Annotated in this window: 206 protein-coding genes, 1 pseudogene, 2 riboswitches and 3 other annotated features (1 of these 212 cut by a window edge); of the genes and pseudogenes, 173 read left to right on the top strand and 34 right to left on the bottom strand. The window is 27.7% G+C overall.

Annotated features, from left to right (window positions below):
- From ACQPUY_RS11465 to ACQPUY_RS11445, 5 genes are all read left to right on the top strand, one after another.
- On the top strand, positions 1 to 485 hold the 3' end of the coding sequence (locus tag ACQPUY_RS11465) for a L,D-transpeptidase family protein (RefSeq protein ID WP_430841364.1). 910 nt of this gene lie to the left of the window's left edge; 485 of the gene's 1,395 nt are visible here — the last part of the coding sequence; its start codon lies beyond the left edge, outside the window; it ends in the stop codon at positions 483 to 485.
- 274 nt (positions 486 to 759) lie between these two features.
- A complete protein-coding gene (locus ACQPUY_RS11460; RefSeq protein WP_430841363.1) occupies positions 760 to 5,415 on the top strand; it encodes a S8 family serine peptidase in 4,656 nt (1,551 codons plus the stop codon).
- Positions 5,416 to 5,690: 275 nt separating this feature from the next.
- Positions 5,691 to 6,524, top strand: coding sequence for a deoxyribonuclease IV (locus ACQPUY_RS11455; protein WP_430841362.1), 834 nt, complete (start codon positions 5,691 to 5,693; stop codon positions 6,522 to 6,524).
- A gap of 81 nt (positions 6,525 to 6,605) precedes the next feature.
- Positions 6,606 to 7,772: a class I SAM-dependent methyltransferase gene (locus ACQPUY_RS11450; RefSeq protein ID WP_430841361.1), complete on the top strand. Its 1,167-nt coding sequence runs from the start codon at positions 6,606 to 6,608 to the stop codon at positions 7,770 to 7,772.
- Positions 7,773 to 7,890: 118 nt separating this feature from the next.
- Positions 7,891 to 11,265, top strand: a complete 3,375-nt coding sequence (locus ACQPUY_RS11445) for an AAA family ATPase (protein WP_430841360.1) — start codon at positions 7,891 to 7,893, stop codon at positions 11,263 to 11,265.
- 159 nt (positions 11,266 to 11,424) lie between these two features.
- Here the strand turns inward: ACQPUY_RS11445 and ACQPUY_RS11440 are convergent, their stop codons facing one another.
- Complete coding sequence (locus ACQPUY_RS11440; protein ID WP_430841359.1) at positions 11,425 to 12,492, bottom strand: GerMN domain-containing protein; 1,068 nt, start codon at positions 12,490 to 12,492, stop codon at positions 11,425 to 11,427.
- 124 nt (positions 12,493 to 12,616) lie between these two features.
- Here ACQPUY_RS11440 and ACQPUY_RS11435 point away from each other — a divergent pair, with 124 nt between their 5' ends.
- The 5 genes from ACQPUY_RS11435 to ACQPUY_RS11415 all read left to right on the top strand — a co-directional run bounded on the left by ACQPUY_RS11435 (position 12,617) and on the right by ACQPUY_RS11415 (position 19,609).
- Positions 12,617 to 13,600: an alpha/beta hydrolase fold domain-containing protein gene (locus tag ACQPUY_RS11435; RefSeq protein WP_430841358.1), complete on the top strand. Its 984-nt coding sequence runs from the start codon at positions 12,617 to 12,619 to the stop codon at positions 13,598 to 13,600.
- 81 nt (positions 13,601 to 13,681) lie between these two features.
- Entirely contained in the window at positions 13,682 to 15,016 is a 1,335-nt protein-coding gene (locus tag ACQPUY_RS11430) for an FAD-dependent oxidoreductase (RefSeq protein ID WP_430841357.1), read from the top strand.
- Between the two features lie 273 nt (positions 15,017 to 15,289).
- On the top strand, positions 15,290 to 17,644 hold the full coding sequence (locus tag ACQPUY_RS11425; protein WP_430841356.1) for an ATP-binding cassette domain-containing protein: 2,355 nt from the start codon (positions 15,290 to 15,292) through the stop codon (positions 17,642 to 17,644).
- Positions 17,645 to 17,876: 232 nt separating this feature from the next.
- Positions 17,877 to 18,551: a response regulator transcription factor gene (locus ACQPUY_RS11420; protein WP_430841355.1), complete on the top strand. Its 675-nt coding sequence runs from the start codon at positions 17,877 to 17,879 to the stop codon at positions 18,549 to 18,551.
- On the top strand, positions 18,548 to 19,609 hold the full coding sequence (locus ACQPUY_RS11415) for an ATP-binding protein (protein ID WP_430841354.1): 1,062 nt from the start codon (positions 18,548 to 18,550) through the stop codon (positions 19,607 to 19,609). The genes ACQPUY_RS11420 and ACQPUY_RS11415 overlap by 4 nt, the downstream gene beginning before the upstream one ends.
- Positions 19,610 to 19,652: 43 nt before the next feature.
- On the opposite strand, the gene ltaE is transcribed toward ACQPUY_RS11415, so the two are convergent.
- Entirely contained in the window at positions 19,653 to 20,693 is a 1,041-nt protein-coding gene (gene ltaE, locus ACQPUY_RS11410) for a low-specificity L-threonine aldolase (protein WP_430841353.1), read from the bottom strand.
- 102 nt (positions 20,694 to 20,795) lie between these two features.
- Between ltaE and ACQPUY_RS11405 the strand changes: the two genes are divergently transcribed.
- The 11 genes from ACQPUY_RS11405 (at position 20,796) to ACQPUY_RS11355 (ending at position 30,779) form a co-directional block, all read left to right on the top strand.
- The gene (locus ACQPUY_RS11405; RefSeq protein ID WP_430841352.1) at positions 20,796 to 21,701 is read left to right on the top strand and encodes a hypothetical protein; all 906 of its coding nucleotides are present in this window, start codon (positions 20,796 to 20,798) and stop codon (positions 21,699 to 21,701) included.
- Between the two features lie 173 nt (positions 21,702 to 21,874).
- Complete coding sequence (locus ACQPUY_RS11400) at positions 21,875 to 22,648, top strand: histidinol-phosphatase (RefSeq protein ID WP_430841351.1); 774 nt, start codon at positions 21,875 to 21,877, stop codon at positions 22,646 to 22,648.
- 78 nt (positions 22,649 to 22,726) lie between these two features.
- Entirely contained in the window at positions 22,727 to 23,362 is a 636-nt protein-coding gene (locus tag ACQPUY_RS11395) for a hypothetical protein (protein ID WP_430841350.1), read from the top strand.
- Positions 23,363 to 23,370: 8 nt separating this feature from the next.
- On the top strand, positions 23,371 to 23,922 hold the full coding sequence (locus tag ACQPUY_RS11390) for a hemerythrin domain-containing protein (protein WP_430841349.1): 552 nt from the start codon (positions 23,371 to 23,373) through the stop codon (positions 23,920 to 23,922).
- Between the two features lie 63 nt (positions 23,923 to 23,985).
- Positions 23,986 to 24,168, top strand: coding sequence for a DUF1858 domain-containing protein (locus ACQPUY_RS11385; protein ID WP_430841348.1), 183 nt, complete (start codon positions 23,986 to 23,988; stop codon positions 24,166 to 24,168).
- A gap of 296 nt (positions 24,169 to 24,464) precedes the next feature.
- Positions 24,465 to 25,220, top strand: coding sequence for a hypothetical protein (locus ACQPUY_RS11380; protein WP_430841347.1), 756 nt, complete (start codon positions 24,465 to 24,467; stop codon positions 25,218 to 25,220).
- A 112-nt stretch (positions 25,221 to 25,332) separates the two neighbouring features.
- On the top strand, positions 25,333 to 25,911 hold the full coding sequence (locus ACQPUY_RS11375; protein ID WP_430841346.1) for a DUF4489 domain-containing protein: 579 nt from the start codon (positions 25,333 to 25,335) through the stop codon (positions 25,909 to 25,911).
- 284 nt (positions 25,912 to 26,195) lie between these two features.
- Positions 26,196 to 26,951: a hypothetical protein gene (locus ACQPUY_RS11370; RefSeq protein ID WP_430841345.1), complete on the top strand. Its 756-nt coding sequence runs from the start codon at positions 26,196 to 26,198 to the stop codon at positions 26,949 to 26,951.
- 91 nt (positions 26,952 to 27,042) lie between these two features.
- Positions 27,043 to 27,597: a DUF4489 domain-containing protein gene (locus ACQPUY_RS11365; RefSeq protein WP_430841344.1), complete on the top strand. Its 555-nt coding sequence runs from the start codon at positions 27,043 to 27,045 to the stop codon at positions 27,595 to 27,597.
- A gap of 274 nt (positions 27,598 to 27,871) precedes the next feature.
- Positions 27,872 to 29,011, top strand: coding sequence for an aminotransferase class V-fold PLP-dependent enzyme (locus tag ACQPUY_RS11360; RefSeq protein WP_430841343.1), 1,140 nt, complete (start codon positions 27,872 to 27,874; stop codon positions 29,009 to 29,011).
- Positions 29,012 to 29,066: 55 nt separating this feature from the next.
- On the top strand, positions 29,067 to 30,779 hold the full coding sequence (locus ACQPUY_RS11355) for a flavin monoamine oxidase family protein (protein WP_430841342.1): 1,713 nt from the start codon (positions 29,067 to 29,069) through the stop codon (positions 30,777 to 30,779).
- A gap of 119 nt (positions 30,780 to 30,898) precedes the next feature.
- On the opposite strand, the gene ACQPUY_RS11350 is transcribed toward ACQPUY_RS11355, so the two are convergent.
- Positions 30,899 to 31,663, bottom strand: coding sequence for a hypothetical protein (locus ACQPUY_RS11350; RefSeq protein ID WP_430841341.1), 765 nt, complete (start codon positions 31,661 to 31,663; stop codon positions 30,899 to 30,901).
- 224 nt (positions 31,664 to 31,887) lie between these two features.
- On the opposite strand from ACQPUY_RS11350, the gene ACQPUY_RS11345 reads away from it, so the two are divergent.
- From ACQPUY_RS11345 to ACQPUY_RS11320, 6 genes are all read left to right on the top strand, one after another.
- Positions 31,888 to 33,492 carry a hypothetical protein gene (locus ACQPUY_RS11345; RefSeq protein WP_430841340.1) on the top strand — a complete coding sequence of 535 codons (1,605 nt, stop codon included), beginning with the start codon at positions 31,888 to 31,890 and terminating at the stop codon, positions 33,490 to 33,492.
- Positions 33,493 to 33,565: 73 nt separating this feature from the next.
- Positions 33,566 to 33,835, top strand: a complete 270-nt coding sequence (locus ACQPUY_RS11340; RefSeq protein ID WP_430841339.1) for a DUF3343 domain-containing protein — start codon at positions 33,566 to 33,568, stop codon at positions 33,833 to 33,835.
- 21 nt (positions 33,836 to 33,856) lie between these two features.
- The gene (locus ACQPUY_RS11335) at positions 33,857 to 35,323 is read left to right on the top strand and encodes a YncE family protein (protein WP_430841338.1); all 1,467 of its coding nucleotides are present in this window, start codon (positions 33,857 to 33,859) and stop codon (positions 35,321 to 35,323) included.
- Positions 35,324 to 35,326: 3 nt separating this feature from the next.
- Positions 35,327 to 36,484, top strand: a complete 1,158-nt coding sequence (locus ACQPUY_RS11330; RefSeq protein WP_430841337.1) for a hypothetical protein — start codon at positions 35,327 to 35,329, stop codon at positions 36,482 to 36,484.
- A gap of 22 nt (positions 36,485 to 36,506) precedes the next feature.
- Positions 36,507 to 38,186 carry a 2-oxoacid:acceptor oxidoreductase subunit alpha gene (locus ACQPUY_RS11325; RefSeq protein WP_430841336.1) on the top strand — a complete coding sequence of 560 codons (1,680 nt, stop codon included), beginning with the start codon at positions 36,507 to 36,509 and terminating at the stop codon, positions 38,184 to 38,186.
- On the top strand, positions 38,186 to 39,055 hold the full coding sequence (locus ACQPUY_RS11320) for a 2-oxoacid:ferredoxin oxidoreductase subunit beta (RefSeq protein WP_430841335.1): 870 nt from the start codon (positions 38,186 to 38,188) through the stop codon (positions 39,053 to 39,055). The genes ACQPUY_RS11325 and ACQPUY_RS11320 overlap by 1 nt, the downstream gene beginning before the upstream one ends.
- A 16-nt stretch (positions 39,056 to 39,071) precedes the next feature.
- On the opposite strand, the gene ACQPUY_RS11315 is transcribed toward ACQPUY_RS11320, so the two are convergent.
- On the bottom strand, positions 39,072 to 39,485 hold the full coding sequence (locus tag ACQPUY_RS11315; protein ID WP_430841334.1) for a hypothetical protein: 414 nt from the start codon (positions 39,483 to 39,485) through the stop codon (positions 39,072 to 39,074).
- Between the two features lie 167 nt (positions 39,486 to 39,652).
- On the opposite strand from ACQPUY_RS11315, the gene ACQPUY_RS11310 reads away from it, so the two are divergent.
- The 9 genes from ACQPUY_RS11310 (at position 39,653) to ACQPUY_RS11270 (ending at position 49,013) form a co-directional block, all read left to right on the top strand.
- Complete coding sequence (locus ACQPUY_RS11310; protein WP_430841333.1) at positions 39,653 to 39,973, top strand: rhodanese-like domain-containing protein; 321 nt, start codon at positions 39,653 to 39,655, stop codon at positions 39,971 to 39,973.
- Between the two features lie 48 nt (positions 39,974 to 40,021).
- Positions 40,022 to 41,719, top strand: a complete 1,698-nt coding sequence (locus ACQPUY_RS11305) for an FAD-dependent oxidoreductase (RefSeq protein WP_430841332.1) — start codon at positions 40,022 to 40,024, stop codon at positions 41,717 to 41,719.
- Positions 41,720 to 41,961: 242 nt separating this feature from the next.
- Complete coding sequence (locus ACQPUY_RS11300; protein ID WP_430841331.1) at positions 41,962 to 42,225, top strand: hypothetical protein; 264 nt, start codon at positions 41,962 to 41,964, stop codon at positions 42,223 to 42,225.
- A gap of 349 nt (positions 42,226 to 42,574) precedes the next feature.
- Positions 42,575 to 43,789 carry a peptidase T gene (gene pepT / locus ACQPUY_RS11295; protein WP_430841330.1) on the top strand — a complete coding sequence of 405 codons (1,215 nt, stop codon included), beginning with the start codon at positions 42,575 to 42,577 and terminating at the stop codon, positions 43,787 to 43,789.
- A 153-nt stretch (positions 43,790 to 43,942) separates the two neighbouring features.
- Positions 43,943 to 45,037, top strand: coding sequence for a sensor histidine kinase (locus ACQPUY_RS11290; protein ID WP_430841329.1), 1,095 nt, complete (start codon positions 43,943 to 43,945; stop codon positions 45,035 to 45,037).
- Between the two features lie 8 nt (positions 45,038 to 45,045).
- Positions 45,046 to 45,684, top strand: a complete 639-nt coding sequence (locus ACQPUY_RS11285; RefSeq protein WP_430841328.1) for a response regulator transcription factor — start codon at positions 45,046 to 45,048, stop codon at positions 45,682 to 45,684.
- A 96-nt stretch (positions 45,685 to 45,780) separates the two neighbouring features.
- On the top strand, positions 45,781 to 46,716 hold the full coding sequence (locus ACQPUY_RS11280) for an ABC transporter ATP-binding protein (protein WP_430841327.1): 936 nt from the start codon (positions 45,781 to 45,783) through the stop codon (positions 46,714 to 46,716).
- 13 nt (positions 46,717 to 46,729) lie between these two features.
- Positions 46,730 to 47,893 (top strand): ABC transporter permease, encoded by a 1,164-nt coding sequence (locus ACQPUY_RS11275; RefSeq protein WP_430841326.1) that lies wholly within the window; start codon positions 46,730 to 46,732, stop codon positions 47,891 to 47,893.
- Positions 47,868 to 49,013, top strand: coding sequence for an ABC transporter permease (locus tag ACQPUY_RS11270; RefSeq protein WP_430841325.1), 1,146 nt, complete (start codon positions 47,868 to 47,870; stop codon positions 49,011 to 49,013). The genes ACQPUY_RS11275 and ACQPUY_RS11270 overlap by 26 nt, the downstream gene beginning before the upstream one ends.
- Before the next feature lie 141 nt (positions 49,014 to 49,154).
- On the opposite strand, the gene ACQPUY_RS11265 is transcribed toward ACQPUY_RS11270, so the two are convergent.
- On the bottom strand, positions 49,155 to 50,615 hold the full coding sequence (locus ACQPUY_RS11265) for a flotillin family protein (protein ID WP_430841324.1): 1,461 nt from the start codon (positions 50,613 to 50,615) through the stop codon (positions 49,155 to 49,157).
- Between the two features lie 197 nt (positions 50,616 to 50,812).
- Between ACQPUY_RS11265 and ACQPUY_RS11260 the strand changes: the two genes are divergently transcribed.
- The 5 genes from ACQPUY_RS11260 to ACQPUY_RS11240 all read left to right on the top strand — a co-directional run bounded on the left by ACQPUY_RS11260 (position 50,813) and on the right by ACQPUY_RS11240 (position 53,817).
- Positions 50,813 to 50,986 (top strand): DUF6019 family protein, encoded by a 174-nt coding sequence (locus tag ACQPUY_RS11260; RefSeq protein WP_430841323.1) that lies wholly within the window; start codon positions 50,813 to 50,815, stop codon positions 50,984 to 50,986.
- Between the two features lie 6 nt (positions 50,987 to 50,992).
- A complete protein-coding gene (gene lepB, locus ACQPUY_RS11255; protein WP_430841322.1) occupies positions 50,993 to 51,583 on the top strand; it encodes a signal peptidase I in 591 nt (196 codons plus the stop codon).
- Positions 51,584 to 51,711: 128 nt separating this feature from the next.
- The gene (locus ACQPUY_RS11250) at positions 51,712 to 52,263 is read left to right on the top strand and encodes a DUF4362 domain-containing protein (RefSeq protein WP_430841321.1); all 552 of its coding nucleotides are present in this window, start codon (positions 51,712 to 51,714) and stop codon (positions 52,261 to 52,263) included.
- Positions 52,264 to 52,375: 112 nt separating this feature from the next.
- On the top strand, positions 52,376 to 53,167 hold the full coding sequence (locus ACQPUY_RS11245; protein ID WP_430841320.1) for a lipid II flippase Amj family protein: 792 nt from the start codon (positions 52,376 to 52,378) through the stop codon (positions 53,165 to 53,167).
- Between the two features lie 119 nt (positions 53,168 to 53,286).
- The gene (locus ACQPUY_RS11240; protein WP_430841319.1) at positions 53,287 to 53,817 is read left to right on the top strand and encodes a dihydrofolate reductase family protein; all 531 of its coding nucleotides are present in this window, start codon (positions 53,287 to 53,289) and stop codon (positions 53,815 to 53,817) included.
- A 124-nt stretch (positions 53,818 to 53,941) separates the two neighbouring features.
- Here ACQPUY_RS11240 and ACQPUY_RS11235 read toward each other — a convergent pair whose 3' ends face one another.
- Positions 53,942 to 55,252 (bottom strand): aspartate kinase, encoded by a 1,311-nt coding sequence (locus tag ACQPUY_RS11235; RefSeq protein ID WP_430841318.1) that lies wholly within the window; start codon positions 55,250 to 55,252, stop codon positions 53,942 to 53,944.
- Between the two features lie 138 nt (positions 55,253 to 55,390).
- Between ACQPUY_RS11235 and ACQPUY_RS11230 the strand changes: the two genes are divergently transcribed.
- The 5 genes from ACQPUY_RS11230 to ACQPUY_RS11210 all read left to right on the top strand — a co-directional run bounded on the left by ACQPUY_RS11230 (position 55,391) and on the right by ACQPUY_RS11210 (position 65,535).
- Positions 55,391 to 56,302, top strand: coding sequence for a M15 family metallopeptidase (locus ACQPUY_RS11230; protein ID WP_430841317.1), 912 nt, complete (start codon positions 55,391 to 55,393; stop codon positions 56,300 to 56,302).
- Between the two features lie 207 nt (positions 56,303 to 56,509).
- A complete protein-coding gene (gene nrdD, locus ACQPUY_RS11225; protein WP_430841316.1) occupies positions 56,510 to 58,630 on the top strand; it encodes an anaerobic ribonucleoside-triphosphate reductase in 2,121 nt (706 codons plus the stop codon).
- A gap of 11 nt (positions 58,631 to 58,641) precedes the next feature.
- The gene (nrdG, locus tag ACQPUY_RS11220; protein ID WP_430841315.1) at positions 58,642 to 59,142 is read left to right on the top strand and encodes an anaerobic ribonucleoside-triphosphate reductase activating protein; all 501 of its coding nucleotides are present in this window, start codon (positions 58,642 to 58,644) and stop codon (positions 59,140 to 59,142) included.
- Between the two features lie 100 nt (positions 59,143 to 59,242).
- Entirely contained in the window at positions 59,243 to 59,377 is a 135-nt protein-coding gene (locus ACQPUY_RS11215) for a hypothetical protein (protein WP_430841314.1), read from the top strand.
- Between the two features lie 308 nt (positions 59,378 to 59,685).
- Complete coding sequence (locus ACQPUY_RS11210; protein ID WP_430841313.1) at positions 59,686 to 65,535, top strand: 5'-nucleotidase C-terminal domain-containing protein; 5,850 nt, start codon at positions 59,686 to 59,688, stop codon at positions 65,533 to 65,535.
- A 123-nt stretch (positions 65,536 to 65,658) separates the two neighbouring features.
- On the opposite strand, the gene ytaF is transcribed toward ACQPUY_RS11210, so the two are convergent.
- Complete coding sequence (gene ytaF, locus ACQPUY_RS11205) at positions 65,659 to 66,282, bottom strand: sporulation membrane protein YtaF (protein WP_430841312.1); 624 nt, start codon at positions 66,280 to 66,282, stop codon at positions 65,659 to 65,661.
- A gap of 158 nt (positions 66,283 to 66,440) precedes the next feature.
- On the opposite strand from ytaF, the gene ACQPUY_RS11200 reads away from it, so the two are divergent.
- The 5 genes from ACQPUY_RS11200 to ACQPUY_RS11180 all read left to right on the top strand — a co-directional run bounded on the left by ACQPUY_RS11200 (position 66,441) and on the right by ACQPUY_RS11180 (position 70,596).
- Positions 66,441 to 66,710, top strand: coding sequence for a DUF1292 domain-containing protein (locus ACQPUY_RS11200; protein WP_430841311.1), 270 nt, complete (start codon positions 66,441 to 66,443; stop codon positions 66,708 to 66,710).
- A gap of 12 nt (positions 66,711 to 66,722) precedes the next feature.
- Positions 66,723 to 67,121 (top strand): hypothetical protein, encoded by a 399-nt coding sequence (locus tag ACQPUY_RS11195; protein ID WP_430841310.1) that lies wholly within the window; start codon positions 66,723 to 66,725, stop codon positions 67,119 to 67,121.
- A gap of 906 nt (positions 67,122 to 68,027) precedes the next feature.
- Positions 68,028 to 68,219: a DUF896 domain-containing protein gene (locus ACQPUY_RS11190; protein WP_430841309.1), complete on the top strand. Its 192-nt coding sequence runs from the start codon at positions 68,028 to 68,030 to the stop codon at positions 68,217 to 68,219.
- A 12-nt stretch (positions 68,220 to 68,231) separates the two neighbouring features.
- Positions 68,232 to 69,140, top strand: a complete 909-nt coding sequence (hprK, locus tag ACQPUY_RS11185) for an HPr(Ser) kinase/phosphatase (RefSeq protein ID WP_430841308.1) — start codon at positions 68,232 to 68,234, stop codon at positions 69,138 to 69,140.
- A 58-nt stretch (positions 69,141 to 69,198) separates the two neighbouring features.
- A complete protein-coding gene (locus ACQPUY_RS11180; RefSeq protein ID WP_430841307.1) occupies positions 69,199 to 70,596 on the top strand; it encodes an aminopeptidase in 1,398 nt (465 codons plus the stop codon).
- A 133-nt stretch (positions 70,597 to 70,729) separates the two neighbouring features.
- Here the strand turns inward: ACQPUY_RS11180 and ACQPUY_RS11175 are convergent, their stop codons facing one another.
- Together ACQPUY_RS11175 and ACQPUY_RS11170 are read right to left on the bottom strand one after the other, a co-directional pair.
- On the bottom strand, positions 70,730 to 70,975 hold the full coding sequence (locus ACQPUY_RS11175; RefSeq protein WP_430841306.1) for a spore coat protein: 246 nt from the start codon (positions 70,973 to 70,975) through the stop codon (positions 70,730 to 70,732).
- Between the two features lie 15 nt (positions 70,976 to 70,990).
- Positions 70,991 to 71,164 carry a hypothetical protein gene (locus tag ACQPUY_RS11170; RefSeq protein ID WP_430841305.1) on the bottom strand — a complete coding sequence of 58 codons (174 nt, stop codon included), beginning with the start codon at positions 71,162 to 71,164 and terminating at the stop codon, positions 70,991 to 70,993.
- Positions 71,165 to 71,272: 108 nt separating this feature from the next.
- Positions 71,273 to 71,494, top strand: a binding site (T-box leader).
- A 173-nt stretch (positions 71,495 to 71,667) separates the two neighbouring features.
- On the opposite strand from ACQPUY_RS11170, the gene aspS reads away from it, so the two are divergent.
- The 7 genes from aspS (at position 71,668) to ACQPUY_RS11135 (ending at position 77,502) form a co-directional block, all read left to right on the top strand.
- The gene (gene aspS, locus ACQPUY_RS11165) at positions 71,668 to 72,954 is read left to right on the top strand and encodes an aspartate--tRNA(Asn) ligase (RefSeq protein WP_430841304.1); all 1,287 of its coding nucleotides are present in this window, start codon (positions 71,668 to 71,670) and stop codon (positions 72,952 to 72,954) included.
- A gap of 335 nt (positions 72,955 to 73,289) precedes the next feature.
- Entirely contained in the window at positions 73,290 to 73,883 is a 594-nt protein-coding gene (locus ACQPUY_RS11160; RefSeq protein ID WP_430841303.1) for a hypothetical protein, read from the top strand.
- 146 nt (positions 73,884 to 74,029) lie between these two features.
- On the top strand, positions 74,030 to 74,506 hold the full coding sequence (locus tag ACQPUY_RS11155; protein WP_430841302.1) for an RNA polymerase sigma factor: 477 nt from the start codon (positions 74,030 to 74,032) through the stop codon (positions 74,504 to 74,506).
- Complete coding sequence (locus tag ACQPUY_RS11150; RefSeq protein ID WP_430841301.1) at positions 74,506 to 75,132, top strand: zf-HC2 domain-containing protein; 627 nt, start codon at positions 74,506 to 74,508, stop codon at positions 75,130 to 75,132. The genes ACQPUY_RS11155 and ACQPUY_RS11150 overlap by 1 nt, the downstream gene beginning before the upstream one ends.
- Positions 75,133 to 75,196: 64 nt before the next feature.
- Positions 75,197 to 75,724, top strand: coding sequence for a GNAT family N-acetyltransferase (locus ACQPUY_RS11145; RefSeq protein WP_430841300.1), 528 nt, complete (start codon positions 75,197 to 75,199; stop codon positions 75,722 to 75,724).
- 41 nt (positions 75,725 to 75,765) lie between these two features.
- The gene (locus tag ACQPUY_RS11140; RefSeq protein ID WP_430841299.1) at positions 75,766 to 76,212 is read left to right on the top strand and encodes a GNAT family N-acetyltransferase; all 447 of its coding nucleotides are present in this window, start codon (positions 75,766 to 75,768) and stop codon (positions 76,210 to 76,212) included.
- Between the two features lie 102 nt (positions 76,213 to 76,314).
- Complete coding sequence (locus ACQPUY_RS11135; protein ID WP_430841298.1) at positions 76,315 to 77,502, top strand: MFS transporter; 1,188 nt, start codon at positions 76,315 to 76,317, stop codon at positions 77,500 to 77,502.
- Between the two features lie 289 nt (positions 77,503 to 77,791).
- Here the strand turns inward: ACQPUY_RS11135 and ACQPUY_RS11130 are convergent, their stop codons facing one another.
- Positions 77,792 to 78,664, bottom strand: a complete 873-nt coding sequence (locus tag ACQPUY_RS11130; RefSeq protein WP_430841297.1) for a LysR family transcriptional regulator — start codon at positions 78,662 to 78,664, stop codon at positions 77,792 to 77,794.
- Between the two features lie 245 nt (positions 78,665 to 78,909).
- Between ACQPUY_RS11130 and ACQPUY_RS11125 the strand changes: the two genes are divergently transcribed.
- A complete protein-coding gene (locus ACQPUY_RS11125; protein ID WP_430841296.1) occupies positions 78,910 to 81,846 on the top strand; it encodes a glycoside hydrolase family 3 N-terminal domain-containing protein in 2,937 nt (978 codons plus the stop codon).
- A gap of 63 nt (positions 81,847 to 81,909) precedes the next feature.
- On the opposite strand, the gene ACQPUY_RS11120 is transcribed toward ACQPUY_RS11125, so the two are convergent.
- Genes ACQPUY_RS11120 through ACQPUY_RS11110 form a run of 3 tightly spaced genes read right to left on the bottom strand, consistent with a single transcriptional unit; the run spans position 81,910 to position 83,023 of the window.
- Positions 81,910 to 82,485 (bottom strand): manganese catalase family protein, encoded by a 576-nt coding sequence (locus tag ACQPUY_RS11120; RefSeq protein WP_430841295.1) that lies wholly within the window; start codon positions 82,483 to 82,485, stop codon positions 81,910 to 81,912.
- The gene (locus ACQPUY_RS11115) at positions 82,485 to 82,748 is read right to left on the bottom strand and encodes a spore coat protein CotJB (RefSeq protein WP_430841294.1); all 264 of its coding nucleotides are present in this window, start codon (positions 82,746 to 82,748) and stop codon (positions 82,485 to 82,487) included. Before ACQPUY_RS11115 ends, ACQPUY_RS11120 begins: the two co-directional genes overlap by 1 nt.
- Positions 82,745 to 83,023 (bottom strand): spore coat associated protein CotJA, encoded by a 279-nt coding sequence (locus ACQPUY_RS11110; protein ID WP_430841293.1) that lies wholly within the window; start codon positions 83,021 to 83,023, stop codon positions 82,745 to 82,747. The genes ACQPUY_RS11115 and ACQPUY_RS11110 overlap by 4 nt, the downstream gene beginning before the upstream one ends.
- 352 nt (positions 83,024 to 83,375) lie before the next feature.
- Here ACQPUY_RS11110 and ACQPUY_RS11105 point away from each other — a divergent pair, with 352 nt between their 5' ends.
- From ACQPUY_RS11105 to ACQPUY_RS11070, 8 genes are all read left to right on the top strand, one after another.
- Complete coding sequence (locus tag ACQPUY_RS11105) at positions 83,376 to 89,114, top strand: glycosyl hydrolase family 95 catalytic domain-containing protein (protein ID WP_430841292.1); 5,739 nt, start codon at positions 83,376 to 83,378, stop codon at positions 89,112 to 89,114.
- 183 nt (positions 89,115 to 89,297) lie between these two features.
- Positions 89,298 to 90,662 (top strand): FAD-dependent oxidoreductase, encoded by a 1,365-nt coding sequence (locus ACQPUY_RS11100; protein ID WP_430841291.1) that lies wholly within the window; start codon positions 89,298 to 89,300, stop codon positions 90,660 to 90,662.
- A 63-nt stretch (positions 90,663 to 90,725) separates the two neighbouring features.
- A complete protein-coding gene (locus tag ACQPUY_RS11095) occupies positions 90,726 to 91,592 on the top strand; it encodes a tRNA 2-thiocytidine biosynthesis TtcA family protein (RefSeq protein WP_430841290.1) in 867 nt (288 codons plus the stop codon).
- 303 nt (positions 91,593 to 91,895) lie between these two features.
- On the top strand, positions 91,896 to 92,084 hold the full coding sequence (locus ACQPUY_RS11090; protein WP_430841289.1) for a DUF4250 domain-containing protein: 189 nt from the start codon (positions 91,896 to 91,898) through the stop codon (positions 92,082 to 92,084).
- A gap of 22 nt (positions 92,085 to 92,106) precedes the next feature.
- Positions 92,107 to 92,232: a hypothetical protein gene (locus ACQPUY_RS11085; protein ID WP_430841288.1), complete on the top strand. Its 126-nt coding sequence runs from the start codon at positions 92,107 to 92,109 to the stop codon at positions 92,230 to 92,232.
- Between the two features lie 50 nt (positions 92,233 to 92,282).
- Complete coding sequence (locus tag ACQPUY_RS11080; protein WP_430841287.1) at positions 92,283 to 94,022, top strand: sensor domain-containing protein; 1,740 nt, start codon at positions 92,283 to 92,285, stop codon at positions 94,020 to 94,022.
- 128 nt (positions 94,023 to 94,150) lie between these two features.
- Positions 94,151 to 95,521, top strand: coding sequence for an MATE family efflux transporter (locus tag ACQPUY_RS11075; protein ID WP_430841286.1), 1,371 nt, complete (start codon positions 94,151 to 94,153; stop codon positions 95,519 to 95,521).
- 38 nt (positions 95,522 to 95,559) lie between these two features.
- Positions 95,560 to 95,792 (top strand) — a binding site (T-box leader).
- Positions 95,793 to 95,903: 111 nt separating this feature from the next.
- Positions 95,904 to 96,434 carry a tryptophan transporter gene (locus ACQPUY_RS11070; protein WP_430841285.1) on the top strand — a complete coding sequence of 177 codons (531 nt, stop codon included), beginning with the start codon at positions 95,904 to 95,906 and terminating at the stop codon, positions 96,432 to 96,434.
- A 109-nt stretch (positions 96,435 to 96,543) separates the two neighbouring features.
- On the opposite strand, the gene ACQPUY_RS11065 is transcribed toward ACQPUY_RS11070, so the two are convergent.
- Positions 96,544 to 97,257: a polysaccharide deacetylase family protein gene (locus ACQPUY_RS11065; RefSeq protein ID WP_430841284.1), complete on the bottom strand. Its 714-nt coding sequence runs from the start codon at positions 97,255 to 97,257 to the stop codon at positions 96,544 to 96,546.
- A 291-nt stretch (positions 97,258 to 97,548) separates the two neighbouring features.
- Here ACQPUY_RS11065 and ACQPUY_RS11060 point away from each other — a divergent pair, with 291 nt between their 5' ends.
- From ACQPUY_RS11060 to ACQPUY_RS11050, 3 genes are all read left to right on the top strand, one after another.
- Positions 97,549 to 97,815: a GGDEF domain-containing protein gene (locus tag ACQPUY_RS11060; RefSeq protein ID WP_430841394.1), complete on the top strand. Its 267-nt coding sequence runs from the start codon at positions 97,549 to 97,551 to the stop codon at positions 97,813 to 97,815.
- 262 nt (positions 97,816 to 98,077) lie between these two features.
- A complete protein-coding gene (locus ACQPUY_RS11055) occupies positions 98,078 to 98,956 on the top strand; it encodes a calcium-binding protein (RefSeq protein ID WP_430841283.1) in 879 nt (292 codons plus the stop codon).
- A 135-nt stretch (positions 98,957 to 99,091) separates the two neighbouring features.
- The gene (locus ACQPUY_RS11050) at positions 99,092 to 99,556 is read left to right on the top strand and encodes a dUTP diphosphatase (RefSeq protein ID WP_430841282.1); all 465 of its coding nucleotides are present in this window, start codon (positions 99,092 to 99,094) and stop codon (positions 99,554 to 99,556) included.
- Between the two features lie 154 nt (positions 99,557 to 99,710).
- On the opposite strand, the gene abc-f is transcribed toward ACQPUY_RS11050, so the two are convergent.
- Both abc-f and ACQPUY_RS11040 read right to left on the bottom strand, forming a co-directional pair.
- A complete protein-coding gene (abc-f, locus tag ACQPUY_RS11045; protein ID WP_430841281.1) occupies positions 99,711 to 101,627 on the bottom strand; it encodes a ribosomal protection-like ABC-F family protein in 1,917 nt (638 codons plus the stop codon).
- A 176-nt stretch (positions 101,628 to 101,803) separates the two neighbouring features.
- Positions 101,804 to 103,021: a 6-phosphofructokinase gene (locus ACQPUY_RS11040; protein WP_430841280.1), complete on the bottom strand. Its 1,218-nt coding sequence runs from the start codon at positions 103,019 to 103,021 to the stop codon at positions 101,804 to 101,806.
- A gap of 188 nt (positions 103,022 to 103,209) precedes the next feature.
- On the opposite strand from ACQPUY_RS11040, the gene ACQPUY_RS11035 reads away from it, so the two are divergent.
- Positions 103,210 to 103,764, top strand: coding sequence for a manganese efflux pump MntP family protein (locus ACQPUY_RS11035; RefSeq protein WP_430841279.1), 555 nt, complete (start codon positions 103,210 to 103,212; stop codon positions 103,762 to 103,764).
- A 62-nt stretch (positions 103,765 to 103,826) separates the two neighbouring features.
- A complete protein-coding gene (locus tag ACQPUY_RS11030) occupies positions 103,827 to 104,240 on the top strand; it encodes a Fur family transcriptional regulator (protein ID WP_430841278.1) in 414 nt (137 codons plus the stop codon).
- Positions 104,241 to 104,346: 106 nt separating this feature from the next.
- On the opposite strand, the gene ACQPUY_RS11025 is transcribed toward ACQPUY_RS11030, so the two are convergent.
- Together ACQPUY_RS11025 and ACQPUY_RS11020 are read right to left on the bottom strand one after the other, a co-directional pair.
- Positions 104,347 to 105,141, bottom strand: a complete 795-nt coding sequence (locus tag ACQPUY_RS11025; protein ID WP_430841277.1) for a metal ABC transporter permease — start codon at positions 105,139 to 105,141, stop codon at positions 104,347 to 104,349.
- A gap of 23 nt (positions 105,142 to 105,164) precedes the next feature.
- Positions 105,165 to 105,824, bottom strand: coding sequence for a metal ABC transporter ATP-binding protein (locus tag ACQPUY_RS11020; protein WP_430841276.1), 660 nt, complete (start codon positions 105,822 to 105,824; stop codon positions 105,165 to 105,167).
- Between the two features lie 289 nt (positions 105,825 to 106,113).
- Here ACQPUY_RS11020 and ACQPUY_RS11015 point away from each other — a divergent pair, with 289 nt between their 5' ends.
- The 10 genes from ACQPUY_RS11015 (at position 106,114) to recJ (ending at position 120,985) form a co-directional block, all read left to right on the top strand.
- Positions 106,114 to 106,512 (top strand): DUF6762 family protein, encoded by a 399-nt coding sequence (locus tag ACQPUY_RS11015; RefSeq protein WP_430841275.1) that lies wholly within the window; start codon positions 106,114 to 106,116, stop codon positions 106,510 to 106,512.
- Between the two features lie 30 nt (positions 106,513 to 106,542).
- Positions 106,543 to 108,345, top strand: a complete 1,803-nt coding sequence (gene pepF / locus ACQPUY_RS11010; protein WP_430841274.1) for an oligoendopeptidase F — start codon at positions 106,543 to 106,545, stop codon at positions 108,343 to 108,345.
- 80 nt (positions 108,346 to 108,425) lie between these two features.
- Positions 108,426 to 109,406 (top strand): rhomboid family intramembrane serine protease, encoded by a 981-nt coding sequence (locus ACQPUY_RS11005; protein ID WP_430841273.1) that lies wholly within the window; start codon positions 108,426 to 108,428, stop codon positions 109,404 to 109,406.
- Positions 109,407 to 109,489: 83 nt separating this feature from the next.
- Positions 109,490 to 110,113, top strand: coding sequence for a hypothetical protein (locus tag ACQPUY_RS11000; protein WP_430841272.1), 624 nt, complete (start codon positions 109,490 to 109,492; stop codon positions 110,111 to 110,113).
- 355 nt (positions 110,114 to 110,468) lie between these two features.
- A complete protein-coding gene (gene gdhA / locus ACQPUY_RS10995; protein WP_430841271.1) occupies positions 110,469 to 111,815 on the top strand; it encodes an NADP-specific glutamate dehydrogenase in 1,347 nt (448 codons plus the stop codon).
- Positions 111,816 to 112,103: 288 nt separating this feature from the next.
- Positions 112,104 to 113,492: a glycosyltransferase family 2 protein gene (locus ACQPUY_RS10990; protein ID WP_430841270.1), complete on the top strand. Its 1,389-nt coding sequence runs from the start codon at positions 112,104 to 112,106 to the stop codon at positions 113,490 to 113,492.
- Positions 113,493 to 113,729: 237 nt separating this feature from the next.
- Positions 113,730 to 115,679 carry a DNA gyrase/topoisomerase IV subunit B gene (locus ACQPUY_RS10985; protein WP_430841269.1) on the top strand — a complete coding sequence of 650 codons (1,950 nt, stop codon included), beginning with the start codon at positions 113,730 to 113,732 and terminating at the stop codon, positions 115,677 to 115,679.
- A 20-nt stretch (positions 115,680 to 115,699) separates the two neighbouring features.
- On the top strand, positions 115,700 to 118,606 hold the full coding sequence (locus ACQPUY_RS10980; RefSeq protein ID WP_430841268.1) for a DNA topoisomerase IV subunit A: 2,907 nt from the start codon (positions 115,700 to 115,702) through the stop codon (positions 118,604 to 118,606).
- Between the two features lie 47 nt (positions 118,607 to 118,653).
- Positions 118,654 to 119,193 (top strand): DJ-1 family glyoxalase III, encoded by a 540-nt coding sequence (locus ACQPUY_RS10975; RefSeq protein ID WP_430841267.1) that lies wholly within the window; start codon positions 118,654 to 118,656, stop codon positions 119,191 to 119,193.
- Positions 119,194 to 119,203: 10 nt separating this feature from the next.
- A complete protein-coding gene (gene recJ / locus ACQPUY_RS10970) occupies positions 119,204 to 120,985 on the top strand; it encodes a single-stranded-DNA-specific exonuclease RecJ (protein ID WP_430841266.1) in 1,782 nt (593 codons plus the stop codon).
- Between the two features lie 182 nt (positions 120,986 to 121,167).
- Here recJ and ACQPUY_RS10965 read toward each other — a convergent pair whose 3' ends face one another.
- Entirely contained in the window at positions 121,168 to 121,350 is a 183-nt protein-coding gene (locus tag ACQPUY_RS10965) for an alpha/beta-type small acid-soluble spore protein (protein WP_430841265.1), read from the bottom strand.
- Between the two features lie 192 nt (positions 121,351 to 121,542).
- On the opposite strand from ACQPUY_RS10965, the gene ACQPUY_RS10960 reads away from it, so the two are divergent.
- From ACQPUY_RS10960 to ACQPUY_RS10910, 11 genes are all read left to right on the top strand, one after another.
- Positions 121,543 to 122,628, top strand: coding sequence for an undecaprenyldiphospho-muramoylpentapeptide beta-N-acetylglucosaminyltransferase (locus tag ACQPUY_RS10960; RefSeq protein WP_430841264.1), 1,086 nt, complete (start codon positions 121,543 to 121,545; stop codon positions 122,626 to 122,628).
- A 161-nt stretch (positions 122,629 to 122,789) separates the two neighbouring features.
- The gene (locus tag ACQPUY_RS10955) at positions 122,790 to 123,215 is read left to right on the top strand and encodes a flavodoxin (protein ID WP_430841263.1); all 426 of its coding nucleotides are present in this window, start codon (positions 122,790 to 122,792) and stop codon (positions 123,213 to 123,215) included.
- 181 nt (positions 123,216 to 123,396) lie between these two features.
- The gene (nifJ, locus tag ACQPUY_RS10950; protein ID WP_430841393.1) at positions 123,397 to 126,909 is read left to right on the top strand and encodes a pyruvate:ferredoxin (flavodoxin) oxidoreductase; all 3,513 of its coding nucleotides are present in this window, start codon (positions 123,397 to 123,399) and stop codon (positions 126,907 to 126,909) included.
- A gap of 146 nt (positions 126,910 to 127,055) precedes the next feature.
- Entirely contained in the window at positions 127,056 to 127,388 is a 333-nt protein-coding gene (locus ACQPUY_RS10945) for a DUF1292 domain-containing protein (protein WP_430841262.1), read from the top strand.
- A 97-nt stretch (positions 127,389 to 127,485) separates the two neighbouring features.
- Positions 127,486 to 128,307: a PHP domain-containing protein gene (locus ACQPUY_RS10940; protein WP_430841261.1), complete on the top strand. Its 822-nt coding sequence runs from the start codon at positions 127,486 to 127,488 to the stop codon at positions 128,305 to 128,307.
- A gap of 14 nt (positions 128,308 to 128,321) precedes the next feature.
- Positions 128,322 to 129,515 carry a pyridoxal phosphate-dependent aminotransferase gene (locus tag ACQPUY_RS10935; protein WP_430841260.1) on the top strand — a complete coding sequence of 398 codons (1,194 nt, stop codon included), beginning with the start codon at positions 128,322 to 128,324 and terminating at the stop codon, positions 129,513 to 129,515.
- Positions 129,516 to 129,689: 174 nt separating this feature from the next.
- Positions 129,690 to 130,328, top strand: a complete 639-nt coding sequence (locus ACQPUY_RS10930; protein ID WP_430841259.1) for an HAD-IB family hydrolase — start codon at positions 129,690 to 129,692, stop codon at positions 130,326 to 130,328.
- Between the two features lie 13 nt (positions 130,329 to 130,341).
- Positions 130,342 to 131,157, top strand: a complete 816-nt coding sequence (locus ACQPUY_RS10925) for an aminotransferase class IV (protein WP_430841258.1) — start codon at positions 130,342 to 130,344, stop codon at positions 131,155 to 131,157.
- Positions 131,158 to 131,270: 113 nt separating this feature from the next.
- Positions 131,271 to 131,475, top strand: a riboswitch (cobalamin riboswitch).
- Positions 131,476 to 131,579: 104 nt separating this feature from the next.
- Positions 131,580 to 132,593: an ABC transporter substrate-binding protein gene (locus tag ACQPUY_RS10920; RefSeq protein ID WP_430841257.1), complete on the top strand. Its 1,014-nt coding sequence runs from the start codon at positions 131,580 to 131,582 to the stop codon at positions 132,591 to 132,593.
- The gene (locus ACQPUY_RS10915) at positions 132,580 to 133,647 is read left to right on the top strand and encodes a FecCD family ABC transporter permease (RefSeq protein ID WP_430841256.1); all 1,068 of its coding nucleotides are present in this window, start codon (positions 132,580 to 132,582) and stop codon (positions 133,645 to 133,647) included. Before ACQPUY_RS10920 ends, ACQPUY_RS10915 begins: the two co-directional genes overlap by 14 nt.
- On the top strand, positions 133,647 to 134,402 hold the full coding sequence (locus ACQPUY_RS10910) for an ABC transporter ATP-binding protein (protein WP_430841255.1): 756 nt from the start codon (positions 133,647 to 133,649) through the stop codon (positions 134,400 to 134,402). Before ACQPUY_RS10915 ends, ACQPUY_RS10910 begins: the two co-directional genes overlap by 1 nt.
- Before the next feature lie 75 nt (positions 134,403 to 134,477).
- Here ACQPUY_RS10910 and ACQPUY_RS10905 read toward each other — a convergent pair whose 3' ends face one another.
- Entirely contained in the window at positions 134,478 to 136,118 is a 1,641-nt protein-coding gene (locus ACQPUY_RS10905) for a putative manganese-dependent inorganic diphosphatase (RefSeq protein WP_430841254.1), read from the bottom strand.
- Positions 136,119 to 136,326: 208 nt separating this feature from the next.
- On the opposite strand from ACQPUY_RS10905, the gene ACQPUY_RS10900 reads away from it, so the two are divergent.
- The 6 genes from ACQPUY_RS10900 to thiI all read left to right on the top strand — a co-directional run bounded on the left by ACQPUY_RS10900 (position 136,327) and on the right by thiI (position 144,253).
- Positions 136,327 to 138,876, top strand: a complete 2,550-nt coding sequence (locus tag ACQPUY_RS10900; RefSeq protein WP_430841253.1) for a calcium-translocating P-type ATPase, SERCA-type — start codon at positions 136,327 to 136,329, stop codon at positions 138,874 to 138,876.
- 128 nt (positions 138,877 to 139,004) lie between these two features.
- Positions 139,005 to 140,474, top strand: a complete 1,470-nt coding sequence (thrC, locus tag ACQPUY_RS10895; protein WP_430841252.1) for a threonine synthase — start codon at positions 139,005 to 139,007, stop codon at positions 140,472 to 140,474.
- Complete coding sequence (gene thrB / locus ACQPUY_RS10890) at positions 140,461 to 141,345, top strand: homoserine kinase (protein ID WP_430841251.1); 885 nt, start codon at positions 140,461 to 140,463, stop codon at positions 141,343 to 141,345. The genes thrC and thrB overlap by 14 nt, the downstream gene beginning before the upstream one ends.
- Before the next feature lie 10 nt (positions 141,346 to 141,355).
- A complete protein-coding gene (locus ACQPUY_RS10885) occupies positions 141,356 to 141,793 on the top strand; it encodes an ACT domain-containing protein (RefSeq protein WP_430841250.1) in 438 nt (145 codons plus the stop codon).
- A 163-nt stretch (positions 141,794 to 141,956) separates the two neighbouring features.
- Positions 141,957 to 143,102 carry a cysteine desulfurase family protein gene (locus tag ACQPUY_RS10880; RefSeq protein WP_430841249.1) on the top strand — a complete coding sequence of 382 codons (1,146 nt, stop codon included), beginning with the start codon at positions 141,957 to 141,959 and terminating at the stop codon, positions 143,100 to 143,102.
- Positions 143,099 to 144,253: a tRNA uracil 4-sulfurtransferase ThiI gene (gene thiI / locus ACQPUY_RS10875; protein WP_430841248.1), complete on the top strand. Its 1,155-nt coding sequence runs from the start codon at positions 143,099 to 143,101 to the stop codon at positions 144,251 to 144,253. Before ACQPUY_RS10880 ends, thiI begins: the two co-directional genes overlap by 4 nt.
- A gap of 275 nt (positions 144,254 to 144,528) precedes the next feature.
- Here the strand turns inward: thiI and ACQPUY_RS10870 are convergent, their stop codons facing one another.
- Complete coding sequence (locus ACQPUY_RS10870; RefSeq protein WP_430841247.1) at positions 144,529 to 144,945, bottom strand: hypothetical protein; 417 nt, start codon at positions 144,943 to 144,945, stop codon at positions 144,529 to 144,531.
- 276 nt (positions 144,946 to 145,221) lie between these two features.
- Here ACQPUY_RS10870 and ACQPUY_RS10865 point away from each other — a divergent pair, with 276 nt between their 5' ends.
- The 5 genes from ACQPUY_RS10865 (at position 145,222) to deoC (ending at position 149,337) form a co-directional block, all read left to right on the top strand.
- Positions 145,222 to 145,497: a hypothetical protein gene (locus ACQPUY_RS10865; protein ID WP_430841246.1), complete on the top strand. Its 276-nt coding sequence runs from the start codon at positions 145,222 to 145,224 to the stop codon at positions 145,495 to 145,497.
- A 270-nt stretch (positions 145,498 to 145,767) separates the two neighbouring features.
- A complete protein-coding gene (locus tag ACQPUY_RS10860; RefSeq protein WP_430841245.1) occupies positions 145,768 to 146,406 on the top strand; it encodes a hypothetical protein in 639 nt (212 codons plus the stop codon).
- 168 nt (positions 146,407 to 146,574) lie between these two features.
- Entirely contained in the window at positions 146,575 to 147,525 is a 951-nt protein-coding gene (locus ACQPUY_RS10855; RefSeq protein WP_430841244.1) for a DUF4003 family protein, read from the top strand.
- Between the two features lie 10 nt (positions 147,526 to 147,535).
- Positions 147,536 to 148,582: a DNA polymerase IV gene (locus ACQPUY_RS10850; RefSeq protein WP_430841243.1), complete on the top strand. Its 1,047-nt coding sequence runs from the start codon at positions 147,536 to 147,538 to the stop codon at positions 148,580 to 148,582.
- An 80-nt stretch (positions 148,583 to 148,662) separates the two neighbouring features.
- Positions 148,663 to 149,337: a deoxyribose-phosphate aldolase gene (gene deoC, locus ACQPUY_RS10845; protein ID WP_430841242.1), complete on the top strand. Its 675-nt coding sequence runs from the start codon at positions 148,663 to 148,665 to the stop codon at positions 149,335 to 149,337.
- A gap of 423 nt (positions 149,338 to 149,760) precedes the next feature.
- On the opposite strand, the gene ACQPUY_RS10840 is transcribed toward deoC, so the two are convergent.
- The gene (locus tag ACQPUY_RS10840) at positions 149,761 to 150,378 is read right to left on the bottom strand and encodes a DUF975 family protein (protein WP_430841241.1); all 618 of its coding nucleotides are present in this window, start codon (positions 150,376 to 150,378) and stop codon (positions 149,761 to 149,763) included.
- A 166-nt stretch (positions 150,379 to 150,544) separates the two neighbouring features.
- Here ACQPUY_RS10840 and ACQPUY_RS10835 point away from each other — a divergent pair, with 166 nt between their 5' ends.
- From ACQPUY_RS10835 to ACQPUY_RS10820, 4 genes are read left to right on the top strand one after another with little or no spacing between them, the layout of a single operon-like run.
- Complete coding sequence (locus ACQPUY_RS10835) at positions 150,545 to 151,480, top strand: CobW family GTP-binding protein (RefSeq protein WP_430841240.1); 936 nt, start codon at positions 150,545 to 150,547, stop codon at positions 151,478 to 151,480.
- 8 nt (positions 151,481 to 151,488) lie between these two features.
- The gene (locus ACQPUY_RS10830) at positions 151,489 to 152,118 is read left to right on the top strand and encodes a GTP-binding protein (protein WP_430841239.1); all 630 of its coding nucleotides are present in this window, start codon (positions 151,489 to 151,491) and stop codon (positions 152,116 to 152,118) included.
- Positions 152,115 to 153,008 (top strand): permease, encoded by an 894-nt coding sequence (locus ACQPUY_RS10825; protein ID WP_430841238.1) that lies wholly within the window; start codon positions 152,115 to 152,117, stop codon positions 153,006 to 153,008. The genes ACQPUY_RS10830 and ACQPUY_RS10825 overlap by 4 nt, the downstream gene beginning before the upstream one ends.
- A 9-nt stretch (positions 153,009 to 153,017) precedes the next feature.
- The gene (locus ACQPUY_RS10820; protein WP_430841237.1) at positions 153,018 to 153,662 is read left to right on the top strand and encodes a TIGR03943 family putative permease subunit; all 645 of its coding nucleotides are present in this window, start codon (positions 153,018 to 153,020) and stop codon (positions 153,660 to 153,662) included.
- A gap of 264 nt (positions 153,663 to 153,926) precedes the next feature.
- On the opposite strand, the gene ACQPUY_RS10815 is transcribed toward ACQPUY_RS10820, so the two are convergent.
- Positions 153,927 to 154,757: a cation diffusion facilitator family transporter gene (locus ACQPUY_RS10815; RefSeq protein ID WP_430841392.1), complete on the bottom strand. Its 831-nt coding sequence runs from the start codon at positions 154,755 to 154,757 to the stop codon at positions 153,927 to 153,929.
- Between the two features lie 142 nt (positions 154,758 to 154,899).
- Between ACQPUY_RS10815 and ACQPUY_RS10810 the strand changes: the two genes are divergently transcribed.
- Entirely contained in the window at positions 154,900 to 155,463 is a 564-nt protein-coding gene (locus ACQPUY_RS10810; protein WP_430841236.1) for a putative ABC transporter permease, read from the top strand.
- Positions 155,464 to 155,514: 51 nt separating this feature from the next.
- Positions 155,515 to 155,940, top strand: coding sequence for a DUF3783 domain-containing protein (locus ACQPUY_RS10805; protein WP_430841235.1), 426 nt, complete (start codon positions 155,515 to 155,517; stop codon positions 155,938 to 155,940).
- A 112-nt stretch (positions 155,941 to 156,052) separates the two neighbouring features.
- On the opposite strand, the gene ACQPUY_RS10800 is transcribed toward ACQPUY_RS10805, so the two are convergent.
- Positions 156,053 to 156,898, bottom strand: coding sequence for a DegV family protein (locus tag ACQPUY_RS10800; protein ID WP_430841234.1), 846 nt, complete (start codon positions 156,896 to 156,898; stop codon positions 156,053 to 156,055).
- A gap of 184 nt (positions 156,899 to 157,082) precedes the next feature.
- On the opposite strand from ACQPUY_RS10800, the gene ACQPUY_RS10795 reads away from it, so the two are divergent.
- The 6 genes from ACQPUY_RS10795 (at position 157,083) to ACQPUY_RS10770 (ending at position 163,082) form a co-directional block, all read left to right on the top strand.
- Positions 157,083 to 157,763, top strand: coding sequence for a cytochrome c biogenesis CcdA family protein (locus tag ACQPUY_RS10795; RefSeq protein WP_430841233.1), 681 nt, complete (start codon positions 157,083 to 157,085; stop codon positions 157,761 to 157,763).
- An 11-nt stretch (positions 157,764 to 157,774) separates the two neighbouring features.
- Positions 157,775 to 158,326 (top strand): TlpA family protein disulfide reductase, encoded by a 552-nt coding sequence (locus ACQPUY_RS10790; protein ID WP_430841232.1) that lies wholly within the window; start codon positions 157,775 to 157,777, stop codon positions 158,324 to 158,326.
- A 62-nt stretch (positions 158,327 to 158,388) separates the two neighbouring features.
- Positions 158,389 to 159,552 carry an AlbA family DNA-binding domain-containing protein gene (locus tag ACQPUY_RS10785; RefSeq protein ID WP_430841231.1) on the top strand — a complete coding sequence of 388 codons (1,164 nt, stop codon included), beginning with the start codon at positions 158,389 to 158,391 and terminating at the stop codon, positions 159,550 to 159,552.
- A 224-nt stretch (positions 159,553 to 159,776) separates the two neighbouring features.
- Positions 159,777 to 160,355 (top strand): hypothetical protein, encoded by a 579-nt coding sequence (locus tag ACQPUY_RS10780; RefSeq protein WP_430841230.1) that lies wholly within the window; start codon positions 159,777 to 159,779, stop codon positions 160,353 to 160,355.
- Between the two features lie 197 nt (positions 160,356 to 160,552).
- Positions 160,553 to 161,236, top strand: coding sequence for a helix-turn-helix transcriptional regulator (locus tag ACQPUY_RS10775; protein ID WP_430841229.1), 684 nt, complete (start codon positions 160,553 to 160,555; stop codon positions 161,234 to 161,236).
- A gap of 70 nt (positions 161,237 to 161,306) precedes the next feature.
- Positions 161,307 to 163,082: a M3 family oligoendopeptidase gene (locus ACQPUY_RS10770; RefSeq protein ID WP_430841228.1), complete on the top strand. Its 1,776-nt coding sequence runs from the start codon at positions 161,307 to 161,309 to the stop codon at positions 163,080 to 163,082.
- 346 nt (positions 163,083 to 163,428) lie between these two features.
- Here the strand turns inward: ACQPUY_RS10770 and ACQPUY_RS10765 are convergent, their stop codons facing one another.
- Positions 163,429 to 164,313 (bottom strand): metallophosphoesterase, encoded by an 885-nt coding sequence (locus tag ACQPUY_RS10765; RefSeq protein WP_430841227.1) that lies wholly within the window; start codon positions 164,311 to 164,313, stop codon positions 163,429 to 163,431.
- A 406-nt stretch (positions 164,314 to 164,719) separates the two neighbouring features.
- Here ACQPUY_RS10765 and ACQPUY_RS10760 point away from each other — a divergent pair, with 406 nt between their 5' ends.
- The 6 genes from ACQPUY_RS10760 to ACQPUY_RS10735 all read left to right on the top strand — a co-directional run bounded on the left by ACQPUY_RS10760 (position 164,720) and on the right by ACQPUY_RS10735 (position 170,592).
- Positions 164,720 to 165,055 carry an SdpI family protein gene (locus ACQPUY_RS10760; RefSeq protein WP_430841226.1) on the top strand — a complete coding sequence of 112 codons (336 nt, stop codon included), beginning with the start codon at positions 164,720 to 164,722 and terminating at the stop codon, positions 165,053 to 165,055.
- A gap of 17 nt (positions 165,056 to 165,072) precedes the next feature.
- The gene (locus tag ACQPUY_RS10755; protein ID WP_430841225.1) at positions 165,073 to 167,685 is read left to right on the top strand and encodes a 3'-5' exonuclease; all 2,613 of its coding nucleotides are present in this window, start codon (positions 165,073 to 165,075) and stop codon (positions 167,683 to 167,685) included.
- A gap of 48 nt (positions 167,686 to 167,733) precedes the next feature.
- The gene (locus ACQPUY_RS10750) at positions 167,734 to 168,156 is read left to right on the top strand and encodes a UDP-N-acetylglucosamine pyrophosphorylase (RefSeq protein WP_430841224.1); all 423 of its coding nucleotides are present in this window, start codon (positions 167,734 to 167,736) and stop codon (positions 168,154 to 168,156) included.
- A 136-nt stretch (positions 168,157 to 168,292) separates the two neighbouring features.
- Complete coding sequence (locus ACQPUY_RS10745) at positions 168,293 to 169,057, top strand: threonine/serine exporter family protein (RefSeq protein ID WP_430841223.1); 765 nt, start codon at positions 168,293 to 168,295, stop codon at positions 169,055 to 169,057.
- A gap of 1 nt (position 169,058) precedes the next feature.
- Positions 169,059 to 169,523 (top strand): threonine/serine exporter family protein, encoded by a 465-nt coding sequence (locus tag ACQPUY_RS10740; protein ID WP_430841222.1) that lies wholly within the window; start codon positions 169,059 to 169,061, stop codon positions 169,521 to 169,523.
- 181 nt (positions 169,524 to 169,704) lie between these two features.
- Positions 169,705 to 170,592, top strand: coding sequence for a ComEC/Rec2 family competence protein (locus ACQPUY_RS10735; RefSeq protein ID WP_430841391.1), 888 nt, complete (start codon positions 169,705 to 169,707; stop codon positions 170,590 to 170,592).
- An 18-nt stretch (positions 170,593 to 170,610) separates the two neighbouring features.
- Here ACQPUY_RS10735 and ACQPUY_RS10730 read toward each other — a convergent pair whose 3' ends face one another.
- The 3 genes from ACQPUY_RS10730 to ACQPUY_RS10720 all read right to left on the bottom strand — a co-directional run bounded on the left by ACQPUY_RS10730 (position 170,611) and on the right by ACQPUY_RS10720 (position 174,028).
- Positions 170,611 to 171,816, bottom strand: coding sequence for a dicarboxylate/amino acid:cation symporter (locus ACQPUY_RS10730; protein ID WP_430841221.1), 1,206 nt, complete (start codon positions 171,814 to 171,816; stop codon positions 170,611 to 170,613).
- Between the two features lie 140 nt (positions 171,817 to 171,956).
- Positions 171,957 to 173,453, bottom strand: a complete 1,497-nt coding sequence (yjeM, locus tag ACQPUY_RS10725; RefSeq protein WP_430841220.1) for a glutamate/gamma-aminobutyrate family transporter YjeM — start codon at positions 173,451 to 173,453, stop codon at positions 171,957 to 171,959.
- 152 nt (positions 173,454 to 173,605) lie between these two features.
- Entirely contained in the window at positions 173,606 to 174,028 is a 423-nt protein-coding gene (locus tag ACQPUY_RS10720) for a hypothetical protein (RefSeq protein ID WP_430841219.1), read from the bottom strand.
- Positions 174,029 to 174,259: 231 nt separating this feature from the next.
- Between ACQPUY_RS10720 and ACQPUY_RS10715 the strand changes: the two genes are divergently transcribed.
- Genes ACQPUY_RS10715 through ACQPUY_RS10705 form a run of 3 tightly spaced genes read left to right on the top strand, consistent with a single transcriptional unit; the run spans position 174,260 to position 175,752 of the window.
- Positions 174,260 to 174,598, top strand: a complete 339-nt coding sequence (locus ACQPUY_RS10715) for a hypothetical protein (RefSeq protein ID WP_430841218.1) — start codon at positions 174,260 to 174,262, stop codon at positions 174,596 to 174,598.
- Between the two features lie 28 nt (positions 174,599 to 174,626).
- Positions 174,627 to 175,325, top strand: coding sequence for a putative ABC transporter permease (locus ACQPUY_RS10710; protein ID WP_430841217.1), 699 nt, complete (start codon positions 174,627 to 174,629; stop codon positions 175,323 to 175,325).
- 13 nt (positions 175,326 to 175,338) lie between these two features.
- Entirely contained in the window at positions 175,339 to 175,752 is a 414-nt protein-coding gene (locus ACQPUY_RS10705; protein ID WP_430841216.1) for a hypothetical protein, read from the top strand.
- Positions 175,753 to 175,859: 107 nt separating this feature from the next.
- Here the strand turns inward: ACQPUY_RS10705 and ACQPUY_RS10700 are convergent, their stop codons facing one another.
- Positions 175,860 to 176,405: a J domain-containing protein gene (locus ACQPUY_RS10700; RefSeq protein ID WP_430841215.1), complete on the bottom strand. Its 546-nt coding sequence runs from the start codon at positions 176,403 to 176,405 to the stop codon at positions 175,860 to 175,862.
- A 110-nt stretch (positions 176,406 to 176,515) separates the two neighbouring features.
- On the opposite strand from ACQPUY_RS10700, the gene ACQPUY_RS10695 reads away from it, so the two are divergent.
- From ACQPUY_RS10695 to ACQPUY_RS10675, 5 genes are all read left to right on the top strand, one after another.
- The gene (locus ACQPUY_RS10695) at positions 176,516 to 177,391 is read left to right on the top strand and encodes a radical SAM/SPASM domain-containing protein (RefSeq protein ID WP_430841214.1); all 876 of its coding nucleotides are present in this window, start codon (positions 176,516 to 176,518) and stop codon (positions 177,389 to 177,391) included.
- Positions 177,392 to 177,403: 12 nt separating this feature from the next.
- The gene (locus ACQPUY_RS10690) at positions 177,404 to 178,378 is read left to right on the top strand and encodes an aromatic acid exporter family protein (protein ID WP_430841213.1); all 975 of its coding nucleotides are present in this window, start codon (positions 177,404 to 177,406) and stop codon (positions 178,376 to 178,378) included.
- A gap of 63 nt (positions 178,379 to 178,441) precedes the next feature.
- Positions 178,442 to 179,224, top strand: coding sequence for an ABC transporter ATP-binding protein (locus tag ACQPUY_RS10685; RefSeq protein WP_430841212.1), 783 nt, complete (start codon positions 178,442 to 178,444; stop codon positions 179,222 to 179,224).
- A 2-nt stretch (positions 179,225 to 179,226) separates the two neighbouring features.
- Positions 179,227 to 180,876, top strand: a complete 1,650-nt coding sequence (locus ACQPUY_RS10680) for a hypothetical protein (protein ID WP_430841211.1) — start codon at positions 179,227 to 179,229, stop codon at positions 180,874 to 180,876.
- 138 nt (positions 180,877 to 181,014) lie between these two features.
- Positions 181,015 to 182,214: an NAD(P)/FAD-dependent oxidoreductase gene (locus ACQPUY_RS10675; protein ID WP_430841210.1), complete on the top strand. Its 1,200-nt coding sequence runs from the start codon at positions 181,015 to 181,017 to the stop codon at positions 182,212 to 182,214.
- 132 nt (positions 182,215 to 182,346) lie between these two features.
- Here the strand turns inward: ACQPUY_RS10675 and ACQPUY_RS10670 are convergent, their stop codons facing one another.
- A complete protein-coding gene (locus ACQPUY_RS10670) occupies positions 182,347 to 183,660 on the bottom strand; it encodes a VanW family protein (RefSeq protein ID WP_430841209.1) in 1,314 nt (437 codons plus the stop codon).
- Positions 183,661 to 184,065: 405 nt separating this feature from the next.
- Between ACQPUY_RS10670 and ACQPUY_RS10665 the strand changes: the two genes are divergently transcribed.
- The 13 genes from ACQPUY_RS10665 (at position 184,066) to ACQPUY_RS10605 (ending at position 198,224) form a co-directional block, all read left to right on the top strand.
- Positions 184,066 to 184,872, top strand: coding sequence for a cation diffusion facilitator family transporter (locus ACQPUY_RS10665; RefSeq protein WP_430841208.1), 807 nt, complete (start codon positions 184,066 to 184,068; stop codon positions 184,870 to 184,872).
- Positions 184,873 to 185,033: 161 nt separating this feature from the next.
- On the top strand, positions 185,034 to 187,469 hold the full coding sequence (locus ACQPUY_RS10660; RefSeq protein WP_430841207.1) for a heavy metal translocating P-type ATPase: 2,436 nt from the start codon (positions 185,034 to 185,036) through the stop codon (positions 187,467 to 187,469).
- Between the two features lie 59 nt (positions 187,470 to 187,528).
- Positions 187,529 to 187,703: riboswitch (Lysine riboswitch) on the top strand.
- A gap of 70 nt (positions 187,704 to 187,773) precedes the next feature.
- On the top strand, positions 187,774 to 189,087 hold the full coding sequence (locus ACQPUY_RS10655; RefSeq protein ID WP_430841206.1) for an APC family permease: 1,314 nt from the start codon (positions 187,774 to 187,776) through the stop codon (positions 189,085 to 189,087).
- A 178-nt stretch (positions 189,088 to 189,265) separates the two neighbouring features.
- Complete coding sequence (locus tag ACQPUY_RS10650) at positions 189,266 to 189,565, top strand: ATP-dependent Clp protease adaptor ClpS (RefSeq protein WP_430841205.1); 300 nt, start codon at positions 189,266 to 189,268, stop codon at positions 189,563 to 189,565.
- A gap of 1 nt (position 189,566) precedes the next feature.
- Positions 189,567 to 191,798, top strand: a complete 2,232-nt coding sequence (locus tag ACQPUY_RS10645; RefSeq protein WP_430841204.1) for an AAA family ATPase — start codon at positions 189,567 to 189,569, stop codon at positions 191,796 to 191,798.
- A gap of 300 nt (positions 191,799 to 192,098) precedes the next feature.
- On the top strand, positions 192,099 to 192,437 hold the full coding sequence (locus ACQPUY_RS10640; protein ID WP_430841203.1) for a hypothetical protein: 339 nt from the start codon (positions 192,099 to 192,101) through the stop codon (positions 192,435 to 192,437).
- 10 nt (positions 192,438 to 192,447) lie between these two features.
- A complete protein-coding gene (locus ACQPUY_RS10635; RefSeq protein ID WP_430841202.1) occupies positions 192,448 to 193,374 on the top strand; it encodes a tetratricopeptide repeat protein in 927 nt (308 codons plus the stop codon).
- A gap of 239 nt (positions 193,375 to 193,613) precedes the next feature.
- On the top strand, positions 193,614 to 194,546 hold the full coding sequence (locus ACQPUY_RS10630) for a 4Fe-4S dicluster domain-containing protein (RefSeq protein ID WP_430841201.1): 933 nt from the start codon (positions 193,614 to 193,616) through the stop codon (positions 194,544 to 194,546).
- Between the two features lie 30 nt (positions 194,547 to 194,576).
- The gene (locus tag ACQPUY_RS10625; protein WP_430841200.1) at positions 194,577 to 195,467 is read left to right on the top strand and encodes an RnfABCDGE type electron transport complex subunit D; all 891 of its coding nucleotides are present in this window, start codon (positions 194,577 to 194,579) and stop codon (positions 195,465 to 195,467) included.
- A 5-nt stretch (positions 195,468 to 195,472) separates the two neighbouring features.
- On the top strand, positions 195,473 to 196,087 hold the full coding sequence (locus ACQPUY_RS10620) for an RnfABCDGE type electron transport complex subunit G (protein WP_430841199.1): 615 nt from the start codon (positions 195,473 to 195,475) through the stop codon (positions 196,085 to 196,087).
- A gap of 21 nt (positions 196,088 to 196,108) precedes the next feature.
- Positions 196,109 to 196,822, top strand: a complete 714-nt coding sequence (gene rsxE, locus ACQPUY_RS10615; protein ID WP_430841198.1) for an electron transport complex subunit RsxE — start codon at positions 196,109 to 196,111, stop codon at positions 196,820 to 196,822.
- 14 nt (positions 196,823 to 196,836) lie between these two features.
- Positions 196,837 to 197,415 (top strand): electron transport complex subunit RsxA, encoded by a 579-nt coding sequence (gene rsxA / locus ACQPUY_RS10610; RefSeq protein ID WP_430841197.1) that lies wholly within the window; start codon positions 196,837 to 196,839, stop codon positions 197,413 to 197,415.
- Positions 197,416 to 197,426: 11 nt separating this feature from the next.
- Positions 197,427 to 198,224 (top strand): RnfABCDGE type electron transport complex subunit B, encoded by a 798-nt coding sequence (locus ACQPUY_RS10605; RefSeq protein ID WP_430841196.1) that lies wholly within the window; start codon positions 197,427 to 197,429, stop codon positions 198,222 to 198,224.
- Between the two features lie 39 nt (positions 198,225 to 198,263).
- Here ACQPUY_RS10605 and ACQPUY_RS10600 read toward each other — a convergent pair whose 3' ends face one another.
- Entirely contained in the window at positions 198,264 to 199,532 is a 1,269-nt protein-coding gene (locus ACQPUY_RS10600) for an FAD-dependent oxidoreductase (protein WP_430841195.1), read from the bottom strand.
- A gap of 145 nt (positions 199,533 to 199,677) precedes the next feature.
- Positions 199,678 to 199,998 carry a cytochrome C biogenesis protein gene (locus ACQPUY_RS10595; RefSeq protein ID WP_430841194.1) on the bottom strand — a complete coding sequence of 107 codons (321 nt, stop codon included), beginning with the start codon at positions 199,996 to 199,998 and terminating at the stop codon, positions 199,678 to 199,680.
- Between the two features lie 284 nt (positions 199,999 to 200,282).
- Here ACQPUY_RS10595 and ACQPUY_RS10590 point away from each other — a divergent pair, with 284 nt between their 5' ends.
- The 26 genes and pseudogenes from ACQPUY_RS10590 to ACQPUY_RS10465 form a co-directional block, all read left to right on the top strand.
- The gene (locus ACQPUY_RS10590) at positions 200,283 to 200,687 is read left to right on the top strand and encodes a hypothetical protein (RefSeq protein ID WP_430841193.1); all 405 of its coding nucleotides are present in this window, start codon (positions 200,283 to 200,285) and stop codon (positions 200,685 to 200,687) included.
- A gap of 166 nt (positions 200,688 to 200,853) precedes the next feature.
- On the top strand, positions 200,854 to 201,573 hold the full coding sequence (locus ACQPUY_RS10585; protein WP_430841192.1) for an MgtC/SapB family protein: 720 nt from the start codon (positions 200,854 to 200,856) through the stop codon (positions 201,571 to 201,573).
- Between the two features lie 105 nt (positions 201,574 to 201,678).
- Complete coding sequence (locus ACQPUY_RS10580; RefSeq protein WP_430841191.1) at positions 201,679 to 202,131, top strand: MarR family winged helix-turn-helix transcriptional regulator; 453 nt, start codon at positions 201,679 to 201,681, stop codon at positions 202,129 to 202,131.
- 30 nt (positions 202,132 to 202,161) lie between these two features.
- Positions 202,162 to 202,575, top strand: coding sequence for a HutP family protein (locus ACQPUY_RS10575; RefSeq protein WP_430841190.1), 414 nt, complete (start codon positions 202,162 to 202,164; stop codon positions 202,573 to 202,575).
- A 690-nt stretch (positions 202,576 to 203,265) separates the two neighbouring features.
- Complete coding sequence (adhE, locus tag ACQPUY_RS10570) at positions 203,266 to 205,890, top strand: bifunctional acetaldehyde-CoA/alcohol dehydrogenase (RefSeq protein ID WP_430841189.1); 2,625 nt, start codon at positions 203,266 to 203,268, stop codon at positions 205,888 to 205,890.
- A 144-nt stretch (positions 205,891 to 206,034) separates the two neighbouring features.
- Positions 206,035 to 206,583, top strand: coding sequence for a hypothetical protein (locus tag ACQPUY_RS10565; RefSeq protein ID WP_430841188.1), 549 nt, complete (start codon positions 206,035 to 206,037; stop codon positions 206,581 to 206,583).
- A gap of 26 nt (positions 206,584 to 206,609) precedes the next feature.
- On the top strand, positions 206,610 to 207,854 hold the full coding sequence (locus ACQPUY_RS10560) for a replication-associated recombination protein A (protein ID WP_430841390.1): 1,245 nt from the start codon (positions 206,610 to 206,612) through the stop codon (positions 207,852 to 207,854).
- A 138-nt stretch (positions 207,855 to 207,992) separates the two neighbouring features.
- A complete protein-coding gene (locus tag ACQPUY_RS10555; protein WP_430841187.1) occupies positions 207,993 to 208,445 on the top strand; it encodes an RrF2 family transcriptional regulator in 453 nt (150 codons plus the stop codon).
- A 2-nt stretch (positions 208,446 to 208,447) separates the two neighbouring features.
- On the top strand, positions 208,448 to 209,647 hold the full coding sequence (gene nifS, locus ACQPUY_RS10550) for a cysteine desulfurase NifS (protein ID WP_430841186.1): 1,200 nt from the start codon (positions 208,448 to 208,450) through the stop codon (positions 209,645 to 209,647).
- Positions 209,631 to 210,062: a Fe-S cluster assembly scaffold protein NifU gene (gene nifU / locus ACQPUY_RS10545; RefSeq protein WP_430841185.1), complete on the top strand. Its 432-nt coding sequence runs from the start codon at positions 209,631 to 209,633 to the stop codon at positions 210,060 to 210,062. The genes nifS and nifU overlap by 17 nt, the downstream gene beginning before the upstream one ends.
- Before the next feature lie 8 nt (positions 210,063 to 210,070).
- The gene (mnmA, locus tag ACQPUY_RS10540; RefSeq protein ID WP_430841184.1) at positions 210,071 to 211,153 is read left to right on the top strand and encodes a tRNA 2-thiouridine(34) synthase MnmA; all 1,083 of its coding nucleotides are present in this window, start codon (positions 210,071 to 210,073) and stop codon (positions 211,151 to 211,153) included.
- Positions 211,154 to 211,243: 90 nt separating this feature from the next.
- Positions 211,244 to 211,726 (top strand): PRC-barrel domain-containing protein, encoded by a 483-nt coding sequence (locus tag ACQPUY_RS10535; protein WP_430841183.1) that lies wholly within the window; start codon positions 211,244 to 211,246, stop codon positions 211,724 to 211,726.
- Positions 211,720 to 212,751: an AI-2E family transporter gene (locus ACQPUY_RS10530; protein WP_430841182.1), complete on the top strand. Its 1,032-nt coding sequence runs from the start codon at positions 211,720 to 211,722 to the stop codon at positions 212,749 to 212,751. Before ACQPUY_RS10535 ends, ACQPUY_RS10530 begins: the two co-directional genes overlap by 7 nt.
- Positions 212,752 to 212,814: 63 nt before the next feature.
- Positions 212,815 to 212,985 (top strand) — a binding site (T-box leader).
- Between the two features lie 55 nt (positions 212,986 to 213,040).
- Positions 213,041 to 215,680, top strand: coding sequence for an alanine--tRNA ligase (alaS, locus tag ACQPUY_RS10525; protein ID WP_430841181.1), 2,640 nt, complete (start codon positions 213,041 to 213,043; stop codon positions 215,678 to 215,680).
- Positions 215,681 to 215,819: 139 nt separating this feature from the next.
- Positions 215,820 to 216,077, top strand: coding sequence for an IreB family regulatory phosphoprotein (locus tag ACQPUY_RS10520; protein ID WP_430841180.1), 258 nt, complete (start codon positions 215,820 to 215,822; stop codon positions 216,075 to 216,077).
- A gap of 47 nt (positions 216,078 to 216,124) precedes the next feature.
- Positions 216,125 to 216,541, top strand: coding sequence for a Holliday junction resolvase RuvX (gene ruvX / locus ACQPUY_RS10515; protein WP_430841179.1), 417 nt, complete (start codon positions 216,125 to 216,127; stop codon positions 216,539 to 216,541).
- Between the two features lie 75 nt (positions 216,542 to 216,616).
- Positions 216,617 to 216,889: a DUF1292 domain-containing protein gene (locus ACQPUY_RS10510; RefSeq protein WP_430841178.1), complete on the top strand. Its 273-nt coding sequence runs from the start codon at positions 216,617 to 216,619 to the stop codon at positions 216,887 to 216,889.
- A gap of 44 nt (positions 216,890 to 216,933) precedes the next feature.
- Positions 216,934 to 217,401, top strand: a complete 468-nt coding sequence (locus ACQPUY_RS10505; protein ID WP_430841177.1) for a Fur family transcriptional regulator — start codon at positions 216,934 to 216,936, stop codon at positions 217,399 to 217,401.
- Between the two features lie 70 nt (positions 217,402 to 217,471).
- The gene (locus tag ACQPUY_RS10500; protein ID WP_430841176.1) at positions 217,472 to 219,139 is read left to right on the top strand and encodes a ribonuclease J; all 1,668 of its coding nucleotides are present in this window, start codon (positions 217,472 to 217,474) and stop codon (positions 219,137 to 219,139) included.
- A 151-nt stretch (positions 219,140 to 219,290) separates the two neighbouring features.
- Entirely contained in the window at positions 219,291 to 221,117 is a 1,827-nt protein-coding gene (gene typA, locus ACQPUY_RS10495) for a translational GTPase TypA (RefSeq protein ID WP_430841175.1), read from the top strand.
- Between the two features lie 87 nt (positions 221,118 to 221,204).
- The gene (mltG, locus tag ACQPUY_RS10490) at positions 221,205 to 222,212 is read left to right on the top strand and encodes an endolytic transglycosylase MltG (protein WP_430841174.1); all 1,008 of its coding nucleotides are present in this window, start codon (positions 221,205 to 221,207) and stop codon (positions 222,210 to 222,212) included.
- Positions 222,213 to 222,240: 28 nt separating this feature from the next.
- Complete coding sequence (locus tag ACQPUY_RS10485; protein ID WP_430841173.1) at positions 222,241 to 222,885, top strand: O-methyltransferase; 645 nt, start codon at positions 222,241 to 222,243, stop codon at positions 222,883 to 222,885.
- A 4-nt stretch (positions 222,886 to 222,889) separates the two neighbouring features.
- Entirely contained in the window at positions 222,890 to 224,125 is a 1,236-nt protein-coding gene (locus ACQPUY_RS10480; protein ID WP_430841172.1) for a peptidase U32 family protein, read from the top strand.
- Between the two features lie 21 nt (positions 224,126 to 224,146).
- Complete coding sequence (gene udk / locus ACQPUY_RS10475) at positions 224,147 to 224,764, top strand: uridine kinase (RefSeq protein ID WP_430841171.1); 618 nt, start codon at positions 224,147 to 224,149, stop codon at positions 224,762 to 224,764.
- Positions 224,765 to 224,897: 133 nt separating this feature from the next.
- Complete coding sequence (locus ACQPUY_RS10470; protein ID WP_430841389.1) at positions 224,898 to 226,439, top strand: penicillin-binding transpeptidase domain-containing protein; 1,542 nt, start codon at positions 224,898 to 224,900, stop codon at positions 226,437 to 226,439.
- Positions 226,440 to 226,642: 203 nt separating this feature from the next.
- Positions 226,643 to 227,071, top strand: a pseudogene (locus tag ACQPUY_RS10465) (sigma-70 family RNA polymerase sigma factor); the annotation flags it as partial.
- 11 nt (positions 227,072 to 227,082) lie between these two features.
- Here ACQPUY_RS10465 and ACQPUY_RS10460 read toward each other — a convergent pair.
- The gene (locus ACQPUY_RS10460) at positions 227,083 to 228,582 is read right to left on the bottom strand and encodes a recombinase family protein (protein ID WP_430841170.1); all 1,500 of its coding nucleotides are present in this window, start codon (positions 228,580 to 228,582) and stop codon (positions 227,083 to 227,085) included.
- 11 nt (positions 228,583 to 228,593) lie between these two features.
- Positions 228,594 to 228,959, bottom strand: coding sequence for a helix-turn-helix transcriptional regulator (locus ACQPUY_RS10455; protein ID WP_430841169.1), 366 nt, complete (start codon positions 228,957 to 228,959; stop codon positions 228,594 to 228,596).
- Between the two features lie 206 nt (positions 228,960 to 229,165).
- Between ACQPUY_RS10455 and ACQPUY_RS10450 the strand changes: the two genes are divergently transcribed.
- From ACQPUY_RS10450 to ACQPUY_RS10435, 4 genes are all read left to right on the top strand, one after another.
- The gene (locus ACQPUY_RS10450; RefSeq protein ID WP_430841168.1) at positions 229,166 to 229,372 is read left to right on the top strand and encodes a helix-turn-helix domain-containing protein; all 207 of its coding nucleotides are present in this window, start codon (positions 229,166 to 229,168) and stop codon (positions 229,370 to 229,372) included.
- A gap of 108 nt (positions 229,373 to 229,480) precedes the next feature.
- Positions 229,481 to 229,606: a hypothetical protein gene (locus tag ACQPUY_RS10445; protein ID WP_430841167.1), complete on the top strand. Its 126-nt coding sequence runs from the start codon at positions 229,481 to 229,483 to the stop codon at positions 229,604 to 229,606.
- Positions 229,607 to 229,687: 81 nt separating this feature from the next.
- Positions 229,688 to 230,491, top strand: a complete 804-nt coding sequence (locus ACQPUY_RS10440; protein ID WP_430841166.1) for an ORF6N domain-containing protein — start codon at positions 229,688 to 229,690, stop codon at positions 230,489 to 230,491.
- A gap of 15 nt (positions 230,492 to 230,506) precedes the next feature.
- A partial coding sequence (locus tag ACQPUY_RS10435) for a hypothetical protein (protein WP_430841165.1) occupies positions 230,507 to 230,686 on the top strand: 180 nt, incomplete at its 3' end.

Below are 230,686 nucleotides of genomic sequence, written 5' to 3'. Positions count from 1 at the left end.
ATTCAGTTGCAGAAGAGAAAATGCTTATAGAAAATATAAAATTAGGAGCTAATTTAGAAAAAGAACCAATATATTCGCAAAAGGGATTATATAGAGAGGAGAATGATATTGGAAATACTTATGTTGAAATTAATATAACAAGACAATATTTATGGTTTTATAAGGATGGCAAAGTTATAGCAGAAGGTAGCATAGTTACAGGAGATCAAAGAAAGGGTTATTCTACCACTCTAGGCACATATATGATTAACTATAAACAAAGAGATGCAGTATTAAGAGGACAAGGATATGAGTCTAAGGTTAGTTATTGGATGCCGTTTAATGGAAACATAGGTATTCATGATGCTAGTTGGAGATATTCTTTTGGAAATAATATTTATGAAAATAATGGGACCCATGGATGTGTTAATTCTCCATTAAGCTTAGCTAAGAAAATATATGAGAATATTGATGCAGGAACTCCTGTTATATGCTATAAGGAGTAAAATAAAGTGAATTTTTAATTAAAGAGAATGAGTGAGTTTAGAATATTTTTCTAAATGAGCTTAAAAGGGAAGATGTGATAAAAAATCAAGGGCTTTATAATAGTATTGACAATTCTATCATATTAATAAACATAATAAAAATGCTGTCGAAAAAATTGTATGAAAAAATATTACAAAATATGCAAAACAGATGTATAATTATTTGTAATGAATTATTAAACATTTAAATTTATTGATTGTTTTTTAAAAATTAAATTAAAAAGGGGGCAAAATAATGTATAAAACTAAAAAAAGGTTTATATCTATTATCATTTTAATTTTTATGTTTTTCTCATTGTTAATGGGTATTAAACCATCAGTAACATTTGCTGAAGATGTTATTAATGATGACATAATAAAAGAAGCATTATTAGAAAAGTTAAATCAACAGATAAGTTCTGAAGATTCATTTTCTGGAGTTGAAAAATTAGAGGTAGATAATGAAAACTCTGAGATAAGCGACGAAGGAAATCCAGAAGAAAAAATCAGGGTTATTGTAGAGCTAGAAGATAAGCCAGCAACATTACAGCTAGAAGATGGGGTACAAGCTGAAGAAGAATTAATTAATGAAGTTAAAGAAGCACAAAAACCTATTCAAGAAGAAGTAGAAAATGAAACAGGGGAAGAAGTTAGACATACTTATGGAAACTTAATAAATGGTTTCTCAATAGAAGTAAAGCGTAAGGATGTTGAAAAAATAGAAGATATAGAGGGAGTAAAGAATGTAAGTGAAGCTATAGTTTATTATCCTGATATGTCTACAGCAAAAGAATTTACACAAGCAACTAGTGTATGGAAGGACTATGGGTACAAGGGTGAAGGACTTGTAGTTTCAATAATAGATACTGGTATTGATTATAAACATAAAGATATGAAACTATCTGATGAGTCTAAAGCTAAAATTAGTGAGGATGATATAAATCAAGAAATTGGAGAATATTTTACTGCTAAGGTTCCATATGGATATAATTTTGCAGATGAAGATGAAGAAGTTATAGACTCTTCAGGTAGCATGCATGGAATGCACGTTGCCGGAATAGTTGCTGCAAATGCTTCAGATGATGAAGTTAAGACTAATGAAGGTATTCAAGGAGTAGCACCAGAAGCACAATTATTAGCTATGAAGGTATTTAGTAATAATAGTGAAATTCAAGGAGCTTATTCAGATGATATTATTGCTGCAATAGAAAAATCTGTAGAACTTGATGCTGATGTAATTAATATGTCATTAGGATCATCTGCTGGATATAGAGATGATACTGATCCTGAACAAGTAGCTATTAAGAATGCAACTGATGACGGGGTGATTTGTGTAGTTTCAGCAGGAAACTCTACTACATCAATAGCCCCATATATTATTGATGGAATTAGTGATGTTGGAGTTGTTGGATCACCAGGAATTTCGACAGATGCATTACAAGTTGCAAGTTCAGAAAATTCAGTAATAACATTACCAGCATTTACTGCAAATATAAATGGTGAAAATGTTATTATGGGATATACTCAAGCTGAGGTAGAGCCTTTAGATACTTTTGGAGAAAACGAAAATCTTACATTATTAGATGCAGGAAAGGGAACTGTTAATGATTTTAGTGGAAAAGATTATAATGGAAAAGTTGCTCTAATTCAAAGAGGAGATATTACATTCGTAGAAAAACAAATTAATGCACAAGCTGCGGGGGCAAAAGCAGTTATTATTTATAATACTGCTGCAACTGAATATATAAATATGGCAACTGATTCATCGATAAAAATCCCAGTAATTTTTGTTAATGGAAATGATGGAAGTTTATTGAAAGATAATATTCAAAATGCTGTTATTAATTTTAATAATAAAATTGCAATTAAAGAAAATTCAGCTTCAGACGAAATGTCAGATTTCACTTCCTGGGGACCAACGCCTAATTTAGAGTTTGCACCACAAATAACAGGTCCAGGTGGAAATATTTATTCAACTTTAAATAATAATAGATACGGAAGCATGAGTGGAACTTCTATGGCAGCTCCAAATGTAGCTGGAGCAACAGCCTTAATTATTCAAGGATTAAAAGAAAATGGAATAGATTTTGAAGGAAGAGAATTGGTTGAATTTGTTAAAAAATCTATAATAAATACTGCGGAACCTTTAATGGAAACTACTGCTTTAAATGAAGAGTTACCATATTCTCCAAGAAGACAAGGTGCTGGTATGTTACAAGCTAAAAGTGCTATTGAAAATAGAGTTCTTGCAACTGGAGAGAATAATGAAGCTACTATTTCATTAAAGGAAATAGGAGAAAAAACAGAGTTTGAAATAACATTAAAGAATTATTCTGATGAAGAAGAAAGCTATGAAGTAAAGTCATTAGGAGATGTATTAACAGCTTTTGAGCCTAGTATGATTGGAGAAGAATATATAAATGGCTATGTTGATTTTGATACAGCATTAAAAGATGCTAGTCTAGACTTTAGTAATAATAATGTAGTAGTACCTGCTAATGGAGAAATTAAAGTTAAAGTTACTTTAAATGTTCCAAAAGATACAGTGACTAATAATTTTGTAGAAGGTTTTATAAAATTTGAAGCTTTAAATGAAGGAACTCCATCATTAGTAGTACCATATATGGGATACTATGGTGATTGGTCTGAAGAATCAATTATTGATGGAGCAGCATGGGACGAGGATAATGTATATTTGGTTCCAAGCTTTGCAGCGTCTAAATTATTAGGAGAATATAATTATTTAGGATATGAAGGAAAAGATGCAAGTGAAAATATTATAGTAAATCCAGATAAAATTGCTATTTCTCCGAATGATGATGAATTATTTGATTATATAGTTCCTGCATTATATTTATTGAGAAATGCTAAGGATATAAAAGTCGATTTATTAGATGGAGATAAGAACTTAATTCAAAGCAATATAAATGGAGATATAAATTCTAAAAAGAAAATTTTATCATCAACAGGAGGTAGCCAAGCTTCTATTTATTCAAGTTTAGCTTGGGATGGTAAATTATATAATAAATCTACTGGTGAGTTTGAAGCTGTCAGTGAAGGACAATATTATTTAAACTATAAAGCAAGAGTAGATGGAAGTGAAAATTATCAAGATTTTATTATTCCAGTTAAAATAGACATAACTCCTATTAGTACAACTCTAGAGTCAAGTAAAGAAAGTTCTGAAAAGAATTATGAACTAAGAATTGGATTTAATGGGGAGTTAGCTAATAAAAATGTTTTATCAACTGTATTATTTGTTAATGGAAAGAAAGTAGATAATTATACTACAGAAAATGATGAATTAGTTTCTAATTTAGAACTAAGTGAAGATAAAGTAAATACAATTCAAGTAGCTACAATTGATATGGCAGGTAACTATTCTGTAGATAAATATGAAGTAGGTGTAGGAAATTATAAACCAGAGGTTAATTTAATAGACTTCTCTACAGATGAAGGTTTAACTAATAATCAATTAGAAATTAAAGGTGAATATTTAGGAGATGTAAAAGAAATATTGATTAATGGTGAAGCACCTGATTCTATGGAAAATGGTGTATTTACTAAATCAATAACATTAAATGAAGGTTACAATAAAATAAGATTATTTGCTGCAGATTCTAATGGTAATACTATAGTTGACAAAACTTATAGAGTATTCTGTGATTCTATAGCACCAGAAATTAATATATTTGAGCCTAATATATTAGAAGATGGAACAGTTATTACTTCTAAGGATGAAATAAAACTTAAGATATCAGTAAGTGATAATACAGAAGGATACAAGCTTTATATTAATGGTGAAAATAAAGAGAATATTTCTATCGATGGTTCTAAGGGTACTGTAGATACTTATAGAGAATTTGAATATGATATACCAGTAGTAAATGGAGAATTCATTACAGTTAAAGCTGTAGATACTCTTGGTAATGAAACAACTAAGAAGTTCCAAGTTATAGTAGATAAGAGTGTACCAGAAATAAATATAGAAGGATTAGAAAATTATAGCTATTATAATGGAAGTATTACTCCAAGTATAGAAGTTACTCCAAGCACTGCAAAGATTACAGCAACATTAAATGGAAATCCTTATAATTTTGAAGAGATCACAGATGATGGAAGTTATGTACTAGAAATTGTTGTTGTAGGCTTAAATGGAGTAGAGATTAAGAAGACTATAAACTTTACAATTGATAAATCTTTACCACAAATTTTAGTAGAAGGTATTGAAAATGGTAAATACTATAATACAAATGTTTTACCAAAGATAACCTCTAATAAAGATGCTAATATTTATCTTGAATTAAATGGTGAAGCTTATAATGGTGAGAATATAGTTGATGAAGGAAGCTATATCTTAAAAATTAAAGTTATTGATAGATCAGGAAATGAATCTACTGCAGAGTATAAGTTTGTAATAGATAAAACTGCTCCAGAAGTTACTATAGGTGGAGTAGTAAGTGGAATGAAGTATAATAAAGAAGTTAAGCCTGTAATTACTAGTAATGAGGATGCAGAATTAATAGTAACATTAAATGATAAACCTTACAATGGTGAAGCTATTAATAAAAATGGAAACTATACTATTAAGGTAGTTGCTAAGGATTTAGCAGGTAATATAACTGAAGTTTCAAAATCATTCATAATAAAGTTACAGGACCAAGGTGGAACTAAGCCAAACCCAACTCCAACACCAACTCCAAATCCAGGAGGAGGAAGTACAGGAGATAGAGTTAATGATGTCAATACTGGAAGTGGAAATAATAATAGTGGAGATGATAGTTCATTAGGAAAAGGTAAAGGAAATTTACCGAAGACAGGTAATGAAGAATATTATTATGTTATAGTATTTGGATTATTACTTGTTGGAATCGGGGTATTTATCTATAAAAGAAAAACTTTAAAGGAGTAAAATAATATTAAAATAGGATATAAGAGGATATTGTCTTATATCCTATTTTTAAAAAAATTATTATTAAATTTTGTAGGACTATTTACATCTATATTAAGTGACTCTCTGGAGCTATCTATGCAAGAATTAGAATAAAATGATCTTAGTAATATTATAAGAATTTATTTATTAAATAATAAATATTATTAATTAGACTTGCAATGATACTATACCTTATAGTATCATTTATTTAATTGAAATAAGAAATATAGATATAATAGATTGTGGAGGGAATAATGTTAAATATAGGATGTCATTTATCAACAACTAAAGGTTTTGAAAATATGGGAAAAGAAGCACTAGAAATTGGAGCTAATACTTTTCAATTTTTCACTAGAAATCCTAGAGGGGGAAAAGCAAAAGATATAGATATTAATGATATGGAAGGTCTTTTAAAAATAGTTAGAGAAAATAACTTTGCAACTATTTTAGCTCATGCGCCTTATACTTTAAATGCATGTTCAGCAGATGAAAGAACTAGGGAGTTTGCAAGAGAGATGATGGAAGATGATTTAAAAAGAATGGAGCTTATGCCAAACAACTTATATAATTTCCATCCAGGTAGCCATGTTAAGCAAGGGGTGGAGATAGGGATAACATATATAGTAGAACTTTTAAATAATGTATTAAGAGAAGATCAAAGTACTACAGTTTTACTAGAAACTATGGCTGGAAAAGGGTCAGAAGTTGGAAGAACCTTTGAGGAAATAGCAGAAATAATCTCTAGAGTTGAGCTAAAAGATAAAATGGGTGTATGTTTAGATACATGTCATGTTTATGATGCTGGTTATGATATTGTAAATAATCTAGATGGAGTTTTAGAAGAGTTTGATAGAGTAATTGGATTAGATAGATTAAAGGCTATTCACTTAAATGATAGTAAAAATCCATTTAAAAGTCATAAGGATAGACATGAAAAGATTGGAGAAGGATTTTTAGGATTAGAAGCAATAACTAATATAATAAATCATCCAAAGCTTAAGCACCTGCCATTTTTCCTTGAAACACCTAATGAGTTAGAAGGTTATGCTAAAGAAATAGAGCTATTAAGAAGAAGATACCAAGATTAATTTACATTAGAATTTTTATTAACTTGATATATTTTACTTTCTTGTGTATCATATTTGATAGTTAAGAAAGGTGTGTTTTTAATGGAAGAGTTAATAAAGGCAATTAAAGAAATTGTAGCAGATGAGGTTATTAAAGTAGTTATTAGTAATAAATTAAACAAAGATGTTAAATATAATAAAATTAATGTAATATTAAAAGTAAATAATAAGGGAAAAAAATATTATCAAGTAGAAAAATTTACTGAAAAACAAGTATTTCATGAAAATATTGAAGTTAATGATTTAGAAAAAACTTTAAATAATTTAGTAAATAATAATTATAAACAATTATCTGCTTGGTCTAATAATACTACTTTTGATTTAAAGATATCTAAAAAAGGGAAAGTGTTCCTTGGGAAAAAGGAATCAAATAATAAGAATTTAGTTAATAAAAGTCATAATAAAGAGAAAAATTATATATTAAAGGAAGGTATGATAATAGAGCCTTTAATAGACTTAGGTGTATTCACTAAAGAAGGTAAAGTGATAAATTCTAAGTATGATAAATATAAACAAATTAATAGATTTATTGAAATAATAGATGATGAAATAAAGAAAAATAATTATAAAGAGTTAACAATATTAGATTTTGGATGTGGAAAATCTTATCTAACATTTGTATTATATTATTATTTTGTAGAAATTAAGAATATAAAAGTTAAAATGATAGGGTTAGATCTTAAATCAGATGTTATTAATAAATGTAATGAAATAGCTAAAAGATATAAATATGATAACTTACATTTTGAATTAGGAGATATAAATGGATATAGGTATGAAAATAATGTTGATATGGTAATAACTTTACATGCTTGTGATACAGCAACAGATTATGCCTTATATAATGCAATAAAGTGGAATGCAAAAATGATTTTCTCAGTTCCATGTTGCCAACATGAATTTAATGCTCAAATGCAACCTAAATCTTTATCAGTTATTTCTAAATATGGTATAATTCAAGAAAGAGTATCTGCATTAATGACAGATGCAGTAAGAGGAAATCTTCTAGAAGCTTCAGGATATAAAACTCAGCTTTTAGAATTTATTGATATAGCTCACTCACCTAAAAATATTTTAATTAGGGCATCAAAAGCTAATATTTCAAAAAATAAGAAAGAAAAAGCTTTAAATGAAGTACATACATTAATTAAGGAATTTAATTTTAAACCAACATTATTAGACTTGTTAAAAAATGATAAATTAATATAACTTACAATGCTGTACTTGATTAGTTAAGTACAGCATTTTGATTTATGATTAAGTTACTAAAGCTAGTAAGATAATAATATCAAATAAGCTTAGATGAATAACAAAAAGGGAGGATACTATGGGAAATAAAGAATTAAAATTAAAAATTGAAAAGAAATTAAATAAAGAATTTATAGGTCAAGAAGAGTATTTTAAATATATTACAGAGTATTTTGTTGATAAAGTTGAGAAAAATGAAAAGGGAATAGTACTTGTATCAGGACAAAAAAATACTTTTAAAAAAGTAAGTATTAGAATTATATTTGAGGAATTATATGAAGAAAAAATAATAAATAATAGAATTTTAGATGAAATTGATTTATCAGATTATAATTTTAATATGGGATATAATGCTTTTTTAACTGATTTATATGAAAAACTTAATAGCAATACATCTGAAGCAATAATGTTTAAAAATACAGAAAAGGCATCAAAAGAAATAATAAATCTGTTATCTAAAATTTATCCTAATTCATGTATTAGACTTAAAAACAATTATTCAGTAAAGAATAAGTTCTTAGTAGAAGCAGAAAAAGAGGAAAAAAATATAATAAATGAAATAGTATGTCATAATAAATTTTTTATATTTATTTATAATTATGAGGATGTAAATGAATTAGATGAATTCATGGAACAATCTTTAAAAAATGTAGGGAAGATTTTACATACAAAGGAGCTTATAGATAAAGAAAAGAATATCATTATTAGAAAAAAAATTAATGATGAAATAGAAAAAGCAAAAAAAGACTTTGGAATACAATTATTATTAGGTTATAAGGAAGGATCTGTAGAAAAGGATAACTACAGTGTATATGAATATTTACAAGAATCATTTAGAAAAAGAGGAAGTTTTGATATTACTGAATATATAAATTATATATTTTGTAACCCAATAAGAAGTTTAATAGTTAAAGAAGGATTAATACAAGGCGAAAAGATATTAATTTACGTTGAAAATAATAATTTAAGATGTAAAATTAATAATGAAATATATAACTTAAATAATTACTCAATACCTACTTTAGAGGAAGTAAAATATAAACTTGAATCTATTATTGGTATAAATGAACTAAAGGAATTCTTAGTAAATATAGAAAATAATAATAAGGTTCAAAAAATAAGAGAAAAACTTGGACTAAGAACATCATATATATCATTAAATATGATATTTGCTGGTAATGCAGGAACAGGAAAGACTAATGCAGCAAGAATTACATATGAATATTTGAATGCACTTGGATTACTTTCTAAAGGAACTTTAGTAGAGGTAAGTAAAGCTGATTTTATAACTGAAAATGCAAGTGATACTGCTAAAAGAACAAATGACATTATTAACTCAGCATTAGGTGGAGTACTATTTATAGATGAAGCATACTCTTTATGTGAAAGTGAAGAAGATAAGGTAGGCAAGGAAATAGTAGATGCATTACTAAAAGGAATTGAAGATAATAGAAATAATTTAACAGTAATTTTAGCTGGTTATGAAAAAGACATGGATAAGTTTTTAAGCTTAAATCAAGGACTTAAGTCAAGATTCCCAAATGTAATACATTTTGCAGACTATACTCCAGATGAAATGTATGAAATAGCTGTTCAAATAGCAAAAGCTAAGGGATATAGAATAGCTCAAAATGTTAAAAGTGATTTGATTGATCTATTTACTAGAAATCAACTTACTGGAAAGAATGAATTAGGTAATGCAAGATTTGTAAGAAATATAATTGAAAATGCTATTATATATTCTTCAAGAAAATATTTAAATAATAATAGAAGTGAAATAGATCTTTTGGAAAGAGAAGATTTTAACTTTAAAGCAAATGCAAAATTTGATTTAGAAGAGAAATTAGACAATATTATAGGACTTGGAGAAGTTAAGGATTTATTAAGGAGTCAATATAAACTATTAGTAGCTCAAGAAAAAAGAAAGTCAGTTGGAGTGAATACAGAAGTTGAGCAAAATTTAAATATGGTTTTTGCAGGTAATCCTGGTACTGGTAAAACTAGTATTGCAAGGTTAGTAGCAGAAATGTTAAACAGCATGGGATTTTTAAAGATTGGTCAACTAATTGAAAGTGATAGATCAAGTTTTGTATCCAATATACCAGGAGAAACAGCTAAAAAAACTGAAGAGAAATTTAAAGAAGCAATTGGTGGTGTTTTATTTATAGATGAAGCATATACATTGGCTACTGATAGCTTAGGAAGAGAGGCAATAGAAACCCTTTTAAAGTTAGTTGAAGATTATTCAAGAGAAGTAATAGTTATATTAGCTGGATACGAAGAAGAAATGGAGAACTTTTTCGACGTTAATATTGGTTTAAGATCAAGATTTCCATTATGGACTAATTTTGAAGATTACAACCCAAATGAATTATTGGAAATGGCAATTAGATTAATTGAAGCTAAAGGATTTAAATTATCTAAAAATGGATATAATGCTCTTAAGAAAAGCTTTGTGGATATTTATGAAAATTCAGATGCACAATCTGGTAATGGTAGAATGGTAAGAAATTATGTTGAAAATTTAATAAGGGTTCAAAGCATAAGAATAGTAGAAGAAGATACTAGTGTATATGAAATAAATTTAATAACTGCAAAGGATATAGAAAAGCTTAATACTTCACAATATGATAATGAATTTAACTTAGAAAAGCGTTTGAATAATTTAGTAGGTAATGAAGAAGCTAAAGAGTTTTTAAGAAGCCAATATAAACTAATTAGAGTTAAGGAAAAGAGAAAAAAATTAGGATTATCTACCGATATAAATAGATATATGAACATAGTATTTACAGGTGAAATAGGAACTGGGAAAAAGACAGTATTAAATATATTTTCAGAAATACTATATAGCATGGGGATAGTAAAAGCAAAGAATATTGTAGAAATAAATAAGGATGAAGCTTTAGAGTGCATTAATAATAACACATCTTTCGAAGAAGTTTTAAATAAACAAATAGGAAAGGTAATTTATATAGATGGAGCTGAATTTTTATTAAAGCCTTATTCTAATAAAATACTTAAAGATTTAATTAAATTTATGGATAAGTATAGTAATAATACTGTAGTAACTTTATCAGGAAGAGAAGAAGATATTAGAAAATTAATGTATTTAAATCCAGAATTAAATTATAGATTTTCATCCATGTTAAACTTTAATGACTATGGTAAGGAAGATTTAATAAATATGGCTTTAGAAATTCTAGAAAAGAAAGGATACACTTTAGATAAAAATTCAAAGAAACAATTATCAGACACTATAACTGAACTTTATAATAATGAAAAATTAACTTTAAGAAACGCTCTTATGGTAAAACAATATTTAGATATTTTAATTAGAGAGCAAAGTATTAGAATATTTGATATAGGAATTAGTAGTAAAGAAATGAATATTATTAATTCAAATGATATTTATAGAAGTAAGGAACAATTCATTATAAAAAACATATATAAATAACATATTTACTTCTTTTTTATTTTTAGGAAATTATAAAAATGTTACTCTGTGAATAGCCTTTTATAATTTCCTTCCTTTAGCTTTGAAGTGCTTCTATTAATTTTGCAATGATCTAGAGAAAAGGTGATGTAATAAGCAAAATTATATAGAAGTACTTTTTTATTTATATTCTTTAATATTAGTAACATTTGTACTTATAGCTTCATTTGTATCATACATAATATGGCTACCTTTATAAGGGCTACCATCAACTAAAATTATAACTTTGTTTACATTATAATTATAGCCATAAGTTAAAGCTAAGGTCTTTAATGCAGAGCCCTCAGAGCCAGATCCAACTCTAGTTAATAAATTATAATAAGTACCTGATAAGTCTACAGTTAAAGTATCATCATTTAGTTTTGCAGATCTTACAGCTAAGTCATCTCCAAAACTAAATAAGTTATTATCAGGAATATTTATCATTTCTTTAGTTAAGGCTGTAACTAAGGCACCATCTATAACTTCAACAGCTTTATCTTCATAGTAAAAAACATCATCAATAACACTATAATAATAAATTCTACAATTTAATGTCTTTATATTTGTTGATGTAGTTGTAGTATCAGTATCATAATTTTCTTTAGAGTAAGCTATTGATGAATCATAATTAACATTGAAGTAGCCATTTGGTAAATCACCTCGCAATGATGTATATAATTCATCTCCAAAATATATAGAGACTTTATTTACATTTAAATTATATCCATAAGTTGAAATGAATGATGATAATAATCCACTTTCTGTAGCTGAGCCTAATAACATGTTATCAACATAAGAGGATGAAAATACAACTTTTAATACTCCACTTTTTTCGTTTAAGGTAGCAGATGTTATTTCAACTTTATCAGTAAGATTTAAAAAATTTTCATTTGGGGAATAGTTTTGTAGTGCTTTAGTTAAAGATTTTATTATTGCTTTATCTATTATTTCAATTTCTTTATCTACATAAAAAACTTTATAATTTACTGTATCAAAGTAAAATAATCGAACTTTCCTTGTATCTTTTGATGTATTATCTTTTGACTTATCTTCGTTACTATCATTATCTTTATTATTTTCCTCTTCAATATTTTCATTTTGAATATTAGAATCTTTTGAAGGAGAGTTTTCTTTAGATTTACTACATCCAATTAATATAAAACTAAAAATTAAGGTAAATAATAAAAGAAAGAGTTTCCTTTTCATAAAATCACTTCCTTGCAATAATCTCAATATATTATATATATTTATATAGATATTATTGACAATTATATTATAAAATAATGGTAAAATAAGAAATAAATAATAATTAATTAAAAAGGAGAGAATTATGAAGAAGTTTTTTAAAATTTTAGGAGTAAGTTTACTTTTACTAATTTTAGCCTTTGGAATTTTTGTTTTTTCAATAAAAGATAAGGTTAAATTATCGATAAATATACTTAAAAAGTATTCAGAGTTTGTAGAAAATAATAGTTTATTAAGTGAAGAAAATATATCTTTGGATTTAGATAGCAATAAAGATTATGAGGAAGTTGAATATAAAAATACAAATGGAGTTTCTTTAACTTTAGATATTTTTGATGCTAAAAAAGAACTTAAAGACGGTTCACCTGTACTTGTTTATGTTCATGGTGGAAGCTGGGTTTATGGTACAAATGAAATCCCAGATGCAATATCACCATTACTTGATGCATTTAGGGAAGAAGGAGTTGTAATAATAAGTACTAGCTATGAATTAATGAGTGGTGAAGAAAATTTTAATAAGCAAATTTCTGATGTTAAAGATACTATTAGGTGGATTTATAAAAATAAGGATGAATATGACTTTAATACTGATAAAATAGGTATAATTGGAGCATCTTCAGGTGCACACCTATCATTAATGGCTGCATATAGTGATAATAATGATTTTATTGATGATGAAGAGTTGAGCAATTATCCATCTAAAATAAAGTATTTAATTGACTTTTTTGGACCAACTAATTTAAATACATTAGATATGGATAATGTTAATTGGGATTTAGAACAAATAATAAATTCAGTAGGAGATAATAAAGAGGAAGTTTTAAGTAAGTATAGTCCTATAAATTATATAGATAAAAATGAACCAAATACCTTAATTATTCATAGTAGAAAAGATTCTATAGTTCCTTATGAAAATGCAGAAACATTATATGATGAGTTAAAGAGTAATGATAATAAGGTTAATATTATAACTTTAGAAGGAGCAACTCATGATTTTTCAGAGTTTGATATGGAAGAAATTATATCAGTTGGAATGAAGATGCTAGAGTTTATAACTCAAAATATTTAGGAATTAGAATATTATAGATTTATTTAGCTAATTATATTTATATAAATGAAGTTTTATTTTAATAAACAAAGGAGGTTGCTTATGAAAGTAGTAGTAATAGGATGTACTCATGCAGGTACTTCTGCAGTAGTTAATTTGAAGATATTGTACCCAGATGCTGAAGTAGTAGTATATGAAAAGAATGATAATATATCATTCTTATCCTGTGGTATTGCACTAAGTGTTGGAAAGATAGTTACAGAGCCAGAAAAGCTTTTTTATAATTCTCCAGAAAATCTAGCTCAAAGTGGTATAACTACTAGGATGAAACATGAGGTATTAGACATAGATTTTGATAATAAAAAGATAAATGTTAAAGATTTATGCTCTAGTAAAGAATTTCAAGATAGTTATGATAAACTAATTATAACTTTAGGATCTTGGCCAATAGTTCCAAAGTTAGATGGAATTGATTTGGAAAATATATTACTTTGTAAAAACTATAATCATGCAAAGATAATTGATGAGAAAAAAGGTTCTTCAAGAAATGTGGTTATTATTGGGGCAGGATATATAGGAGTAGAGCTTGCAGAAGCTTTTGAAAGATTAGGAAAACATGTTACTTTAATAGATGCTGAAGATAGGATAATGTCAAAGTACTTAGATAAAGAGTTCTCTGATATTGCAGAAAAGGAATTTACTAATAGGGGAATCAAATTAGTATTAGGGGAAAAGGTAGTGAAGTTTAAAGGTAATAGTGGTAAGGTAGAAAAAGTTATTACAGATAAGGGAGAATATGAAGGAGATTTAGTTATATTATGCATTGGTTTTAGACCTAATACTAAATTAATTGAAGGAAAGCTTGATACTTTAAAAAATGGAGCAATTATTATTGACGATTATATGAGAACTAGTAAGGAAGATGTTTTTGCAGCAGGTGATTGCTGTATGGTAAGGTATAATCCTGCAAAGGACAATAGATATATACCACTTGCAACTAATGCTGTTAGAATGGGGCTTTTAATTGCTAGAAATATTGAAAAACCTATTTTGAGATATATGGGAACACAAGGAACTTCTGGTATTAAAATTTATGATGTTTCTATCGCTTCTACAGGATTAACTGTTGAAAGTGCAAAAGCTACAACTAATTTAGATATAGATAGCATTACTATACATGAAAATAATAGACCAGAATTTATGCCAACTTTTGATGAAGTAATGATAAAGCTAGTTTTTGAAAAAGAAAGTAAGAGAATAGTTGGAGGACAAATTGCCTCTAAAATAGATATGACTGAATTTATGAATACTTTATCTGTAGTAATTCAAAATGAAATGACTTTGGAAGAACTCGCTATGACAGATTTCTTCTTCCAACCTCATTTTAATAAACCTTGGGGTATATTAAATTCGGTTGCTTTAAAGAAAATAGATTAAAATAAGCAAAATGGCTGGACTTGCCTGTTTATAAGTTAAATCAATTGGATTAGATGAAAACAATATATAATAATATATTAAAAAGAGTAATTCTTAAGTTTTAATGAATTACTCTTTTTATTTACAATTTTTACACCTCAAGAGTTAAGAAAATGGCTATAATTATAAATATATATTTTATAATTTCATATTTAGTTCATAAAACTAAAATATTATATGATTTATAGTATAAAAATAAAAAAATATAACAGAAAATATTTTAGGAGGAGAAGGATGTTATCACTAAGGAATATAAAAAAATCCTATATAACAGGTGATTTTAAGCAGGTTGCTTTAGGTGGTGTAAGTTTAAATTTTAGAGAAAGTGAGTTTGTTGCAATATTAGGACCAAGTGGATCAGGTAAGACTACTTGTCTTAATGTAATAGGTGGCTTAGATAAATATGATAGTGGAGATTTAATCATTAATGGAAAATCTACAAAGGAATTTAAGGATTCAGAGTGGGATGCATATAGAAATAATAGTATAGGATTTATCTTTCAAAGCTATAATTTAATAAGTCATTTAAGTATTTTAGACAATGTCGAAATGGGAATGACTTTAAGTGGTATTTCAGCAGCAGAAAAGCATAAAAAAGCATTAGAAGCTTTAGATAGAGTTGGGCTTAAAGAACATGTTCATAAGAGACCTAATCAACTATCAGGGGGGCAAATGCAAAGAGTTGCTATAGCAAGAGCATTAGCTAATGATCCTGATATAATACTAGCAGATGAGCCTACAGGTGCATTAGATACTAAAACTAGTATTCAAATAATGGATCTTATAAAAGATATAGCAAAAGATAAATTAGTAATAATGGTAACTCATAATCCAGAGCTTGCAAGAGATTATGCTGATAGAGTAGTGGAGTTTAGAGATGGAAATATTATTTCAGATTCAAATCCTTTAGAAGAAGAGGAAAGTAATGCTTCTTATAGCCTTAAGAAAACAAGCATGAGCTTTATTACTGCATTAAAGCTATCAGGAATGAATATTAGAACAAAAAAATGGAGAACCTTATTAACTGCTTTTGCATCTAGTATTGGAATTATTGGAATAGCATTAATTTTATCTTTATCAAATGGATTTGATAAACAAATTGATATATTTGAGTCAGATACCCTAGCAGGATTCCCAATAATGATAACACAGAAGACTGCTGAAGTTGATATAAATCAAATGATGGAGCAGAGTAAAGAAATGAGAAAAGAAGTATTAGGAGAAGGAGAGGAAGACGAAGATAAATACCCAGATACTGATGTAATATATCCATACAATAGTGAAGAGAATACATTTATGCACACTAATAAGTTGACAGATGAGTATGTAAAATATATTGAAGATATAGATAGTTCATTGCTTTCTGGGGTTTCATTTACAAGATTAGTTAATATGAATTTATTAAAAAGTGATGGAAGTGTTGCAACACCAATTAATGCTTCAGACCTAAATTTATCTTCTTATCCAATAAACTTAGATAATAGTTCTGAAGGATATTTAGAAACTTCATATGACTTACTTGCAGGTAGTTATCCTAAAACTATGAATGACTTAGTTTTAGTAGTAGATGAATATAATAAGATTGATACGTCAGTTTTAGATGCATTAGGAATTGATAGTAATAAAGATGAAATTAATTTTGATGATATAGTTGGTTATGAAATAAAGGCAATTTTAAATAATGATTACTATACTAAGATGGGAAATTATTTTACTTTAGCAGGAAATCCAAAAGATATGAGTGAAATATATGATAATGATAGTTCTATACCTTTAAAAATCACAGGAATTATAAGAGTAAAGAAAGATGTTAAAATTCCAGTATTATCAGCAGGTTTAGCTTATTCAGATGATTTAAGTCAATATTTTATTGATGATGCAAAAAATTCTGAAGTTGTAAAGGCACAAGAAGAAGCAGACTATAATATATTTACTGGAGAAAGCTTCAATAAAGAAGGTAATGGAATTAATTCAGGAAATTCAAATACAAAAGAAAATGTTCTTGCTTCTATAGGTGGGACATCAACACCATATATGATAACTTTATATCCTAAAGATTTTACTACTAAAGAAGCAGTAACTGATTATTTAGATAATTGGAATGATGGAAAAGACAAGGATGATGTAGTAATATACAATGATATGGCAAGTACATTTGTAAGTTTATCAGGTGGAATTATGGATGCAATAACTATGGTATTAATAGCTTTTGCAGCTATATCATTAGTAGTTTCATTAATTATGGTAGGAATAATAACTTATATATCTGTATTAGAAAGAACTAAAGAAATAGGGGTTCTTAGAGCTTTAGGAGCTAGAAAGAAAGATATAACAAGGGTATTTAATGCAGAAACATTTATAGTTGGTAGTTGTTCAGGTATTTTAGGAATAGTAATTGCATACCTTTTAATATTTCCAACTAATAGCATATTATATAAAATTACAGATTTAAAAGGAGTAGCAGTGTTAAATCCTGTTCATGCTATAATATTGGTAGTTATAAGTGTATGTTTAACTATGTTGGGAGGCTCTATACCAGCTAAAATGGCATCTAAAAAGGATCCTGTAGAAGCATTAAGAACAGAGTAAAATATTTAGCTATTTGTTCTATGTAATTCTATAGGGAAAATTAATATAATATTAATATGATTAAAATTTAAATAATCATATTAATTTAGAACTTATAGATGTAAATAGATGTAAATAGATGTATCATATTATTGTAAGTTGCCAATATGACAAGTTACAGTAATATGATATTCTTATTTATAATAAATGTATAAATAGTTAGTGAAAATTTTCTATATTTGAGGTGCATAAAATGATTAATTTATTAATTGTAGAGGATGATAAAAATTTAAGAAGATTAATGGAAGTATTTTTAAAGGAAAATGGTTTTGAAGTGTTTCTAGCAGAAGATGGAGAAAAAGCAATTGAAATTTTTAGCGCTTCTCATATAGATTTAGTATTATGTGATATAATGATGCCTAAAGTTAATGGTTATGATTTAGTAAAAGAGTTAAAAAGTTTTAATTATGATTTACCAATAATTATGGTAACTGCAAAAGAAAATTTTGTTGATAAGAAAAAAGGCTTTTTAGTAGGTGCAGACGATTATATGGTAAAGCCAATTGATTTAGATGAAATGTTACTTAGAATTAATGCCTTATTAAGAAGAGCCAAAATATCAAATGAACATAAACTTGTTATTGGAAATGTAATTTTAGATTATAATACATTAACAATTACTAAGGGAGAAAAGATTATTGAATTAACTAAAAAAGAGTTTTATTTATTGTTTAAATTATTAAGCTATCCAAAACAAATATTTACTAGACAGCAATTAATAGAAGAAATATGGGGAATAGATATAGAAAGTGATGAAAGAACTGTAGATGTACATGTTAAAAGAATAAGAGAAAAGTTAAGTGATTTTGATGAGTTTAAAATAATAACAGTTAGAGGGTTAGGATATAAAGCGGAGAAAATGATATGAGAAAGATGTATAATTACTTTAGAAATACACTTCAGGGTAAGATAATAGTTTACTTTTTTACAACTATACTTTTAAGTAATATAGTTACTTTTTTTTTGGTTTCACCAATAATAAATACAATAATATCTAGTAGTGAGGAAAGTTTGATTTTTATTATTAAAGAGTTTCATGTGATAAAATTATTAATTTTATCAATTAGCTTTATATTATGTGTAACATCCTTATGCTGTATTTCAAGAAGAATAGTTAAACAAATAAAAAAATTGACGAAGGCTATGAATGAAGTATCAGAAGGTAACTTTGATATATATTTACAAACAAAAGAAAAGGATGAAATAGCCCAATTGATTTTTCACTTTAATGAAATGACTAGAAAGTTAAAAAATACAGCTTATATACAAAAGGAGTTTGTAAATAATATTTCTCATGAACTAAAAACACCTATTGCATCAATTCAGGGTTTTGCTAAGATTCTTAAGAATAAAAATTTGAAAGATGAAGATAGGGAGGAGTATTTAAATATTATAATTGATGAATCAAAAAGACTTGAAAATCTATCAAGCAATATTCTAAGAATATCTAAACTTGAAAATCAAGATATGCTAGAAAATCAAAGTAAATTTTTACTCGATGAAAATATAAGGAAGTCAATACTATTATTGCAAAATAAATGGGGAGAAAAGAATATTAATTTTAATTTGAGCTTACCTAAAACCTATTATTACGGTGACGAAGAACTTTTTTTACAAGTATGGACAAATATTATTGAAAATGCTATTAAATTTTCAAATGAAAATACAGAAATTAAAATTAAAATAGAAAAAAGTATTGATTTAATCAAGGTTTACATAGAAGATGAAGGAATTGGCATGACTGATGAAGTTAAAGAATATATATTTGATAAGTTTTATCAGGAGGATAATTCAAGAGTAAGTAAGGGATACGGATTAGGGCTAGCTATTGCTAAGAGGATTGTAGAACTTTCTAATGGACAGATTGAAGTGGAAAGTGAGATTAATAAAGGAAGTAAATTTATTATATCATTAAGGATGGATTAAGGTGTGGAATAAAATTTATTCAACGCACCTTAAAATAATATATTTATTTAGTTTCAGATAAAAATTCCTTTAAAGTATTAACTACTTTATGTATATGTTCGTCTTTTATCCAGTAATGAGTTACAAATCTCATAAGTCCATTTTCTACGTCATTAATCTTAATATTATTTTCTAAGAAGTAATTAACTAAAGCTTTAGTATCGATAGAGTTATCATTAAACTTAAAGAATACCATGTTTATTTTTAAGTTATTAAAATCAACGTCTATTTCTGGAATTTTATTCAACTCCTCTGCAAGTAATTTTGCATTATCGTGATCTTCTTTTAATCTTTTAGTCATTTCTTCTAATGAAACAATACCTGCAGCAGCTAAGAAGCCTGCTTGTCTTAATCCACCTCCCATAAGCTTTCTCTTTTTTCTAGCTTTATTAATAAATTCTTTACTTCCAGCTAATATAGATCCAACTGGAGCACATAGACCTTTTGAAAGACAAAACATTACTGAGTCGCAGTATTTTGTAATTTCTTTAACATCTATATTAAGAGCTGTAGAGGCATTAAATATTCTAGCTCCATCTAAATGTACAGGTAAGTTATATTTTTTAGCAACTTCATAAATTTCTTTCATTTCTTTAATAGTTAATACATTACCACTAGAATGAGCATTTTCAATACAAATTAAAGATGTAGAAGGAAAATGGATATCTTCATTTTCAAAGCGAACTCTCTTTTCAATTTCACTAGCTTTTAATACACCATTTGGAGAATCGATAGCTCTTAATTGAACCCCTGCAATTATAGAGCTTGCCCCAACTTCATGAGCAATAATATGATTTGAATCAGCAATTATTACTTCGCTTCCTCGGCTGCAATGAGTAAATAAGGAAAGTTGATTTCCAAAAGCACCACTTGGAACAAAAAGGGCTGATTCTTTTCCAACTATTTTAGAGGCTAACTCTTCAAGTTTAATGACTGTAGGATCATCTCCATAAACATCATCTCCAACTTCTGCATTAAACATAGCTTCTTTCATAAATATAGGTTGTTCAGTTACTGTATCACTTCTTAAATCAATAAATTTCATTAATTTAACCTCCTTATTATAGTTTATTAATACAATTTAATTTAATTATAATATAATAAAAGTAGGTAGTTAAACAAAATTTTGTAATAAGGAGTAATTGTCATGGGAACAATGGGATCTGAAAGACGAAATTTAGAGCAATTAAGGGGATTTTTTGCGGCGGGATTAATAATGGGGTTAATAGGGAATATATCATATTTTTTGAGATATAAAGGCATTAGTATAGAATTTTTCAGTGATATGGATTTAAATTGGCTAAGTATAATGATGATATTTTCTGTTTTAATTATAGCTATATTTTCTTTTGGAAATATTAAATTAGATATAAGTGAAGATATATTATTAGATGTAAGAAGAAAGACTTTAATTTATAAAATAATATGCATATTATTTGCTATATATAGTATAGGTATTTTCATAGCATTTAAAGATTTAGCTTTAATCAGATTAGAAATAATAATAGAAGCTATTTTAATTTTATTATTTATTAACGAAAGAAAAATAAAGTCTATGCAATTAACAGATAAACAGCTTAGGTGGAAAAGAGATTTTGATTATCCAGGTAGCCTTAATAAGGAAAGTAATATTTTTTGGAGGATGAAAATAAGATTTTATCCTAGAATAAATGTTAATTGGAAAGATAGATTAAACAGGATAAGAAAATATAATTTATTTGTTTTAGTTATATTGATTTTAGTAAAGTTTGAATGGGCTACTTATTTGTTTATCATTTTTTTTATATCAGATATTATTTATTTTATAGAAATAATATTTGGTTTATATACAAAAACTAGTGGTATATGCACTGGAATTATAGATATTACTAGTAGTAAGTCTAATATTCAAGTTTATAAGGTTTTTATAACTAATTATGAAACAGAAGAGGAAATTACATTTAAAGTAAGAAATTATTGCTATATACAGGAGAGGGATGAAGTCGTTGTTGTTCATGGAATGATTAGTAAGAGAGTTATTGAGGTACAAGGGGTTAGAATGGATTTTATATAATTCTATGATATATTAATTTGGCTGTCTTTATGACAGCCACCTTCAATTTAGTATTTATTTTTTTATGATAGCCTTTTCATAAAATTTAGTAATTAGAAGTTAATTTATTTATGTGTTATTATAGTGATGTAAAATATATGAAATAAAAATTGAAGTAAGGGATAGGTGATTATATGAAAACTAATTATCATACACATAATTATAGATGCAATCATGCAGTCGGAACAATTGAAGACTATATAAAAGAAGCAATAAAAGAAGAATATGATGAAATAGGAATATCTGATCATTTGCCTCATCCAGGAAAAAATATTGACAATGGAAATAGAATGGCATATGAAGATTTACCAATATACTTTAAAGAAATAGATGATGCAAAGGAAAAGTATGGAGATAAAATATCTATAAAAAAAGCTATAGAATGTGAGTATTTTGAAGATTACCATTGGTTATATGATGAGTTCAAAGAAAAATATAAAGTAGATTATTTAATACTTGGAGTACATTTCTTTCCTTATAAAGGTGAGTGGGTATATGTAGGTGGGATAAAGTTAACACCTGAGATTTTAGATATCTATGTTAATTATGTTATAAAGTCTATGGAAAGTGGATATTTTTCTTGCTTAGCTCATCCAGATTTATTTGGAGTAAGGTATAGGAATTGGGATGAACACTCTATTAAGGCATCAAGAAGAATTTTAGAAGCTGCTGAAAGATTAAATATGCCAATAGAAGTTAACATAAATGGATTTAAAAGAGGGAAAGTTAATTACAACTTAGGAGAAAGATACTTATATCCTATAGAAGAATTTTGGAATTTATCAAAAGAATATAAAGTAAAAAGAATATTGGGAGTAGATGCACATTTACCGGAAGATTTAAGAAATAGATATATGGGAGAAGAATTTGCAAAAAAATTAAATTTAGAGTTAATAGATAAATTATAAAATGTAACATATGTTACAGATAGAATGTAAATATCATGATAAACTATCCTTAGAAAATTAAATTACTGGAGGAAAATTATGAGCTTATTTTTAGGGAAAATACATTATTGGTTATTTAACAAAATAGTTTGGTTTGAGGATCTTGAAACAGAAATAATAAAATTAGCAAAAGAAGAAGGATTAGATGTAGATAATTTATCTAAAGAAATTAATAATAAGTATGGGGAAAGATTGCCAAATCTTCCATTAGAAGAAATAATAGATACTTCTAATATACATGGATGGCTTCAAGATAAAATTCATAGTGCAGAATATAGACTAGCTACATGGACAGTTAAAATTATGGAGAAAGAAAAAAGTAAAGAAAAGCTAGAAGATTTATATAAAACTCAAGGAATAAAAGCAGCAAAAGAAGCTATAGAATCAGGTAAATATTCAAATAATGCAATAGATATTTTTAATGCAATGAATGATTATATTTTAGATGGAATGCCATGTGATAGAGTAAATGAAGTTATTTCTCAAGAAGAATATAAGGTATTATGGAAGAGAAGAATTTGTGTTCATAAAGAAATTTGGGATGCTGTAAATGGAGATGTGAATTTATTTTATGAGCTAAGAGATTTATGGATTAAGACCTTTGTTAATGAATTAAACAATAAATATAAGTATAATTTCCTAGGAAATAACGAGTTTTCTATAGAAAGAGAATAGGTGAAATCATGGATGCAATAGAAATAATGATGGAAGAACATAAAAATATAAAAGTTATGTTAAAAATAGTAAGAAAGGCTTGTTTCTCTATACTAGAAGGAGAAGAAGTTAACTATGATGATTTTAATAAGATAATTAGTTTTATAAGAAATTATGCAGATTCTCATCATCATAAAAAAGAAGAAATAATGCTCTTTAACAGAATGGTAGATGAAATAGGAGAAACTGCTGAAAAAGTTGTTAAATATGGTATGCTTGTGGAGCATGACCTTGGAAGATTATATGTTTCAAGTTTAAGTGAGGCTTTAGAAGAATTAAAAAAAGGAAATAATGAAGCTAAATTAGATATAATAGCAAATGCTATTTCATATACCAACCTTCTAGAAAGGCATATTCATAAAGAGGATAATGTAATTTATAAGTTTGCTCAGAGAGAACTTAAAGAAGAAACTATGAATTTAATAAATTATGAATGTGTTGAATTTGAAAATAAATTTAATGATATTAAAGATGAAAATCTATCTATATTAGAAGAATTAAAGAGAAAATATTGCATTTAATATTAAAAATATTTTAAAATTATTATTAGATCTTAAAATAAATATAAGGATAGGTGATAAGGTATGATTACTAAGGACATGACAATTGGGGAAGTTGTAAAGATGAAAGATAACGCTCCAGAAATATTAATGAGTTTTGGAATGGGATGTATAGGATGTCCATCAGCACAAGCAGAAACTATTGAAGACGCTGCAAAGGTACACGGATTAAGTTTAGAATCTCTTTTAGAAGCTTTAAATAAGTAAATTACAGAATTTATTAAATACACTAACTGAAGTAGTTAGTGTATTTTTTGTTTTTTAGGAATTTATAAAAAGAATAGCCTGTTAATAACTTTTTATAAATTCCATCATTTAGCTTTGAAGTGTTAAAATATCGTAGCAGGGTGACTTGGAGCTTGCGACTGAACACTGATAGGATGCTTTAACACTTTTTTATTTTATACGACAAATTAATAGCACCTCTTTATATTTTCGACATAAGATGTACTATAATCATAAGATTAATTTAGGATATTATAGTTTTAAAGAAAGGAGAAAATATGGCTATTAACTTTAAGAAATTCGTGCCAAGACCAGGATTGGTAAATAAGCAAGGTCGTTTACCTGATCCATCAGAGTTAGTTTGCGTAGAAGTTCCTAAGGTTTTCGACCAATGCTTAATAAAAAGATGTCTAGTTTATGCTGATGGACCAGATACTTTAACAACAGATGAAGAGTTAAGAAGTAATCCATTAGAAAACCCTAAAAGATATCTTTCAAGTAGGGACTTTAAAGTAAGATTATTATCAGTAGATAAAATTCCTCTTAGAGGAGATCCGAACTTTAAAAAGATAATTATTAATTATGTAATATCTTTCTATTCTGATTATATGGATGATAACGGAGCAACTAAATGTGAGTTTTTTGAAATAAATAGAACAGATGTAATAGGTAAATTATATTGTCCTGATTCAATAGCACAAATTTCTGCAAGTAGGGATGATGAATGCGAAGAAGATTCTAATATTATTAAACTTGAAATGGTAGCAGAAGCATTAGCCGGGGAAATAGTGGAAGATGAAGCTTGTGATGAAGTTTTAGATATAACATTAGGTTACTTCATAGTAGTTAAAGCTCAATTACTAGTTCAATTATTAATCCCTGCATATGACTACTGTCCAACTCCAAGAGAAGCTTGTGATGAAGATCCAGAAGAAGATCCATGTGAAAGATTTGAAAGAGCAGCAGTGCCTAAGTTCTATCCAGATCAAAACTTAGATCCATTGTTCTCAGAGTATGATGAAATTGAAAGATAATTAAAGTTGTTAAGTAAAATTATAAGAGATTAAAAGAGGATAAAATCGAAAAGAAAAACTAATTATACTAAATTAATGAAAAGTTATTATAAGAAAAGGGAGGATTCAAGATATGAATTCAATGTCAAAGAGATATTATGATGAGTGTAAAAAAGAAAGAGAACATGAAAGAGAACATGAGAGAGAACATGAGAGAGAACATGAGAGAGAACGCAAAGAAGAAAAATGTCCTACTATAGTAAAATGTGGTTGCCCTAGTTCTACTCCAATTAATAAAGCAAAAGAAGGGGAAAGCTTTATAGTTGCATCTCTTAATCTAGATACTTCTTGTATATGTGATCCAAGTATTAAACTAGAGTTTGCAAGCAATATTGTTGTTTCAGATGCTAATGAGAGTCATGAGGTTAGTTTAAACTTTAGAGTGTTTAAGCAATGTAAACATCAACACGTTCGAATTCCTGTTGGACCTACTTGGAATTTCCGTACAGATGAAAAAGATTTATCAGTAACTTTCTCATTCTTTGTTTGTGATTCAGATTCTTGTGACGACGAATGCTGCACTTACACTGTAGTCGCAACAGTTGCTGATAAACTTGAACATGGAAATATTTCTGTAAATAATGCTACACTTGCAGCAATAGCAACCTGTAAAAAGAAATGTCATGATTGTAAGAAAGACCGTAGATATTAAAAAACATTGATTAATATTATTATATAACTGAATTAAATATAGATGATATTTTATTTACTTTTATAAGTAGGTAAAAGAAAGAATACGCTAAACTGTACAGTTTAGCGTATTTATATTTAAAACTACTTTGCATCTATGATCAACTTTTCTATGTAGAGGTAATTTTATTAATAAATTGTTTAACATATTAAAAATTATAAGAACCTCTTTATAATTTCTACATAATATATAATATAATCAAAAGATTAAATTAGGATATTATAGTTTTAAAGAAAGGAGAAAATATGGCTATTAACTTTAAGAAATTCGTACCAAGACCAGGATTAGTAAACAAGCAAGGGCGTTTACCTGATCCATCAGAGTTAGTTTGTGTAGAAGTTCCTAAGGTTTTCGACCAATGCTTAATAAAAAGATGTCTAGTTTATGCTGATGGAACAGATACTTTAACAACAGATGAAGAATTAAGAAGCAATCCATTAGTAAATCCAAAAAGATATCTTTCAAGTAGGGACTTTAAAATAAAATTGTCATCAATAGATAAAATTCCTCTTAGAGGAGATCCAAACTTTAAAAAGATAATTCTTAATTATGTAATTTCTTTCTACTCTGATTATATGGATAATAGTGGAGTAACTCGAAGTGAGTTTTTTGAAATAAATAGAACAGATATAATAGGAAAATTCTACTGTCCAGATTCAATAGCTCAAATTTCAGCAAGTAGCGATGAGGAATGTGAAGAAGATTCTAATATTATTAAACTTGAAATGGTAGCTGAAGCATTAGCAGGAGAAATATTAGATAATGAAGCAGGAGATGAAGTGCTAGATATAACATTAGGTTACTTTATAGTAGTTAAAGCTCAATTACTAGTTCAATTATTAATTCCGGCTTATGATTACAGTACAACTCCAAGAGAAGCTTGTGAAGAAGATCCAGAAGAAGATCCATGTGAAAGATTTGAAAAGGCAGCAGTGCCTAAGTTCTATCCAGATCAGAATTTAGATCCTTTATTTCCAGAGTATGACGAAACAGAAAGATAATATAATTAAAAATATCAATATAAAGTAAAAATATATACTAAAGATAAAAATTAATTTAAAAACTATGATAAGAAAAGGGAGGATTCAATATATGAATTCAATGTCAAGGGGATATAATGATTCTTATGGAAGAGATAGAGAAAGAGATAGAGACAGAGACAGAGATAGAGACAGAGATTGTCCGACTATAATAAAATGTAGCGGTCCTAACTCAACACAAATTGTTGTAACTGTTGCTAATCCAACAGCCACTGCTGTAATTGCATCAATTAATATAGATAAGTCTTGCTTATGTAACCCAATCACTAAATTAGAATTTGCAACTATTATTTCTACTGCGGCTAATGGATTTGCAGGTACGGTTAGTTTAAGAGTATTAAAACAATGTAGGCGTCAACTTACTCCAACTATTATTGGAACTGCTTGGACTTTAAATGTTGCTGCAAATACTACAGTGCCTTTATCATTCTTTATTTGTGATTCGGATTGTGATTCTTGCGATAATGATTGTTGCACTTATACAGTAGAAGCAACAATTACTGCAGCTGGAGCAAATTCAGGTATTGTTACTTTTAATAATTCTACACTTGGAGCAATATCTACTTGTAAAAAAAATTGCCATAATTGCAGAAGAGATAGAGACTAGTAAAATAAAAATTGATAATATAGATTAAAAGAGTCCCGAAGGTGGATTTTCCACTTCGGGATTTATTTTACTCTTTAGGAAATTATAAAAATGTTACCATATGAATAACGTTTTATAATTTCCTTCCTTTATCTCTGAAGTACATCTATTAGTTTTGCGATGACTTGGAGCGTAGTGACGGAATAAGCAAAATTATATAGATGCACTTTTTTTTTAGAACTAAAATTTCTTATATTTAATATAATATATTAGAGTATTAATATAAGGTGGTTAAATGATTTATTTAGATAATGCAGCTACTTCATTTCCGAAGCCTTCTAAGGTATATGAAGAAGTAATAAATTGTATGAAAAATTATTGTGCTAATCCTGGAAGAGGGTCTCATAATATGGCTATTAAATCGGCAATGAAAATAATGGAGGGAAGAAATTTACTTTCTGAAATATTTAATATAAAAAATCCTTTAAATATAGTATTTACTAGTAATGCAACAGAAGCATTAAACATAGCGATAAAAGGGGTTTTAAAAAAGGGAGATCATGTAATTAGTACAGTTATTGAACATAATTCAGTTTTAAGGCCTTTAAATTCATTAGCTAGGCTGGGGGTAGAAGTAACATTAATATCTTCTGATAAAGCTGGTTTTGTAAATACCTTAGATATAAAAGAAGAAATTAAATTAAATACAAAAGCTATTATAGTTAACCATGCTTCTAATGTGTTAGGTAGTATTCAAGACATATATAGCATTGGTAAAATTGCTAAAAGATACGGAATTATATTTATAGTAGATGCATCCCAAAGTGCAGGTACTATAAATATAGATGTAGAAAAAGATAATATAGATTTACTTGCATTTTCAGGACATAAAGGACTTCTTGGTCCACAAGGCACAGGTGGTCTTTATATAAGAGAAGGATTAAAGCTTAAAGTATTAAAAGAAGGAGGAACAGGTAGCAGCTCAAACTCCATGACTCAACCAGATGAGTTGCCTGATAGATTTGAAAGTGGCACATTAAACACTCCAGGGATTGCAGGTCTATGTGCTGGATTAAGTTTTATTAGGAAAATAGGTATAGATAATATATATAAAGAAGAAATGAAGTTTATGGAGCAACTTATGTTTGAACTTAAAAGTCTACCATTCATTAAAATATATGGGAGTACTTCTTTAAAAAATAGAACAGCTGTACTTTCTTTTAATATAGAAGGAATTGATGCATCAATAGTGGGAGAAGAGTTGAATAAATCAGCAATTGCAGTTAGAACTGGATATCATTGTGCTGCTTTAATTCATAAAATAATTGGGACAGAATATATGGGAACAGTAAGAATTAGTCCTGGATGTTTTAATACTCATAAAGATATAGATGACCTAATAAAAAGTATTATAGAAATATACAAAGCCAATTAAAATATAATGTACATATATCTTTATATATGTAATAAAAACATTAGGATGTGAAGTTATGGAAGCTAACAATAAATCAAGCGATATTTATCCTGTAAATAATCCTAGTGATTATGAAAGATATATTATGATTGAAAATGAACTAAAGAAAGATAATAGAATAGAGGATTTAGATAATATTATTGAATCTATGAATCCACCAAAGGAAATTAAAAGTATATGCGAAAGTAACTATGGGAAAAAAACTAAGGTAGCAATAATTGGAGCTGGTGAAGCAGGACTAGCAGCAGCTTTTGAGTTGAAAAAAATAGGATGTAGTATTACAGTTTTTGATGCTAGTAAAAGAATAGGTGGAAGGGTATATACTTATTATTTTGACAGATTAAATAATCATTATGGAGATTTTGGAGAGATAAGTATTCCTATATCACATTTTACTACTTGGCATTATATAAATCTTTTCAATTTAAAAACAAGATCTATAATAAATAATAACCAATATTACTATTTAAGAGGGGAGGGAGCTTATAGCAAGGAGAGGCAAATAATAAAAAATATATATCCTAAGTATAACTTAACTAATATTGACAAAAGAAAAATAAGAAATAGAGATTATAAAATTGATAATAAATATTTAAAAAGTTTAACTCAAGAAGAAAAAAAGGAGTTAATAAATATAAGTAATAATTATTCTGAAAAAATTATTAATTTAGATAAAATAAGTTATAGAAAGGCATATGAGAAGCTAGGTTTTAGTCAAGAAGCAATAAATATGATTGGATATATTAATGGCAGTAATGAATTTTATGATGATAGCTTAATTGAAGTGTTACAAAAACAATATTCTTTAGATTTTAGTAATAACTATACTATAGAAGGTGGTATGATAAAACTACCATTAGAATTATATAAAGCAATTATAGATGATGAAAATGATGTATTTAAAGATATTGATAAGAAAGATTTAGGTAATGTAAATACAAAATTTGGAGTAATTATAGAAGAAATTTATAATGCTAATGAAAAAGAAAAAATATCTTTAAAATATTTAGATTTAGATACTAAAATAGAAGGAGAAGAAGAATTTGATTATGTAATTTGTGCAATACCTTTTAGTAGTTTAAAGAGAATAAATATTAAAAGTAACTTAAGTAATGGAAAATTAAGAGCAATTGATGAAATAGATTTTAAAAATTCGCAAAAGATATATTTATATGTAAAGGAAAGATTTTGGGAAAGTGGTGGAAAAAATAAAAGAATAGTAGGAGGAAGAACAATCACTGATTTGCCTTTATATTCAATTTATTATCCATCAGATCATGGAATATATTCTTATGATGAGAAAGGAAATAAAGCAATTAATATAAGTGGAAATTATAAGGAGCCTGGAGTGCTACTAGCAAGTTATTCTTTAGGAAATAAGGCAAGAGATTTTTCTTTTTTAGACGATGAGATAAAAATAAATGATACAATTAGATATATTGAAAGAATTCACAATTTACCTAGAGAATATTTAAATAATATATTAATAGATTATAAATCTATATCATGGGCAGATATTCAATATATTTGGGGATTTTCAACTTTATATAAACCAGGAGATAAGGCTTTGTATTCTTTTTCAACTGTGAAACCAGAAATGAATAATAAATTATTTTTTGCAGGAGAGCATGTATCATCAAAGCATGGGACTCAACAAGGAGCTTTACAAAGTGGCATGATAGCTGCTAATAATATAGCAGAAGAAATAGTAAAAAAATATAGTTTTTAAATAAAAAATGACCCGCTAATATTTAGTAGGTCATTTTTTATTAATATCTTAAGTACTTTTATAAAAGTATAAAAAATTACAAGGTTTCTAAAACTACTTATTAAGTAGAAATTAATATACTAATCTAAATCATCTTTATCTGAATTTTCTGGATCATTAAAAAGTGGATCTAAGTTTTGATCTGGATAGAACTTAGGCACTGGAGATTTTTCAAATACCTCACATGGATCGTCTTCAGGTTCTTCTTTACAAGGCACTCTTGGAACTGGGCAATAATCATAAGCTGGAATTAATAATTGAACTACAAGTTCGCATTTAACAACTATATAATAGCCTAAAGTAACGTCTAAAACTTCATCTCCATGATCATCTTTAAGTATTTCACCATGTAACACATCTGCTACCATTTCAAGTTTTATTAAATTATTATCATATGGTTCTTCTTCAAGAGTAGTTGTAGATTGAGAAATTGAATCTGGGCAATAGAATTTTCCTATTACATCGGTTCTATTAATCTCATAAAACTCACTTTTAGTTCTGCCATCGCAATCAATATAATCAGCATAAAATGAAATAATGTAGTTTAATATTATTTTCTTAAATCCATGATCCTTCTTTAAAGGAATTTTATCAACAGAAAGAAGCGTTATTTTAAAGTCTCTACTTGAGATATACCTCTTAGGATTAATTAGAGGATCACTTCTTAATTCACAATCAGTTGTTTCTGTATCGGGTCCTTCACAATATACAAGACACCTTTTAATTAGGCATTGGTCAAATACCTTAGGAACTTCTATACATACCAATTCTGCTGGATCAGGTAATCGGCCTTGTTTATTTACCAGTCCAGGACGAGGTACAAATTTTTTAAAGTTAATGGACATATATATCCTCCTTTATGAAATAATAAATTATCATTTTAGTACTCACAATACATGATATGAAATATGATAAAAGTGGTGATATGAAAAAATAGGAAAATAATAAGTTTTTTATATTAAGAATTTGCATAATAGTTAATAATTTCAAATATAATTTTATAGGCAGTTTATGTAATAGTGGAACTTTATATAGATTAAAATAAATGTTTATAAAGGAGAGGTTGAGAATGAGGGGGGTATATCCATGGTTATATGTAGACTATAAAGAGAATTTATGGAGGTTTTCTGTAAATGATAATAGAGAATTAAGCTATGGGATAATGTATAGAGAAGGAAAATGGACAAGGGAAAATATCATAGATATAAGGGTAACAGGATTTGGATTATTTTTAGATAATAACGAAGGAATACATTTAGTATATTCAAATACAAAAGGTGAATTGAAGTATTGTACATTACAGAATAAGAAATGGGTAGGAAAGATATTATATAAGGTAGAAGATAATAACTATGAAATTGAAAGTATAAAAATTGAGATAATAGGATCTATTATGCATATATTTTTTGCATTATCAAGTAAAGATGGTAGCGATCATGGTGTGTTAATGCATTGTGTATGGGATGGTCATAAAACAAACATAAATAGTATTCAAGATATAATTTTGAAATCAGGTTTAAAAGAGTATTACTTAATTAACATAAATTATATGAATGAAATTTACTTATTTTACTTATCAGATGAAGGAGATGAATTATCACTAAACTATTCAATATATCAAAATAAATCATGGGTGCATTCAAATAGACTTTATGGAATTCAAGGTGATGATGTATATTTTGAAATTGAGCTGGAAAAAAATAATATTCATATTTTAAATAGATCTAAAGAAGACTACTTTTACTTATTAGATCATGTACTTATAGATTCTTTAGGAAATTTTAAAGATTTCAGGGTATATGAATCAAAGAAAAGTCTTATTGATCCTCTAATATTTAGTGAAGGTAATAAAATTTGTTCATGTTGGATTGAAGATAATGAAATATATTATTCAATTTTTACAGGAAATAGGTGGGGAGAACCAATTAAATATAAAAGAGAAAATGAAATTAAAGTAGAAAGATATAATGCTTATATTAGTGAAATTAAAGAAGGATATATTAATGAAAGAAAATTATATGCTACTAGTGGATTAGATATATTTTTATATGACCCTAAGGATTTATTAATTAAAAATAATGATAAAGAAAATATAATTGTTAATAGAAATAATAAAGAGAAAGATTCTTATTATAGTGAGAATGTAGAGGTAATTAAATCTGAACTTTATAGAGCGAAAGAAGAAAATAGAATTTTAGAAGATAAGATATCACATTTAAATATTTTGTTACAAAAGAATGAACAAGGAATTGATAAGTATCAACAGCAATTAGCAAGAGTTATAGAACAAAAGAGAAAAGCAGAAGAAAATAGTAATATTTTTTTAGAGTTGCAAAAAAAAATTCAAGGAGAATATGAAGTTTTAAGTAAAGAATTAGAAGAAGAAAAAGTAAAAAATAAAAATTCAATAAATGAGTTTGAAGATGAAATTCATTTATTAAAGGAAGAAATAAATAGTTTAACTAAGGAGCTTTTACTAAAAGATAGAAAGATTCAAGAAGAATCTGATATTATAAGAAGTTTAGAAGAGCAAAATAAAATTATTGAAGAAGAAAATTTATTGATAAAGAAGGAGATATCTTTATTAATTGAAGAAAATAATAAAATTAGTACTGAGCTTGAAATAGAAAAAAATCAATCTGTAATGGAAAGGCTTTTAAGAAGAAGGTCTTAAATTAAATGTACATTATAAAAATAATAGCATAAAATAAACTATTAAAAATAACTAAATGTATTGGAGAAAAAATATGAAACAAAATGATTATGATTATATAATGGTATTCACTTCTCATTACAGAGCTCTATATCTTTATGATAGATTGAGATTAAAAAAAATAACTACTAAATTAGTAACAGCTCCAAATAAGATTAATATAAGCTGTACTCAAGCTTTGAAAATTAAGGAAGAGGATAGAGAAATTATAAGAGTTGAAATAGAAAGAAATAATATATATCCAACTGCAGTATTTAAAATAATTAAGGATGGTAAAAAAGAGGATTATGAGTTAGTAGAATAAAATAGGAGGAAAAGGGAGTCCATGGTTAATACAATTAGTAAAAATATCTATTATGTATCTAATTTAGGTACAGATATGGTGTCTATAATTGATGGGGATAATTTGAGCATAATTGAAGAAGTAAAAGTTGGTTCAAGACCTCATGATATAGTTGTTGATAATAAAAATAATGTATATATTGCTACAGATAGAAGTGGAATAATTACTATTATTAATTATATTACTAAAATTAATAAGAACCTATATATTCCTAATAATGGGAATATTAAAGTGGATTCCATGTCTCAAAAAATTTATGTATCTAACACTGAAGAAGTATTAATATATAATTTATCAGAAGGGGATATGTATGGTAAAATAACTGGATTTATTGCTGTTGATGGGATTGAGTTAAATAGTGATGGTAGTAAGCTTTTTGTTTTAGATATTATTCAAAATGAAGTTAGTGTTTATGATACTGTTACTTTAAAATTATATAAAAAATATAAAGATATAGGAAACACTCCAAATTATATTTTTATAGGAAATAACGATAGATATCTATATGTATCAAACAAAGGAATATCTAGAGGAAAGTTTTTAGGAAATATATCAATTATAGATACAGAAACCGAAAATATATCATATATAGATTTCCCAATTGGCTCAATAATTACGGCTTTAGATGGATATTTAGATTGTTTATATGCAGTAAATAACGGATTAAGAAGAATAGAAATTATTAATATTAAGAAAGGTGAGTCTGTAGGAAGTATAAAAACTACATATGATGATCTACAAAGGATTAAGATATCACCAGATAAAAATTTTTTGTTAGTTACATGTAAAAATAATAAGGGAAGAGGTGCTTTAGATATAATTAGTATTGAAAAGCAAGAAATTTCTGAGACATTTTTTTTTAATGATAGTGGAATTAGCCCTTATGATATTGGAGTAGTTATTAATAATACAAATAAAAAAGAAGATATTATATTTAAAAATATAGAGGATAAATGGAAAGAAGATTACGAAACACTTATATTAGCTAAAAAAGTTATATCAACTTATAATGAAAAAATAATATTTCACAAGGTATCAATTCAATTAGATTTTAGGGATGAAATAGAAATAGAGGAGATAGTATTTGAAAATTGCAAAATTATCGAAGAAAGTAAAGAGATAATTATCAATAGAGATAATTATTTAATTTATAAATTTGAATTTTATATTCCATACTTTTTAAGATGCAAAAATTTAAAAGATGAGAAATTAAATATAAAGGGAAATCTTAATGGTAATCAAAAGGCTACTTTGTATTTATCTAATTATTATGAGTTAGAGAATTTGGAGTTTGTTGTAAAATCATCAAGTGAGTTAATGAATACTCCTTATATGAAGGATGATTCAATAATATTTGATGTAAGTTCAGTTATATCAACATATATAACTAAAGAAGAGCTAATTTTTATACCTTCAAAAGAAGCTAATAAAAAAGTTAAGGAGGTATAATAAATGGATATTGAACTTTGTAATGATATTTTAATAAAAACAAAAGATAGAAGATTATTAAGATTTTCATATGATGATAAATATGGAATATATTATGAAGAAATTAATAAAAAAGAAACAAAAAAGAATATAGTATATAAAGAGAGTTTTAGATACTTTTATGTTACAGAAGATACGAATAGAAATGTAAATGTAATTTGTCAAGATATACGAGGAGACATTATCATATGCATTTTTATGGATGGTTCATGGAAGTATAAGACTCTTTTTTATATTAAATATAATTTCATAACTCCAATTAATGTTAAAGGTTTCTTTTTAGAAAGGAATTTGAAAATTATATATTATTTAGATAGCGATAGTAAAAATTTATATTTAAATGATAGTAGCAATAATTACTCTACTGTAATTTATAGTGAAAATAATGGATTAGATATAAGGTTTAATATAGTACAAGAGAATAATAAGGTTTTTGTAATATTAAATAGTACATCTTATGGAATTTATAAATTAATACTTAAGGAATTTAGCATTAATGATAAAGACTTTGTAAGAGATAAAATTATTTATATATCTAAAAATCAATATATTGATTATTCATATTCAATAAGTAAAAATGAAATACATTTTTTAATGATAGTTAATGAAGATAAAAAAAATTCAATAATATATAAAAAGATTAATGTAGCAGATGGTGAAAAGTTCTATGAAGATAGTATACTTTTTGAAAATGAAAAAATAGCTTCATGTTTAATAATAGAATTAAATGAATTTTTGTGTGCTCTTTGGATAAGTGAAAACAAACTTTATTGTTGTTACTCATTGAGTTCAGGTGAAGATTTTTCTAAACCATTTATTTATATGGATTTGGGAGAAATATTTATAAAAAAAATTGAGTTAATAGAAGAAAATAAAAATAAAGAGATATATGTTATGGAAAGTAATGGGGATATAAATTTATTTTTAGAAGATCTAATTGAAGATAGGCATACTTTAGATATAGATTATAAAGAAATAGCCTATAGTTCAACCCAAAATAGTGAACTTAATAGTGCTAATGAGGAAATAAAAAATTTGAAAGAAATTGTAAATAAACAAAGGTCACAAATACTAAACTTAGAATATAAGCTATATAGTGAGAAAGGACCTTTGATTAAATAATAAATAAAAGGGAGGGAATTAAATGGAGTACAATATTTTAATTGGAGGAAGTGCTGGACAAGGTCTTGATACTGTAAGTGATTTTTTAGAAAAAGTAATTAAGAAGTCTGGACTTTATTTATTTTCCAACAAGGATTATATGTCAAGAGTTAGGGGAGGACATAATTTTATTCAAATTAGATTTGGGGAAGATAGAGTATTTGCTCATAAAGATAAATTAGATTTAATACTTGCCTTAGATGAAAATACAGTTTTATATCATAAGGATAGATTAAATAAAGATGGAGTAATCATAGCTGATAAGGGGATAAAGTTAAATGATGAAGAAGTTTTAAAACTACCATTAGTAGAAGTTGCCAAAGGGTTAAGCTTATCAAAAGCATTTACTTCAGTAGCTGCAGGGGTAATATTGAAGTATTTCTCATTAAGTTTAGAAGGAATAGAAAAGTATTTTAGTAGCAAGCTATCCGAGGATATTAGAAATAAGAATATTGAAGCTGTAAAGCTTGGATACAATTTAATTGAATCAAAGTATAGTGCTGTGGGAAAAGATTTATCAAAAAATTTATTAATAAATGGTAATAATGCAATAGCTTTAGGAGCCGTTGCAGGTAGCGTTAATTTCTATTCAGCTTATCCAATGACACCAGCAACAAGTATAATGACATATCTAGCCAAAAAACAAACAGAAATAGGAATTGTAGTAGATCAGGCTGAAGATGAAATAGCGGCTATAAACTTTGCAATAGGGGCATCATACGCAGGTGCAAGATCCATGACTGGAAGTTCAGGCGGAGGAATTTCACTTATGGTTGAAGCATTTGGACTTGCTGGTATTACTGAAACTCCAGTGGTGGTTGTAGATTCTCAAAGACCAGGACCTGCAACTGGATTACCAACAAGAACAGAGCAAAGCGATTTAAGCTTTTTGTTAGCTGCTGCACAAGGAGAGTTTCCAAGAGCAGTAATAAGTGTTAGAAATGCAGAAGATGCATTTTATAAAACAGTAAAAGCTCTTAACTTAGCAGATAAATATCAAACTTTAGTATTATTATTAACTGATCAATATTTAGCAGATGCGAATATAACTATTCCTAAATATGATTTAAGTAATGTTAAGATAGAAAACTATGTTTCTAATGGAGATTATATAAAGGATGGAGAGGAGTATAAGAGATATAAGGTAACTAATAATGGAATCTCTCCAAGAATGATACCAGGAAATAAGAAAGGGCAAGTGGTGTTAGTAGATAGTGATGAACATACAGAAGAAGCACATATTACAGAGGCTTCTGAAGTAAGAAATGCTCAAATGAAAAAGAGAATGAAAAAACTTGAATTAATGAAGGCTGAAATGGAAGAACCAGAATTTATGGGAAATGAAGATTTAGAAATTCTTTTAGTTGGTTTTGGTTCAACTTATGGAGCTTTAAAGGATGCAATAGAGGAATTAAATAATGATGGAAAAAAGGTTGGAGCCTTAAGTTTTGGAGATATTTATCCACTACCGGAAATAAGTATAAGAAAATATGCTAATAAAGCAAAGAAAGTTATAAATGTAGAACAAAACTTTATTGGACAATTAGGAAAGCTAATTACCCAAGAAACTGGAATATTAATGAGTAGTAGTATTTTAAAATATGATGGAAGACAAATAACAGGACATCAAATTGTAGAAAAGCTAGGAAGGGGGGAGTTTTAATGTTAGACTTAAATATTTATAAGAGTAATGATGATAATGCTTGGTGTCCTGGTTGTGGTAACTTTGGAATATTGATATCATTAAAAGAAGCTTTAGCAGAATTAAGTTTAAAACCCCAAGATGTTGTTTTAGTATCAGGTATTGGTCAAGCAGCTAAAACTCCACACTATATTAAAGCAAATGGATTTAATGGACTTCATGGTAGAGCCCTTCCACCAGCTCAAGCCATTAAAATGGTAAATAAAAAGTTAAGTGTAATTGTAACTAGTGGAGATGGGGATTCGTATGGAGAAGGAGGAAACCACTTTATACATTGTATTAGAAGAAATGTAGATATGGTTCACTTAGTTCATGATAATCAAATTTATGGATTAACAAAAGGACAAGGGTCGCCAACTACAGGAAAAGGACAAGTAACTTCAATGCAATTTGAAGGCGTCTATGTAGATCAAATGAATCCATTAGCTATTGCAATAAGTGCTGGTGCTACATTTGTAGCAAGGAGTTTTTCAGCAGATAAGGAACATTTAAAGTCTATGATAAAAGCAGCTGTAAATCATAAGGGATATGCTTTAGTAGATATAATGCAACCTTGTGTAGTATTTAATAAAGTTAATACTTTTAAATGGTATAAGGATAGGATTTATAAATTAGATAATAGCTACGATTCAAGTAATAAATTTGAAGCTTTAAAGAAAACAGAGGAGTTTGGTGATGAAGGAATACCAATTGGTATAATTTATAAGGATGAAAGTAAAGAGAGCTACGATAATTTACATCCAGTACTTAAAACTGGGGCTAATTTAGTAGAAAGAAAATGGAATGTAAAAGATACTGAAAAGCTAATTGATGAATTTTTATTTAATTAATTAGTTATAGAAAAACTCAAGCTTTTAAAAGCTTGAGTTTTTTAAATCTATCGCCACCTAATCTTAATATATCTTTCTTTAATGATTCTATTATGCATTCTTGAGCTATTCTGGATCTAGACCCTCCTCTAAAGCAATATAGCATAGCATTTTCATTAGATTTTATGTAATTTATCCAAGCAGTTATCCTCTGTTCTTTAATACTTCCTGAAACTATTTTATAACCAAGTTTTGTAGCCTCTTCATTACCCTTTTCTTTATAGCAAATACCAATTATATGTCTTTCTTCATTATTTAATATAGGAATATTTATTGAATTAATAAAAGCCCCTTTTCCATATTCAATAGGTGCTCGGACATCTATTAAGGGAGTATTATTCAACACTATCTTTTCAAAATCATTAGTTTGGTAATTTTTTTTATCTATCATATTCTAATCCTTCTATATTTAAGTTTATTTACCTTTATTATCCTATTAAATTATAAATTAATAACAAAATAAAAACAATATTTACATTTTTGTGACTTAGTTACATAAAAAAGATAAATTTTGTTGTAGAATAGATATAATGAAGAAAACAATTAGGAGATGATAAAATGTTTGGTCTATTTAATAAAAACTCAGAAAGGGTTATAAACATAAATGATATTGATAATTTAATTGGAAAGATAGATTTAATAGATATAAGAGAGCCTTTTGAGTATATAGCAGGGAGCTTAAAGACAGCTAAGAATATTCCAATGGGAGACCTTTTGAAGGAACCAGAAAAGTATTTAGATAAAAATAAAGAATATTATATAGTTTGCCAATCTGGGGGAAGAAGTCTTAGAGCTTGTCATCAGTTAAAGGGTATGGGGTTTGATGTTGTAAATGTTGCTGGCGGAGTAGGCTCATACGCTGGAAGCAAGAGAAAATAGCATGGCTAGCGCAAATGAAGAATGAATAAGCCATAGGGAGGTTTTAGTATGAAAAAAATATTAATAGTTGGTGGAGTTGCAGGTGGAGCTTCAGCAGCAACGAGACTTAGAAGATTAAGCGAAGATGATGAAATTATAATGTTTGAAAAAGGCCCTCATGTTTCATTTTCAAATTGTGCATTACCTTATTACTTAAGTGGAATTATTAATGAAGCAGATAAGTTAGTACTTATGAGTCCTGAAAAGTTTAAAGCACAATATAATATTGAAGCTAGAGTAAGTAGCGAAGTTACTTTTATAGATAGAAAAAATAAAGAAATTGAAGTTAAAAATTATTTAACAGGTGAAGTTTATAGAGAAAGTTATGATAATTTAATTTTATCTCCTGGAGCAAAGCCTATAGTCTCTAGTATTTCAGGTATTGATAAGGTTAATATATTTACAATAAGAAATGTTGTAGATATAGATAAGCTAAATAGATTTGTTAAAGAGCTTGATGCTAAAGAAGTAGTAGTAATTGGAGGAGGATTTATAGGAGTTGAAGCAGCAGAAAATTTAAGAGAAGCTGGATATAATGTTTCTTTAATTGAAGCTATGAATCAAATATTAAAACCTTTTGATTATGATATGGTTCAGATACTACATAAGGAAATTTATGATAAGGGTATTAATTTAATAGTTGGTGATAAAGTAGAGAGCTTTGAAGAAAATAAAGTAGTATTAAATTCAGGAAAAAAAGTAAAGGCAAATGCTGTGGTAATGGCAATAGGAGTTTCACCAGAAATAACTTTAGCAAAAGAAGCTGGACTTGAAATTGGAGTAACAGGTGCTATAAAGGTTGATAGTAATTATAAAACTAGTGATGAGGACATTTATGCAGTTGGAGATGTAATTGAAGTATATAATGCATTAACTCATTCTATGACTAAAATATCTTTAGCAGGACCTGCACTAAAGCAAGCAAGGTCTGTTGCAGATCATATTAATGGTAAGAAGAGTTTAAATAAAGGATATATCGGATCTTCAGCTATAAAGGTATTTGATTATAATGCAGCAGCTACTGGATTAAATGAAGGATTAATTAAATCATTAAATATGAATATAAACTATGATATAGTAAGGCTAATTACTAATGATAAAGTAGGGATTATGCCGGATGCTAAGCCTATTCATTTTAAGTTAATATATGAAGTTCCAACAGGAAAAATATTAGGGGCACAAGCTATAGGTATTGGAGATGTAGCTAAGAGAGTAGATATAGTAGCTACTCTTATAAAATTAGGTGGTACAGTAGAAGATTTAAAAGACTTAGAGCTATGCTATGCACCACCTTATAGTACAGCAAAGGATGTAGTAAATTATGCTGGATATATAGCATCAAATCTATTAAATGGAGACTTTAAACAAGTTAATGTGGACAAGGTAAGAGGTCTAGTAGAAAATAATGCATATATTATAGACGTAAGAGAGATTAGAGAATTTGAGAATGGTCATATAAAAGGGGCTAAGAATATTCCATTAAGTCAATTAAGAGAAAGAGTTAATGAAATTCCAAAGGATGTTCCAGTTTACTTACATTGTAGAACAGGACAAAGAAGTTATAATGCTACTTTAGCTTTACAAAACCTTGGATATAATAATATCTATAATGTAACAGGAAGCTTCTTAGGCTTATCATATTATGAATATTATAATGATAAGACAACAGATAGGGAAAGTATATTAACTAAATATAATTTTAGATAAATAAAAGTAATCAAAGAGATGTTTTAAAATCATTAAATAGATTTAAAGCACCTCTTTTGTAAGTAAAATAAGAGATAAGAAAGCAAAAGTGTATATTTTTAGTAAAAATCAATTTATTAATATTAAAATAAGTATATATAAAATATGAATCAATATTATATAAATATTTACAAAACTTTCAAAAATAATATTTGATTGCATAAAATTATATAATATTAATAAAATTAAGGGAGGATAAGGCTATGTTAAAATTATCAACAATTGAAGAGTTAAGAGATAAAGGGATAATTGAACTTATCGAATGTGATAAGAGTGAAAAAGATAATAATATTGATATTGTAAGAGATATTAAAACAAATAAGTATTATAAAATTTCTCAAAATCAAGAAGAGATAAAAATAGAAATTCTAGCGAAATGTCTTAAATATTTATATTCAATAAGTATTGTATCAGCTTGCTTTTTAGTAATTTTTATAATTGGTATAATATTAAATTTAGCTATATAGTGTAAATTTGGTTGTACGTTTAGTCAACCAAATTTTTATTATTTATAATATAAATTTACTATAATACATAATATATATATTTTTTTGTTTTTGAAGTTTATTATGTTCGTATTAATATGTTAAAATATAGTATAAGATAAATATTTAAATTTAAAGTTATATAAGGATAATTTTAAATTTTTTTACTATAATAATATTTAAAAAGTACATTTATTTTATAATTTTCTTCTTTAATGTTTTAAGTGGATATATGTAATTTTATATTAAGCGACGGAAGAAATAAGGTTACATATATAAACTTTTTTATGTAAATAAGTAATAAAACAATATAAGATCGGAGAGTGACATCATGAAAAAAGTAGAAGAAAGATTTTTAGAATATGTTAAGTTAAACACAAAGTCAGATGAAACAACTAGAGTAACCCCAAGTACTAAGGGACAGTTAGTATTAGCTGAAAAATTGTGTAATGAATTAAAGAAATTAGGATTAAAGGATGCAAGAATAAGCGAGTATGGATATGTATATGCTACTTTAGAAAAAAATTGTAATAGAAATTTACCTAAGATAGGATTTATAGCTCATATGGATACAGCTCCAGATTATAGTGGAGAGAATGTAAATCCTAAGATTGTAGAAAATTATGATGGAGGAGATATAAAATTAAGTGATTCTGTAGTATTATCTCCAAAGTTTTCACCAGAATTAAAAGAATATATAGGACAAAGATTAATAACAACTGATGGTACAACTCTTTTAGGAGCTGATGATAAGGCTGGACTTGCAGAAATAATGACAGCAGTAGAATATTTAGTAAATCATCCAGAAATAGAGCATGGCGATATCAAGATAGGTTTTACTCCAGATGAAGAAATAGGAGAAGGGGCAGATCACTTCGATGTTGAAGGTTTTGGAGCTGATTTTGCTTACACTATGGATGGTGGAAGAATAGGTGAACTTGAATTTGAAAACTTTAATGCTGCAGGAGTAAAAGTAAAAATTAAAGGTGTAAATGTTCATCCTGGATATGCTAAGAATAAGATGTTAAGCTCTATAATGGTAGCAAATGAATTTATAAATAGTCTTCCTTTAGATGAAGTGCCTGAAAAAACAGAGAAATATGAAGGATTCTATCATCTTACAGATATAGATGCTACTGTAGAGAATACAACATTAAGTTATATTATTAGAGATTTCTTTACAGATACTTTTGAAGCAAGAAAAAATAAGATAAAAGAAATTGAAGAAGAGTTAAATAAAAAGTATGGTGAAGGAACTGTAGTTGCAGAAATAAAAGATCAATATAATAATATGAAAGAAAAAATTGAGCCTGTAATGCATATAGTAGAAAATGCAAAGGAGGCTATGATAGAAGCAAATGTAACTCCTATTGTTAGACCAATAAGAGGCGGTACTGATGGTGCTAGATTATCATTTATGGGATTACCAACTCCTAATATATTTGCTGGAGGAGAAAACTTCCATGGAAAGTATGAATATGTTCCAATTGAATCTATGGAAAAAGCAGTAGAGGTTATTGTAAATATAGTAAAACGCTACGCGTAATGAATAATTAAAATGAAGAATTAAGGAAAAAAACTCCCCCAGGGAGTTTTTTTAAAATAAATTATTTAAGTAATTTGGAACAAATTACATCAACAATTTTTCATTTTTCATTCTTAATTATTGGTGGGGGTGTTAATAATTAAAAGTTATGATTTGTTTATTTTACTTAAGTTAATATTAATTATATATGTGACTTGGACAAGCGTAGAAACTGATAGTACTAACTTGGTAGTAGTACTATTTATTCTACTATATATTATAGTTATATTTATTAAAGGAATAATTTCTAAATATAGTTTATTATATAAATTAGTATCTGTAATTGAAGCTATTATTACAATAGTATTTGCTACTAAGTATTTAAGTTTAGCATCATTAATGATTAGTATTTTAATAGTAGAATACTTTATAAAAGAAATAAAGAATATATATATAGGAATATTATTATCTATTTTTCCTTTGATATTTTTATTAAAAGATAATAATTATAAAGATGCAGTAATAGTTTTAATTATTATGTTAATTTTTATATCTATTTACGAAATTCAAATGAATAAACTTAAAAAAATAGATGAAATACAAGAAGAGCAAAGAAGGATAATATATAATTTACAGAAAAAGTTAGTTGATGAACGGGATATACAAGAACAAATTCTCTATACAGCAAGATTAGAAGAAAGAAATAAAATTTCTGCAAGACTTCATGATAAAATAGGTCATACTATTTCTGGTACATTACTTCAATTAGAAGCAAGTAAATTTATTTTAGAAAATGATAAAGAAAAAGGGATTTCTATGTTAAATTCTTGCACAGAAAACCTAAGGAATGGTATGGAAGAAATAAGGATGACTTTAAGAAATATAAAACCAGCAGAAGAAGAGTTAGGTATTAATAGAATTAAAAAAATATTGGATGAAAAAATAAAAGATACGAATATAAAAGGAAAAGTAATATATAGCGGTGATTTAGAGAAGATTGGTACAAGCCTATGGATAGTATTTATACATATTATAACTGAGCTAACTACAAATTCTATCAAATATTCAAATGGAGATTTAATAGAAGTTAAAATAGAAATATTAAATAAGATTATAAAGTTAGAGGTTAAAGATAATGGATTGGGATGCAAAAAAGTTAAAAAGAGTATAGGTTTAAGGAATATTGAAGAAAGTGTAAGTAATCTAAACGGTAAATTAATAATTAATAGTGATGATGGTTTTAAAGTTATTGTTTTAATTCCATATTAGGAGGAAATATGAGTATAAAATTAGTAATTGCTGATGATGATGCTTTAATTAGAGAAAGTTTAAAAATTATTTTATCTTATGATAAGGAAATAGAAGTTGTAGATACATTTGAAAATGGTAAGGACTTAGTTGGATTTTTATTAAAAGAAAATATTGATATAGCTTTAGTAGATGTTAGAATGCCTTTATTAAATGGTGTAAAAGCAACTTTAGAAATATCAAAAAATACAAATACAAAAGTAATAATTTTAACTACCTTTGATGAAGATGAGTACATAAGAGAAGGAATAAAAAATGGTGCTAAAGGATATTTACTAAAAAATACTAAGCCAGATAAAATAATAGAGACTATAAAGCTTGTAAATAAAGGTATAGCTGTTATACAAGAAGAAATATTAAGTAAGATTAGTAGTAATCTTATGTCATCAGTAAATAGAAAAGAACAAATTGATAAAAATCTTTTTACAGAAAGAGAATTAGATGTAATGAAGGCAATTTCAGAAGGGTTAAATAATAAGGAAATAGGAAAAAAACTATTTATTTCAGAGGGAACAGTTAAAAATTATATAACATCTATATTACAAAAAACAGATTTAACTCATAGAACGCAAATTGCAATTTATTATATAAAAAAGTGGGATATGTAAAATATGACTATTGTCATATATAAAATATGACCTTTGCTAGATTTTTAGCAGAGGCTTTTTTTATATAATAAAATTAGTAAAGATGGAGGGCAGATTATGAAAGTTATAGAAATTAAAGATTTAGTAAAAAAGTATGATGACAACATTGCTGTAGACAATATTAGTTTATCTATAGAAGAAGGAGAGGTATATGGAATTTTGGGTCCAAATGGAGCAGGTAAAAGTACAACTATTAGTTTAATTTGCTCATTATTATTTCCTACTTCTGGAGAAATAAAAATATTAGGGGAGGATATAAGGAAAAATTCAATAAGTGTAAAAAGAAATTTAGGATTAGTTCCTCAGAACATTGCACTCTATAGAGATTTTACTGCTTATGAAAATATTAAGTTTTTTGGAGAATTATATGGTTTAAAAGGAAAAGAACTTAATGAAGAAATAGATAAAGCATTAGAATTTACAGGACTTCTAGATGTTAAAAAGAAAAAGGCAGAGGAGTTTTCTGGGGGAATGTTAAGAAGATTAAATATAGCTTGTGCAATAGTTCATAGTCCTAAAATATTAATTATGGATGAACCAACAGTAGGGATAGATCCACAATCAAGAAATAATATTATGCAAGCAGTAAAAAAGTTAAATAAAAAAGGAGTAACTATAATTTATACTACTCACTATATGGAAGAGGCAGAAAGCTTATGTACAAAAATTGCAATAATAGATAAGGGAAAGATTATAGTTGAGGGCACTAAAGAAGAGCTAAAGGATATAGTTAGTGATAAAAAGATACTAAATATTGGAGTAGATGATATTTATAAGGTTAATTTAGAAGCATTAAGAAATGTTGAAGGTGTTATAGATATTTCTATTAATAACAATAATGTTATTATTACTTCTTCTAAGGATGTAAATAATTTAAGTAAAATAATTAAAGAGATATCTAATGAAGATTTAAAAATAAATGATTTAGGCTTTAAAGAAATAACATTAGAAACTGTATTTTTATCATTAACTGGGAAGAAATTAAGAGACTAGGAGGAAAGCTAGTATGATTGCAATTATTAAAGCAACAATATTAAATTGTATTAGAGATAAAAAAAATCTTATATTTATGATACTTTTCCCTTTGTTTCTAGTATTCTTAATAGGAAATACCCTATCTTCTTATTTTGATAAAATGAATAATAATGTAGCTATAGAGGATTTATCAATTTATTATGTAGATGAGAGTGATACTAGAACTAGTGAAGTTTTTGATACCTTTATTGAAATAGTTAAAGAAAGCAAGGACATTGAGAATGTAGACGTAAAAGAAATAAGTAATATTGATGATGGGAAAAAAGAAGTAAGAGTTAATAGGAACATATTATTGTATTTAAAAGATAATACTATAGAAATGTATTCTAATGATAACTCATATATAAGATCATCTATTGTTTTTCAAATATTAGAAAGTATTTCTGATAGATATAATGCAATAGCAGAGGTTTATACTATTAATCCATTAAAAGCCGAAGAAATAATTAAATATGAGAATAATGAAAATTTCATTGAAGAAGAGAATATACCTTATGATCAAAGTCCAAGTTCTATGGACTATTATGGAGTTGCAGAAATAGGACTTATGATGTTTTATTTCATTAATTATCCTCTTTTTAATTTAAAACAGGATAAAAGAAAAAATATTAAAGATAGGATAAAGCTATCTGGAATATCCACCCCAAGATATTATTTATCATCTTTTATAGGTTTCTTTATATTTTCTTATGGAGTTTCTTTAATAACTTATATCTTAAGCAAAATATTGTTTAATGTTAATTATGGAGATAATTTATTGATAATGCCACTAGCAATGATACCTTTTTTAATTCTTGTAAATGGATTAGGAACTATGATGCCTATGATATTTAAGGATGATAAAGTATCAGTAACAATATTACAAAATATAATTATTCCAGTTTTGTGCTTTTTAGGTGGCGGATATATTGCAATATATGGAGAGATGGATGGAATATTTAATTTAGTTACTAAGATATCACCATTAAGATGGTTTAATAGCAGTATTTTTAGATATATATACTCTGGGGACAAGAGTTTGTTAATAAGTTGGCTTATATTTGGAGTCATTGCTTTAGTTGTTATATTAATATTAATTTATATAATAACAAGAAGGGAGGATAAGCGTAGTGAGAAATATATTAGTATTAATTAAGAATAATTTAAGAGTTGATATATTAAAAAATCCCTTTGGATTCCTAGTAGGATTACTTGCTCCTGTATTAATTCTCTTTATTATGCTTATAGTGCTGAATGAAAATTCTGGATATATAAATATTGGAGTAGTTGATAATGATAATAGTAAAACTAGCAATCTTATTATAGATTCTTTAAAAAATATAGAAGGATATAATGTAAATGAAATTAAGAAGGAAGATATTAAAAATTTATTTTCAGAAAAGGCTATTAATGTAGCTATAGAGATAGAAGATAGATTTGAAAAGGAGATTATTGATGGAGACCTAAGTAAAGTTAAGATTACAGCCATTGAGGATGATGGAATCGGAAATTTAATTAAGGACCTAGTTAATATGGAAATGGTTAATATTAGGGATATTTCATTAGCAAGTAATAAGAATGAAGAAGTATATTACAAATCTATAGATAATTATAGTGGTAGTATTTCTGTTAATATAAAAAAAGAAAGTTTAAATGATTTACATTCAGATTATTCTTCGAGTCAGATATATATTGGCTTTTTAATTATGTTTATGCTAATTAGAGGGATGAGAACAGCCTATAGAATTTTTGATGAAAAAGATGAAAATATTTATATGAGAATATTTATGGCACCGGTTAAAACTTCAGAGTATTATTTAGCTGGCATAATAAGTGGTTATATATCTATTTTAATTCAAGTATTCTTAGGAATTGTAAGTATAAATATTCTTAATCTCGAAACAGGAGTAAAAAACATTGAATTATTTATAATACTTGCATTAGTAGGTTTAGTTTCAATAAGTCTTGCTTTATGTTGTAGTTCTTTTGCAAAAAATAAATCAGAAGCATCTAATATATTTAATTTTGCAAATATTTTGCTTCCTATGCTTGGAGGAGCCTTTGTTCCACTTGAAATAATGCCACCTTTAGTGGAAAAAATATCTTATTTTACACCTGTAAGATGGGCAATGCAATCTATATCAGATATCCAACAAGGATATAATTTTAGTGAAACTTATAAATATTTATTTATACTATTCTTATTTTCAGTAGCCTTTTTTGTTATAGCTGCTTATAGAACAGTAAAAGAAGAAAAGAAAATAATGATAAACTAGGGTACTACTATAATTAATAATTAAAAATGAAGAATGAATAATTAAGGAAAAAACTCCTTAGAAGGGAGTTTTTAAAATAAAATCTTGATGTAATTTTAAAAAAAATTACATCAAGATTTGGTAATGTACACTTACTAAATATTAATTGTCTACATTGGTGCTTTCAGCATCAATTATATCAGCTTTAGGCTCTAATGTATTTGAAGCTGACTCTTTATTTACAAAATCGTTTATTACTTTGGATAAATCAACTCCTGTTAAGTCTTTTAATACTTCAAAACCATTAGCAGCTACATCGGTTACTATTTTAGAAACCTTTGAAGCACCCTGATTTCCACCATTATCTATAACAGTTAATTTGTCTATTTGATCTAATGGGCTTGCAATTTCCTTCATTACATCTGGTAATCTATTTACTATCATTTCAACTATTGCAGCTTCTCCATATTTAGCCATAGCTTCTGCTAATTTATCTTTAGCCTCTGCTTCTGCAAGACCTCTTGCTTTAATAGCTTCTGCTTCTGCTAATCCCTTCGCTCTTATAGCCGCTGCATCTGCTTCTGCTTGTATTTTTTTAGCCTCCGCTTCTGCAATTGCTTTAACTTTTATGGTTTCAGCTTCAGCCTCTGCTAGCTTTATAGCTTGTATTTTATTAGCTTCAGCAGCAACTTCTACTTCATATTTTTTAGCATCTGCTGGTTTTTTTACTTCAGCTATTAATTTCTTTTCCACAACTATAGCTTCTTTTTCAGCAAGTGCTGCTTGTTGTTCTGCTAATAATGCATTATTTTCAGCCTCTTGTAATTTATAAGCAACGTCAGCATTAGCCTTTGCCTTATCTTGTTCTGCTCTAAAGGATTCTAACTTTAATTTTTTATCTCTTTCGCTTTGAGCAATTTCAGTTTCTGCTTCAAGTTTTGCTTTTTGACCTTCTCTTGTTGCTACTGCAGTTTTTATTTCAGTATCTCTTTTTCTTTCAGCTTCTGCTATGTCAGCTTCAGATTTAGCAGCTGCAATTTGTGGCTTGGCTCTATTTTCTAAGTAGCCTCCTTGAGTACTAATTTTTAATATTGTATAAGAAATTAATACTAAACCCATTGAACCAAGTTCATTTCTAATATCATCTTCAATTCTTTGCTCAAAGGATGCTCTATCTTCATTAATTTGCTCTACAGTCAATGTAGATACTATTCCTCTAAGTTTACCTTCTAATATTTGTTCAACAATTGTTCTTATTACATTAACTGTATTTTTTTCACCACCACTACAAAATTGCTCAACGGCTTTTAGTACATTTTCAGTATCATTTTTAACTTTAATAACGGCAGTACCAACAATATTAACAAATATACCTTGTTTTGCTGGAGCTTCATTTACGTCTGTTGTCATTGATATATTTTCTAGTGAAATTGTAGAAGAGGTTTCTAGAATAGGAATCATTAAGCCCCCTCTACCTAATAAAACTCTTTTTTTCAATCCTGTGATTACCATAGCTTTATCAGCAGGCACCCTTCTCCAAAATGAAAGAAAGAGTATTATTACTATAAGTACTAAGATTATTATAGGTAGTACATTGATTATTTTGTCTAGTAAATCACTCATTATTATTTTCCTCCTATATTTTAATATATACAGTAATATTTTAACATAAAATTACAATAAAAGTAAAAGATATAAATGTTAATTTTTTTATATTATGATATAATTATTGTAAATTAATGGATAAGACAAAATAAAAAAGAAATATTAAGTATTATTTAGATGATATTAAAAATGAATAAAGATTAGGGGGAATAAGTATGGATATAATTCTTGTTTTATTGTATTTAACAGTGCCTATTTTTATATTATATTTTATAATTAAATTTGCAGTGAAAAATGCAATGAAAGAAAGTTTAGAAGAATTAGAAAAAAGCATTAAGAAATCTGTAAAAGTAGTTTTAAATGAAAGAGACTTTGATAGAGAGGAGTAAATTTTTATGGGGAATAGAGTATTAAGAGAGTTTAGGAGTATTGCTATAACAATAACAGGAAGTATAATACTATTGTCATTAATTAATACAAAGGTTTTTGCAATTGCAAAGGTTCAGCAAAAATCTATGGAAAATACACTTTATAGTGATGAGAAGCTTTTAGTAGATAAGATAAGCTATAATTTTACTGACCCTAAGAGAGGAGATATAATTATCTTTCTAAAAGATGAAGAAAAAGGTAATATTTTAGAAGAAAGTTATACGTATTTAAAGGAGGTTATTTCATTAAATAATATTACAGATAGTAGAATTAGATATGTTAAAAGAGTAATAGGTATACCAGGAGATGAAATTAATATAGAATCTGGTAATGTATATGTAAATGGAGAAATGTTATATGAAGATTATATAAAAGGGGAAACTTATAGTAGAGATATAAAATTTCCATTAATAGTGAGAGATAATGAATTATTTGTATTAGGTGATAATAGAGAAGTAAGCAAAGATAGTAGAGATTTTGGAACTATTAAAATAGAGCAAGTAGAAGGACGAGCTTTTTTTAGAATATTTCCTATAGGAAGAATTGAAAAATTGTAATAGCATAATAAAGATTATAAATAAAAAACAATGGAATTAATGCAACATTTTCACTAAATATTTTGTATTATTTATGAAGGAAGCCCTAATGCTTTATTCACTTAATTAAGTTAATGAGAGGTGATTTTGTGAGAAAATTTTTTACTTTTATATTAGTTGGTCTACTTATTATTGCTTTAGGAGGATGTAGCTATAATTCAAGAGTGCAAAGTAAAGTGATAATAAATGATGATAAGTTTGAAATTATTAAGAATAAATTAAAGACTGTTTCAGAAGCGTATAATTTAGAAGATGGCATTAAAGAAGGACATTTTATAGTAATACATGGTAAGTTAAATTCAGATATTAATATCATGAATAAATTTGTAGACGAATCAGGTAAAGGTAATTCTTCAGAAATAACAATAGTTCAATATACAGTAGAGGGGGATCCAATAATTACACAATTATCCTATGATGGCGAAAGTTATTATGGAGTAATTGATAGTACTAGAGATAAATTTGGAAGTAATGAGTATTATAATTTTGAATATCTTTATTTAAAGAATTTTAATGAGGGAGAAGAAGAAATTTATTATTTAGTAAATGATGATAGCTTAACTTATGATGAAATAAATTATTATTTAAGTAAAGAAAATAATTATGATGTAATGCACTTGTTGACCTTGAATAAATCATAAATTATTGCAAATATATTACTATTTATATATTTTCTTTAACTAGCCTGTTTGTTTGGATATAATTAGTATTAATATAAATGTTAATATATATGAAAAAAATTAAGGAGTTTATATGAGTACTCAAATTTTAATAGTATTAGTTTTGAATTTTATAATTTCAATAATTGGGACATTAGCATATTCTACCAGGTTAGTGGGTGTAAGGACAGGAAAAATAGCAGTAACATTTGCTGTTTTTAATGTACTTATGTTAGTATCAAGAACAGCTGTTACATTTCAAAGTCCTTTGTTGACTAAGTTTGTTGAAAGCAACGCTAGTAGTGATGACTTAGTAAGGATTTTTAATTTAATAATAATAATAACAGGAATAGCATCTATAGTAGGAGCATTTTTAATACCAACATTTCAAAAAATGTTTAGTAAAGCGGTAAATCATTTTTCTATTGAAAGATCAATACCAAAGTTAATTATTCATAGCTTCTCTAAGACTGGTATTAGGTACATGAAGGATAGCATAGCTATTCCAGTTAAAGATAGTATAACTAGTATTAATTTTAGTAATCTTCCAAAAAAAATTCTATTTTACAATTTTATATCAGTAGCAATAATTACAGCTGGGGCTTTTGCTCCAATATATGCTGGAAGTATATCACCTGAGCTTAGAGCGACTTGCCTATCACTTTCTCCAATAATTAATGGAACTGCAACTATACTAACTTCAATTTTTATAGATCCACATTTATCTATAATGACTGACGATGTTGTTGATGGAAAATGTAGTGAAGAAGACTTTAGAGGATGTATAATTGGAATGGTAGGCAGTAAAGTTATTGGAACATTTGCAGCTCTATTAATATTTATTCCAGCAGCATATTTAATAGCTTTCGTGGCAAATTACATATAAAGAGTATATAGATAATAAATAAGTTTATTTATTATCTATTCTTTATTGTCAAAGGTGTAAAATGTATTATAATTAATTTATATAAATTGTATATTTTAAATGTATATATTGGAGGAAAAATGAATAGAAAAGTTATATTATATATTGCAGTTAGTTTAGATAATTATATAGCAAGAGAAAATGGAGAGGTTGATTGGTTAGTTGGAGACGGAAGCAATCCTAATGTTGATAATGGATATGAAGAGTTTTATAAAAATATAGATACTGTAATTATAGGGAAATCTACATATGATCAAGTATTAAGCTGGGGAGAGTATCCATATAAAGGATGTAAGGGATATGTTTATACAAGAAGCAAAGTTGAATCAAATGAAGATGTTGAGTTTACTTGTGAAGATCCAAAAGAATTAATTTATAGATTAAAGAAGCAGGAAGGAAAGGATATTTGGATAGTAGGAGGCGCTGAAATAGTAGATATATTTTTAAAAGATAATTTAATTGATGAATTTATTATTGCAACTATTCCAACTATCTTAGGTAAGGGAATACCATTATTTAAAGAAAATAATAAAGAAATAAAACTAAAATTAGTTGAAAGTAAAATTTTTGATGGAATCGTCCAAAATCATTATGTAAAGAACTGTTCATAAAGGAGAAAAAAATTGAGGAAGTGAACTCTTATATGAGTTTTCTTCCTCGATTTTTTTAGTAATTTGGAAGAAATTACATCAATAATTATTTGCTTTTAATTCGGTTGCCTTTGTAATGGCAGGATTAAACAAAGGCATTATATATTGAATTTATTCCTTTTTCAAAATCATCATTTTCAATACCAATTAGAATATTTATTTCACTAGAACCTTGATCTATCATTCTAATATTAATATCTGCTTCGCTTAATGAATTAAAAACTTTAGCAGCAATACCTTTATTAGAAGACATACCATTACCTACAGTAGCAATAAGAGCCATGTTAGGATGTACAACAATAGAATCAGGATTACATGTCCTCTTTATCTCTTCTACTAGAATTTCAATTTTATTTTTTAGTTGAGCATCAGAAATAACTACACAAACTGTATCTATACCAGAAGGCATGTTTTCAAAGGAAATACAGTTTTGCTCTAATATAGATAATACTTTTCTACAGAAACCAAGTTCTGAGTTCATCATAGCTTTTTCTATGGAAATAACAGTGAAATCTTTTTTTCCTGCAATTCCTTTAATAGGATTCTTGAAATCAGGTTCCATATCTTTAACAATTAAAGTTCCTGGATCCAGTGGCATATTAGTATTTTTAATATTAATAGGTATTCCTGCATTTCTCACTGGAAAAACAGATTCTTCATGTAAAACAGAAGCACCCATATAGGAAAGTTCTCTTAACTCTCTATAAGTAATTTTTCTGATTTGCATGGGATTTTCAACTATTCTGGGATCAGCCATTAGAAATCCAGAAACATCTGTCCAGTTTTCATATAGGTCAGCATTGATACTAGCTGAAACTAATGCTCCAGTAATATCAGATCCACCTCTAGAGAAAGTAATTATATTACCAGTAGGATCAGAACCATAAAATCCAGGAATAACAGCTTTTTTACCATCAATAAGAACTTTCTTTAGTGCTGAATATGTAGCATCAGTATCTATGCAACCATATTTATTAAATAAAATAACCTCTTTAGCATCTATAAACTCAAAATCAAGATAATCTGCAAGAATAATACCATTCAGATATTCGCCCCTACTTGCAGCATAGTCTTTAGATGCACCATTCTCTAAGTCTGATTTTATCTTATTTAAATAAGAATCAATATTTAAAGAAAGGTTAAGTTCTAATACTATATCCTTATATCTATTAGCTATTAGATTAAACACATCATCTAATGGAATACTAGATTCTATATGTGCTTGGCAAAGATATAAAAGGTCTGTGATTTTAAAATCCTTAGGATTTCTCTTTCCCGGTGCTGAAGGAACAACTATTTTTCTGCCATCATTGGCTAAAATAATTTCCTTTACCTTTCTAAATTGACTAGCATCAGCTAAAGAACTCCCCCCAAATTTTGTTACAATCATATTCAATTTTAAGCCCCCTTAAAAAATATATTTACTATATATTAGCAATAATTTTAAAAAATCTCAAATATAAATTTAAAATTATTTGAGTAGGATAAATTTTTTTAGGAATAATAAAATATAAATTTATATGTAGGTGATAATATGAGATATAAAGGATTTGTTATATTTACATTGTTTTTATTTAATATAATAACTATTAAACCTAAGGCTATAGATGAAAAAGATTCCTTATACATAGATAATTGTAAAAGGGATTTATTAGTTTTGATGATGGCTTATAGTGATGAGATAAGAGATATAGAGGTATCTGAAGATAACTACATATATCTGGTATTAAATAATAACAAAAAGATAATATATGATGATAAAAAAGAAAAAAACAAAAATGCAAAAATATTGGATGCAGATATTCAAGATACATTAGAAGATATATATCCTTTAGATAGTATAAACTCTGTATTAGAAGGAATGGATCCAGGGAGAGGAAGGTCATATACATTCCTTAATAGTATTTATGGAGGTAATCAAAATGAAATAGAGAAAAATCTAGACTTTTTCTCAACATATTGTGGAAATATAATGTTTAATAAAAAAGCTAAAGCAGGTGAAGCCTTAAAAAACGCTTTAAATGAAGCAAAAGAATTAGCAGATAAGGATAATAGAGTTAATAATTATATTTTCCCTATAAGTGGCAGTTATAATTATAGAGTTATTCAAGATACAGGAAGACTAAGCCCTCATGCTTATGGAATAGCCATTGATTTAAATAGGAATGATTCAGATTATTGGAAGTGGGTGGATAAATCTAAGGGAAGTAAAAGAATAGAGGAATATCCTAAGGAGTTAGTAAAAGTATTTGAGAATAATGGATTTATATGGGGAGGAAAGTGGGAGCATTTTGATATTTTACATTTTGAATATAGACCTGAAATTATACTAAAAAGTAAATTTTTTGGTGATACATCAAAGTCTAACAACAAGAAGTGGTATGAAGGTGCACCTTTAAATGATGAAATAGAAAATATAATAAATATTATAAATAGTAAACTATAATTTATTATAAAAAAGTAATTTTAAAAATTAGATATAGCTATAAAACAAAAGTAAATTAAGATAAGTGTAAATTCATAAAGATTCTTCAAGAAAATCACAGGTTGAAAAAATGCAAATAAAAAATTTTTGTTGTATAATTTAGAAATGCAATTATGAAGATGTATTATAATTCAATTTTAAAATTTATTAAGGGGAGTGGATAAGTTAATGAAGGTTATAAAGAGAGATGGAAGTATTGTGGATTTTGATAAGGGAAAAATAAGATCAGCTATTACAAAAGCTATGAAAAATGGAAGTGGAATTTATTTAGGTGACATTGCAAAACTTATAGCCAATGATGCTGAAAAATATTTTAGTAAAGAAGGAGAAACTCCGACAATACATAAAATTGAATCATATGTTTATGATAGATTAGTTCATTATGGGCAAGCAGTTACTGCAAAATCGTATGAAGGATATAGAGCAGTACAAGAATTTAAAAGAAATACGAATACCACAGATAAAAGTATTTTAAGTCTTTTAAATAAAACTAATGAAGATGTAATTAAGGAGAATTCAAATAAAAATTCTGCTATAGCTGCAACTCAAAGAGATTTAATAGCTGGTGAAGTATCTAAAGATATATCTAGAAGAAGATTAATCCCAGCACATATAGTTCAAGCTCATGACGAGGGAATAATTCACTGGCATGATATGGATTATACACTTTCCCCAATTTTTAATTGTTGTTTGATTAACCTTGAAGATATGCTTGAAAATGGAACTGTTATTAATGATAAATTAGTAGAATCCCCAAAATCATTTGGAACAGCTTGTACGGTTACAACGCAAATAATAGCTCAGGTTTCAAGTAATCAATATGGTGGACAAAGTATAACTGTAAAACATTTAGCAAAATATTTAAAAATTACAGAAGAAAAGGCATGCAGGCATTATTTAGAGCTTTTAGGAGATGAAAATTTAGCAAAAAAACTTGCTTATGATATAAAGATGAAAGAGCTTAAAGATGGTGTTCAAACTATTAGATACCAATTATCTACTTTACAAACAACTAATGGCCAATCCCCCTTCTCAACTATTTATTTAGAGATAGAAGAAGGTCATCCTTATGAAGAGGAAATGGCTTTAATTTGTGAAGAAATGATAAAACAAAGATTAGAGGGAATGAAGAACTATAAAGGACAAGAAATTGGAGAAGCCTTTCCGAAGCTTGTATATTTATTAGATGAGCATAACTGTTTAGAAGGTGGAAAATACGATTATATAACTAAGTTAGCAGCAAAATGTACTGCAAGAAGATTAGTTCCTGATTACCAATCAGCAAAGATAATGAAACAAAACTATGAAGGAAATGCATTTCCACCAATGGGATGTAGATCTCATTTATCACCATGGAAAGATGGAAATGAAAATTATAAATGGTACGGCAGATTCAATCAAGGAGTAGTAAGCTTAAATTTACCACAAATAGCTATTATAGCAGATGGTGATATGGAGCTATTCTGGGATATGTTAAATCAAAGATTAGAGTTATGTAAGGAAGCATTATTAACTAGACATAATATGCTTTTAGGAACTTATTCAGACGTTTCACCTATACATTGGCAACATGGTGCTATTGCTAGGTTAGAGAAGGGTGAAAAGATTGATAAGTTATTAAAGGATGGTTATTCAACTTTATCATTAGGATATGTTGGTATTCATGAAATGGTTCAAGCAATGATTGGCGAATCTCATACTAGCGAAAATGGTGAAAAGTTTGCTTTAGAAGTTATGAATCACATGAATGATAAATGTCAAGAATGGAAAGAACAAACAGGATTAGGATTTAGCTTATATGGTACACCTGCAGAAAATTTAATATATAGATTCTGTAAACTAGATAAAGCAAGATTTGGAATAATACCAAATGTAACTGATAAATTATATTATACTAATTCTTATCATGTTCATGTTTGTGAAGAAATAGATGCCTTTAGTAAATTAAAATTTGAATCTCAATTCCATGGTATTAGTTTAGGTGGATGTATATCTTATGTAGAAGTACCTGATATGAGTAAGAATCTAGATGCTGTTGAACAAATAATTAATTTTATATATCATAATATTCAATATGCAGAAATTAATACAAAACCAGATATATGTTATAAATGCGGATATACCGGAGAAATTAAACTTGATGATGATTTAACTTGGTATTGTCCATCTTGTGGAAATAGAGATGAATCAGAAATGCAAGTTATGAGAAGAACTTGTGGATATATAGGTACGAATTTTTGGAATAAAGGTAGAACTGCAGAAATAGGAGATAGAGTATTACATTTATAAGGATGGTTTAAATGAATTACGCAAAAATTAGAAAATTTGATGTAAGTAATGGACCAGGAGTTAGAACAACCTTATTTGTTAGTGGATGCATTAATAATTGTGAAGGATGCTTTAATAAAGATTTACAAGACTTTAATTATGGTGAAATATGGACTGAAGAAATAGAAAATGATTTTATAAAACAGGTAAAGAGTCCTAATATAGTTGGAGTTAATATCTTAGGTGGAGAACCTATGGACCAAATTAAAGATAAGGTATTATATAATTTATTAAAAAGAATAAAAGATGAAACTAATAAAAGTATATGGATATGGTCAGGATATCTTTATGAAGATATCATAGCTAATAAAGAAAGAAATAATATTCTATCTTATGCAGATGTTTTAATAGATGGAAGATTTGAATTAGATAAAAGAAATATTTCTTTAAAATATAGAGGTTCCAGTAATCAAAGGGTTATCGATATAGCTAAAAGTAAAAAATATAATAAAGTTGTAGAAATTGAAATATAATATTAATAACGGTTGAAACAATTCAATTAATAATGTACAAGTATTTATATAACTGTACATAAATATAAAATAATTGGATTATATATATGATTTTGTAATTTTGTACAAAAAAGTAAAAGATATTGTAGCAAATGATACAGAATATTATAGTAACTGGGCATATAGTTCTACAGATACTAAAATGCAAAACCACCAGCTGAGCTGGTGGTTTTTTATTTTTTCTAAGAAATTATAAAAATTTATTGTTTTAAAATAAATAAAAGTAGAATGATTTGACAAACACTCCTTGTTTTTACATAATTTTCAATATTTAAGTGTTAAAATGAAGTTGATAAGATCAATTAGTTTAAATATTTCTTAATAGTTTTAACAAAAATAAAACCTTAAATTAACATATTTAATAATTATTAACTGAAATATAACTTATAAATCAACTTTTTATTGATAAAATTAGATTATAAAGTATTAAGGAGGTGTAAGTATAGAATTTAATTAATATTTATTATGAGTTATTAATATTTACTAAGCTTAAGGGGGAAAAAAATGAAAAAGCTTTTAAAAAGAAAATTGTTAAGCGGATTTTTAGCATTTGCTATGATGCTAGGATTAATAACAGTTCCTGTTAAGGAAGTTAAAGCTGAAGTAGCTACTTATGTTGTAATAAGTGAAGTATATGGAGGTGGAGGTAATGGTGGTGCAACTTATAAAAATGATTTTATAGAGTTATATAATCCAACAGATACCGATATTAATTTAACAGGATGGAAAGTTCAGTATTCAGCTAAAGCAGGCGGTTTTAGTGATCAAAATAATACTGAAATAAATGGTGTAATTAAGGGAAATGGATACTTCTTAATACAAGAAGCAAAAGGTTCTAATGGTAATGTTGATATACCAACACCTGATGTAATTGGAAATATAGCAATGAGTGGTACTGACTGTAAAGTAAGACTTATTGATAATAATGGTAATGTAATAGATTTGGTTGGAATTGGAACAGCTAACGAAGCAGAAGGTAATAAAACTGCTAAAGGAATGAGTAACAGTAAAAGTGTCCAACGTAAAGATAATGATGGCAAAGATAATGGAATTACTAATGGATGGGATACTAATAATAACGAAGAGGATTTTTATTCTAAGGAGCCAACACCTAGAAATTCAGAATATTCAAGTGAAAGTGTAGAGCTAATTTCTTTAAAGGCTGATGAAAATATTAACTTAGAAGTTGGTGAAGTTAAACTTTTATTAGTTTCATATGATCCGGAAAATACTACTGAAAAAGGTGTGAAGTTTGAAAGCTTAAGTGAAGAAATAGCAACTGTTGATAATGAAGGTAATGTTACTGGGATTAAAGAAGGGGAAACTACAATAAAGGTAACATCAACTGCAAAAGAAAATATATCTGCAGAAATTAAGATAACTGTAGATAAGGCGATAGATAAAAAAGGTCCTGAAATAACTAATATTTATCCAACTTCTGGAGAAAATATAGGAAGTTTAAGGAATCCTGAAATTAAAGCAACTATAACTGATGAATCAGGAGTTAATAAGGATTCTTTAAAATTATATTTAGATGGTAATTTTGTAAGTGCTGAGATTAAAGATGATGTAATTACCTATCAAGTTGATAAAGACTTAGAAGATGGAAAACATAGGATTAAAGTTGAAATTCAAGATATTTTAGGAAATTTAACAGAAAAAGAATGGAGATTTACTGTAGGAGAAGTAACTAAAAATTTATATTTTGGTCAGTTACATTCTCATACTAATTTATCAGACGGAACAGGAACTGTAGATGAAGCATATCAATATGCAGAAAATATTGCAAATGTTGACTTTCTAGCAATAACAGACCATTCAAATTGGTTTGACAATGATACAAAAGCTAATATTTCAGATGGATCTGCTAGTACAAAGTGGAAGACTGGAAGAGATGCAGCAGATAAATATACTAAAAATGGTGAATTCGTTGCAATTTATGGATATGAAATGACTTGGTCTGGATCTACAGGTGGATATGGACACATAAATACTTTTAATACTGAAGGTTTTGAAACTAGAAGTAATAGTAAAATGGATTTACAATCTTACTATAATGTATTAAAAACACAACCTCAATCATTATCACAATTTAATCACCCTGGGAAAACATTTGGTGATTTTAGTGATTTTGCATATTATGATGAAGCTATAGATAATGTAATTAATTTAATTGAAGTAGGAAATGGAGAAGGAGAAATTGGAAGTTCTGGGTATTTCCAATCTTATGAATATTACACTAGAGCACTAGATAAAGGATGGCACTTAGCACCAACTAATAACCAAGATAATCATAAAGGAAAATGGGGAAATGCAAATACAGGGAGAACTGTTATAGAGGCTTCAGAGCTTACAAGGGAATCAATTTATGATGCAATAAGAGAAATGAGAGTTTATGCAACAGAAGATGAAAATCTAAAAATTTCTTATGAAGTAAATGGAAATACCATGGGTTCAATATTACCTGATACTGATAATTTAAATTTTGAAATTAATATTGAAGATATAGATGAAGGAGATAATATAAAGAATATATCTATTATAGGGGATGGCGGAAAAGTCATACAATCTATAGATAATGTTAATTCTAATAATAAGGAATGGAAATTCTCTTTGGATGAATCAACTAGCTCATATTATTATGTAAGAGTAGAACAAGCAGATAAAGATATAGCTGTAACTGCTCCTGTATGGGTTGGAGAAAAAGAAAACTTCGGAATTTCTACAGTTGATAAAGATAGAGAAGTTATCTTATCTGGAGAAACATTTAATATTAATACTAATATTTATAATAATGAAGGAAATTCAGTAAATAACATTAAAGTTGAATATTTCAAAAATGATGAAGAAGAATCTTTTAAATCAAATGTAATTGAATCAATAGAAGCAGGTGGAACATTTACTGCACAGTTACCATATAGTTTTGATAAACCGGGTGATTATTCATTCACAGTGAAGGTATCGGCAACAATAAATGGAGTTTTGAAGGAATTTAAATCTTCAATTACTATAGAGGTACTTGGCGAAAATGAAATATCAAAAGTTGTTATAGATGGATCACATCAAAATCAATATGTTACTGGTGATTATGCAAATAAAATTACTACTTTAACTGCATTAATGGGACAAAATAATATAAAGGCGATAATTAATACTGAAAAATTAAATGATAAAGTATTGGAAGGCGCTTCATTATTGATTTTGTCAGATCCACAGAGTGTAGAAAAGACTGATTACGGACTATCTCCTCAAAAGTATAGTGAAGATGAATTAGATGCTATTGCTAGATTTGCTAAAAATGGAGGCAATATAGTAATCACTTCCAAAGCAGATTATGGTGATGCTAAAGATGATTATGGAAATGCAGCACAAGGTAATGCTGTACTTAATGCAATTGGATCAAAAATTAGGTTTAACGATGATCAAGCTACTGATGATGTTAATAATGGAGGACAGTCATATAGGTTATACTTTAATAATTATAATACTGAAAATTCATGGTTAACTGGAATTGATACTAGCAAAAATTATAGCTTTTATAGTGGTTCTACATTAATAATGCCACAGGATATGTCAAATATAGATGTGTTAGTAAGAGGCCATGAAACTACCTATGGAAATGATGCTGATAAGCAAGGTGATAACGAAGTGGTAGAAAAAGGTGATGTAGCGGCTTTAGCAGTAGAAACTTTAAGTAATGGTGCAAAAGTCTTTGTTTCAGGTGCAACATTCTTCTCAAATTTTGAAATGGATGGATTAGATTATTCCAATTATCAAATAACAGAAAAGCTTCTAAAGGAATTAGCTCCATTACCAGAAGTACCTGTAAGTAAAATTGAAGATGCAAGAATAGATGCAGATAATAATAATATTCCAGATAAATTTGGTGAAACAGTAGTTGTAGAAGGGTATGTAACAGCAGCTTCTAATATCGCAGCACCTGGCAATTCATTCTTTGATGTAATATATATTCAAGATGATACAGCAGGTTTAACAGTTTTTGGGGTTTCGGGTTTAGATATTAAGCTTGGTCAAAAGGTTAGAATTAAAGGAAAGGTTTCATCTTATTTAAATGATGCTCAAATAGCAATAAAGAATGAAAATACAGATGTAAAAATAATAGATGAAAATATAAAATTAAAAGCGCCTATTAAACTTTCAACTAATGATAGTATGTTAGAGGAAAAAGAAGGTCTTTTAGTTAGTGTAGAAGGAAAAGTTACTAGAATAGAAGGACAAAATATTTTTGTGGATGATGGTTCTGGAGAATCAAGAGTATATGTTGAAGGATATGTGAGAAGTAGTGAAAATCCTGGAGTAGATGATGAGTGGAAATCTAGAATTAATGTTGGGGATACTATTTCAGCAATAGGACTTGCATCAGAAGATCCAGAAGGACATAGATTAAGAGTTAGAGATTCAGCAGAAATAGTATTATTAAATGCTAAGGATTTAGAAATTACATTATTCCATACAAATGATAGTCATGGAAGAGTTATAAAAGATAGTAGTATTATTGGTATAGATGTAATATCTGCAATAAAGAAAAATACAGCAAATTCACTTCTTTTAGATGCAGGTGATACACTTCATGGATTACCATTTGCAACATTAAAGAAGGGGGAAGATATTGTTTCTTTAATGAAGTTAGCAGGATATGATGTAATGACACCTGGAAACCATGATTTTAATTATGGATATGAAAGATTATTGGAATTAAGGGATATAGCATCTCAAGGTGATAATGGATTCCCTATAATTTCATCAAATGTAATGAAAGGAAATGAATCTCTACTTAATTCTAATATAATGAAGGAAGTTTCAGGAGTTAAGATTGGTATATTTGGATTATCAACACCAGAAACTGCTTATAAGACTAATCCAAATAATGTTATAGGAATTGATTTCACTGATCCAGTTGAATCTGCAAAAAAACAAGTTGAAGAATTAAAGAAAAAAGGTGCAGATATAATAGTTGCATTAGCTCATATTGGTATAGATGAATCTAGTGAAGTAGTATCTACTATGGTTGCAGAACAAGTTGATGGAATAGATGTAATAATAGATGGACATAGTCATAGTGAATTATCAGAAGGAATTACTACTGAAAATGGAACTTTAATTGCAAGTACTGGTGAGTATGAAAATAATCTAGGAAAAGTAGTACTTACTATTGACAAGGACTCAAATAAGATAGTTAATAAAGTAGCTAGTTTAATTTCAAAATCTGAAACTACTGAAATTCAAGCTGATGAGACAGTAACAAATAAAATTACAGAAATCAACAATGAACAAAATGAGTTTTTATCTAAGGTTGTTGGTAATTCTAAAGTTCATTTAGAGGGAGCCAGGGAATTTTCAAGAACTCAGGAAACAAACCTTGGAAATTTAATAACTGATGCTATGTTAAATGAAACAGGAGCAGAAATTGCTATTACTAATGGTGGAGGAATTCGTGACAGTATAGATGAAGGAGAAATTACAAAAGGTGAAATTGTAAAAGTTCTACCATTTGGAAACTATATAGTAACAAAAGCTTTAACAGGAGCACAAATTAAAGAAGTTTTAGAACATGGAGTTAAGGCTTATCCATCAACTGCAGGACACTTCCCTCAGGTTGCCGGAATAAACTTTGTATTTGATGAAACAAAGGAAGCTGGAAGTAGGATAGTTGGGATTACTGTAAATGGAAAGCCTATAGAAATGGATAAAGTATATGTAGTTGCAACTAATGATTTTATGGCAGCAGGTGGAGATGAATATCCTCATTTTGATAATGTTCCTACAATAAATGAATATAAGTCATTAGAAGAAGCTTTAGAAACTTATATTAATAAATTAGGAGATGTAGATTATTCTATTCAAGGAAGAATTAAAGTAGGTAAGAATACAGCACCAACTATAGTTGCTAATGATGTGATTATAAATGTTGGCGATGAATTTGATCCATTAAAAGATGTAACAGCAATTGATAATGAAGATGGAGATATAACTAGTTGGATTAAACTTGTTGAAAATACTGTTGATTTAGAGAAAGCTGGAGAGTATAAACTTGTTTATGAAGTAGCAGATAGTCAAAATGAAGTAACTATATTAGAAGTAAAAGTTACTGTAAAAGAATCTCAAGAAGTTGAAAATCCAGATGATAATAATCCTGGTGAAATCAAACCAGATACTTCAAATCCAAATGATGATAAATCAGAAGAATATAAGCAGGAATCAGGGAATAATGATAAATTACCTGCAACAGGAGGAAATAATCCAATTTATTTATTCCTAATATCTATGCTAATAATAGGAACTGGTACAAATTTAGCTGTAAAGAGAAAAAATAAAAAAGTAATAAATAAATAATAAAAAGGTGGAGGGATTTTTATAATTATAAGATATCTTCCACCTTTTTATTATTTTAAAAATTATCATAAAGTCAAATTTGTAGATAAATTTAACATGTAATAGAATATAATTAATTATTTACTAAAATACTCTTAAGAAAGCTAAAATGATTAGCATTAATCCTGATAACCATGAAAGGTTTAAATTTGTACTTTCAACAAATTTTCTTCCAATATATGAACCTAGCAAAATAAGCGTTAAACCTATAAAAATTGAAAAAATAAATACTTGAATATAGTTAATTGTTAAGAGACTGCTACCAAAACCTACAGCTAAACTATCTAAGGATAAGGCAAAAGCTAAGTACATTGCTTCTTTTGAAGTTAATATATTAGATTTGTCAAAGTCAGCCTTAATTTCATCAGCATAGACTTGTAGTACAAAATTAAAATCAAATAATTTAAATTTAAAAGGAGATAATTTTTTTGATTTTTTATTAATATAAGATTTTAATAAGCCCTCAAATAATCTATATATTCCTAACAAAAATAATATAATAAAGCTAACAATTTTTGCTATGTTCAATGAAATGTAGCTTTGAAGCAGGCTTCCAACTATCAAAGAAATTCCAAGCATGGTAGATGAAATTATGTCTACTATTAATGCGGAACTAAAGGGTATTTTGATTTTACTTGTTCCATATGAAATACTTGCTAGGAATGAATCGATAGATACAGATAAAACTAATAATAATGTTTCTAGCATAAATAATCCTCTGAAAATACATTGATAATTTATAATATTGAAATAAAAACATAAAGTTACATTAAATAATTTTATATATTAAAAAATAGTTAAAGTACTAGAAAAAAATATGTTTTATATATAAAATATAATGGACAATTAACATGAAGGAGAATAATATGGATAAAAAGGATTTAAATATAAGTGAAGAAGAAAAGGTAATAATGAGCTTTTTAGATGAAAATGGAGAAAAAGTTGATTTTGAAGCAGTAGCAAAGGTCTACTTAAAAGAAGTAGAATATTTACTTTTAGCACCAGTAGATGAAGAAAGTGAAGATGTATACGTATTTAGAGTGGATGAAGTTGATGGAAAAGAAGAACTAAATTTAGTTGAAGATGATAAAGAATTCCTTGCTGTAAAAAAGGAATATAAAAAACTATTATATTAATTGGAGGTCATTATGGAGAGTAACAAAATAATAGAAATACTAGAAGAAAATAATTTAACTGAAATTGAAGAATTAAAAAATGAAGATGGAGTTTGTCTTGTTAAGTTTTTCTTAGATTTTGATGAAGATGTATTAAGTGCTGCAAGAAGCTATTCAAATGAAGAAAGTGATTATGAAGAGGAAAGTAATGAGTGGTATAAGGAATACTTTATTCCATACCTTTATGATTATGGCAATGATGAAGTTGTTGATATAATTGAAGAAATAGTTGAGGAATTAGATATTGCTGGAGAAGTTATGGCTTTTCAAATGAATTCAACTAGTTATGAATTTATGCAGTTTATGGCTTTATTTACTGATGAAGATCAAGATTTAACTATAGAAGACGTAGCTAAAGAATATATTTGTTAAATATTTACTTTATATAAAAAATATTCTATTGCATTACTATAAAACTATGATATAATAAAATCATAATAAATCCTGAGATGTGCGCTTAGCTTATAATATTCAACCTACATAGAATATACGGGATTTGCAACAGCTAAAAGTATGTCGGGCTCCAGTAATTCACATTAATGTGGCAGGAGAGGACAGATGATTTAGTGAGCTTAACCCACCTGCGAGGAGCAGGTATGAATATATAGGTGACCGGCATGTTGGGAATATAATTGTATTTAATACCTCAAAAATGAGGTATTTTTTATTTGAAAAAATAATAACAAAAGTTTTTAAATTTATCTTTAAAAACTTTTTGCTATTAATGCTCCTAATATTTATATATTTAATTTTAAAAGTAATTATTAAGATAGAAATCATACATAATAAGACTTTAGTAAAGTAATTAAGCAACGTTTTTTAATGGGTTGGTATGTAAGTTCTTTCTTATATACCTATTATATATATTCTTTTGATATTTGCTAATTAACTTGTCCAAGTCTTGAGAAATATATATAATTATTCTATTACTAGGAGAAAGGTATCTTAATAAAAAATTAAGTAGGGCCTTTTTAAACAATATTTTCTTTCTGCATTTCTTTATCATATCAAACACCACCATCTATTTACAAAATATTTGTTCTTGTAACAATATTATACCAAAAAGTGTAAATATGTAAAATAAAACTATAAAACAAAAAACTACAAAATATAGTAAATTTTTACTTAAGAAAATTGTATTTTGTTAAAATAAGAAAAAAGTCTGGTTTTAAGAGATTGTGTAAATAATTACAAATGTCGAAATTATATAAGTTGATATTAAATAAAAATGAAGGTAAAATATAAAGAAAGAGTGATTTAAGAAAGGATGAACTAAAGATGGATTATGAAAATATGAAAATCGATGATGTTATTAAGAGGATTAATGAACTTTACAAAAAAAGTAAAGAAGAAGGTCTAAATGAAAGTGAAAAGGAAGAACAACAAAAATTAAGAAGAAGATATATTGATAGTGTAAAAAATAATTTTAGAGCTCAATTAGAGACGGTAGAACTTAAAAAAAGAAATTAAAGGGTGATAATTTTGTCAGTTACAGTTGAAAAATTAATTAAAGATTTTGATTTAGAAGTCTTATCAGAGGGTGAAAAAGACATAGAGGTTGCAGTTAATGATATAAATAGACCAGGGTTACAATTAGCGGGATTTTACAATTATTTTGCACCTGAAAGAATCCAAGTTATAGGAAAAGCTGAATGGAGTTTTTTAGAAACTATGGGAATCGAGCTTAGAAAAAAAAGAATAGATAAATATTTCAGCTTTAACTTAAAGTGCTTAATTATAACTAGAGATTTAGAACCACAAGAAGAGTTATTGAAGGCTGCATTAAAAAATAAAGTTTGGCTACTTAGAACTAATTTTGTAACAACTAAGTTTATGAGTAAATTAACTATATATCTTGCTGGACAGCTAGCTCCAGAAACTAGACTTCATGGAGTCTTAGTAGATGTATCTGGAATTGGTATATTAATAACCGGAGAAAGTGGAATTGGGAAAAGTGAAACAGCTCTTGAACTTATAAAAAGGGGTCATAGATTAGTAACTGATGATGCTGTAGATATAAGAGAAGTAGATGGTGAACTTATAGGAAAATCTCCAAGAATTACAATTGGAATGTTAGAAGTAAGAGGTATAGGAATTATAGATGTTGCATCCCTTTATGGATTAAGCTCAGTGCTTCCTGAAAAAGACATACAACTTATTATGCATTTTGAACATTGGAAGGATGACGGAGATTATGATAGATTAGGATTAAATGATGAACGTCAAGATATACTAGGTGTTAAAGTTAAAAAGTTAAGAATTCCAGTAAGACCAGGTAGAAATATTGCAGTAATTATAGAAGCTGCTGCTGTTAATTATAGACATTCTCTTATGTCTGAAGTAACTCCAGTAGATATAATTGAAAGTAGAATGGATAAGATAATAGAATAAAACAAAATATAAATATATAAATATATAAATATATAAAATATAAAATATGGAGGATAATATGGGTAAGAATAAAGAAAAGAAAAGTCCTTGGTTAACTTATCAAGGAGAAAAAAGAGATGAGTTATTTGAGTTTTGTAAGGGATATATAGATTATATGTCCCTATGTAAAACAGAAAGAGAATGTGTGTTAACTAGTATAGACATGGCAACAGCTCTTGGTTTTAGAGATTTAGAAGAGGTTATAGAAAATAAAGAAAGCTTAAAGCAAGGTGATAAGGTTTATTTAAACAATAAGGATAAGTCTTTAGCTTTATTTATAATTGGTGAAGAGCCAATGGAAAAGGGACTAAGAATTATAGGTTCACATGTTGACTCACCAAGATTGGATTTAAAACAAAATCCATTATATGAAGATACAGATTTAGCGATGATGGAAACTCACTACTATGGTGGAGTTAAAAAATACCAATGGGTTACACTTCCATTAGCTTTACATGGAGTTGTAGTTAAGAAAGATGGAACTAAGATAGATGTAGTAATTGGAGAAGAGGACACAGATCCAGTAGTAGGAATTTCAGATTTATTAATACATTTATCACAAGATCAGCTTCAAAAGAAGGCTAATGTAGTAATTGAAGGTGAAGATTTAAATATATTAGTTGGAAGTATTCCATTAGAAGGTGAAGAAAAGGATGCTGTTAAAGCTAATATTCTAAACATATTAAAAGAAAAATATGACTTTGAAGAAGAAGACTTTATTTCTGCTGAAATCGAAGTTGTACCAGCTGGAAGAGCTAGAGAATATGGGTTAGATAGAAGTATGGTAATGGCTTATGGTCAAGATGATAGAGTATGCGCTTATACATCTTTAATGGCAATGCTAGATGTAGATAAAACTAAGTATACTAGTGTAGTATTATTAGTTGATAAAGAAGAAGTTGGTAGCAATGGTGCTACAGGAATGCACTCAAGATTCTTTGAAAATGCAGTTGCAGAAGTTATGGATAGACTTGGAGAGTACTCAAGTTTAGGATTAAGAAGAGCTTTATCAAATTCTAAGATGCTATCTTCAGATGTATCAGCAGCATTTGATCCTAATTATCCATCTGTAATGGAAAGAAAAAATTCTGCTTACTTTGGAAAAGGGCTAGTATTTAATAAATATACTGGAGCTAGAGGTAAGTCAGGTTGTAATGATGCAAATCCAGAATATATTGCATGGCTTAGAAATGTAATGGATAAAAATGATGTTATATATCAAACTGCTGAACTTGGAAAAGTAGATCAAGGCGGTGGTGGAACTATAGCTTATATATTAGCAGAATATAATATGGAAGTTATAGATTGTGGAGTAGCATTACAAAACATGCATGCACCTTGGGAAATAGCAAGTAAATTAGATATTTATGAAGCTATGAAGGGGTATAAAGCCTTTTTATTAGAAGATGAAGAATAGATAAATTCTTATAATTGTAATTTTAGTTTTTTAAGTATTACTGGAAATTTTATTTCCAGTAATACTTTTTTAACGTATAGAAAATTATAAAAATATTATAATCTGAATAAAATTTTATAATTTTCTTATTCTTTTATTGAAAAGTAAATTTTTGTTTTGCTTGGTCAATTTTTTGTTGTTCTACTTGTTCTGCTGGATACCATCCTTTGGCTTCCATCTTCTTATAAACTTCATGTTGAATCTTTAAAGTTTCATGTAATAAATCATGAAACACTTGATGAATGTTTTCTGTAGAAGCTTCAGTAGTAGCATGTAGATATAGATCAGTTGCACCCTTAGTTAATTGAAGGATGTTTTCAAATAAACATTTATCATCCATGTATAATACCTCCCTTTAAAGTAATGAAAATAGTTTGCCAAATAATTCTTTATGTTTAGCCTCATATTGAGTAACTAATGTTTTTAATTCGGCATCTTGTAGTTTAGTTACTGTTTCTTTACAGATAGTTTCCATAAATTTTTCGTGTCCTAAGCCATCAGTAATATATAATAATTCTTTTGATGTCATATTACTCACCTCCAATCTTAGTATGTATTAATGAATAAAAATATATTCTACACAATATTTTAAAATCTATATTGACAAATCTTACAAAAAGGAATATTATAAATAAAAGTAAATTCAAAGAAGGGAAGAGTAGATATATATTTTAATTCTTAGCGAGTGAAGGATGGTGAAAGCTTCATAATTATGTAGTATCGAAAGACATCCTGGAGAAGCTTATCTGAAATATAGTAGGGTAAGACGTGTTCTAGCGTTAATAGATTTGAGATAGTTTTAATATATTATATTAAGCTAAATTAGGATGGTACCGTGAACTAAACCTTCACTCCTATGTGGGAGTGGAGGATTTTTTTAATTAGGGCCCAATTAGAGTTCATGTATATTCTAAAAAGTTTATATAATATTTAAAACTAAAAAGGGTGGTACCGCGTCTTTTCGCCCCTTAGGCATTATTGCTTAAGGGGATTTTTTGTTTTTTAAATGTTTATATAAAGAGAGGAGACAATATGGAAAGAGTTATAGTAAGAAATATTAATGAATATATAAATAAAAAAATTAAATTAGAAGGATGGATATATAGAATAAGAAAATTAAAAGAAATAACTTTTTTAGTTATTAGGGATAGATCTGGTTTTGTACAATGTGTAATAGAAAATAAAAATATAAATTTAAATAATATTAAACTAGAGTCTGTAGTAAGTGTTATAGGAGAAGTAAAAGAAAGTAAAAATTCTTTAAATCCATTTGAAATTATGGTTGAAAATATTGAAGTTACTAATGAGTCTTATGAACTTCCAATAGAAATTAACAAAAAAGAATATAATGTAAACTTAGAAACTACCCTAAATAATAGGGTAATAAGTTTGAGACATGAGCAAATAAACTCTATTTTTAAAATACAAAATATAATAGTTCAAAGCTTTAGAGAATTTTTAATAGAAAAAGATTTTACAGAAATTTTTACTCCTAAAATAGTGGCAGAAGGGGCTGAAGGTGGAACAGAACTATTTAAAGTTGAATATTTTGAAAAGCTAGCTTATCTTGCACAAAGTCCTCAATTCTATAAGCAAATGATGGTAGGAGCAGGCTTTGAAAGAGTTTTTGAAGTTGCTCATGTTTATAGAGCAGAAGAGCATAACACAAGTAGACATTTAAATGAGTATGTTAGTATGGACTTAGAATTTGGTTTTATTAAGGATGAATATGACATAATTAATTTAGAAGAAGAACTTATAAAATATATTTTAAATTCTATAGAAGAAAAGGGAATGAAATATTTAGAGTTATTAAATGCTATGCTTCCTAAAATAAATGGGAATATACCTAGGATTGAGTTAAATGAAGCAATTAGAATAATTGGAGAAAAGTATAATAAAAGGGACTTAGAGGGAGATTTAGATCCTGAAGGAGAAAAACTTATATGTAAGTATGCAAAAGAAGAATTAGGCTGTGATTTTATATTTATAACTAACTATCCAAGAGAAAAAAGACCCATGTATGCAATGCCACTGGGAGAAGAGGGAACAAGAAGCTTTGACTTATTATTTAGAGGGGTTGAAATTACTACAGGTGGAGAAAGAATTAATGACTATAATATGTTAATAAATAATATAAAAGAGAAGGGATTAAATCCTAAAAATTATGAAAGCTATACAGAAGTCTTTAAATATGGAATGCCTAAGCATGGTGGATTAGCAATAGGTTTAGAAAGAATTACAGCGCAATTACTAGGTCTAAATAATGTTAGAGAAGCATCACTAATTCCAAGAGATAGAAGTAGAATAACACCATAAGAGAAGAGTATATAAAAGATATCTATTTAATAGTTGAATGAAATAGATATCTTTTTAATGTGTAGGAAAGTATAAAAAGTGTGTCCTTTTAATAACTATTTATACTTTCCATTCTTTAGATTTGAAGTGTGCTATATAAGGGTGCGATGAGTTGGAGCAAAGCAACGGAATAAGCAACCTTATATAGCACACTTTTTTATATTTAAGATTTATATTAATCTGTACTAATAAGAAGGCAAAATAGCTTAGTAATAAGATATTCTATTGAAATTGAAAGAAGATCGATGGAAAAATATGTTATAACAATTACGGTTTAGATTCTTAAGGGGGTTAATATGAAGAAGGTAATATTAAGTATTATTTCGGTAATTATTTTAGTTATAGTATTATTGATATTTAAACTAATAAATTTACGAAGTGAATTTGAAAAATATTTAAAGGTAACTTATACTAATAATATTTTTCAAGTTGATTTACCAAAGATAGATTTTATTTATGGAAGCTATTATTCAAATGTCTTTTGTATAAATGATAGTATTTCATTTAATATAAGTAAGTCTTGGAGTACAAAGAAAATATCCGAGTATTATATGGAGATAAAAAATCAAGAAAAGAATAATTCTGAAATAGCACAAATTTTTAGTGATACTGAGGTTGAAAAATATATAAGTAGTATAAGTGGTGGAAGTAAAATACCTACAGTAGAGAAAGATACTTATGGTGCAATATATTTAAGTATTATGCCAGATAGTGAAATGGTTTCTGTAACAAAAGATATTTTTCAATTATTAAAAGAAAAGAAAATATCAGTAGAGGAAATTAATATTACTTATGAACAAAATAAGGGAGTTTACGAAGGACATTTTTCAGATAAAGATTATGACTTAGACGTAAATGAAATAGAAGCAAAAATAACTAAAATAAAATAATTTTAATATAAGTAAACATAAAATTAATAAAGATATTACTTAGAAAGATATTAATTTATGAGAAAGTATTTAAGAAATTAAAAAATGTGAAATGTTTGTAACGATTTTAATTTTTTATTGTCTTATAGATAAAGGGGGGAAGTAGTGTGTATTTTGAAGAGATATATAAAAGATATTTTAAAGAAGTTTATCGTTTTTCTCTGAAATTATGTAAGAATCAGGCATTGGCAGAAGAAATAACTCAAGAAACTTTTGTAAAAGCCTTAGATAATTTTGACTCATTTAAAGGAACATGCAAAGTAAATACATGGCTCTGTCAAATAGCTAAAAATCATTATTTCAATATTTTAAATAAGAACAAGAAAATAGATTATGATAGTAAAAATGATGGAGCAGTAACTTGTGATTTTCTTAATATATTAATTGACCATGAAGATTCTGCAAAGTTACACAAGTTACTACACACGCTTTCAGAACCATATAAAGAGATTTTCACACTAAGAATTTTTGCGGAATTATCTTTTGTACAAATAGCAGATTTGTTTGGCAAACAAGAAAGTTGGGCAAGAGTTACTTTTTATCGAGCAAAACAAAAAATTATTAAAAGATTGGAGGAAGATTAATGAATTATATTTCATGTAGAATTATTGAGGATTTATTGCCATTGTATGTAGATGGTGTATGTAGTGAGGAAAGTAAGAAATATATTGAATCACACATATCAACATGTGAGGAATGCCATAAGAAACTGGAAGAAATGAAGTATAGTATACCAAAATCTGAGATACAAAACAATATTGATGATGGAGCTATGCTAAAAAAGTTATCTGATACTTGGAAAGCTAAAACTAAGTTAAATATTAAATCAAGTATATTCTGTATTATTATTTATGTGCTTACTATTGGAACATTATTTATTTCACAAATTGGAGAGCAAGGATATTATCGATTTGAAATAAAATATATGCTTGCTTCAAATATAGCTAATTTTATTTTCTATATGGTTTTTGGAGCTTTTATAACTTATCTTGCTTGTAGACAAAAAGGATCATCCAAAACCAATATACTTGAATTAATAATAATAGGAATACCATCTATATTAATGGCATTAAATGTTTTTTATTGGTTTCTATTACCACTTAGACTTCCTTCCTTCATTGTAAATAACTCGCCAACAATTTCAAAAATAGGATGTATTTTATTAGGATGTGAAATAGCAAGAGTAATTAAGAATAGTAAAATTAAATAATGATATATTTTACAAAAATGCTATAATAAGTTAGTGATATCTGTTATGAAAAGGAGAAGATGTTTTGATTTTTATTAATAGTGATAGATTAATAATAAGATCTTGGAAATTTGAAGACTACAAAGATATGTACGAAATAAACTCTGATGAAAAAGTTAACCTGAATGCTGGATGCCATATTGTTGATGATATTGAAGTGATTAAATCTAAAATGAATTCATTTATATCCAATAATCAATCTTATGCCATAGTTTTGAAAGAAGAAGATAAGGTTATAGGAACTATTGGGTATGATAATGTTTTTTTAGATGAATTTGATAATGAATTGAATCAAGTTTATATTGGGTATAGATTTAATTCAAATTATTGGGGAAAGGGATATGCTACTGAAGCAGCAAAATCATTTATATCATATTTATTTGAAGAATGTAATGTAGATATAATTTGGACTAGTCATTATGATTTTAATATTAGGTCTAAAAGAGTAATAAATAAATGTGGCTTTCAGCATAAGTTTAATAAAAGCACAACTGTTAAGGTTTTAGGTAACAGAATAGTAACTGAAGTATTTTATTGCATAATTAAAAAATAGAAGTGTTTAAATATTATATTAATATCTTTTAAGGAGAAAGTATGTTTGAATTCTATGATAAATTTAATGAATTATCAAATGAAATGATATATTTAAAAATAATACAGAAATTTGAAGGTGATGAGATAATGATACCATTTTATTATTATGATATTTATGAGAAAAAATCCAATAAAAAAATTGGAAAAATTAGCATGAGAATAGGAGATAATTATCATTCATATTTTAATGGACATATAGGTTATGAAATAGATAAGGAATTTAGAGGGAATTATTATTCATTTTATGCATCTAAATTAGTTTTACAAGTAGCAAAAGAGTATGAAATGAGCAGAATTTATTTAACCTGTAATGAGTCAAATATAGCATCAAGGAAAATAATTGAAGCTTTAGGCTGTAATTTAATAGAAATAATTGATGTACCAAAAGACTATTTTGGATGGTATGAAGAAATGGAGAAACAGTGTATATACAAATTAATATTATAATAAGCATTTATAGTATTAAAAAGTAATAAAAATGCTTTATTAGATAAGACAATTAGAAAAAATTATATTTTTAATAAAGTCAAAATATATGGGGGATTGGGATTGTATAAAGTAATTAAAAGTAATTTAAATTTTAGATATTTTTACTTTGGAGGAGTTATATCTTGTATAGGTGACTATTTATATGATATAGCTGTTACTCTATTAGTTTACGATATGACAAAAAGTGTAAACTCTATTGCTTTTATGTGGATATGTAAGGGGGCATTAAGAATATTCATTCAATATTTAGCTGGAATAATAACTGATAGATATGATAGAAGAAAAATAATATTATTTACGAATATAGCAAGTATACCAATAGCAGTAATGTTCATTGCCTATCAAGATATTGGTTTATGGATTATTTATTTATGCTCATTCCTATTACAAGCATTAAATGATATAGATGTATGTAGTGAAATAGCAATTATACCTGAAATAGTAACTGAAGAACAGCTGACAGATGCAAATACTATATTTTCACTAACTGAAACTATAGTTATGTTTATTTCTTTAGCATTATCTAGTGTAATATATAAAATTTTTGGAGCGAACATATTATTTATTTTGAATGCATTTAGCTTTTTGGGATCAAGTATATTTTTTGGATTAATAAAATATAAAAATAATATAAAGAAGGAAAGCAACTCTAAATTAGTTCTATTTGATAAAGAAGTATTTAAAGTTATTAATATGAAATACATTGTAAAATATACCATACTAATTAGTGGGATTTTATCTATAATTAGTAGGTTATATGATGTCTATAATATAGCGATAGCAGATATTATTTTAGGAATAGGGTCAGAAGGAATAATTTTCTTTAGATATGCTATGGTAATTGGAGGATTATTAACTCCAATATTTATAAAGCGTATAAAATCTAATGATGAGTTAAATAAGTATTTGCTAATATCAGAATTAATAATTTGCACATTTATTATTTTACCGTTTTTAAATTCACTTATATTAGTAATAGTAGATTTAATTATATTTTCTTTAATGTTATCAATACAAAGTGTTTTTTTTAGAAATATATTGCAAAAGCATGTAGATAATGAATATATTGGTAGAGCTTTTTCGATGTATAAGATATTAATAACAATAATATCTTTATTAACAGTATCAATAGTTCCATTAATAGATGGTAAAATATCAATTTCAATTATATTTCTTTTATCAGGACTAAGCATACTTGCAATATCTTTAGGTTGTCATTTAAAAGTAAAAAATAAAGGAATAATATAGAATATTTTAATTTGGATATTAGAAGTTATTAATCAATGATAGGGGAAAGAAAAGCATGGAGAATTGTAACTTATATTACTTTGGTATGGCTAATATATGAATAACTAAAAATAGTGAAGAGATTTCTAGAGATTTAGAAAAAATTAAGAAATTAGGATGATATATAAATAAAAGCTGTGACTCTTTGTCTAGCTTTTATTTATATAGATTTTCTTTAACTAGTTCATAATAGATTTTTAGTAAAGCTATAGCTTTTATTATTATATTTTTAGGGTTACCTGATTATGTTTTAATCATTTATAAAGTTTAGGAAGATTTCAATTTTAGAATCAGTATTATTTTTATTCCAAGAAATTGTTGAGTTAGCAATTTCATTTTCAAGAGGAATAAATACTAAGTCCTTTGATTTATAATTGTCTTGAGATTTAGGTAAAATAGTTATACCAAGTTCGGATTTAACCATTAATAAGGATGTTTCTATTGAATCTACTTTATATTTAATATTTGGTGAAAAGCCGTAAGGTAAAAAATCAGATACTATGATGTCAAAAGCAAAAGGAGAAATTGAATGACTAATAAATATAAAATCCTCATTTTGTAATTCAGTTCTATTAATTACATTTCTAGAAGCAAATTTATGACTACTATAAAGGACAGCACATAGTGGGGAAGTCGAAAGTAATTTATTTTCTATGAATGAATATTTGCTTGTAGAAAAGTCATATCCAAAAACAAAATCTATTGATTTATTGTGTAATTTTTTATAAAGCTCATCTATATTACCTCTAATTATATTTAAATTAATTCTAGGATATTTAATTTTAAAATCTGACAATAATTTAGGTAAAATTACATTTTCATATCCTTCAAAAAAGCCAATATTAATTGTTCCTATATATCCTGAAGATACTAGATAAGCTTTATTTATAGAAGTATTTAGATTTTTTAATAGTGATTTTGTTTCTAAATAAAAAACATCTCCAGAAGGTGTTAATGTAACAGAATGCTTATTTCTAAAAAATAATTTAAATCCTAATGTATCTTCAAGATTTTTGATTTGTTGACTTATAGCAGTTTGAGATAAATAATGCTCTTTAGCTGCATTTGTAAAGCTAAGATGCTCAGCTACTGAAATGAAATATTGAAGTTGCGTAATATTCATATAAATTTCCCCCTATTAAACTTCTAAAAATATAAGCTAATTGATATTGTAATAAGTTTTTCTTATAAGGTTATTCAAAATTTATGTTGGAAAGTATGGCATGAATTTATTATAATTTAATTGGTAAATGTTTACAATAAATTAAGCGAACTATTTTATAAAAGTAATAGTATTTATTTGACTTAATTAATAACAAATACTAGGGTAAATAATATTTTATTTAGAAAGAATTAGGGGGAGAGTTAATGAAAAGAAACCTTATTAAAGCTCTAACAATAGTAGCAACAGTGGCTATAACTAGCACTACGTTTTTAAATCCAATAACAATTAATGCAGATACAAGCTTTACAGAAGAATATTTACTATATAAGGGAGAAGATACAGGTATAAGAATAGTAACCAATGAAGAGGGATCAGAACTTGGTTATTCAAAGGATTCAGGGGTAACTATATTAGTTGAAGATGGAAAAGCTTTTAAGGATTTAGATAAAGATGGTGAATTAGATGCTTACGAGGATTGGAGGTTAACAGTTGATGAAAGAGCTAAAGATTTAGCTATCAAAATGAGTGTTGAAGAAATAGCAGGACTTATGCTATACAGTGCTCATCAATCTATTCCAGCTGGTGGATGGACTGGTGGAACTTATGATGGAAATCCTTATGAAGAAGGAGTTACTGATCCGGCTAGATTAAGTGATCAACAAAAAAGTTTTATAGAAAATGATAATTTAAGACATGTTCTTATTACTACAGTTAAGAGTCCAGAAGTAGCAGCTAAATGGAATAATAATGGTCAAGCTTTTGCAGAAAGCTTAGGTTTAGGGATTCCACTTAACAATAGTTCTGATCCTCGTCATAGTACAGATTCGAGTGCAGAATATAATGCAGGTTCTGGTGGAATTATCTCTATGTGGCCTTCATCTATTGGGATGGCGGCAACTTTTGATCCAAGTTTAGTAGAAGAATTTGGACAAGTTGCATCTAAAGAATATCGGGCATTAGGTATTGCAACGGCTTTATCTCCACAAATAGATTTAGCTACTGATCCACGTTGGAGTCGTGTATCTGGAACATTTGGTGAAAGCTCATTATTATCAACAGATATGGCTCGTGCATATGTCGATGGTTTTCAAACTACAGAAGAAGCAAGTGGATGGGGACAAGAGAGTGTAAATGCAATGGTTAAGCATTGGCCAGGTGGAGGAACAGGAGAGGCAGGAAGAGATGCTCACTATGGATTTGGAAAATATGCAGTTTATCCAGGAAATAATTTTGGTGAGCATATGTTGCCATTTACAGAAGGTGCATTTAATTTAAATGGTGGAACTAGTGAGGCATCAGCAGTTATGCCATATTATACAATCTCTTATAATCAAGATTCAACAGGGGGGAATGTAGGTAATTCATATAGCAAATATATTATTACAGACTTATTAAGAGAAAAGTATGGATATGATGGAGTAGTGTGTACAGACTGGGGGATAACAAAGGATGATTTAGGTATGGATGTATTTGGAGCAACTCCATGGGGAGTTGAGCATTTAACTACTGCCGAAAAGTTTTATTTACTACTTCAAACAGGAATAGACCAATTTGGTGGAGTTAATACCTCAGAAGGAATATTAGCGGGGTATGAATTAGGAGTAAATGATAAAGGCGAAGAAGCAATGAGAACTCGTATGGAGCAATCCGCTGTACGTCTTTTAAGAAATATATTTCAAACAGGACTATTTGAAAATCCATATTTAGATGTAGAAGAATCTGTTGAAACTGTAGGTAATGCAGAATTTATGGAAGCTGGATATGAAGCCCAATTAAAATCTGTAGTAATGCTTAAAAATAAAGAAAATGTATTACCATTAAAGAGTAATACTGATGAGAAGTTAACAGTATATATTCCACAAAAATATATACCAGAAACAACTGATAGATTTGGCAGTGTAACTCCAGCATCATGGGTAGATGCAGTTAATATGAATATTGCAAAAAAATATTTTAATATTACAACTAATCCAAGTGAAGCTGATGTGGTACTTGTATTTGTGGATGATCCAGATCCAGGTTTAGGATATAGTGCTGCAGATAAATCAAATGGAGGAAATGGATTCTTACCACTAACATTACAATATGGAGAATATAAAGCTGAACATGCCAGAGAAATAAGTATTGCTGGTGACTCAAGACCTACAGATGTATTAAATAGAACTTATAAGGATAAAGTAGTTACAGCCAATAATACAAAATCATTAGATATAATTCTTGATACTAAAAAATCTATGGGAGATAAGCCGGTTATAACTTGTATTAACATGAGTAATCCAATGGTATTTAGCGAATTTGAATCAGAAGTTGATGGAATAGTATTAGGATTCGGTATTCAAGACCAAGCATTCTTAGAGATTTTATCAGGTGTGGTTGAACCATCAGGATTATTACCATTACAAATGCCAGCAAGTATGAAAGTTGTTGAAGAACAGTCAGAAGATCTAGCATTTGATATAGAGTGTCATGTTGACTCAGAAGGAAATGTATATGACTTTGCTTTTGGTTTAAACTGGAGTGGAGTAATTAATGACGATCGTGTTGAGATGTATGCAAATAAAACTGAAACTGATGAAGATAAAGCTAATAAAGAGGCAGCAGAGAAAGTAGCCAATTTAATAGCAGCTTTACCAGAGTATATAACCCTTAATGATGAGCTGGCAATAATTGAAGCAAGAACTGCTTATAATGAATTAACTGATGTTCAAAAGGCTCTTGTAAAAAATTATGATTTCTTAGTTAAGGCTGAAAAAGATTTAGTAAATCTTAAGGAAACTATAGCTACAGAAAAAGCTGATCAAGAAGCAGCTCAAAAGGTAATTAATGCTATAAAAGAAATTCCTATAAATATTACAGTAAAGGACGAAGCAAAAATTAATGAAGTAAGAGCAGCTTATAATGCTTTAACGGAAAAACAAAAATTATTAGTAACTAATTACAATGATTTAGTTTCAGCAGAAAAAAAATTAGCTGATGTAAAGAAGCAAACTAGTGGTACAACAAATAACAATAAAGGAAATTCTACAACTAGTGGAAAACTACCTTATACAGGTGCAGTAGTTGGTAGTGGAGCAATGGCATTACTAGGTGCAATAACAATTGGAGTTGGTACAGTAATTAGCAAAAAGAAAAAGATGTAATTACTCAGAGAAAAAAAGCATGTACTGTATTAACAGTATATGCTTTTAAATTTAAACTAAATATTACTTACAAAAATCAGTTAGTTTAGTATTGTCTTGAACGTCTACCAAAGCTTCTCCAAATCTTTGAAAATGAACAACTTCTCTTTCTCTTAGAAATCCTAATATCTTTTTTATTTCAACATCGTCAGTTAAATTAATTAACCATTCATAAGTAGCTCTAGCCTTTTGCTCAGCGGCCATATCTTCAGTTAAATCAGCAATTATATCACCTTTACATTGTATATAAGTTGCGGTCCAAGGATTTCCTGTAGCGTCAGTGTAGAATAATCCTTTACCATGGTCTACATAGTGTCCATCTAATCCAGCAGCAGTAATTTCATCAATTGAAGCGTTCTCCATTATTTGATGAACCATTGTAGCCATAACTTCAACATGAGCAAGTTCTTCTGTGCCTATATCTGTTAGTAGGGCTTTAGCCTTATTAGTTGGCATGGAGTATCTTTGATTTAAATACCTAAGTGCTGCACCTAATTCACCATCTGGTCCACCATATTGACTAACTAGAAGCTTAGCCATTCTTATGTCAGTAGATTTTAAATTAACTGGATACTCTAAAGTCTTAACATAATACCACATTAGTTTTCTCCTCCTTTTTTGTTTTCCCATGGCCAAGGAGAATTAACCCATGCTTCAGGGTTTTGAAAATATGCTGAACCAAAATTAGTTAAGGGACCATATTCCTTTTCGTAATCCCAAATAACTTTTTTTAATTCGCAAGATAATTTATCATAATCAGCTGTTGCTTTTTCACATTTTGGATTTATATCTAAATATAAATTTAAATCTACAAGAAAGAATTGTAGTTTCTGTATTTTATCTAAATATTCATGTCTTTTCATTCCCTATTTGCACCTCCAACATATTTAACATCACAATAAGGACTATATAGATCTTTAAATATTGTTCCAGCTTCAAAAGCATCATTTAATGTAAATAAATTATCATATGGTTGTAAATTAACAAAAGCCTTTCCATAAACATTAGGAGTGAAAACCTTATAAGATTCATAGCAATTTTTATCTTTATTGTCACATGTAGTATTGCAATAGTCTTTACCAGGATTATTTATACAGTCCTTACATTTATCGCAATTATCATTTTTACGATAGTACATAAAAAACATCCTTTCAATTATTAAACTCTAATAATAAACTATGATAAAAAAGTACATATGTGATAATAGAAGTCCATATATAAAGTTTATTGAAAAAAAAATAATTAATAAAAGTACTTATATAAAAATTAGTGAAGAGTTCCGTAATATAAAAATATTGTTAAAAGTATACAGTATATTGGGGAGTATTGTATTTTAATAGGAAAAAAGGATATCTATGTAGAATATAACATATGGAAATTATATTTAGAAAGGGAGGAGTGAATAGATAGGAATTATATTAAATAATCGACATTTTTTATAGGCGCTAATATTATTATAATTTAAAAAGTTTATTTTTGGGGGTATAAAAGTGAAAAAAAGAATTTTATCACTAATGCTAAGTGCGACAATGTTGTTATCAACTCTGAGTACAGTAGTTTCAGCTGATGTCAATCTACAAACTGATAAAGATACAAGCAATAATGATTTACGATTATGGTATGATTCTCCAGCAGAGGATAGCTATAGTGGTTGGGAAAAGTGGTCATTGCCATTAGGTAATGGGTATATGGGAGCAAGTATATTTGGTGGTGTTGAATACGAAAGAATTCAATTAAATGAAAAAACACTTTGGTCTGGTGGGCCAAGTGAAAGTCGACCTGACTATAACGGAGGAAACATAGAATCTAATGCAACTGTTGAAGTTGATGGAGTAGATGTTCCAATAATGAAGGCAATTCAAGATGCATTTGCTAGAGGAGATACAGAGACAGCTAATAGCTTATGTAATAAATTAACTGGAGTTAGTGATGATGCAGGAACACAAGGGTATGGTTATTTTCTAAGTTATGGAAATATGTATTTAGATTTTAAAGATAATATAAAATTTAATAATGTAAAAAATTATTCACGTGATTTAGATTTAAATACTGCAATTTCAAGTGTGAATTACAATTATGATAACGTTAACTATAAGAGAGAATATTTTATAAGTTATCCTGATAACGTTATGGTTACAAAACTTTCAGCTAGTGAAAAAGGTAAGTTATCATTAGATGTTAGAGTAGAACCAGATAACACTGCAGGTGAAGGACCTAATACCAATAATGGGTATACACGTACATTTACTAAAACTGCAAAGGATGGATTAATCACTATTTCTGGTGAGTTAGATGATAATCAAATGAAATTTAATTCCCAGACTAAAGTAATAAATAGTGGTGGAACAATTACTGATTTAGAAGATGGAAAGGTAAATGTAAAAGAGGCTGATGAAGTTATTATAATAACTTCAATAGCGACAGATTATAAAAATGAATATCCTAATTATAGAACAGGGGAAACTGATGAAGAACTAGAAACCAGAGTTAACAACCGTATTGTAGAGGCAAGTAAAAAAGGATATGAAGGTCTTCTAGAGTCACATCTATCAGATTATCAAGGGATTTTCTCTAGAGTAGATTTGGATTTAGGGCAAACAGCTTCAGGTATGACAACAGACAAGCTTTTAAGTAATTATAATAATGGGACTGCAGCAGAATCTGAACAAAGATATCTTGAGGTTATGTTATTTCAATATGGAAGATATTTATCAATAGCTTCTTCACGTGATGGATCATTACCATCTAACTTACAAGGGGTATGGGCAGGCGCAAATAATTCTCCATGGCATTCAGATTATCATATGAATGTTAACCTACAAATGAATTATTGGCCATCATATTCTACTAATATGGCAGAAACCGCATTACCATTAATTGATTATGTAGAATCATTAAGGGAGCCAGGACGAGTTACTGCTGAAATTTATGCAAATATAAAAAGTACTGACGATAATGAAGAAAATGGATTTATGGCTCATACACAAAACACTCCATTTGGATGGACAGCGCCAGGTTGGAGTTTTGATTGGGGATGGTCTCCAGCAGCAGTGCCTTGGATTTTACAAAATGTTTGGGAATATTATGAGTATACTGGCGATTTAGAATTTATGAAAACTAAAATTTATCCGATGTTAAAGGAAGAGGCTGTTTTATATGAGCAAATGTTAATTGAAGATCCTGAAACTGGTAAATTAGTTTGTTCACCAGCATATTCTCCAGAACATGGACCAAGAACAAATGGAAATACTTATGAGCAATCTTTAATTTGGCAAATGTATGAAGATGTTATAACAGCAGCAAAATTAGTAGGCGAGGATCAAGAGAAAATTGAAAAATGGGAAAATATACAAAAAAATTTAAAAGGACCAATTGAAATTGGTGATAGTGGTCAAATTAAAGAATGGTATGAAGAAACTACTTTAGGAAGCATGGGACAAAAAGGACATAGACATATGTCTCATCTTTTAGGGTTATTTCCAGGAGATTTAATTTCTATAGAAACTCCAGAGTTACTTGAAGCAGCTATTGTTTCACTTAATGATCGTGGTGACCAAAGCACTGGCTGGGCAATGGGGCAAAGAATTAATACATGGGCAAGAGTAGGAGATGGAAATCGTGCTTATAGTTTAATTCGTACATTATTTAAGAGTGGCATTCTCACAAATCTTTGGGATACTCATGCACCATTCCAAATAGATGGGAATTTTGGAATGACTTCAGGAGTAGCTGAAATGCTTATGCAAAGTAATATGGGATATATTAATTTCATGGCTGCTATGCCTGATGAATGGGCAGATGGTTCTGTATCTGGCTTAGTTGCAAGAGGAAACTTTGAAATTGGTATGGAATGGAAAGATAAGCAAGCTACTAAGTTTACAATCACTTCAAACAATGGTGGGGAGTGTATTGCAAAATACGAAAATATAGGGTTATCAGTTGTTAAAGATTCTAAAGGAAATTTAGTCAATTATACAGCTTTAGAAAATGAAAAAATATCTTTTGATACAGTAAAGGGTGAGACTTATACAATTACAAATATTCCAACTTCAAAATTAGATGCACCAACTAATTTAAATGCTTATAGAACAAGTGATGAAACTGTTGATTTAGAATGGAATGCTGTAGAAGGAAAGGATATAACTTATAATGTTTATCGTCAAATAGATAAGGGAGATTTATTACTAGTTGGTAAGAATATAGAATCTACATCTTTAATAGATGAAAATGCTCAAGATATTTTAGGAACATTTAAATATAGTGTTTCAGCAGTTATTGATGGAAATGAAACTAAATTATCAGATTCAATTACTGTAAAAGATTTAAGAAATATGGCAGGGTATATTGATGATCAAGATTCTCGTATAACTTATGTAGGAAATTGGGGAAACTGGTCTGAAGGAGTTAATTATGCAGGCACAGTAAAATATTTAGAAAATCCGACTGGAAATGAAACAGCTGAGCTAACTTTTGTAGGTACAGGTATAGAAGTGATTGCAGTTACTAATGCAGATAGGGGTAAGTATGAAGTCTTTATTGATGGTGTTAGTAAGGGGGAAGTAGATACCTATAGTTCATCTACAGGAAGAAAAAAGGTTATATATACTATTAATGATTTAGAAAAGGGAAAGCATACAATTAAACTTAGAGCAACTGCAACAAAAAATCCTAGTGCAAGCAGGGCTAAAGTAGAATTAGATGCATTTAAGGTTATAGATAATACAACGTCAGTAGTAACAAGTGTTGATGTAGCTTCAGAGTCAGGTATATACACTTTAAGTAAAGCTAATAGTAATTTACAAATGATAGCTAATATTTCACCTAAAGATGCAACAAATAAAGAAGTGGAATGGAAGGTTACAGATAAATTAGGCAATTCAACTAATCTTGCAACTATTAATGAAAATGGTTTATTGACTATAAATACAAATAATGGAGATGTTAGAGTTACAGCTACATCTAAGGAAAATGAATTAATAAAAGATTCAGTAGATATTAAAATTGCTATACCAGGTTCAATAAGTGAATCTATTATAGAGGATGCTGTAAATAATAATGGATGGATAAAAAATCCTGAATATAAATGGACCGGTAATTGGTCAACATGGGCAGGAGAGGCAACTAAACATCATGGTGGTACTAAGACTGAAACTGGAACTGGAGCTGAAGCTATAGGTAGTAGTATTGAATACACATTTAGTGGAACTGGAATAGAGGTTTATGTTCATAAGCATACTAATTTTGCTAGCTTTGACATTTCTATTGATGGAGGAGAAACAACTAATTATTCTTTGGAAGGAAATGATCAAGGGCAAGCACAGCTTGTATCTTTTAAAAATCTACAAAATGGTGAACATACCATTAAGTTAATTGCTAAGGAACGTTCTGGAAAATATCAGGTAAATATTGATTATTTTAAAGTATTTTTACCTGAAGATAATTCTTCAATAGATAAAAATGAATTACAAACAAGTATTGAAAATAATAAAAATAAAGTAGAAAAAGATTATACAGAAGAAACATGGAGAATATTTAAGGAAGCTTATAATAATGCAGTAAATACAATGAATAATGATAATGCAAATGATCAAGATATTAAATTAGCAACAAAGGCATTAAATGATGCAGCTTTAGCATTAGAAGAAAAACCTATAACAACACCTCCAGAAATAGGAGATGCAAAGTTAGAGGCTATAGGAGTTGAATCATCTACATTAATGTTAAGATGGGATTCAGTTTCAGATGCAGTAAAGTATAATGTTTATAAAATCAATGAATCAACAGGTGAAGAAATATTACTAGATAGTATTACAGGATTATATTATAGAGTAAATGAGTTACTTCCAGGAACAGAGTATGAATTTAAAGTTAAAGCAGTAAATAAAAATGATATAGAAGCACAACTTCCAAGTATTAAAGTGACAACTAAAGTTGCATTAGATAAAGAAAGGCCAAGTGATGTAAAAAATTTAAAAGCTAGTACAAATCAAATTCCAACTTCTATTATTAAATGGGATGCATCCATAGATAATGAAGGAGTAAAGGGATATAAGATATATTTAAATGGAACTTTACTAGGTATAACAGAAAATACAAATTATGAGTTAACAGGATTAGAATATGGTAAAAGCTATATTATAATGGTAATAGCATTTGATGAGGCAGGAAATACATCACTTAATCCAGCAGTGATAGAAATTAATGAAAATGAAAAGCCAACAGAAGTAGATAAAACAGAATTAAATAAATCAATAACAGTAGCAGAATCTTTAAAGAGAGAGGACTATACTGAAGAGAGTTGGAAAAAGTTTTCTGAGATATTGACAGAGGCTAAGGCCATTTTATCTAAAGAGGATGTAACACAAGAAGAAATAAATAATATTAAATCTTTATTAGATAAAGCAATAGAAGACTTAAAGGAAGTAGATAATGAAAATCCAATAGAAGTAGATAAGACAGAATTAAATAAATTAATAACAATGGCAGATGCTTTAAAGAAAGAGGACTATACTGAAGAGAGCTGGAAAAAGTTTTCTGAGATATTGACAGAGTCTAAGGCCATTTTATCTAAAGAGGATGTAACACAAGAAGAAATAAATAATATTAAATCTCTATTAGATAAAGCAATAGAAGACTTAAAGGAAGTAGATAATGAAAATCCAATAGAAGTAGATAAGACAGAATTAAATAAATTAATAACAATGGCAGATGCTTTAAAGAAAGAGGACTATACTGAAGAGAGCTGGAAAAAGTTTTCTGAGATATTGACAGAAGCTAAGGTTATTCTATCTAAAGAGGATGTAACACAAGAAGAAATAAATAATATTAAATCTCTATTATATAAAGCAATAGAAGGTTTAAAGGAAGTAGATGATGAAAATCCAGTAGAAGTAGATAAAACACAATTGAAAAATTTAATAATTGGAGCAGAAGCTTTAAAGAAAGAAGATTATACAAAGGAAAGTTATGAAATTTTCATAACTATATTAAAAGAGGCTAAGGAAATTTTAGACAAGGAAGATGCCACTCAAGAGGAAGTAGATGCTGTAAAAAATAAATTAAATAAAGCAATTAATGACTTAAAAGCAAATAAAAATGATATTAATGATGGAGAAAATAAAAATAATAATGGCTTACCTACTACAGGAGGAACTTCATCTACAGCAATAGTTTTATTTGGAACAATAGTATCTATAATTGGGGTATCTATGGCAAAAAGAAAAAAATAATAGTAGTGTAAATAATATAATAATTTAAGTAATCATACGTCTCAAAATATAAGAAAAAATATTATATTTTGAGACGTTTTAATTTTGTAGCTGACTTAAAAGAATCTATTTAACAGTTTATTATTTAATTTTAAATTTTGATATGATATCATCTTAGTATAATATTTTACAGAAGGTGTAGAAATGAATAAAGTTAATTATATAGGACTAACAGGTAAGGTAATCACAAAAGATAGTATTGAATATAAAGAAAGTATAAAGTCTTGGAATAGAGCTATAGTAAGATATCCTTTGGTTATTGTATATTGTTATAATGAAGAAGATGTTATAAATGCAATAAAATGGGCTAGAGAAAATTACAAAGAAATTAGAATTAGATCTGGAGGCCATAGTTATGAAGGATATTCAACAGGAAATGATGTAATAGTAATTGATGTTAGTGAAATTAATAAAATACATATAAATGAAGAAAAAGGATATGTAAAAATAGGTGGGGGAGTTAGAAATAGGGAAGTTTATGAAAGTTTAGGAAATAGAGGTTATGCTTTTCCTGGAGGTGGATGTCCTACTGTTGGTGTACCAGGTTTAATTCTTGGAGGAGGTTGGGGTTACTCTTGTAGATATTTAGGACTAGCCTCTGATAGTTTGCTAGAAGCAGAAATAATTAATTATAAAGGTGATAAATTAATAGCAAACAAAAATGAAAATAGTGATTTGTTTTGGGCAATTATGGGAAGTGGTGGATGCAACTTTGGAGTAATAACTTCAATGACTATAAGCTTAAAGAAAAAAGTTGATATGGGAAGCTTAATTCATGTGAATTATCCTAATGCTAATAATGAAATAATACTAGAAGTTATATTAAGACTTCAAGAAATGTTTAAGAGTTTAGATAGAAGAATGAATTTAAAAACTGCAATATACAATTCAGCATCAAAGGGACAAGGAGTAAAATTTACAGGATTATTCTATGGAAGTGCTAAAGAAGCTAAAGGAATACTAAGCTCAATATTAAATATTTCTAAAGAAATTGAAGTAAATATTGAAGATAAGAGTATTTTAGAATGTAATAGATGGATTCAGGATAGCCATCCAGATTATGAAAAATATAAATCTACTGGAAGATATGTTAATAGGGATTATACAAAGGAAGAGATAAATAGATTAATAGAAATAATAAGTAATCCAGCAGAAGGATTCCAGTATACTGCAGTTTCATTATACGGTTTAGGTGGAGCTGTAGCTGATATAGATAAGTTTTCTACTGCTTACTATTATAGAGATGCAAGATTTATTATGGGAATTCAATCAGTTTGGGAAAAGGATGAATATGCTTCAATTAATGAAGAATGGGTTAGTAAAAACTTTAAACTTATAAAAGAATTGACTGAAGGATCCTTTGTTAATTTTCCTATAGATGAGTTAAATGATTATGAAAAAGAATATTATGGGGAGAATTTAAGTAAATTGAGAAAAATTAAGGCTAAATATGATCCATATAATATTTTTGATTATCCACAAGCAATAAAGGGAAAAAGAGAATATTAAAGTTAAAGACAATGAGAGTAAAAGATGTTATAATTGATAAGTATTATTAAATGAGGTGATAAATTGGTTAGCATAGCTGGAAAAGGTTGCGAAAGACTTATTCCTACTGAAGAGAAAAAGACTTTAGAAGAGATAGAACGCAGCCTTGTTAAAACATATAGAAAACATATATGGACTAAATTTGTAAAGGCAGTTAAGGATTATAAGCTAGTAGAAGAAGGCGATAAAATTGCGGTAGCCATTTCTGGCGGTAAGGATTCTTTATTAATGGCAAAATGCTTCCAAGAATTAAAGAAGCATGGGCAAATGAACTTTGAATTAGAGTTTATTGCAATGGATCCTGGCTATCATCCACAAATAAAGGAATTACTTATAGAAAACTGTCAGCACTTAGGAATACCAGTACATATATATGAAGGTAAGGTTTTTGAAGTCGTTGATAAGATGGCAAGAGATTATCCGTGTTATCTTTGTGCAAGAATGAGAAGAGGCTCTTTATATAGTAAGGCTAAGGAGCTTGGATGTAATAAATTAGCTTTAGGACATCATTATAATGATGTTATAGAAACAACGCTTTTAAATGTTTTATATGCAGGTAATTTTAAGACTATGTTACCTAAGTTGAAAGCGGCAAATTTTGAAGATATGGAGCTTATAAGACCTTTATATTATGTAGAGGAAGAATATATAAAGAGATTTACTAACAATGCAGGTATTTGGCCGTTAAACTGTGCATGTATGGTAGCTGCTGAAAAGATAGGTAATAAGAGATACGAAATCAAGGAATTAATTAAGGAGCTTAAGAAAAACTTTGATGGAGTTGAAAAATCTATATTTAAGTCTGCAGAAAATGTTAGTTTAGATTCTATTCTTGGATGGGAAAAGAATGGAGTAAAAACAAAATACTTAGAAGTTTACGACGAAGAATAATTAAAGCTATATTATTTATACTAATGGTATAGCGGAGGTGATTTTATGGCTAAGAAAGATCAACAAGCATATTGGGAAAAAAAGAGATATAAGTCTCCTAAAAAAAGCGAAGCTTCTAAAGTACCAGAAGTAAAATAAATAATTTTGTGATTAAAAGCTGCTTAGAAGAGATATCTTTTAAGCAGTTTTTTCTTAGTATTTAAATTTTAGCACTTTATAGAATATTATACTTTTTTTATTAAAAAATATATGTTATATTTTATTTAAGATTTAAAGTTATAATTATGCAAAAGGAGAGTAATTATGGATAATGAACAATTTAAATCTATGGACCCTAATATTTTATTAAGCATAGTAAACATGAAGCTTAGAGATTTTTACTCTAACTTAAATTCTTTATGCGATGATATTGATATTAATGAAGAAGAACTAAAAGAAAAGTTAAGTTCAATAGGATATAAATACGACGAAAATATAAATCAATTTAAATAAGTATTTGGGAGGAAGATAGTTTATGAAAATTAAAAAACTTGGTAAATTAGCAGTTGTAGTAGCAGCAGGTGCGGCTTTAGTTGCAACATTAATAAATGATAATAAGGAAAATTCTAAAAAGAAAGTAAAGTTAGAGGATGAAAAATAATAATTATTTTTAAAATTAACTTTGAAAAGGACTATAGGTATGATTAAAAAATGAATAATTATAAAGATATTAGTTCCTTTAACAAATATGATAAAGAATTTTTCAATATAAATAAAAATGAAGAATTTTTATTAAAATTAAAGAAATCTTTTATAAAGTCCATAAAGGGACTATTTATTTATGCAGATAAGGAAAAAGATTTAGTAATATTTTATGGGAACAACAGAGACGTACTAGGATATGATGATGAATTTATAATAATGACCTTTGATGAAGTTAAAAAATATATCCATAAGGATTATATAGATACTTTAGTTCAAGATTTAAGACGAAACACTGAGGAATTTGAAATTAAGTTAGTTAATAATTTTGAAGAAGAACATTGGGTTAGTGTAAAGGGATTTTCAAAGCTAGATAGTGAAGGAAAGCTATTAAAATTTGAAGGGTATATACATAATATAACTAATGAAAAAGAGGCTACATTAATACTAGAATATGTTTCTTCTTATGATGAAGTTACGGGACTTAATAATAAAAAACATTTTAAGAATATTACAGAAAAAATATTAAAAAGCCTTAGTATATTAGAGAGTAGAGGCGTATTAATTCTTGTTAATATAGATAATTTTAGATTTATTAATGATACTTATGGGCATAATTGTGGAGATATTTTTCTTAAAAAGTTTTCAGATGATTTAAAGAAGTTATTTAATTTTAATGAGGTATTATGCAGGTTTGCTGGAGATGAATTTTTATTATTTATTCCTTATATAGATAATTTAAAAGATATTAAGGATATTATTAAGAAGATTAAGGGAATATTAAAGTCTCCATACAACATAAATGGTAAGAAAATATTCACATCAGCAAGTATTGGAATAACATTTTTTCCAGATGATGGAGAAAGTTTTGAAGTTTTACTTAAAAATGCAGATGTAGCAATGTATCGGGCGAAAAGTAATGGAAAAAACCAATGGCAAATGTTTAATAGTAATATATCTAGAGAGATAAATAGGATATATTCAATTCAAAGAGGCCTTAGAACAGCTTTAGATAATAATGAAATGTTTGTGGTGTTTCAGCCTAAAATTACGTTAAGAGACGATGAAGTTAATGGATTTGAAGCATTATTAAGGTGGAAAAGTTGCGAAATAGGGGTTGTAAGTCCAGGTGAATTTATTCCAGTTGCAGAAAGTACACGATTAATAATACCTATAGGAAAGTTTGTATTAAGAGAAGTCTTTAAAAAAGTTAAATATTTGATATTACAGGGTTATGATGATTTTAAAATAGCAGTTAATTTATCAGAAATTCAACTAAGAGAAGGAGATTTTGTGGAATATTTAAATTTATTAATTGATGAGTTTGATGTTTCACCAAGGTACATAGAAATAGAAATTACTGAAAGTATGATAATGAAATCAGTAGATAGAAATATTGAATATTTATTAGAATTAAAGAAGTTAGGGGCATCTATTGCTTTAGATGACTTTGGTACAGGATATTCATCATTTAATCATTTGACAAAGCTTCCTATTGATGTTTTAAAGTTAGATAGAAGTTTTATTGTTGATATGATAGATAATCATAAAAGTAGGTATGTTATTGAAAATATGATTCTGTTATCTCATAAATTAGGTATAACTGTCGTAGCAGAAGGTGTAGAAGATAAAGAACAAGTTGAATATTTAAAAAGCATAGAATGTGATGCTATACAAGGTTACTATTATAGTAAGCCTGAAGATTTTGAAAATGTTATAAATATGTTGAATAAATATAATAACAACTAAGAAAAGTTATAGATAGGTTTAAGATAAAATTAAAATAAAGTTTGCAGATACTGACCAGTACTGTAGACTTTAATTTTTCGTGTCTTTAAAATCTATTGATATATATTTTTATTAATTTAGGGGGATTTATGAAGAAATCAGTAAATTTAGTTTCAGGAAATATATCAAGTACTTTATTTAAATTATCACTTCCAATTTTAGGCACTTCCTTTATTCAAATGGCATATAACATGATAGATATGATTTGGGTAGGAAGAATTGGTAGTGATGCAGTAGCGGCTGTTGGAACAGCTGGATTTTTTACATGGTTTGGTAGTGCATTAGTTTTTATATCTAAAATTGGAGCTGAAATTGGCGTTTCTCAATCTATAGGTAAAAAAGACATAAAAGAAAAAAATAAATATATTTATAATAGTTTAATTATTAATATTATGATAGCTATTATTTATACAATAATTTTAATAATATTTAGGAAGCCACTTATAGGATTTTTTAAATTAGGAAATCCTGAAATAGTAGAAATGGGCATTAATTTTTTAGTTATAGTATCTATTGGCATGATATTTAGTTTTTTAAATCCTTTATTTACAGGTATATTTAATGCATCGGGTAGTAGTAAAATTCCATTTTTAATAAATGCTATTGGATTAATTTTTAATATGGTTTTTGATCCAATATTAATATTTGGATTATTTGGTTTTCCTAGATTAGGGGTTGAAGGAGCAGCTTTAGCTACTATAAGTGCTCAAGCAATAGTTACAGTAATTTTTATAGCATCTTTTATTAAAAATGGATATAGCATAAGTTTGAAAAATAAAAAATACATAGATAAAGATATAATTTTGAAAATTTGTAAGCTTGGAATACCAACTGCCGTTCAAAATTGTGGATTTTCATTTTTTGCAATGATACTAGGAAGAGTAGTATCTTCATATGGAGCTGTTGCTATAGCTGTACAAAAAGTAGGTTCACAAATTGAAGCTATATCTTGGATGACAGCAGAAGGATTTGCAGCAGCTTTGACAGCTTTTGTTGGTCAAAATTATGGGGCCAATAGATGGGATAGAATTTTAAAAGGTTATAAATTTACTATGATAATGGCTTGCACTATTGGAATATTTTCCACTATTTTATTAGTTTTTGCTGGTAAAGGTATATTTTCTATATTTATTCCAGAAACTGATGCTATATCAGCAGGAGCTATTTATCTTAGAATATTAGGATATTCACAATTTTTTATGTGTATTGAAATAACTACTGCTGGAGCTTTTTCAGGATTAGGTAATACAGTTACTCCATCTTGGGTTAGTATAATACTTACAGGACTTAGAATACCAATTGCTTTAATATTAAGTGGAATGACTACTTTAGAATTAAATGGAGTTTGGTGGAGTATTAGTGGTACAAGTATAGTGAAAGGAATATTATTATTAACATTGTTTATCTTTATGGTTATAATACCTAATAGGAAAAAATTCCAAATGGGTATTGACATTTAATAGTGAAGATAATATTATATTAGTAAGTAAAATATATACTAATTCCTTTGACGAGGGAGAGTAACTATTATGTAAGGTTTAAGAGAGCTGAAGGTGGTGTGATTTCAGTACTGTAGCAAATAGTGAATGGGCCTCTGAGGTGTGATACGAAATTTATTAAAGTAGTTGAACCGTATGTCCCACGATATAGGGAATAGGGTATGTTAGTACCTGAAGAGAGAGGCTTATTTTAAGCAATTTAGGTGGCAACGCGGATAATACCGTCCTATACATTTTGTATAGGACGTTTTTTTATTTTAAAACAAATGTAAGGAGCTGGTAATTATGTTATGAAGTAGAGGCGATAATAGGTATTAAAAATAAAATAAAAAGGAGAATTATTATGGAAAAAAATATGAATGTTAAAAAAATGATACTGAATGCAATATTAATAGCAATAGGAGCTTTATTACATCAAATAACACCAGCCCTAGGATTACCGATGCAACCAGATTTTTCATTATCAATGTTATTTATAATTATATTAATTAATGGAAATTATAAGACAACATTAATTTCAAGTATAATTATAGGAATTTTCGCTGCTTTAACTACAAAATTTCCAGGTGGACAACTACCGAATATTATTGACAAGATAATAACAGGACATGTTATATATTTTTTATTTAAAGCTATAGGAAGTAGAGTAAGTGATAATATTAAAATTTTAATTGCTCTAAGCATTGGAAGTATAGTAAGTGGATTCTTATTTTTGGGATCAGCAAGTATATTAGTAGGTCTTCCAGGAAGTTTTACAGCTTTAGTAACTGTTGTTGTATTACCAGCAGCATTTATGAATGTGATACTTGGAAGTATATTATATAAAGCAATAAGAGTTTCATTAAAAGCATCAGGAGTTTTAGTTGTAAAATAGTAAGATATAGATTTTCTTTATTAATATATTTTAAAGGTATAGATTTTAAATTTTATAATTAAATCTATACCTTATTTTTAATGTTATTCGTAAAGAGAGATATATAAAATTATTTTTTTATAACTTTATATATTTCTGGAGTTGACTCATCTATAGTTTTAAATTCATATCCGTTATCTTTATAATATTTAATTATAGAAGGTAGCGCTTTAGCAGAGGTTTTGTTTATAAAATTACAGTGCATTAAAATTACAACATTATCATCTGCTTTACAGGCTTTTCTTATTATAGTCTCAGGAGCAGATTTATAATTTGCACCATCACCACTATCTAAAGTCCAATCATAAATTTTGAAATTATTTTTGTGTAGAATATTAACTAATTCTTCAGTTAATTTATAACTCATATTGTTACATCCAAAAGGAAATCTTAAAATATTATATTTTTCACCTGTAACTTTATAAATAGCTTCTTGTCCTTTAATCATCTCATTTAAAAAGTTGTCATTATTACAGTAAAGTTTACCTCTATCATGAGAATAACTATGAAGACCAATACTATGACCTTCATTTTTCATTCTTAATAATATATCTTCCTGTCCTTCAATTTGTGATCCTATTACAAAAAAGGTAGCATGAACATTTTCTTTTTTTAATGTATCTAAAACATCAGTTGTTACTTTTCCACCAGGACCATCATCAAAGGTAATGTAAACAACTTTATTTTTGGTAGATTCAGAAGATGTGTCTTCATTTTCATTTAGAGCAAAAACATTATATGTAGGTATTAAAGTACATATAAGTAGTAGTAACAGGATTTTCAAAAAAATTCGTGATTTAATTTTAATCACCTCCCAAATTTAGTTAACAATATTAGTATTCCTAAAATTTTATAAAATAAAATACTTATTAACTGGAAAATGATTTTTTAGTTTTCGTAAATACATTTATAGGTATAATATCTTGTTAATATATGGAAAATAATAAGGTGTAATTATTTAACTATATTAAGAGGATAGTGATGGTAAGGATGAATAGAGAGAGTTGTAAAATAAATTTTAGGTTTTTTATCATGATTGTAGAGGATATGTTTATTAATGAAGAATTTTTAAAATATTACTAATAGAAAAGAAAAAAAGATAGAAATTAATTACTTATCAATTAAAGACAAAGTAATAGAAATTTCTAATAGAAGATACTTTATTAAGGAAGTTAATAAAATAATAGAAAATATAAGTTATAAAGTAGCATTTATTTTTATTAATTTAGATAGCTTTAAGTATGTAAATAATACTTATTTACAGGATTCTGATGATAAGTTATTATGTGAATTTTCAAGAATAATAATTAATATGAATATAGAAGATTCGTTTTTTAGCTAGATATAGTGGAAATAAATTTATATTAGTCAAATATTGAATAACTGGTAAAAAAACAAGTTACTGATTTAGTAGATAATATTATTAAAAAGCTTAGTAATCCAATTATAATTAATAATAAGGAAATATTTATTTTACTAAGTATAGGTGTAAGATGATTATTAAAAATTTTAAAAATTAAATTTTCAATTTTTTTATTTTTAATTAATCACAAAGTATATATAGAAATCATATTATGTAACTATATTGTGCTTTGGAGGTTATAATGAAAATAGTAATTGATGATCAATATCAAAATGATGAGAATAAACAATATACTGTAGATGAAAATGGCAATGTAAATCTATTTATTAGCGTTGGTGATGAAGTAGGTAATGAAAGCACTATAAATGAAGATGTTAATGTAAATAGTAATAACATAGAATATAATGAAAAAGAAAAATTTATAGAAAATGATTTAGATGAATTTCAAGAAAATATAGTAGTAGAGAATAATGGTGTAGAAGAAGGTAATTTAATAGGAAGTGAAGTCGAAGATAATATTGTTGATAGTAGTACAATAAATACTGAGAATCCATGGGAAGAAGAAAAGTTCTCAAGAAATTATCATAGTATATATGCTGAGATAGAGAACAATTTAGAAGAAAAATATTCGTCTAATAATAAATTAGAAGAAAATTATGTGGCTAATGATAGTGTAGAAGAAGAATATACTGATACGTCTAATAAAGAAAGTAATAAAAAAATTAATAATGAGTATTTTAGTGAAAATGAAGCTAATAATTTTTATAATGAAAAAAGGGAATCTTCTAATAAAGAAGTAATTGAAGAAAGGGGAACTATTGAAGTTTTTTCAAAGCTTGGAGGTAAAGAGGGAGTAGAACTAAAGGGTGCTAGAATAAATTTATATCTATTAAATGGAGTATCTCCTAAACTATATGACTCAAAGTTTACTGACAGTTTAGGTAAAGTAACTTTTGATAATCTGCCTAATGCATGCTATAGAATTATTTCCATAGTAGATAGAAGATTTTTTGAAAAACCTATTTATTATAACTGGAATGAAGTTATAATTGATAAAAATAACAAAAACTCAACTGTGTTAGTAGTTAATAAGATTAAAGCAGCTTATTATAGAAGATAAATTCTAGATTATTTATAATTTAAAAATAAAGCTTATAGTTATTTTATATTTTTTAAAGTAGCTGTAAGCTTTATTTTTCTTAACTATTACTATAAAATAATATAGATAATATATAAATGAAGGGGAGATATACATATGAAGATTAGGATAAAATACTTTGAAGGTGCTACTAAGTTAATGAAAATTTCAAAAGGAAATTGGATTGATGTTTATGCTAATAAGGATGTTTTTGTAAGAGTTGGAGAAGGTGCAATGATACCCCTTGGATTTGCTTTAGAGCTACCAAAAGGATGGGAAGGACATTTGGCGCCTAGAAGTTCTACATTTAAAACTTGGAAGGTAATTACTAGTAATTCAATTGGAGTAATTGATGATTCTTATATAGGTGATAATGATCAATGGCATATGCCTGTTTTTTGTCTTCAATGTAAGGATAAAGAAATTATTAATGACGTAGAAGAAGATGGAACATGGATTAGAAAAGGTGATAAGATTGGGCAGTTTAGAATAATGGAAGTAATGCCTGAAATAGAATTTGAAGAAGTTGAATCTTTTGGTAATGCTGATAGAGGTGGCTTTGGTTCAACAGGAAGCAAATAAAAAATGGGAAATTAATAATGTAAAATGAAAAATTAATGAAAAAACTCCCTAAGGAGTTTTTTTCATTAAAGTAGTTTTATTAATTTGGCTGTCTTTATGCGACAGCTACTTAAATTTTTATTTTTCATTGAGCTATGAAATTGATAGATAAATTTTATGCCAGTAGTTCCCATTCTTCATAAAGGGAAGTAATTTTCTCTTCTAAATATTTTATTTCTTTACTAACTCTTTCGCTTTCATTTGGGTTGGAATAGATTTCTTCAAGACAAAGTTGTTCTTGAAGAGAAAGAAGGGTCTCTTCGCTTTTAGCTATATCTTCTTCTATTTTTTTTACTCTAAGCTTTTGAGCTTTTTCTTCTTTTTCTTGTTCTCTTTTTTTCTTTTTTTCTTCCTTAAGCTGAGTTTTAGTTTTACCATTAGCCAGTTCTTCAAGAACTTCAAATCTATTTGGATTAATTTTCTTTTCTTGATAATAGCTATAATTTCCTAAGAATTCTTTAACACCATTTTCTTGAAGTTCAAGTATTCTATTAATAACTTTATTTAAGAAATATCTATCGTGAGAAATAACCATTAATGTTCCATCATAAGTTAATAGTGCATCTTCTAAGGCTTCCCTAGACATTATATCTAAATGGTTAGTAGGTTCGTCTAATAACAATAAGTTGGATCTAGAAAGCATTAATTTTAATAAATTTATTCTACATTTTTCGCCTCCACTTAAAGTATTGATAACCTTGAAAACATCATCTCCGCTAAACAAGAAAGAAGCAAGAACTCCTCTTAATTTAGAAGTTGTCAATGTTGGAAACTCGTCCCAAACTTCATCTATTATAGTTTTATCTAAATTTAAGTCAGATTGTTCTTGATCATAATAACCGACATTTACATTTGTACCGAGAAGAACTTTCCCTGAGTCTGCTTTAATAGTATTTAAAATTATCTTAAATAATGTAGTTTTACCTCTACCATTTTCACCTATTAAAGCAACTTTCTCACCTCTTTTAAGATCTAAGTTAAGATTAGAGAATAATTTGTTTTCACCATAACTCTTAGCAAGATTTTCTATATGAAGAACATCATGACCGCTTTTTACTGAGGCTTCAAATTTAATTTTAGAAGCATCTTTTTCCTTATCAGGAGCATCGATTTTTTCCATTCTTTCTAAGGCTTTTTCTCTACTTTCAGCAGCTCTTATACTTTTTTCTCTATTAAAGCTTCTAAATTTTTCAATTATTGCTTCTTGTCTTTTTATCTCAGCTTGTTGTAAGTTATAAGCTTTAAGCTGAGCTTCATAATTTTTCTTTCTTTGATCAATAAATTTAGTATAAGGTACATTGTAACAATTAACATGACCATTAATTACTTCAAAAGTATTATTAGTTACTGAATCTAAGAAAAATCTATCGTGGGAAATTACAAGTACAGTTCCCTTATAACTTTTAAGATATTCCTCAAGCCATTCAATAGCTTCTAAATCTAAGTGGTTAGTAGGTTCATCTAATAAAATAATATCAGGATTTTTTAATAATAGCTTACAAAGAGATACTCTAGTTTTTTGACCACCACTTAATGTATGTATCACTTTATCAAAATCATCTTCTAAGAAGCCAAGACCTTTTAATACTCTAGAAATTTCACCTTTATATGTATAACCACCTTTATTAGAATAAAGATCTTGAAGAGTTGTATAATCTTTAATAACTTTTTCATGATAAGCAGCATTATTTTCATCATAAGGCTCAGCCATTTTAACCTCTAAAGTATGAAGTTTGTTTTCAATTTCTAAAAGATCTTTAAATACTAAATTCATTTCATTATATATTGTATTTTCTAAATCTAAATTTACATGTTGAGATAGGTATCCAATTGTTCTATTTTTATCTATAAATATTTCACCATCATCTTGAGTGATTTCTTTAGATATTATTTTAAATAATGTAGATTTTCCTTCACCGTTACCTCCAATAATACCAACCTTATCTCCTTCATTTATAGAAAAAGTAACATTTTTTAATACTTCTTGTATCCCATAGCTTTTCGATATATCTTTACAACTTAAAACTACCATTTTTTCCTCCAATAATAAAAAAGTGATAAATATATAAACTTAATTACTTAATTTCAAAATTAACAATTTTATTATACTCTAAGGTTATAGCCTACGCAAATTAAGAAATAAATAAAAATCATAGTAATGGTAATAATTAAAAAATGGAGCTATCAAAAGACAGCTCCATTTTTCAATTATTTTGAAATAGCTTTGAATTTTGGTAAATGATTATCTATTACTAATGAAGGAGTTCCTGATATTAAAGGTAAGAAATATTCTAAAGCTTCTTCTTTTATATGATTTCCTCTTTCATTTATTAAATCTTTAGGAAAGTATTTAACATTATTGGCTATTTTATCTGCTTCTATAAGAATATGAGAAGCTTTATATGGGAAGCTTGACTCTCTTTTTATAGCTACCATATAACCACTATTTCCTTCTAAAGCAAATTTTAAAGCAGAGTATCCTACATCAAAGGCTTCTTGTAAATCTAAATCTGAAGCGCAGTGAATAGCACATCGTTGTAAAACACCAAGTTCTAAGGATTTAACTCTATTAGTTATACCTGAATTAATTATTAAGTTTTTAAGATAAGCTCCAACTCCACCTAGCTGAGCATGACCAAATTTATCGTGAGCTTGACTTTTAACTTCTGTTATAAATGTACCTTCAGCATTTCTAATTCCTTCAGAAACGACAATAAATACTTTATTATTTTTTTCAAATCTTTCTCTAATATCTAAAAGAAAGTCTTCTATATTAAAAGCAACTTCAGGTAGATATATGAAATCTGCAATAGGTTGTCCATTTATTCTAGCCATGCAAGCAGAAGCTGCTAGCCATCCAGTATCTCTTCCCATAGTTTCTAATATAAAAATACCATTGTTTATGTAAACTGATGAATCTAAATAAGTTTCAAGAGCAGTAGTTGCAATAAACTTCGCTGCGCTTCCAAAACCAGGAGTATGATCTGTAAACATTAAATCATTATCTATAGTTTTAGGAATTCCTATAAACTTTATATCAATACCAGTTTTTTTAGCATATTTGCCTAATTTAGCAATAGTATCCATGGAGTCATTTCCACCAACATAGAAAAAGGCATTTATATCATTAGCTTTTAAAATATCTAAAAGCTTGTCATATTCTTCAGTAGACTCTTCTAAATTTTTCATTTTATATCTACAAGAACCTAGACCAGAAGATGGTGTATATCTAAAAGTGTTTATTTCACTATCAGAAAAAGAAGATAAGTCTACAATATTTCCATTTAAAATTCCTTCTATTCCGTTTAAACCTGCATATACTTTATTAAAGGCTTTGATATCCTTATTTGCATGTATTAAACCTACTACACTTGAATTAATTACTGATGTTGGACCTCCAGATTGTGCTATTATACAATTTGCCATTGAGTTACTCTCCTTTATAAAAAAATACAAAATGTGATATACTATTCCGAATATCATATACTCTATTTAATAATATACAATAAAAATAAATTTAATAAAAGTACTTATTCAAAAAAATAATACATAAATACTACACTTTATAATTATATATAGATCATAATTATATATTTTGGAGGATTTTCTATAAGATGGAATTGAGAGATGTTATTTTAATAGGAGTAGCTATGTCAATGGATGCTCTTGGTCTTAGTATTAGTTTGGGTATAAATCCATATTTAGTTAAGAAAAATAAAATTAGATTTATAATTTCCTTTGCCTTTTTTCAATTTTTATTTATTTTCTTAGGTGGAATAGTTGGTAGATTTTTTGATACATATGTAGTGTCAATTCCTAATATGATAGGAGGATTTATTATTTCATTAATAGGATTTGTAATGATAATTTCAGCTTTTAAAAATGATAATAAGGATGATTCAATATTAATAAATAAATCTATGTATGTAATATTAGGGATGTCTGTTAGTGTTGATGCATTAGTAGTTGGATTTACTGCTTTCCATGAAGTGAGTTCTATTGCTTTATTTATAAATTCAATATTAGTTGGTCTAATTACATTGTTTTTATGTACAACAGGGTTTTTCTTATGTAGATATGCAAGAAAAGTAGATTTTATATGTAAATATGCAGATCTTTTAGGAGGGATAATATTATTGATACTAGGACTAGAAATGATATTTTTTTAATATTTATTAACTAGTATAATAGTGATATAATTAAATAAAGATTATAACGTTAGGAGAAGAAAATGATCTGGAAAAATTATTTAAAAGAAAATGGAATTAGGGTAACAGCAGGTAGAATTTCAATTTTAAATATAATAGAAACATCAGATAAGGGACTTTCCGCAGAAAATATATATATTGAGTGTAAGAATCAAAGAAATAATTTAAATCTTAGTACTATTTACAGGACTTTAGATTTATTAGAAGAAAAAGATGTAATAAAAAAAATAAATATTGATGGTCCATCCATATATATACTAAAAAAGGAAAGTCATAAGCATGTCTTACAATGTGATGTTTGTCATAAATGCGTTGAGATACCATGTCCAATGGAAGAAATAGAAGAAGCTATTAAAGCTGAGGTAGGTTTCAGTTTAACTAAACATAAACTAGAGTTAAATGGAATTTGTGATGAATGTAAAAGAAATAAGAAATAGATGAAAATAGGATAAATATTATCTAAAATCGACTTGTATTTATTAAATGTCGTAAGTAAGATAATATTTATCCTATTTTACTTTAGAAAATTATATAAACTTTAAATTATTTCTTTAAAAATCTATCAAATATAATTACTATTATTAAAGTGAAAACTGAAGTAATAGCAATTGTACCACCAGGAGCACTATTTATATAATATGATAATATTAATCCAACCATAATATCAATTATTCCAAAACATATTGATGAGAATAGTGTGACTTTAAAACCTTTCTTTAATTGCATCGCTGTAGCAACTGGAACTATCATGATTGAAGAAATTACCAGTATACCCATAACTTGTATAGACATTGAAATAGTCGCACCAACTAATATTGTAAACATATAGTTTATTAGTTTTACTTTTATACCAGAGGTTTTAGCGCCTTCTTCATCAAAAGTAATATATATAAGTTTATTATATAAGAATATTAAAGTAACTAAGCAAATTAATCCTACTATTAATATTAAAAAGATATCTTCAGTAGATACTGTTAGTATGCTACCAAATAAAAATGAATTAACTTTTGCAGAAGCTTTACCACTACTAATTAATATAATCGCTATACCTAAACTAAAGGTTAATACAAGGGACATAACTAATTCTGCATATTTTTTATAATAATTTCTTAGTAATTCTATAATAATTGCGCATATAGTAGTAAATAAAAAAGCGGTTATTAATGGATTAATTCCAATAACTAATCCTATAGCAACTCCGGCCAAAGATGAATGAGATAAAGTATCTCCAATCATGGAATAACGTCTAAGTACTAAAAAAAGTCCTATGAAGGGACATAAGATGGATATAATAAAGCCTGCTATAAATGCATTTTGCATAAAATCTAACTGAAACATATAATCTAACCTTCCTAAATAAATTAATTATTAAAACTTTTTCTTCTAAATTCTTCAAATTCTTCTACTGTAAATAATTTTACGCTAGCATTCTCAATTTTTAAAATATGAGTTGAATTTTTTAAAGCAATATCTAAATTATGTTCTATTGAAATTATTGTTTTTTTATCTTTTTGATTTAATTTTTGTAAAATATCATATATTTCCCTTTGATTTCCTTCATCAACTCCAGTAGAAGGCTCATCTAGAATAATTATATCTGGATTACCCATTAAGGCACGTGCAATTAAAACTCGTTGTTGTTGTCCACCAGATAACATACCTAAAAGTCTATCTTTATATTCAATCATGTTAACAGCTTTTAGAGCTGAGTCTATATTAATAGTTTTATCTTTTAAGGTTTTTTTGTGACATGACAAAACTTCTTTAACTGTTATTGGAAATTGTGAGTTAAAGGAGTCTAGTCTTTGTGGAACATAAGCTATATCCTTAGAATTAACTTCAATACTTCCAGATGTAGGTTTTAATAAACCTAAAATTAATTTTATTAACGTAGTTTTACAGCTACCATTTTCACCTACAATAGATAGGTAAATTCCTTTAGGTAAATTTAAGTTAATATCATTAAGTAAATATGGCTGCTTATTTGTATATGAAAAACATAGGTTCTTTATATCAATCATTAAAAATCATCTCCTAAATAGTCTAGAATAATTATATATGATAATGCAAATGATTTGCAAGAATTACTTTTTATAAAATATTTTCTTTACTTTTCAAGTAGACTCTGTAAATTGTATTTATCTATAAAGTTTAGATATAATAAGTAAATATAAATAGTCAACTTATTAATAGTTTTAACTAAATAATAATTTTTAAGACATGGATTAAATACATATATTGCTATATAATATAAATAAAATATATAATATATAGTAGAAAAACAAAAGTAAAAGTTTTGGAGGAAGATAAATGGATTTTTCAAGTTTAGTTTTAATGGAAAAAGATAAGGAGACAGGATTTATAACTAAAGAACTTGGAAGTTTTCAAGTTTCAGAAGGAGCATTATTTGTTAAGAAGCTTTTCGTATTAAATGGAGAGGTTAATTTATTTTTTGATACAAATAAAGATGTAGAAGAATGGGAATACTCAGCTATATATGATTTATTTAATTATGAAGCCTTCGTAAAGGAAGAATTTGAGATAGAAGATGTATTAGATGAATACAATCCTACATTTTTAATAAAATTTAACTATGTAGATGATTATGAATTTATGAAGGAAAGATTAACAAGATGCGTAGAAATAATTGAATCTTCAATGGAAGAAGTATTTAACGCTATTGAAGGAAAGGAAGAAGAATATAATTAGAGAGGAGGGCCTATTAATTAGGCGCGAATAATGAGTGATTTAAAGGTATTGAAAAAAAGAGAAGAAATTGATGACAGGTACAAGTGGAAGATTGATAAAATATTTGCTACTGATGGAGAATGGGAGGAAGCTTTTAAAAAATTACAAAAAGAAGCACCTTCTCTTAAGAAGTTTGAAGGAAAGTTAAATAATGAAGAAAATATAAAAGCATTTTTAGATAAGTATGTGGAACTTGGAATTTTAGCAGAAACTATATATGTTTATGCACATTTAAAATGCGATGAGGATACATCTAATTCTAAATATCAAACTATGATGAATAAAGTGGATGCATATATGGCTGAATATGCATCTTATACAGCATATTTTGTTCCTGAAATTTTATCTCAAGATGAGGAATTAATAAGAAATATTATAATTAATACAGAAAGCTTAAAATTATATAAGTTTATGTTTGAAGGAATATTAAAAGAAAAGCCTCATATATTAAGTAAGGCTGAAGAAGAACTTTTAGCATCTGTTTCAGATTGTTTAGAAGCACCATCTGCTATTCATAATATGTTATCTAATGCTGATATGAAATTTGGAAATATCATAGATGAGGATGGAGAAGAGGTTGAATTAACTGAAGGAAACTATTCTGCTTTTATTAAAAGTAAGAATAGAAAAGTTAGAAGAGATGCTTTTGAAACTTTGTTTAATAGATATAAGGATTTAGAAAATACTTTTGCAACTACATTAAGTAGTTCAATTAAGAATTTTAATTTTGGTGCTAAAGTAAGAAAGTATAGTTCTGCTCTTGAAGCATCATTAAAACCAAATGATATTCCTGTTGAAGTATATAAAAATGCAGTTAAAACTATAGATGAAAATTTAAAATCTCTTCATAGATATGTATCATTAAAGAAAAAATTATTAGGATTAGATGAAATGCATATGTATGATTTATATGTTCCAGTTATTGAAATACCTAAGGAACATATTGAATTTGATAAGGCTGTAAAAATGGTTATAGAAGGTTTAAATCCCCTTGGAAATGAATATTTAGATATTTTTAAATCTGGAGTTGAAGAAGGTTGGATAGATATTTATCAAAATAAAGGTAAAAGAGGTGGAGCTTATTCTTGGGGAGGTTATGAAACCTTACCATATGTGCTTTTAAACTATAATTATGAACTGAATGATGTTTCAACATTAGCACATGAAATGGGACACTCTATACATTCATACTATTCAAGAAAAGAACAACCATATATTTATGCTGGATATACATTGTTCTGTGCAGAAGTAGCTTCAACTACTAATGAAGCATTACTTATTCATCACTTAATCAATAAAGAAGAGGATAAGAGGAAAAAGCTTTATTTAATAAATCAAGAACTAGAGCAAATAAGAACTACTGTATTTAGACAACTTATGTTTGCTGAATTTGAACTTTATACTCATGAATCTTTAGAAAAGGGAATTCCTTTAACAGCAGAAGATTATAATAAGGCATGGCATGAATTAAATGTTAAGTACTTTGGACCAGAAATGGTAGTAGATAATGAAATAGATATTGAATGGGCAAGAATACCACATTTCTATTCAGATTTTTATGTTTATCAATATGCTACTGGTTATGCGGCTGCATCTGCTTTTGCAAAAGCAATATTAGATGGGGAAGAAAACGCTGTTCCTAAGTATATAGATTTCTTAAAGAGTGGTGGAAGTGATTATCCAATTGATATATTAAAGAAGGCTGGAGTTGATATGACTACTTCAAAACCTTTAGAAGCCACTATAGAAAGATTTAATGAATTATTAGATATGCTAGATAAGGAAATTAATTAATAGAAGAGTTACAAAATGGGGTATTGCATAACTATATTATGCAATAGCCCTATTAATTTTTATTGCTAGGGGGATAATTTTTGGAAAAGTTTGAAAAAGTATTTTTTAATATATTAACGAAAGAAATGAAATTTTTTATGAGAAATTATTATAGTAATTATCATAGAAAAGATAAATGGCTAGGTCTTTTAGATATAGATAAGGCATATGTAGCAGTACTAGTGGTTAAGGATTCTGAAGAAGAAATTTCATATAATGAAGTTAAGGAGTATTTATCTAATTCTTTAGATAAACCATTTATAATTAATTTAGTGGTTTTGGCTTCAGAAGATTATTTAAGCTATGGAGAAAGTTATTACAATAAATTAGTCTTTTCATTAAGAGATAGAAAAGTTATTTATTGTAGTGACGGCTCTAGGGCATTTATACCAGTAATAGATTATATGTTAAAAGTAGATAATAAAAAGTCAATTAATGTTAAAGACTTTAAATTTACATACAGTATTATAATATTAAATATAGTTATTTATTTAATAGAAGTAATAAAAGCAAGAAGTTTAATAGATATAGATTTATACACATTAGTTGAAATAGGTGCTAAAGTTAATGTACTGATAAATCACGGAGAATTCTATAGATTAATTACAGCTGCATTTCTACATGGTGGATTAATTCATATATTTTTTAATATGAGCGCTCTTAATATTATAGGAAAAGAGGTAGAAATGGTGTATGGTGGTAAAAAGTTTTTACTAATTTACTTCGTATCTGCATTAGGAGGAAATATATTTAGTTATTTATTTAGTCCAAAGAGCATATCGGTTGGAGCTTCTGGAGCTATATTTGGATTATTGGGAGCAATGCTAGTATTTGGATTGAAGGAAAGACATAGAATAGGGAAAAATTATGCTAAAAATATATTAGAAACTATAGGATTAAATGTAATTATAGGTTTAACTATATCTAATATAGATAATTTTGCACATTTTGGGGGATTAGTTTTAGGTGCTATTATGGGATTTATTCTATTTAATAAAAAAACATTAAAAGTTAAGAATTAGTAAACAATTAATAGGAAAAAATAATAAAGATAATATTTTGATATAATAGTGATGTTAAGTTTATTAGTTGTAGGAGTGATTTTGTGAAAAATAAGAATATTAATAAGGAGTTTATAGTTGTAGCAATATTTACATTAGTTTTAGTTATTACGTCAATTTATGATCTTTTTGCTAGAGATGGGGAAAAATTATTTAGAATAGGATTAACATTTATTACTATAGTACTTACATATTTATTATATAAAAAAAGTTTTCTTAAAGGATCAAAAATTATTTATTATATAAACATAATTTTTATAATTTTATCAATGTATTTAGCAAGTATTTGGAATTTTTATTCCATTCCGAATTATGATAAGTTTTTACATCTTTTATCAGGGGCAGTGATTGCTATAATTGGATATGTATTATTCTTATATTTAACAACAGGTAATTCAAGAAAAGAAATAAATTCATTAATGCCAATGATATTTGTAATTCTTTTTGCAACGGCAGCAGCTGGAGTATGGGAGATTTGGGAATTTACAACGGACTCAATATTTGGACTAACAGCTCAAAATAATAGTTTAGCAGACACTATGTGGGATATAATATGTGGGACAGTAGTGGGAATAATAACTTCGATTCCTATATATCTTCATAGTAAGGGTAAAAAAATAAAGATCATTGATATGATAATTGAAGATATTGAAAGAAATAAAAAGTAAAATTTTAGGCGGAGATATAATTTCCTTACTTTAGTTATGAAGTGCTTCTATTAATTTTGAGATGACTTGGAACCTAGAAATAAAATAAAAATTCATAATTCCAAAGAATGAGGGATTATTATCTTGAGTCTTTAGAAGTAAATATGTTGTGTTAGGGAGAGTTGGAGCTTGAGACGAGCAACTAATATAACATATTTACTTCTTTTTTTTTATTTTTTTTATTTGAAATTTTATACAAAAAGAGATATAATTTTAAATAATTAATAATTTTTCACAATATTTTAGAGAAATATATCAACAAAATAACTTATATTGTATTATATAGTTATTATTTAAAATTAAAGGGGTGGCAGCGTTGTCAGGAAGAGAATATGTTAACAAAGTAATTAGTGAAGTAGAAAAAAGAAATCTAGGTGAAAAGGAATTTTTAGATGCAGTAACAGAAGTGTTAAATTCATTAGTTCCAGTATTTGATAAGCATCCTGAGTACATAAAAGAGGGGATTTTAGAAAGATTAGTAGAACCTGAAAGGCAAATATTTTTTAGAGTTCCTTGGATAGATGACAAAGGAAATGTACAAGTTAACAGAGGATTTAGGGTTCAATTCAATAGTGCAATAGGACCTTATAAAGGAGGTCTTAGACTTCATCCATCAGTAAATCAAAGCATAATAAAATTTTTAGGTTTTGAACAAACTTTTAAAAATTCACTAACTGGTTTACCAATTGGTGGTGGTAAAGGAGGTTCGGACTTTGATCCAAAAGGAAAATCTGATAGAGAAGTTATGAGATTTTGTCAAAGCTTTATGTCCGAATTATATAAGCATATAGGTTTAGACACTGATGTTCCAGCAGGAGATATTGGAGTTGGTGCTAGAGAAATCGGATATTTATATGGTTATTATAAAAAAATTAAAAATGCTAATGATCAAGGGGTATTAACAGGAAAGGGATTAACTTACGGTGGTAGCTTAGGAAGAACAGAAGCAACTGGGTATGGATTAGTGTATTTTACCGAAGAAATGTTAAATGATAATAATACAAGCTTTGAAGATAAAAAAGTTGTTATTTCTGGATCAGGAAATGTTGCAATTTATGCTTGTAAGAAGGCAACAGAATTAGGTGCTAAAGTTGTAGCGTTAAGTGATTCAAATGGATATATATATGATGAAAATGGAATTAATTTAGATGTAGTTAAGGAAATAAAAGAAGTTAGAAGAGGAAGAATTAAAGAATATTTAGATAAAGTTCCAACTGCTAAATATGTAGAAGGATGCAGAAAAATTTGGGAAATAAAGTGTGATATAGCTTTACCTTGTGCTACTCAAGGAGAATTAGATATTGAGTCTGCTAAAATATTAATTAAAAATGGAGTTAAAGTAGTTTCAGAAGGCGCTAATATGCCAACAACATTAGATGCTATAGAAGAATTACAAAAATCAGGAGTTATGTTTGGCCCAGCAAAAGCAGCTAATGCGGGTGGAGTTGCATGTTCAGCTCTTGAAATGTCTCAAAATAGTATGAGATTATCTTGGACATTCGAAGAAGTAGATGAAAAACTTAAAGAGATTATGGTTAATATTTACAAAAATTCTAAAAATGCTGCTGAGGAATATGGTAATCCAGGAAATATATTAATGGGAGCAAATATTTCAGGTTTTGTTAAAGTTGCAGAAGCAATGATGGCTCAAGGGATAGTTTAATTTTATAAACCATTTAAATAGAAACTCATGTTTTGAGTTTAGAATAGAGACTTTTTATATTAAAACTTTGATTTTAGCATAAAAAGTCTCTTGTATTCTTTAGGAAATTATTACTACCTCAACTTAATTATATCTTTGCTTATGTGGGATAGAATAATAATATTAATATAATTTTAAGATTTCTATACTTGATTTTTTACCCCTATTGGAATATATTAATAAGGATGTCAGGGGGAAATTATAATTAGTAATATATAAAAATGCCCTTTATTTAAAGGAGTGGATTAAATGGGAGAAATTATTTATTCTGTCACAGCTGTATTTCAATTACTTGTATTTGCACTTATGATGTATTATTTTATCTTAGCTTTCTTTGGACTAAGAAGAAAGCCAGAAAAGAAAAATTATAAACCAACTAAAAAATTTGCAATGATAGTAGCTGCACATAATGAAGAAGTTGTAATAGGTAAGCTAATTGAAAGTATGTTAAATCAGAATTACCCTAGGGAACTTTTTGATATTTTTGTTATTGCTGATAACTGTACAGATAATACTGCCAAGATAGCAAGAAAATATGGTGTGTATGTATATGAAAGATTCAACAAGGAACAAAAAGGTAAGGGTTATGCATTAGAATGGATGTTTGACAAAATCTTTAATATGCAAAAAAAATATGATGCAGTGGCAATTTTTGATGCTGATAACTTAGTTTCAAAAAATTGGTGTAAAGAAATAAATTCAAAGATGCTAGATGGATATAAAGTAGTACAAGGCTACATAGATAGTAAAAATCCAAATGATTCATGGATAGCAGCTTCATATTCAATAGCTTTTTGGACTCAAAATAGAATGTATCAATTAGCTAGAGCTAATGTTGGACTATCTAACCAAATAGGTGGAACAGGATTTGCAATAGATATAGATATTTTAAAGAAATTTGGTTGGGGAGCAACTTGCTTAACTGAAGACTTAGAATTTAGTTGTAAGCTAATATTAAATGGTGAAAAAGTAGGCTGGGCTCATGATGCAATTATTTATGATGAAAAGCCTTTAACTTTAAAACAATCTTGGGTACAAAGAAGAAGATGGATGCAAGGATTTACAGATGTAGCATCTAGATATTTCTTTAAATTACTTAAAAAGGGCTTTAAAGAGAGAAAATGGTTTGTTTTAGATTGTGCTTTATATGTAATACAACCTTTCTTTACATTAATGATTGGTATATCTACAATTCTAAGTTTTATACAAAGTATGGCACCAAGCAATATTTTCTTAGTAAGCTATTTAACGGGAAATTTATCATTTAAAGTAATTGGAGTAATGCAGTTCTTGATTACCCCATTAGTTTTAAGACTAGATAAAAAGATATCATCAGGACTTTTTGCTATGTTAATATTCTACACATCTAATGTGTTTATATTACCGATATTTGCAACACAAGCTGATAACTATGCACAAGTATTATTAATAGATTTAACTTATAATGTAGCGTTTTTAATAGCTACAGCATTATTCTTAGGTAAAAAGAAACTTATATTATTCTTTAGATTTTTATTATACTCTTTATATACTTTAACATGGATACCAATAACTGTAGAAGGTATATTAAGAAAGAATAACAAAGAATGGAATCCTACAAAACATATAAGAAATATAGAAATTTGTGATGTTCAATAAAGATAGACGTAGCTTAATGGCTACGTCTTTTAAATTTAAGAATTAAAGTGAATTGGATTTGGAGAAATAATATATTTTTCTCAGGAACGAACATTAGTTTGACTTTTTGTGAATAAAGATTTATATTTTTATTTATAGTTTAATTATGATAAAATTAAAAAGATTATAATGAATATGGATGGTTAAACTAAGCTAAGATGTCTTAGCTTAATTTATAATATTATTTTGGAGGTTTGTATGAGTACAGATTTAGTAAAAGGATATGATGTTACAGACTTAACTTCCTTAGAAAAGTTAGAACCAGTTAGAGTAAGACCAGGAATGTATATTGGATCAACAGGAACCAAGGGTTTGCATCATTGTATATGGGAAGTTTTAGACAACTCCATAGATGAAGTTTCTAATGGCTACGGTAATAAAGCCACAATTATAATAAATAAAGATAAGAGTATAACTGTAATAGATAATGGAAGGGGAATTCCGACAGGAATTCATCCAACTAAAAAGAAATCTGGAGTAGAAATGGTTTTTACAGAACTTCATACAGGGGGAAAGTTTAATAATAAAAACTATAAAACCTCAGGAGGATTACATGGAGTTGGTGCTGCTGTAGTAAATGCCTTATCTTCTTGGCTTGAAGTTGAAGTATGTCAAAATGGAAAAAGATATAAACAAAGATTTGAATACACTTATGATAAAGAATTAAAAAAAGTAATGCCTGGAACACCGGTAACTAAACTTGAAGTAATAGGTGAAAGTAATGAAACAGGCACTAAAGTAACATTTATGCCTGATAAAGAGGTTTTTTCAACTATCGACTTTAAGGTTGACATAATAGATGAAAGATTACAAGAATTAGCATTTCAAAATAAAGGAATTCATTTAGAATTAATAGACTTAAGAAAAGAAGAAGAATTTAGAAAAGAATATTATTCTGAAAGAGGACTTTTAGATTTTATAGAATATTTAAATGAGAGTAAAACTGCACTTCATGAAGTTCCTATTTACTTTGAGGGAGAAAAGTCAGTTAATGATATTCAAATGTCTGGTGAAGTTTGCATTCAGTTTACAGATTCAAGTACAGAAAATATAGCTAGTTATGTTAATAATATACCTACTACAGAAGCTGGAACACATGAAGCAGGATTTAAAACCGGTATGACAAGAGCTTTTAAAGAAGGGGCCAAGAAACTTGGACTTGTAAAAGAAAAGGATAAGGATTTTGAGGGTGATGATTTAAGAGAAGGTATGACTGCAATAGTTAGAATTAAGATAACTAATCCTATTTTTGAAGGTCAAACTAAAACAAAACTTGGATCAGCAGAAGCTTATACAATGATGAATGACTTAGCATACAATAAATTTCTAGAATGGATAGAAGATAATAAAGATGTAGCTAGCATGATAATAAATAATGCCCTTCAAGCAGCTCAAAGAAGAGAGAAAATAAAAAAAATAAATGATGCAGAAAAGAAAAAAGTCGGAAAAGGAGCAGCTCCTCTTGCTGGAAAAGTTGCAGTTTGTACATTAAAAGACAAAACTGTTAATGAATTTATTGTAGTTGAGGGAGATTCAGCTGGTGGTTCTGCAAAACAAGCAAGAGATAGAAGATTTCAAACTATTATGCCTTCTAAAGGTAAAATAATGAATACTGAAAAACAAAAGCTTGAAAATGTATTAGCTTCTGAAGAATTAAAGATATTTAATACTGCATTAGGTACAGGAACTTTAGACAATTATAAAGATGAAGATTTAAAATACGATAAGATTATAATTATGAGTGATGCCGATGTAGATGGTTATCATATTCGAACTTTATGGATGACATATATCTATAGATATATGAGGCCTTTAATTGCAAATGGACATCTTTATTTAGCACAACCACCTTTATATAAGGTTTATAAAAATGTTAAAGGAAAAGAGATTCATAAATATGCATATAGTGATGATGAGTTAGAAAGTGTTAAAAAAGAAATTGGTAAAGGTGCACTTATACAAAGATATAAAGGCCTTGGAGAAATGAATCCAGAGCAATTATGGGAAACTACTTTAAATCCTGAAACAAGAACTCTTCTTCAAGTTACAATTGAAGATGCAGCAAAGGCTGAAAAAATGGTTTCTTTACTTATGGGAGATATAGTTGAACCAAGAAAAGCATATATGTATAAATATGGAGAATTTTAATAAAGAATTGGAGATAAGATATGGCGAAGAAAGTTAATGAAATACCAAGGGATAATAATATCGTTAGAGTTCCTTTAGAAGAAGCTATGCCTGATAACTATTTGCCTTATGCTATTGAAGTTGCAAAGGATAGAGCTTTACCTGATGTTAGAGATGGACTTAAACCTGTTCATAGAAGAATATTATATGGAGCTTATCAATTAAAGGCTTTTCCAGATAGACCTTATTATAAATCTGCAAGAATAGTTGGGGATATACTTGGTAAATATCATCCACATGGTGATTCTTCTGTTTATGATGCTATGGTTATTATGGCTCAAAATTTTTCAACAAGAGAAACATTAATAGATGGTCATGGTAACTGGGGTTCTATGGATGGCGATGGAGCAGCTGCTATGAGATACACTGAAGCAAGACTGGCACCTATTGCTATGGAAATGCTAAGGGATATTGATAAAGATACTGTTGATATGATACCAAACTATTCAGATAGTGAATTAGAGCCAAAGGTATTACCGAGTAGATATCCTAATCTTTTAGTAAATGGAAGTTTTGGAATCGCTGTAGGACTTGCAACTAATATACCACCACATAATTTAGGAGAAGTTACAGAAGGTGTGTTAGCTTATATAGATAATAATGACATAACTACAAGAGAGTTAATGAATTATGTTAAAGGTCCTGATTTACCAACAGGTGGAATTTTAATTGGAGAAAATTCTATTTTATCAGCTTATGAAACTGGTGAGGGAAAAGTAACATTAAGAGCTAAGACTTCAATAGAAAAACTTGAAAATGGTAGACTTGGAATAGTAATTACTGAATTCCCTTTCAGAAGAAATAAGGCAAGACTTTTACAAACAATTTCAGAAATGACCGGAGACAAGAAGCATTCAAAAGCTTTAGAATCTATAATAGATATAAGAGATGAATCAGATAGAAGTGGTGTAAGAGCAGTTATTGAACTTAGAAAATCTGCAGATGAAGAAGTAGCAGATAAGGTATTGAAATATTTATTTAAGCGAACTGATTTACAATGTAATTTGAGCTTTAATATGGTTGCTTTAGCAGATGGTAAGCCTCAGACTATGGGACTTAAAACTATAATATATCATTATGTTAACCATCAGAAAGAAATAGTAACTAGAAGAACTAAAAAAGAGTTAGAAGTTGCAGAAAAGAGATTCCATATAGTTGAAGGTTTTATTAAAGCAATAGATGTTCTAGATGAAATTATTAAAACTATTAGAGAATCTAAATCTAAAAAGGATGCAAATGCTAATCTTATAAACAACTTTGGTTTTACAGAAATGCAAGCTGAAGCAATATTAGAGCTAATGTTATATAGATTAACAGGTCTCGAAATAAAGGTATTCCAAAAAGAATATGCAGAACTAGAGAAGACTATTAAGAGACTAAAGAAAATTTTATCAGAAGAAAAAGAGTTACTTAAAGTAGTTAAAAATGAATTACAGGAAGTTTCATCAAAATATGGAACTCCAAGAAAAACTGCTATAGTTAAAGATGATAGTGAAGCTAAAATAGACGTGGAAGAGCTTATAGTAGTTGAAGATGTAATGATTACATTATCTAAGGATGGATTTATTAAGAGAATTCCAATAAAAACTTATAATAGATTAAATGCAAATCCAGAAGATATTGAATATAGAGAAGGAGATGAATTAAAATTCTTATTTAATTCAAATACTACAGAAAACATACTTCTATTTACTAATAAAGGTAATATGTATCAAACTAAAGGAATTAATATACCCGAATCTAAATGGAAAGATAAAGGTGAAAGAATAGATAGTATTATTAAAGCTCTTAGTTTAGAAGATGAAAATATAGTTTATGCAACATCTTTAGGAAACTATATGCCAAATAAATATATTCAATTTATTACTTCAAAAGGTGGAATAAAAAAGAGTTCTTTAGATAAGTTCCAAACTAATTATTCTAAACTTCAAGCGTTAAAACTAAAGGAATTTGAAGAAGTTATAGATGTAGTAATGCTTGATGAAGATGAGAAAAAAGATTTTATAAGATTTGAAACTAAGGAAGGTTTAAACTTTAACATACCAATTCCTAAGGTTGAAGATTCTCCAAGAAATATATTGCCGATTTCTATGTTTAATTTGACTTCAAAAGATGAGGTTATTAAAGTACAGTATATAGAAAGTATGGAATTTATAAATTTCTCTATAGGGATAACAGCTAAAGGAAATGTTAGAGCCTTTAATTCTATAAAGAAAAGTGATAACTTAAAAGTAAGTACAAACTCTTTAAGTAATATTTTACTATTTACTAATATAGGAAAAGTATTTAAAGTTCCAGCATTTTTATTATCAGGTGTTAATAAGGGAGAAATTCCTTTAAATAAGATAATTGATAATCTTGAAAAAGGAGAAAAAATTATAAAATTACTTTCAATTAATTCTTTTGAAAATAATAATTTTATATACTTCTTTACTAAGAGAGGAATGGTTAAGAAAACTGCTCTTAAGGAGTTTGATGGAAGTTACTTAGTTCAGTATTCATATAAATTTAAATATGATAATGATGAATTAATTTCTATAGACATGTATAATGAAGATGATGTAGAAATGATAATTATTACTAAAAAGGGAATGGGGATTAAGTTCCTATCAAGTAATATAAATCCAATGGGTAAAATAGCTTCAGGTGTTACTGGAATTAGTTTAAAAGAAGGTGATGAAGTTATTTATGGAAAGTTAATAGGTATTGAAAAGATTAATACATTACCTGAAATGGCATTAACTTCTAGCAATAAAATAACATTAGTTAGTAAAAATAAAGAAAAAAAAGAATTATATCTAGAAGATTTTAAACTTCAAAATAGAGCTGGAAAAGGTAGTAGTATTATGTCCATAGTTTTAGATGATGAAATTAAAGAAATAATATAATAATGATTTAAATTATTAATTGAAACTATATATAGGGAGGAATTTAAATGAAGGTTGCAATTTTATTAGCAAATGGTTTTGAAACTTTAGAAGGTTTAACAGTAGTTGATATTCTAAGAAGAGCAGAAGTACAATGTGATACTTTTTCATTAGAAGGTAATGAAGTAACTACATCACATAAGATAAAAGTTAAGTTAGATAAAAATATTATGGGTGAAGAAATTAAAGACTATGATTGTATAGTTTTACCTGGAGGAATGCCGGGAGCTACAAACTTAAGGGATAGTGAAAGAGTTATTGAACTAGTTAAGGAATTTAATAATAAGAAAAAATGGATTTGTGCAATTTGTGCAGGTCCAATTGCCTTGGGTAAAGCAGGTATCACTGAAGGAAAGAATGTAACTTGTTATCCAGGTTTTGAAGATCAATTAGGTAATTGTAATTATAAAGATGAATTAGTAGTTGTAGATGGAAATATAATTACAGGAAAAGGCCCAGCAGCAGCTATACCTTTTGCATTTGAAATATTATCTAAGATTTCTGAAGAAAAGGTTAATAAAGTTAAGAAGGCAATGTTATTTAAATAAAAGGTGTAGTATGAAAGAAAATTGGATATTAGTAAATAAAAAAGAGAGCTTTTTAAAGCTCTCTGAATTTTTAGATGAAAACCCCTTAGTTTTAAGAGTATTAGCTAATAGAGGAATAGATAATATAAATTTAGCTAATAGATTTCTTAAGGGAACTATAGAAGATTTATATGATGGTTATCTTATGAAGGATATGAAAAATGGTGTAGAGATAATAAAAGATGCAATTGTAAATAATAAAAAAATCATTATTTATGGAGATTATGATTGTGATGGAGTAAATAGTACAACTATTTTATATAAAGCATTAAAAGCTATTGGAGCAAACTTTAGTTACTATATTCCTAATAGAGAAGAAGAAGGATATGGTATGCATAGTGGAAGAATACAAAAGTTACATGAAGAGGGATACAAGGTTATTTTAACTTGTGACAACGGTATTTCTGCATTTGAACAAGTAGAACTTGCTAAAGAGCTTGGGATGGAAGTTGTAATTACAGATCATCATGATATTCCTTTAAGAGAAGATGAGAATGGAGTATTAAAACAATTAATTCCTAAGGCAGATGCAGTAATAAATCCAAAGCAAGAGAATTGTAATTATCCATTTAAAATGCTATGTGGAGCAGGAATTGCTTTAAAATTTTCTAAATGTTTATTTAATGAGTTTAATATTGAAGAGGATTGTTTTTTAGATTTAATTCAATTTGCTGCAATTGCTACTGTTTGTGATGTAGTTGATTTAGTAGATGAAAATAGAATTATAGTAAAAAATGGATTAGAAATATTAAATGAAAGTAAGAATTATGGAATACAAGAATTAAAAAATGCAACTTTATTAAATAATAAAAGCATAGAAGAGTATCATTTAGGATTTGTTATAGGCCCTTGTATAAATGCAACTGGTAGGTTAGAAACAGCAGATTTGTCAGTAGAGCTTTTAATTACAGAAGATAGAGAAAGAGCTAAGGTTTTAGCAAATCAATTAAGTGAACTAAATACAATAAGACAAGATTTAACTAAAGAAAGTACAGAAAGAATAATTAATAGGATAGAATTAGAAAAGGATAAATCTGAAAAAGTTATAGTTGTTTATGATGAAAATGTTCATGAAAGTATTGCTGGGATAGTAGCAGGAAGAGTAAAAGAAAAATATAATATGCCTTGTATAATTTTAACAAAGGGAAAAGAAATGCCTAAGGGATCAGCTAGATCTATAGAGGGATATAATATAACTGAAGAGCTAAGCAAGTGTGCTGAGTTTATAGAAAAGTTTGGTGGTCACCCAATGGCGGCTGGGTTATCTATAAAGGAAGAAAATATAGTAGCTTTAAGGAAAAATTTAAATGAAAATTGTATATTAAAAGATGAAGACTTAATTCCAGTAGTTAAAATAGATCTTCCATTAAGCCTAAATTATTTAAATGAAGAATTAGTTGAAGTCATAGAATCCTTGAGACCTTTTGGTAAGGGAAATCCAAGCCCTTTATTTGCGGTAAAAGATGTTTTAATCGAAAGACTTTGGCTTATAGGAAAAGAAAAAAACTTTTTAAAGCTTAGATTTAGTTTTTATTCAAATAACAGAAAACTATATATTGACGGTATAAGTTTTGATAAATTTGAGAGTTTAAAAGATGATATAATAAATATTTATGGAGAAGAAAAATTTAATGAGGCTTGTGCTACTAGCTTCTTAAATCTAAAAGCTGATATTATTTATTATCCAAGTATAAATGAATTTAATGGTAATAGAAATATGCAGCTAAATATTAAAAATATACGACTTAAATAAAAAAGTATTAAAGTATCATATCTAGGTTCCGTCGCTTCGCTCCAAGTCACCTTGCCATGATATTTTAATACTTCAAAACTGAAGGATGGAAATTATAAAAAAATAAGTAAGAGTTGTATTAATACAAAATTAATTATATTAATACAACTCTATTTATAATTTAAATGATTTACAATTAAAAACTATTTTATAGTATTTTCATATTGTTCAACCATTCTTTTAACCATTTCTCCACCAACGCTACCACATTGTTTTGAAGTAAGGTTTCCATTATAGTCAGTAAAAGGAACTCCCATTTCACTAGCTACTTCATTTTTGAATTTAGCTAATCCATTTTTTGCTTCTGGTACTAATGTCTTTGCCATGATATACACCTCCTTTTCATCTTTGTAATTATAGCTTGTGTAATTTTTAAAGAAATATTATATGTAACTTTAGGAAATTGGAGATAATAGTGGTATAAGATATTTTAAAATAAAAATTTAAAATAACATTTAAATTGCAATTAATAATATGATATATTGAAATAGTATTTATGTTTTTAAGGAAGTGGTTAAATGAGCAAATATAAGATAATAATGACTGGAGGAGGAACTGCGGGTCATGTTACTCCTAACTTAGCTTTAGTACCAAAGTTAAAAGAAAAAGGTTTTGATATAAAATATATAGGAAGTAAAGAAGGAATAGAAAAAGAAATAATAGGAGATGCAAATATTCCTTACTATGAAATATCTTCTGGTAAACTTAGAAGGTATTTCGATTTTAAAAATTTTACTGATCCATTTAAAGTAATGAAGGGAGTTATAGAGGCTAATAAAATTTTAAAGAAAGAAAAACCAAATGTAATATTTTCTAAGGGTGGTTTTGTTGCAGTTCCAGTAGTTATTGCGGCTTCTATGAAAAAAATACCTGTAATATCTCATGAGTCTGATTTAACTCCAGGCCTTGCAAATAAATTATCTGCTCCTTTTTGTACAAAACTTTGTGTTACTTTCAGAGAAAGTTTAAAATACATAAAGGATGAAAAAGGAATATTAACAGGAACTCCTATTAGAGAAGAAATATTAAATGGAAATTCTGAGAAAGGAAAAAGAATTTGTAATTTTAAGGATAATAAAGAAATTCTACTTGTTATAGGAGGAAGTCTAGGAGCTAAGAGTATAAATGAAGCTGTTAGGAAGAACTTAGATGAGATTCTTAAGAGTTATAATATAATTCATATTTGCGGAAAAAATAATTTAGATAATAAATTAAAAGATAAAATAGGATATATTCAATTTGAATATGTTAAAGAAGAATTGCCTCATTTATTAAAGGCTGCTGATTATATTATATCTAGAGCAGGTGCTAATGTAATTTTTGAATTATTAGCTTTAAATAAACCAACACTTTTAATTCCATTATCAAAGAAAATAAGTAGAGGAGATCAAATATTAAATGCTAATTCTTTTGAAAAGGAAGGATATTCACTAGTTCTTGATGAAGATGAAATGATTGAAGATGAAAAAAAATTACTTATAAAGCTAAAAGAATTAAAAGAAAATAAGGATATTTTAGTGAAAAATATGAAAAATAGTGGTATAAGTAATGGTGTTAACTCAATTTTTGAAGTAATTATAAATAGTATAGAGTTAAATAAGTAAAATAAGACTTCATTAGGATGAGTGGACAATATTGTACCAATATGGGATGTATAAAACTTGCAAAATTTTAATAGTGTTATATAATAAAATAGTAAGTGTAAAAATAGGTAATATGTATCCCAAAAAATGACTTTTTTGGTCAAGGATGAGGTGATGTATTGATGAAAAAAATTTCTATTATTTATTGGAGTAATGGAGGAAATGTTGAAGTTCTTGCAAATTCAATTGCAGAAGGTGCTAAAAACCTAAATGCTGAAGTGAACATAAAACATGTTTATGATGCAACAGTTGAAGATGTAACGGAGGCTGATTCAGTTGCCTTTGGTAGTCCTTCAATGGATAACAATAGAATTGAACAACATGAGATGGAACCATTTATAAACCAATTTAAATTGTTACCTAATAAACAAAAGAAAATTGTATTATTTGGATCATATGGATGGGATGATGGTAAATTCATGATTGATTGGGTTCAACGCATGAAGGATTATGACTTTAATGTTGTAGGACACATCGCCGTTAAAGAATCACCAAGTAATGAGGAATTAATAAATGCTAAAAAGCTTGGTGAGGAATTAGCAAAATAATTCTTTAGGGGATAGGACATAAATAATAGTACTTATATAGGGGTTAAGTACTTAGACTTCAGTATAAAGAATTGAATCTTTTCTTACAAATTATTTATTCTTAAATTTAGAATACAGTGTTAAATTTCTGTATTTAGCTTATTATAAAATTTTTATATATAAGGAAGAGAGGTCAAACATGATGAGAAAAATGAAAACTATGGATGGTAATACAGCTGCCGCTCATATATCTTATGCCTTTACAGAAGTAGCTGCTATATTTCCAATCACACCATCTTCACCAATGGCTGAACACGTTGATGAATGGGCTGCACAAGGAAGAAAGAACATATTTGGTCAACCTGTTAAGGTAATGGAAATGCAATCAGAAGCAGGAGCAGCTGGTGCAGTTCATGGATCTTTACAAGCAGGTGCATTAACAACAACATATACTGCATCTCAAGGATTATTATTAATGATTCCAAATATGTACAAGATAGCTGGTGAAATGCTTCCAACAGTATTCCACGTATCAGCAAGAGCTTTAGCAACTTCTTCATTAAGTATATTTGGAGATCACCAAGATGTTATGGCTGCAAGACAAACTGGTTTTGCTATGCTTGCAGAAGGATCAGTTCAAGAAGTTATGGATTTATCAGCAGTAGCTCACTTAACTTCAATTAAAACTAGAATTCCTTTCATGAATTTCTTTGATGGATTTAGAACTTCACATGAAATTCAAAAAATAGAAGTTTTAGAATATGATGAATTAGCTAACTTAGTGGATTACGAAGCATTAGCAGGATTCAGAACAAGAGCATTAAACCCTAATAACCCAGTTACAAGAGGTACTGCTCAAAACCCAGATATCTACTTCCAAACTAGAGAATCTGTAAATAGATTCTATGAAGATATTCCAGAAGTAGTTGAAAGCTACATGGCTGAAATAACTAAATTAACAGGAAGAGAATATCACTGTTTCGATTACTATGGAGCACCAGATGCTGATAGAATAATTGTTACAATGGGGTCTTCAACTGATGTTGCTGAAGAAACAGTAGATTACTTAAATGCTAAGGGAGAAAAAGTTGGTGTAGTTAAAGTAAGACTATATAGACCATTCTCTACTGAAAGATTATTAAAGGTTATACCAGCTACAGTTAAATCTATAGCTGTTTTAGATAGAACAAAAGAACCAGGCTCAATCGGAGAACCATTATATCTAGATGTTAAGAGTGCATTCTATGGAAGAGAAAATGCTCCAGTTATAGTTGGAGGAAGATATGGTTTAGGTTCTAAGGATCCAAACCCAGCAGATTTAGCTGCAGTTTTTGCTAACTTAACTAAGGAAACTCCAAAGGATGGATTCACAATTTCAATAGTTGATGATGTAACTAACACTTCATTAGAAGCAGTTGCAGATATCGATGCTACTCCAGAAGGAACAAAAGCATGTAAGTTCTGGGGATTAGGATCAGATGGTACTGTTGGTGCTAACAAGAGTGCTATTAAGATTATCGGTGACCATACTGATATGTATGCTCAAGGATACTTCTCATATGACTCAAAGAAATCTGGTGGTATAACAGTATCTCACTTAAGATTTGGTAAGAAGCCAATTAAGTCACCATACTTAGTTCACAAAGCTGATTTCGTTGCTTGTCACAATCAAGCTTATGTTTACAAATATGATGTATTAGAAGGATTAAAGAATAATGGTAAGTTCTTATTAAATACAATCTGGACTCCAGAAGAAGTTAATGAAAAATTACCAGCTGCAATGAAGAGATATATTGCAGAAAATAATATTGAATTCTATACATTAAATGCTGTTAAGATAGCTCAAGAAATTGGTCTTGGCGGAAGAATCAACATGATAATGCAAGCAGCATTCTTTAAGATTGCTAACATTATTCCAGTTGAAGATGCTGTTAAGTACTTAAAAGATGCTGTTGTAACATCTTATGGTAAAAAAGGTGAAAAAGTTGTTAACATGAACTTTGCTGCTATAGATAAGGGTGTTGAATCTATAGTTAGAATAGATGTTCCAGCTGATTGGAAAGATGCTAAGGATGAAGCTAAAGAAGACAGAAGTGACATTCCAGCATTTATTAAGAATATAGTTGAGCCAATCAATGCTCAAAAAGGATTTGATCTTCCAGTTTCAGCATTCGATGGAATGGAAGATGGTACATTTATGGCTGGTACTGCTGCTTATGAAAAGAGAGGTATAGCTATTAATGTTCCAGAATGGCAACAAGATAAATGTATCCAATGTAACCAATGTGCATATGTTTGTCCACACGCTGTAATAAGACCATTCTTATTAACAGAAGATGAAAAGACAAATGCACCAGAATCAATGAAAGTAGTACCTGCAAAGGCATTAAGAACAGAAGAACCAACATTCTACACTATAGGAGTTACTCCATTAGACTGTACAGGATGTGGAAACTGTGCTCAAGTATGTCCAGCACCAGGTAAGGCTTTAATAATGAAGCCACTTGCTACTCAAGAAGATCAAATTGAAGCTTGGGATTATGCAATTAAAGATGTTAAGCCTAAGAAGAACCCAATGAACAAGAATACTGTTAAGGGTAGCCAATTCGAACAACCATTATTCGAATTCTCAGGAGCTTGTGCAGGTTGTGGTGAAACTCCATATGCTAAGCTTGTAACTCAATTATTTGGAGATAGAATGATGATTGCTAATGCTACTGGATGTTCTTCAATTTGGGGTGGTTCAGTACCATCAACTCCATATACAGTAAACCATGAAGGCAATGGTCCAGCTTGGGCAAACTCATTATTTGAAGATAATGCTGAATTTGGATTAGGTATGTTCTTAGGAGTTAAGGCTATAAGAGAAAGAATAGCAGATAATGTTAAGAATGCTTTAGAAGTAGAAACTTCAGAAGATGTTAAAGCAGTACTTCAAGACTGGGTAGATAATATGAACAGTGGAGAAGGAACTAGAGATAGAGCTAATAGAGTAGTAGCTGCATTACAAAATGTTGATGCTGACTATGCAAGAGAAATCTTAAAGGATAAAGAATTCTTAGTTAAGAGATCTCAATGGATCTTCGGAGGAGACGGATGGGCATATGACATCGGATATGGTGGATTAGACCATGTTCTAGCTTCAGGAGAAGACGTAAATGTTCTTGTATTTGATACAGAAATCTATTCAAATACAGGAGGACAATCTTCTAAGTCAACTCCAACTGCTGCAATAGCTAAATTTGCTGCATCAGGTAAGAAGACTAAGAAGAAAGACCTTGGAATGATGGCTATGACATATGGATATGTATATGTAGCACAAATTTCAATGGGAGCTGATAAGAACCAAACTCTTAAAGCAATAGCTGAAGCAGAAGCTTACAATGGACCATCATTAATTATAGCTTATGCTCCATGTATCAGCCATGGTATTAAGACTGGTATGGCTAATAGCCAAGAAGAAGCTAAGAAAGCTGTTGAATGTGGATATTGGGGATTATATAGATATAACCCAACATTAGTTGGAACTAAGAATCCATTCTCATTAGATTCTAAGGAACCAAAAGCAAGCTTCAGAGAATTCTTAATGGGAGAAGTAAGATATGCTTCACTTGCAAAAGCATTCCCAGAACAAGCAGAAGCTTTATTTGAAAAGACAGAAAAGGATGCTATGGATAGATTAGCAAACTACAAGAGATTAGCTGAACAACAATAGTTTTTATAAATAAGGGGCTATTTTTAGCCCCTTATTTTTTATTATTTAGAAAATAATAAAAAAATTTAAATCTTTTACTTTTAATTTTTATAAATTAAGGGTAGAATTAAATAGAATATTAGTCTCATTAAAGGAGGATTATTGAAATGGAAAATGAAAAGAAATGTGGATGTCACGAAGAAGAAAATACATGTGGATGTGGACATGATCATGGACATGAACATAATGATGAATGTGGATGTGGAGAAGATCATCATGAACATTTTGTAGTTGATCTAGAAGATGATAATGGAAATGTAATATCTTGTCCGATAATTGATGCATTTGAATTTGAAGATAATGAATATATTTTAGCTCAAGATCCTAATGAAGATTCAGTTTACTTATTTAGATCATTAGAAGATGGAGAATTAATAATTCCGGAAGAAGATGAATTTGATAGAGTATCAAAATTCTATAGCGAAGAATTAGCAGAATAAAAATATTTAAAAAGACACATTAGTGTCTTTTTTTCATTGTCATTTTATATTAATAATGATATATTTTTAATATAAACTTAAGAAATAAGGTGTTGAAATGAAATATGCAGATTTACATATTCATTCTAATTATTCAGATGGCAATATGACACCCGAAAACATTATTAATATAGCTAGAGAATCAGGGGTAAAGAGTATTTCAATAACTGATCATGATTCAATTGCTTCACAATATGTGGTGGAGAAAGAATATACTGATATAACAGTTATACCTGGTATAGAATTAAGCACTGAATATGAGGATTTTGAGCTTCATATATTAGGATATTTTATTAATATAAATGATAGTAATTTAATTGATATTGTAAATAAATTAAATAAATCAAGAATAGAAAGAATTGAAGAAATACTTTTTAATCTAAAAAAACATGATATTAAGTTAGAATTAGATGATTTAGATGTAGATTTAAATTCTACAGTAGGAAGAAGTCATGTTGCTAATGCAATGGTTAGAAAAGGATATTTTGAAAATTATAAGGCGGCTTTTACTAATTACTTAGTTAAAGGAAAACCAGCCTATGTTAAGGGATATAAGCTTAATTATAAAGAGGCTATTAAAGTTATTAATAATGCAGGAGGAATAGCAGTTCTTGCTCATCCTGGACAAATTTATAAAGCTTCAGCGGTAGAAAGTATAATTAAAAATTTGAAGTTTTATGGATTAAAGGGTGTTGAAGTATATCATCCGAGTCATACAAGAGAACAAACTAACAATTTTCATAATTTATGCAAGAAATATAAATTATTAGTAACTGGTGGTAGTGATTTTCATGGAAAAGAAGGATGTAAAGAAAATTTAATAGGCAGTTTTGGTATTAGTGAAAATTTATTTAATAAATTAGTTAATTCAAGAAAATAAATGGGGGTATAAAAATGGATTTATCTAATAAGGCAAAGCAAATTAATCCATCAATAACATTAGAAATTACAGCAAAGGCAAAGGAATTAAAAGAAGCAGGAATAGATGTAGTAAGTTTTGGAGCAGGAGAACCAGATTTTAATACTCCTAATAACATTATAAAAGCAGCTGTAAGAGCTATGGAGGAAGGAAAAACAAAATACACACCAACTAGTGGTATTTTAGATTTAAGAAAAGCAATTTGCTATAAGTTTAAAAATGATAATGGTTTATTATATAATCCAAGTCAAATAGTAGTATCTACAGGAGCAAAGCAAAGCTTAGCTAATGCATTTTTAGGGATACTAAATGAAGGAGATGAAGTAATAATTCCGGTTCCTTATTGGGTAAGTTATCCTGAACTAGTCAAATTAGCAGATGGAGTGCCTGTATTTGTAAATACATTAAAGAAAAATGATTATAAATACACTATTGAGGATTTAAAAAAAGTAGTTACAAATAAAACTAAGGCTATATTAATTAATAGTCCTAATAATCCAACAGGAAGTATTTATTCAAGAGAAGAATTAATAGAAATTGCAGAGTTTGCTAAAGAAAATAATTTAATTATAATATCAGATGAAATTTATGAAAAGTTAATTTATGATAATAAAGAGCATATAAGTATAGCATCTCTATCAGAGGATGCTTATAATAGAACTATTGTAATTAATGGATTATCAAAGTCTTATGCTATGACAGGATGGAGAGTTGGTTATTCAGCATCTAGTGAGGAAATAGCGAAGCTTATGAGTAGTATTCAAAGCCATGTAACTTCAAATATAAATTCTATTTCTCAATATGCAGCTATTGAAGCATTAACTGGACCACAAGATAGTATTAAAGCAATGATAGAAGAGTTTGAAAAACGAAGAAATTATATGGTTAATAGAATTAGTAAAATAGAAGGAGTATCATATATTAAACCAAGAGGGGCATTTTATATAATGGTTTATATAGGAGATTTCTACGGAAAAACTATAGGAGATACTTTAATTAAATCTTCGTTAGATTTTTCAAAGAGTATATTAGAGGAAGAAAAGGTTGCAGTAATACCAGGGATAGCTTTTGGATTAGACCAATATATAAGACTATCTTATGCAACATCTATGGAAATAATACAAGAAGGTTTAGACAGATTAGAAAGTTATTTAAAAAAATTAAAGTAATTTATATTTTAAATTAGGCTGTCATTTTGGCAGCCAATTTTTATTATAATATAAATTATATAGATAAATATTTGAATTTTAAATTGTAGTACTTTGGAGCATCTACATATTTTATGTTTAAAAATAACAAATTTTAGTATATAATTAACTATGAAAACTTAGGAGGAAAAAGAATTGGATAAATTAGCGATATTTGATGTAGACTATACAATAACAAGAAAAGAAACATTAATAGAATTATATAAATATGTTGTATCAAAAGATATAAAAAATATCAGATTTTTACCAAGAGCTATATATAACGGGATTATGTATAAAATTGGTGTATATGATGAGAAAAAAGTTAAAGAGTCCTTTCTTAAGTTTATAGATAAAATAGATGAAAAAGACTTGTCTATTTTAGTTAAAAATTATTATAGAGATGTTTTAGAAAATATCTTATATCAAGATGCAATAAGTATGATGAGAAAATTAAAGGGACAAGGATATAAGATATATTTAATATCTGCATCTCCAGAATTTTATCTAAATGAGTTATATTCAATTAAAGAAGTAGATGTAATTATAGGGACCAGATTTTCTATGGAAGATGGAAAATTTCTAAGAAAAATGGATGGGGCTAATTGTAAGGGTGAGGAAAAGGTTAAAAGATTAAAGGAATTTTTAAATAATGAAAATATAGAAGTTGATTATAAAAATTCTTATATGTTTTCAGATTCCTTATCAGATAAACCGCTTTTAGATTTAGTTGGAAATGCATATTTAATTAATTATAAAAAGAAAAGTAATTTTGAAATATTAAAATGGAAGTAATATGGAGGAAATCATGGAAGCTATTTTGCAATATTATTTAGAAGATGGGCATTTAGAGCCTATAAGTAATTACACAAATGATACAAAGGAAAAGGGAAGAATTATATATGAAGTAATAAGAGTTATAAATAAAGCTCCTTTATTTTATGAAGACCATATTAAGAGATTAGAATCATCCTTTAGACTGATGGAGAAGCCATTTTCGTATAAATACGATAAGATAAAGGAATATTTAACTAAATTAATTGATGCTAACGATGTTATAAATGGAAATATAAAATTAACTTTCGATGTTAAAACAGACACTATGAAGGTTTTTAGTATAAAGCATAGCTATCCGAGTACAGATTTATATAAGACAGGTGTTAAAACTATTCTTTATCATGGAGAAAGAAATAACCCGAATGCTAAGGTTGTTGATAGTAGCTTTAGAGAAAAGGTAACTAAGGAAATTAATAGTTCTGAAGCTTTTGAAGCTATTTTAGTCAATAATAAAGGCTATATAACAGAAGGTAGCAAATCAAATATATTTATGATAAAAGAAGGTACTTTATATACATCACCATTAGAAGAAGTTTTGCCAGGAGTTACTAGAGGGAGAATTATAGCACTAGCAAAATCTTTAGGAATTGGATTTGAAGAAAAGAATATTAGGTATAATGATGTTAAAGATTTTGATGCTATGTTCATTTCAGGAACATCTCCAAAGATACTTCCAATAAGAATAGTTGATGACATTAATCTTAATGTAGAAAATGGGATTATTCAAAAATTAATAGGAGAATTTGATAAAGAAATAGAAGAATATATTAAAAAATTTAATAAATAAATTTTAAGTTAGAGCGATATAGCAATAAATTTGTTATATTGCTTTTTTATTATTTTAGATAAATATAGACATAAGAAGTATTTTTAGATATACTAAATTAGTTGTTAAATATAATGATACTAAATAGTATTGGTTAAAAATAGATTTATACTTAATTCTATTTTTATTAAAAAGGAAGATAGGTGGAAATCCTACACAGTGCCGCTACTGTATTTAGGGAGTGTTATTTCAAAATAATCCATTGAACATATAGTTTGAGAAGGAGAAATAACATTATGATCTATAAGTCAGGAGACTTGCCAATGCTATAATATCGGTACTCTTCGGTAAAAGAGTGATATTAATTAAATATCGAATAATAACTAAGAGTATCCTATATCTTTATATTAAATAAAATATAAAATGATAAAAGGAGAAGAAAAATGAAAAAATTAAAAAACTTAACAGCAATTCTATTAAGTGTAATGCTTATCTTAGTTCTCGTTTCTTGTGGGAGAGGAAATCAAGAAGAAGCAAATGATTTTTCTGATGGACAAGCTCAAGCAAATGATGACGCAAATTATCCAATAACTATAACAACTTATAATTACTCAAAGGAACCAGTAGAATTAACTTTTTATAAGGCACCAGAAAAAGTTGTAGCTATTTATCAAAATTCTATTGAAACAATGTTAGCATTAGGATTAGAAGATAAAATTGTTGCAGCAGCTGGTCTTGATCATGATGTTAAAGATGAATATAAAGAGGCTTTTAGTAAAATAAATTATTTAGAAGAATTTACGCCATCAAAAGAAACTATAATAATGGAAGAACCAGACTTTATATTAGGATGGTATTCTTTATTTGATAATAAAAGATTAGGTGATATTGACTATTGGAATGAAAGTGGAGTAAATACATATATTTCATTAAATAGTGGAGTAGCTAAAGAAAGAACAATAGAAAATGAAATAACTGATATATTAAATATAGGTAAGATTTTTAATGTAGAAGACAAAGCACAAGCTATAGTAGATAATATTACATCTACTATTAAGGAAGTATCGGAAAAGGTAAGTAGTGAAGAAAAACAAAGTGCTATGGTAGTAGAGTTCTATGATGAAGATATCTATACATATGGAGTTAAGACCTTAGCAGGAGATATGTTAACACAATTAGGAGCAGAGATTTTAAATCCAGAAGGTGGAAATATAGGTGCAGAAGATTTAATTAAGTTAAATCCTGATTGTATTTTTATTTCTTATATGGATAGAGGAGATGAAAATGTTGCTCTTGAAGAAATTAATAAAATCTTAAATAATCCTGCATTTGCAAGTCTTTCAGCAGTTAAAAATGGAAGAGTGTATGCTATTCCATTAGGAGATATGTACTCTAGTGGAATAAGAACTATAGACGGTATAAATACTTTTGCAAGTGGGTTATATGGAAATGAATAATAAGTTTATTAAGGGAGTTCCTATTTATATAGGAACTTCTATTATACTATTGATTATACTTTTTCTATCTATAGGATTATCTGTCACTATAGGTTCAGTTGATATTAGTGTAAAAGAAGTGTATCAAGTTATATTATATAAATTGTTTAAAATAGGAAATTCATCAGTTTCTACAGGACCTATAGCAGATGTAGTATGGCTTATAAGAATGCCAAGAATAGTTTTAGCTATTGAAGTTGGAGCAGGGTTATCAGTAGTTGGGATAGTAATGCAAGCAATAGTAAAAAATCCCTTGGCAGATCCATATATTTTAGGAGTATCTTCAGGAGCATCATTAGGGGCAACACTTTCAGTAGTACTTGGGGTAGGAAGTATATTTGGTAGCAATTCAATTGGTTTTATGGGTTTTATTGGAGCCTTTTCAATTTCTATATTAGTTTTAGCTTTATCCAATATAGGAGGAAGAAGTAATTCTATAAAGCTGCTGTTAGCAGGTATGGCATTAAGTTCAGTTTGTAGCTCCTTTTCTAGTTTTTTAGTTTATATATCAGATGATTCACAAAAATTAAAAACTATAACTTTTTGGCTTATGGGAAGTTTAGCTGGAGCTAAGTGGAGTGAAATAATTATTATATTCCCGATTATTATTTTAGGAACAATATTTTTTATAACTCAGTATAGAACGTTAAATTTAATGTTATTAGGTGATGAAGTATCAATCACTTTAGGTACAGATTTACATAAATATAGAATACTGTATTTAGTAATAACTTCACTTATGATAGGAGTGTTAGTCTATGTATCAGGAATGATTGGCTTTATTGGTCTAATAATACCTCATATCGTGAGAATAATTTTTGGAACTAATCATAAAAAGATAATACCAATAGCTGCTCTATTAGGATCTATAATTTTAATATGGGCAGATGTGATTTCAAGGATTTTAATAAAGGGAACAGAAATACCTATTGGAATAGTTATATCAATAATAGGAGCTCCTTTGTTTGTATGGCTTATGATTAAAAAAAATTATGGTTTTGGTGGTAATAAGTAATGAATATAAAAGCAGAAAAGATTAATGTTGTATTAGATAAATTCAATATATTAAAGGAAATAAATATGGAAGTAGATAATAAAGAGTTTGTAGGGATAATAGGTCCTAATGGAAGTGGAAAATCTACTTTTTTAAAGTGTTTATATAGAGTATTGAAACCAAGCAAAGGTATAATAAAATTAGATGGAATTGATATGAGAAGTATATCAGTAAAAGAAAGTTCAAAAATGGTAGGAGTATTATCCCAGCATAATAATTATAATTTTGATTTTACTGTTAAAGATATTGTTTTAATGGGAAGATCACCACATAAAAAATTTATGGAAAGAGATAATAAGGAAGATTATGATATTGTAAATAATGCTTTAGAAAATGTCGATATGCTAGATTTAAAAGATAGAACTTTTCAAAGTTTATCAGGTGGAGAGCAACAAAGAGTAATTCTTGCAAGAGCATTAGCGCAAAATCCTAAGTGTTTAATATTGGATGAACCAACAAATCATTTGGATATAAAGTATCAATTACAACTTATGAAAATAGTTAGAAATTTAAATATAGAAGTTATTGCAGCTATTCATGATTTGAATATTGCAGCTATGTATTGTGATAAAATATTTGTCTTAAAAGATGGAGAAATTATTAAATACGGAAAGCCCAAAGATGTTTTGACCAAGGAGCTTATAAAAGATGTTTACGAAGTAGATTCAAAAATAATAGTAGATAAGGAAAGAGTCCATATTTCTTATTTATTATAAATAATATTTAAGTTTATTATAATTTAATTAAAAATAAATAATAAAAGGATACCTAAGGTATCCTTTTATTATTTATTAAGAATTTATAGCTGCAGTTATTGGTGGAACTACTTGTTTCTTTCTTGAAAGTACACCATCTAAGAAAGCAGTACTATCATTTAAAGTAACATTAAATGCTTTTTCAGCTATTTCTGGTTTATCTCCAGCTACTAAAATTTGTGATCCTTCGTTAAGAATGTCAGTTAACAATAGTAAAGTCATGTCTAAACCATCTTCTTTAGCCTTTGTATTCATATAAGTTAACATTTCGTCTTTTAATGGCATAAAGCCTTCTATATCCATAGTGTTAACTTGAGCGATACCAACTTTAGTTTCTCCAATTGTAAATGGCTTAAAGTCTTGGTTAAAGATTTCTTCAACAGTTTTTCCTTTAAGTGAAGTACCAGCTTTAAACATTTCCTTAGCAAATTCTTCAACATTTATTCCTGCAATTTCAGCAAGCTTTAAGCAAGTTTGTTTATCTTGTGGAGTACAAGTTGGGCTTCTAAATAATAATGTGTCAGAAATTATTGCACCGCATAAAAGACCAGCAGCTTGTTTAGAAGGTCTAATTCCATTTTCAAAGAAGCATTTACCAACTATTGTAGAAGTACTTCCAATAGGTTCACTTCTAAAGTATAATGGACCGCTAGTTTGAATATCAGCTACCCTATGGTGATCTATAATTTCTAAGATATCAGCATCTTCTAATCCATCAACTGATTGACCTCTTTCATTATGGTCAACTTGAATTATTTTCTTTCTATAGTTTGAAATTAAATGATACCTTGACATAGTACCAATTACTTTATCGTTTGAATCTATAACAGGATAACTTCTAAATCTAGTTTCAATCATTACTGGTTTAACATCATCAACTAACTCTTCAGTTGAAAAGGTTACTAAATTATCCTTAATCATTACATATCCAACAGGGATACTTTGAATTATAAGTCTTGATGCAGTAAATGAATCATGTGGTGTTGTTATAACACTTATATTAGCTTTTTTAGCTTTTTCAATTATTTTATCTGTAGGGGTATGTGATCCTGTTACAATCATAAGAGAAATATCTAAGTCTAATAATGCGTTTTGAACTTCCTCTCTATCACCAACTATTGATATATCACCAGCATCTATATGATCTTTCATACTTTCAGGCTTCATAGCAGTAACTACTATCTTACCAGGAAAATGTTTTGTATTAGGATTAGTATAGATCTCCTTTGCTGATAAAGTATCTACTATGTTATTAAAAGTAGTATTACTCTTTGCTAAAATTCTATTATCCCAAATATCCATATAGCAAGAAGTTAAGTTTGAAATAGCTAAAACACCTAGTAAATGATTATTTTCATCTGCTACAGGAAGAGTTTTTATATTTTTTTCCCTCATTATGTTCCAAGCCATTTTTAAAGATATTTCAGGTGAGACTGGAGTAATCTTATCAAATTCAAGATCTTCCACCTTTAATTTTACTGTTTTTAATAATTGAGGAGCTTCTACTCCAAAATAATCAAGAATGTATTGAGTTTCTCTATTTACATTTCCAAGTCTAACTGGAATAGCAGGTAAATTGCTGCCTGTCTTATTTTTAAATTCAGCATATGCATAAGCAGCACATATTGAATCTGAATCTGGATTTTTATGTCCAGTTACATATATTACATCTTTCAAGATATTACCCTCCTTAGTTTATTGTTCATCTATACATATTCTATATTTATCTTTATGATTTGTAAAGATACCTAATAGAAGTATATGTAGAAATTTGTTTATATAAACAATAACCTATTAATTAAAATTTGGTGAAAATTTTAAAAAAAATCATATCTTTAAATTTACTAAATATAATATATAGAAACTATTATAAGGAGGACAACCGGTGATACAAGAACGAGAAATATCTAGGGGTCTATCTACAAAGGAAGCAGAGAAGAGACAAAATACATATGGGCTAAATGAAATATCCCATAAGAAGAAAACATCACCTATAGTAATATTTTTATCTCAATTTAATGACTTTATAGTTTGGGTATTAATAGCAGCAACTGTGATATCAGGTTTAATGGGAGACACAGCAGATGCTATAACAATACTTATAATAGTAGTTGTAAATGCAATTATGGGTTTTGTTCAAGAGTATAGAACAGAAAAATCTCTTGAGGCATTAAAGGAGCTTGCTGCCCCTACATGTAAAGTTATTAGAGATGGAGTTTTAAGAGTAATTAACTCTATAGAAGTTACATTAGGTGATTTAGTAATTTTAGAAGCTGGAGATAGAATACCTGCTGATGGTTCATTTATAGAAGCATCAGGAATAATGGTGGATGAATCACTTTTAACAGGTGAATCCGTTGGAGTTTCAAAAGATTCAAGAAAAGGAAAGAACCAAGGATTTATGGGAACTACCATATTAAAAGGAAGAGCTATCTTACTTGTTGATGGAATTGGAATGAATACTGAAATGGGTAAAATAGCAAATCTCTTAGATAATATTGAAGAAGAAAAATCTCCTTTAAGAGAGAGACTAGATTCACTTGGAAAAATTCTAGTAGCACTCTGCTTAGTTATTTGTGCTGTAGTAACTATTCTTGGAATACTTAGAGGAAATGAGATAACAGAAATGTTTTTACTTGGTGTTTCATTAGCAGTAGCTGCAATACCAGAGGGATTAGCAGCAATAGTTACAGTTGCACTAGCTTTAGGTGTATCTAGAATGTTAAAGAAAAATGCATTAGTTAGAAAATTGCCTGCAGTAGAAACATTAGGTTGTACATCTGTAATATGTTCCGATAAAACTGGAACATTAACACAAAACAAAATGACAGTTAAAGAAATATATATGAATGGGAAAATATACGATTTAGATAAGGAGGAATTAAATAATCATTCAACTATAATGAAGGCTTTAATTTATTGTAATGATTGTAATTATGATTTTAATGTTAAAAACATAGATAAGGCTTTATATGGAGATCCAACAGAAACAGCTTTAGTAAAAGCTTTCTTTAATGACGTTAATATGTTAAAGGCTTTTATGGCAAATTCCAATAGAGTTTTTGATATTCCTTTTGATTCTACAAGAAAAATGATGAGTGTTATAGTTAGAGATGGATCTAGAGAAGTTTGTTATATGAAAGGAGCTCCAGAAAGAGTAATAGAAAGATGTACACATATACTTGAAAATGCTACAATTAAACCATTAACTTCGCAAAAGAAAAGACAAGTTGCTTCATATATAGAAGCTATGTCTAATAGGGCTTTAAGATGTATTGCAGCAGCCTATAAAGAAACTGGATTAGTTAGAAATGATAATTTGGAAAAAGATTTAATATTTTTAGGCGTTGCAGGTAGTATTGATCCACCAAGAATTGAGGTTAGAGATGCTGTATTAAAATGTAAGCTTGCTGGAATAAAGCCTGTTATGATTACTGGAGATCATAAGAATACTGCTTTAGCTATAGCTAAATCTATAAATATTTGTAATACAGATGAGCAAGCAATGACTGGAGAAGAAATAGAAAAAATTAGTGATGAAGATTTAGTTAAGAAAGTAAAGAATGTTAGAGTTTTTGCAAGGGTATCACCACATCATAAGCTTAGAATTGTTAAGGCTTTTAAAAAGCAAAATAATATTGTTGCAATGACTGGAGATGGTGTAAATGATGCTCCAGCAATTAAAGAAGCAGATATTGGAATAGCCATGGGTATATCAGGCACAGATGTAACGAAAGAAGCAGCATCAATGGTACTTATGGATGATAACTTTGCAACCATAGTATCAGCAGTAGAAGAGGGAAGGGTAATATACGACAATATAAGAAAATTCATAAGATATTTATTATCTTGTAACTTAGGGGAAGTATTAACTATGTTTTTAGCATCAATCTTTTACTTACCTAATCCATTAACTCCAATACAAATACTATTTGTAAACTTAGCAACAGATGGACTTCCAGCTATTGCACTAGGTGTAGATCCACCTGATAAAGATATAATGATGCAACAGCCAAGGGAAAAGGGAGAAAGTATATTTGCAAGAGGATTATGGTCTAAAATAGTAATTAGAGGATGCTTAATTGGAATTTGTACATTATTATCTTTCATGACAGGAAGACTTTATGGTATGGATTTAGCAACTTGTAGAACATTGGCTTTAATAACATTAGTTATGTCTCAGCTTTTACATGTATTTGAGTGTAGATCTGAAAGACATTCAATTTTTGAAATTAAGATATTTACTAATCCTTACTTAGTTGGAGCTGTTTTAGTTTCTATAACTATGGTATGTTCAATTTTATATATTCCTTTTTTAGCAGGAGTATTTAATACCATACCATTAGGATTAGGACAATGGGCTATAGTATTATTCTATTCAGGTGTAATATTTATAATAAATAGCGTATATTTATTTATTAAAACTAAAAAATAGATATAAAAAATAGAAGCGAATATTTGCTTCTATTTTTTTTGTGTATACAAAATAAAAACACTTGTACATAGTTTAAAAACATGATATTATAAATTTAAGGATAATAAACCAAGATTTGGGGTGATTTTATGAGGTTTATTAGTACTAGAGGAGAAGAAAATATATCATCCTCACAAGCAATTATAAATGGAATATCTAAAGACGGTGGGCTATATGTTCCTTTAAGTTTTCCTAACTTATTTGAAAAATTTAAGGGAAAAGTAAATATGACTTATGAGGAGGTTGCCTTTGAAGTCATAAAAGAGTTTTTTACAGACTTCTCTCATGAGGAAATAAAAATTGCAATAAGTAAAGCATATGAAGATCGGTTTAAGGTAGTAGAAAAAAATGACTTTTTAGAATTGTATCATGGGCCAACTTCGGCATTTAAAGATGCAGCTTTATTATTTCTTCCTCAAATTATGAGCTTAGCAAAGAAAAAACTTAATGTTAATGAGGAAATAGTTATCTTAGCAGCTACATCAGGTGATACAGGAAAAGCTGCTTTAGAAGGATTTAAAGATGTAGAAGGATTTAGGGTAATGGTATATTATCCTAAGGATGGAGTAAGTCCAATTCAAGAAATGCAAATGGTAACTCAAGAGGGAAGAAATGTACGAGTAGTCGGAATTAAGGGCAATTTCGATGATGCTCAAAGAGGAGTTAAAGAAATATTGGGGGATAATTCATTTAAAGAAGAACTTCTTAAAATGAATTATAGGCTTTCTTCAGCTAATTCAATTAATATTGGAAGATTAGTACCACAAATAATTTATTATTTTTATGGTTATCTTAAATTAGTCAATAAGCAACAAATAAAAATGGGGGATAAAATAAATGTAGTAGTTCCTACTGGAAACTTTGGAAATATACTAGCTGCATATTATGCAAAGGAAATGGGGCTTCCTCTTGCAAAGTTTATATGTGCATCTAATGAAAATAATGTTCTTTCTGACTTTTTTCATAAAGGGGTATACGATAAGAGAAGAGATCTTATATTAACAGAATCGCCTTCTATGGATATACTAGTTTCATCTAACTTAGAAAGATTATTATTTGAAGCTAGTGGTAGGGATACTAATGAAATAGTTAGATTAATGAAAGAGTTAAGTGATAATGGAGTATATACTGTTAATAAAAAAATTAAAGAAGGATTAAAAGACTTTTATGGAAATTATGCCAAAAGTGAAGAAGTTTATAATGCAATAAATTATTTATATAATAAAGAGGGCTATTTAGTTGATACTCATACTGCGGTAGCTTATGTAGTTCTAAATAAGTACATAAGAGATACTGAAGATACAACACCATACTTAATTGCTTCAACAGCGAGTCCATATAAATTTCCAAGAAGCATTGCAAATGCTTTGAAAATTGAAGTAAGTCATATTGATGATTTTGAAGTTATTGATAAATTATATAGTCTTTCAAAAGTTGAAGTTCCAAATAATTTAAAAGGATTAAATAATAAAGAAATTATTCATAGTTTTATATCAGAAGCAAGTGATTTGAAAAATGCTCTTCTGAAATTTTTAGGAGATAGAAATGATAAAGGTTAAGGTACCAGCAACTTCAGCGAATATGGGACCTGGCTTTGATACCTTAGGTATAGCTTTTAATTTATATAATGAATTTGAATTTTCGGAAGAAAATGATGAAATTAATTTTTATGGCTTTAAAGAAGAATATTCAAATGAAGATAATATAGTATATAAGGCTATGAAAACCTGTTTTGACAAGTGTAATTATAAGCCTATGGGATTAAAAATAGCTTTAATTAAAGAAGACATTCCTATATCCAGAGGGTTAGGTTCAAGCTCTACTTGTATAGTTGCAGGACTTTTAGGTGCAAATAAAATTATGGGAAATCCGTTAAGTATTGAGGAACTTTTCAGAATTGGAGTAGAGATTGAAGGGCATCCTGATAATATAGCTCCAGCTTTTTTCGGAGGAATGATTGTATCTGTTGTAGAAAATAAAAATGTATTTTATAATAAAATAGATGTAAAAGAAGGAATTAGCTTTGTGGCTTTAATTCCAGATTTTGAACTATCTACATCCTTAGCAAGAAAGGTATTACCTACTGATGTAGGGTTTAAAGATGCAATATATAATATAAGTAGGGTATCATTAATGATATCAGCCTTTGCAAATGGAAAATATGAACTATTAAAATACAGTTGCAAGGATGCTATGCATGAAAAGTATAGAAGTCATTTAATAAAAAACTATGATTTAGTTTATAATAAGTGTATATCTCTAGGAGCCTTAAGTTGCTTTTTAAGTGGGGCAGGGCCAACTATTATGGCTATTATTAAAAGTAATGATGAGGATATAGTTGACAATATTAAAGCTTTTTTTAATGATGAAGATATATCTTGGGATGTAAAGGAGTTTTGTATAGATAATTTGGGGGCTATGGTATATTAAGGTGGTACTAATGAAGGGTAATTTTTTAATTGTTGATAAAAGAGCTTTACCAGATGTTTATGAAAAAGTAGTTGATGCAAAAAGATTACTTAAAGAAGGTAAGGTTAAAGATGTTACCGAAGCAGCAAAAACTGTTAATATTAGTAGAAGTGTTTATTATAAATATAAAGATACAGTTTTTGAACTTGTGGAAACAGATCAAGGGCAAAAGGTAACAATAAATATGATGATAAATGATAATAAGGGTGTACTTTCAGGAATATTAAATTTTATTTCTGAGGAAGGTGGAAGTATTATAACTATAAACCAAGGTATACCAATGAATAAAAAAGCTAATGTAAGTTTAACTATTAATATTTCATCTATTAATGGAGACTTAACTACCTTAATGGAAGGATTGTCAAAATTAAAGGATGTTGAAAAAGTTGAATTTGTAGCAATGGAATAAACTTTCTTTAGAAAGTTTTGATATCACGCGTAAAAAAAGGCTATTTTAATATAGCCTTTTTTTAATGTAGATGAAGTTTAGATAGAAATATCTTTATTTATTTTTAGAAATTTGATATATTAATTTTAAATCTATTGTAAAATACTAAAGGGAGGGATAAACTTTGGAAATTTATTTTGACAATAGTGCAACAACAAAACCATATAAAGAAGTTATAGAAGATACAGTGAAGGCTATGGAGGAATATTACGGTAATCCATCATCTCTTCATAAGATAGGAATAAAAGCCGAAAAGAAAATAAATGAAGCAAGGGAATTTATAGGTAAAAGTATAAATGCATCAAAGGATGAAATATATTTTACATCAGGTGGTAGTGAAGGAAATAATTTAATAGTCAAGGGGTTAGTAAAACCTGGACATCATATAATTACTACTAATTTTGAGCATCATTCAGTTTTAATGACTTATAAGGAACTTGAAAAAAATGGTGTTAAGGTAACATATTTAGATTTAGACAAGGATGGTAGAATATCCTTAGATGAGTTAGAAAAGGCCATTACTAAAGATACTGTATTAATTACAATAATTCATGTAAATAATGAAATGGGAGTAATTCAAAATTTAGAGAAAATAGGTAAGCTTATAAAAAATAAAAGTTCTAGGGCAAGATTTCATGTTGATGCAGTACAATCTTATGGAAAGTTAAATATAGATGTTAAAAAAATGAATATAGACATGTTAACAGCAGCAGGGCATAAAATTCATGGACCTAAGGGTGTTGGCTTTACTTTTATTAAGAAGGGTATAGTATTAAACCCTTTAATAAATGGTGGTAGTCAAGAAGGTGGAATAAGAGGTGGTACTCATAATGTACCTGGAATTATAGGATTACATAAGGCTGCTGAAATAACTATGGAAAATATTAATTCTAGTTTTGAATATGTAAAATCTATTAAAGAATATATGATAAATAGATTAAGTGAGATTGATAATATAAGAATTAATAGTCCTTTAAGAGATGATTTTACACCATATATATTAAACGTCTCTTTTGTAGGTGTTAGAGCAGAGGTTTTACTTCATTTATTAGAAGAAAATAATATATATGTAGCAACAGGGTCTGCATGTACTTCAAAGACCAGTGCAGCTCAAGGAAGTTATGTAATTAAAGCTTTAGGATTAAGTAATAAAGAAATTGAAAGTGCTATAAGATTTTCATTTTCAAAATTTAATACAAAAGAAGAAGTAGATAAAGTTATAGAAGTTTTAAAAAGTTCATTAACATTTTTAAGGAGAGTTAGAAGATGAATAAATTAATACTAGTAAAATATGCATCAGAAATTTTTTTAAAGGGCTTAAATAGAAATAAGTTCGAAAAAAAATTAAGAGACAATATTAAGAAAAAATTAAAAGGAATAGAATATACTTTAATTTCAGATCAAGGAAGATATTTTATTAAAGCTGATGATATTGAAGAAGCTACTGAAAGAGTAAGAAAGGTTTTTGGTGTAGCTGAGGTTTGTATAGTTACTGAAGTACCAAGAGATATGCAAGCTATTAAGGAAGAAGCTTTAAATAAGGTTAGAGAAGCTAATCCAAAGAATTTTAAAATTGAAACTAATAGAGCTAATAAGGCATTTCCAAAGAATTCTTTAGAAACATCTAAAGAAGTTGGGGCTTTCGTAGTTTATAATATGAATGGATTAGAAGTTAAAGTTAAAAATCCAGAGTGCTTAGTAAATATTGAGATTAGAGAAAATGCATATATATATACTACAAAAGATAAAATAAAAGGTGTTGGTGGACTTCCATATGGAATTAATGGTAGTACAATGCTTATGTTATCAGGTGGTATTGATTCACCAGTTGCAGGATATTTAATGGCTAAAAGAGGTGTTGAGTTACACTGTGTATATTATCATAGTCATCCATATACTTCTGAAAGAGCAAAGGATAAGGTTAAGGACTTAGCAAAAATATTATCTAATTATACTGAAAGAGTTAACTTACATATAGTACCTTTTACAGAAATTCAAATGGCTATAATAAATGGTTGTAGAGAAGATGAGTTAACTATAATAATGAGAAGGTTTATGATGAGAGTGGCTTGCTCATTAGCTGAAAAGTATGGAATACAATCAGTAGCTACAGGAGAAAGTATAGGCCAAGTAGCAAGTCAAACTATGGAAGGATTAATGGTAAGTAATGATTGTGCAGATAGACCTGTATTTAGACCTTTAATAGCAATGGATAAAACTGATATTATGGATATTGCAAGAGAAATTGGAACTTATGAAACATCAATATTACCATATGAAGATTGTTGTACAATATTTGTACCAAAACATCCTAAAACTAAACCAAGAGTGGATTTAATAAGAAAATCAGAAGAAGTTTTAAATATTGAAGAGTTAGTTAATAAGGCTATTGAAGAAACAGAGCTTGTAGTATTTAACTAATAAAACAACTGTCTCTAAATCTTGGAGGCAGTTATTTTAATTTAGAACTATAATAAAAAAGTACTTCTATATAATTTTACTTATTACGGCGCATTCGCTCCAAATCATGGCAAAATTAATATGAGAACTTAATAGCTGAAGGAAAGAAATTATAAAATGTTATTCGCAGTGTAACATTTTTATAATTTCTTAAAAAGTAAAATAGGAATTTAGTTAAACTAAATTCCTATACAAATTACATATTACTATTTTCAGTAGAGAGAAATATTATTTTATTATCTAGCTCTCATTCTTGTTGCTTGTTGTCTTGCTTTTTTAAGCTGGCTATGGTCAAATGGTTGTAAGTCTTTTTTAGTAGTTAGGTTAGCTATATTAGAAATAGTAATTATTTCAGAATCAGCCTTACCTTTTTCGCCTTCAATTCCCATTATAATAACTTTATGACCTTGCTTAACATCAATAAAAGTAGGCTTTTTAAACCATTTTCTAACCTTATATTGAGTTTTAACTACACCTTTACCCATATCTGGTTTAATTAAAATATGAGCAGTTAATTTTCTTATAATTCCTAATATATTTTTTTCTTCAATTTTTATAGATAAAACAGTACCAGCTGTACTAGTCATTCTATCTCCGTACTTTTCCATATATGCATCTGTGAAGTATTTACTCATTTTATCTTTGAAACCCATAATTAAAACTCCTTTATATCTATGAATTATTCTATAATAAACAATTATAATATCAAGGTCATTATAACATAATTAGAGTATTAATAAAATAAAAAGTTAAATTTATTATTTTTCAATTTCGTTATTGTAAATTTCGTTGAAAATTTTAATATGAAGCTTTCACTTTATAATATTATCTCCTTATAAAATATTTATTATTACAATATATGAAAGATAATATAGGAGTGATATAATTTTAATAATATTAATTAGCATTTATAAGAAGGGATGACAAAGATGAATATAATATTTAATGAATCAACGAAAGTAGCTTTATTAGAGAAAGTAGAGGAAAGTAAATATAACAATATTAGAGTGAAGGTAGTTGCAGTTGGGTGTGGAAAGCCAGCATATGATCTTTATGCAGACTATGTAACTGAAGATGATTTTGAAGTTATTGTAGATGGAGTTAGCTTTGTAATTTCAAAAAAAGATGAGAAATTATGTAATGATATAGAAATAAAATATGACAAAGAAATATATAATAATGGATTTTATATAAGAAGTATATAATGTGATATAGAACAATAAAAAATGAAGAATTAAGCTTAAAACTATATAAGTTAGTGTTAAAAGAATAAAATTATGGTAGTATTACAATAAAAATACTACCATAATTCTTTTTCATAATATTAAGAGGACACTGATTACTGTATCCTTTTTTATTATTAACAATTCTATATATTTTTATACAAGAATAATAAAATTTATTTTAGGGGAACAATAGATTATTTAAACATATTATATATTATCCATACTTTTAGATAAAAGGAGAAGATACTAATGAAAATATGTTTAAAAAAGGTAGAGAATATGTCTTGCTGCAAAGAATTTAATTTAATCATTTGCGCTGATGGGTGTATAGGAAGAAGAATTAGAAGAAATTTACCAAAGTGTATATGCGGTGATGGAATAAAAATTAACATTATAGTTACTGGGTGTGATGGTGTTTTAGAAGCCCCAGCTTTACCATGTAATAATTTAATTGCTATTTCTAGTCCAATTAAAGTAATAAGAAAAAATTCTTGTTGCAAAGAAAAGCGTGAGTCATGTTGCGATGATTTTGACATGGATAGTTTTAAATTTGGAATAGAAGAGTTTAACGATAGCTGTAATATGATGGATAGTTTTATTCCAGAAACATTTGCTCCACAAGAGTTTGCAATAATAGTAAGATCTTTTAGTCCAGCTATATCACAATTTTTATGTGAATTTCCTCAAATATTTATAACAGATTGTGATAACACTGTAAAGTTAATTATTATTTTTGATAAAAATGGAAGTGTTTTTGCACAACAAAATAACTGTGGATGTGGTTTTGGCGGCGGATGCGGTTTTGGCGACGGATGTGGCTTTGGCGGTGGATGTGGCTGTGGTGGATTTTTTGGATTGGCAGCGCTTGCATTATTGTTCTGTTGTTAATAATTAAATAAACTAAGGATAAAGTTTAAGAGCCAAGATAAGTTTTTCTTACCTTGGCTACTTTAATTTTAGGAATTGTTATTATTTTGTTATCAAACTGACACAAATTTTATAGTATAATGAAATAGGGGAATTTAATATGCGTAAGTAAAGTGAGGGAATGTGAATATGGAAAAACTTCTCAAAGACAGAATAAATCTGACAATTGAGAACTATAGAAATGCAAAAATGGATTTAAGGAATGATGGGGATTTAATTAATCATTTTGCTTCTTTAGTTTTTGCACATTATGAAAAAGAAATACCTTTTGAAAAGGTGAAAGAAATTAGAAAATATATAAAGGAAACATCCTCTAGGGTATCTCCTTTTAGGGGAGATATATTGTATATACTATCTCTTTTAATAGCTATAGAAAATGAAAATGAAAAAGAATTAATTAGTGATATATACCAAGTAGAAGAAATATTAAGGCATGAAGGATTTTATGAGTGCGATTATCTAGTTTTAACATCATTTGTAATTGCTAAATATGGCAAGAATAAAGATAAATATAAAATTGCTAATAAGATGAAGGAAGTATTTATTTTATTAAAAGAAAAATATTATAATATAACAGGAGAAGATGATTATTTAGTTTGTGCATTATGGGCATTAAATGATATAGAAATAAATACTATAGATGAATTTATAGAAACTATTTATAATAATATGACAAATTTAAATATAAAATCTAAGAATGGTATTCAAGGCTTAACTAATGCTATAATGTTAAATGGATCATCTGGCCATATGTATAAAACTATAGAATTTATTTTACAACTAGAAAAAAGAGATATAAAACTAGCATCGCAATTTTTACCATTACTAGGTATGTTGTCTAATAGAGATGTTAGAAAGAGTATAGATTTAATTGAGGGTGTAATAGAAACTTTATGTGAAGAAGAAAGTGAATATGAATATTATATGGATAAAGGTTTTAGAACAATTATAGCAATAACAATAATATCATTTACAACAATTAATGAAAATAGAAACTATATAGATGAATTATTAGCACAAGGTGTATATTGCTTTATAAAGTCAAAAAATAAAGGAATGTTTGCAGAGGCCTTAGCTTAAAGGAGTTAAGATGGAAAGGTTAATTTTACATGTGGATATGGATGCGTTTTTTGCATCAGTAGAACAGCTTGATAATAAAGAACTTAGAGGAAAGCCGGTAATAGTAGGTGGAGTAAGTGAAAGAGGTGTTGTATCGACGTGTTCTTATGAAGCTAGAAAATATGGAATTCATTCTGCAATGCCAATTTTTATTGCAAGAAAATTATGTCCTCATGGAATATATCAAAGAACCAGGATGTTTAGGTATAAGGAAGTATCTAGGAAAGTTTTTAATATACTAAGAGATGTAACACCCATAATAGAACCTCTTTCAATAGATGAAGCTTATTTAGATATTACAAATAGTAGATTTAATAATGGAATAGAAGCAGCTAAATATATAAAAACTAGAGTGCTTAGAGAAATTGGACTAACTATTTCAATTGGAATTTCTTATAATAAATTTTTAGCTAAATTAGCATCTGATTGGAATAAGCCAAATGGTATAAAAGTAATAACTAAAGATATGATACCTGAAATTCTTTTACCATTTCCAATTTCTAAAATATATGGATTAGGAAAAAAATCAGTTGAAAGGTTAAATAATATAGGTATATTTACAGTAAAAGACTTATATGAAATGCCAAAAGACTTTTATATAGAATATCTAGGAAAGTATGGATTAGAAATATATGATAGAATTAGAGGAATAGATAATAGAGAAGTTGAAGTAGAAAGAGATAGAAAGTCTTACGGAAGAGAAAGAACTCTAAAGATTGATACAAAAGACAAAGAAGAGTTAATGGAATACTTAAAGGATTTTTCAGAAGAAATAAGTAATCAATTAATAAGACAAAGCATTGAGGGAAAGACTATAACAGTCAAATATAAAACAGAAAATTTTCAAAGTCATACAAGAAGTAGAACATTAAATTTTTATACAAATAATTTTAATGATATATATAGAACTTGTCAGGAAATACTAGATAGTGAAGAAATTAATGAAAATATTAGATTAATTGGCGTGACTGTATCTTCTTTTAAAAAAAATATAGTAGAACAGTTAACTTTATTTTAAAATTACTTTAATTATTAGTGATTTTACTATATAATGAGAATGTTTAAAATACAAATATACATTATAGGAGGAGATCTTTTATGAATAAGAAAGATTTGGCTAGAATGATTGATCATACTAGTTTAAAGCCAGAGGCTACTGAGAAAGAAATTGAAAAGCTATGTAAGGAAGCATTAGAGTATAATTTTGCATCAGTTTGTGTTAATCCTGCCATGGTTGAAAAAGCTGCAAGTATGTTAAAGGATAGCGATGTAAAGGTTTGTACTGTAATAGGATTTCCTTTAGGAGCAACAACAACTGAAGTAAAAGTCTTTGAAACAGAAGATGTTATCAAAAAAGGTGCAACTGAAGTTGATATGGTTATAAACGTTGGAAAGCTTAGAGAAGGAAATTTAGAATATGTTAAAAATGATATAGAATCCGTTGTTAATGCTGCTAAGGGAAAAGCTTTAACAAAGGTTATAATAGAAACTTGTCTTTTAACAGATGAAGAAAAGATAACAGCTTGTAAATTATCAAAGGAAGCAGGTGCAGATTTTGTTAAAACATCAACTGGATTTAGTACTGGTGGAGCAACTGCAAGTGATATAAAATTAATGAGAGAAACTGTTGGACCAGATCTTGGAGTAAAGGCTTCAGGTGGAGTTAGAAGTTTAGAAGATGCAATGACTATGATAGAAAACGGAGCAACTAGAATAGGTGCTTCAGCTTCAATAGCAATTTGTGAAGGAACTAAATCAGATTCTACGTACTAAGATTTAAAAATGAGGTTGTCAAAATGACAGCCTTATTTTATATAACAAAAGAAAAAATAAGGAATAAGATAAGAATTAATTTTTATTTTATTATATAAGTTATAAGCTTTATATTATTCTAGAAATTAGTTTGGAAATTAAAAGATTTCATTAATTAATAATCCATATATTGAACATTTTTTATAACATTAAAACCTCTTTAAAAACAAATAATAATAGTGTAAGTTAAGGAGGTGTATAAAATGGGCAAGTGTGGATGTGAAAAGAAAAATAAGGAAAAGAAACATAATTCAGATACTGGATATAACCATGGTGCTGAAAAAACAGCTACTAATAACCAATGGGGTAAATAACAATTAAATAAAAGAGTCTGTAATAAGCAAATGTTTATTACAGACTCTTTTAAGTTAATTAAAAATTATTTTATATATTGTATTTTAATTTTAAATAAAAATTTGTTTCTGTAACTTTTTGATAAGGATTAACCCATAAGCTACCTATACCTAATGATAATCCTGCTAATAGCCACCATCCAATAAATGAAAGTTCTAACACAAAAAACTCCCATTTGTAGCCATACATAAGATTTGAACTTTCTTGTAAACATTCTATTATTCCCTTGCTAGGATCTTCAGCTAAAATATAAAAGGCTTGTGAATACATTAAAGCTACTATAATTCCTGGAACAATAAGAAGTAATGTTGTAAATAATATAGCAATTCCAATTAGGATATGCAATCCAAGTGCTTTAAAAAATATTTTAAATTGTGAAAATAAATCTGTAAATTGAGGTTCTTCTCTATTAGTTGTAAAATTTAAAAGGAATTTACTTAAGCCAACAGATATAACGCCACCAAAAATCAATGAAATTAAATTTAATGTAAGATATAAATTTTCTGAAATTGTTATTACGAAGTCTAGAGGTCTTACGATATTAGCTGTGTTAATAATTAAATTGGATACAAGTATAGTAATTATTGCTAATCCCCAACGACCTTTTAATTGGTCTTTTGCTTTAGATTTTAATTCAGTTCTATTCATTTTACACCTCTATAATTTGTTTTATATTATTATATAGGATTTTACAGGATATGTAAAATTCTATATTTAAATATAAAAATATTTTATTGTATTATTTTGGTAATAAAGCTATTTTTTTTTTCATAAAATGTGTAGAACATAATAGTATTTATTAGAGGTGTTATAAATGAAAATAAAGATAGATATTTTTTCTGGTTTTTTAGGAGCAGGGAAAACATTTCTTATTAAAAAACTTATTAAAGATGGAGCATATGAAGAAAATATAGCCATTATAGAAAATGAATTTGGAGAAGTTAGTATAGATGCTTTAATTCTTAAAGATTCTAATATAAAGATTAAAGAAATAAATTCAGGATGTATATGTTGTGAAGTAACAGGCGATTTTAAAGAAGCAGTTTTAGAAGTAATAGAAAAATATAATCCAACTAGGCTTATAGTTGAACCTTCTGGTGTTGCAAAATTAACTGATATAGTTAGAATTTTTAAAGATATAAAGTTAAGAGACAAGACTCAAATAGATAATATAATAACTGTTATTGATCCAGAAAAATTTGATCTATATATAACTAATTTTAAAGATTTTTATGAAGATCAAATTATAAATACAAAAAAAATACTCTTAAGTAGAACACAAAACATAAATAAGGAAAAGTTAGATGATATACTTCTTAAAATCAGAAAAATTAATAGGAGAGCTATAATTATAAGTGATGATTGGAGAACATTAAAGGGAGTAGATATTTTAAGTAATCTAGATTTTCAATCAATTAATATTAATGAGAGTAGAATATTAAATCCAAGATTAAGAACTATTGAAGATAATAAGGCTAAAGAGGTTTTTGAAAGCTTTGCTATATATCCTAATAGAAGAATTTCAAAGTCAGAATTAGTATCTAAGTTTAATTTTATTTCTTCATCAAAGGAATTTGGAGATGTTTTAAGGGCAAAAGGTGTAGTTAAGCTTACAGATGGTAACTTCGGACAATTTGATTTTGTAAAAGATGAATTTGAAATAAGAAAAATAGATAGTAGTAGATCTAGTGTAATTTCATTTATCGGAGTTAACTTAAATAAAAAAGATTTACAAAATCTATTTGATTGAGGAATGAAATGAAGGTCAAACTTGAAATAGTAAGTGGATTCTTAGGCGCTGGAAAAACATCTTTTATAAATTCTTATTTAAATACTGATCTTTTTATAGAAAAAGAAACATTAATTATTCTTTTAGAAAAGGGAATATCTGATATAAGAAGAGACTTACAAAATATAAAAATTATATATTTAGAAGAGATAAATAAATTAAAAAAAATATTACTTAAAGAAATTAACGAGAATAAATATAGTAGAGTAATTATTGAGTTTAATGGAACTCTTAATTTAAGCATTATTGGAGAAATATTTAAAGATAAAGAAATTAGAAAAAAAATTAGCTTTTATGGAAGTTATTATGTAGGAGATAGTAGAAATCTAGATATTTATTTGAAAAATTTAGGCGAAATAATTATTCCATTTATTCAGTCTAGTAAATTAATAATTTTAAATAATTTATCATTATTAGATGAAATAAAGCAAAAGGAATTAATTAAAGACATTAAAGACATTAATACTGTAGCTCCTATTATTTTATTTTATGATATATCTAATTTTGATTTTGATATAAGAAGTTCTAGGTATTTTAAGGAAGAAAAAATAATAAAAAAATTTAAAGCTCTATTAGTAAAAAAGGAGGAGATCGTATGATAAAATGGGCCAATATTTTTATAAGTATGATATTAGAAGCACTACCTTTTATACTAATAGGATCTATAATATCCTCTATAATTCAAATGTATATATCTGAGGATTTAGTAAAAAAAATTTTACCTAGAAGTAGGTTTATTTCAATAATATTTGCAGCTTTTTTAGGAATATTCATTCCAATTTGTGAATGTGCTATAGTGCCTATAGGAAGAAGCTTAATAAAAAAAGGGGTTCCTATTGCAGTAGCTGTAGTGTTTATGCTTTCGGTACCAATAGTAAATCCTGTTGTAGTTGCATCAACTTATTATGCATTTAAGGATATAAATATAGTTTTAATAAGAGTATTTGGTGGTATTATATCTGCAATTATTATAGGATTTCTAATAGAAGTATTTACTAGTAAAAAGAAGCAAGTTGTTAAGGTAAAAAGTCAATATGAAAATATATGTGATTGTGGATGTGATGTTACAGATTATTTCTACAACAAATCAAAGTTAAGATTATGTTTGGAGCATTCAAATAAAGAATTTTTCAATATATTAAGATACTACATATTTGGATCTTTTTTATCAAGCTTATTTATTGTTCTTGTAAAAGAAGAAGTTTTATCAAATTATTCTAATGGAGTAATTTTACCAATTGGAATAATGATGTTATTAGCTTTTTTGTTATCATTATGTTCAGAAGCAGATGCATTTATTGCAAAGGGATTTTTAAATTATTTTGGTGTTCCAGCTGTATCAGCATTTTTGATATTAGGACCTATGTTAGATTTAAAAAATGCAATTATAATAGGATCTTATTTTAAAAAATCTTTTGCAATAAAACTAATTTCTTTAATTATTTTAGTTGTACTAGCCTTTTCAATATCATTAACAGTTATATTTTAGGAGGATAGTATGAAAAAATTTAATATAGAAGAATTTATTTGGTTACTTATACTTATTCTTTTGACATCATATATAGGATATTTGATGTTATCTGGAAATATATATAACTATTTAAGTGTTAAAACAGCAAAGAATTTATATATAGCTTTAGTGATTTTACCAATATTTATTATAGTACAGGTTATGAAGGTTTTTAGCTTTAATTCTAGAGAAGATACCTCCTTTAAATTTATTCCCATAATTTTAACATTAAGTATTGGAGTTTTACTTTTATTAAGAAATAGCTTTCATAATGAAGAGAACAATATTGCAAGCTTCAACAATATTTTTGCTAAGGATGCGATAGAAATTAATCATGATACTCATCATATTTTAGAGAATTTAGAAAGCTATGGTGAGGAGTATTTAGGTAAGTATATAATATTTACTGGATTTGTATATAAATATGATGAGGAAAGGTTTATTTTAGCAAGAGAAGAAATGAATTGTTGTGCAGCAGATTCTTATATTATAGGAATAAGCTCTTTATCAAAGGATAAGTTTAAGGAGGGGCAATGGATTAAAGCCCTAGGAAAAATATCTTATGATGGAGAATACTACTTAGAAATAGATGAGTATTTAAATATTAATGAACCAAGTAATATATATTTTTAGGAATTTATAAAAAGATTAGTATTTGAATAACTTTTTATAAATTCCATCTTTCAGCTTTGAAGTGTAGCTATTAATTTTGTGGTGACCTTTAGAGTAGGGATGGAATAAAAATTCATAATTCCGAGGAATGAGGAATTATTACCTTGAGTTTGTAGAAGTAAATATGTTGTGTTAGGGTGACTTGGAGTTTGAGACGGAGCAACTAATATAACATATTTACTTCTTTTTTTTATTATATAAAGTTAGCTTTAGCTAAATTTTAAGTTATATTTTATTGGTTGGTTCTACATGAATTATTAAATCTATTTTTTTATTTAATTTTTTATTTAGTGTATTTTCAATATCATGTACTAGGGTATGGGCCTCATCAACATTTAAGCTTGAATCGACTTTAATATGCATGTCTAAGAAAATGTAATCATGGTGTCCTCTAGATCTAATATTATGGACATCATTAATAGCTTTAAATTCTTTTAGTATATTTATTATTACACCTTCATCTACCATATTTTTATCAGTTAGAGATGACATGTTATCCTTAATTATTTCATAAGATGCATGTAAAATAAAAAAGGCTACAATAAAGGATGCAAAAGTATCGATAATAGGGGAAAGACCTAGTTTGACTGTTAGCAATGCAATTAAAACACCAATAGATACAAATATATCACTTTTAGTATGAAGAGAGTCAGCTATTAAAAGTTGACTATTTAACTTGTGCCCTTGCTTATTTTCGTAGATAGCAACAAATATATTAATTATTAAGGTTATTAATATTACTATTAGGCTTTCAATAGTTATTGTCAAAACAGAAGGATTAAATAGCTTTGAAATTGATGTTTTAATTACATTAACTCCAAGGAGTAATAACATTAAACCTATTATTATACTTGAAATAGTCTCGAATTTTTTATGACCGTATGGATGTTCAGTATCTTTAGGTTTTGAAGCTAATGTAATTCCTATAATTCCTACTATATTTGATGCACTATCTGAAATAGAATGAAGACCATCGGCAGTTACGCTAGAACTATTAATTACTGAGCCTACTATAATCTTAGAAATTGCAACAAATAAATTTGCTCCTAAGAGAATTATTAATATATATTTAACTTTTTTATAAGTAGTTTCTATTTTAATCTCTCCTTATAAATTATATATTTCATTTTATTCTTGGAAAGATTAAAAGTTACAAAATACAAAACCAGGTATTTATGAATTATTATTGGATAAACTAATGAGGAAATTTACTGAAGGTTGGTGTTCTTTTGTGACTATAATTAACTTTACAATATTTAATTTTATTTTATATTCTATAGTTGGCTATATAATAGAAGAGGTATATAGCTATATAATTACTGGGAGATTTAAGGATAAGGGATTTTTAAAAGGACCATATAAACCTATGTATGGTATTGCATTTACAATACTAGCTTTATTAGATACATATTATAATTTTAATATATTTATTAGATTGTTTTTATACCTAATAGTCCCAACAGCAATAGAATTTATAAGCGGGTATTTGCTTTTAATGGTATTTAATGAAAAGTATTGGGACTATTCAGATTTAAAATATAATTATAAAGGTTTAATAACTTTAAGGTTTTCATTTTACTGGATGATTCTTTGTTATTTGGGAATAAGTTATGTTCAACCAGTTGTAAATAATTTTTACATAAGTTTAGAAAATTTTTTTAGGGTATCTAATTTAATAATATCAATAATTATGACAATAGATTTTATATATACAATAACTATTAAGTTAAATTTAAAAAAATCGAGGTTGCTTAATTCTTAGTAATTTTATATGATATAGATAAGAAATTTTATTTGTAAAAAGGAGAAAAATATGTCATTTGAATTATTAGATACAAAGGAAACTTCAACAAGTGAAGGAAGAAGCTGCGCTATACTATGTAACTTTAACGCTAAAGAGATAAAAACTATTAGTAGCTTAGCTGGAATGATTGGAATTAGAGATAAGATAGTTATAAGCTATAAAAATGGAAATACATTAGTTAAAGATGTTTTAGAAGGAAATATATTAAATGATGCTGAAGATGGAGTTAAAAGTAAAGCAATAATATTTAATAATATTCCTGGAGCTAAAATAGGATTATTTATTGAAAATCTTAAAAAGTTTAGATTAAATAATGTTTTAAAGGCTACAGTTACAGAAACTTCTAAGGAATGGACTGTTAATGTGCTATTAAAGAATTTAACAGCTGAAAATATAGCAATGAAATCAGGAAAAAACTTCGAACACGAAGAATAACATATTGAGAAGGATTGAGGACTATTTCCTTTAAATTTGATAAAAAGAAATAACATAGTGGGTCGACTTGGAGTTTACGACGGAGAAACCACTATGTTATTTCTTTTTATATTTAGAGTTCTTTCATAACAGCTACAGCTAATAGCCTAGGGCCTGAATGTATTCCAACAGCTGGTGTTATAGTTCCTTTATACATAAAGGTTGTATTTTTATGTTGTGATAAAATTTCTTTTAGCCTTTCAGCCTCTTCATGCATAGTTCCTGTCATTACAATGACTTTCCCCTTACGTTTATCTAAGATTTCTGAAGCTAAAGATAATAGCTTTTTAAATGCTTGGTTGGATCCTCTTACTTTAGTAAAAGTAGTATATGCACCATCTTCGTTCATAGTTATAATTGGCTTTAAATTAAGCATTTGTCCAATTCCACCAGTAACCTTTCCTATTCTACCACCTTTAATTAAATATTCTAAAGTATCTACTGTAAAATACAGCCATAGATTTTCTCTTATTTTTGGAATCCTATCACAAATATATTCAAAACTTTTATTTTCTTCTATCATTTTACCAACTTCTATTACAATTAATCCAACTGCCATAGACAATATTTTTGTATCAAAAATAAAAGTATTTATGCTTTCAAAATTTTCACTAGCTAGCCTAAAACTATTTATAGTCCCAGATAATCCGGAGGAGACAGGCAATACTATTGCATGTGTATATCCTTCTTTAACTAGTTCTTCATATAAAACAGCTACATCTTCAACAGAAGGCATTGAAGTAGTTGGTAATTCTTTTGGTAATCTAGAATAAACTTCTTCAGGTGTAATATTAACTCCATCTATAAATTCTTTTTCTTTATAAAGTATTTTTAAAGATACAACTTTAACGTTGTATTTTTCAACATACTCCTTAGGTAAACCAGAAGTACTATCAGTTATTAAAGCTATTTTATTCATTATAACAACCCTTTCTATATCTTACTATATCAATAAGATATCATAAAATAATAATATATACAATAAGTAGTTTATAAAACTATGTAATGTTTTATTATAATTATTATTAGGTATTAAAAAAGTAACTTATTTAGTTTATTTATATGTTATGATATATTATTAAATAATGAAAAGGAGTGATTGTGTGAATTATTTTATTCTTTTTTTAGAGGGAATAATAACTTTTATTTCCCCCTGTATTTTACCTATGATTCCTATTTATGTTACTTATTTTATGGGAGGAAATGAAGATAAGAAGAGTAGTAAAGCTTTAATTAACTCAATTGGTTTTGTAATAGGATTTTCCATAGTATTTACAGTATTAGGGGCTGCAGCAGGAACCTTTGGTTCTTTTATACAAAGATATATGAAAATTTTTAACATTATGGCAGGAGTTTTATTAATTATATTTGGAATAAATTATATTGGTATTTTTAAGATTCCATTATTAGAAAGAAGTTTAAAGTTAAAAGGTAAAGAAGACTTAGGAAATCTTAATTTAACAGCTTCAATTTTATTTGGAATGATTTTTGCAATAGGATGGACACCTTGTGTAGGAACATTTTTAGGTTCAGCCTTAATGTTTGCAGCTAATAGGCAGAATACAATGGAAGGTATTTTTATGCTCTTATCTTATAGTTTAGGCTTAGGAATACCATTTATAATATCTGCATTACTAATAGATAGTTTAAAGAGTGCTTTTAAGTTTATTAAGAAAAACTATAAGACTATAAATACTATATCAGGTATATTATTAATAATAATAGGAGTATTAATGATGACAGGTTATTTGAATTTGTTATTATCTTGGTTAACATTTAATTAGGAGGGAATAAATTGAAAGAAAAGAAAAGATTAATTGTTTTATTAGTTTCTTTAGTTTTATTAATTTTTATAGTTAAGTTTGGTTATGGATATTTATCTGGTAAATATATGCCTATAGAAGGAGAAATTTCTACAGCTGATTTAAAAGAAGCAAAGGATTTTACGGTTTACGATAAAGAGGGTAATAAAATAAAACTATCAGATTTTAAAAATAAAAAACCTGTAGTTGTAAATATATGGGCAAGTTGGTGTGGACCATGTAAAGCTGAAATGCCATATTTTCAAAAAGCTATTAATGAATATGGAGACAAGGTTGAAATACTTATGGTTAATTTAACAGATGGTGAAAGAGAGACTAAAGAAAAAGCATTAAAGTTTTTACAAGACAACAATTTAGAAATGGATATATTATTTGATACTGATTTAAATGTAGCTAATACTTATAATATAATGAGTATACCTAGAACTATTTTCATTAATAAAAGTGGGGAAGTATCCTATGATATACAAGGATTAATAGATGAAGATATGTTAAAAGAAAATATAGAAAAATTAATAAAATAACAACTTATACCAATTTAATAGTAAAATATTAGTATAAATTATTTTATTAGGGGTGGATTAAAATGGATAGCAAGAAATTACTTTCTTTAATAAAAAAAGAAGAAGGAACAAAATTAGATTTTAAGTTAAAGCTATCCTTAGAATATGAAAGTAATAAAAAAGAATTATCAAAGGATGTTTGTGCAATAGCAAATTCTAGAGGTGGTAGAGGCTATATTATTATAGGTATAGAAGATAAGACTAAGAAGATAATTGGTTTAGAAGAAAAAGAAGTATTGAGAGAAGAGCAAGTTCAGCAAATTATTACTTCAAGGTGTGAACCACCAATACCAATATCGGTAGATACATTTTTAATAGAGAACAAAAGAGTGTGTGTAATAACTATTTTCTCTGGGGAACAAAAACCTTATCAAATAAGAGAAAATGGAGCTTTTTATACAAGAAGAGGCTCTACAACTGATACTATGAGAAAGCAGGAACTTGTTGAAGCATTCGAAGAAAATCTTAATTTCTTTATGGAAACCTCAATGATAAATAAGAGTGATATAAGTTTTCTTGATAATAATTTAATTAAAAAGTACTTTAAAAATAAAGGTATTGAAATAAACGAAGAAAATAAAGAGTTTCTATTAGAAACATCTCAAATTATTACTAGAGACAAAGACTCGGGAAAGATTAATTGTACTCTAGGAGGGGTTTTAATATTTTCTAGTTTTAACAGTATATGGTTGCCTCAAAATATGATAAGACTTATAAATAAGGTTAATAAGAATTTTGATGAAACTATTATAATTCAAGGTAATATTTTAGAGATGATAGACAAAGTGGAAAAAATTATTTCTGATATTGTGCCAAAGGAATATCCTATAAAAGCTATAATTGAAGCTGTAAATAATGCTGTTTTATATAGAGATTATTCTGCATTTGATAAAATAATAGAAGTAAACATAGGATTTAAGACAGTTATTATAACTAGTCCAGGCGCTATAATTAATAACAGTAATTTAAGTAAATATATTAATCAAAGTAAAAGAAATATGTGGCTTTATGAAAAAGTAATAACATTAGATAATAACAAAAGGTTTTTAAATAATGGACTAGGATTATTAAGAATAAAAAAATCTTTTAATAACTTGGGGAAGGTTAGATTTATTAATTCTGTTAAAGAAGATTACTTTAAAGTAGTTTTGCCGGGTGTTAATATTGTCAATAAGAGGAAAAATTAAGTTTATGATTTTGGCATAAGCTTAATTTTTTATTAGTATTATAAATATAATTAAGATAATGATTTATTAATAAAAATAGTATATACTAATATATATAATTTCTTAGATTAAAAAATCTAACTTAGAAAATTATAGAGTAAAATTAGTTGTTTTAAATTTTTAAGTATTATGTTATAATAATTATTATTAGATAATAGTAGCATACATAGTAAGAGGAGTTTAATATGAATAGTAAAGTAGAATTAATATTTGAAAATGATGAATATAGTGTAGTTGTAAATGGATCAATAGTAAATAAAGATAAGGATTTAGATAATGCCTTTGATAAATTTAAAAGTGTAATAAGTAATAACAAAACTGCTGAAGCTAGAGCTTGGGATGAAATAGTTGAAAAGTTTACAAACTTAGATAATAAGGATTTAGTAATAAATACTGAATATAAGACTATGGAGTATGGAAATATGAAGTATTTTTATAATATGGGTAGAGTGTTCTATATGGCAAATGGTCAAATGGTACCTTTAATAGGTGGATATGGTTTATTTAAATTTACATTAAATACAGTTTGTAAAGGAAGTTTAGAAAAAGCAAATGAATTTATAGAATTTTGTAAAGAGGTAATGTTATGTGATGTAAACTACAGAGTTACAGATTCTAGTATAATTGTTTCTAGTGCAAGTTTTAATTATGGATCAGCAGAGTATAACTTTTTTAGTGGAAAGATTAACAAAGGAGCTTCTATACTTGAAGGAAACTTTGCAGAATTTAAAAATTATGTTTTAAATACAATTAAGAAAAATTAGAAAAAAATAGACAGTGGAATTTAAATGATTCATCTGTCTATTTTTATATTAATTTAATAATTTTAGAAGTTGTTACTGTGATATTAAAAAAAATAATCTATATTAATTAGCATATTGTAAAATTTTAGGAGCGAATTGAAGGAGTTTTAAAATTTATAATATAATATGTATATAATTATTATAGGGGGATGAATTTTATGAATGATGGTTATGAAAGTTTTGAATCTGACTTTAATATTTTCAATAATAGAATGTCTTTATTAATTGAAGCTAGAAATAAAAATGAACTTATTAAGATAACAAAGGAAAAGCATTTATCAGAATTAACTGATGAAGTAGATAAGGAACATAAAAGAGATGACTTAGTTATTTGGAATGCAATTTATACTAGAGAAATTATTAGAAATGGGATATCAAAAAAATATTTGCATCCAATTTATAATAAGTTCTATAGAAGAATAAAAGAATCTAATTCTATGAAATATCTTCAAGAAATAGAACTTAATATGATTAATCAATATATGGAGTTACTTACTAATGATACTGAGATTACAGATAGCTTCACAGTCAATAAACTTCTACAAGCTCTTCATCTAAATATAGAAAATCATACATCCCTAGAAGAAATATGCAAAAATTTAAATATATCAGTTGGCTATGCATCTACTTGCTTTAAAAAGTACAAGGGTATATCAATAATGAGATATTTAAGAGAAATAAAAATAGATAGAGCGAGAACTTTATTATTAAGCACTGAAAAAAGCATTTTAGAAATAAGCATATTATTAGGTTTTCATGATCAAAGTCATTTTACAAATACTTTTAAAAAAATAGTTGGAGTTTCTCCACTAAAGTTTAGAAATAAAAATTATTTCATATAGGTGGCAATTTATTGAAAAAAGTTTAAATTAAGACTATAATTTTATTAATACTTTAAAAGGGGGCAAAGAAATGTCAAATAATTGGAGCTTAAATGAGCTTTATCCATCTTTTACATCAAAGGAATTTCTTAATGATCTAGAGAAGATAGATAAGGACATAAATAATTTAAAAATATTTGCAGAGAAATTAAATAATAGTAGTGATACTTTAAAATCACTAGAGTCTGTGATAAATAAAATGGAAAGTATTTATTTACTTATAAGTAAAACAGCATCTTTTGCAAGCTTAACAATAAGTGCAGATTCAAGAAACATTGAAGGAAGAAAATATTTAGATGTTGTAAATGCTAAAAATAGTCTTTTAGCTGAACCATTCACTAAAATATATAAATGGATTGCATCTATAGAAAATATAGATGAAGTAATCAAATCTTCTAAATTATTAAAGAATCATGAATTTATAATTAAAGAAATAGTTGAAAAAAATAAATATATGTTAAGTGATAAGGAAGAAGCTATAATTGCTAAGATGAGAACTACTGGTTCAGATGCTTGGTCAAACTATAAAGATTACTTAATATCAACTCATAAGGTAGATATTAATGTAGATGGAAAAGAGGAATCTCTTCCATTAACTGTTGTTTTAAATATGGCTTACAGCAAAGATCCAGATATAAGAAAAAAGGCATATGAAGCTGAAATAAACTCTTATGGAAAAATAGAAGAAGGAGTAGCAGCAGCTTTAAATGGAATTAAGGGAGAAGTAATAACTACTTCTGAACTTAAAGGATATAAATCGCCTCTTCACATGACTCTAGAAGAGTCAAGGATGGATGAAGAAATATTAAATGCCATGATAACAGCTATTAAAGAAAGTTTACCTGTATTTAGAAAGTACTTAAAAAGAAAAGCTGAGATTTTAGGGCATAAAAATGGTCTTCCATTTTATGACTTATATGCACCTGTTATAGAAAAAGAAATGAAGTTTACTTTTGAAGAAGGAAAGGCTTTCGTGGAAAAGAATTTTAGAGGATTTAGTAATAACTTAGCTGATTTTGTTGTTAAAGCATTTAATAATAATTGGTTAGATGTATATCCAAAGGAAGGCAAAGTAGGGGGAGCTTTTTGCGCTAGTATTAAGGATATTGGAGAAAGTAGAATATTATTAAACTATGGAGATAGTTTTAGTGATGTTGTAACTATGGCTCATGAGCTTGGACATGGTTTCCACGGAGAATGTTTAAATAAAGAGACTATGCTAAATTCTGAATATCCGATGACTTTAGCTGAAACTGCATCTAATTTCTGTGAAATAATTATTAAGAAAAGTGCAGTTAAAGATGCTCCTAAAGAAGAGGCTTTTGCAATTTTAGAGGCGGAAATATCTGATTGTAATCAAGTTATAGTTGATATATATTCAAGATTCTTATTTGAAAGTGAAGTTTTTGAAAAGAGAAAAGAGAGTTCTCTATCAGTAGAAGAAATTAATGATGCAATGATTAGAGCACAAAAGGAAGCTTATGGGGATGGATTAGATAGTAATTATCTTCATAAATATATGTGGACATGGAAGCCTCATTATTATTATGCTACTGCTAATTTTTATAATTTTCCATATGCCTTTGGAAACTTATTTGCTAAGGGGTTATATGCAGAGTATTTAAAGAGAGGAGAAAGTTTCTGTAAGGAATATGAGGAGTTATTAGCAGTTACAGGTAAGAATATGGTAGCTGATGTTACTAAAATAATGAATATAGATGTTCATGATGTTAATTTCTGGAGAAGTTCTTTAAAGCTTATTGAGGAAGATATAGAAAAATTTATAGAATTAAGTTATGAAATATAAGGTACTATAGCATAATATAGAATGTAAAATGAAGAATTGAAGAAAAAACTCCATTAAGAGTTTTAAAAATAAAATTATTTTAATTGAGCTGTCTGTAAGACAGCTCAATTTTATTATACGAGGAAATTATAAAAAGTTTACCATGCGAATATTTTTTGTGATTTCCTTCCTTTAGCTATGAAGTGCTTATATTAATTTTGCTATGACTTGGAACCTAGAAACAGAGCAAAAATTCATAATTCCGAGAAATGAGGAATTATTACCTTCAGTGTATAAAGAGATAAATATTGGATGACGGCGAATTGGAGCGTTAGGCGGAGCAAGGAATATAATATTTATCTCTTTTCTATTGTAAATTAATTTGAACTATTTCACTTTTGCTTCCTAATCTAACAGGAGGTCCCCAAGTTCCATATCCTGAGGAAACCACAACATTTAAATTATCTTTTTTTATATGACCATAATGGACTTCAAATAATTTGTTAGTTACTATATTACCAGGAGCAATTTGACCTTTATGAGTATGGCCAGAAAGCTGTAAATCAATATTAGCATCTAAACTTTCATTTAAATATTTTGGATTGTGGTCAACAACAATTAATGGCTTAGATTTATCTAAATCCTTTGTTAAATCTTCTAGAGAAGCACGAGACTTATTAGTGGATTTACTTACTGTTATATCGTCTCTTCCTATAATATAAAAGCTATTATTAACTAAAGTAGCTTCATCTCTTAATACAATTATTGAATTTTCTTTAAGTAGTTTAACTATTTCATTTTCAGATTTAGTTATAATATCATGATTACCTAAAGTTGCAAAAACACCATACTTTGATTTTAAATTAGAAAACTCATTTGCCATATTATGATTTAAAAATGGATTAATATCACTATCAATAATATCTCCAGCAATAATAACTATATCTGGATTAAGAGAGTTTATTTCTTCTACCATGGTTTTCAATCTTTCATTTCTAATTATATTACCTAGATGAAGATCTGAAACCATTACTATATTTAAAGGTTCTGTTAAACCTTCTTTATTTATTTTAATATTAATAGATTTAACATAAGAATTTTTAGCATTATAACTTCCTATTATAGTAATAAATATAAATACTAATGAAATTAATATTATTTCATATAAATAAAATTTATTACTAAAAAAAGGAGCTTTAGTAATTAGTAGATTTACTATTGCTAAAATAGGAAAGGATAGTGCTGAATACATAAGAAGACCTAGCCAATAGGCACCTATTAAGTAAAGAAAATTTGTTAAACTAGGTTTTATATATTTATTTAATATAAAAGAAGCGGTATAACATAAGGCTAAGACCCAAAATACAGGCCAGAATACTAAGGGGGATATTTTTAAAATTGAATTAAAGCCCTTAAAAAATATACTACCCATTATATAATTCACTAACAAATATACAGAAGTAAATATAATAAATATAAATTTATTTTTCCCTTTCAATTTTATCAACTCCATAAATAATTTTTAGATAATTATAACATATTAGATTTTTTTATTAAATAATAGAAGTTTTAACTATAGATAAAATGTTGAATAATGAAATTATTAAATATTAGAGTATAATAATTGTATAAATAAAAATATTGGAGATGAGTATTTTATGATACTATTAACAACAGCTATAGTATTTCTTTTATGTGGTTTATTAATGTTTAAATTTCCACCTGAGAGTATAAATGGAGTAATAGGATATAGAACGCCTATGTCTATGAAAAATAAGGATACTTGGGATGAAGCACAAAAATATAGTGGTATTAGCATGATTATATTAGGTGGGATAAACATTCTTTTAGGAATACTATCTTATTTAGTTAAAGGTTTTTTAGTAAATGAATCATTTCAATTGTTGTTTACGTTAATAGGTGCAACAATTATGATAATAATTGATGAAGTTCATTTAAGAAAAGTATTTAATAAAGATGGTAGTAGAAAGTAAAGCTAGGAGGACTAAATATGACTTTAAATAAGGAACAAGCTTTAGTTGTAAATGAGTTAGAGAATAATATTCTGCTTCTTGCATCAGCAGGCACAGGAAAAACTAATACATTATCAAGTAGAATTTCTAATATTATTAATTTAAAAAAAGCAGAGCCTAAAGAAATCTTATGTATTACTTTTACTAATAAAGCTTGTGCAGAAATGAGAGATAGAATTGAGGACGTTGTAGGGGATAGTGCAAAGGATATTACTATTAGAACATTCCATAGCTTTTGTTTCGATTTAATTAAAAGTGAGGCAAAAAAGAGAACAGATATATTTACGGACTTTATAGTTTTTGATGAGGAAGATTGTAAAGAAATAATTAAAGAATGTAATTTTTATAATTACCCTGTAAATAAACTTCAACAGTTTATAGAATTAGTTAAAATTGAAAAATCAAGATTAAATTTGTCAGGAGAAGATTTATTAAAGACTTATAATGAAGTTGTTAAATATATTTTTAAATATAATTATGAAAAAATAAAATCTCTATGCAGCAATAGAGGAAGTTTAGATTTTCAAATGGAAAAAGATTTAGAAAAGCATGGGGGAGCATTAGTAATAGTATATAACTCTTTACTTTATAATAATCATGGATTAGATTTTGCAGATTTAACTATAAAAGCAAAAGAGCTATTACTTGATGAGGATTTAGTTTCAAATTTAAAAAATAAATTTAAGTATATTAATATAGATGAAGTTCAGGATACTAGCACTTTAGAGTATTCAATTATAGAAAAGATATTTAAAAATAATAATATATTGCTTTGTGGGGACATGTTTCAAACTATTTATGGATGGAGAGGTTCAGAGCCAAATAGAATTTTAGAGTTGTTTAAAGAAAAATATAATCCTATTGAAGTAGTTTTTTCTAAAAATTATAGGTCTACAAAATATATTACTGATGGATCTTTAAGTTTTTTAGAAAATGCTTTTAAAAAACAATATTCTTCTATATATAAAGAAAAGATAACTTCAATAACAAGTTTAACTGGAGAAAAAATTAAACTTAAAGAGACTAAGACCTTAAGAGAAGAAGCTAGGTTTATATTCGATGAAGTAAGAAAACTAAGCAAAGATGGAGAAGATGCTTCAAAGGTTTGTATATTAAGTAGAGATAATAATTACAATATAAGTTTAAGCAGGGAGCTTCAGAATATAATTGGATATGAAGGTTCAGATTTTGAATTTATATTAGTTGATCAATTTAAATTCTTTAGAAGACAAGAAATAAAAGATATAATAGCCTTTTTAAAACTTATAGCTAATAGGTATGATAATGTAAGCTTAAGAAGGATAGTTAAAAGATTACCTACAGGAATAGGTGAATCAACATTAAAGGTCATTGAGTCTAAAGAGTATAAAGAAGTTGGAATAGCTTTAACAGATTTTATAGATGAAGATGTAAAAATATATGGAGAAAAGTATTCTTTATTAATAGAGGAACTTCAAAAAGATAATATAATAGTATTTGATGTAGAAAGTACAGGAACTGATGTTACAGAAGATGAAATAATTCAAATTGCAGCTATAAAAATAAATAAAGAAGGTAGAGTAATAGACAGTTTTGAGAAATTTTTAAAGAATAAAAAGTCTGTAGAAAAGTCTTTTAAAGTACATGGATTTAGTGATGAATTTTTAAAGGAAAATGGAGAAGATAAAGAAAAAGTATTAAAAGAATTTATAGAGTTTTCTAATGGTTCAGTTATTGTGGGGCATAATGTTCAATATGATATAAATATTTTAACTAGTGAACTTTCTAGAAATAAAATAGAAGGACCTAATTTTAAAACCTTTTATGATACTTTAGATATATATAGGAGATTCCATACTAGATTAGAAAACTATAAGTTAGAGACTTTAAGTAATATATTTAAAACTGATAATAAACCTAGTCATGATGCTATGGATGATATCTTAGCTACAAAAGATTTATTAATTAGAGCTTTATATAAGGATATAATGCCTACATCTTTTAATAGGATTAATTTTGTTGGCAAGCATATAAGAGCTTTTTCTAAAATTAATGAAGCATTAAATTCTTTATTTGAAAGATCTAAAGATAAAAGACCTCAAGATATTATTGTTGATATAATTAAAAGTTTTAGCATTAAAACTTTATATAGTGGTAGAAGTAGTGAAATTGAAAAGGAAGCTAATGAAAAAATTGAAAGACTTAGAGATTTTTATGTTTTAGTTAAGGAGCTTGATGATAATAGTAAAAGTAATAGAGATTCACTATTAGATATAATAAGAATAACTGGACTTTCTAATGGAGAGCTAGAAAGCTTAATAGTAAGTAGAACTAAGAAAAAAAGGATACCTATTATTACAGTTCATCAAGCAAAAGGATTAGAGTTTGATACCGTATTTATATGTGGGCTTCAAGAAGGAGTATTTCCTTCATATATGGCAATTAAGTCAAATAACCTTGAAGAGGAAATGCGAACTTTCTACGTAGCCTTAACAAGAGCTAAAAAACATTTGTACTTGACATACCATTTGTATGAAGATTACGGAAGGGAAAATAAAAGAAGTAAGTTTATTGCACATATTAATAAAGAATATATAGATAATGATTATTAATTGTAGTATAATTAAATAAACTTTATAAATACTGTGAGGAAGAAATTGATGAAATATAATTTAAATATTTATGAACTTGGACAACTATTAACGAAAATTACAGAAGAGTATAACTTAGAGTTATTATCTAAGATAAAATTAAGTGGTGGCTGGATGACTATGACTGGAAAAGTTGAAGTTGTAGGAGTCCCAGAAAATAAAGTTGTTCTTAAGGGAAATAACATAATTACATTAAAAGTAAAAGAGGGTGGATGTGAAGGTAGTTTAATAAAAATTACTGGAGCTAAAGATGGAATTTTTAATATTGATTTATCACCAACCAAATATAAGGAATTCGGGAATTCAGGTCTTAACTTAAATAAAGTTAAGATAAATAATAATGAAACTAAGCTTAGAATTGATGAAGATGTGATATTTACCATAAGGGAAGCATCAGTTAAGTCTATAGAAAATATAATTAATAGTATATAAAATTAAAAAAGATGAAGGAGATTTACCTCTTTCATCTTTTTTAATTTTAATGAAAAATGTATTAAAATCTATATAGACATGGTAATTTTAGAATTGTATAATAAATGAAGTTAAGTTTTATAAGAAGGGATAAAAAATGGAGATAAATGAAATACTTGAAGTGGCCTCTTATGCAGGGAAGATAATGTTAGAAAGTGGTGCTGAAGCTTATAGGGTTGAAGAAACTATGAACAGAATTTGTACATCTTTAGGTGTAGAATCGGCAAGTAGTTATGCGACTCCTACTGTAATAATTGCTTCTGCTTCTCATAAAGGAATAATAAAATCATTAGTTGTAAGAATTTCTAATAGATCGGTAGACTTACAAAAAATTCATAAAGTAAATGATTTAGCAAGGCATATATGTAGTAAAAATATTACATTGGAAGATTTAAAAAGAAAGCTTAAAAAAATTGAAGAGGAAAAAAGATATTCTGATAAAGTTACAATTTTATTTTCTGCCATAGGTGCTTTTGGGTTTGTATTTTTATTTGGAGGATCTTTAAGAGATGCTATAGCTGCTTTTTTTATTGGATTAGTAGTAAAGTATGTTACTATAAAAAATGAAAAAATGGGACTGAATTCATTTTTTATTACTAGTATAGCAGCAGGAATTTTAGCATTATTAGCTATTTTCTCTATTAAAATTAATTTAGCGAATGATATGGACAAGGTTATCATTGGGTCTATAATGTTATTAGTTCCGGGATTATCCATTACAAATGCTATTAGAGATACAGTAGCTGGAGATTTAGTATCAGGTCTTGCAAGAGGAGCTGATGCATTCTTAACAGCTGTTGCAGTAGCTGTAGGTACTGGTGTGATTTTGAGTTTTTGGATTAGTTTATTTGGAGGAATATAAAATGATACTTGAAGTGATGGCTGCTTTTATTTCAACATTTGCATTTGGAATAGTTTTCAATATAAAAGGTAAAAATTTAACTTTTGCAGCACTATGTGGTGCCTTAGGGTGGTTCGTTTATAAGTTTTCCTTAATGATTGGAGTATCAGATACAACATCATTATTTTTAGCGGCATTAGCATTAAGCACATATTCAGAGATTTTTGCAAGAGTATTAAAAACTCCTGTAACTACGTTTGTAATTGCAGCATTAATTCCTTTAGTTCCAGGAGGAGGAATGTATTACACTATGGTAGAAGCAATAACTGGAGATGTTATGAAATCATTAGAAATAGGAATAAATACGATGGCTTCAGCAGGATCCTTAGCACTAGGAATAGTTTTAGTTTCTACTATTACTAAGATATTAATAAAAAATAAAAAGGTAAAAATTGAAGTGAATAAAAATGTAATTATCCACAAATAATAAGTTTGTAGTCAGAAGTTATTATTTTATTGACTATGGCTATGGGGCGCTGCAGGACATAATGTAGCGCCTTTTGACATTTTTATAATTAGTACATATAATATTTATAATATAAAGATATTTTTAGGAGGAAGAAGTTTTGACTAAAGAGAATGACTTAAAAAAAGCCTTTGAAAAAAATATGAAAAAGCATAAGGGTAATAAAAAGGCTCAATTATTAACTATTATAATCTTTGGGATTATAGCTATTTTTTCAGCTTACTTTGGTAAGGATATAATAAGCACTAATGTAGGTACACCAACAGGAGTTTTAGAAATATCTTATTTAGATGTTGGACAAGGTGATGCAGCTTATATTAGAGTAAATGATTTTGATATACTTATTGATGCTGGCCCAAAAAGCGATTCAGATAAATTAATGAAGCAATTAGAAGAAAAAAATATTGATGACTTTGAAATAGTTATTGCAACACATCCTCATGAAGACCATATTGGAGGAATGACAAAGGTTTTTGAAAAGTATGATGTAGAAAGTTTCTATATGCCAAAGGCAACTAATACAACCAAGACATTTGAAAATATGATGAAGGCAGTAAGTAATGAAGGGTTAAATGCAAATGTAATAAAAGAAGGGACAAGTTTTGAATTAGGAGAAGGAGCTAGGATAGATGTTTATTCACCTATACAAGAAAGCTATGATGATTTAAATGATTATTCACCTATAATGAAGTTAACTTATGGAAATAAAGCATTTATATTTACAGGAGATGCAGAAAAAGTTGTAGAAGAAGAAGTGGTAAAGAAATATGCAAATGAACTAAAAGCTGATGTCATTAAGTTTGGTCACCATGGTTCAAGTACTTCCTCTACTAAAGAATTTATAGAGGCTATTTCTCCAAAGTATGGAATAATAAGTTGTGGAGTAGATAACTCTTATGGTCATCCACATAAAGAAACATTGAAGATTATAGATGAAATGGGAATTGAAGCATATAGAACAGATAAACAAGGACAAATAACAATTACTTCAGATGGAAATAATATCGAAATAAAAACTCAAGCTATTTAAGCTTGAGCTTTTATTTTTTTACTCTAAAATTGGATTAGCATTTAAATCATTATCTATTTGAGTATCTTTGCTTAAAAGTTTATCCATTATTATTGCAATAGCACCATCACCAGTTACATTAGTTGCAGTTCCAAAACTATCTTGAGCTGCATGTAAAGCTATCATTATAGGTTTTTCTAATGTTCCAAATCCAAGCATAGATTCTAAAATACCTAAAGCTGCCATAACACCACCTCCAGGAACTCCTGGAGCTGCAACCATGGTTACTCCAAGCATAAATATAAAAGGTAACATAATTGAAAAAGTAGGTATTCTTCCTGTCATATACATTACAGCCATGGAAGTTAAAACTAAGGTAATTGTATCTCCAGCTAAATGAATTGTAGCAGCTAAAGGGATAACAAAATCAGTTACTTCTTCACTAACTTCATTATTTTTTACACACTCTGCAGTAACAGGAATAGTTGCTGAAGAAGACTGTGTACCAACTGCTGTTAAATAAGCTGGTATCATATTTTTTATTAGCTTTAAAGGGTTTACCTTTTTAATTACTCCAGCTAAGGAATATTGTAGTAAAATATATAAACCTTGGATAATAAATAGAACTGTATAAACTATAGCAAAACTTTTAATGGTAGTGAAAATTTCTCCACTAAAACTAAGTCTAGCAAAAATTGATCCTATGTAAAAAGGTACTAGAGGTATTAAAGCTTTAGAAGTTATATTTAAAACTATTATATTGAATTCATTGAATATATTGAGTATGCTGCTATTTTTTATTTTTGATAAGCTTATGCCCATAACAAAAGAAAAGACTAAGGCTGAGGTTACTGACATAATTGGAGTAATTTCTATACTAAAAAATGAAGATATATTATTTCCTGATGCTATTACTAAAGTATTGGCTTTTAAGAATTTAGGTAAAATATTTGAACCTGCAAAAAAAGCAATAAAACCAGCACCTAAAGTTGAAATATAAGCTAGAATAGTAGTAATTAATAAAGCTTTACCAGAATTACTACCAAGAGAAGCTATACCAGGAACTATAAATCCAATCATTATTAGTGGAATTATAAAAGATAAAAAGCTACCAAATAATTCACTAAAAGTAGCTAAAGATTTAATTGGAAATTCAAAATTTATATATTTACATATTAATCCTAAAGTTATACCAATTAATAAAGCTAAAAAGATTTTAAAAATTAAAGATGTATTTTTTTTCATATTTAAGCCCCCTAAAAAGTGTATTCATATAAAAAACAAGTGTTTTTATTATGAATACATAATACTACCTTAGGAATTTTTTGTCAAGAAAAATAATAAGGAAGATAAATAATTTACTTTTTATCTTCCTTGTCATAGCTTTATTTAGATGTCTTCTTTTCATATGAAGAATACAGTAATAGTGCGATAACTCCAAATACAATTGGACCAGCAATTTGAAATATAGTTGATAGATAGTCTTTAGTTTCTAAAGCCGGTTGTAATATTGTAAATATATTAGCGAAACCAACTGTTAAAGTAACTATAATTGAGGCTACTGTAGCAAGTTTTGTACTTTTATAAATTTCAAAGGGTTTTTTTATTCCTTCCTTTTTCTTAAAATGAATAAAGGCATAGGATAAAAACATATAAGGAATAGTCATTGCAACATTTCCCATTAAAACTAAGTAATTTAAAAATACACTTGCGCTTTTTCCTCCAAATGAAGAGATAAGAATAATTGCTACAACTATAATACATTGTATCCACATAGCATTTTTATGCATATTATTTTCATCTTTTTCATTCCAAGATTTAGGCCATATACCAGAAGGAGTACCTTCAATTAGTTGTTTGAGAGGAGAATAGGCTAGTGTAAAGAATGCTCCTAATAGAGCTAAAAACATTGAAAGTCCAATATATCTTGCAAATAATGAGCCTAAAAGTTCTATGGTACTTTGTGAAAAGTTAAGAGCTTTTCCAATTTCAATACCTAGGTTTTTAATGACTATATAGGATACGTTAGCCATATTAACCTCTTCTCCAGTTAAAATATCATTCCAGTTTATAAAGAATCCTACAAATAAAATTGCCAGTGAATATCCTATTGCAATAACAATTGCTGCAATTTTTATGCCTCTTGGAAATGTTACTTTAGGATTTTCAGTAGAATCAACTAAACCGCCTACGACTTCTAAACCACCATATGCAAATAGAGCAAATACTAGGAAGCCTAATATTCCAAGGGGAGTTTGATAAAATGGATTAGGTGAAGCTATAAAAGCTTTTGCATTTATTGGTTGTGCTAATTTAAAATTATTCATAAATAAAACGATTAATCCACCTATTAATAAAACTAAATTTGCACTAGTTACAAATATCCCACCAACAGATGCTACTTTTGCAATTCCCTTTAATCCTTTAGAGGATATATAGGTTATTAATATTACAAATAATGCACCTAAAATACCCAATGTCATGGGAGCATTTAATCCAAATAATGACCAAGTTGAAGTAGTGTCTTTTCCAAATATTAGGTTAGATAAAGGTACCCAAATAGATGATGATACACTAACCATCCATATTAAATATGAACTATACCACATAAAGGTTCCTATAAAGGCGTATTTAGGACCGATTGACTTGTCCATCCAAGTATAAATACCACCAGTTTCTTTTCTAAAAGCTGCACCAAATTCTGCCATCATAAATGCATAAGGAATAAAGAAGAAAATAGCAGAGAATATGTACCATGGGATTGCAGAGTATCCCATTAAGTAAAAGGCTCGTGGAATATTGTTAAAACCATATACAGATGTAAAAATCATTAGTATAAGAGCAGATAATGTTAATTTATTAGTGTTTTTTTTATTAGACATTATTAAACCTCCTTTAGTATGCATAGTTTATTTTGTACATAATTGGTTTAATATATTAAGGGAAGTTTATCCATTCTTATATTTAATTGATTAATATGTTTATAGTATTATGTTATAATTAAAAAATGAGCTGTCCTTAAGACAGCTCTAAACTATGTTCTAAAATCAAATTTATGTAAGCACCTTTTGCAGGTTACAACTATTTTTCCTTTCTTCCTTGGAAGTCTTAGTTTTTGACCACAATTTGGACACTTTGTAATTTTATAATTTTTCTTTTCAGTAATAGTTTTTTTTATAATTTGAAAAGCGTAAGAAAAACTAGTGAAATCAATTGGTTGAGAATTATAAGGGATTCTTAATCCAAACTTTGATAAGGGTTTATTTAAAAAGCTAATTAGAGTATTATTTTCAGATTGTCTTTTATAAATATTCTTAGAAAAAATTCTAAATATAGATATTAATGTAAGAGCAGTTCCTATAAACATCGTATATTTTGAAAAATTTAATAACGAAGCAATCAATAATAAAAGTAGTGATAATAAATCAATTCCGTAGATACCTTTTAAAAAGTTCATGTCAACACCTCTGTATAATATAATTAAATATATTATATTACAAAGAGTATGTTTCAGCAATTTATACTAAAAATATAATAATTTATTAACAATTTTATATTTTACTATAATAAGTAATTAATATAATTTATGTTGTAAAATATAAAAAACAAAAATATAATTAAAACTATAACGAAATATATATTTATGAGAATGGGATTTTCTTATGAATATAACTAATGAGGTGAATATATGAATGATTTAAAAGATTATATAGCTAGAATATCAAAGGCATCAACATATTTTTCTTTTAGAAATGGGCCAATAAAAAAGCTTTATGAAGAAGGTAAGTTAACAGATGATGAATTTAAAGAAGTTCAAAAATATATGCAAAATCATTTAGCTTATCTTTTTAATGTTTTACTAGAGGAAAATGATTTAAAGAAGTTTGATTTAATTATTTCAACTATGGACAAGTTCTATATTAATGATAATGAAGATATAAAAATTGAAGATGATGGATTCGATAATTTTTATAATAAGTTATTTAACATAAATGCAGTTAAGAGTGAGATTAATTTAAAAAAGTAATAATTTTTGATTATTTGGGGGAATGGATATGTGGTTTTTAACTTGGTTTTTATATTTTAGTGTATATAGCTTTTTAGGGTGGATATGTGAAGTTATATATTGTTCTATTCCAGAGAAAAAATTTATTAATAGGGGATTTTTAAATGGACCAGTTTGTCCTGTTTATGGTTTTGGTGCATTATTAGTTATTTATATTATGGAATGTTTAAATATTGATTCCCCTATATTAATATTTATTTTTGGTGGAGTTATAGCTTCAATAATTGAGTTTATTGCAGATATTTTACTTGAATATGTATTTCATACAAGACTTTGGAATTATTCAAATAGAAGGTTCAATATAAAAGGTAGGGTTTGCTTATTGAACTCAACATTATTTGCAACATTAGCCCTTGTTTTGTTAGAAATTATACATCCTTTAATAGTTGGATTTATAAGTAAGTTTTCAAATTTATCTATTATATTAGTAGCAATTTTAATTTTAATTATATTCATAGTTGATATGTCATTAACTGTTAGTGAAGTAGTTAATTTAAATATTACTCTTAAAAATATGAATATTTTAGATAAGCTTAAGAAAGAATTTAATAAGAAAGAATTCAAACCTAAAAGAGTTAGAAGACTTATTGAAGCTTTTCCTCAATTGGAACATAAAAAGTATAAAGAGGAATTAAAAAAGCTTAAGTCTTTAATAAAAGAATCTATTGAAAATAATATAAAATTATAATTTGGAGGTAAGTATGTATATAGCCTTTGGAAGAAGAGTAGTAGATACTGATGAAATTAAAGAAAAAATCGAAGAAAGCACTGAGTTTAAAGTGTTGAAAGATATGAGTAAAGGAACAAAAAGAGAAGATAGTTTTGCCTATAACTTAAGTATATCAATAGATATTTTAAATGAAATAATAAGTGATGATTATAGTATAGATGATTTAAGTGAAGATGATTTGTTTGATGAATATATGAGTTTATCAGAAGAATTAGCTACAGATATGGAAGATTTATTACCAGAAGAATCTATAATAGATGTTAAAGCTTATAAATGGGATTTATCAGATAATGATATAAGAGTAGTTTTAGCAGGAGTTAATGAAGAGGTTGGAGAAGGAAAATTAAAAGATGTAATGAGAAGATTAGTAACTCAATTAGAATAATTAGAAAAGGTGCTGTCACACAAGGATAGCACCTTTTTATCATAAAAAGTATTATTAAGTAGTTTAAAGTTAAATATTACTGTAAAAATAAAATATTAATATTTTTGTTAGCACATTCCTCCGCCATTACCAGAATTACTACCACCACACATATTCATATTATTTGAAGCATTTTCTGGATTTGCTTGATTTGGGGTAGGATTTTGATAATTGTTTTGCTTATAATAGTTTACAATTTCTCCAGAACGGTTTCTAAGAGTTGTTAATGTTTCTGCATATTCTTTATTTGATGGATCTAACTCTGTAGATTTGACTACATGCTGAATACCAATATCAAACCAACCTTTTTTGAAATAAACAAACCCCATTAGATAATTCCATTCAGCAGAGTCTCTTAAATCTAAAAGGTTTAATTTACCCTCAGCAATAGAAATATTGTCATTGTCTATGAAGGAACGTATATCCTTATATACTCCTCCGTTTACTAACACATCATAAGCTAAATTTGCTTCATTTATTATATCTTCAGCTAGAGGGCGAGAGTCTATAGATGAATTTGCTAAAGAATATTCATCTAATATGTTTTTATAAGCTCTTTTAATTTCCTCTTTTGAAGCATTTGGAGAAACACCGAGTACCTTATATGGATCCAAATTATCTCACATCCTTTATAAAAATTAATTACATGATAATATTTAATATATTGGAAGAAAGGATATAATATGATAAATTAATTTTATATAATGTGAAAAGGAGATAAGTAATGGGAAGATTTAAAAAAATATATATAGAAACAACAAATATATGTAACTTAAGTTGCAATTTTTGTCCTAAAACTAGTAGAAAGTTAGGATTTATGGATGTTGACAGTTTTAATAAAATAATTAATAAGGTGAAAGGATACACAAATCATATATATCTTCATTTAATGGGGGAACCATTTTTAAATAGAAACTTAGAAAGTTTTCTTAATATAGCTAAAAAGGCAAATATAAAAGTTAATATCACATCTAATGGAACCTTAATTAATAATGTAAAAGAAGTTTTAATAAATTCTAGAGCAGTTAGACAAGTTAATATTTCTCTTCATAGCTTTGAAGCAAATGAAAATGATATAGATTTTTATGAATACTTAAATAATGTGCTAAGCTTTATTAATGAAGCAAATGAGAAAAGTGATATAATATGTGCTCTTAGATTGTGGAATATAGATACCGAAGAGCTAAAAGCTAATAATAATTTAAATTTAAAAATAATAAAAATAATAGAAAATAGATTAAATATTGAATTTTCATTAGTTGATGCATTAATAGAAAAAAGAGGAATAAAACTTAAAGATAGAGTGTATTTAAATATGGCAGAAAAATTTAGTTGGCCAGATTCAAATATTTCTCTAATAAGTGAAGAAGTATTTTGTCATGGTTTAAGAGATCAAATAGGAATATTATTAGATGGAACAGTAGTACCTTGCTGTTTAGATAGTGAGGGTAATATACCATTAGGTAATATATTTAAAGAAGATTTAGAAGATATAATTAATTCAAAAAGAGCTAGAAATATTTATGATGGTTTTTCAAGAAGACGTGCAGTAGAAGAACTTTGTAAGAGATGTGGGTATGCAAAAAGACATTTTAATTAGAGAGGTGATAATTTGAAATATATATATAATTTAGCTTTTAAAATGTCTATATCTGCTACTATTGCTTTAATTTTAGCAAATCTTTTGAAGTTACAATTTTCAGCTGTAGCAGCTGTTATAGCTATATTAAGTATTCAAGATACAAGGAAAAAGTCATTAATTGTTGGAAAAAATAGAATAGTAGCCTGTATAACAGCAATATTATTATCTGTAATAATTTATAAATTTTTAGGGCAAAATTCACTTACTTTTGCAGCATTCCTTTTAGTATTTATACCTATTACATCAAGATTTAAAATATCAGAGGGAATGGTGCCAGCAGTAGTTTTATCCACTCACTTACTTGTAGCAGATGAAATAACATTATATTGGGTGATAAATGAACTATTAATAATGATAATAGGTGTAGGAATTGCATCAATTGCAAATTTATTTATGCCTTCATTACATCATCAGTTTAATGAAGATAAGGAATATATAGAAAAAAGCTACAGAGTGATTTTATCTAAAATGTCTAAGTCTCTTTTAACCTATTCAGTTGATAGAGATGAAGAGGTAATAGTTAGGGATATAGAAAAAAGGTTAAATGAAAGCATAGAAAGAGCATATAAAATAGCAAACAATAATCTTCTAAAAAGTGATTCATATTATGTTGACTATATGAATATGAGAAAAAGTCAGTTTGATATTATAAAAAAGTTAAGATCACATTTTGAAAAGTTTTATATGTCTTTTGAACAAACATATATGATAGCTAAATTCACTAAAAGTGTTGCTGATCAAGTTAAGGATACAAATGACTGTAAAGACCTATTAAAAGAATTAGATAAAATAAAGTTAGATTTTAAGCAAATGACTTTACCAAAGACTAGGGAAGAGTTTGAAAATAGAGCACAATTATTACAATTTTTAAATGATATGGAAGACTTATTAAGAATTAAAAGTAATTTTGTTTTAAATTATAATTTATATAATAGTTGTAATTAACATTTATAGTAAAAATTTACAATGTATTAATTTTACTGTAAAATTATTTATGGGGGTGTAAAAATGGATAATAACACAGTTTTAGAGTTAGTAGACTTAAGAAAAAGTTTTGGCTCAAAAGAAGTACTAAAGGGAATTAATTTAAAAGTAAATAAGGGAAGTATAATTGGATATATTGGTCCAAATGGAGCAGGGAAAAGTACTACTGTAAAGTTGATTATGGGACTAATTACCGGATATAGCGGGGAAATAAAGATATTTGGAGAAGAGGTTTCTAGAGGTGATGAAAGTTATAAGAAAAAAATAGGATATGTACCTGAAGTTCCAGAAATATATGATAGCTTAACTGGAAAGGAATACTTAACATTTGTAGGACAACTATATGGAATCGACTATGATAAGGCAGATGAAAAAGCAAAAAAATTAATGGATATTTTAGGTATAATCGATTCCTATGGTAAAAGGATTTCCTCTTACTCAAAAGGTATGAAGCAAAAGCTTATTCTTATTTCTAGCTTAATGCATAATCCAGAAATTTTATTTTTAGATGAACCTTTAAGTGGTTTAGATGCTAACAGTGTAATGATAATTAAAGAGATATTAGCTCATCTTGCAGAGGAAGGAAAAACAATATTTTATTCATCTCATATTATGGAGGTTGTAGAAAAAATAAGTGATAGAATTATTTTAATTAATAATGGTGAAATAGTTGCTGATGGTAATTTTGAAGAGTTAAAAAATAACTATAAAGAAAGTTCTCTAGAAAATATATTTAATGAGGTTACTGGTTTCCACGAGTATAAAGAGTTAGCAGAAAACTTTATATCAGTAGTTAAAGAGGTATAGCTATGAAAGAGTTTAAAGTTTTAAAAGTTATAGATAAGCTATCAGGTTTATATAAAAAAGCTGGAGTAGACTATAATATGTTTAGATTAATATTAAATACAAAGCTAACTATGGATGGAAGAAGAAAAGCAACTGTTTTTAATGATGCTAAGAAAAAAAAGGAAAACTCTAATGAGTTTTACAAAGCACTAATTTTATATGCTATTTTTGGAGCATTTATAGGACTTATGCTTATGTTTGATATTAATAGAATGTATATAATGTCAATATATTTTTCAGCAATAATGTTTATGATTTTAACTATTTTTATTTCAGATTTTTCTTATGTAATATTAGATGTAAGAGATAAAAATATTATATCTACTAAAGGTATTGATAGTAAAACTATAAATGCGGCAAAAATTACTCATGTATTTATATATATGTTTTACTTAACTTTAGCCTTAGTTGGAGTTTCTTTTATAGTATCTTTTAAATATGGAATTAGTTATTTTTTAGTATTTTTCTTGGAGATAGTATTAATAGATATATTTATGATAATTGTTACAGCTTTGGCTTATCTTTTAGTATTAAAGTTTTTTGATGGTGAAAAACTTAAGGATATAATAAATTTTGTTCAAATTGGATTAAGTATATTTATGGTTGTAATTTATCAAATAGTACCTAGAATATTTGAATTTGTAGATATATTTAATTTTAGATATGAAGAAAAATTATGGCATCTTTTAATACCTCCAATGTGGTTTGCAGCTCCTCTTTCTATGATTTCAGGGGAAGGAATAACTATAATTAAAGCTATTATGAGTATATTAGCAATAGCTGTTCCAATAATTTCAATGCTTATATATTTAAAATTATCACCAGCCTTTGAGAAAAATCTTCAAAAGTTAAATAATAATGAAGATAAGATAAAGGAAAAGAGTAGATTATTAATAAAGATAAATAATTTATTCTGTAAGGATAATACAGAAAGGGCTTTTTTTAATTTTTCTCTTGGAATTATGAATTCTGAAAGAGAGTTTAAGCTTAAAATATATCCAAGCTTATCTTTAGGAATAGTATTGCCTATAATTTTTATGCTTATAGGAATAGATAGAAATAATCCAAGTGGAATCTTTGAAAGTTTAAGAAATTCAAGATCTTATTTTTCAATTTATGCTTTTGCATTTGTAATTCCTAATATAATAGTTATGCTTAGGTATTCAGAGAGGTATTTAGGCGCATGGATATATGAAATTGCACCAATAAAGAATACTTCATCTATATTTAGAGGAGTTATCAAAGGAGCAATATACAAGCTTATGTTAGTACCTTATATTATTATTTCCATAATATTTATTATAATATTTGGACCTAAAGTAATAATTCATTTAATTATAGCGTTTTTATCCTTTATATTATTAATTATAATAAATTTTGCATCTTTAAAGAAGGAGTTCCCATTTTCAAGAAAGTTTGAAGCAACTAATGGTGGAGAAGGTTTATTAGCTTTGTTGGTATCACTTGGAGGTATTATACTAGTACTTGGCATTCATTTTGCAATTAGCAAAACTCCTTTAGAAATTTTTATATATTTAATTGTCTTAATGATAATTGATTGGATTTTATGGAAGTTTGCATTTAAAATTTCTAAGGCTAAATTAAAGGGTTAAAAATAATATAGATTTTAACAATTGTGTGAAATATAGTATTTATATTCTTTGTATAAAGACTACTATTATATTTCACACTTTTTATTTTTGGTATATAATAGATTTTAAAGATTATAGATGAAATTAAGGAGATACATTATGGCAAAGGTTATAATTGTTGGAGCTGGTCCTGCAGGTATTATGGCTGCATTATCAGCTTCAAAAAATAATGAAGTTATTTTAATTGAAAGAAATAACGAAATTGGTAAAAAGCTAAAGCTTACTGGTGGTGGAAGATGTAATATTACTAATAATAGAGATATAGAAGAGTTTTTTGAAAAAATAGTTACAAATAAAAAGTTTTTATATAGTGCTCTGTATACTTTTTCTAATATTAGTCTTTTAGATTATTTTTCAAGTAAGGGATTAGAGTACAAGGTTGAATATGATCAAAAGGTATTCACTAAAAGTGATAAAGCAGATGAAGTAATTGAGATTTTTAAAAGAGATCTTATGAAAAATGATGTAAAAATATATTATAATACTAAAATTAACGACTTAATAGTAGAAGAGAATACAGTAAAAGGTGTAGTTACTGATGAAGGAAAAGAAATCTTTGCTGATAAAGTAATTATAACTACAGGCGGTAAGAGCTATCCAACTACAGGTTCTGATGGGAGTATGTTTGATATATTAAAAAGACATGGACATATGATAAATACCTTGTATCCAGCTTTAATCCCTTTAGTCATAAAAGAAGGATTTATTAAAAATCTTCAAGGAATAGCTATGAAGGAAGTTATTATTAGTACTATGATAAAAAAGAAAAAAATAGAAAGACAAGGTGACATGATATTTACGCACTTTGGAATATCAGGACCAGGGGTACTTAAGTTTTCTTCTTACATAAATAAAATATTAAAAGATAGAGAAGTAGAAATAAAAATTGATTTTTTACCAGAAATCTCTAGAGATGAGTTATCTAATATAATTAGAGGTAATAAGAGCATATTAAATAATTTAAAGCAATATTTACCTCAAAACTTTATAAAAGAAATATTAAATATTTTAACCTTAAATGAAGTGAGGGTATCCGAACTAAGAAAAGAAGATGAATTGAAATTAATTCAGTATATTAAAGAAATGAATTTAACAGTTGAAGATACTATTACAATTAAAGGTGCTATGGTAACTAGTGGTGGAGTCAGTGTTAAGGAAATTAATTCATCTACTATGGAATCTAAGATAATTAAGAATCTATTCTTTGCTGGAGAAGTTATAGATATAGATGCTGAAACTGGTGGATATAATCTTCAAATGGCTTTTTCAACTGGATATTTAGCAGGGATGCAAGAGTAATTAAAAATTTGAAATGTAAATTAAAGAAAAAATTCTTATTTAGTTTTGAAATTTATCTATTGGTGATTTATAGCAAATTATATCATTAATTCTTCATTCTAAATTAAAAAGGTTGCTATATAGGCAACCTTTTTAATTTGGAAGTGGTTGATAGGTACTTCTGTCTAAATATTTATTAACTACTAATTCTCCATTAGAGTCATATCCATATAAATAAGCGTCGGCGCTTAAATCACTTAAAGGTACTGAAACTGGTTCGTAAGTTATACCATTTGTTACTGAATCATTACACCAGAATTCAATAGTTAGTTTTCCGTTAGCTGCATATGAATTTATAACTATAGGATAGTCAAATTCATTTACAAATTTTAAATCTATTAAGTTGTCAGCTAAAGTTGCATCAAGCCCCATAGGAACATAAGAAACCTTCATCATATGGTTTAATCTTTCAGTAGGAATTATTCCAGCTCTTAGCATAGTATTATATAAAGTTGAAGCAACTTGACAAACTCCACCACCAACTCCAGGAACTACTTTTCCACCAACATATGTATTAGCTTCAACAAATCCATTATCTAAAGTTGTTGGGCCAATAGCCTTTTCCGTAGAGAAAGTTTCGCCTGGCATAACAATAGTGTTATCTATATTCTTAGCAGCTAGTTGAAGATTTGTTCCACTTGGTCCTGCTTTGTAATTAGTTGTATATGATGAAATTTTCTTATTAATATCCCCTAAAGCACTAGATGTAATATTAGCTTCAACAACTTCAACATCACCAGTTACCTCAATTACTTCTGGAGCATTCATATCTTTTATTTGATTTTTAATAGTATCTAATAATTCCGATGAATTTAATTTAAGTCCAGTAGAATCACTTGATATATTAATGCTTCCACCTGATATATCAACAGAAGCATTAGTAGGGGAAACATCTACTGAATCAGATATGCTAGATACAAATGAAGTTAATTTTTCATCATTGAATAGAACTTCAAATTCATATTCTCTATTTTCAGGATTTTTAATTAAATTTAGCTTAGTAAAAAATCCTTGATCTTTTCCAAAAGTTAGAATTTTTTCTTCGAGTTCATCATAATTAATGCTTGAATCTAAATCTTTGTAAGAAATATTAAAGCTCTGACCATTTGCATTTACAGATATTTCTTTGTTAGAAATATCATTAAGTAAAGAAACTAAAGTGTTATGTAGATCATCATTATTAAATCCTGTTAAATCTTTGTTTAATATAGAAGCTCCGGGATAAACCTTATCAGCATAACTATTGATTAGTGTAATATTTTTATAAAACCAAAAGCCTATTCCTATTACAAATACTAAAGCTATTATAAAAATAGATTTCCAACCTTTTGGGGTGAAAATTGTATTTTTATTTGGTGCTTCTGCCACTTCCTTTTGTGTATCGGTGTTAAGATTATTATTTTCCATAAGTACCCGCCCTCTATTAGTTAGTTTGTCCTTATAAAGACATATATAGTTTAACTCCAAAGGTTAATAATTTCAATAAAGTTTGGGAAGTTTTGCAATTTATATAGAAATTTTATACTTATTAAAAATAAATTGGTATTATATTGGGGATAAATATTATTGTTAATAAGTACTTTTATGCTTTTCATAGAAAATGGAAAAAGCTAAAATAACCATATTAATATAGGGAATATATTACTTTAATGATTTGAGATTAATAATATAAAGGAGTAAAATATAAATAAGTAATTTTTTTAGAGGAGTGATATTATGAAAGCGGAAAACAAAATGCTTAAATTCTCAGCCTTTGGTGGCTTGTTCTTCGCTGTCTTAGGTATTGCATGGGGATGAGCGATAAACTCAGAAATGATTAGTTTTGATGGATTATATTCATTAATAAGCCTAGGACTAGCTTTATTTGCAATTATTACAACTAATTTTATTAATAAAAAGGATTTTAAAAATTATCCTTTTGGTAAATTTACGTTAGAACCAGTAATAGTTATTATTAAGTCACTTGTACTTTTAATAATGTGTTCAATTACATTATTTTCAGCTATAAATCAAGTTATAAATGGTGGAAATAATGTTGAAGAAGGGTTTGCGTTAGGATATGCACTAATTTCTTCTATTGGCTGCACATGGGTTTACTTATATATGAAAAAATCATCAAGAAATCTTAATTCTGAAATAGTGAAAGCTGAAAGTAATCAATGGCTTATGGATGCTATGTTAAGTGTAGGAGTATTAATAGGATTCATAATTTCTATATTATTAAAATATATTGGACTATCTAGCTTATCTAAATATGTGGATCCTGGTATGGTAATTTTATCTTCTAGTATATTCTTAAAAATGCCTATAACTTCTGCTGTAGATGCATTTAAAGAACTTATTAATTCAACTGCAGATGATGAAATTAATGGTGATATTAGAAATCTTGTAAAAGAAATAGAAATTGAGTATAAATTAGAGGAGTCAGTAGCAAGAGTAGCAAAAGTAGGACGAGAACTTAGAATAGAAATTGATTTTATAGTTTCAAATAACTCTAAAATTAAATCAGTAGAGGATATGGATAAGGTAAGAGAAATAATTGATAATAATACAAATCACTTTGACTTAAAAAAATGGTTAAATATTTCATTTACTAAGAATAAGAAATGGGCAATATAATGTGATTATTATGAATGTACTTTAATGCTTTAGGCTGTTAAGCTTTAAGCGATAAAGTGCATTTTTATTTTGCATATTAATAATTATTATTGACAAAGATAAATATGAGAGTATAATAAAATTATACCACACCCCCAGGGGGTGGGTGGAAGGAGAATAATATGAAAGATGAAAAATTAAAAATTACAGGTATGACATGTTCTGCATGTGCAAATAGAGTTGAAAGAGTTGTAGGTAAACTTGAAGGAGTTAGCAATGCAAATGTAAATTTTGCAAATGAAATATTAAGTGTAAAATACGATAATGATAAGGTAAATAGCTCAGAAATAGAAAAGGCTATTGAGAAAGCTGGTTATGGAGTTCAAAAAAATTTAAAAAGCTATAGTCTAAAAGTGGAAGGTATGACTTGCTCAGCTTGTGCTAATAGAGTTGAAAGAGTAACAAAAAAAGCTGATGGTGTTATAAATTCTTCTGTTAATTTTGCTACAGAAAAACTTAATATTACTTTTGATGAAGACAAGATTAATATAAATAAAATTAAAGAAGTAGTTCAAAAGTCAGGATACAATTTAATAATAGATGAAAAAAAGGATATATCTGACAAGAAAATTCCAGAATATAAAAAGCTTTGGTATAGATTCATTTTATCCCTTATATTTACAGTCCCATTATTAATAATTTCCATGGGGCATATGGTAGGTATGCATTTACCCAATTTTATAGATCCCATGATGAATCCTATGAATTTTGCCATAGCTCAATTGCTTTTAACTATACCAGTAATGCTATTTGGTTATAGATTTTATATTGTTGGATTTAGAAACTTATTTAAACTAAGTCCTAATATGGATTCATTAATTGCAATAGGGACTTCTGCGGCTGTTATATATGGATTTTTTGCTATATATAAAATTTCCATTGGAAATACTGATTATGCAATGCATTTATATTTTGAATCTGCGGCTGTTATTTTAACTTTAATAACTTTAGGAAAATATTTAGAGTCTGTATCAAAAGGAAAGACTTCTGAAGCTATTAAAAAGTTAATGGGGCTTGCACCGAAAACAGCTAATATAATTAGAAATAATAATGAGATGGTAGTTCCTATTGAAGAAGTTATGGTAGGTGATATAGTAATAGTTAAACCAGGTGAGAAATTACCAGTAGATGGTGAAGTAGTTGAAGGTAATACTTCTATTGATGAATCTATGCTTACTGGTGAAAGCTTGCCTGTAGAAAAAGAAATCGGAAGCAAGGTTGTTGGTGCAAGTATTAATAAATCAGGATTTATTAAATACAAAGCAACTAAAGTTGGTGATGACACTGCTCTAGCACAAATCATAAAATTAGTAGAAGATGCTCAAGGTACAAAAGCTCCTATAGCAAAACTTGCAGATGTTATCTCAGCTTACTTTGTTCCAACTGTTATTACACTCGCTATTATAGCTTCATTAGGATGGTATATTTCAGGAGAATCTACTGTTTTCGCATTAACAATATTTATTTCAGTTTTAGTAATAGCGTGTCCTTGTGCTCTTGGATTAGCTACTCCTACAGCAATTATGGTTGGTACAGGTAAGGGAGCTGAAAATGGAGTTTTAATAAAAGGCGGAGAAGCTTTAGAAACTGCATATAAAATTCAAACTATAGTTTTCGATAAAACAGGTACTATAACAGAAGGAAAACCAAAAGTGACTGATATAATTACTAAAAATTTAAGTGATGATGAAATTCTTATATTAGCAGCTAGTGCAGAAAGGGGATCTGAACATCCATTAGGAGAGGCCATTGTAAGAGCTGCTAAAGAAAAAAATCTTGAGTTTAAAAATATAGAAGAATTTAATGCTATAGCAGGTCATGGAATAGAGGTTAAAATAGAAGATAAAGTCATTATTTTAGGTAATAAGAAATTAATGATTGATAGAAATATAGATTTAGATAATTTTGAAGAAAAATCTAATAAGCTTGCTGAAGATGGAAAAACTCCAATGTTCTTATCAATAAATAACAATTTAGAAGGAATAGTAGCTGTTGCTGATACTGTTAAAGAAAATAGTAAAAAAGCTATTGATGCTATCCATAAAATGGGGATAAGAGTTGCCATGATAACAGGAGATAATGAAAGAACTGCAAAGGCAATAGCCAAAGAAGTTGGAATAGATATAGTTCTTGCGGAAGTTTTACCAGAAGATAAAGCTAATGAAGTTAAAAAGCTTCAAGAAGGAAATAAGAAAGTTGCTATGGTTGGAGATGGTATTAATGATGCTCCAGCATTAGTTCAAGCAGATATTGGAATAGCAATAGGATCTGGAACAGATGTTGCAATGGAATCTGCAGATATAGTATTAATGAAAAGTGATCTATTAGATGTTATAAAAGCTATTCAATTAAGTAAAGCAACTATTAATAATATTAAAGAAAATTTATTCTGGGCCTTTGCTTACAATGTATTAGGAATACCAGTTGCTATGGGAATCCTTCATATATTTGGTGGGCCATTATTAAATCCTATGATAGCTGCTGGAGCTATGAGTTTAAGTTCAGTGTCAGTATTATTAAATGCTTTAAGACTTAGAAATTTTAAAGCAAATATATAAAGGTCGAAATAAGTTGACATATGTAGAAATTTTGATAAAATTATATAGTAAAAATAAAACGAGTAGATAGAGGTTGCAATAATTAATAGTAGTATTAATGAGGTAAGCACGATGATTTAATTATGAAAGGAGTTATTGCCGAAGTATATATCTTAGCTTTAATGGTTATATACTGGTTTTGCATAGAATATATGCAAAACTGTCACAATAAAATTGTGGAGTGCTATCTTTGTGGTTGTTTAAGTTTTGTAACAAATACAAGCTCAAAGAATAATCTTTGAGCTTATTTTTTTAGGAGAAAAAAATGAAAGAAAAACAAATGAAAAAAGAAATTACATTATTTATGGCAACCATGCTAGTATGCGGTAATATGATTGGTTCAGGAGTATTTATGTTACCAGCAACATTAGCAGAGGTTTCAGGTCCGTTAGCAACTATAATTGCATGGATATTAACAACTATAGGATCCATACTAATAGCAGTATCCTTTTCTAATTTAGGTTCTAAATATCCTTCTACAGGTGGGGCTTATCAATATACTAAAGAGGCATTTGGGGAATTTGCAGGATTTTTAAATGCTTGGTTATATTGGAATGGATCATGGATTGGAAATGCAGCTATAATAGTTTCAATAGCAAGCTATAGTTCAGCTTTAATACCTGCTTTAAATAATCCTATAATATCAATTGTTTTTACAAGTTCTATCTTGTGGATTTTTACTTTTATTAATATTATAGGTGTAAAAAAAGCTGGAAAAATTCAATCCTTTGCGACAGTATTTAAAATAGTTTTTTTTGCTTTTTTTATAATAGTTGCTTTAGTTAACTTTGATAGTTCTAATCTTTTACCATTGATTCCAGCTGATAAGGGACTTAATACAGTTTCTCTTGCAGCAACTTCAACTCTATGGGCTTTTGTAGGATTAGAAAGTGCAACAGTAACTGCTGGAGAGATAAGCAACCCAGAAAAAAATATTAGGAAAAGTACTATATATGGATTAATAATTTCTTCTATAATTTATATATTAATTAGTGTAGCAAGCATGGGAGTTATGTCTAATACTGAACTTGCTTCAAGTTCAGCTCCTCTAACTGATATACTATCCAAAGCTTTAGGCCCAGCTATAGGAAAACCATTAGCTTTAGCAGTAGTAATATGTATATTAGGAACTACTATAGGATGGCTTTTATCTACTGCAAGAGTAGCGTATGCAGCAGGTGAAGATGGAGTTTTTCCAAAGGCTTTTGGAAAGTTAAGTCCAAAGTATGGAACTCCTGTGAATTCTTTAGTTATAGGATCTGTTTTAGTTAATATATTGCTAATTATGAATTACCAAAAGAGTATGGTGTCTACATTTACTTTTATAACAATATTAGCAACATTAGCATTTTTACCAGTATATTTAATGACTGCTGCTGCTGAAATGATGCTTTTATTTAAGGATGAAAGAAAAATAACTCTAAGTATATTTATTAAAAAATCTTTAATACCATTATTGGCTTTTGTTTATGCATTATGGACTATATATGGTTCAGGTGCAGAGATAGTAATGTGGGGATTTTTATTAATGCTAATAGGTATACCATTTTACGTATATAATCATCATAAAAATAAATAAAAAATGACCTCATCTTAGTTAAGATGAGGTCATTTTGTTTTTGAAAAAACAATTAATTCAAAAATAGTAATCAAAGTCCATGGTATTTTGCAACTATAAATAATATAATATATAATAAATATCAAATAAGATTATTTTTCTTTCTTATACTTAACAAAGAGAAGGTGGAGGAATAAATTTGGAAACTAATTCAAAAGTAATTGAAAGAACTAATATTAAAATAGAGGAACCAAGGAAATATAAGGTTATTATGCATAATGATGATTTTACGACTATGGAGTTTGTAGTTGCAATTTTAAATATAATATTTAATAAAAGTTTAGAGGAAGCTAATAAAATTATGATGGAGGTCCATAAAAGTGGAAAGGGTATAGCAGGTATATATCCTTATGACATAGCAATTTCAAAGGCTAATAAAGCAATGATAATGGCTAAAGAGGAAGGATTTCCATTTAAACTTACAGTAGAGGAGGATTAAAATGGATATAAGTAAAATAGTGAGAGATGTTTTGCTAAGGGCGTATAGCACAGCAAAAGAAAATAGAAATGAATATGTTACACCTGAACATTTACTTTTAAGTGCTTTAGAAGAAGATACTTTTAAAGAAGTGATAGTTAAATTAAATGGTGATGTTGACGAGTTAAAAAGTGATTTAAATAGTTACATTAACGAATATGTAGATAAATTAGAAGATGGAGAGCCGGAAGAGAGTTTTGGAATTAAGAATATATTAATTGTAGCAACTCAGCAAGCAGCTTTTAGTGAAAGAAATTTTGTTTCTTTGGAGCATGTAATTTCAGCAATTTATGCTTTAAAGGATAGTCATGCTGTATATTATTTAGAAAAGCAAGGTATAGATAAACAAGAGCTATTATTTGAACTTTCTCATAATAAGTCAGAAGAAGATGACTTAGCTAAGGATGCAATAAAAATAATTAAAGTTAATAAAAGCGAAGTTAAAAAAGAAAAAAGTATAGTAAATAATTTTTGTACTAATTTAACTGAATTAATTGATGAAGAAGATAATTATCCTTTAGTAGGAAGAAAAGATATAATTGATAGGACTATACAAGTACTTTGTAGAAGGACAAAAAATAATCCGATTCATATTGGAGAACCAGGAGTTGGTAAGACTGCAATAACTATGGGACTTGCCAAGTTAATTAAAGAAGGAAGTGTTCCAGATAAATTGAAAAATGCTGAGATTTTCTCTTTAGATATAGGTACAATTCTTGCAGGAACTAAGTATAGAGGCGACTTTGAAGAAAGAATTAAGCAAATATTAGATGAAATTAAGACTTATGAAAACCCAATAGTATATATAGATGAAATCCATAATATAGTTGGAGCAGGTGCTTTAAATGGTAGCTCTCTAGATGGAGGAAGTTTAATTAAAGGATATTTATTGGAAGGAAAAATAAGATTTATTGGAGCTACTACTTATGATGACTATAAAAAATATTTTGAAAAAGATAAGGCCTTAGTCAGAAGATTCCAAGTTATAGAAGTTAAAGAAACATCTATAGAGGAAACTATAAATATATTAGATGGAATAAAAGAAAATTTTGAAGAGTACCATAATGTAAAATATACAGAGGAAGCTTTAAAATCTGCAGTTAATTTAAGTGATAAGTATATTAATGATAGATTCTTACCAGATAAGGCTATTGATATTATAGATGAAGCAGGTGCCTTTGTAGATATTAATAGGGAGAAATATTCAGATAGTATAGTAGATGAAATAGTTATAGAGGAGATAATATCCAAGATATGTAAGATACCTAAACAGACTATTGAAAATACTGAAATAAATTCATTAAAGATATTAGAAGAAGAACTTAAGAATAATATTTTTGGACAAAATCAAGCTATTGAGGAAGTTACTAGATGCATTAAAATGTCTAGAGCAGGATTGAATGATGAAAATAAACCAGTAGCATCTATGCTTTTTGTAGGACCAACAGGAGTTGGTAAAACTGAAATAGCAAAAGTATTAGCAAAAACTTTAGGAATTGAACTAGTAAGATTTGATATGAGTGAATATGGAGAAAGACATGCAGCTGCTAAGCTTATAGGTTCTCCTCCAGGATATGTAGGATATGAAGAAGGTGGATTATTAACTGATACTATTAAAAAGAAACCAAACTCTGTATTACTATTAGATGAAATAGAAAAAGCTCATCCAGATATTTTAAGTGTATTATTACAAGTTATGGATTATGCTACATTAACTGATAACAAAGGTAGAAAAGCAGATTTTAGAAATGTAATTTTAATAATGACTTCAAATGCTGGTGCAAGAGATATTGGAAAAAATTTAGTAGGCTTTGGTAGGGGATCAATAAATATAGAAGCTATAGGCGATGAGGTTAAAAGAGCCTTTACCCCTGAATTTAGAAATAGATTAGATAAGGTAATTGTATTTAATCAAATAAATAGTGAAATGGCTTTAGAAATTGCAAATAAGGAATTAAATAAGTTTATAGATAAACTTAAGGAAAAAAATATTGAATTAAGCTTTAGTGAAGAGGCAGTTAACTTTATTAGTGAAAAAGGATTGTCTAGAGAGTTTGGAGCTAGAGAAATAATGAGAGTTATAAACTCTGAAATAAAACCGTTACTAGTAGATGAACTATTATTTGGTGAATTATCAAATGGTGGCAAGTGTAGGATAGTTATAGAAGATAATAAGTTTAGAATAAATATATAATAATACTATCTTTGTGAATAATATTTTACAATTTCCATCATTTGGCTTTGATGTGTATCTATTAATTTTGCTATTACTTGGAGCATAAGGATGGAATAAAAATTCATAATTCCGAGGGATGAGGAATTATTACATTTAATTTCTAAAAGTAAATATGTTATGTTAGGGCGACTTGGAGCTTGCGACGGAGCGACTAATATAACATATTTACTTCTTTTTTATTATTTAGTTTAAAAAACTTTACATATATTATAAAATATAAATTAGATATATAAATGCATTTAAATGGAGGGATTAGTTTTGTTTTTTAATATATTACTATTGATATGGGGAGCTATAGAGCTTATAACAGGTGGAACTGTTGCAGTAAAGAAGAAATTATTAATAGTAAAGTCAATAGTAGAAGGCTTTTATTATGTAAATAAGGATTTTAGTATAGAAAAAATAAAAGATATAAAAGTTTTTTCAAAATGGATAGGAGAAATATTACTTCTTGAAGGAGCTTTATATATATTTTTAGCGTCAGCTTCAATATTTTTTAATATGAATATTTTAATAACTATTATTTTTATTTGTATTATTGAGTTTTTCTTCTTTAACGTAATTTCCAAGGGAATAAATAATTATGTAGATAAGTAATGAGGTAAAAATGTCAAATAAAAAATATCTTTTTGAAAATTATATAAATATAGCAAGAGGATTTATCACAGAAAAAGAATATGTAAAAGCCTTGAAATTTTATAAAAAAGCATATAGATTTGAAGAAGGAAAATCCGATGTTGAATTAGTTTTAGATATAGCACTTTTATATGATAAGCTTGGATATAAAGAATTGTCTGAAGAAAAATATAGAGAAGTAATTGAAATAGATAATGAGGATCCTAGAGCTTATTATGGACTAGGTGTTTTATATGATGAAGATGGATTCCTAGAAGAAGCAATAGAATTTTATAAAAAGGCTATTTTTTTAGATAATAAATATGATAGAGCATATTTCTTTTTAGCTAATGCCTATGATGAGCTTAATGATAGAGATAATGCTATTAAATATTATAATAAAACTCTTGGGCTAGTTCCTGAAGATTTATGGGCTAATGCAAACTTAGGTTGTATTTACGAAGAAATAGGTAATTATGATAAAGCTTTAGTTTATATGAAAAAAGCATTGGAAATAAACCCTAATAATTTTAGAATTTTATTCAATATGGGAGTGTTAATGAGAGATATAAACAAAGAAGAGGAAGCAAAGGAGTATTATATTAAATCTATAAAGGAAAATTCAAATTATCCATATAGCTATTTAAATTTAGCAGTTATTTATAGAGAAAAGGAAGATTTTAATACTGCTATACAAGTTATATCTGAGGGAATTGAAAATAATCCAGAAGCAAGTTTTTTATATTACAATAGATGCTGTTTCTATGTAAATATAAATAAATTAGAAGGTGCTATGCAAGATTTAATAAAGAGTATTGAATTAAATGAGTTATTTCTAGAATATATGAAAAAAGATAGTGAATTGGATAATTTAAGAGTTTTAAGAGAATATAATGATTATTTAAATAGTAAGCTTTAATATAGGCTTACTATTTAAATATATTAGAAAAATAACTAATATAAATATAAAAATATCAAAATCACTAGTGATTTATAAAAAAATATAATTATATTAAAATTTTACAAAGAAATTACTGTTAAATCAATTATAAAAGTTGTAGGATAACGACAAATATGATAATATAAAAAATGTTCGCCTATTATGCTATTAAATAAGTATAAATAATGGTAAATACTTTATAAGTGGAGGTTTTTATAGTGTTAAGTAATCTTTTTAAAAATGTAAATGTTTGTAATAAAATATTTGCATTAAAGGATACTAATTTATCAGAAGTTCTAGCAAAAAAAAATAATTCAGAGGAATTAGCTGCTAAAGAAATTGACGAAAGCTTAAGTATACCTTATGAGAATAATAAAGGTAAAAAGGTTGTAATAAAGGCATTTAGTTTTCAACCTAATTTAAATGGATATGGAATTATAGTAAATGAAAGAAAAGAAGAACTTGAGAAGGGATTAGAAAAAATTAAGTCATTAAATGAAGTAAAGTTTGTAATTAATAAGAAAGACAAAGCTTTGATTAATTCCCTAAAAGAATTCGGACAAGTTATTAAGGTGCCAACTATAACTGATTTATATGAGGAGAAGATAATTTCAAAAGCTTATGGAAATAGTAGAGATGTTATAGTGTACGATATTTTAGATATAATTAGACTTGGACAGTCTTTATTAGGGAAAACAGTAGAAGGTTTTGTTACAGTGTATGGAAGTGCAGTGGAAGGAAATAAAGTACTTATTATAAATAAGAACAATACCTATAAAGAGGTTTTTGAAGTTTTAAATGGTAAAGAAGAAGAACTTATTAAGATAATAAATGGTGGAAGCTTAAATGGAACACCTATATATGATTTAAATTCTGTAGTTAGTATTGAATCAAAAGGTTTACTATTCTTAAATGAAAAAGACTTACCATCTAAAGAAAGTTTCAGTTGTATTAACTGTGCGAAATGTTTAAGAGTATGCCCTGAAGGATTAAATCCAATTAAGTTAATGGATCTTTATAAGAGAAATGAAAAAGAAGAGTTTATAAAGTTTGGTGGGAAAAAATGTATAGATTGTGGTTTATGTAGTTTCATATGCCCTTCTAATCTAGAGATTGCACAAACTATAAAAACTGCAAAACTATTTAATTAACTATTATAAAACTGAATAGGAGTGAAAAGTGTGGAAAATAAAAATCTTAAAATATCACCAGCCCCTTATATAAAAAAAGGACTTGGGATTAATAAGATAATGATAGACTTTATAATAGCATTAATTCCAGCAATAATTGCAGGTATTTATTTTTATAAGATAGATGCTGTTAAATTAATTATTACTACAGTATTAACTAGTATTATAGCTGAAGGATTATGGAATAAATTTGTGAAAAAGACAACATTTTTAACTGATTTAAGTCCAATAGTATTAGGTATAATATTAGCTTTAATTATGCCAACTTATGTTCCGTTATGGATACTAATTATAGGCTCTGTTTTTGCTACTATAGTTGTAAAGCAGTTCTTTGGAGGAGTTGGACAAAATTTTATGAACCCTGCAGCAGCTACTAAGGCTTTTTTAATAGCATCATGGGCTGGGGTTATGGCTAAGCCGGTAACAGATGCAACTTCTTCAGCATCAGAAGCAGCAGATGTTGTAGTACCGTTAATAGATAAGATTATAGGTCAACCGTCAGGTAGTATTGGGGAAGTTTCAATTTTAGCATTAGCTTTAGGTGGACTTTATTTAGTTGTTAGAGGAAGAATTAGTTTAAGAGGACCTATTGCTTTTATTTTATCAGCAATGGTTATGTATAATATATTTGAAAAAGATTTATTATTGCCAGGAGCCTTTTTCTTAGCAGCAATATTTATGACTACTGACTATGGTACAACGCCAATGACAAGAGTAGGACAATATATATTTGGAGTAATGTCAGGGGTGTGTGCATCTATTATTGCTGTTAAAGGCTTTAATCCAGAAGGCCCATATTATGCAATAATAATTATGAATTTATTTACTCCTCTTATAGATTATATTACAACAAAAAAATATAAGGTTAAGAAGGAGGCTTAAGAAAGATGAAAGAGAATTTTAAGCTAGGAGGAATCCTTCTAATAATAACTATGATTGCAGGGCTATTACTTGGTATAGCAAATAATTTAACTAAAGAAGCAATTATAGAAAATTCAAAAATAAGTAAGGAAGATTTAAGTTATATAATGCCAGAAGCAGAAAAAATTCAAGATATGGATATTGAATTAAATGCAGAAGGTAATATTAAAGAAATATATGAAGCAGTAAGTGGAAGCGATGTAATAGGATATGTTTTAAAAGTAACTAGTAAGGGATTTCATGGAGATGTAGATTTTGTTGTTGCTATTTCAAAGGATGATACTGTTTCAGGAGTTAAAGTTTTATCACATAGTGAAACACCAGGTCTTGGGGCTAAGATATCGGAGGATAAATTTACTTCAAGGTTTAAAGAGAAGCCAGCAACAGGATATTTAGAAGTTGTTAAGGTAACTCCTAATAAAGATAATGAAGTAGAGGCTATATCAGGAGCTACAACTTCAAGTAAAGCATCTGTAAATGCAGTAAACGAAGCTATTACTTTCTATTTAGAAAAGATAAAGGGGGAAGTAGTAGAGCATAAGGAGGATACTGATGCAGATACAGGGGCTAGTGCCAATTAAGATTAAATTAGGAGGAAAGCAATGAATAAGTTAATTGAAAGATTGAAAAATGGGATAATTACTGAAAATCCAATTTTTGTACAAGTTTTAGCTATGTGTCCAACTCTTGCAGTTACTACTAATGCAATGAATGCTTTAGGTATGGGATTAGCTTCAACTGTAGTATTAATATTTTCTAATATGATGATTTCAGCTATAAGAAAATTAGTTCCAGATAAAATTAGAATACCTGCTTATATAGTGGTTATTGCATCCTTTGTTACTATAGTAGATATGTTAATTCAAGGTTATCTTCCAAGTTTATATTCATCTCTTGGAATATTCATTCCATTAATAGTTGTTAACTGTATAATATTAGGAAGAGCTGAGGCGTATGCATCTAAGAATCCGATATTACCATCAATTTTTGATGCTATTGGAATGGGTCTTGGATTTACTATAGCGCTATTCCTAATTGGTACATTTAGAGAAATATTAGGTGCAGGACAAATTTTAGGAATTCAAATTATTCCAGAAACTATTAAGCCAGCTTCTATTATGATATTAGCACCAGGTGCATTCTTCACTTTAGGTGGACTTATGGTAGTTTTAAATGCTTATAATATGAAAAAAGCAGCAAAAACTGGCGAAGAGGTTAAATCTTTAGAACATAACTGTGGAAGTTGTTCTGGATGTGGAACTGGATCTTGTGGTAGTAATTCGGGAATAGAAATTAAAGATAATAATAAAAACTAAGAGGGGTGGAACTGATGGAATTATTTATGATTTTTATAGCAGCAATGCTAGTAAATAACTTTGTACTTTCAAAATTCCTAGGGATATGTTCATTCCTTGGAGTTTCTAAGAAAAAAGATGCAGCTGTAGGTATGGGATTAGCTGTTACCTTTGTTATGACATTAGCCTCAATAATGTCATGGCTTGTATACACACAAATATTAGTTAGATTTAAAATTGAATATTTAAATACAATAGCTAATGTATTAGTTATAGCAGCTTTGGTTCAATTTGTAGAAATGGCTATGAAAAAATTATCTCCAGCACTTCATAAGGCTCTAGGTATATATTTACCACTTATTACTACAAACTGTGCTGTTTTGGGTATGGCTACATTAAATATTCAAGAAGGATATAATTTTATAGAATCAGTAGTAAATGGATTAGGTGCTGCATCAGGTTATATGTTATCTATAGTACTATTATCATTTATTAGAGAGAGAATAGATAATAATGAAAATATACCAGTTGTTCTAAGAGGGTTACCAATTACATTATTTACAGCAGCTTTAATGTCAATTGCCTTTTTAGGATTCCAGGGATTAATTCACTAGGGAGGGTTAGTATGAGTATTTTATATGCAACTTTAAGCTTAGGAGTTTTAGGATTAGTTTTTGGAATACTATTAGGTTTTGCATCAAAGGCTTTTGAAGTAAAAGTAGATCCTAAAATACCAAAATTAAGAGAATGTCTTCCAGGAGCAAACTGTGGAGGATGTGGTTTTGCTGGGTGTGACGCTTATGCAGAAGCTGTAGTAATGGAAGGCGCAAAGCCTAACTTATGTTCTGTAGGAGGAGCGAAAACAGCAGAAGATATAGGTGAAGTTTTAGGAATAAAAGTAGATTCTACTGAAAAGATGACTGCTTTTGTAAAGTGTAATGGAGATTGTGATTCTGCAAAAGTTAGATATGATTTAGAAGGAGTAAATGACTGTTTAACTGCTTCTCTTATGATAGATGGAGGTTCTAAATCTTGTTCATATGGTTGTTTAGGTCTTGGTAGCTGTGTTAATGTGTGCGAATTTGGAGCATTAGATATTGTTAATGGCATTGCTAAAGTTAATGTAGACAAATGTACAAACTGTGGAGCTTGTATAAATATTTGTCCAAAGAGACTTATTGAATCTGTACCTGTTTCAAAGAAGGTAAGAGTAGAGTGTAATAATATTGAAATAGGAAGACACGTTAAAGAAAATTGTTTATCAGCTTGCATAGGCTGCAAATTATGTGAAAGAAACTGTCCTAAGGATGCTGTTCATGTAGTTAATAATTTGGCAAAGGTAGATTATGATAAATGTGTAAATTGTCAAATTTGTACTAAAAAGTGTCCAACAGGTGCAATAAAAAATATATTTTTAAGCTAGAAAAATAGATGTTACACAAATTGTGTAACATCTATTTTATTAATTATTAAATATATTTAGTAAGGATAGAGATTTGACTCTATCTTTAATTATTTCTTTATCCGTTGTGTATAGATTTAGTTCCTTCATTCTATCAAAGTATTCTCCACCAGAAAAGGTGTGTCTTAGAGTTTTTCCATTTTCTATATCTAAAGTTTCGTTTGCAAAGGCAATTATATCGCCAATTACAAGTTCTCTTGGTAATTCAAGTAATTGCTCATCTGAAAGATATTTTACTGCATTGAAACCTGCTAAAGCACCTGTTACTAGAGCTTCAGTATGACCTACGAAGAAACCAGATTTTTCACCAGCACAAAACATATTATTTAAACCTTTAATTTTCATTGTATTATCTCTAGGACTTGAGGCTAAATATCTAATTGAATTAGATGTTCCACCAGATAAAGGATCTATATATCTTGCATTTTCAAGTCCAGGAATTTTTCTAAGTTTCTCAAGTGGATAATAAGAAGTCATAAGTTTTATGTGGCCAGTATCTAATAAGATAACATTTTCTGCAAATTCCTTTAAAGCATATTGTTGACAAACCTTTTGACTAAGTTTATCTAAATTAATATCTTCACTAGGAATTGGCAATGTGGCAACCCCTTTAGTAGTAAGCTCTTCTAATAATTCAGGAGATAAAGATTCCCTAGGAAGCTCGCAAGAACCACTCATAGCACCAGGAGTACCATTAGCTCTTTCTCCCATAATATCTTTTATTCCAGCTTTTAAACTTAAACTTTCTCTACCTCCAAAGGTAGGACATCGCAAAACACACATCGAGCACCCATTCCCGTATTTATTACAATTAGTCATAGGACCTGTTGAACCTGTAGTTTCAATGAAAACATCTCCATCTATAAAAGTTCCATCAGAAAGCTTTATTTTAGCAATTGAGTTATCCTCAACAACAACATTTACACCTCTGCTCTTAAAGTGAATATTAATTCCTAAAGATAAAATAAACCTTCTAATTTCTGGTTCAGCTTTTCCTATATCAGTGAGACTTGCATGCTTGTGACCAGTAAAATCAATATTTTTATGAAGAGCTAAATTATCCATAATATCTATTATTTCATTTGCGCCGAGATAAGATAGCTCTTCAGCAGCAGTAAATCTTCCATTATTTCTCATTATTCCGCCTACATTTCCAACACCAAGAAGCATATCAGTTCTTTCTATAATATGGACTTCAGCATCCATTTTTCTAGCTTGAATTGCAGCTTGACATCCTGCAAATCCACCACCTATTACAACAACCTTCATTCTATATACCTCGAATATTACTATTTATAATAAAATATTCTACTATTACAAAATTGGTACTTTATTCTTTAATTTAAAAGTTGCTTTTTGTTCTTTATGATGACATTTAATCTGAAATGTAGATTAAGTAATATATAATTACTTTTTAATTAATTACAGGAATTATGTTATAAACTGGTTCTTCATAAGGATGAATTGCTTTTATTACATTAATAACTTCTAAAGCTAAATCCTTATGACATCTAAATTCCACTTTTCCTTCTTTTTCAATAGATAAATTATTTTCTTCACCTAAATATGGTTTTGAACCTTTTAGTGGCCTAAAATAACCTGTAACTTCTGTTATGGAAATACAATTATCATATTTACCAATAGTTAAAGCTCCAGTATTATTTATAGCCTCTCTTAATTTATCTACATGGTCTAATGGAATAAAAATTTCAAATTTAACTTTCGTATAATTCATTAAAAAGACCTCCTAATAATAGCTATAATTAAATAATAGACTATTGTTATAAATTAGTAAACGAAATTGATGTCTAATAAAAATAAAAGTTAAATTTATAAAAAATCATAAATTCCCTTAAAAAACTAGCAAATTATTATCATAGACAAAATTTATGAAAAACAATAGCAGATAATTAAGGATATTATTATAAAAGTATGAAAAATACGGCATTATATATCTTTTAAAACTTAAAGGCATATTATATTACTGAGAGAAGAAAAATTTGATATGAGGGGATTGAAATGGGAGTTTTGTTTTCAATTATTGGTATTACCTTAAGTTTTATTTCTACATTTACTTTAGTTAGAAGTATAATGCTAAATAAAGAATTTATAATTAAGAAAGCTAGAGTTATTGGCTTTGATGCATATACCTATTTAACACCAGATAGAGAATGCAATACAATATGTAATACAAGATTTAACCCTATAATAGAAGTTGAAGAGGGTAATAAGAAAATTAAGGTGGCTATTTCATTTTTTGATAATAATCATAAGTTGGAAAAAGGCGATGAAATAGAAGTAATGTATCCAAAAGGAAAAATAGAGAAAATAAGAGTATATTCTAAAGAGGATATATATAATTTTTATTATTTAACTATAATTATGGGAATATTAATAACAGCTTTATCTATTGCAATAATTTAAAATAATAGATTATAATTTAATAGTAAAGGGTAGGATGAATATAATTGCTATACCTATTAAAAAAATAGAAAGTTAGTAGTTATAATCATTCTACTTTTTATTTATAAGAAAAGTATTTTATTTCTAAAATAATCATATTATGAAATAAAATTATTAAGGAGGATACATGGATCTCACTATAAAAGAAATAATAATAAGATTAATTTTAGCTTTAATAATAGGAGGATTAATTGGATATGAGAGAGAGTTGCAAAATAGAGCTGCTGGATTTAGAACACATATTTTAGTATGCTTAGGAGCAACTATAATATCATTGCTTCAAATAGATATAGGTAATAAAGCCATTGCTATGATAGATATGAATGAAAAGCTAGCAGAAGTTATTAAAGTTGATTATGGAAGACTTGGGGCTCAAGTAATAACAGGTGTTGGCTTTATTGGGGCAGGAGCTATAATTCATACTAAAGGAAATATAAAGGGGTTAACTACAGCAGCCACATTATGGATAGTAGCATGTTTAGGATTATCAATAGGAATGGGAGAATATTTTATAAGCATATTTGCTACTATAATTATATTTATTACATTAGTATTTTTAAAAAGAATAGAAGATAAATTTATAGCTAAAAATATAATTAAAGAATTCGAAATAAAGTATTATAATGAAGGAAATATAAAAAATGAAATTGAATATTTTTTAGAGAAAAAGAAAATTAAAATCAAAAGAATTGAGTATTTTATAAAAGAAAATAATATAAAAGAAACATATGCAAGATATATAGTTTTAAAGCCTAGATATGTAAATTTAGATAAAGTTTTAAAAGAGTTAATGCAAAATATTGATATTTTATATCTTGATTTCAAAAATGATGATAAAATACTTTGAATATCAAAATATTTTATGTAAAAATACTATAATTAATTGAATTTTAATGGAGTTTAGATTATTATTTAAGTAATGAACACTAGAAAAAGGATGGGATAATTCATTATGCAAAAAGATGTAAGTGTTGTTAATGAACTTTTAGTAAAAATATTTAACGAAATACTTCAAATTGAGGAGAAAACATTAAAAAATGGATACTTTTCAGACCTATCAGTAAGAGAAATGCATACAATTGAAGCAATAGGAAGAAAAGAAAAAAGAATGATGAGTGAAGTTGCACAAGATTTAGGAATAACTGTTGGAACTTTAACTACATCTATAAATAGATTAATAAAAAAAGAGTATGTAGAAAGAAGTAGGATAGAAGAAGATAGAAGAGTGGTTTTGGTTGAGTTAACCAAAAAAGGAAAGGTTGCACATAGATTACATGAAAGATTTCATAGTGAAATGGTTAGAAGTATGACGGATTATCTTTCAGAAGAAGAAAAGAAAGTTTTAATTGGATCTTTAGGAAAATTAAATAATTACTTTAAGGAAAAATGTGAATCTATAAAATAAATTATATTTTTTGGAGTACGGGAGGATATTATGGCAAATACAAGTTTGGAAGTTGCTAAGTATGCAACAAAAATGGCTATTTCATCTAGAGAGGAAGAAGAGAAACTTAAGGTTGAGCTTAAGAAAAATGGGATTTTAGTGACAGCTGTAAATATAGGTGGAAATATTAATGATTCAACTTCTCAAATATTGGAAAGAGCATTAGTTGCAGCTAAAAGAAATGGACTTATTAGAGAAGAACATTTACATGAAGGTGGAGTTATAGGAGCAACTAGAGATGCCTTAATGCAAGTATGGAATAGAGCAAGTGGACAAAATGTTGGTGGAAAAGTAGGAATAGCAAGAAGAGGAGAACATTTAAGTGTTTGTATATTCTTAAGTGTTGGACTTTTACATTTAGATGAGGTTGTAATAGGTATAGGACATAGAGCAATACCTGAATAATTTTTAGTATATAGTATGTTTTCATAAGAAATTAACATTTAAAATAAGTATATAAAAGAAGAAAGTAATATCAAAACTTTGATGGTTATACATAATTTAAATTAAGATATAAAAACAGAAAATAGACTAAAAATGATGCGCATATTAGTGATAATTTAGGTGATAGAAGTTTATTATATTAGTTATAAAGGTAGATATTTATGAGTGAAATTTATCATAAATATCTGCCTTTTAATTTTTTATTGAATAATTTAAAAGTTTATAAGGAAAAGTAATAATAAGTTATTATAAAAAAATATTGAATTCAGACTTTGTTATATATATAACAATAATGAATGCAAATATTAATGTCTTTTCTGTAGTTAAAAAAATATTGAATTTTATTTAGATTATAGAATTATTACGAAAATATAAATAAAAGTGAAAATATATAATTATTAAGTCGAATTAAACAAATAATACAAATTTAATTAAAAAATAATGACGCAAATAATGCTTTTATAACTATAAAAATAAGTAAAAAAGGATTAAAGAAAAAAATAAAAAAAGAAATGATAATTTTTTAACAAAAAACATTGACAAAAAATAAACAATGAAATAAAATGATATTGTAATCAAGTTAAACAAATTTTAACAAGTCAAGAAAATAATTTATTAAAATATAAATCTTATAAATTAGGAGGATTTAAAATGGCTGTAACAAATGCACAAGAATTAACTCAAAGAATTAAAGAATTAAGAGAGGCTCAAAAAGTATTTGCAACTTATACTCAAGAACAAGTTGATAAGATTTTCAGACAAGCAGCGATAGCAGCAAATGATAATAGAATTAATTTAGCTAAAATGGCAGTTGCTGAAACTGGAATGGGAATAGTTGAAGATAAGGTTATTAAAAACCACTTTGCAGCTGAATATATATATAATCAATATAAAGACATGAAAACTTGTGGTGTTTTAGAGGAAGACAAAACTTTTGGAATTACTAAAGTAGCTGAACCGATTGGGGTTATAGCTGCAATAGTTCCAACAACAAATCCAACATCAACAGCAATTTTCAAAACTTTAATAGCTTTAAAAACTAGAAATGCAATTATAATATCTCCTCACCCAAGAGCTAAGAAAGCTACAATTGAGGCTGCTAAAATAGTTTTAGAAGCGGCAGTTAAAGCAGGTGCTCCAGAAGGAATTATTGGATGGATAGATGAGCCATCAGTAGAACTATCTCAAAATGTAATGAGAGAATCAGATATAATATTAGCAACAGGTGGTCCAGCAATGGTTAAGGCTGCATATTCATCAGGAAGACCAGCATTAGGAGTTGGAGCAGGTAATACACCAGCAATTATAGATGAAACTGCTCATATAAAAATGGCTGTAAACTCAATACTTTTATCTAAGACTTTCGATAATGGTGTTATTTGTGCATCAGAACAATCATTAGTAGTATTAGAACAAGTTTATGATGAAGTTAGAAAAGAATTAAGCGACAGGGGAGCTTATATCTTAAAGGGTGAAGAAGTAGATAAGGTTAGAAAAGTAATTTTAAATGAAAAAGGCGGTTTAAATGCTAATATAGTTGGTCAATCAGCTTATAAAATTGCTGAAATGGCAGGAGTTAAGGTTGAAGCTTCAACTAAGGTTTTAATTGGGGAAGTAGAGTCAGTAGAATTAGAAGAACCATTTTCACATGAAAAGTTATCACCAATTCTAGCTATGTATAAAGTTAAGTCTTATGAAGAAGCTTTACAAAAAGCAGGTAGATTAATAGAATTAGGAGGTATGGGGCATACTTCAATACTTTATACAGATCAACTAAAGTCAAGAGATAGAATATTACAATTCGGTGAAAAGATGAAAACAGCTAGAACATTAATTAATATGCCAGCATCACAAGGCGCTATAGGTGATATATTTAACTTTAAACTAGCACCATCATTAACTCTTGGATGTGGATCATGGGGAGGAAATTCAGTTTCAGAAAATGTTGGTCCTAAGCACTTAATTAATATTAAGAGCATAGCTGAAAGGAGAGAAAATATGCTTTGGTTTAGAGTTCCAGAAAAAGTTTACTTCAAATATGGTTGTTTACCAGTTGCTCTTGAAGAGTTAAAAGATATGGGTAAAAAGAAAGCATTTATAGTAACTGATAAAGTATTATTTGATATGGGATATACTAACAAAGTTACAGAAGTATTGGAAAGAAATGGAATACAATTTAAAATATTCTCAGATGTAGAACCAGATCCAACACTTAGATGTGCAAGAGCTGGAGCAAAAGAAATGCTAGACTTTAATCCAGATGTTATTATAGCTTTAGGTGGTGGTTCAGCAATGGATGCTGCTAAGATTATGTGGGTTATGTATGAACATCCAGAAGTTAACTTCCATGATTTGGCTATGACATTTATGGATATCAGAAAGAGAATATACAAATTCCCAACAATGGGTGAAAAAGCTATGATGGTTTCGATAGCTACATCAGCAGGAACAGGTTCAGAAGTAACACCATTTGCTGTTATCACTGATGAAACTTCAGGAGTTAAATATCCACTTGCAGATTATGAATTAACTCCAGATATGGCTATAGTTGATGCTGAACTTATGATGACTTCACCAAAAGGATTAACTGCTTGTGCAGGAATTGACGTATTAGTTCACTCAATAGAAGCGTATGTTTCAATAATGGCTTCAGAATATACAAATGGATTAGCTTTAGAAGCTATTAGATTAGTATTTAAATATTTACCAGATGCATATAATGAAGGAACAACTAATGTTAAAGCTAGAGAAAAGATGGCTCATGCATCATGTATGGCTGGTATGGCATTCTCAAATGCTTTCTTAGGAATTACACACTCAATGGCTCATAAGCTAGGTGCATTCCATCACTTACCACATGGTATGGCAAACTCATTATTAATGAATGAAGTTATAAGATTTAATGCAACTGATGCACCAACTAAGCAAGCTGCTTTTGCTCAATACAAATATCCAAATGCAGCATGGAGATATGCTAGAATTGCTGATCATCTTGGCTTAGGTGGAAGCACTGAAGAAGAAAAAGTTGAATTATTAATAAAAGCAGTTGAAAAATTACAAGCTCAAGTTAATATGCCAAAAACTATTAAAGAAGCTGGTGTATCAGAAACTAAGTTCTATGAAACTTTAGATGAAATGGTTGAGCAAGCATTTGATGATCAATGTACTGGCGCTAACCCAAGATATCCATTAATGAGTGAATTAAAAGAAATGTATGTTAGAGCTTATGAAGGTCCAAAAACTAAAGAAACTAAGAAGGAATCAAAGAAAAAATAATTATAAAATATAAAAAAATAAAGGGTGAGAATTCATCCTTTATTTTTTTTATATTTTATAAACATAGAATTAACATTTTTATGATATTATTTAAAGAGAAACTTGTTAGCAAAGATATACTTAATTAAATTTATGGAGGATGGTATGAGAAAAAGTATTTTAACAATTATATTAATTATGATTTTACAAGTATTTATGGTAGGATGTTTCAATAGTTCTAGTGAAGATAGTACAAATATTCAAGATAATGATGGCGTAATAAATACTGAAGAAAATGATACTATAACAAAGAGTGAGGAGAGTAAAGTTAAAGAAACTATAGATTTAGTATTATCATATACTAACGGATATGATGAAACTATGGAGAAACATATAAGTGAAAAAAATTTTTATGTTTGTAATTATGTAGAATTTTACTCTTTATATATAGGAGAATTAGAGTTAAAAAAGTATGAAAGCGAAGTAGTAAGTTTAAGAAAAAATCAAGACAGATATATAGCATGCTTGCTTTTGAATATTGAAGCAAAGTCTTTAGAAACTCATGGTGATGAAGAAGAGGGTGATGAGGCTATAGGGGAAGATGTACCAGTAGAAGTTATATTAAAAGAAAGAAATGGAGAGTTATATATAGAAAGTTTTAAAGAGTATGAAGATCTTGAAAAAGCTAGAGAATTAAATGAAGGGTTTAAATAAAATAACTATAGGAAAGAGTGATGTTAATGAAGCCATTAGCAGAAGTTATGAGACCACAAAAGTTAGAGGATTTCATAGGACAAAAAAATATTATAGGTGAGGGAAAGCCGTTATATAATTTAATAATTAGCAAAAGAATTCCTAATTGTATATTATATGGGCCCCCTGGAACTGGTAAAACAACACTAGCAAATATTATGGCTAATTATAGTGATAAAAAATTTTATAAATTAAATGCTACTACTGCATCAGTAAAAGATATACAAGAAATAACAGATAGTTTAGATAGTTTACTTAATTATAATGGTGTAGTTATTTATATTGATGAACTTCAACATTTTAGTAAGAAGCAACAGCAAGCACTTTTAGAATTTATTGAAAATGGAAGGGTTACATTAATAGCAAGTACTACAGAAAATCCTTATTTTGCAATTCATAAGGCTATATTAAGTAGATGTAATATTTTTCAGTTTCAATCACTTAGTGTAGAGGAAATAGTAGAAGGATTAGATAATGCCATTAGTAGATTAATATCTGAAGGGATTGAAGTAGAATATTCAAATGAGGTCTTGAGATATATGGCTGAGATTTCTCAAGGGGATTATAGAAAAGCCTATAATATATTAGAGTTAGCTATTAATTCTCAACTTAATAAAATTAAAAAGATAAATATTGAATATATAGAAGGATTAAATCAATCTCATATAAGAGCTGATGCTACTGGAGATGAATATTATAATTACTTAAGTGCGCTTCATAAAAGTATAAGAGGAAGTGATCCAGATGCAGCTATTCACTACTTAGCAAGACTTATTAAATCAGGTAATTTGCAAGCAATAATAAGAAGGATTTCTTTAATTGCAGCTGAAGATATAGGACTTGCACACCCTAATGCATTAACAGTAATAAATTCAGGAATTGAGCTTGCTTTAAAAGTAGGATTTCCTGAAGCTTCGTTAATATTATCTGAACTTGTGATTTATCTTGCAACATTACCAAAATCAAATAGTTCATATTTAGCTCTTACAAGTGCTATGGGAGATTTAGAAAATAAAAATATAGGAGATGTTCCAATACATTTAAAAGATGCGCATTATTCTGGAGCGAGAAATCTAGGGGTAGGAGGATATAAATATCCACATGATTATGAAAATAACTATATTAGTCAGCAATACTTACCAGATAATTTGCTAGGAGCTAAATATTATAATCCTCAAAATAACAAATATGAAAATAGTATTAAGAATTATTGGGAAAATATAAAAAAATAAGATTAAATTACCATATATTAAAATAAGGGAATATAAGGCTTTAGAAGGAATCAATATTATTGACAATAGTAGAGCTGTTTGGTAAGATATATGAAGTAAATACAAGTAAAATGGTCAACATTAAAAGGGGGAAGAATTATGAAGCTTTCTACTAAAGGTAGATACGGGGTCAAGGCTATGGTAGACCTTGCAATGCATTATGGAGATGCCCCCGTTTCAATAAAAACAATCTCTCAAAGACAAAATATATCTGAATACTATTTAGAGCAATTATTTTCACCTCTTAGAAAAGCTAAACTTATAAAAAGTATACGTGGAGCTCAAGGTGGATATGTTTTAAATAGTGCGCCAAAGGATATAACAGTAGCAGATGTTATGTATGTTTTAGAAGGCCCTGTTGAAATTGCAGAATGCATTGAAGGTTCTGAATGTGATAACATAGATTATTGTGCTACTAGGTTGCTATGGGAAAAAATAAAAAATAGCATTGATGAAGTAATGGAAAGCATCACGCTTCAAGATATAGTAGATGATTATAATAGATTGAAGTTTGAAGGCGAATCAATTAAATTAGTAAAGAGGAGCGAGTAAAGATGAAAAACGTGTATATGGACTATGCAGCAACAACTTTTGTTAAACCAGAAGTTTTAGATGAAATGATGCCATTCTTTACTGAAAAGTATGGAAATCCATCATCTTTTTATGGTATTTCAAGAGAAACAAAAATGGCTATAGATAAGGCTAGAGGAAGAGTTGCAAAGGCGTTAAATTGTGATCAAAATGAGGTTTACTTTACAGGTGGTGGCTCAGAAGCTGATAACTGGGCTATTAAGGGAATAGCCTCAGCTCATAGAAAAAAAGGAAATCACATAATAACTACTAAAATCGAACATCATGCAGTTCTACATACTTGCGAGTATTTAGAAAAGCAAGGTTTTGAAGTGACTTATTTAAATGTAGATAAAGAAGGTTTCATAGATTTAGAAGAACTTAAAAATGCTATAACTGATAAAACTATTTTAGTTTCAATTATGTTTGCTAATAACGAAATTGGAACTATTCAGCCAGTAAAAGAAATAGGAGAAATTTGTAGAGAAAGAAAAGTACTTTTCCATACAGATGCAGTTCAAGCAGTAGGAAATATTCCTATAGATGTTAAAGAGATGAATATTGATTTATTGTCTTTAGCAGGACATAAAATATATGGACCTAAAGGTATAGGAGCACTTTATATAAGAAAAGGCGTAAGAATAGATAACTTAATACATGGTGGTGGCCAAGAAAGAGCTAGAAGAGCTGGAACTGAAAATACAGCTTCAATAGTAGGACTTGGAAAGGCTATTGAACTTGCAACAGATAACTTAGAGGAACATAATAAAAGATTAACTATTCTTAGAGATAAATTAATAGATGGATTATTAAAGGTACCTCATACTAGATTAAATGGACCTAGAGGTGATAAGAGACTACCTGGTAATTCTAACATTACATTTGAATTTATAGAAGGAGAGTCAATACTTTTATCTTTAGATTTTGAAGGAGTATGTGCTTCAAGTGGAAGTGCTTGTACTTCAGGATCATTAGATCCATCTCATGTATTATTAGCAATTGGATTACCTCATGAGTTAGCTCATGGATCATTAAGATTAACTTTAGGTGATGGATCAACTGAAGAAGATGTAGATTATGTCTTAGAAGTTGTACCACCAATTATCGAAAGATTAAGAAATATGTCTCCGTTATGGGAAGACTTTATTAAGAAGGGAGAAAAATACTATGATGTACAGCGATAAGGTAATGGATCATTTTAGAAATCCAAGAAATGTAGGAGAAATTGAAGATGCAAATGGCGTTGGAGAAGTTGGTAATGCTAAATGTGGAGATATAATGAAGGTTTATTTAAAAATTGAAGATAACATAATTAAAGATGTTAAATTCAAAACCTTTGGATGTGGATCTGCTATTGCTTCATCATCAATGGCAACAGAATTAATTAAAGGAAAAACAGTAGAAGAAGCATGGGAGTTATCAAATAAGGCTGTTGCTGAAGCTTTAGACGGACTTCCACCTGTAAAGATGCACTGTTCTGTATTAGCAGAAGAGGCAATACATAAAGCTATTAATGATTATAGAAAAAATACAGGCTTAGAGCTTTGGGACTTCGAAGAACATGATGATATTCATGATCATGTTCATGGAGAAGAATAGGAAGTAATATGAAAAAAAAAGTAGTAGTAGGTATGAGTGGTGGAGTAGATAGCTCTGTCGCTGCCTACCTTTTAAAAGAGCAAGGTTACGATGTAATAGGCGTAACTATGAAGCATTTTGATGATGAAGATGAAGATTATGTTGAAAGAGAAGGTGGCTGTTGCTCCCTTTCATCAGTTGAGGACGCAAGAAGAGTTGCTGATAAGATAGGTATTCCTTTTTATGTACTTAACTTTAAAGAATCCTTCAAGGAAAAAGTAATAGATTATTTTGTTCAAGAATATATTGAAGGAAAAACTCCTAATCCATGTATAGCATGTAATAAACATATAAAATTTGATGAGTTCTTGAGAAGAGCTAAGGGGATTGGAGCAGATTATGTGGCTACAGGTCATTATGCTAAAATTGAAAAAAATGAAGATGGTAGATATCTTTTAATTAAGGCAGATGATGATAGAAAAGATCAAACCTATGCTTTATATAATTTTACTCAAGAACAATTAAGTCAAACATTAATGCCTTGTGGAGATTATACAAAGGATAAAATTAGGGAAATTGCTAAGGAAATTGGTCTTGCAGTCCATAATAAAAAAGATAGTGAGGAAATATGTTTTATACCAGATAATAATCACGGTAAGTATATTTCTTTAGTTAAGCCAAATAAAGTTAATGAAGGAAACTTCGTTGATAAAAATGGTAATGTACTAGGAAAGCATAAAGGTATAGTATATTATACAATAGGTCAAAGAAAAGGCTTGGGTATAGCTTTAGGAAGACCTGTTTTTGTTACAGATATAATTCCTAATACAAATGAAGTGGTTCTTGGACCAGAAGAGGATATATTTAAAACTGATTTAGTAGCTAAGGATGTTAATTTTATTCCTTTTGATAACTTAAATGAAGAGATGAGTATTACAGCTAAGGTAAGATACTCAGCTAAACCTGCTGAAGCAATAATTTCTCCACTCGAAAATGGGAAAATTAAAGTTTCATTTAAAGATAAGCAAAGAGCAATTACTAAAGGTCAATCAGTAGTATTTTATGATGGAAATACAGTAGTTGGTGGCGGGATAATAGAAAGTATCTTATAATAAAAAATTCCTATATATTTAGTATATAGGAATTTTTTTTGTTGCTTTAGGAAATAATAACTCTATGGTTTATAGAAGGGAGAAAATAGCATGTTAAAAACTAAAGATTTTTATTTGCTAAGAGTTTATGATATTAGGGGGAAGTATTTAGGTATAATCGATGATATTTATATAGATTTTAATAAAGGAATAATTAAAGGTTTTTTATTATCAAATTATTTGTTGTTTAGTAAAAAAAATTTTATTAAGGTTAAGGATATTATAACTATTGAAGATGTTATGATAATTAGAGAGCTTAATACAAAAGAAGGGATAGCATTTAAAAGCATAAAAGATATAGATGTGAAAGATAAAAAGAATATAATTAGAGGAGTTTTAGAAGATTTAATAATTAACAGGAAAGATTTATCTATTAAAGGATTAATTGTTAGTTCTGGTATTTTTGATAGAATAGTAAAAGGTAAAGAAATACTTCTTTTGAAAGAATGCATATTAGGAGAAGATTTTATTTTGTATTTTGGTAACAATGAAGTTAAGTTTCAAAGTATGCCAAGAAAGAATAAAACATGCTAGTTGGTAATAAAAGTAAGAAGGTATTAAAGTACATTATAGTAGCTTTGCTATTTATTTTTATACTAATTTTATACTTAAAAGTAAAAACGTTAAATAGCATAGTAAATATAATATTTATAAGTTTCATTCTTGCATATGCATTAAAGCCTTTGAGAGATATACTAAGCGATAAGTTCAAAATGAAAAAAAAGACTGCATCTCTTATAATTATATCTAGTATTTTATTTACAATTGTTTTATTTTTTTATATAGTAATCCCTTCTATTTTAAGAGAAAGTTATAATTTTGGAAGTGTGTTAGATAATGTAGATGAGTATGTAGAAGCAATGGCAAAAAAATTTAATATAGATAATATTGCTTTTTTTCAAAGTATCTACGGAAGAATAAGTGATGAAACTAATATTTTGCTAAGAACCTTTTCTAATAACATGTTAGATAACTTAATGACATTATTAGAGAGCATAATATCGATGGCTATTATTCCTATTGTAACATACTACTTTTTAGTGGATGGAGAACTTATTTTTAATAAGTTAATGTTAATCCTTCCAACAGATAAGAGAGTAATAGCTAAGAAGGTAATTACTCACATAGATAAAGTATTAGCTAGATATATAATAAGTCAATTATTATTGTCTTTAATTATAGGAATATTAACAACTATATCTTTATTTGTATTAAGAGTTAAATTTTCTTTAATACTTGGAATATTTAATGGGATATTTAATATAATTCCTTATTTTGGGCCTATAATTGGTGGAATACCTGCAATACTTATTGCACTTATGGAGTCACCTAATAAGGCTTTATGGACATTAGTAGTAATGTTTATAATTCAGCAAATAGAAGGTAATATATTATCACCTAAGATAACTGGTGATAGTACTAATATGCATCCAATTATTATTATAATTTTGCTTTTGATTGGTGAAAAACTTGGTGGATTTATTGGAATGATTATTATAGTACCAGTTGCTGTAATAATTAAAGTTATATATGAGGATATTAATGATTATTTATTCTAAAATAAATAATTGACATATTTTAATAAATAAATTATAATTTCATTAAAATATAGTAAAATTTTATATCTAGCGTTGATGAGAATGAGTAAATATACCCTATGTATTCAGAGAGGAAGTGGATGCTGAAAACTTCTTACATAATATATTGAAGCTATCTTGGAGCTATATTTGACTAAGTGATGCATTTATGCATAATTAGGGTGGTACCGCGGAATATATGTTTTCGTCCCTTTTCTATAGGGATGGAAACTTTTTTTATTTTAGAAAGTAATTAAATGGAGGTAAGATTATGAAATTCATGGGAACTAATGAGCTTAGAGAAGCTTATTTAAGATTTTTTGAATCAAAAGAGCACTTAAGATTAGAGAGTTTTCCTCTAGTGCCTAAAAATGATAAATCATTATTATTAATAAATGCAGGTATGGCACCGCTTAAACCATATTTTACAGGTTTACAAGAGCCACCAAGAAAAAGAATTACTACATGTCAAAAATGTATAAGAACTGGTGATATTGAAAATGTAGGTAAAACATCAAGACATGGTACTTTCTTTGAAATGCTTGGAAATTTCTCTTTTGGAGATTATTTTAAAGAAGAAATAATTCCTTGGGCTTGGGAGTTTATAACTGAAACTTTACAAATCCCAAAGGATAAATTATATGTAACTATCTATTTAGAAGATGATGAAGCCTTTGATATATGGTGTAAGAAAACTGATGTGGATCCAAAAAGAATTTTTAGATTAGGAAAAGATGATAACTTCTGGGAAATAGGAGTTGGACCATGTGGACCTTGCACAGAAATTCACTTCGATAGAGGCGAAGGAGTTATTACAAATGTTGATGACTTTATTAAAGCTAGTGATGAAGATAGAGTTGTAGAATTTTGGAACTTAGTGTTTACACAATTTGATAAAGATGAAGAAGGAAATTATAATAAATTAGCTAATCCTAATATAGATACAGGAATGGGGCTTGAAAGAATAGCAACAATAATGCAAGGTGTAGACAATATATTTGAAATAGATACTGTTAAAAATATATTAAATAAAGTATCAGAACTTTCAGGAGTTAAATATGGAGAATCCTCTGAAAAAGATATTTCTTTAAGGATAATTACAGACCATGTAAAATCTGTAACTATGCTTATATCAGATGGGGTTCAACCGAGTAATGAAGGTAGAGGCTATGTATTAAGAAGATTGTTAAGAAGAGCAGCTAGACATGGAAGATTATTAGGTATTAAAGGACTATTCTTAACTGACATAGTTGAATCAGTAGTTGAAAATTATGGGGATGCTTATCCAAACCTTAAAGAAAATAAAGAATATATTGAAAAAATAATTTCTTTAGAAGAAGAAAGATTCAATGAAACTATAGATTCAGGAATGAACATTTTAAATGATTATATTCAAGAAATGAAATCTTCAAATGAAAATATATTAAAGGGAGAAAATGCCTTCAAGTTATATGATACATATGGTTTTCCAATAGAATTAACTGAGGAAATATTAGAAGAAAAAGGTATGAAGGTTGATTATGAATCATTTAAAAAGGAAATGGAAGAACAAAGACAAAGAGCTAGAAATGCTAGAGGAGAATCAACTTACATGGGTAGTGATGAAAGCCCAATAAATAAGATTGAATCTTCAATAAATACCGAATTCGTTGGATACAGTAATATTGAGGTAGATTCTAAAATTATTATTTTAGCTAATGATAATGACTTTGTAGGTGAATTATCAAATGGTGAAAAAGGATATATAGTAACTGAAAAAACACCATTTTATGCTGAGATGGGTGGTCAAGTAGGAGATAAGGGTATTATTAAAACAGCTTCAGGAGAAGCTTATGTTTATGATACTAAGAAAAATGTAGGTGGAAAAACTGTTCATTACGTTAAAGTGAATGAAGGTAGTATCAAAGTAAATGAAGATGCAATTCTTAAAATAGATGTTGTAAGAAGAAGCAATATTGAAAAAAATCATACTGCAACTCATATGTTACATGAAGCATTAAAACAAATAGTTGGAAAACATGTAAATCAAGCTGGTTCATATGTTGATGATGAAAGGTTAAGATTTGACTTTACTCATTTTACAGCATTAACTGAAGAAGAAATTAATAAATTAGAAGATTTAGTTAATAGAAAAATAATGGAAGTATTTTCTGTAGATACAGATCTCATGACTTTAGATGAAGCTAAAAATTCAGGAGCTATGGCTTTGTTTGATGACAAATATGGTGATAAAGTAAGAGTTGTAAGTGTAGGAGAGTTTTCGAAAGAACTTTGTGGTGGTACACATGTTCATAATTCAGGAGAAATTGGCTTATTCAAGATAGTTTCAGAGGCTGGTGTTGCTGCTGGAATTAGAAGAATAGAAGCGATTAGTGGTATAAATGCAATAAAATACATGGAAGAAAAACAAAGGTTATTAAAGGAAGCATGTAATGTATTAAAATGTAGCGAAAGGGATGTACTTAAAAAGATAATTTCTCAAGGCACTGAAATTAAGGATAAAGAAAAAGAAATTTTAGAACTTAAGAGTAAATTAGCTTCTGGCGTTGAAGATGAAATCTTATCTTCAGTTAAAGAGATAAATGGAGTTAAGGTGGCAGCTTATGCTGTGGAAGGAATTGATGGAAATTCTTTAAGAGATCTTGGTGATAAAGTAAGAAATAAGCTTTCTAGTGGTGTGGTTGTGTTATTTAGTAATGTAGGTGGAAAAGTAAACTTAATTGCTATGTCAACAAAGGATGTACTAGATAAGGGAGTGCACTGTGGCAAGATAATTAAAGAAGTAGCTTCTATTGTTGGAGGCGGTGGTGGAGGAAGACCAGATATGGCTCAAGCTGGTGGTAAGAATCCGGAAAATATTAAAACAGCAGTAGAAAAAACTTACTCAGTAGTAGAATCTTTAGTAAAATAGTGTACTTTTATAGTTTTATAGTTTATAATATAGTTAATAGAAGAAACCTTGTATAGAATTTTTAAAATATGGAATACTATTACTAGGAAATATTAACTAAATAGAAGTAAGGGGGTGTGCTGCAATTAGCAGCAGTTGTATGAACAATAACTTAGATGCAACAATGCAATTTGACTTAAACATCAACAAAGAAGATTTAACTAAATCTATATTAACAGATGTTTATAATGCGTTACAGGAGAAAGGTTATAATCCAGTTAACCAGCTAGTTGGATATCTTATTTCAGGGGACCCTTCTTACATTACAAGCTACAACGGAGCAAGAGCTTTACTAAGAAAACTTGAAAGAGATGAAATTCTTGAGGAAGTTATAAAATCTTATTTAGAAATAAAATAAAGAGTGCCCGTTTATTCGGGCACTCTTTAATATTTAAGGAGAAAAGTATGAGAATATTGGGCTTAGATATAGGATCAAAAACTATTGGAGTAGCTATAAGTGATCCATTAGGATGGACTGCTCAAGGAATAACAACTATAAGAAGAAGTAAAAAAGAGCAAGATTTGGAAGAAATAGAAAAGCTATGCAAAGAGTATTCGGTAGAAACTATAGTAATTGGACTTCCCAAAAATATGAATGGGACTATAGGTGAATCAGGAGAAAGAGTTTTAGAGTTTTCTGAACAAATAAAAAGTTTTACAGGTTTAAAAATTGAAATGTGGGATGAAAGATTAACAACAGTAGCAGCCCATAAAGCTATGTTAGAAGCAGATTTATCAAGAAGTAAGAGAAAAAAAATAGTGGATAAAATTGCGGCTACATATATATTACAAGGATACTTAGATAGAATAAGTATTAAGTAATAATTAACTATCAATTGAAAGTTATTATTGACAAGTAATAAGGTAAAAATTACAATTATAAAAAGGAGTATTTTTATGGATAAAGATTTAAAACAATTAGAATTATACGATGAAGATGGAAATTTAGTGAAATTAAATGTTGTTGCATTTTTTGATATGGTAAATCCAGATACAGAGGAAAAAAGTGAATATGTTATAGTATATGATGATAATTATACTGAAGATGATATATTTGCATTAAAGGTAGGAGTAGATGAAGATGGTGATGATCTACTAATTCCTATAGATGATGAAGTAGAACTTGCAGCAGTTCAAGAAGCATATGATACTATTTTTTCTGAAGAATAATAGTTTTAGATAGATAAATAAATATAGAAAGGGGTGTGTTGTCTGTGGAACAATCAAGTAGTATAGATTTTAATGTACTAAAAGAGGATTTAAAACAAAAAGGATATAAATTGACGCCTCAAAGAAGAGCTATTGTTGATACTATAATAGAAAAAGAGGGTGAACATTTAACGGCTGAAGAGATTTATGATGAAGTTAAAAAAAGTTGCCCTGAAATTGGCTTAGCTACGGTATATAGAACTATAATCTTATTAGAGGAGTTAGGAGTTATTTGTAAGCTAGACTTAGATGATGGATGTAGTAGATATGAATTAGTTCGTAAAGATGAGGGTCATAGACACCATCACTTAGTTTGCAATGAGTGTAAAAGTGTTATTGAAGTACAAGATGATTTATTAGATGAACTTGAAGAAGAAGTAGAAAGATCTTATGGATTTAAGATAATAGATCATAGTGTTAAATTTTTTGGCATTTGTAGAAAATGTCAAAGTAAGATTAATGATAAAAAATAAATAAGGATGAAGAGGTTACTCTGTTTAGAGGATCTTTAAATTACATATTTTAGAAGAAGGAGGGGACATATTGAAAAATGAAAAAGCAAAGGTTAGAATTATTCCTTTGGGGGGAATTAATGAAATAGGTAAAAATATAACAGTAATAGAATATAAAAATGATATAGTTGTTATAGATTGTGGACTAAAATTCCCAGATGAAGATATGTTCGGTATTGATTTAGTAATACCAGATATAAGTTATTTATTAAAAAATAAGGATAAGATAAGAGGAATATTCTTAACACACGGCCATGAGGATCATATAGGGGCACTACCATATGTATTAAGACAATTAAATGTGCCTGTATATGGAACAAAGTTAACTCTTGGGATTGTTGAAACAAAGCTTAAGGAGCACGGTTTATTAAGCTCAACAGAATTAGTTAGAGTAAAACCAAGAGATGTTATAAAATTGAATTCAGTATCTGTAGAGTTTATAAAAACTAATCACTCTATTGCTGATTCGGTTGCAATAGCGATACACACTCCACTAGGAGTTGTATTACACACAGGAGATTTTAAAATAGATTATACACCTATAGATGGTGAACCGATGGATTTTGCAAGGTTTGCAGAGATAGGTAAAAGAGGTGTATTAGCTATGATGGCTGATTCAACTAACGTTGAAAAGCCAGGATATACTATGTCTGAAAAGGTAGTAGGAGAAAGTTTTGCAAGGCTATTTTCTAAAGCAAAGGGGAGAATTATAATAGCAACCTTTGCATCAAACGTTCATAGAATACAGCAAATAATAGATGCTGCCCGTGTATATGATAGAAAGGTAGCAGTTTCAGGAAGAAGTATGGAAAATATAGTTGCTGTTGCTGCTGAGCTTGGATATTTAGAGTTTGAAAAAGACATATTAATAAGCGTAGATCAAATTAACAAATATCCAAATGATAAGGTAGTTATTATAACTACAGGAAGTCAAGGAGAACCAATGTCAGCACTTGCTAGAATGGCAAGCTCTGAACATAGAAAGATTAATATAGTAGAAGGAGATACTGTTATTATTTCAGCTACTCCAATACCAGGAAATGAAAAGTTAGTTTCTAAAGTAATAAATCAGTTATTCCAAAAGGGTGCTGAAGTTATATATAAATCATTAGCGGAAATACACGTTTCTGGGCATGCTTGTCAAGAAGAATTAAAGCTTATGCAATCTTTAGTAAAACCTAAGTTCTTTATTCCTGTTCATGGAGAATACAGACATTTAAAACAACATGGTGAATTAGCCATATCTTTAGGAACACCTGAAGAAAATGTATTAATACCTGAAAATGGTGGAGTTATTGAAGTTACTAGGAATAATATTAGAAGAAGTGGGTCAGTAAATGCTGGTCAAGTATTTGTTGATGGTTTAGGTGTTGGTGATGTTGGAAATATAGTATTAAGAGATAGAAAGCATTTATCTCAAGATGGTATATTAACAGTTGTTGTAACCTTGTCTAAAGAAAATAACTCTATTATTGCAGGTCCTGATATTATATCTAGAGGTTTTGTTTATGTTAGAGAATCAGAAGGATTAATGGATGGGGCCAAGGATATTGTTAAGGATGTATTAAGAGAATGTGAAGAAAGTAACATAACAGATTGGGCTAGCTTAAAAGCTAAAGTAAGAGATGAACTTAGATCATATCTTTATGAAAAGACTAAGAGAAAGCCTATGATTCTACCGATAATAATGGAAATATAATCTGAGAGGTTGACATTTCTTTATAATAATCTTAGAATGATTATAGTTTAAATAATTTTAAAAAAATTGGATACAACCGTATCCAATTTTATTTTGGAAAAAATAATTTATAGGTTTACATTATATAAAAAACCACATTGGAGGAAATTAAATGAATTTAATTAGTAGAGATGATATTAGAAATATTGCAATAATAGCTCACGTTGACCACGGTAAAACAACATTAGTAGATGCTTTATTAAAAGAAAGTCATGTATTTAGAAGCAATGAAAAAGTTGAAGAAAGAGTTATGGATTCTAATGATTTAGAAAAGGAAAGAGGAATTACAATCCTTTCAAAGAACACTGCTATGATGTATAACGGAGTAAAGATAAACGTTGTTGATACTCCTGGACATGCTGATTTTGGTGGAGAGGTTGAACGTGTTCTTAAAATGGTTGATTCAGTATTGTTAGTTGTAGATTCTTATGAAGGACCTATGCCTCAAACAAAATTTGTTTTAAAAAAGGCATTAGAACTTGGATTACAACCAATAGTAGTTATAAACAAAATAGATAAACCAAATGCAAGACCAGAAGAAGTTATAGATGAAGTATTTGAATTATTTATTGAACTTGGTGCTGATGATGAACAATTAGATTTCCCGATTATATATGCTTCTGCAAGAGAAGGCTTTGCAAGATATAATGTTGAAGATACAAATAATGATATGGTACCATTATTCGAAACAATATTAGAAAATGTTGAGCCACCTAAGGGGGAAATAGATGGTCCTTTCCAAATGCTTGTAACTACATTAGACACTAATGAGTATGTAGGAAGAATAGCAATCGGTAAAATTCATAGAGGGAGAGTTAAAAAGAATCAACAGGTTGCTTTAGTAAGACAAGATGGAAGCACAGCAAATTATAGAGTATCAAGTATTTTTACATATAATGGATTAAATAGAGAAGAAGCTCAAGAAGCAGCTTTAGGAGATATTATTGCATTAAGTGGTATTCCAGATTGTAATATTGGAGAAACTATAGCTGATGCTTTAAATCCTGAAGCATTACCATTTGTAGAAATTGATGAACCAACATTAAGTATGAACTTTATGGTAAATGATTCTCCTTTTGCAGGTAGAGAAGGTGAATTTGTTACATCAAGACATTTAAGAGATAGATTATTAAAAGAATTAGAAACTAACGTAAGTTTAAGGGTTAATGAAGTTTCATCAGACTGCTTTGAAGTTTCAGGAAGAGGAGAACTTCACTTATCTATATTAATTGAAACTATGAGAAGAGAAGGCTATGAGTTCCAAGTTTCAAAAGCAAATGTTATATTTAAAGAAGAAAATGGCAAGAAATTAGAGCCAATGGAATATTTAACTATAGACGTTCCTGAAGAATTCATGGGACCTGTTATGGAAAAACTTGGACCTAGAAAAGCTGAAATGGTAAATATGACATCTGCCGTTAATGGATATACTAGACTTGAGTTTATAGTACCAGCAAGAGGATTAATCGGATTTAGAAATGAATTTATGACTGATACTAAGGGGAATGGCATAATGAACCATGTATTCCACGGCTACGATAAATTTAAAGGCGAAATTCCAGGAAGAAGTAGAGGATCTATATGTTCATTTGAAGATGGGGATGCTATAACTTATGGATTAGTAAATGCTCAAGAAAGAGGAACCTTATTCATAGGAGCTGGAGTTCCTGTATATCAAGGAATGATAGTAGGAGAATGTTCTAGGGCTGAAGATATAGATATTAATGTATGTAAGGGTAAGAAGCTTACAAATACAAGAGCATCTGGATCTGATGATGCATTAAAGTTAACTCCACCAAGACAAATGACATTAGAACAATGTCTTGAATTTATTAATTCTGATGAATTAGTAGAAGTTACTCCTGAAAATATAAGAATGAGAAAGAGAATATTAGATTCTGCTGAAAGAAGAAGAATATCAAGCAGAAGCAAAAAATAGGTAAAATTCTTTATAATTAAAAAGAAAAGTATTATAATAAAGTAAATAGCCTAAATAGGCTATTTACTTTGTATGTAGGGGGTTTTTATGAAAAAGTTAAGTTTAAAAACGGTTCCCGTAATAATTATTGTAGTATTATTTATAAGCTTTTTAATATCATTTATAAATGTAATAAAGAAACCTTTAAAGACTTCAGATGATATTGTAATAAAAGTAGATGAAGGTGATAGCTTTTATAGTATAATAGAATCTTTATCAAATGGAGGTAAGTTAAGAGGTGTTCCCTTTATAAAAACATATGTTAAGGTTTTAGATAAAAATATAGAAGTCAAACAAGGAGAATATGTTTTACAAAAGGATATATCCTTAGATAAATTAATAGAAACTTTAACTAGTGAATCTTCATTAAATACAGTTAATTTTACAGTACCAGAAGGTTATACTATAGAAGATATAGGTGAAAAGTTAGAAGAAGAAGGTATATGTAGTAAAGAGGATTTTATATTAGCAGTTAAGGAATATGAGTTACCTAATTATGTAAAAGTAAACAGCGAAAAAAAATATAATCTAGAAGGATATCTATTTCCAGATACATATTTAATAAATATTGGAGAAACGCCTAAAGATATAATAACGAAGATGATAACGAGATTTGAAGAAATGTTTAAAAAGGCTATGGAGGAAACTAATACTACTGTTAAGGATGAGGATATAGAAACTGTTATAACTATAGCTTCTATGATAGAGAAGGAAGCAAGACTTGATAGCGAGAGACCATTAATTTCATCAGTTATAATGAATAGATTGAATGATGGGATGATGCTTCAAATTGATGCTACAGTCATTTACGCTTTAGGAGAACATGTGGATATAGTTCTATATAAACATTTAGAAGTAGACTCTCCGTATAATACATATAAAAATTATGGATTACCTGTAGGACCTATATCTAATCCAGGATTAGAATCAATTAAAGCTAGCTTAAAGCCAGAGGATACTGATTATTTATTCTATGTTCTTCAGGATGATGAAAGTCATTATTTTACAAATAGTTATGAAGATTTTGAGAATAAATTAGAGGAGCTTGATTATTAATAATAAATTAAATATTTGGAGGATTTACATGAGTGGAATAACTTATGATTATATGGAAGAATATATAAGAAGTCTAATACCAGAAGCGTCTGAAAAATTTAGAGAGTTAGAAGAATTTGCAAAAGAAAATAAGGTTCCTATAGCTCAAAAGGAAACTGCAAAATTTTTAGAGTTTATGGTTAGTATGAAAAAGCCTCTAAGAATATTAGAACTTGGAACTGCCATTGGGTATTCAGCAATTTTAATGTATGAATCATCAGGAGCTAAAGCTGATATTACTACAATAGAACGTGATGAAAATATGATAAAATATGCTAAAGAAAACTTTAAAAAATATAATTTAGAAGATAAAATAGAAATTAAAGAAGGGGATTGTCTTGAAATTTTAGAAAGTTTAGAGGAACCATATGATTTAATTTTTATGGATGCTGGTAAAGGACACTATAATCATTTTTTACCTCATTGTCTAAGATTATTAAAAGAAGATGGAATTATTGTAGCTGATAATGTATTATTTAGAGGTATGGTTGCATCTAATGATTTAGTAAAGAGGAGAAAAATAACTATAGTAAAGAGAATGAGAAAGTACTTAGAGTTAGTATCTAAGGATGAAAATTTAATTACGTCTGTAATACCAATGGGGGATGGAATTGCAGTGACTAAAAGGAGGTAAAGATATGATAAAACCAGAGATTTTAGCACCGGCAGGAAGTCTAGAAAGATTAAAAATAGCAATAGATTTTGGAGCAGATGCTGTATATATAGGTGGAGGTAGGCTAAATTTAAGGGCCTTTTCTGATAATTTTACTAATGAAGAAATGGCTGAGGGTATAAAATACTGCCATGATAGAGGAAAAAAATTATATGTAACTATGAATGTTTTTCCAAGAAATCATGATTTAAAAGGTGTAGAAGAATATATAAAGGGATTATATGATTTAGGAGTAGATGCAATTATAGTTGCAGATCCATCAATAGTAGCAGCAGCAAAATCTGCAGCACCAAATTTAGAAATCCATTTAAGTACTCAAGCAAACATAACAAATTGGATGGCAACTAAATTCTGGTATGAGCAAGGTGTAAAAAGAATAGTTTTAGCAAGAGAACTTACACTTAAAGAAATAACAGAAATAAATCAAAATACGCCTGAAGATTGTGAACTTGAAGTATTTATACATGGATCTATGTGTGTAGCATACTCAGGAAGATGTTTAATTTCTAATTATATGTTAGGAAGAGATGCAAATAAAGGTATTTGTTCAAATGCTTGTAGATATAAGTATTATATAGTTGAAGAAACAAGACCAGGTGAATATTATCCTATAGTAGAAGATGATAATGGAACATATATAATGAATTCAAAGGATTTATGTATGATAGAGCATATACCTGAAATTGTAAAAAGTGGAGTTCATTCATTAAAGATAGAAGGAAGAATGAAAAATGAATTTTATGTTGCTTCAACAGTAAAAGCTTATAGAGAAGCTCTAGATGCATATTTTGATAATCCAGAAGGATATGAATTTAAACAAGAATGGTTAGATACAGTATTAAAAGTAAGTCATAGACAATATCATACAGGATTTTTCTTCGGAAAAATGGGAGAACAAACATATGATGTATCATCATACGTAAGAGATTATGATATAGTTGGTATAGTACAAAACTATGATGAAGAAACAAAGGAAGCTACTATTCTTCAAAAAAATAGAGTTTTCGAAGGTGATGAGGTAGAAGTTTTAAGAGCACATACACCATACTTTAATGTTAAGCTTAATGATATGTTTGATATGGAGAAAAATAAGAAAACAGATGTAGCTAATAGAGCTCATATGGTATTTAAAGTAAAAGTTGATACTCCATTGAAAGAGAAAGATATGTTAATAAAAGGAAAGAAAGTTTTAGAGCTTTAAACATAAGAAGGAGGAACTATAATGAAAAAGCCAATACTAATCGGTATTACTGGTGGAACAGGATCAGGGAAAAGTAGTATTGCAGATGCTATATATTCAAGTTTTTCAAATGAATGTATTGCAATGATACAACAAGATATGTACTATAAGGATCAAAGTCATTTATCTATGGATGAAAGGGTAAAAACTAATTATGATCATCCAAAGGCTTTTGATAATGATTTATTAATAAATCATTTACAAGATTTAATTAATGGAGTTTCCATAGAAAAACCAATTTATGACTTTTCAATTCATAATAGATCTAAAGAAACTGTAAGAGTTGAACCTAAAAACATTATAATAGTTGAGGGTATTTTAGTTCTTGAGGATGAAAGATTAAGAGATTTATTAGATATCAAAGTTTATGTCGATACTGATGCTGATATAAGGATATTAAGAAGATTAGTTAGAGACATAAATGAAAGAGGCAGAACTGTTGATTCGGTAATTAATCAATATTTAGAAGTTGTAAGACCTATGCACTTACAGTTTACAGAGCCAACTAAGAGATATGCAGATATTATAGTTCCTGAGGGTGGACAAAATAAAGTTGCAATAGATATTCTTGTAACAAAGATTAAAGATATTTTAAAATAGAAAAAATTGTATAAAAAACACTTTCCTAGGCTAGAATTAATCCTAGGGAGGTGTTTTTTTGATAAATAAAAAGAATGAAATAAATTTAAATAGAATAGCAATTATAAGTGGAATATACGGGCTTATAATAGTAATGTTAATAGTTAGGTTATACTTTCTTCAGATTCATCCATCTTTAATAGTTGCGGGAGAAATAGAAAATTATCAATCAGAAAATTTATCTCAAATGAATTATAGAATATTTGATACTAATGGTAAAGATTTAATGAACTATGATAAGAAGTATATTGTAGTTTTAGATACTAAGCCATTTATGTTAAATAATTATGAGGAAACATTAGAGGATTTAATGGCATTAAATTTTATAATGAAGTCTGAAAATCCAGATTTTAATTATTCAGATGTTATGCAAGAAGAAGGGAAAATATACTATACAGTTAGTGAAGAAACTTATAATAAGGTTAATAAACTAGAAAATATTAAAGGAATATATACATACATATATGATGAGATAGATAGAAATGAAGCTTGGAAAACTAATAATTTTTTATCAGATATAAAGGAAGAAAATGTAGTAGAAGATTCATTAGAGTATGACTTAGATTCCTATATAAAAGAAAATACTTATCCAACTGCAAAGTTTTATTTAAATGAAAAGTCTATTTATGGAGATGGAGAAGTAATTTCATCAAATAATAACAATATAAAGTTAACAATTAATTCAGAATGGGAAAATACAATTAGAGATATTTTAAATGAAGATGATTATTCATTTTTAAATAATATTGGAGTAGTAGTATCAGAGGCGAAAACAGGTAAAATTAGAGCAATGGTTCAGAAAGATGAAACTCAAGCTAATGTGAATTTAGGAATTGGTCAATTAGGATATGAACCAGGATCTATTTTCAAAGTAATCACAGAAGCTATAGCATTAGATGAAGGATTAATAAGGCCAACTGATGAGTTCTTGTGTACTGGAGAAATATGCACAAAGGATGGTAAGCCTTACGCTCATGGGTTATTATCTGTCGAAGATGCATTAAAGGTTTCTTGTAATGATGTTTTTGCAAAGGTTGGTTCTGAAATAGGATATAGTGATATGATAGATTATTTGAGTAATATGGGGTTATTTAAGCCTGTATTAAATATAAAAGGCGAAAATAGAAATGAGGCATCTGGTGTAAAACCTACATTAGAAAATAGTATGAATAATATTTCAATAGGTCAAACAGTAGTGGTAACTCCTGTACAAATGGCAGGATTATATAATACTGTAGTAAATGATGGTATTTATATTAAACCTAGTATTGTAGAAGCAATTGTTGATGATAATGATGAAGTAGTTGATGAGTTTAAAAAAAATGAAACTAGAATATTTAGTGAAACTGCAGCCAGACTTACACAAGAAACTATGTCAAAAGTTATATGGGAAGGCTCAGGATTCGAAGCAAAAGTAGAGGGGGTAAATATTGGGGGTAAAACAGGAACATCTACTGGAAGCGGTGGCACTAACCATGGATGGTTTGCTGGATATTTTGAATTAAATGGAGAAAAATATACAATAGTAGTTATTGCTCCTAATATAGGTGAAAAGCATCCTGATGGCAGAGAATTAGGTGGAGGAAACACTGGAGCACCTATATTTAGAGATATTGTAACAGAGCTTACTAAATAAAACTTAATAGATAGTTAATATTAGATTAATTTTTAGCAGTAGTTTTTTATTATGAAATATTATATTGAAGAAGTTTTAGGTATTGGTAATTATATTTAATGTGATATTTCATACGTATTATATAAAGAATAAATTTAAAAAATGGAAGCAATATTTTTAAATTTTATCATATTATATAATAAGCACTACTAGGAGGAAGTTCTGTGTTTTTTTTATCTAATATTATAGAGCTATTATGTAATTCAGTATTTTTAACAGGTTATATTACGGGAAATAATACATTTCCTAAACCATTAGATGAGGAAGAAGAGGAAAGATATTTAAGATTACTAAAAGATGGAGACAAAGAAGCAAAGAGTATATTAATAGAGAGAAATTTAAGACTAGTAGCTCATATTGTAAAAAAATATAATTTCCCTAATAAGGATATAGATGAATTAATCTCTATAGGAACAGTGGGACTTATAAAAGCCATAGATTCTTTTGACTCATCGAAAGGAACTAGGTTGGCTACTTATGCTTCAAGATGTATTGAAAATGAAATATTAATGCTTTTTAGAAATAATAAAAAGCAAAAAAATGAAGTATTTTTACAGGATCCAATTGGAGTGGATAAAGAAGGAAATGAAATAACATCATCATGTTATACATAAATTTTAGGAAATAGATTTATTTCAAAGTCATCATTTTTTTGCTCTTTATTTTTCTTATATTCTACTTTATATAAGACGCTTTTTAATAATTTATTTTTTACTTCAATACTAGAGAATTCATAAGCATCTATAACATCTTTTATTTCTTTTGCTGATATTTCTTTCTTTTTCTTTTTTTCAATTTTCTCTTGCAATAAAGATAATTGAGATACTGTACTATCTATTCTGTTAGAAACATTATTAGATCTTTCTATAAAAGTTTTTTCATCATACATACCTTGTTCAAATAAATCAAAAATATTATTCTTTTGCTTTTTCAATGTATTTAATTCTTTGGTTAATAGTTCAATTTGCTTTTTATAAATTTCAGTATCATCAGTAATATCTTTCTTCTTTATAACGAGTTCCATTTGATTTAAATAATCAGATAAACCTTCTAAAATTGCTTTTTCTACATAATCAAATCGGCTTGATTTACAACCGCATTTTTTAGTGCACATTATATGAGGGGCTTTATTACCGTATTTTCTTAATATCATTTTACTACCGCACATACCACAAATAACAACGCCAGCTAAAGGGTTGGCCATGCCATTTACAATCTGATATGGTACATGATATTTTTCTTCAAGCATTTTTTGAACTGTGAAAAAAGTATTTTCATCTATTATAGCTGGGTGCTTACCATCTACTACAATCCATTCAGATTTATCTCTAGTTCTTGTATCTCTTATTTTCCCAGGAGTTATTGATTTTTTTTGTTCCTTCTTTCTCCAAGTAATTTTCCCTATATAAACTAAATTTTTCAATATAAATAAAACTGCTGTTCTCTCAAATTCTTTTCCAGTAGCCGATTTATACCCTAAACTATTAAGCTCTTGAGCAATCATTCCTGTTCCGTATCCTTCTGTATATCTTTTGAATATTAATTTAACTACATCTGCATAATCATTAGGTTTTAAGGTTCTTATTCTGCCTACTTTTTCTATATCGTAACCTAAAGGTGGGTTAGTACCTAAATAATTACCATCTTCGACAGAACGTTGTCTACCACCTTGCATACGTCTAGTAATCATTTTTAATTCTTTTCTACTCATGAAAGCTTCAAACTCGCTATATTCTTCATCAAAATCGTTATTTAAATCATATGTTTTTTGTGGTGTTATTATTTTGGTATTACTTTCTTTAAATGTTTTCAAAATTATGCCTTGGTCCTGCATATCGCCGCGCCCTAATCTTTGCATATCCATAACAAGAACACCTTCATATTTTTTACTTTCGACTTCATTTAGAAGCTCAATCATTTTAGGCCTATGGAATAAACTCTCTCCAGAGATTATTTCTTCTTTTATCTCTGTGACATCATACTTTCTTTCTTTAGCTATTTTTAGCAAAGCTTTTCTATGCTTTGCTAAAGTTTCGCCTTGGCCTACTGTTTTTTCCAACTCTTCATCTGCTCTTGATTTTCTTAAATAAATAGCAACCTTCATATAAAAACTCCTTATTTTAATTTCCTTTGAATTTCTAATATTACTGCTTTTTTTATTATATCCCATACTTCGTCAGTTAAATTTTCATTAGTTATTAATCTTTCTTCAATCATCTTATCCAATACAAGATCTACAGAGTTTGGTGCTTCAAATTCTTCTATACCATCCATCCAATAATCTATAGATTTACCACTATGTTCTGCTAATTTTAACAATACCTTTTTAGAAGGAAGTCTTTTCCCAGATTCTAAATTACCTATATTACCTTTACTTATTCCTAATTCCAATGCTAGTTGAACCTGTCCAACCTTTTCTCCTCTACTTAAAGAAAGGTTATTCCTATATTCTTTAAGCTTGTTTGCAAATATGTTACTCATTAATTTCACCTCATATATATAATACATTAAAAATTCTCACATTTCAAGAGAATTTAATATTATTTTCTTTCATAATGTGAGAAATTTCGAGGAACTTAAAGAAAATTTTAGCAATAAAGAGTTAATTTTATTGTACAAGCTTAAATCAAATTTTCTTTTTCTCACAAATTGTGAGAGAATAAAACCAAGCCAAGGAGGTGAGTTAATTGAACTTAAGAAATCTTAGAAACAAAAGAGGATTGAGAAGAAATTTTGTTGCAGATACAGTTGGGATATGTGGCAAACATCTAAATGATATTGAGGGTGGAAGAGTTAATCTTACACAGAAGGTAGCAGAAAAGCTTGCAGAGTTGTACCAACTTGATGTTGGAGAAATTTTTAAAATGTATAAGGAGGGACAAAACTATGAATAATTCAAAAATCTTAGCAGAGCAAAAAAAACTTTTAGCTGAAATAGAAATGCTAGCAAAAAAGAAGAATAGTGTAAAAGCATAATTCATAGAAAATATAGAGGTGATATTATGCCTACGATACTAATTACAAAGCCAAATATAACAGAAGAAGAAAATTCAAGGAGAAAGGAAATCTTCTTTGATATTTTATCAGATATAGCTTATCAAGACGAAGATGAAGATGAAGAAGATTAATAATTAACTTATGAAGAATAGGCTGAGAAGCCTTAAAGAAATTTAGTAAACATAATTAACTTTATGAAGAGGAGGACAAGCATGAGTAAATTAATACCAATGGAATTTAAAAATCAAAGAATAATGACAACTAAGGTTTTAGCAGAAGAGTTTGGAACAGAAGAAGGAAACATTCAAAAGAATTATTCAAGAAATGAGAAGAGATTTATAGTGGGAAAGCATTATTACAAATTAGAAGGACAAGCATTAAGAGAATTCAAAAATAGCTTACCGACTGAAAGTCTTGAACCTATAAAGTTTGCACCAGTTTTATATTTATGGACAGACAGAGGAGCAGCAAGACACGCTAAGATTTTAGATACAGATGAAGCGTGGGAAGTTTATGAAGAATTAGAAGAAAGTTATTTTAATCCTAATAAAGGACAAGCACTTAATACTTCTGAATTATCTCCAGAACTTCAAATGTTTAATAAGATGTTTCAAGCACTAGCGAATAATGAGTTAGAGCAAAAGAGATTGAAAGCAGAAGTTGAAGAAGCTAAAGAAGAGATACAAGGAATTAGAGATATTGTAGCTATTAACTCTACTAACTGGAGAAAAGATACATCTACTTTAATAAGCAAAATGGCTTTAAAACTAGGTGGGTATGAACATATTAACCTTTTAAGAGAAGAAAGTTACAAGATTTTAGAAGAAAGAGGACGTGCTAGATTATCTGTAAAGCTAACTAATAAGCGTAGAAGAATGGCAGATGAAGGAGTATGCAAATCCAAGAGGGATAAGTTAAATAAACTAGATGTTATCGGTGAGGATAGCAGATTATTAGAAATATATTTAGCTGTAGTAAAAGATATGGCTATTAAATATGGCGTAAAGGTGAATTAATAGGAGGAAGTATAAATGAATAGAGAAAAAGTAATTAATCAATTAAAAGAACTAATAGAAGATAGAAAAAGTTTTATGGTGGGAGATTATGATGATTGCTATGACAAGGATGTAAAAGCTTTAGAATATGCAATTAATGAATTAGAAAGAACTGCTCAAGAAGTACCAGTTCAAGAGCAGTTAGTAACATTAGAA

This window comes from Clostridium nigeriense (genome assembly GCF_050585245.1).
Lineage (GTDB): Bacteria > Bacillota > Clostridia > Clostridiales > Clostridiaceae > Clostridium > Clostridium nigeriense_A.
This window is presented reverse-complemented; position numbering and strand designations above follow the sequence as displayed.

What these genes read in the sequence shown, in the direction of transcription:
- ACQPUY_RS11190 (WP_430841309.1), top strand. Translation starts at nt 68,028, where the DNA reads ATGGATTATGAAAATATGAAAATCGATGATGTTATTAAGAGGATTAAT.
- rsxE (WP_430841198.1), top strand. Translation starts at nt 196,109, where the DNA reads ATGAATAAGTTAATTGAAAGATTGAAAAATGGGATAATTACTGAAAAT.
- ACQPUY_RS10485 (WP_430841173.1), top strand. Translation starts at nt 222,241, where the DNA reads ATGAGTGGAATAACTTATGATTATATGGAAGAATATATAAGAAGTCTA.
- ACQPUY_RS10945 (WP_430841262.1), top strand. Translation starts at nt 127,056, where the DNA reads ATGGAAAATGAAAAGAAATGTGGATGTCACGAAGAAGAAAATACATGT.
- ACQPUY_RS10480 (WP_430841172.1), top strand. Translation starts at nt 222,890, where the DNA reads ATGATAAAACCAGAGATTTTAGCACCGGCAGGAAGTCTAGAAAGATTA.
- ACQPUY_RS10575 (WP_430841190.1), top strand. Translation starts at nt 202,162, where the DNA reads ATGGCAAATACAAGTTTGGAAGTTGCTAAGTATGCAACAAAAATGGCT.
- ACQPUY_RS10835 (WP_430841240.1), top strand. Translation starts at nt 150,545, where the DNA reads ATGAAAATAAAGATAGATATTTTTTCTGGTTTTTTAGGAGCAGGGAAA.
- ACQPUY_RS11425 (WP_430841356.1), top strand. Translation starts at nt 15,290, where the DNA reads ATGTTATCACTAAGGAATATAAAAAAATCCTATATAACAGGTGATTTT.
- nrdD (WP_430841316.1), top strand. Translation starts at nt 56,510, where the DNA reads ATGAAGGTTATAAAGAGAGATGGAAGTATTGTGGATTTTGATAAGGGA.
- rsxA (WP_430841197.1), top strand. Translation starts at nt 196,837, where the DNA reads ATGGAATTATTTATGATTTTTATAGCAGCAATGCTAGTAAATAACTTT.
- ACQPUY_RS11130 (WP_430841297.1), bottom strand. Translation starts at nt 78,664, where the DNA reads ATGAATATTACGCAACTTCAATATTTCATTTCAGTAGCTGAGCATCTT.
- ACQPUY_RS11100 (WP_430841291.1), top strand. Translation starts at nt 89,298, where the DNA reads ATGAATAAAGTTAATTATATAGGACTAACAGGTAAGGTAATCACAAAA.
- ACQPUY_RS10680 (WP_430841211.1), top strand. Translation starts at nt 179,227, where the DNA reads ATGAAAGAGTTTAAAGTTTTAAAAGTTATAGATAAGCTATCAGGTTTA.
- ACQPUY_RS11400 (WP_430841351.1), top strand. Translation starts at nt 21,875, where the DNA reads ATGAAAACTAATTATCATACACATAATTATAGATGCAATCATGCAGTC.
- ACQPUY_RS11025 (WP_430841277.1), bottom strand. Translation starts at nt 105,141, where the DNA reads ATGTTTCAGTTAGATTTTATGCAAAATGCATTTATAGCAGGCTTTATT.
- ACQPUY_RS10760 (WP_430841226.1), top strand. Translation starts at nt 164,720, where the DNA reads ATGATACTATTAACAACAGCTATAGTATTTCTTTTATGTGGTTTATTA.
- ACQPUY_RS10745 (WP_430841223.1), top strand. Translation starts at nt 168,293, where the DNA reads ATGGAGATAAATGAAATACTTGAAGTGGCCTCTTATGCAGGGAAGATA.
- ACQPUY_RS11280 (WP_430841327.1), top strand. Translation starts at nt 45,781, where the DNA reads ATGAAAGTTATAGAAATTAAAGATTTAGTAAAAAAGTATGATGACAAC.
- ACQPUY_RS10605 (WP_430841196.1), top strand. Translation starts at nt 197,427, where the DNA reads ATGAGTATTTTATATGCAACTTTAAGCTTAGGAGTTTTAGGATTAGTT.
- ACQPUY_RS10710 (WP_430841217.1), top strand. Translation starts at nt 174,627, where the DNA reads ATGTGGTTTTTAACTTGGTTTTTATATTTTAGTGTATATAGCTTTTTA.
- ACQPUY_RS10940 (WP_430841261.1), top strand. Translation starts at nt 127,486, where the DNA reads ATGAAATATGCAGATTTACATATTCATTCTAATTATTCAGATGGCAAT.
- ACQPUY_RS11350 (WP_430841341.1), bottom strand. Translation starts at nt 31,663, where the DNA reads ATGTCCATTAACTTTAAAAAATTTGTACCTCGTCCTGGACTGGTAAAT.
- ACQPUY_RS11435 (WP_430841358.1), top strand. Translation starts at nt 12,617, where the DNA reads ATGAAGAAGTTTTTTAAAATTTTAGGAGTAAGTTTACTTTTACTAATT.
- ACQPUY_RS11450 (WP_430841361.1), top strand. Translation starts at nt 6,606, where the DNA reads ATGGAAGAGTTAATAAAGGCAATTAAAGAAATTGTAGCAGATGAGGTT.
- ACQPUY_RS11175 (WP_430841306.1), bottom strand. Translation starts at nt 70,975, where the DNA reads ATGGATGATAAATGTTTATTTGAAAACATCCTTCAATTAACTAAGGGT.
- ACQPUY_RS10705 (WP_430841216.1), top strand. Translation starts at nt 175,339, where the DNA reads ATGTATATAGCCTTTGGAAGAAGAGTAGTAGATACTGATGAAATTAAA.
- ACQPUY_RS11115 (WP_430841294.1), bottom strand. Translation starts at nt 82,748, where the DNA reads ATGAAAAGACATGAATATTTAGATAAAATACAGAAACTACAATTCTTT.
- ACQPUY_RS11240 (WP_430841319.1), top strand. Translation starts at nt 53,287, where the DNA reads ATGAATAGAAAAGTTATATTATATATTGCAGTTAGTTTAGATAATTAT.
- ACQPUY_RS10870 (WP_430841247.1), bottom strand. Translation starts at nt 144,945, where the DNA reads ATGGGTTTCAAAGATAAAATGAGTAAATACTTCACAGATGCATATATG.
- yjeM (WP_430841220.1), bottom strand. Translation starts at nt 173,453, where the DNA reads ATGTCTAATAAAAAAAACACTAATAAATTAACATTATCTGCTCTTATA.
- mltG (WP_430841174.1), top strand. Translation starts at nt 221,205, where the DNA reads ATGAAAAAGTTAAGTTTAAAAACGGTTCCCGTAATAATTATTGTAGTA.
- ACQPUY_RS11200 (WP_430841311.1), top strand. Translation starts at nt 66,441, where the DNA reads ATGGATAAAAAGGATTTAAATATAAGTGAAGAAGAAAAGGTAATAATG.
- thrC (WP_430841252.1), top strand. Translation starts at nt 139,005, where the DNA reads ATGAGGTTTATTAGTACTAGAGGAGAAGAAAATATATCATCCTCACAA.
- udk (WP_430841171.1), top strand. Translation starts at nt 224,147, where the DNA reads ATGAAAAAGCCAATACTAATCGGTATTACTGGTGGAACAGGATCAGGG.
- ACQPUY_RS10865 (WP_430841246.1), top strand. Translation starts at nt 145,222, where the DNA reads ATGAATATAATATTTAATGAATCAACGAAAGTAGCTTTATTAGAGAAA.
- ACQPUY_RS11075 (WP_430841286.1), top strand. Translation starts at nt 94,151, where the DNA reads ATGAAGAAATCAGTAAATTTAGTTTCAGGAAATATATCAAGTACTTTA.
- ACQPUY_RS10715 (WP_430841218.1), top strand. Translation starts at nt 174,260, where the DNA reads ATGAATGATTTAAAAGATTATATAGCTAGAATATCAAAGGCATCAACA.
- ACQPUY_RS10635 (WP_430841202.1), top strand. Translation starts at nt 192,448, where the DNA reads ATGTCAAATAAAAAATATCTTTTTGAAAATTATATAAATATAGCAAGA.
- ACQPUY_RS10855 (WP_430841244.1), top strand. Translation starts at nt 146,575, where the DNA reads ATGGAAAAACTTCTCAAAGACAGAATAAATCTGACAATTGAGAACTAT.
- ACQPUY_RS10520 (WP_430841180.1), top strand. Translation starts at nt 215,820, where the DNA reads ATGAACAATAACTTAGATGCAACAATGCAATTTGACTTAAACATCAAC.
- aspS (WP_430841304.1), top strand. Translation starts at nt 71,668, where the DNA reads ATGGAAAGAGTTATAGTAAGAAATATTAATGAATATATAAATAAAAAA.
- ACQPUY_RS10730 (WP_430841221.1), bottom strand. Translation starts at nt 171,816, where the DNA reads ATGAAAAAAAATACATCTTTAATTTTTAAAATCTTTTTAGCTTTATTA.
- ACQPUY_RS10685 (WP_430841212.1), top strand. Translation starts at nt 178,442, where the DNA reads ATGGATAATAACACAGTTTTAGAGTTAGTAGACTTAAGAAAAAGTTTT.
- ACQPUY_RS11360 (WP_430841343.1), top strand. Translation starts at nt 27,872, where the DNA reads ATGATTTATTTAGATAATGCAGCTACTTCATTTCCGAAGCCTTCTAAG.
- ACQPUY_RS10810 (WP_430841236.1), top strand. Translation starts at nt 154,900, where the DNA reads ATGAGGAAATTTACTGAAGGTTGGTGTTCTTTTGTGACTATAATTAAC.
- ACQPUY_RS11170 (WP_430841305.1), bottom strand. Translation starts at nt 71,164, where the DNA reads ATGACATCAAAAGAATTATTATATATTACTGATGGCTTAGGACACGAA.
- ACQPUY_RS11275 (WP_430841326.1), top strand. Translation starts at nt 46,730, where the DNA reads ATGATTGCAATTATTAAAGCAACAATATTAAATTGTATTAGAGATAAA.
- ACQPUY_RS11070 (WP_430841285.1), top strand. Translation starts at nt 95,904, where the DNA reads ATGGAAAAAAATATGAATGTTAAAAAAATGATACTGAATGCAATATTA.
- ACQPUY_RS11195 (WP_430841310.1), top strand. Translation starts at nt 66,723, where the DNA reads ATGGAGAGTAACAAAATAATAGAAATACTAGAAGAAAATAATTTAACT.
- ACQPUY_RS11420 (WP_430841355.1), top strand. Translation starts at nt 17,877, where the DNA reads ATGATTAATTTATTAATTGTAGAGGATGATAAAAATTTAAGAAGATTA.
- ACQPUY_RS11365 (WP_430841344.1), top strand. Translation starts at nt 27,043, where the DNA reads ATGAATTCAATGTCAAGGGGATATAATGATTCTTATGGAAGAGATAGA.
- ACQPUY_RS11445 (WP_430841360.1), top strand. Translation starts at nt 7,891, where the DNA reads ATGGGAAATAAAGAATTAAAATTAAAAATTGAAAAGAAATTAAATAAA.
- ACQPUY_RS11260 (WP_430841323.1), top strand. Translation starts at nt 50,813, where the DNA reads ATGGATATAATTCTTGTTTTATTGTATTTAACAGTGCCTATTTTTATA.
- ACQPUY_RS10820 (WP_430841237.1), top strand. Translation starts at nt 153,018, where the DNA reads ATGAAAAAATTTAATATAGAAGAATTTATTTGGTTACTTATACTTATT.
- ACQPUY_RS11015 (WP_430841275.1), top strand. Translation starts at nt 106,114, where the DNA reads ATGGATTTTTCAAGTTTAGTTTTAATGGAAAAAGATAAGGAGACAGGA.
- ACQPUY_RS11245 (WP_430841320.1), top strand. Translation starts at nt 52,376, where the DNA reads ATGAGTACTCAAATTTTAATAGTATTAGTTTTGAATTTTATAATTTCA.
- ACQPUY_RS10770 (WP_430841228.1), top strand. Translation starts at nt 161,307, where the DNA reads ATGTCAAATAATTGGAGCTTAAATGAGCTTTATCCATCTTTTACATCA.
- ACQPUY_RS10960 (WP_430841264.1), top strand. Translation starts at nt 121,543, where the DNA reads ATGAGCAAATATAAGATAATAATGACTGGAGGAGGAACTGCGGGTCAT.
- deoC (WP_430841242.1), top strand. Translation starts at nt 148,663, where the DNA reads ATGAATAAGAAAGATTTGGCTAGAATGATTGATCATACTAGTTTAAAG.
- ACQPUY_RS10965 (WP_430841265.1), bottom strand. Translation starts at nt 121,350, where the DNA reads ATGGCAAAGACATTAGTACCAGAAGCAAAAAATGGATTAGCTAAATTC.
- ACQPUY_RS10860 (WP_430841245.1), top strand. Translation starts at nt 145,768, where the DNA reads ATGAAAATATGTTTAAAAAAGGTAGAGAATATGTCTTGCTGCAAAGAA.
- thiI (WP_430841248.1), top strand. Translation starts at nt 143,099, where the DNA reads ATGAATAAATTAATACTAGTAAAATATGCATCAGAAATTTTTTTAAAG.
- ACQPUY_RS10600 (WP_430841195.1), bottom strand. Translation starts at nt 199,532, where the DNA reads ATGAAGGTTGTTGTAATAGGTGGTGGATTTGCAGGATGTCAAGCTGCA.
- nrdG (WP_430841315.1), top strand. Translation starts at nt 58,642, where the DNA reads ATGAATTACGCAAAAATTAGAAAATTTGATGTAAGTAATGGACCAGGA.
- ACQPUY_RS11230 (WP_430841317.1), top strand. Translation starts at nt 55,391, where the DNA reads ATGAGATATAAAGGATTTGTTATATTTACATTGTTTTTATTTAATATA.
- ACQPUY_RS10455 (WP_430841169.1), bottom strand. Translation starts at nt 228,959, where the DNA reads ATGAGTAACATATTTGCAAACAAGCTTAAAGAATATAGGAATAACCTT.
- ACQPUY_RS10825 (WP_430841238.1), top strand. Translation starts at nt 152,115, where the DNA reads ATGATAAAATGGGCCAATATTTTTATAAGTATGATATTAGAAGCACTA.
- ACQPUY_RS11320 (WP_430841335.1), top strand. Translation starts at nt 38,186, where the DNA reads ATGTTAGACTTAAATATTTATAAGAGTAATGATGATAATGCTTGGTGT.
- ACQPUY_RS10555 (WP_430841187.1), top strand. Translation starts at nt 207,993, where the DNA reads ATGAAGCTTTCTACTAAAGGTAGATACGGGGTCAAGGCTATGGTAGAC.
- ACQPUY_RS11325 (WP_430841336.1), top strand. Translation starts at nt 36,507, where the DNA reads ATGGAGTACAATATTTTAATTGGAGGAAGTGCTGGACAAGGTCTTGAT.
- ACQPUY_RS10660 (WP_430841207.1), top strand. Translation starts at nt 185,034, where the DNA reads ATGAAAGATGAAAAATTAAAAATTACAGGTATGACATGTTCTGCATGT.
- ACQPUY_RS10645 (WP_430841204.1), top strand. Translation starts at nt 189,567, where the DNA reads ATGGATATAAGTAAAATAGTGAGAGATGTTTTGCTAAGGGCGTATAGC.
- ACQPUY_RS11035 (WP_430841279.1), top strand. Translation starts at nt 103,210, where the DNA reads ATGGAATTGAGAGATGTTATTTTAATAGGAGTAGCTATGTCAATGGAT.
- ACQPUY_RS10695 (WP_430841214.1), top strand. Translation starts at nt 176,516, where the DNA reads ATGGGAAGATTTAAAAAAATATATATAGAAACAACAAATATATGTAAC.
- ACQPUY_RS11090 (WP_430841289.1), top strand. Translation starts at nt 91,896, where the DNA reads ATGGATAATGAACAATTTAAATCTATGGACCCTAATATTTTATTAAGC.
- ACQPUY_RS10915 (WP_430841256.1), top strand. Translation starts at nt 132,580, where the DNA reads ATGGAAATGAATAATAAGTTTATTAAGGGAGTTCCTATTTATATAGGA.
- ACQPUY_RS10775 (WP_430841229.1), top strand. Translation starts at nt 160,553, where the DNA reads ATGAATGATGGTTATGAAAGTTTTGAATCTGACTTTAATATTTTCAAT.
- ACQPUY_RS10765 (WP_430841227.1), bottom strand. Translation starts at nt 164,313, where the DNA reads ATGTATTCAGCACTATCCTTTCCTATTTTAGCAATAGTAAATCTACTA.
- ACQPUY_RS10460 (WP_430841170.1), bottom strand. Translation starts at nt 228,582, where the DNA reads ATGAAGGTTGCTATTTATTTAAGAAAATCAAGAGCAGATGAAGAGTTG.
- ACQPUY_RS11370 (WP_430841345.1), top strand. Translation starts at nt 26,196, where the DNA reads ATGGCTATTAACTTTAAGAAATTCGTACCAAGACCAGGATTAGTAAAC.
- ACQPUY_RS10990 (WP_430841270.1), top strand. Translation starts at nt 112,104, where the DNA reads ATGGGAGAAATTATTTATTCTGTCACAGCTGTATTTCAATTACTTGTA.
- recJ (WP_430841266.1), top strand. Translation starts at nt 119,204, where the DNA reads ATGAAAGAAAATTGGATATTAGTAAATAAAAAAGAGAGCTTTTTAAAG.
- nifU (WP_430841185.1), top strand. Translation starts at nt 209,631, where the DNA reads ATGATGTACAGCGATAAGGTAATGGATCATTTTAGAAATCCAAGAAAT.
- mnmA (WP_430841184.1), top strand. Translation starts at nt 210,071, where the DNA reads ATGAAAAAAAAAGTAGTAGTAGGTATGAGTGGTGGAGTAGATAGCTCT.
- ACQPUY_RS11395 (WP_430841350.1), top strand. Translation starts at nt 22,727, where the DNA reads ATGAGCTTATTTTTAGGGAAAATACATTATTGGTTATTTAACAAAATA.
- ACQPUY_RS11180 (WP_430841307.1), top strand. Translation starts at nt 69,199, where the DNA reads ATGGGTAAGAATAAAGAAAAGAAAAGTCCTTGGTTAACTTATCAAGGA.
- adhE (WP_430841189.1), top strand. Translation starts at nt 203,266, where the DNA reads ATGGCTGTAACAAATGCACAAGAATTAACTCAAAGAATTAAAGAATTA.
- ytaF (WP_430841312.1), bottom strand. Translation starts at nt 66,282, where the DNA reads ATGCTAGAAACATTATTATTAGTTTTATCTGTATCTATCGATTCATTC.
- ACQPUY_RS11120 (WP_430841295.1), bottom strand. Translation starts at nt 82,485, where the DNA reads ATGTGGTATTATGTTAAGACTTTAGAGTATCCAGTTAATTTAAAATCT.
- ACQPUY_RS11085 (WP_430841288.1), top strand. Translation starts at nt 92,107, where the DNA reads ATGAAAATTAAAAAACTTGGTAAATTAGCAGTTGTAGTAGCAGCAGGT.
- ACQPUY_RS10840 (WP_430841241.1), bottom strand. Translation starts at nt 150,378, where the DNA reads ATGAATAGAACTGAATTAAAATCTAAAGCAAAAGACCAATTAAAAGGT.
- ACQPUY_RS10720 (WP_430841219.1), bottom strand. Translation starts at nt 174,028, where the DNA reads ATGAACTTTTTAAAAGGTATCTACGGAATTGATTTATTATCACTACTT.
- ACQPUY_RS11380 (WP_430841347.1), top strand. Translation starts at nt 24,465, where the DNA reads ATGGCTATTAACTTTAAGAAATTCGTGCCAAGACCAGGATTGGTAAAT.
- ACQPUY_RS11460 (WP_430841363.1), top strand. Translation starts at nt 760, where the DNA reads ATGTATAAAACTAAAAAAAGGTTTATATCTATTATCATTTTAATTTTT.
- ACQPUY_RS10590 (WP_430841193.1), top strand. Translation starts at nt 200,283, where the DNA reads ATGGGAGTTTTGTTTTCAATTATTGGTATTACCTTAAGTTTTATTTCT.
- ruvX (WP_430841179.1), top strand. Translation starts at nt 216,125, where the DNA reads ATGAGAATATTGGGCTTAGATATAGGATCAAAAACTATTGGAGTAGCT.
- ACQPUY_RS11440 (WP_430841359.1), bottom strand. Translation starts at nt 12,492, where the DNA reads ATGAAAAGGAAACTCTTTCTTTTATTATTTACCTTAATTTTTAGTTTT.
- ACQPUY_RS10980 (WP_430841268.1), top strand. Translation starts at nt 115,700, where the DNA reads ATGGCGAAGAAAGTTAATGAAATACCAAGGGATAATAATATCGTTAGA.
- ACQPUY_RS11210 (WP_430841313.1), top strand. Translation starts at nt 59,686, where the DNA reads ATGAAAAAGCTTTTAAAAAGAAAATTGTTAAGCGGATTTTTAGCATTT.
- ACQPUY_RS11020 (WP_430841276.1), bottom strand. Translation starts at nt 105,824, where the DNA reads ATGATTGATATAAAGAACCTATGTTTTTCATATACAAATAAGCAGCCA.
- ACQPUY_RS11305 (WP_430841332.1), top strand. Translation starts at nt 40,022, where the DNA reads ATGAAAAAAATATTAATAGTTGGTGGAGTTGCAGGTGGAGCTTCAGCA.
- nifS (WP_430841186.1), top strand. Translation starts at nt 208,448, where the DNA reads ATGAAAAACGTGTATATGGACTATGCAGCAACAACTTTTGTTAAACCA.
- ACQPUY_RS11285 (WP_430841328.1), top strand. Translation starts at nt 45,046, where the DNA reads ATGAGTATAAAATTAGTAATTGCTGATGATGATGCTTTAATTAGAGAA.
- ACQPUY_RS10530 (WP_430841182.1), top strand. Translation starts at nt 211,720, where the DNA reads ATGCTAGTTGGTAATAAAAGTAAGAAGGTATTAAAGTACATTATAGTA.
- ACQPUY_RS10755 (WP_430841225.1), top strand. Translation starts at nt 165,073, where the DNA reads ATGACTTTAAATAAGGAACAAGCTTTAGTTGTAAATGAGTTAGAGAAT.
- ACQPUY_RS10620 (WP_430841199.1), top strand. Translation starts at nt 195,473, where the DNA reads ATGAAAGAGAATTTTAAGCTAGGAGGAATCCTTCTAATAATAACTATG.
- ACQPUY_RS10585 (WP_430841192.1), top strand. Translation starts at nt 200,854, where the DNA reads ATGGATCTCACTATAAAAGAAATAATAATAAGATTAATTTTAGCTTTA.
- abc-f (WP_430841281.1), bottom strand. Translation starts at nt 101,627, where the DNA reads ATGGTAGTTTTAAGTTGTAAAGATATATCGAAAAGCTATGGGATACAA.
- ACQPUY_RS10920 (WP_430841257.1), top strand. Translation starts at nt 131,580, where the DNA reads ATGAAAAAATTAAAAAACTTAACAGCAATTCTATTAAGTGTAATGCTT.
- alaS (WP_430841181.1), top strand. Translation starts at nt 213,041, where the DNA reads ATGAAATTCATGGGAACTAATGAGCTTAGAGAAGCTTATTTAAGATTT.
- ACQPUY_RS10885 (WP_430841250.1), top strand. Translation starts at nt 141,356, where the DNA reads ATGAAGGGTAATTTTTTAATTGTTGATAAAAGAGCTTTACCAGATGTT.
- ACQPUY_RS11335 (WP_430841338.1), top strand. Translation starts at nt 33,857, where the DNA reads ATGGTTAATACAATTAGTAAAAATATCTATTATGTATCTAATTTAGGT.
- ACQPUY_RS10805 (WP_430841235.1), top strand. Translation starts at nt 155,515, where the DNA reads ATGTCATTTGAATTATTAGATACAAAGGAAACTTCAACAAGTGAAGGA.
- ACQPUY_RS10830 (WP_430841239.1), top strand. Translation starts at nt 151,489, where the DNA reads ATGAAGGTCAAACTTGAAATAGTAAGTGGATTCTTAGGCGCTGGAAAA.
- ACQPUY_RS10800 (WP_430841234.1), bottom strand. Translation starts at nt 156,898, where the DNA reads ATGAATAAAATAGCTTTAATAACTGATAGTACTTCTGGTTTACCTAAG.
- ACQPUY_RS10925 (WP_430841258.1), top strand. Translation starts at nt 130,342, where the DNA reads ATGGAAGCTATTTTGCAATATTATTTAGAAGATGGGCATTTAGAGCCT.
- ACQPUY_RS11405 (WP_430841352.1), top strand. Translation starts at nt 20,796, where the DNA reads ATGGGAACAATGGGATCTGAAAGACGAAATTTAGAGCAATTAAGGGGA.
- ACQPUY_RS11430 (WP_430841357.1), top strand. Translation starts at nt 13,682, where the DNA reads ATGAAAGTAGTAGTAATAGGATGTACTCATGCAGGTACTTCTGCAGTA.
- ACQPUY_RS11030 (WP_430841278.1), top strand. Translation starts at nt 103,827, where the DNA reads ATGATCTGGAAAAATTATTTAAAAGAAAATGGAATTAGGGTAACAGCA.
- ACQPUY_RS11160 (WP_430841303.1), top strand. Translation starts at nt 73,290, where the DNA reads ATGAAGAAGGTAATATTAAGTATTATTTCGGTAATTATTTTAGTTATA.
- ACQPUY_RS10785 (WP_430841231.1), top strand. Translation starts at nt 158,389, where the DNA reads ATGGATAGCAAGAAATTACTTTCTTTAATAAAAAAAGAAGAAGGAACA.
- ACQPUY_RS10955 (WP_430841263.1), top strand. Translation starts at nt 122,790, where the DNA reads ATGAAAAAAATTTCTATTATTTATTGGAGTAATGGAGGAAATGTTGAA.
- ACQPUY_RS11265 (WP_430841324.1), bottom strand. Translation starts at nt 50,615, where the DNA reads ATGAGTGATTTACTAGACAAAATAATCAATGTACTACCTATAATAATC.
- lepB (WP_430841322.1), top strand. Translation starts at nt 50,993, where the DNA reads ATGGGGAATAGAGTATTAAGAGAGTTTAGGAGTATTGCTATAACAATA.
- ACQPUY_RS11040 (WP_430841280.1), bottom strand. Translation starts at nt 103,021, where the DNA reads ATGGCAAATTGTATAATAGCACAATCTGGAGGTCCAACATCAGTAATT.
- ACQPUY_RS11110 (WP_430841293.1), bottom strand. Translation starts at nt 83,023, where the DNA reads ATGTACTATCGTAAAAATGATAATTGCGATAAATGTAAGGACTGTATA.
- ACQPUY_RS11315 (WP_430841334.1), bottom strand. Translation starts at nt 39,485, where the DNA reads ATGATAGATAAAAAAAATTACCAAACTAATGATTTTGAAAAGATAGTG.
- ACQPUY_RS11385 (WP_430841348.1), top strand. Translation starts at nt 23,986, where the DNA reads ATGATTACTAAGGACATGACAATTGGGGAAGTTGTAAAGATGAAAGAT.
- ACQPUY_RS11355 (WP_430841342.1), top strand. Translation starts at nt 29,067, where the DNA reads ATGGAAGCTAACAATAAATCAAGCGATATTTATCCTGTAAATAATCCT.
- ACQPUY_RS10565 (WP_430841188.1), top strand. Translation starts at nt 206,035, where the DNA reads ATGAGAAAAAGTATTTTAACAATTATATTAATTATGATTTTACAAGTA.
- ACQPUY_RS11330 (WP_430841337.1), top strand. Translation starts at nt 35,327, where the DNA reads ATGGATATTGAACTTTGTAATGATATTTTAATAAAAACAAAAGATAGA.
- ACQPUY_RS11140 (WP_430841299.1), top strand. Translation starts at nt 75,766, where the DNA reads ATGTTTGAATTCTATGATAAATTTAATGAATTATCAAATGAAATGATA.
- ACQPUY_RS11080 (WP_430841287.1), top strand. Translation starts at nt 92,283, where the DNA reads ATGAATAATTATAAAGATATTAGTTCCTTTAACAAATATGATAAAGAA.
- ACQPUY_RS10985 (WP_430841269.1), top strand. Translation starts at nt 113,730, where the DNA reads ATGAGTACAGATTTAGTAAAAGGATATGATGTTACAGACTTAACTTCC.
- ACQPUY_RS10740 (WP_430841222.1), top strand. Translation starts at nt 169,059, where the DNA reads ATGATACTTGAAGTGATGGCTGCTTTTATTTCAACATTTGCATTTGGA.
- thrB (WP_430841251.1), top strand. Translation starts at nt 140,461, where the DNA reads ATGATAAAGGTTAAGGTACCAGCAACTTCAGCGAATATGGGACCTGGC.
- ACQPUY_RS11390 (WP_430841349.1), top strand. Translation starts at nt 23,371, where the DNA reads ATGGATGCAATAGAAATAATGATGGAAGAACATAAAAATATAAAAGTT.
- ACQPUY_RS10850 (WP_430841243.1), top strand. Translation starts at nt 147,536, where the DNA reads ATGGAAAGGTTAATTTTACATGTGGATATGGATGCGTTTTTTGCATCA.
- ACQPUY_RS11050 (WP_430841282.1), top strand. Translation starts at nt 99,092, where the DNA reads ATGAAGATTAGGATAAAATACTTTGAAGGTGCTACTAAGTTAATGAAA.
- ACQPUY_RS11375 (WP_430841346.1), top strand. Translation starts at nt 25,333, where the DNA reads ATGAATTCAATGTCAAAGAGATATTATGATGAGTGTAAAAAAGAAAGA.
- ACQPUY_RS10655 (WP_430841206.1), top strand. Translation starts at nt 187,774, where the DNA reads ATGAAAGAAAAACAAATGAAAAAAGAAATTACATTATTTATGGCAACC.
- ACQPUY_RS10750 (WP_430841224.1), top strand. Translation starts at nt 167,734, where the DNA reads ATGAAATATAATTTAAATATTTATGAACTTGGACAACTATTAACGAAA.
- pepT (WP_430841330.1), top strand. Translation starts at nt 42,575, where the DNA reads ATGAAAAAAGTAGAAGAAAGATTTTTAGAATATGTTAAGTTAAACACA.
- nifJ (WP_430841393.1), top strand. Translation starts at nt 123,397, where the DNA reads ATGAGAAAAATGAAAACTATGGATGGTAATACAGCTGCCGCTCATATA.
- ACQPUY_RS10445 (WP_430841167.1), top strand. Translation starts at nt 229,481, where the DNA reads ATGCCTACGATACTAATTACAAAGCCAAATATAACAGAAGAAGAAAAT.
- ACQPUY_RS11055 (WP_430841283.1), top strand. Translation starts at nt 98,078, where the DNA reads ATGAAAATAGTAATTGATGATCAATATCAAAATGATGAGAATAAACAA.
- ACQPUY_RS11415 (WP_430841354.1), top strand. Translation starts at nt 18,548, where the DNA reads ATGAGAAAGATGTATAATTACTTTAGAAATACACTTCAGGGTAAGATA.
- ACQPUY_RS10440 (WP_430841166.1), top strand. Translation starts at nt 229,688, where the DNA reads ATGAGTAAATTAATACCAATGGAATTTAAAAATCAAAGAATAATGACA.
- ACQPUY_RS10560 (WP_430841390.1), top strand. Translation starts at nt 206,610, where the DNA reads ATGAAGCCATTAGCAGAAGTTATGAGACCACAAAAGTTAGAGGATTTC.
- ACQPUY_RS10780 (WP_430841230.1), top strand. Translation starts at nt 159,777, where the DNA reads ATGAATAGTAAAGTAGAATTAATATTTGAAAATGATGAATATAGTGTA.
- ACQPUY_RS11345 (WP_430841340.1), top strand. Translation starts at nt 31,888, where the DNA reads ATGAGGGGGGTATATCCATGGTTATATGTAGACTATAAAGAGAATTTA.
- ACQPUY_RS11150 (WP_430841301.1), top strand. Translation starts at nt 74,506, where the DNA reads ATGAATTATATTTCATGTAGAATTATTGAGGATTTATTGCCATTGTAT.
- ACQPUY_RS10735 (WP_430841391.1), top strand. Translation starts at nt 169,705, where the DNA reads ATGAAAAAGCATAAGGGTAATAAAAAGGCTCAATTATTAACTATTATA.
- ACQPUY_RS10910 (WP_430841255.1), top strand. Translation starts at nt 133,647, where the DNA reads ATGAATATAAAAGCAGAAAAGATTAATGTTGTATTAGATAAATTCAAT.
- typA (WP_430841175.1), top strand. Translation starts at nt 219,291, where the DNA reads ATGAATTTAATTAGTAGAGATGATATTAGAAATATTGCAATAATAGCT.
- ACQPUY_RS11340 (WP_430841339.1), top strand. Translation starts at nt 33,566, where the DNA reads ATGAAACAAAATGATTATGATTATATAATGGTATTCACTTCTCATTAC.
- ACQPUY_RS10535 (WP_430841183.1), top strand. Translation starts at nt 211,244, where the DNA reads ATGTTAAAAACTAAAGATTTTTATTTGCTAAGAGTTTATGATATTAGG.
- ACQPUY_RS10580 (WP_430841191.1), top strand. Translation starts at nt 201,679, where the DNA reads ATGCAAAAAGATGTAAGTGTTGTTAATGAACTTTTAGTAAAAATATTT.
- ACQPUY_RS11455 (WP_430841362.1), top strand. Translation starts at nt 5,691, where the DNA reads ATGTTAAATATAGGATGTCATTTATCAACAACTAAAGGTTTTGAAAAT.
- ACQPUY_RS10675 (WP_430841210.1), top strand. Translation starts at nt 181,015, where the DNA reads ATGGCAAAGGTTATAATTGTTGGAGCTGGTCCTGCAGGTATTATGGCT.
- ACQPUY_RS11310 (WP_430841333.1), top strand. Translation starts at nt 39,653, where the DNA reads ATGTTTGGTCTATTTAATAAAAACTCAGAAAGGGTTATAAACATAAAT.
- ltaE (WP_430841353.1), bottom strand. Translation starts at nt 20,693, where the DNA reads ATGAAATTTATTGATTTAAGAAGTGATACAGTAACTGAACAACCTATA.
- ACQPUY_RS10670 (WP_430841209.1), bottom strand. Translation starts at nt 183,660, where the DNA reads ATGGAAAATAATAATCTTAACACCGATACACAAAAGGAAGTGGCAGAA.
- ACQPUY_RS11300 (WP_430841331.1), top strand. Translation starts at nt 41,962, where the DNA reads ATGTTAAAATTATCAACAATTGAAGAGTTAAGAGATAAAGGGATAATT.
- pepF (WP_430841274.1), top strand. Translation starts at nt 106,543, where the DNA reads ATGAGTGATTTAAAGGTATTGAAAAAAAGAGAAGAAATTGATGACAGG.
- ACQPUY_RS11125 (WP_430841296.1), top strand. Translation starts at nt 78,910, where the DNA reads ATGAAAAGAAACCTTATTAAAGCTCTAACAATAGTAGCAACAGTGGCT.
- ACQPUY_RS10975 (WP_430841267.1), top strand. Translation starts at nt 118,654, where the DNA reads ATGAAGGTTGCAATTTTATTAGCAAATGGTTTTGAAACTTTAGAAGGT.
- ACQPUY_RS10595 (WP_430841194.1), bottom strand. Translation starts at nt 199,998, where the DNA reads ATGAATTATACGAAAGTTAAATTTGAAATTTTTATTCCATTAGACCAT.
- ACQPUY_RS10935 (WP_430841260.1), top strand. Translation starts at nt 128,322, where the DNA reads ATGGATTTATCTAATAAGGCAAAGCAAATTAATCCATCAATAACATTA.
- ACQPUY_RS10665 (WP_430841208.1), top strand. Translation starts at nt 184,066, where the DNA reads ATGATTAGTTTTGATGGATTATATTCATTAATAAGCCTAGGACTAGCT.
- ACQPUY_RS10510 (WP_430841178.1), top strand. Translation starts at nt 216,617, where the DNA reads ATGGATAAAGATTTAAAACAATTAGAATTATACGATGAAGATGGAAAT.
- ACQPUY_RS10470 (WP_430841389.1), top strand. Translation starts at nt 224,898, where the DNA reads ATGTTAATAGTTAGGTTATACTTTCTTCAGATTCATCCATCTTTAATA.